The following is a 230,686-nucleotide window of genomic DNA, read 5'->3' on the forward strand; positions in this document are numbered from 1 at the left end:
AAAATCATCATCCACGCCGACCGAGTCCAGGCCCAGCACACCAGCAAACACCCCACACAAAAGCTCCTCCTGCACCGACACCGGCCCCGGCCCCGGCCCCACACCCACAACAAAATCCGGAGCCGGCAACGCACGACGATCCAGCTTCCCATTCACATTCAACGGCAACTCCGACAACACCACCAACGCAGCCGGAACCATATACTCCGGTAAACGACCTGCAACGAACCGCCGCAATTCTTCGAGATCGATCTCGACGTCCGGGCCGGCAGACACGACATAGGCCACAAGGTGCTTGTCTCCGGGGGTGTCCTCCCGAGCAACAACAACCGCCTGGGCGACTGCCGAATGCGCCAGCAAAGCCGCCTCGACTTCGCCGGGTTCGATCCGGAACCCCCGCACCTTCACCTGCTCATCCGCACGACCCGCGAACACCAACTGACCATCGGACGTCCACTTGGCCAGGTCACCCGTCCGATACATCCGCTCACCAGCGGACGAACCGAATGGGCAGGCGATAAACCGCTCACCGGTTAACGACGCTCGCCCTACGTAACCCCGAGCTAATCCAGCGCCGGCGATATAGAGTTCGCCCGCGACACCCACCGGCACCGGGCTCAGCGTCCCGTCCAGCACATACAAGCGAGTGTTAGCGATCGGGCTACCGAACGGCACCGGACCAGGCCGCTCCGGATCCACCACACCCGAAGCCACCATCACCGTCGCCTCAGTCGGCCCATACGTGTTCACCAACCGACGCCCCGCAGACCACACCCCCGCAACCCCCACACTGATCGCCTCCGCGCCGACCAGCAACGTCTCCACCTGCGCCAAATCATGCGGCTCCAGAGCCCCTAACAACGACGGCACCACACTGGCCGCACCCGCACCCACCAACTCACCCAACCGCTGCGGCTGCACCCGCTGCTCATCACTGGCAATCCACAACGCCGCACCATGCGACAACGCCACCGCCACATCCAGAACCGACGCATCAAAACTGAACGACGCGAACTGCAACACCCCTTGACCAGGACCCGCACCCATCATCGGACCGAACACCGACACCAAATTCACCAACGAACCATGCCCCACCCCCACACCCTTCGGAACACCCGTCGACCCCGACGTATAAATCACATACGCCAAACCCGCCCGATCAACCCCCACCCCAGGCGAAACCCCAGACTCCCCCGCAAGAACCCGCGGATCATCATGGAACACCACCGGCCACCCAGCCAGTGATTCCACTACGTCCCCGGTCTCACCCTCAACCGCCAGAACGAGCTGCGCACCACTATCAGCGAGAATGAATCCAGCCCGGTCCATCGGAAGATCAACATCGACCGGCACATAAGCCGCCCCCGCCTTCCACACACCCAAAATCGCCGCCACCATTCCCGCACCCCGCGGCAGGCACAACCCCACCACCGACTCCACACCCACACCCCGACCACGCAGGAAATGCGCAAGCCGATTCGCTCGCATGTCGAGTTCGGCATACGTCACCTCAACACCATCAGCCACCACCGCCACCGCATCCGGAACAGCCGCCACCCACCGCTCAAACAACTCCACAACCGTGACGTCCGGAATCTCGACCGCGGTGTGATTCCACCGGTTCAGCACTAGATCACGCTCAACCGGGTCCAGGACATCAACCGTGTGCAGTGCGGCATCCGGGATGGTGGTGACGGTTTCCAGCACCCGGATGAACCAGCCGGTCATCCGCTCTGCGGTTGTCCGGTCGAACAGGTCCGTGGACGCGATCACCGCACCGCGCAGACCCGCAGGACGGCCCTGCTCGTCGAACTCCTCCCCCAAGGAGACATCCAGATCGAACTTCGCCACCGCTTCCGAGCCTTCAGCCCGCACGGTTCCGACACTCACACCAGGCAGATCCAACATCGCCCGGTCGGTGTTCTGGACAGTCAGCATCACCTGGAACAACGGATGCCGCGCCAACACCCGCTCGGGAGCCAACTCCTCAACCAGCCGCTCGAACGGCACGTCCTGATGCGCCAACGCACCCAGGCTGGCCTCACGCACCCGGGCCAGCACCTGCCGGAACTCCGGATCACCCGACAGATCCGTCCGGATCACCAACGTGTTGACGAAGAAGCCGACCAGCTCATCCAGCGCCTCATCAGTACGACCCGCCACCGCCGCACCAATCGGGATATCCGTGCCGGCACCGAGTCTCGACAGAGTGACCGCCAACGCGGCCTGCAACACCATGAAGACCGTCACGCCCTCGGCCCGCGCCAGTTCCGCCAACCGCTCGTGAGTCTCTGCCGGTACTCGTAGCGGAATTCGGTGTCCGCGGTGGCTCCCCGATGCCGGACGGTGCCGATCCACCGGCAGCGCCAGCTCCTCCGGCACACCGGAGAGGGTCTGTCGCCAGTACTCCACCTGCGCCGACAACAAGCTCCCGGGATCGGACTCCTCCCCCAGCAACTCACGCTGCCACAACGCATAGTCGGCGTACTGAACAGGCAATGGCTCCCAATCCGGGGCCTGGTCGTGAAGCCGCAGTGCGTAGGCCGCCGAGACGTTCTGCCCTAGCGGCACCATCGACGAGCCGTCGCCAGCGATGTGGTGGACGACGACCACCAACACTTGGTCATCCGAGCCGACCTGGAACAACCACGCCCGGATCGGTACTTCGTTTGACAGGTCGAAGGCGTACCGCGACGCCCGACCCACGAACTCCGCCAGTTCCCCGGCCTCCACCTGGGACACCTGCAAAGCCCAGTCCACATCCCCCGGATCCAGGATCTGCTGGTAAGGCTCACCCTCCACCGACGGAAACACCGTCCGCAACGACTCATGCCGCCCGATCACATCCCGCAACGCCAACCCCAACGCCACCACATCAACCTCACCCGTCAGCCGAACCACCACAGGAATGTTGTAGGTCGAACTGGGACCCTCCAACTGCCCCAGGAACCACAAGCGACGCTGCGCAAACGACAACGGCACCCGCTCCGGACGCACACCCGCACCCAACGCCAACCGAGCCCCCACAACACCACCCCCCGCCAAACGCGCAGCCAAACCCGCAACCGTCGGAGCCTCAAACAACACCCGAACCTCCACCTCCACACCAAACAAAACCCGCACCCGCGACACCAACCGAGCCGCCAACAACGAATGCCCACCCAACCGAAAGAAATCATCATCCACACCCACCGACTCCAACCCCAACACACCAGCAAACACCCCACACAAAAGCTCCTCCTGCACCGACACCGCCCCCCGCCCCACACCCACAACAAAATCCGGAGCCGGCAACGCACGACGGTCGAGCTTTCCATTCGCATTCAACGGCAACTCCGGCAACACCACCAACGCAGCCGGAACCATATACTCCGGTAAACGACCTCCCACAAACTCGCGGAGCTCACCAATATCAATCACCGTGTCGGGGTCACCGGGCACGATGTAGGCCACAAGGTGCCTGTCGCCAGGCTCATTTTCACGCGCCACCACCGCTGCCTGAGCCACCGCCGAATGTGCAAGTAACGCCGCTTCGACTTCGCCGGGTTCAATCCGGAACCCCCGCACCTTCACCTGCTCATCCGCACGACCCGCGAACACCAACTGACCATCGGACGTCCACTTGGCCAGGTCACCCGTCCGATACATCCGCTCACCCGACAACGAACCGAACGGACACGCCACAAACCGCTCACCGGTTAGTGACGCCCGCCCTACATATCCCCGAGCCAATCCAGCACCGGCGATATAGAGTTCGCCCGCGACACCCACCGGCACCGGGCTCAGCGTCCCGTCCAGCACATACAAGCGAGTGTTAGCAATCGGACTACCGAACGGCACCGGACCAGGCCGCTCCGGATCCACCACACCCGAAGCCACCATCACCGTCGCCTCAGTCGGCCCATAAGTGTTCACCAACCGACGACCCACAGACCACACCCCCGCAACCCCCGCACTGATCGCCTCCGCACCAACCAGCAACGTCTCCACCTGCGCCAAATCATGTGGCTCCAAAACTCCTAACAACGACGGCACCACACTGGCCGCACCCGCCCCGACCAACTCCCGCAACCGCTGCGGCTGCACCCGCTGCTCATCACTAGCAACCCACAATGCCGCACCATGCGACAACGCCACCGCCACATCCAGAACCGACGCATCAAAACTGAACGACGCGAACTGCAACACCCCTTGACCAGGACCCGCACCCATCATCGGACCGAACACCGACACCAAATTCACCAACGAACCATGCCCCACCCCCACACCCTTCGGAACACCCGTCGAACCCGACGTATAAATCACATACGCCAAACCCGCCGAGTCAATTTCGACCGGCCACAGCAAGTCATCCTGCGCCGACTCTGGCCACGGACGGTCCAGCCACAGGATGGGCACCCCAGCAACACCGTCGATAAGGCCCTCTCCGTCACCCGGGTCCTGACCCCGCTCCGCCAGGACCAGCTGGACGCCACCATCAGCGAGCATGAACGCGACCCGGTCATCCGGAAGTTCCGCATCGATCGGTAGATACGCGGCGCCCGCCTTCCAGACAGCCAATATCGCCGTCACCATCCGCTGCCCGCGCGGCAGGCACAGCCCCACCACCGACTCCACACCCACACCCCGGCCACGCAAGACATGCGCCAGCTGATTCGCTTGCATGCCGAGCTCGGCGTACGTCACCTCGAGGCCGTCAGCCACCACCGCCACGGCGTCCGGAACAGCCGCCACCCACCGCTCGAACAACTCCACAACCGTGACGTCCGGAATCTCGACCGCGGTGTGATTCCACCGGTTCAGCACTAGATCACGCTCAACCGGGTCCAGGACATCGACTGCGTGCAGTGCGGCGTCCGGGATGGTGGTGACGGTTTCCAGCACCCGGATGAACCAGCCGGTCATCCGCTCTGCGGTTGTTCGGTCGAACAGGTCCGTGGACGCGATCACCGCACCGCGCAGACCCGCAGGACGGCCCTGCTCGTCGAACTCCTCCCCCAAGGAGACATCCAGATCGAACTTCGCCACCGCTTCTGAGCCTTCGGCCCGCACGGTTCCGACACTCACACCAGGCAGATCCAACATCGCCCGGTCGGTGTTCTGGACGGTCAGCATCACCTGGAACAACGGATGCCGCGCCATCGATCGGGACGGCTCCAGTTCCTCCACCAGCCGCTCGAAGGGGACGTCCTGATGCGCCAAGGCACCCAGGCTGGCCTCACGCACCCGGGCCAGCACCTGCCGGAACTCCGGATCACCCGACAGATCCGTCCGGATCACCAACGTGTTGACGAAGAAACCGACCAGCTCATCCAGCGCCTCATCAGTACGACCCGCCACCGCCACACCGATCGGAATGTCATTGCCCGCGCCCAGCCGCGACAGAGTGACCGCCAACGCGGCCTGCAACACCATGAAGACCGTCACGCCCTCGGCCCGCGCCAGTTCCGCCAACCGCTCGTGAGTCTCTGCCGGTACTTGTAGTGGAATTCGGTGTCCGCGGTGGCTTCCCGATGCCGGACGGTGTCGATCCACCGGCAGCGCCAGTTCCTCGGGGGCGCCGGTCAGTATCGTTCGCCAATAGTCGACCTGCGTGGATAGTAGACTGTGCGGATCGGACTCCTCGCCCAGCAGTTCCTGCTGCCATAGCGCGTAGTCCGGGTACTGCACCGGTAGCGGCTCCCATGCCGGCGCGTCGCCGTGGAGCCGCGCCGCGTACGCCATCGACAGATCTCGGCCCAGTAGTCCGAGCGACCATCCGTCCCCGGCGATGTGGTGTATCACCACGACCAGCACTTGTTCAGCGGGCCCGTTTCTCAGCAGCCACGCGCGGATCGGCACTTCGTCCGACAGATCGAAGGTGTAGCGCGCGGCCTGGCTTGCGATGTCCTCCAGTTCCACGGCTTCGGCTTGGGACACCTGCATGTCCCATTCCAGATCGTGTGGGTTGAGGATCTGCTGGTACGGGACGCCCTCGACCGACGGGAAGACCGTGCGTAAGGACTCGTGCCGGACGATCACGTCCCGCAAGGCCGCGTTCAAGGCGACGGTGTCCACTTCCCCGGTCAGGTGAACCGCGATGGGAATGTTGTAGGTCGGGCTCGGACCGTCCAGTTCGGCCAGGAACCATAACCTCCGTTGCGCGAATGACAGCGGAACGCGTGCTGGACGCGTACTCGCGCGCAACGGCACCCGGACCCGTTCCAGCTCTGATCCCGAGAGCCGCGCAGCCAATGCGGCCACCGAGGGCGCCTCGAACAACGCCCTCAGGGGCAGTTCCACACCAAGTACGGCCCGCACTCGCGACACCAGTCTGACCGCGAGCAGGGAGTGGCCGCCCAGGTCGAAGAAGCTGTCATCGACTCCGACCGAATCCAGCCCCAGCACTTGCGCAAAGGTCCCGCAGAGGATCTGTTCGTGCACTGTGACCGGGGCCCGGCCGGTGCCAGTGCCGGCCTTGAAGTCCGGTGTGGGCAGGGCTTTGCGGTCGAGTTTGCCGTTAGCGGTGAGCGGCAGTTCGGTCAGCGCGACCACTAGTGCGGGAACCATATAGTCGGGGAGCCGCCGCGCGAGGAACTCTCGCAAGTCGCTGCTTCCAGGCACGTCGCAAGTGGCGCCCTTAGCGGTGACGCCTGGGTCGATGACGGACGTGTCAGTGACGGACGTGTCTGTGTGCACGACGTAAGCGACGAGCCGTTTGTCGCCCGGACCCGTCTCCCAGGCGATCACCGCTGCCTGGGACACATCGGGGTGGGTCAGCAGCGCGGCCTCGATCTCACCGGGCTCGATCCGGAACCCTCGGATCTTCACCTGCTCGTCCGCCCGGCCGATGAACACCAGGTGCCCGTCAGGAGCCCACTTCACCAGGTCCCCGGTCCGGTACATCCGCGCACCGGCCGACTCGAAGGGACAAGCGACGAACCGTTCCCCAGTCAGCCCCGCACGGCCCACATATCCCCGCGCGACCCCCGTACCCGCCACGTACAACTCGCCCACCACACCGGGGGGCACCGGGCTCAGCGACTCGTCCAAGACATACGTCGGCACGCCTGGAAGTCCGCGGCCGACCACACTGCCGAGATCCCCGTCACCCGGGCTCAAGAGGCGATGCGTGGCATGCACCGTTGTCTCGGTGATGCCGTACATGTTCACCAAGGACGTACCGTCGTCGCCCTGCCGCGTCCACCAACCGTCCAGCCGGGCCGGATCCAGTGCCTCCCCGCCGAACACCACCAACCGCAGCGCGGCCGGACTGAACTCTTCTGTCGCCAGCAGTTGATACACCGCTGATGGAGTCTGGCTGAGCACCGTCACCTGCTCGCGCGCAAGGAGCTCGGAGAACTGCTCTGGCGACCGGGAAAGTTCGAACGGGACGACGACGACCCGCGCGCCATGGACCAGCGCGCCCCACAGTTCCCAGACCGAGAAGTCGAACGCGAACGAGTGGAAGCAACTCCACACATCTGACGGACCAAGGTCGAACAATTCACGGGTGGAGCTGAACAGACTCACGACGTTGCGGTGGCTGACCATCACTCCCTTAGGCCGGCCCGTCGAGCCGGAGGTGTAGATCAGATAGGCCGGGTGATCGGGACGGACCGTCCGCGGCAGCGCCGTCGCGGCCAGGTCGGCCAGATCCGCCGCGACCTCCCGCGCGTCAAGAACTGTCACCGGTACATCCGCGGGCACCTGGCCGGTGAGCCGCGGCAGGCACTCCACCGAAGTCAGCACGGATGCCGCCGCGGCATCGCCCAGCACGTATCCCACCCGCTCGGCTGGATAGCGCGGATCGATCGGCAGATAGGCCGCTCCGGCCTTGAGTACCGCGAGCAGAGCCACGACGATGTCCGCACCGCGTTCCACCATCACCGCGACCACCGACTCCGCGTCCACACCAGAACCACGCAGATGACGCGCCAGCCGGTTGGCCGCCCCGTCCAGCTCCGCATATGTCAGCTGGATGTCGTCGGCCACCACTGCCACCGCGTCCGGGTCGGTCACCACCCACCGCTCGAACAAGTCGACGATGGTCGAGTCCGTGTCTGCTGCAACCGGTGCCGCGTCATTCCATTCGACGAGTATCTGGGACCGCTCATCCTCGGCGAGTACGGTCACCGTGCGAAGTGGAGCGTCTGGGTCGGCGGTGACGGTTTCCAGCACCCGGACGAGCCAGCCGGCCATCCGCTCTGCGGTTGCTCGGTCGAACAGGTCCGTGGACGCGACCACCGCACCGCGCAGGCCCGCAGGACGGCCCTGGTCGTCGAACTCCTCCCCCAATGAGACATCCAAATCGAACTTCGCCACCGAGGTCACCCGGTCCAACGGCAATGTCCCGGTATCGACATCGGGCAGGTTCAGCATCGCGCGTTCGGTGTTCTGCACGGTCAGCATCACCTGGAACAACGGATGGCGAGCCATTGACCGCGACGGCGCCAGTTCCTCAACCAGCCGCTCGAACGGAACGTCCTGATGCGCCAACGCACCCAGGCTCGCCTCACGCACCCGGGCCAACACCTGCCGGAACTCCGGATCACCCGACAGATCCGTCCGGATCACCAACGTGTTGACGAAGAAACCGACCAGCTCATCCAGCGCCTCATCAGTACGACCCGCCACCGCCACACCGATCGGGATATCCGTACCGGCACCGAGTCTCGACAAAGTGACCGCCAACGCGGCCTGCAACACCATGAACGCCGTCGCACCCTCAGCCCTCGCCACAGCCATCAAGCGCTCATGAACCTCGACCGACACGTGCAACGGCACCCGGTGACCGACATGACCCGCCACCGCCGGACGAGCCCGATCCACCGGCAGAGCCAGCTCTTCCGGCACACCGGAGAGCGTCTGTCGCCAGTACTCCACCTGCGCCGACAACAAGCTCCCGGGATCGGACTCCTCACCCAGCAACTCACGCTGCCACAACGCATAGTCGGCATATTGGACGGGTAACGGCTCCCAACTCGGCGCCTCGCCACGCAGTCGCGCCGTATAAGCCCGCGACACATCCCGACTTAGCGGGCCGCTCGACCAGCCATCGCCGGCGATGTGGTGCATGACTACCACCAGAACTCGCTCGTCCGGCTCGATTTGCAGAAGCCACGCCCGGATCGGTACTTCGTTTGACAGGTCGAAGGCGTACCGCGACGCCCGACCCACGAACTCCGCGAGTTCCCCGGCCTCCACCTGGGACACCTGCAAAGCCCAGTCCACATCCCCCGGATCCAGGATCTGCTGGTAAGGCTCACCCTCCACCGACGGAAACACCGTCCGCAACGACTCATGCCGCCCGATCACATCCCGGAACGCCGCTTCCAAAGCAGCGCTATCAACCTCACCCGTCAACCGAATCGCGGCAGGAATGTTGTAGGTCGAACTGGGACCCTCCAACTGCCCCAGGAACCACAAGCGACGCTGCGCAAACGACAACGGCACCCGCTCCGGACGCACACCCACACCCAACGCCAACCGAGCCCCCACAACACCACCCCCCGCCAAACGCGCAGCCAAACCCGCAACCGTCGGAGCCTCAAACAACACCCGAACCTCCACCTCCACACCAAACAAAACCCGCACCCGCGACACCAACCGAGCCGCCAACAACGAATGCCCACCCAACCGAAAGAAATCATCATCCACACCCACCGACTCCAACCCCAACACACCAGCAAACACCCCACACAAGATCTCCTCCTGGACCGTCGCCGGCCCCCGCCCCACACCCACAACAAAATCCGGAGCCGGCAACGCACGACGGTCGAGTTTGCCGCTGACCGTCAGCGGCAACTCAGGCAAGGTGACAACGGCGGCGGGCACCATGTAATCCGGCAGCCTCGCCCCCACAAACTCCCGCAACCCAACGGCATCAACCTCGGTGTCGGCCGGCACGGTGTAGGCGACAAGCCGCCTGTCACCCGGAGTGTCCTCCCGGGCGACCACCGCGACCTGCGCCACCTGCGGATGAGCCCGCACAACCGCCTCGATCTCCCCAGGCTCGATCCGGAACCCCCGCACCTTCACCTGCTCATCCGCACGACCCACGAACATCAACCCGCCATCAGCACTCCACCTCACCAGATCACCCGTCCGATACATCCGCTCACCAGCGAACCCGAACGGACACGCCACAAACCGCTCACCCGTCAAAGCCGGACGATTCACGTAACCGCGAGCCACACCGGCCCCCGCGACATACAACTCACCCACCACACCCACCGGCACCGGACCAAGCGCCCCATCCAGCACGAAAAGCCGAGTGTTGGCCATCGGCGTGCCGATCGTCGGGTCATCCCCCACAGCCAACGGCACCGACATCGACGCGCACACCGTCGTCTCCGTCGGACCATACGCATTGATCAAACGACGACCCGAAGCCCACCGCTCCACCAACCCCACATCCAGAGCCTCACCCGCCGACACCAACGTCCCCACCGAACCCAAAGCAACCGCATCCAACGCCGCCAACACCGCGGGCGGCAACGTCGCATGCGTCACCCCGTGATCGGCGATCAACTCCACCAGACCCGCACCCGGGACGAGTTCCTCCTCTGCCGGCGCCATCACCAGTGCCGCACCCGAACACAAGGTGACGAGCACTTCCGACACCGCCGCGTCGAACCCCGCCGACGCGAACTGCAACACCCGCGAACCCGGCCCAACCCCGAACCACTCAGCCTGCGCCGCCACCAGGTTCGCCACACCACCATGAGTGGCCGCCACACCCTTCGGCGTCCCCGTCGAACCCGACGTATAGATCACATACGCCAGACCAGACGGATCCACCACCACACCCGGCGACGCATCCGGGTATGTCCCCACCAGGACGGCGGTCGTCGGCTCGTCGAGGGCGACCGCCCGGGCGTGGCCGGTCGACAGCTCATCCAGTACTTCTCGGGTGCCCAGCACCAGCTGCGTGCGGCTGTCGCTCAGCATGAATTCCACGCGCTCAGCAGGAAGCCGCGCATCGATCGGCAGATACGCCGCCCCCACCTTCAACACACCCACAATCGCCGCAACCAACTCCACACCACGCGGCATACACAACCCCACCACCGACTCCGTGCCCACACCCACATCACGCAGATAGCCCGCCAGACGGCTCGCCGCGGCGTCCAGCTCGGCAAAGGTCAGTTCGGCACCGTCCGCCACCACTGCCAGCGCGTCCGGCGAGACCGACACCCGTCGCTCGAACAGTTCCATCACCGAGGTGGCCTCGACCTCGGTCTCCGTGTCATTCCAATGGCGCAGAACCCGAGCGCGCTCGTCGGCCTCCAGCACGTCCACCGCGTGCAGCGCGATGTTCGGGGACGCGCTCACCAGGTCCAGCACGCGGATCCAACGCTGGGCGATGGCCTCGGCGGAGCCGAGCTCGAACAGGTCCGCGGCCGCCGTCACCGATCCGCGGATCCCGGCCGGCCGGCCGTGCTCGTCGAACATCTCCCGGACGACCACGTCGATGTCGAACTTGACGGGCACCGTGGTCGGCGTCCCGGTGGCGGGGGTTCTGGCGGCGACGCGCAGTTCGGTCAGTTCGAGTGTTGGGCGCCTGGTGTTCTGGACGGTCAGCCCCACCTGGAACAGCGGGTGCCGGGCGAGGGATCGTTCTGGGGCGAGCTCCTCCACCAGCCGCTCGAACGGCACGTCTTGGTGTTCGAGGGCGTTCAGGCTCGTGTCGCGTACGTGGGCCAGGATCTCGCGGAACCGCGGGTCGCCCGACAGATCCGCTCTGATCACGAGAGTGTTGACGAAGAAGCCGACCAGGTCGTCCAACGCCTCGTCGGTGCGGCCGGCCACGCCCGCGCCGATGGGGATGTCCGTGCCGGCTCCGATGCGGGAAAGGAGGACGGCCAGCGCTGCCTGCAGTGCCATGAACGTCGTGGCGTTCTCGGTGCGGGCCAGGACGGTCAGCCGTTCGTGGACGTCGGCCGGGATCAGCAGCGGCACGCGGTGACCGAGGTGGGTCGCGACGGCCGGACGCGGCCGGTCCACTGGCAGGAGCAGCTCTTCCGGTGCGCCGGAGAGGGCCTGCCGCCAATATTCGACCTGTACCGACAACAGGCTGTCCGCGCCGGAGCCTTCGCCCAGCAATTCATGCTGCCACAACGTGTAATCGGCATATTGGACCGGCAACGGTTCCCAGCCGGGTTCTTCGCCGTGTACTCGCGCCGCGTATGCCAGCGATACGTCCTTCGCGAGCGGTGCCGTCGACCAGCCGTCACCGGCGATGTGGTGGACCAGGACGACGAGCAGGCATTCGCTGGAATGCCCCGGGTCCTGCTCTGCCGATTCGGTGGCGTGAGGCAGGAACAATGTCGCGCGGATCGGTAACTCTTCCGCCAGGTCGAAGGTGTATCGGCCGGCCTGCTGGACGGCCGGGACCAGTTCGTCGGAGGGGACGTCGCGGACGAGCAGTTCCCAGTCCAGCTCGCGCGGGTCCAGGATGTGCTGGTATGGCTCGCCGTGGGCGACCGGGAAGACGGTGCGCAGCGCCTCGTGGCGGGCGATCACGTCCCGTAGTGCCGCGTTCAACGCCGCCACGTCCACGTTCCCGGTGATCGAGACGCTCAAGGGGACGTTGTAGGTCCGGCTCGGCCCTTCCAACTGGTGGAGGAACCACATCCGGCGCTGTGCGAAGGACAGCGGTATCCGTTCCGGGCGGTGTCGGGCCCGGAGGGCGACACGTACCCGGTCCTGGTCGGGTCCTGCTATCCGTGCCGCCAATCCCGCGACGGTCGGCGTCTCGAACAGCATCCGGATCTTGAGTTCGGCGCCCAGCCTGGTTCTGATCCGCGAGAGCAGCCGGATCGCGAGCAGCGAATGGCCGCCCAGGTCGAAGAAGCCGTCGTCCACGCCGACCGCGTCCAGTTCAAGAATCTGCGCGAATATCTCGCAGAGGACGGCTTCGGTCTCGTTGGCGGGTTCCCTGCTGGTGGCGGTGGTCGATTCCGGGTCGGGCAGCGCCCGGCGGTCCAGTTTCCCGTTGGCGGTGAGCGGCAGTTCCGCGATGACCACCGTGGCGGCGGGCACCATGTAGTCGGGGAGCCGCCGGCCGACGAACTCTCGTAGTTCTCCGTTGACGGGTTCGGTGTCGTTGGGCACGACATAGGCGATGAGCTGTTTCTCGCCCGGCCGGTTCTCGCGGACGATCACCGCGGCGCGGGACACACCTGGATGGGCGAGCAGGACGGCTTCGATCTCGCCGGGCTCGACCCGGAATCCACGGATCTTCACCTGCTCGTCGGCGCGTCCGACGAACACCAGTTGCCCGTCGTGCGTCCATCTGACCAGGTCTCCGGTGCGGTACATGCGTTCGCCGGCACCGTACGGGCATGCCACGAACCGCTCGCCGGTCAGCCCGTACCTGCCCACGTAGCCGCGGGCGACGCCGGCACCCGCGACGTACAGTTCGCCGGGGACTCCGATCGGCACGGCGGCCAGCACGTCGTCGAGGACGAACAGCCGGGTGTTGGCGATGGGGGTGCCGATCGGGACGACGCCCTCGGACGCGGTGGCCGACGACAGTTCGGCGGTGGCCACTCCGATGGTGGTCTCGGTCGGCCCGTAGTGGTTGAACACCCGCCGGTCCCCAGCGGCCCGGACCAGGTCGTCCACCCAGGCGGCGGGGGCCGCCTCGCCGCCGAGCACCATCGAGCGGGCCGGGAGCACGCCGCCTGGTCCGGTACGGGCGGACAGGGCCACCAGATGCGAGGGGACGCCTTTGACGAAGTCGATGCGTTGCGCCCGCAGGTAGCCGGTCACCGCGGCAGGGTCCACCACGGCTGCGGCGTCCAGGATGTGCAGTTGCCCGCCGGTGGCCAGGCTGATGAAGACCACCGTGTTCCCGAGGTCGGTCACCTGCGGTTGCAGGAGCGCGTACCGTGCTCCGGCCCCGCCCCATCCGAGCCGGGCCGACACCGAGGCGACGTAGTTGGCGAGTGACCCGTGGGTGACCGCCACGCCCTTCGGGGTTCCCGTCGAGCCGGAGGTGTAGATGACGTACGCCAGGCTGTGCGGATCTGTGGCGGGGCCGTCCGGGTCCGTTCCCGCCGGTGAGGTGCCGGGGTGTTCGTCCGTCGTTCGCGGGTCGTCGAACCAGAGCACCGGTACGCCCGAGGGTCGCCCGGCGAGCGTGGCGCCGGTGTCCCGGTCCGCCAGGACGACCCGTGCGTCGCTGTCGGCGAGCATGAACGCGATCCGCTCGGCGGACGTCTGCCCGTCGATGGGGAGGTAGGCCGCCCCGGCCTTCCACACCGCCAGGATCGCGGTGATCATCTGGGCTCCGTGGGGCAGGCACAACCCGACCACCGATTCCGCGCCCACCCCCATCGCGCGCAGGCACACCGCGAGCCGGTCGGCGGCGGCGTTCAGCTCCCGGTAGGTCACGCCCGTTCCGGCTGCCACCAGGGCCGTCGCGTCCGGTGCCGCGGCCACCTGCTCCTCGAACAGGTGGGTCACCGCCGGGGGGACGTCCGGCAGCGCGGTGTCGTTCCACAGGCGCAGGACCCAGTCCCGCTCTTGGACGTCGAGCACGTCGACCGCGTGCAGCCGCGTGTCGGGGGCCGCTGTCACCGTTTCCAGCACCCGGACGAACCAGGCGGCGATCCGGGCGGCCGTCGAGGCGTCGAACAGGTCCGTGGCCGCGGTCATGAGCGCGCGGAGGCCGGCCGGGCGGCCCTGGTCGTCGACGGTCTCCGCGATCGTCGCGTGCAGGTCGTAGCGGGCGGCCGACGCGGCCGCGGCGCCCAGTTCGGACGCGCCGATCGCGACGTCCACACCGGGCAGCTCCAGCACCGCGGGCTCGGTGTTCTGCATGGTGAGCATGACCTGGAACAGTGGATGCCGGCCGAGGGAGCGTGTCACGGCCAGTTCTTCGACGAGCCGCTCGAACGGAACGTCCTGGTGCGCGAGGGCCCCGAGGCTCGTCTCCCGGACCTGCGCCAGCAGCTGCCGGAACTCCGGGTCGCCGGACAGGTCCGTCCGGATCACCAGCGTGTTGACGAAGGAGCCGACCAGGCCGTCCAGGGCCTCGTCGGCGCGTCCGGCGACCGGGATCCCGATGGGGACGTCCGTTCCGGCGCCGAGCCGCGACAGCAGCACCGCCAGGGCGGCCTGCAACGCTATGAAGGGGGTCGCGCCCTCGGATCTGGCCAGGTGCACCAGCCGTTGATGGGCATCCGCGGAAACCTGGAACGGCACCCGGTGGCCGCGGTGGCGGGCCGCCGCGGGACGTGGCCGGTCCGTGGGGAGCGTCAGTTCTTCCGGGGCCCCGGACAGGGCCCGCCGCCAGTACTCCACCTGCACCGACAGGAGGCTGTCCGGGTCGGACTCCTCGCCCAGCAGTTCTCGCTGCCATAACGCATAGTCGAGGTATTGCACCGGCAAGGGTTCCCAGGTGGGGACCTCACCGCGTACTCGCGCCGTGTAGGCGGCGGACACGTCGCGTCCGAGGGGGGTCATCGACCAGCCGTCGGCGGCGATGTGGTGCAGCACCAGGACGAGCGCGTACTCGTCGGCCGCGGTTTGGAACAGCCATACCCGGATCGGTATTTCGGCCGACAGGTCGAAGGCGTACCGGGCCGCCTCGACCACGGCGCCGGTCAGTTCTTCGGGCTCCACCTGCCGGACGAGCAGATCCCATTCGACGTCCCGCGGGTCGCGGATCCGCTGATAGGGCTCGCCGTCGACCGCGGGAAAGATGGTGCGCAGCGCCTCATGGCGTCCGATCACGTCGCGCATCGCCGTGCGCAGCGCGGCGACGTCCACCGCGCCGGTCAACCTGATGACGGCGGGGATGTTGTAGGTCGGGCTGGGGCCCTCCAGCTGGTCGACGAACCACAGCCGGCGCTGCGCGAACGACAGCGGCGGCCGGTCTGGACGTTCTCTCGCCGTCAAGGCCATGCGGATCCGGTTCGCGCCCGCGTCCGCGAGTCCCGCGGCGAGTCCGGCGACCGTCGGTCGTTCGAACAGGGCCCGCAGCGGGAGCTCCACCCCCAGAGCCGCCCGGAGCCGGGACACCAGGCGGGCCCCGAGCAGGGAATGGCCGCCCAGCTCGAAGAAGCTGTCGTGCACACCGACCGACTCGAGTCCCAGCACGTGGGCGAACGCCCCGCTGAGGATCTCCTCGTGCACCGTGACCGGTGCGCGGCCTGCCCCGGCACCGGCCGCGTAGTCGGGAACGGGCAATGCCTTGCGATCGAGCTTGCCGTTGGCGGTCAGGGGCAGTTCGGAGAGCGCGACGACGGCGGCGGGCACCATGTACTCCGGCAACCGTTGCGCCGCGAACGCCCGCAACGCGCCGTCGTCGATCGTCCCGTCGTCGGACGTCCCGTCGCCGATCGTCTCGTCATCGGTGCCGGCGGGGACGGCATACGCCACGAGCCGTGGGTCGCCCGGGGTGTCCTCGCGGGCGATCACCGCGATCTGCGCCACGCCCGGGTGGGCGCGCAGAACGGTCTCGATCTCTTTGGGCTCCACCCGGAACCCGCGGACCTTCACCTGCTCGTCGGCGCGGCCGAGGAACACGAGCTGCCCGTCGGGGGTCCATCTCACCACGTCGCCGGTGCGGTACATCCGCTCGCCTGACGCTCCGAACGGGCAGGCCACGAACCGTTCGGCGGTCAGTCCCGCACGGCCCACATATCCCCGGGCGAGCTGCACCCCGGCCAGGTACAGCTCGCCGGGGACGCCCGGCCCCACCGGCTTGAGTCGGTCGTCGACGACGAAGACGCGGGTGTTGGCCACCGGCGCGCCTATCGGGACCAGGCCCTCGTCCTGCTCGGGACGGCACCGCCAGGCGGTGACATCGACGGCGGCCTCGGTCGGGCCGTAGAGGTTGTGCAGTGCGACGTCGTCGAAGGTCGCGAAGAAACGCGACTGGACGCCCAGCGGCAACGCCTCGCCGCTGCACACCACCTGCCGCAGGCTCGGCAGCTCTCCCACGTCCGGGTGCAGCAGGAACGCCTCCAGCATGGACGGTACGAAATGCAGGACGCTCACCCCCTGCTCGCGCACCAGACCCGCGACATAGCCCGGGTCACGGTGCCCGCCAGGGCGCGCGACCACCAGCGCGGCACCGGAGATCAGGGTGCACCAGAACTCCCAGACGGAGACGTCGAAGACGGTCGGTGTCTTCTGCATGACCCGGTCGCCGGCGCCGATCCGGTGATGGCCGCGCATCCACAGCACACGGTTCGCGACGCTCTGATGCGAGACGAGCACGCCCTTCGGCCGCCCCGTCGACCCGGACGTGTAGATCACGTATGCGGCCGACCGGCCGTCGATCGGGCGGGCCGCGCGGCCGCCGCCATCGGGAACCGACCAGCGCGCCACGGCCTCCGGATCGTCCAGGACGAGCGCGGGGGCGGCGTCCTCCAGCAGCAACGCGATCCGGTCGGCCGGGTCCTCCGGATTCACCGGCAGATACGCCGCCCCTGACTTCAGCACCCCGAGCAACGCCACGACCAGCTCGACGCCACGCTCCAGCGCCACCGCCACGAGCGACTCCGCGCCCACCCCCCGCTCGATCAGATGGCGGGCCAGCCGATCCGCGCGGGCGTCCAGCTCCGCGTAGGTCAGTTCGATCCCCTCGAACACGACCGCCACCGCATCCGGGGACCGCCGCGCCTGGGCCTCGACCAGGTCCGGCAACGTCCCCGGCTCCAGCTCCGCCGCCGTGTCGTTCCACTCCACCAGCACCTGGGACCGCTCGTCCTCCGACAGCACCTCCACCGCGTGCAGCCGCACGTCGGGTACCGCCGTCACCACGTTCAGCACCTGCGTGAACCAGCGCGCGATCCTGGCCACGCTCGGCGGATCGAACAAGTCCTCGGCGCCGATGACCGTCCCGTCCAGACCGGCCGGGCGGCCGCGGTCGTCGAACGTCTCCTCCAGCACCATCTCCACGTCGAACTTCGCCACCGGCAGGTGCGACGGGAGCGGCCGCGCGGTGACGCCGGCCAGGTCCAGCGATACCGCGCCGGTGTTCTGGAGGACGAGCATGACCTGGAACAGCGGATGGCGGGCCAGCGACCGGGTGGGTGCCAGTTCCTCCACCAGCCGCTCGAACGGCACGTCCTGGTGCGCGAACGCGTCCAGGGTCGTGCGGCGCACCCGCGACAGCGCCTCCCGGAACTGCGGATCTCCCGCCAGGTCGGCGCGGATCACCAGCGTGTTGACGAAGAAGCCGACCAGATCGTCCAGGCCCTCGTCGGTGCGTCCGGCCACCGCCGAGCCGAGGGGAATGTCGGTACCGGCGCCGAGCCGCGACAGCAGCACCGCCAATGCGGTCTGCAGGACCATGAAAAGGGTCACGCCTTCGCCCCGCGCCAGTTCCACCAAACGCCAGTGCACCTCGACGGGAATCTGGAACGGCTCCCGGTGCCCGCGATATCCCGCGACGGCCGGACGCGGGCGGTCCGTCGGCAATGTCAACTCTTCTGGAATCCCGGACAATGCGCGCCGCCAATAGCCCACCTGGACCGACATCCGGCTACCCGGATCGGACTCCTCGCCCAGCAATTCCCGCTGCCACAACGCATAGTCGGCGTACTGCACCGGCAGCGGCTCCCATGCCGGTGCCTCTCCTCGCGAGCGCGCCGCGTAGGCGGTCGCCACATCCCGGGCCAGGGGACGGTGCGACCATGCGTCGGTCGCGATGTGGTGCAGGACCATCAGCATGACGTGCTCGTCCGCGGAGACCTGGAGCAGAACCGCGCGGACCGGGACGGCCACGGAGAGGTCGAAGACGTGCTGTCCCGCCCGTGCCACCGCATCGGGGACGTCCGCGGCCTCGACCTGGCGGACTTCCAGTTCCCAGTCGAGATCCCGCGGGTCCAGGATCCGCTGGTGGGGTTCGCCGTCCACCGCGGGAAAGACGGTCCGCAGTGATTCGTGGCGCTCCACCACATCCCGTAAGGCGATGCCCAGCGCCGCGACGTCCACCGGGCCATGGAGTTCCATGGCGATAACGCTGTTGTAGGTGCGGCTCGATCCTTCGAGCTGGGCCAGGAGCCATAACCGGCGCTGTGCGAACGACAACGGGATCATCAAATGTGCTCCTTATGAAGCGAACGCCACGCCGAAGAGCCGTCTGGGTCATTTACTGGAAGCGCTCCCGCTTCGGCCTCAGCCGACCCGGGCAATTCCAACCCATCGCCCGCCGGGGAACAAGGGCGAGAAGCGGCCCGGTCGCCATGCTCGGCGCGCGGCTCGCCGGCCCCCGCCGTTCGACTGGCGGAACACCACAGTTGAACAGGACCTGCCCCGGCCGGGGACGGTGCGTCCGCGGCCGGAACAGGTCTCAGAACTTGCCGAAGAACTCGATGATCGCCTCGTTGACCGGCTCCGCACGCTCCAGATATCCGAGGTGCCCGCAGTCGGGGATCTCCACCAGATCGCAGTCCGGGATGGCGTCCGCCACCTCGGCGCCGAGATGCGGCGGGGCGACCACGTCATCGCCGAACGCGATGACCCGGCACGGTGCGGTGATCTTGTGGAGCTCCGCGCGGCGATCCTGGTCGGTGTCGATCCAGTCCTGGCCCGCGGCGACGGGTGCGCCCCTGCCGGCCAGCTCGAAAATCTGCAGCCAGGAGGCCACGGCCTGCTCGTCGTTGTACGTCCGCGGGGAGAGCATGTGCAGGACGGAGTCGACCGCCCGGTGCGCCGGCGGGAGCCGGACGCCGCTCTGCCGCAGGGCCTGGGTGGCCGCCGACTGGGCCCGGCGCAGCGCGTCCGACCTCGCGCGGGTGGCGATGAGCACCGCCGCGCGGACCAGGTGCGGTTCGCTGATCGCCAGTTCCTGCGCGATCAGCGAACCCAGGGACGTCCCGACGATCCGGCACGGCGCCAGGTCCAGGGCCGTGATCAGCGCCCCGGTGTCGGCGACGAGGTCCGCCAGCGCGTACCTTCCCGGCGGGGAGTCCGACGGCGGGATGCCGCGGTTGTCGAAGGTGACCGTCGAGTAGCCCGCTGCGTGCAGCGCCGGCACCTGGTGCATGTCCCATTGGTGACCGGACGCCCCCGATCCCATGACGAGCAGGACGCCCTCGCCCCGCCCTGAGCGCCGGTAGGCGAGCCGGACTCCGTTGACGCGCAGATACGGCATCCTCGGTGCTCTCTACCAGCGCCACTCACGCTTGTTGAACAGGTGCTCCGCGGCGATGTCGTGGTCCTTGCACCAGGTGAGGAACTCTTCGATCTGCTTGATCTGGAAGGTGTCGGGCGTGTAAGTGGTCGCCATGACGTGACCCTGCCAGCTCTCCTCGCCCATCGCGTACACGTACGCCTGGTCGGTGCCGAGCTCGGTCATGATGGCCGCGGCCTGCTCGGCGTTCGAACCGGACAGCTTGCGCGAGTCGCTCATCTTCTTGGTCACCGGACGGGTCAGCAGCCCCTGGTAAAGCCAGGTCAGGGGCGCGCCGTCGCACTCCATGCCCAGGAAGGCCATGTCCACGTCGCCAAGGTAGGAGCGGATGTACTGGTACAGCACCGGGTCGATGCCGGAGGAGTCCGCGCCGATGAACACCGACTGCCCGGCGAGCTGCACCACATAGGTGGACTTGGCGCGGATGTCAAGGTCGGAGTGCTCGCCGAGGAACGGCGTGGCGACGACCCGGCCACCGCCCGGCAGGGCGAGCTCGTCGAAGTCGTTGACCTCGATCACCGTGAAGCCCATGGCCTTGAGGTAGAGGCCGATGGACGGGTCGCACAGGTTGCCGCGCGACGACCGGGGGACGACGACCGCGTCGGTGCGGGCGCGCAGTTGCAGCAGGGTCTCCAGCACGATGTGATCCTGGTGGCCGTGGGTGATCAGCACCAGGTCGATGTGGTCGGGCAGGTCGTCAAGGGTGTAGCGGTCGCCGTGCCGGTTGTCGGTACTGATGAACGGGTCCACCACGACGGCGGCCTCGGGGCTCTGCAGCACCAGGCAGGCGTGCCCGAAGTAGCGGATCCGTCCGCCGCCCTCGATGTGCCGGTCCGGGGAGACGCTGGGCTCGGTGGTGAGCAGCCGGTCCAGCCACGCCGCCTGCGCGTCGTCGAGTTCCAGCGCCTCCCGCAGGCGGGCCGTGGTCGTGCCCTCGATGCGCGCGGTGAACAGCTCGTCCAGCCCTGGGTGGCGGAACGGTATCGGCAGATCCAAGACGTCCGGTGAGGGGAGGCGGGGAGTGCTGAGGATGAACGGGCGCTCCACCCCGTCGTCCAGGGACAGCTGGACGGATTGGCGGCGCTCGTCGTACACGGGGCTGTGGTACAGAAGCGGCTCGATGAAGTGCAGCGACGCCTGGTTGCCGGTGTCGTAGGCCAGTTCCACCAGACCGTTCAGCGCCGACGGCAACTTCGGGTAGAGGGGGGTGAGGTCGAATCCGGTGGCGTTCTGGCGGAGGAGCTCGTCGGCCGCGGCCACGGCGGCGGCGAAGGCCAGCATGTCAGCGCGGTCGCGTTTGATGGAGTCGAGCAGGTCGCCGACCTCGGTGGCGCGTTCCTGCTCGACGCCGACGAAGTAGCCGCCGCGCAGCGCCGGGTTGGTGCTGGCGGAGATGTGCACCTGCGGGGAGTGGAGATACGACTCCAGCAGCGGCACCTGGACGTTCGCCAGGTTCATGGCGGCCTGGGCGGGCGCGACGATGTGCATCCAGGCGTAGAATTTGTCGACCAGCGGTTCGATGATCGCATTCGAGCGCAGAAAAACCCGCTCATGGCTATCGGGCATTTGTTTCCTCTCTCTCGATATCGTGCTGCGGCACCGCCGTTGTGCCGAGCGCCGCGGGTTCGTTCTGCGCAGGCGTTCTGGCATGCCTGATATGCCCACTCTGTGCGTGCCTACAAGGCATCACAATGCCGGGCGACGCGTCAACGCGGGGACATGCGGAGGTGTGCGACTGAAGCGGTCGCGCACTTGAACACCGGCCGGCCGAACGCGCCCATCCGACGCTGCGACGCACCGGTCGACCATTGTCTTGACCGGTCGCGTCGCCCGGGTCACAGTGGATTCGCCTCTGACCGCGGCGGTGCCCAGAGCGCCTGATTGCCGTCCAGCTGTGCCTTGCCCTTATCGCCGACAAGTAAGGACAGTCCGGTGCCAAATCCGTTCGAGGATCCCGACGCCAGCTATCTGGTCCTGGTCAACGACGAGAATCAGCATTCACTCTGGCCCGTCTTCGTGGACGTGCCCGACGGTTGGAACACCGTGTTCGGGGAGGCGTCGCGGAACGAGTGCCTCGAATACATCGAGAAGTCCTGGACCGACATGCGGCCCAAGAGCCTGATCGAGGCCATGGAAGGAAAATAGCGGCGAACACCTCGGTGGTGGTGTTTCCAGGCCGACGGCCCTCCCGGCCGTCGGCCTGGTTCACTGTCCGCGCGCAGCCGCTCGTGCTGGGAAACGAAGCGGGATTGGGAGGACATGATGGATGTCGTCGAGTCCGGCCGCGCCTGGCGGCCGCACGAGATCACCAGCGACGCGGCCGGTACGCCGGACCTCGCCGACTGGCTCGACGCCCTGGGCGCCGAAGGGCTGGCCGACCTGCTCACCGAACGCAGAGCACTGGTGTTCCGGGGCTTCGGCGTCACCCCGGAGGGCATCATGCCGGTGCTCGACCGGCTGGTACCCGACCGGCTGCCGTACGTGCACGGCAACTCGCCGCGCACCCGGGTACGCAGCAATCTCTACACCTCGACCGAGTACCCGCAGGAATACACGATCTCGATGCACAACGAACTCAGCTACGCCCATCGGTGGCCGACCCGGCTCACCTTCTACTGCGAGAAGGCGGCGGAGCGCGGCGGCGCGACATCGGTGCTCGACGGCGCGTTGTGGCTCGATTCGCTCGACACCGAGATCCGCGAGGCGTTCGCCGGGGGAATCCGCTACATACAGAATCTGCATGACGGGTTCGGGTTCGGCAAGAGCTGGCAGGAGACATTCGAGACCGAGGACCGAGGACCGGTCGAGGCGTTTCTCCGGGAGTCCCGGGCTGAATGGGAATGGGGCCCGGACGGACTGCGTGTCAGCCAGCTCCGTCCCGCCACGACCCGGCATCCCGTCACCGGCGCCGAGGTCTGGTTCAACCAGGCCGATCAATGGCATCCGGCGGGCCTCGGCGACAAGACCTCCGCGGATCTCTACCAGATCCTCTCGCCCGAGGAGTTCCCCCAGTACGTGACATTCGCCGATGGTTCCGCGATCCCGGACGAATATGTCGAGCAGATCCGCGACCGGGGGCTGGAGAGCGCTTGTGACGTCGACTGGCAGAACGGCGATGTGCTGCTCATCGACAATGTCCTGGTCGCGCATGGCCGGCGCCCGTTCGAAGGGACCCGCCGAGTACTGGTGGCAATGTCGGATGTCGCCGCGGGCGAGTCCGCCGGCGTGTAGGCGGGGCGTGTAAGGCGATGGTTAACGTTGGTGGTCACCGTGAGGGAACCTCATGGCCGCCATCCTGAATGTATGAAGACCCTTTCACTTGCCGCGGTGGCACTGGCCGCCGTCACCACGTTCGGGTTGACCGGGTGCGGCAGCGACCAACCCAGTGGGTCGCCGACCGCAGGGAGTAAGACGCCACCGAAGGACGTACAAGACCAGATGGTCAAGTACGCCCAATGCCTCCAGCAGCACGGCCTGCGCGGCAAGCTTCCGCCACGCCAGTCGGGGGACAACGTCAAGGCGACCGGGCCCGCGGACCCCAAGGTGCAGGCGGCCCAGGCGGCGTGCGCGCACCTCGTCCCGAAGATCGAGGGCGAGGACAAGGTGCCCGCAGCCGAGCAGGACCACGCCCTGAAGATGGCCGAGTGCCTGCGCAAGCAGGGCATCGCTGCCAAGGACCCCGCGACCGGCACGTCGGACATCGGTCTTGAGCAGGGCGCCTCCGTCGACGAGCAGAAGCTCGTGCAGGCGTACACGACCTGCAACAAGGAAGTCCCCGCATCGAAGTGACCGCCAGGCGGAGCGACCGCCTGGCGGACCGGGCGGGACGGCGCATCAGACGCGACGGCGGAACGCCATGCCCGCCCGATCATGCGATGGTCCCCGCATCCATCGCATGATCGGGCGGAGTCACCGCCGCGGCCGGCCGGAGTCACCACCACGGCCGGCCGGGCGCCCCGGAACCGGCGCGCCCGGAATCATCGAAGACACGTCATCGGAGTCCGTGTGCTACCGCATCGGCCGCAGCAGGGGCCTCGCCTCCCGCCCGCCATCGGCGCGGCTCGCCAGCCAGGCCGCGAGAGCGGCCGGGGTGGGCTTGTCGAACAGCTCGTGAATCGGCAGTTCCTCGCCCATGACCACCCGCACCCGGCTGACGAGCCGGGTCGCCAGCAGCGAATGCCCGCCGAGAAGGAAGAAGTCGTCCTCGACACCGACCGCGGGCAGACCGAGGATCTCCGCGAACGCCCCGCACAGGGCCCTCTCCCGCTCGCTGGACGGCTCTGGGCCCGCGCCCGCCGCGGCACGCTCCGGGGCCGGCAGCGCGGCACGGTCGACCTTGCCGTTGGCGGTCAGGGGCAGCGCGCCGAGCGGCACGATCGCGGCCGGCACCAGATGGGCCGGCAGGCCCTCCTCGGCGTACCGGCGTACCGACACCACCAGCTCGGCCAGTTCGGCCGGTCCGGCGTCGGCGACGCCCCGTCCGGCCGGGACGACGTAGCCGACCAGCCGCCGGTCACCGGGCACGTCCTCGCGGACGACGACCACCGCCTGCGCCACGGCGGGATGCCCGACGAGCGTCGCCCGGACCTCGCCCGGCTCCACCCGGAATCCGCGGATCTTGACCTGTTCGTCGGCGCGGCCGCGGTACTCCAGGTCGCCGCCGGCGTGCCGGCGCGCCCGGTCCCCCGTCCGGTACATCCGCGCGCCGGGCGCGAACGGGCAGGCGACGAACCGTTCGGCCGTCATGCCGGGGCGCCGCACATAGCCGCGCGCCAGCTGGGCTCCGGCCACGTACAACTCCCCCTCGATGCCGACGGGCACCGGACGCAGAGCGTCGTCGAGGACGTAGGCGGCCGTGTTGGCGACGGGCGTTCCGATCGGCACCGTCCCGCCGTCCACGACCTTGGCGTCCAGGCGTCCCGTCACGACGCCGATGGTGGCCTCCGTCGGGCCGTAGTGGTTGAACACCGGCAGGTCCCCGGCGGCGTCGAGCAGTCGCCCGGTCCAGTCGCCGTCGGCGGCCTCACCGCCCAGCACCAGGGCCCGTCTGGGCAACAGCCAGCTCAGGTCGCCCGAGGCGCCGAGCGCGGCGAGATGCGAGGGCACCACCTTCACGAAGTCGATCCGGTGCCGGGCGAGGTAGCCGGCGACCGCGACGGGATCGGCCACCGCCCGCGCGTCCAGCACGTGCAGCGTCCCGCCGGTGGTCAGGCTGGCGAACACCACCGTGTTCCCGAGGTCGGTCACCGCGGGCTGCAGCAGCGCGTACTGTCCCCCCGGGGCACCGAATCCCACCTTCGGCGGGACGTGGACCACGTAGTTGGCGAGGTTGCCGTGGGTGACCGCGACGCCCTTCGGCAACCCAGTGGAGCCGGAGGTGTAGATGACGTAGGCGAGCCGGCCGGGATCCGCCTCGACCTGCGGAGCCGTCGCGGGCTGCGTGCCGAGTGTCGCGGCGACGATCGGATCGTCCACCGTGACCATGCGGATCCGCCCGGTCGCCGGCATCTCCTCCAGCGCCTCGGCGGTGCCGACGACCACCATGGCCCGGCTGTCGGCGAGCATGTAGGCGGTCCGGGCGGCGGGATAGGCCGGATCGAGCGGCAGGTAGGTCGCCCCGGCCTTCCATACGCCGAGGATCGCGGTGACCATCTCGACCCCGCGCGGCAGGCAGAGCCCCACCACGCACTCCGGTCCCGCGCCGACGCCGCGCAGGTAGTGCGCCAGACGGTTGGCGCGCGCCTCCAGTTCCCCGTAGCCGATCTCGACGTCCCCGCGGACGAGGGCGACGGCGTCGGGCGTGCGCGCCGCCTGCGCGGAGAACAGTTCGGGCACCGTCCGGTCCGGCGCCGGGGCCGTGGTCTGGTTCCAGCCGTCGAGGATCTGCCGCCGCTCGTCCGGGTCCAGGACGTCCACGGCGGCGAACGGGGTGTCCGGGGCGTCGCCGAGCGCGGTGACGAGATTGTCCAGGCAGGTGTGCAGCAGCGTGTGGATCCGCTCGGGGTCGGCGGGCGACAGCGCGTCGATCGTCACGTCGAACCGCGACTCGGTATCCCGGACGATCAGGGTCACCGGGTAGTTGTTGCGTTCGAGGGTCAGCAGCAGCCGGATGCCCGGGATGCCGCCGCCCGCCTCCTCGATGGCCCGGTCGCCGCGGCAGTTGACGATCGAGGTGAACAGGGGCCCACCGGGGGGAACGGCGCTCGCCCGCTGCGCCAGGGCGAGCGGGGCGTGCTCGTGTTCCAGCAGGTCGGCCAGCTGGCGGCGCAGCACGGTCAGCGCCGTAGCCACGCCGTGCCCGTCGACGCGCACGCGCATCGGCAGGGTGTTGAGGAACAGGCCCGGCACCCGGTCACCGCCGGCACCGGCGTTCATCCGGCCGGCGAGGACGGTCCCGAACACGACGTCGTCGCGTCCCGACAGCGCCGCGAGGACCCGCGCCCAGGCCAGGTGGAACAGGGTCGCCGAACTCACCCCGAGCGTCGCGGCGAGGTCGCGGATCCGCCTGGTCAGCCGGTCGTCGAACGGCCCGCCCGCACGGACCACCGCGGCGCCGTCTCCGTGCACGTCCAGGAGGCCGAAGGGGGCGGTGGCCTCGGTGACGTCGCCCAGCAGCCCGGCGAAGTACCGCTCGTGCTCCTCGCGCGGCATGCCGAGACGGGCCTGTGCCACGAAGTTGCGGAACGGCAGCGGCGCCGGGAGCCGCTCGCCCCGTCCCGCCAGGATCTCGCGGACCTCCTCGGTCAGCACCTGCATCGCCGCATGGTCCTGCACGATGTGGTGGATGACCAGCAGGGCCAGCCACCGTCCGGCGGCGGACTCGGTGAGGACGTGCGCCCTCATCAGCGGAGCGCGGTCGAGGGCCATCGGAGACCTGCTCGCGGCCAGCAGCTGCTCCATCGCGTCGTGGGCGGGGTCGAACGCGACATGCTCGACGGGGACCTCGACCTGCCGGGAGACCACCTGCACGGGCTCGCGGAGCCCACCGGAAACGATCGCGGTGCGGTACACGTCGTGCCGGTGCACCACCTGCCGTAACGCCTTGAGGAAGCCGTCCCGTCGCTCCCGCGAGTCGAACTCCAGCGCCGCCGCCTTCAGGTAGACGTCGGAGTCGCCCTCGGTGCGCGCCAGGTGATGGAAGAGGATGCCCTCCTGGAGAGGCGCCAGGGGATACACGTCCGCGACGTTCGCCGCGCCGCCCTCGACGCAGGCGACGATCCGTGCGATCTCGGCCTCGTCCAGGTCGACGAGCGGCAGCATGTCGGGGGTGATCTCGGACGCGCCCTCGGGGATCCGGTTGTCCGGCACCGGCACGGGTTCCGGGCCGGCGACGGCGGCGAGCCCCGCCGGTGTCGGGGTCATGAACAGAGCCCGCACCGAGACCGACACGCCGCGGGCCCGCAGGTGCGCCCCGAGGGACACCGCCACCAGCGAGTTCCCGCCGAGCGCGAAGAAGTCGTCGTCCACCCCCACCGCGTCCAGGCCGAGCACCTGCGCGAACGCCTCGCACAGGATCTCCTCCTGCACGCTCCGCGGCCCGCGGCCGGCCCCGGCGCCGCTCGTGCGGTCCGGGACGGGAAGGGCCCTGCGGTCGAGCTTGCCGTTCCCGGTCAGCGGCAGGTCGTCCAGGACGACGAGCGCGGCGGGGAGCATGTGGTCGGGCAGCCGCCGCGCCAGATGCTCCCGCACCCGTCCGGCGAGCCCGTCCTCGCCGGCTCGTTCGCGGTGTTCCCGGTCGGCGGGGACGATGTGGGCGATCAGCCGCGGCTCCCCAGAGGCCTCCTCCTGGACGACGACTGCGGCCTGCGCCACCTCCGGGTGCGCGGCGAGCGCCGCGTCGACCTCGGCGGGCTCGATCCGGAAGCCCCGGATCTTCACCTGGTCGTCCGCCCGGCCCGCGAACACCAGCCGCCCGTCCTCGCCCCAGCGGGCCAGGTCACCGGTCCGGTACATCCGCTCGCCCGAGCCGAACGGGCACGCCACGAACCGTTCGCCGGTGGGGCCGGGCCGGTTGACGTAGCCGCGCGCGAGGCCGGTGCCCGCGATGTACAGCTCGCCGGTCACCCCCACCGGTGCCGGGGTCAGCGCGCCGTCCAGGACGTAGGTCCGGGCGCCGTCGATGGGCGTGCCGATCGGGACCCGGCCCTCCTCGACGTCGCCCAGGGTCAGCCGGGTGGTCGTGACCCCGATGGTGGCCTCGGTGGGGCCGTAGTGGTTGAAGATCTCCCGGTCCCCGGCCGCCTCCAGCAGCGTGCGGACCCAGTCGGGCGAGGCCGCCTCGCCGCCGAGCACCAGCGACCGCGCGGGGAGCACACCCTCGGCGCCGGCCCGCGCCGACAGTGCCGCCAGGTGCGAGGGGACGGCCTTGACGTGCTCGATCCGGTGGCCGGTGAGGTGGGCGGTGACCGCCGCGGGGTCGAGCACGGTGTCGGGATCCAGAAGGTGCAGCTCGCCGCCGGTGGCCAGCGAGCAGAACAGCGTCGTGTTCCCGAGGTCGGTCACCTGCGGCTGGAGCAGCGCGTACCGGGAGCCGGGACCACCGAAGCCGAGCCGTCCCGGCACCGACGCCACGTAGGCGGCCAGCGAGCCGTGCGTCACGGCGACCCCCTTGGGGCTACCGGACGAGCCGGAAGTGTAGATGACATACGCCAGCCCGGCGGGATCCGCCGGCGCCGCGGGCACGGCCTCCGAGTCCGGCGGGGCCGGGTCGGCGAAGTCGTCCGGGGAGACGATCGGCACGTGCCCGGCCGTGGCCTCGTCCACCAGCCCGTCGGCCGCGACGAGCAGGACGGCGCGGCCGTCGGCGAGCATGAACGCGGTCCGCTCGGCCGGCTGCCGCGCGTCGATCGGCAGGTAGGCGGCGCCGGCACGCCAGACACCGAGGATCGCCGCGATCATCTCCGGGCCCTGCGGCAGGCAGAGCGCGACGACCGACTCGGGCCCGATCCCCGACCGGACGAGGTGCCACGCGAGCCGGTCGGCGCGGGCGGCGAGTTCGGCGTAGGACACCGTGCCGCCGTCGGCGACGAGCGCGATGCGATCGGGGGCCTCGGCCGCCCGGGTGGCGAACAGCTCCGGGACGTTCGCCGGCGGGGCGCCGGCGACGTCGTCGTTGCCGGCGTCGTTGCCGGCCCGGGTATGGTTCCAGCCGTGCACCACCCGGTGCCATTCGTCGTCGTCGAGGATCGCGGCGGCGCCGACCGGGTCGTCCGCCGCGGCGTCCGCCATCCAGTCCAGGACGCGGCGGAAACGCCGCGACAGTCCGGCGGCCGCGGACGCCTCGTGGCGGTCCCGGTTGACATCGACGTCGATCTTGACCGGCGACTCGGCCGACCGGTCGTAGACGGTGATCCGCCGGTCCTCGGTCGGCGTCAGGGCGAGGTTGCGTCCCTCCGCCGCGACACCGCCGAACACCGGGTGCGGGAAGCTCATGACGTCGACGATCAGGCCGCACAGCGGGGCGCCGCCGACGATCTTGAGATCGCGGGCGATGCTCTCGTAGCGGTAGCGCTGGTGCCGCAGGCCGGTGCCGATCGCCCTGCCGGTCCGGCGGACGACCTCCAGGACGGTCGTCTGCGGCGTGATCTGCACCCGGATCGGCATGATGTTCGCGGTCATGCCCGGGGCGCGCTGCTCCCGCCGCCCGGCCCGGCCGAACACCGAGATCCCGAGCACGATGTCGCGGGCCCCGGTCGTGCGGTGCTCGTGGACGACGGCGGCGGCGATGACCAGCACGGCGAAGCCCGTCTTCAGGCGCCGGGCGGCGGCCCGGAGCCGCGCGGAACCGTCCGGGTCGAGTCCGGCGCTGTCGCGGGCCTGCGCCCTCGATCCCGCCTGGACGCCGCGCCCGCCAAGTCCGTGCCACTCCTCCAGATCCTTCAGGGTGTCGAGCCAGAACGCCTGGTCCGCGGCGAAGTCCGGCGACTCCCGGTAGGCGCGTTCGGACTCCAGCAGCACGGAGAACGGTTCGAGCCCGTGCCCGCCGGGCTCCTCCCCCGCCACCAGCGAGGAGTACACCTCGGCGACGCGCATGGCGAGGAGGCCGGCGCCGTGCCCGTCCATGATCAGATGGTGTGCGCGGTTGTACCAGAGCAGCCGGCCCTCGCCGAGCGGCAGCACCGCGCAGGAGAACAGCGGGCCGGTCTCGGTGTCGACGGGCCGGCGCAGGTCCTCGCGCACCCACCGGTCCGCCGCCGCCCGGGGATCGGGCCGGTCGCTGACATCGATGAACTGCACGGGAAGTTCGGCATTCTCGTCGATGAACTGCCGGGGTTCCCCGTCCAGCACGCGGAAGCGTAATCGAAAAGCGTCGATGCCGGCCAGTACGTGCCGTAGCGCGCGCACGAACACATCGACGTCGACACCGCCGATCTCCAGACACTCGGCGATGTTGAGAACGGTGTCCTCCGGCGCGACCTGCTGGGCATACCAAATGCCCTGCTGAGCGGACGTCAACTCCCACGGCATGGCTTCGGTGACGGTCATCGGCCCTCAGTCCTGTCCCATGGCAAGCCCGAATGGAATCGGCACGGACCGTCCTCTCGGGTGGCTGAAATAGATCGTCATCCTCGCCACCGGCTGCACGGACGTCAACAGCGCGTCCGTGCCGCGAGCCCTGCCGGGACCGCTGTTCAACTGCTGCAACCGTGAGGTTGAACGACCCCGGCCGCGCACTGACACGTGACCTTCGCACATGGCTTTCACGGAATTCGGGACTCCGGGTACCGTCGGCCACCATCAGCCTCGACGCGAATGGATTCTGGCGATGAGCGGAACCGCCGGCGGGAACGAGGACTCGGCACCGAAGGATCGTCCTTCGTTACCGGATGAGTTTGCCGAACTAACTGATCCGAAGAATCGGGAGGACCCTTATCCCTTTCTGGACGAGCTCCGCGAGCGCTCGCCCTATGCCCCTTTCGAGGGGCTCGTCGTGGTGGCCAGGTACGCCGACTGCTCGGCGGTGCTGCGCGACCCGTCGATGAGCGCGGCCCGCGACAAGGCCACCCTCGCGCTCACCCCGCGGGGACCGCGCACGCGCAACTTCCTGCATCTCGACCCGCCGGAGCACACTCGCTACCGGCGGCTCGTGACCGGCGCGTTCGCGCGCCGGAAGGTCGCAGGCCTCGCACCGCGGATCCGCGAGTCCGCGACGGAACTGCTGGAGACCGCCGCCGCCGCGGGCTCGCTGGAGATCATCGAGGATCTCGCCAACCCGCTGCCCCTACGGCTCATCTGCGAACTGCTCGGCGTCCCGTTCGAGGACCGCGACCTCTTGCAGGACTGGTCGGCCAAGCTCTCCCAGGCGCTGGAGCCGCCGTTCGGCCAGCCGGGCGGAATGTCCAGGGAGGCGTCACGGGCGCGCGCCGGGATCGTCACCTACTTCCGGGACCTGATCGAGGAGCGTCGTGGCGAGCACCGCGACGACCTGATCACGCACCTGCTGGAGATCGAGGAGGACGGGCACCGGCTCGACGACGCCGACATCCTGGCGACGTGCGTGCTGCTGCTCAACGCGGGTCATGAAACGTCCGTCACGCTGATCGGTAACGCGATCCTGGCGCTACTGCGGCATCCCGACCAGTTCGACCGGCTGCGCGCCGATCTCGCCCTCGCGCCGGCGGCCGTCGAGGAGGTCCTGCGCTACGACACGCCCGTGCAGATGACCAGCCGGGTGGCCCGGCAGCACGGCCGGATCGGCTCCGCCGACGTCCGGCCCGGCGACACGATGGTGCTGCTGCTCGGGGCCGCCAACCGGGACCCCGAGGTGTTCCCCGACCCCGGCCGGTTCGACATCGGCCGCTCCCCCGCCGCCTCCCACCTGGCGTTCGCGGCGGGCCCGCACTTCTGTCTCGGCGCGGGGCTCGCGCGGCTGGAGCTCGCCATCGTCCTCGAACTGTTCAGCACGCTGCTCGTCCGGCCCCGGCTGCGGTCCGGCGGCCTCGCCTACAAACGCAACCTGAACCTGCGCGGACCGGCACGCCTGCTGGTCGACATCGACGGCTTCCGCTCCCCGGGCGGCGTCCACCGCGCCGAAGGCGTCCGCTCCGCCGACGACGCCCACGTCCGTTGAGTTCGCGCCAGTCCCTCTCGCGAAGGAGAGCAATGTACGACTCGGGGAGCAGCGACCTCCGCACCGAGCTCCAGGAATGGATCTGCGTCTACCTCGCCGAGGAGCTGAGGATACCGGTCGGTTCGATCGACCCGACGGAGCCCATGTCCGCCTACGGGCTGGACTCGGTCAGGGCGATCATGCTCCTCGCCGATGTCGAGGAGCGCGTGGGCTTCGAGATCGATCCGAACGCCCTGTGGGAGTTCCCCACCGTGGCCTCTTTCACTGACCTGCTGGTCGACCAGTTCACCGAGACGGCCCAGGCCGCCGGTTGACCCGGGGCGGCCGCGCAGTTCCCGAAGACCGACAGTCCCGGACAGCGACCAGCCGTTCGCCGAGCAGATCGAGGGCGGCGCGAAAGTGGGGTTTTCCATGGCCATGATTGGTGGCCCGCGCATGGGTCCGATGCGCTTGGGGGTCGACGGGCCGATCACCCGGCAGAAGGTCAAGTCCGGCACCGTACGGCGGATCGTGCCCTACGCGATGCGTTACCGCTGGTCGCTGGTCATCCTGATGCTGATGACGATGGTGGACGCGGTCATCGTCGCGACGAGTCCGGTCCTGCTCAAAGTGATCATCGATGACGGGATCATGAAGCACCGCAACGGGGTCGTGGTGGGGCTGTCCCTGGTCATCGCCGGCCTGGCACTGGTGGACGTGGTCGCGATCTACACCCAGACCTGGTTCTCCGGCCGGGTCGGTCAGGGGATCGTGTACGACCTGCGCTGCAAGGTGTTCACGCACGTGCAGCGGCAGTCGCTCGCGTTCTTCACGCGCGCTCAGACCGGAGCCCTGGTCAGCAGGCTCAACACCGACGTCGTCGGGGCACAGCAGGCGGTCACGACGCTGCTCACCCAGACGGTGTCCACACTGCTGACCCTCGTCCTCGTCCTCGTCACCATGTTCTATCTGTCGTGGCAGATCACCCTCGTCGCGCTGGTGATGATCCCGCTCTTCCTCCTGCCCGCCAAGTTCATCGGACGGAGGCTGCAACGGCTCACCCGCGAGAGCATGCAACTCAACGCCGACATGAGCTCGATGATGAACGAGCGCTTCAATGTCGCCGGGGCGATGCTGGCGAAGCTGTACGGCCGAACCGACCAGGAGGCCGACACGTTCACCCGCAAGGCGTCCCGGGTCCGCGACATCGCCATCTCGACGACCGTCTACGGACGGATGCTCTTCATCATCACCACCCTGATCACCGGGGTGGCCACCGCTCTCGTCTACGGCCTGGGCGGCGTCCTCGCCATCGACGGCGCGCTGAAGATCGGCACGCTCGTGGCCATGGTCACGTTGCTGCTGCGGCTGTACGGCCCGATCAACCAGCTGTCCAACATGCAGGTCAACGTCATGATCGCGCTGGTCAGCTTCGACCGCGTGTTCGAGATGCTGGATCTGAAGCCGCTGGTGGACGAGCGGCCGAAAGCCTACGCGCTGCCCGCCGCCGAATCCGACGACGCGACGGCGCCGGACATCGAGTTCGGCGACGTCTCCTTCCGCTATCCGGGGCCCGAGGAGGTGTCCCTCGCGTCCCTGGAGTCGATCGCGCTGCGCACGCCGGAGAAGCGCGGCAGCCAGCAGGTCCTCGACGCGGTGAGCTTCCATGCCCCCGCCGGAAAGCTGACGGCGCTGGTCGGGCCCTCGGGCGCCGGGAAGACCACCGTCACCCACCTCGTCCCCCGGCTCTACGACGCCACCTCCGGCACCGTCCGGATCGGCGGCCACGACGTGCGGGACCTGACCATGCGCTCCCTGCACGACACCGTCGGCGTCGTCACCCAGGACGCGCACCTGTTCCACGACACGATCCGGAGCAACCTGCTGTACGCGCGCCCGGACGCCACCGAGGTCGAGTTGGTCGAGGCCTGCCAGGCCGCCCGGATCTGGGAGACGATCTCGGCGCTTCCCGACGGCCTCGACACCGTCGTCGGTGATCGCGGCTACCGGCTGTCCGGCGGGGAGAAGCAGCGGGTCGCCCTGGCCAGGCTCCTGCTCAAGTCCCCCCCGATCGTCGTCCTCGACGAGGCCACCGCGCATCTGGACTCCGAGTCCGAGGCGGCGATCCAACGTGCCCTCAAGACCGCGCTCGCGGGCCGCACCTCCCTGGTCATCGCCCACCGGCTGTCCACCATCCACGAGGCCGACCAGATCCTCGTCCTGGACGCGGGCCGGATCCGCGAACGCGGGACCCACGGTGAGCTCATCAGCACGGGCGGACTGTACGCCGAGCTGTACCGAACGCAATTCGCCAGCCAGCCGGTGAACGGCGCGGACGTGGCCTCGCCGGTGCATTCTCCCGGCTCTTCCTGAAGGACGGTTGACCTGCCAAACGACTCAATTTTAGGCTTGCCCCGATCATTGGCTGGCGCTGCCTGCCTGAATTCGGGGGCGACCGCGAGCCAGCTATCCGACATCACGATGAGGTAGCCGGTGTCCGTACAGGCGGATGAAGAAACTTTCACCTTTCAGGCCGAGGTCGCGCAGATCTTGGACCTCATGGCCCATTCGCTCTACAGCAACAAGGAGATCTTCCTACGTGAACTGATCTCGAACGCGTCCGACGCGATCGACCGACTGCGCTTCGAACGGTTCTCCAAGCCCGAGCTGGTCGAGGAGGGGGAACGGCTACAGATCCGCGTCGACCACGACAAGGACGCGGGCACGATCACCATCTCCGACAACGGTATCGGCATGAGCCGTGACGAGGTCATCGAGAACATCGGCACCATCGCCAAGTCCGGCACCGCCGAGTTCCTCAAGGCCCTGACCGGCGACCAGCGCAGTGACGCCGCGCTCATCGGCCAGTTCGGCGTGGGCTTCTATTCCGCCTTCGTCGTGGCCGACCGGGTGGTCCTGACGACCCGCCGCGCCGGACTGCCCGGGGAGGAGGGCGTCCGCTGGGCGTCCGACGGCAAGGGCGAGTACACCCTGGAGCACGTCGAGCGGCAGGAGCGGGGGACCACGATCGTGCTCCACCTCCGCGAGGGTGAGGACGACCTGCTGAACGGGCACCGCCTGCGGTCGATCATCCAGCGGTACTCCGACCACATCAGCCTGCCGATCGTCATGCCCTCCGAGGACACCGGCGGCGGGAAGCCGGCCGCCGAGGCCGCCGGTGCGGAGGGCTCCGGTGCGGAGGGCTCCGAGCAGCGGACGGACGAGGCGGGCGCCAAGGAGACCACCGTCAACCGGGCATCGGCGCTGTGGACCCGCCCGAAGAGCGAGCTCACCGAGAAGGACTACCACGACTACTACCGTCACATCAGCAACGACTTCACTGACCCGCTCGCCTACCTGCACGCCAAGGTGGAGGGCCGGTACGAGTACACGATGCTGCTGTTCGTCCCCTCCAGCGCACCCTACGACCTGTGGGTCCCGCAGGCCCGCCACGGTGTCAAGCTCCACGTCCAGCGGGTCTTCATCCTGGAGGACACGGGTCAGCTGATGCCGCAGTACCTGCGGTTCGTCCGCGGGGTCATCGACTCCAGCGACCTGCCGCTGAACGTCTCCCGGGAGCTGCTGCAAAGCAGCCGCGCCGTCGACCACATCCGTTCGAGCGCGGTCAAGAAGGTGCTGAAGCTCCTCAAGGACCTGGCCGGGAACGACCCCGAGAAGTACGCCGTGTTCTGGAAGCAGTTCGGCGCCGTCCTCAAGGAGGGCATCGCCGACGACTACGACCACCGCGAGGACATCGCCGAACTACTGCGCTTCACCACCACGCACTCCTCCACGCAGGAGGCGGACGTCTCGCTCAACGACTACGTGGATCGGATGAAGGAAGGGCAGGACAAGATCTACTACCTGCTCGCCCCGACCCTGGCCGCCGCCACCGCCAGCCCCCATCTCGAAGCCTTCCGCAAGAAGGGCATCGAGGTGCTCCTCCTCGGAGAGGCCGTGGACAACTGGGTGGTGACGGGCCTGGTCCAGGAGTTCGGCGGGAAGCGGCTCCAGTCGGTGGCGCAGGGCGTCCCCGACTTCGGCGACCTTGAGGACGATGCGGAGAAGGAGGCCACGGAGAAGGCCAGCGCCGAGTACGCCGCCTTGCTCGGCAAGCTGAAGGCGGCCCTGGCCGGGCAGGCGTTCGACGTCCGGGTGACCAGCCGTCTCACCACCTCCCCGGCGTGCATCGTCGCCAACGAGGCCGTGACGGATTTCAGCCTCGCGCAGCGGATGCGGGGCTCGGGGCTGCCGAACCAGCCGATCCTGGAGATCAACCCGGGGCATCCGCTGGTCGAACGGCTCAACCAGCGGCAGGACGACCCGCGCCTCGGCGACTGGGCGCACGTCCTGTTCAGCCAGGCCGTCCTCACCCTGGGCGCGCGGATCGACGACCCGGCCGCGTTCGTCGGCCGCCTCAACGACCTGCTGGTGGCCCTGACGAGCGACGCGCCGGCCGAGAAGGCGCCGACCACGGACACACCACCAGCGGACACCGAGGCCGGGGACCCCGCGGCCGAGGGTGCTCCGGCTGAGAAGGCGCCGGCTGAGGAAGGCGGCGCCTAGGGTCTGTCAGAAGTACCCCAGCCGCAGCGCGAGCGCGCTATCTGACCGGTGAGGCGACGCCGGAGGCGAGCCTCACCGGGAAGATCGCGAAGCGATGGAGCGCTCGCCCAGGCACGGTCAAGAGCGAGCCGCCAGGCGAGCCCTGGGCCGGGAGTGCAAGAACAGCCCTCAGCCCTCCACCCAGCCGTATCTCTGCGCGAAGTTCAGGAGTTTCCGGCGCAGGTGGGTGACCTGCGTGCCGGTCAGTTCGGGCGCTTCCACGAGGAGGAGCTCGGTCAACTCCTGGACGAACTCCCGTTCGGACAGGACGTCGCAGAGGCCATCGTCCTCTTCGGGCTTGTGCCCGAGCGCGTCCCTGTCCGCGTCCTTCGCCACGACCTCGGTGTGCCCGTTCGCGGGCGCGGCCCGCTCGGCCGCCGGCGGGCGCTCCGCCTCCTTGACACGCACCGCGAACGCCTTGAGACCGCGCTCGCCCTGGGTCACCTCGAACTCGACGGGCGTTCCCGGCGAGAATGCCACTTTCTCATCCAGAAGGTCATTGGCGTGGACGAAGACGTCCTCGCCGCCACCGTCGGGAACGATGAACCCGTAACCGCGCATGTCATCGAACCGCAGAACCTTGCCTGTCTTCGCCATGGCCACCCCTCCACAAACACACAGCACGATCTACCAACGAGATATCCCCCGCCGAGCCCACCACCCACCAGATTGGATTAATGCGGCGATATCAACTCCCGTCCCACGGGGAACACTTCGATGGTAACGCGCGCACGCTTGATCAGGCATCCGCTACGCCATCTCGGCGCGCGCCCTTCTCTTCAGGACCTCGGCGAACCTTTCCCACTCATAGGCGAGGCCGAGGGCGAGATCGGCGACGAGCGGGACGCAGTGCGCCGGGATCTCGTCCTCGATGCCCTCCCATTCCTGGGTGTTCACCGAGCGGGTGGTGAGCCAGCGCAGCAGCAGACGCCCGTTGTCGTTCAACCGGAGGGAGGGATCGCGCAGCAGCTTCCGCAGGATCTGGTCCGCGTCCGGCTCGCGGCCCTTCCGCAGCGCGCTGACGACCGGTGCGTCACGTCCGTCACCGCGGGCCGCGGCCTCGCTCTTGCGCTCGGCGAGCGTCAGCTTGGCGGGGACGGGATCCTCCCCGCGGCGCAGCCGCTCGCGCACGTCCTTGGCCGTCGCGGGCGAGATGCCCGCCATCTCGGCGATCTCGCGGAGCGAGGCGCCCGGCCGCTCGGCGAACAGCCGGCCGGCGAGCCGGCGTCCGGCGGCACCGTTGATCGGGCGGACCCGCCCGTCCTTGCCGATCCGCATGTCGGGTTGCGAGTCACGGTCGGTGGTGCGGTTCCTGATCCGGGCGACCGTCGTGGAGGCGAGGCCGGCGGCCTCCGCGATGGCCCGGTCCGACCACTGGGGATGCGTGCTCAGGATCCGCGTGGCCGCCGCCTCCCGGTCCGCCAGGGACAGCGGGAGCCCGTGCCCGATATTGGCCCGGACGGCGGCGACGAACACATCGGAGTCGGCGCCGTCGATGTAACGCACCCTGATCTCGCGCTGCCCCTTCAAAACAGCGGCCCGCAGCCGATGCATTCCATCGACCACCCGCATCGTCCGGCGGTGGACGAGGATCGGCGGCAGAGCCGAGTCCATATCGGCGAGTGCGCGAATGTGCTCTGCGCTCTCGCCGGCCAGGCGAGGCGAATCCGCATGCTTAAGCAAGTCGACCGACACCATTACCGGTTCGTCCTGAGAAATAAGGCATAACTGGTTCTGACCTGGGCTTTCCAATGCCACTCCCGTACGGTAAGAGCGCGACATGACCTCTCCCCTTGCCTGGCCCATGGTCACGGCCGGCACTGCCGCAAAGTTCAACCCATCGCCTTGTAATTTAAGTTAGCACTTGACAAATATCAAGGGGGATCGACAAGGCGCGATCACCCGTTCAACCGCTCACCTGCCGGTTGTCCCAATACGGACTCGACGGCAAATAATCTGCACACGCGTCCAAGCGCGGACCTACGCACTTGGACATTCCTCTTGTCTGCCAATTTCGGCTAATGGACGCCTACGCCGGTGTGCGCGCGGCGCCGGCGACCTCCGCCTCGATGAAATCGGCCAGCCGGGAGATCCCCTCCCGGCTGTCAGTGTGTGTCAGGTAGCTGGTGGACAGCCGGACGGTGTGGTAGCCGCCACCGTCCGGGTAGAAGTACGCCATCGGCGTCCAGATGACCCCGTAGTCCTGCGCGGACCGGGCCAGCGCGGCGTTGTCGGCGCGGAAGGGGACCTGGAGGGTGAGGAAGAAGCCGCCGCTGGGCTTGTTCCAGCCCATGCCGAGCCGGGCCCGGCGGTCGGCCGGGAACTCCTCCTCCAGGCAGTGGAGCGTGTACCGCATGGTGTCCTCGTAATAGGCGGCCATCTCGGTGTTCAGTTCCGCGATCCGGCCGCCGGCCGCCAGCAGCGCGCCCCCGACCGCCGCCTGGCTGAGCGGCGAGGTGTTCACCGTGACCATGCTCTTGATCTTGGCGAGCTCGTCGGCCAGCAGGCCCGTCCGACCGTCGGGGGCCAGCACCGGCTGGTCGGCGACCACGTAACCAACGCGCGCACCGGGGAAGATGGTCTTGGAGTAGGAGCCCAGGTGGACCACCCTCCGCTCGCGGTCCAGAGACTTCAGCGTCGGCACCTGGGTCCCGGGGCTGACGAGCCGGTAAGGGCTGTCCTCCAGGACGAGGATGCCGAGCAGGCCCGCCAGTTCGAGCAGTTCGTGCCGGGTCCGCAGCGGCATCGTGACTCCGGAGGGGTTCGAGTGGTCCGGGATCACGTACACAGCCCTCGGCCGCCGCCCGCGCGCCCGCTCGGCCAGTACCGCGACCTCCAGATCGGCGCATGACAGCCCGTCCCGCCCCTCCTGGACGGCGGTCAGTTCGATGTCCAGCAGCCGCGCAGCCCCGGTGATCCCCGGGTAGCAGGGGCTGGAGACCAGCAGCACGTCGTCCGGCCCGGACATCAGCGCGCGCAACGCCAGGAACATGGCCTCCTGGCAGCCGACGGTGACGACGATCGACTCCGGCGCCACGTCGATCCCCTCGTCCAGACGCAGTGAACCGGCGATGAGATCGCGGATCCGTCCCGCCGACGGGCCGTACTGGAACAGCGAGTCGCGTACCTGGGCCGGTGACTCCCCGCGCTCCGCCAGGTGGTCGAGGTACCGGCGCACGTAGGTGAAGACCTGTGCGGTGTCGAAGAATCCGTCGTAGGGACGCCCGGGCGCGAAGGACACCGCGTCCGGGTAGCGCAGCGTCACCTCGTTCAGGAAGTTCATCGTGTCCATGACGGGGTCGGCGACGCTGGGGTGCAGGTCCTCCATGCGCAGGACCGCGGCGGTGGCACGGTCCGCATCGGTGGCACGGTCCGCCCCGCGCGGTCGAGTCACCTGCCGAGTGCCGGACCGGGCACCGGCTCCGTCAGCCTGGGCGTCGGGGGCGCCGGGGGCGCCGGGGGCGTCGGGGGCGCCGGGGGCGGCCGGAAGAGCAGACGGCGGGACCAGCATCACGGCCTCGGGTCCGATGTCGGCGACCGCGCGGATACCGGCGAGCGACATCGCGGCGGTCAACTCCTCCAGCAGGAGTCCGAGCACCCTCGTCACGCCCTCGGCTCCGGCGGCCGCGAGACCGTGCAGGACCGGACGGCCGAGCAGGACCGCGTCCGCGCCGAGCGCGAGCGCGGCGAGCACGTCCCGGCCCCGCCGTACCCCACCGTCCAGCAGGACGGGGACGCGGCTGGCGACCGCCGCCGCGATCTCGGGCAGGGCGTCCAGCGATGCGCAGACGCCGTCGAGCCGGCCGCCGCCATGGTTGGACACCACGATCCCGTCCACCCCGACTTCGACGGCGCGCCTGGCGTCGGCGCCGGTCACGATCCCCTTGATCATGATCGGCAGCGAGCTGATCGAGCGCAGCCGGTCCACCGCCGACCAGTCGGCGGCGGGGTCGAGTTCGGCCAGGGCCCGCCGTTCCGGCGGGTCGAGCCCGTCCTCGCCGAGGTTGACGGGGACGAGGCCGGACGGCGGCCGGAGATCGTCGCCAAGGCCGTGCGGCCACCCGCCGGGGTGGGGGGCGTCGACGGTGAGGACGAGCGCCTCGTAGCCCGCGCCCGCCGCGCGGTCGACCAGCCTCCGGGTGACCTCGCGGTCGCGCAGGCAGTAGAGCTGGAGCCACAGCGGGACGCCGGACTCCACGGCGATCTCCTCGACCGTGCGGCCGGCGAGGGAGCTGATCACGACCGGGACCGTGGCCGCGGCCGCGGTGCCCTGGACGGTGCCGAGTTCGCCCAGGGGATGCGCGAGGTCCTGGCAAGCCAGCGGGGCCACCGCGATCGGCGCGTCCCAGGGACGGCCGAGGATCGTGGTCACGGTCTCCGGACGTGCCGTTCCTCGCAGTACGGATGGCCGTAATCGAATTCGGTCGAAGGCTCCTATATTGGCCATGAGCGCACGGTCATCTCCGCCGCCCTCAATGAAATCCCAGGTTGCAGGGTCGAGCCCTTCCCTGGCCAGCCGCGCGATACCCCTGAGTGTTAATTCCATCGCCAGTCCTTCGCAGCCGATCAAGAATCCACGGACCAGACCGTACTCCATTTCCAAGAGGCGCCCAAAGCTGCCTCCAGGGCCAGAAAGTACGCAAATCTCCGGGAAATTCTGGCATGCGAGAACGCCCCCTGGCCAGGCTGTCTGGCATTCCCGACCGCTCCCACAACCGTCCAACGATCGACCGCTAAACGGTCGATAAATACCGTGCCCCGTGGTTAGGATCGGACCATCAAAGCCCCCTTGGCCCAATGGTAGAGGCGGTCCCCTTAAAAGGGATCAGTTGTCGGTTCGAATCCGATGGGGGGTACCCACCGGCACAGTGGCCACGGACCTTGCCACCTGCGCGATTACCGTCGATTCTCATCGACCCCCGTCGATCATGACCGCGATTGGTGCGTGCCTTCAGGACAGTCCCGGCCGGCCTGCCGCCCACTGACACCGGGCGGGGTCGTAGCCGCCCCGCAGGCCGGTGCCGCCGAAGACGCGGGCGCCGCGGCGGTCGATCAGCTCGAAGAAGAGGGTCCCCCTCGGGTGCACCGACCGTGAGGAGACCTGGAGCATGACCCCCGAACCGTCACGGTCGGCGAGGATGCCGAGCCCTCGGAGGTCGTCCACCGGCACGCCGATCGGGCCCAGCCGCGCGGCCAGGGCGTCGTAGTAGCCCGGCGGCGCGGGCAGGAACCGGGTCCCCCGCGCGATGCCCGTGCGCACGGCGGCGGCGATGTCCTCGGTGAGGAACGCGACGTGCTGGATCCCGGCTCCGCCGTGGGACTCGACGAACGCGCCGGGCCGTCCGGCGTCGCGGGTGGCCGACTCGGCGATGGTGAAGATCACCTTCCCGGAGGTGCTCTGGACGACCCGCGAACCGGCGAGCGTCGGCCTGTCGAAGGTCTCCACCAGACCGAACGCCGTCTTGTACCGGCGCACGGTCTCCTCCAGCGCCCCCGCCGGAACGCACACGGCGAAGTGGTCGACCGCGCGGAGGAGGCCGCCCCCGGACCGGCCGCAGCCGGTCTCGTCGATGACCGGGGCGAAGGGCATCTCCGGTCGGTCCCGTGAGACGAAGCGGTGCTCCACGTCACCGAACCCGATCACCGAGGCGAACGTCACGCGGCCGCCCTCGGGCCCGGAGGTCTCCGGCGGGGCCACCGGGACGGCGCCCCGCTCCACCGCCTCGGCGAAGGCCGATCGCGCGTCGTCGACGCCGATGCCGATGACCGCGACGCCGTCCCCGTGCGACCGGACGAACTCGGCGACCCGGTGATCGGCGGTGGTGGCGGAGGTCAGCAGAATGGTGATGTCGCGCTGACGCAGCAGCACGGACTCGCAATCGCGCAGACCGGTGTCGGGGCCGCCCCGGCCGGCGAGAGCGAAGCCGAAACAGTCGCGCAGATAGCGCGCGGAACGGTTCGCGTTCTCGACGAACACTTCAATGTGGTCGACCGACCGGATCTCCAATGTGCCCACCTCCGTGGTGGCGCCCGACGGTCGGGCCGAGCGCCATCGCTGCGGTTGGTCAGTTTGTGCGGGCGGCTTCGGGGCCGCGGCCGCCCAACTGTGCGTCTCCGTCACTTGGACATGTGCGTGAAATATTTGATCCGGCGCCGTGAAATGCGCCGGGTATCATTCAGGTGACCATCAGCGAGTCGGGTCGAGAAGACCGCCGACTCACGGAACAAGATCAAGCTTGTAACGCATTTCGTTCGATCAGAGAGGCGAGCTCCAGCCATTTTCGCGCGCAGTCGCGCGCCAGCTGGGCCACGGTTTCCATGCGGTGCGGGGGCACGCTGTCGACTATCTTGTTCCAATCCTCTGTCCGGAGGGTGTGCAGGTTCAGCAGCCGTAAGAGGTCGCGGCCGTTCTCGTTGAATCGCAGCGCGGGATCGGCCCGCAAACGCTCGACCACCACCGCGGACGGGGGCGCCGAGCCGGGCATGGGGACGCGACCGGCGGTCAGGGTGGCCGGGGCGGCGAGTGTGCCGGTGACGCCCTGGCCGACGAGCTCTCTCGACCGTCCCTGCGGCAGCGGGTCCTCGCCGCGCAGGACTCGGTTCTTGACATCCCGGACGGTCTCTGGGGATATCCCCGCCGCACGAGCGACCTGACGTAACGAAAGAGCGGGGTTCTTGATGATCATTTCATGGGCGAGCCGCCGCCCCTCGGTCACATCGGTGGAACGGACGCGCCCATCCTTGCCGATCCGCCCGGATCCCTCCGCGGCGTCGACTCCGGTGATCCTGCGGATCTCGGCGACCGTCTTCGCCGAGATTCCGGTAACCGAGGCGATCATTCGGTCCGACCATTGCGGATGGGAGGCGATCACGCGTTCGGCCGCGCGCTTGCGGTCGGCCAGTGACAGCGGAAGTCCATGCGCGATGTTCGACTTCACCGCCAGGACGAACGCGTCCTCTTCGGGCCCGTCGAAGTACCGGACGGCAATCTTCCGCCGGCCGAGTAACGTGGCCGCCCGGAGCCGGTGCATGCCGTCGATGACGCGCATGGTGCGGCGGTGCACGATGATCGGTGGAAGCTGCTCCTGACAGGTGACGAGGGTCTCCACGTGCGCGGGACTCTCACCCGCGATCCGCGGCGACCCGCCCGCCAAAAGCGAACTTATCTCTACTTCTTCTACGGCATGTAGATCAACTTGACTTGGTGCGGACTGCAAGTCAACTCCTCAGCATCTGAATCGCGCCTTGTGGGCTGATGAGAACAGACAGCGGGGGTTGTAAGGATCGGCGTAGTACACCGTCGGCGGTGGCCATCGGTACCGATTCCTCGTCGCACGAAGTTGAACTAGTTTCATTGAGGCTGATCAGCATATTCGACGCAGAACATATCCCCCTTTTGTTGCGGTCCGGAATTGACGGCCAGAAACGCAGCGATCACCCGTAGTTCCTTTTTCAAGCATTGCCCCGGTGCTTTTAACAGAAGTTAATGTTATTCGATCCCGCCTTAAGGGTCATAGGCGACGGCCGGATGCGGTCATTCCGGTCATCATCGCAGTCCACAGGCACTCCCGCCCCGAAGAGTGAATGAACTGGGCAAATTACCCCTCTTGCTCGAATCACCCACAGTGATGCGATCTTGCCGCTTCGTCCTACTGGACATCACGATCAATAGTTCGGAACGGTACGAAACAATGGTCACCAGGGACAACGTGTTCTCGCGATGCTGATCGACCGGGTGGGAATCCGGTCACGGCCGTCCGCCCATTCGGGCCTCGCTTCCGCGGTGCCCGTGAGCCATGGACCCGGCGCGGAAGCGGCCCGGCACCCGCGGTGATGCCGGGCCGCGAGCAGTGCCGGCCGTGGCTCGGACTACGTCAGCGTCCCGTCCAGATGGGCTCGCGTTTCTCCGTGAAGGCCCGCACGCCCTCGGCGGCGTCACCGCTGACCCTGCGCCGCTCCTCCCAGACGTACCGGGAGGAGAACGCCTCCTCCAGCGGCATGTCGAGCGATCTGAGGACGCACTCCTTGAGCGCCCGCACCGACAGCGGCGCGCTCCTGATCAGGTCGCCGGCCCAGTCGGCGACACACCGGTCCAGATCCTCGTACGGGACGACGTCGTTCACGAGTCCGAACCGGAGCGCCGTGGCCGCGGTCATGCGGCGTCCCGTGAGCAGGTACCCCATAGCGATCCTCAACGGCAGTTGCCGCGCCAGCCGGAACGCGCCGCCCGCCCCCGGGACGAGACCGAGCCCCGCCTCCGGTAGCGCGAAGACCGCCTCCTCGGAGGCGACGATGAGATCGCAGGCCAGCGCCAGCTCGAAACCGCCGCCGAGCGCGTACCCGTGGACCCGCGCGATCACCGGCTTGGACAGGGCGAAGCGCTCGGTCAGCCGGGGCCAGCCGGGCTGGCCCCGGCTGCCGAACGTCGTCGCGGGCGCGCCCCGCTCGGTCAGCCGGGCCCGCTCCTTGAGGTCCTGCCCGACCGAGAAGGACCGGTCGCCGGCGCCGGTGAGCACCGCGACGCGGACTTCGTCGTCCGCCTCGACGTCGTCCCAGATCGCGGCGAGTTCCTCGTGCGTCCGCAGGTCCATCGCGTTCAGGACCTCGGGCCTGTCCAGCGTGATCCTGGCGACCTGGTCCTTCTTCTCGTAGCGCACCCGGACGCCGTCCGCCGCGCTCACCGGGACCGCCTCCCGCTCATGCCGGCCGCCTTCCGAAGCGCCCCACCTTCTCCAAGACGTCCTCGCCGTACAGCCGGAGCGACTGCTGAAGCGCGAACTCGGCCATGTACCGGCGGAACTCCTCCGGCGGTTCCTCCGCGAGGTTCAGCATCCGCCGGTTGGCGGCGACCGCGTCGCCGTCGAGCCGGCGCACGGCCGCCTCGATCGCCTCGTCCAGCCGCTCGGGTTCCACGACCTCGTCCACCAGCAGCCGCGCCTCGGGCTCGGTCGCCCAGATCCGGCGGCCCCGCAGGATGATCTGGCGTGCGAGCCGCGGGCCGACGGCGCGCCCCAGCCGGAAGTTGCCGGCCCCCGGAACGATGCCCTCGCGGGCGGCCGGGAGGCTGAAGTAGGAATCGGACGCGGCGAGGACCTGGTCGAACACCAGCAGCAGCTGAGCCCCGCCGCCGATAGCGAAGGTGTCCACGGCGGCCGTCCAGGGCTTCTCGATGGCGGGCGAGTGCCACCGGGGCGACCGCTGCGGCGACCCCTGGCGCGACGGCTGCCCGTCGTCGTCCACCAGGACGCCCCGGACGAGCTTGCCGATGTAGCCCAGCTCGCGCCGCAACAGGAAACCGACCAGCGAGATGTCCCCGGCATGCAGGCTCTTGAGGTTGATGCCGGCGCTGAACACCCGTCTGCCCCGGTAGCGGGGATGGCTCATCTCCCCGCCGCGCAGCAGCCCCGCCCGGACGCCCGGGTCGAGCAGGGCGAGGTCGACCGCGGTCTCCATGTCGTCGACCTGCCGCTCGTCCTCGGCGTTCAGGCAGTCGTCGCGGCACATCGTCAGCCGGGCCACCCCGTCGAGCCGTTCCAGCCGCACCGACTCCATCTCGACCAGGCCCGTCCGGGTGAACTCGGGCAGCAGCCGGAGTGCCCGGGGTGTCGGCCGCAGCATGGCGTCGAGCAGATGCGGGCCAGCCACCGGTGAGCGCAGGACGGCGCGCAGGAAGATGCCCTGGTCGATCTCCAAACCCTCCTTGTCGGCCTGCGCCCGATTCCGTTCGGCGGCGAGTTGTCCCGCGGTGGGGACGAGCCCGGGGAAGGCCGCCGCGGCGGCCTCCACCAGTTCGGCGATCCGCAGCGGGCGGGCCCGGCCGTCGGTGAGCCGGTCGTAGACCTGCGCCGCGTGCGCCTCCATGAACCGGACGCGCAGGGCCCGCGCCCCGTCGTGCGCGGCCTCGGCGGCCGCGCGCTGCCGCGCGGACCGCGACCCGGGCGGCGGCAGCGAGACCAGTTGCTCCTCGACGCGTTCGGCCGCCACGGTCAGCGCGGTGGCGGCGCGCTGGAGCTCCTCGCCCTGCGCGGCGGTGACGGCGGCGGCCGTCACGACGCCGCTCCGGCCGTACCGGCGGCCTCGGCCGCCCGGCCCGCCGCGGACGTGCCGTCCGATCCCTGGCGCAGGGCCCGGTCACAGGCCGCCAGGTGCGCGCCCAGCGCGTCCTCGAAGCTCGTCGTGGCCGCCTCGAACATCAGCTGCCGCCTGATCGCCAGTTCCCGCTCCGCGATCAGCCCGGACGCGACGGCCGGTGCCGCGACCTGCCCGGCCGGATCGTCGACGATCTCGTCGAGGAGGTGCAGCGCGACGGCCTGGTCCGTGCCGATCGGTTCGCCGAGCAGCACCGCCCGGCGGACCGCCGCCGGTCCCGCCTGCTGGACGAGCCGGTACAGGGCCATGCCCGGCCAGGTGCCCGTCCCGTCGGTCGGGACGAGAAGACGCGTCCCGGGTGCCGCGACGCGGAGGTCGGCGACCAGCAGGACGTCGAGGGCCGTCCCCCCGCAGTCGCCGGACGCGACCGCGACGGTCGTCATCGGGAGCCGCTCAAGGCGGCGCACCGCGCGTTCCCATCTGGTCACCAGGCCCGCGGTGAGATCCCGCGTCCAGTGGGCGCCGGGTGCGCCGGACACGTGCAGCTCGACCACACCGGGCCGGCCATGGTCCTCGACCTGGTCGCAGATCGCGGCCACCACCTGCACCGTGCCCGCCGAGAGAGGTCGCGCGCCGTCGATCCGCAGGACGACACGGCCGTCCGATCCCCCCACGCTCACCACTGGACCAGCGCCGTCTCGATCGTGGAACCGGGTCCCATCGTCATGAGCACCCCGTGGTCGCCCGGCCTCGTCACGTTCTCCCGGAGCAGGCGCTCGTAGGAGAACAGGAAAGAGGCGCTGGAGACGTTCCCGTAGTCGCGCAGGACCCCGACCGTGTGGCGGACGTCGTAGCGGCTCAGCCCGAGGTTGACCACGACGGCGTCGATGACCTTCTTTCCACCGGAATGCACCAGCCAGTGGCCGATGTCACTGCGGCGCAGGCCGTTCCTCCCGAGGAGCCTGTCGATGACGAGCTCGGCGTGCGCGCCGACCACATAGGGGATCTGCGGGTCGAGGAAGAAGCTGAACCTGCCCTGGTCGCGGTCCCAGTCGTAGCGCATCGCGTCGACCGCGTCGGTGATGATGCAGCTCGCGAAGTCGAGGACGCGCGGCCCCCGCGGCTCCGGGGGCGGGACGGTGTCGGCCGCGGTGCCCTCGTCTCGGGGGCCCGCGTCGTCCGCGACGAGGGCCACGGCGGCGGCTCCGTCGCCGAACAGGCTGTTCACGACCGCCGTCCGCATCGTGGAGTCGAAGGTGTAGGCGGCCGAGCACGCCTCGGCGCACAGCACGACGGCGAGTTCGCCGGGGTGCGCCGCGGCCCAGCCGGCGACGACGTTCAGGGCGTTGAGCCCCGCGTTGCAGCCCATCCCGACGATGTCGGTCCGGCTACAGTGCCGGTCGATGCCGAGCTCGCGGATGAGCAGCGCGCTCAGGCCGGGCGTGAGGAATCCGGTGGAGGTCACGCAGCACAGGTGGCGGAGATCGCGGAGCTCGGCGCCCGCCTGCCGCAGGCAGGTCGCCAGCGCCTCGGCCCCCATCTCGACGGCCAGCCTCCTGTGCTTGTCCAGCAGGTCGCCCTGCGCCTCCGACTGCCGCGCGCCCGCCCCGTCGCTCGGGGGCAGGGTGAGGTGGCGGCGGCCGATCGCGCTGTTGAGGAAGACCGATCGGATCTTCGGGTCGGTGATCTGGAGAAGGTCGAGCAGTTCGTCCTGGGCGTAGGAGGTGGCCGTGACGGCGGTGCCGACGCCGACGATCCGGGCGGCCGTGGTGGTGCCGCGGCCGCGGTTCCGCAGCGAAACCGCCGGTGGTGCCGCCGCGGCCGCCGGCCGCTCGATGCTGATGGTCATCGGAAGGTCCACCCCCACATCCGGGTCTTGCTCCTGGCTAATCGCTTGACTCTGGTCTCGGGCACCCTTCTCGCCTTTCGGGTTCGGCCGCGGCCCATGAACATCCGCGGCGTGGCCGGGTCAAGGTAACCCGGCGGTCTTCCCGCGGCCAACGAGCGTCCAGGGCCGCCACCGATGACCAGTACCGACGCCCGGCGGCCGTCCAACTGCAGAGTTCACCGGCCGCGTCGCGCCGGGGCGGGGCGGGGCGGGGCGGGGCGGGGCGGCCGGCCTCCAGGGGCCTCGAAGGGGACGGGACGCCTCCCGGCCCGGGCTCCCGCCGGAACGGCCAGGGCCTCCAGGTCATGCCGATATTCGACTATCACAGGATGGCCGCATGTGAAAGGTGAAAAACTAGAGGCTTCACATCAGGCGATGGGACGGGTACCTTACAAGGCGTTACAGAGCGCTCCAACGTCGTGCGACCAAAGCGCTCTCCCCCCGCCCTCCGAAAAGGCACACCAGTGAGGCTCCCAGTGCCGTCCCGTCCCTCAGCAGGCGTCATGCCGCCGACGGAGCCCGGAGAACATCTGTCCCGCCTAACAACTGCGCCGGACAGCTCCTCAATGGTCGCGAATTCCGCCCGGTAAGTCTTCCGAACGACTCATCGTGGAAACAGCACATCGGGGCCCCAAATGATTGAGGAGACATGGGAATGAAGATGCCCCTGACAATGCGCGCACTGGCGCCGGCCGCGGTCTTCGCCGTCGCGTCCGTGGCGATCGCCCCCGCCTCCCCGGCGTCCCAGACCGCGGTCACGCGGCCGGCGCCGCGGATGGCCGCCAACCCCGCGTTCGACTTCTCCGCCCCCCAGGTCGCGGCGTCCAACCTGACCGTCCCCTGGGGACTGGCCTTCCTCCCCGACGGCAGCGCGCTGGTGTCGGAGCGCAACAGCGCCCGCATCCTGAAGGTGACCCCGGGGTCGCAGCCGACCGAGGTGGCCAAACTCACCGGGGTCCAGCCCGCCGGCGAGGGCGGGCTGCTCGGCATCGCGGTCTCACCGACCTACGCGCAGGACGGCTACGTCTACGCCTACTACACCGCCGCCTCCGACAACCGGATCGTCCGCTTCAAGCTGGCGGCCTCACCCCAGCAGGAAGTCGTCTACTCGGGTATTCCCAAGAATTCCTTCCATAACGGCGGCCGCATCGCCTTCGGCCCCGATGGAATGCTCTACGCCGGCACCGGCGACGCCGGGCAGAAGCCCAACGCCCAGAATGCGAGCAGCCCGTCCGGGAAGATCCTGAGAATGAAGCCGGACGGATCCCCCGCCCCCGGCAACCCCGACCCGAAGACAGTGATCTACACCCTCGGGCACCGCAACGTGCAAGGGCTCGCCTGGAGCAGCGCTGGGCAGATGTACGCCGCCGAATTCGGCCAGGACACCTGGGACGAGGCCAACTACATCGTGGCCGGCGGGAACTACGGCTGGCCGGAGGTCGAAGGCCCCGGCGGCGAGCCGAAGTTCCGCTCCCCCATCGCCACCTGGGCCACCAAGGAGGCGTCGCCCAGCGGCGCCACCGTCGCGGGCGACACCCTGTACGTCGCCGGGCTGGGCGGCCGGCGGCTGTGGCAGGTCCCGCTGGACGGCAAGGGCGGGACGTCGGGCCGTCCCACGGCGGTGCTGCAAGGCACCAACGGACGGCTGCGCACGGTCGCGTTCGGCCCGGACGGCTGGCTCTGGGTGACGACGAGCAACCGCGACGGCCGCGGCAGCCCCGGCGCGAGCGATGACCGCATCCTCCGCTTCCCGCAGGTCAAGCCCGCGGGCGGCTGAGACGTCGCCGAACCCGTCGCACTAGCCGCCGCCCCTCTGCCGGGTTCCTGAGGGAACGGCGGGCAGGTCTTCGAGCTGAGGTGTTCGGCCGACCGCAAGGTCGGCGGCTCTCACTCGGTGACCTGCCCGTCGTTTCCGTTCCGGACGAACGTCATGCGGGCCCGGAGGTCATGGCCGTGCCGGTCAGGCGGTCCAGAGCGTCCTCGGGATCGGCGGCCACCTGGATGCAGGTCCGCTCGGCGGGAGCGAGGAATCCCTCCTCGACGATGTGATCGAGGAACACCAGCAGGGGATCGAAGAAGCCGTTGTGGTTGGCCAGGACCAGCGGCTTGCGGTGGAGCCCGAGCTGGTTCCAGGTCGCGACCTCCAGCAGTTCGTCCAGCGTGCCGAAGCCGCCGGGCAGGACGGCGAAGCCGGAGGAGAGCCGGTACATGAGGGCTTTGCGGGCGTGCATGGAGCGCACGATGAAGATCCTGCCGCGGACGTTGGTGCCGCGTTCCCGCTCGTGCAGGTGGTGCGGAATCACCCCGGTGATCGCGGCGCCGCCCGCGTCGGCGGCCGCGGCGAGCGCACCCATGATGCCGACACCGCCGGCGCCGTACACGAGCCCGGCCCCGCGACGGGCGAGGACCGCGCCGAAGTCCGCGGCGAAGTCGGTGTACCGCGAGTCCACCCCCGGGCGGGCACCACAGAACACGCCGATCCGATTGTGCTGGTAGCCGCCTTCCAGCATCATCCCTCCGTCCATCGATCCGGTCGGAGCCGAGCACTTCCCCTGTGCGGCGTCAGCCCTCGCACATGATCGTCTGCATCAGGAAAATTCGTGGCCGACCCTCAACTATTCGCCGGACGTCGGCCCATGGATGAGATCGCCGCGAAATCGGTGGCCGGGAGAGCGCGAGACGGGCATCCGCGCGCCGTTACCGGTTGGAATTCACAGAGCGGCCCGCGGCCGGCGGGTTAGTGTCGCGGTGACGAGGGGGCCGCGGGGCCACGGGGGCCGCGCGACCTCGGGCGGTCCCTCAAGGCGGAGGACGATGAGGATGAGCGCTGACCTGGACCCGCGGGTCCGGCCATACATCACCGCGGCAGTGCACACCTACGGCGCCGCGGCACTGGACCGGGGGCAGGACGAGGCGGCGGATCCGGCGGCCGGGGTCGGGCGGCGGCTGCTCCAGCAGATCTTCGGCGTCCGGCGGGAGAAGGACGCGCCGGAGGCGCTGGTCGAACTCGCGGAGAGCCCCGATGACGGAGATCTCCAGGCGGTCCTACGGGTACAGATCCGCAAGGCGCTGGCCGCCGACACCGAACTCGCCGCGCGGATCCGCGCCATTCTCGACGAGGCGCCCGCGGGCGGAGCGGCGCCGGGCGGAATGAGCGTGACCGCGAGCGGGGAACGGTCGATCGCGGCGCACACGATCTCCGGTGTCGCCTCCACGGGAGACGGCGCGGAGATCACCCGATGATCGGGAAATGCTCGTGACGAGGGGTCAACCGGTATCGGCCATCCCGCGACGACCCGGCCCGGCGGCCGACGTGGCGATAGACTTATCGGTCATACCAGCGCGGGGTCCGCTCACCCTTTGACGGCACAGTTCTTCTGTCTCGAGCCCGCCCCTGCACATCGGCGCTCGGGATCATCCGGATGACGGGGACGTGGTGTTTGGCGATGAACGGTCCGACCGCGTCGGGTGATCGCTCGGTCGCCGCACGCGAGATCAGCGGCACGGTACTGACCGGGAACATCAAGAACTACTACAACCTCGGCGGCCGGCTGCCGGACGTGCGCGCCGTCCGTCCGCCCAGGGTGTGGAACGTGCGGCAGCGCCCCTCGCACGTCTTCGTCGGACGGGAAAGCGAGCTGGACAGGCTCGACCAGGTGCTGGACGCGGGCGGCGGGGTCGTCGGGCAGCGCGCGGCCAAGGTCGTCGGGCAAAGCGCAGCCGAGGTCGTCGGGCAGAGCGTCGCCGGGCTCGGCGGCGTCGGGAAGACCGAGCTGGCGCTGCACTACGCGCACCGCAAGCGCGACCGCTACTCCTCGGTCTGGTGGATCACCGCCGACACCGAGCAGAACATCGCCAAGGGGCTCGTCGACATCGCGGGCCGGCTCAACCCGCTGCTGAAGATCACCGATCCGGAGTTCGCGGCGCAGTGGGCGATGAACTGGCTGCTGGCGCATGGCGGCTGGCTGCTCGTCCTGGACAACGTCGAGGATCCGGACGCCATCGGCGAGTTCCTCAGTACCGACCACGACGGCCGTGTCCTGGTGACGACCCGGCGCGACATCGACTGGCGGAAGCGGGGGCTGACCCCGGTCAAGCTGGGAATGCTCGACCCGGAGCGGGCCGCCGACATGCTCCTCGAACGCACCGAGCAGGACGACCGGGACGCCGCGCGCCGGGTCGCGGACGTGCTCGGGCGGCTGCCGCTGGCGCTGGAGCAGGCGGCGGCCTACATCAACCGCAACCACGAGACCATCGCCGACTACGAGGCCAGGCTCGTCGACCGGTTCGGCCGGATCCTGTCCGAGGTCGCCCCGGACGAGGTCCAGGAACGCGCCATCACCCGCGTATGGAACATCACCCTGGAGGCGTTGCTCGCGGCCGATCCCGGCGCGGTGGACCTCTTGCGCGTGCTGGCGTGGCTGGGGCCGGACGATGTGCCGCGCGATCTGGTCGAGACCTACGCGTCCGGGGACGAGGTCACCGCGAACCGGATGCTGGCGCTGCTCCAGTCGTACAGCATGATCACGCTCACCCGGGACACGGTGAGCGTCCACCGGCTCGTGCAGGCGGTGCTGCGGATGACCGACACCGAGACGACGTCGTCGGGGCTGAGTACCTTCGCGGCGGCGGCGGTCGACCTGCTCGACGCGGCGGCGCCGTCCGACCCGTCGTCGAACATGGCCGACTGGCCCCGCTGGTGGGCCCTGCTGCCGCACGTCCACGCGCTGGCCGACAACATCGGCGACGACAACACCGACGCGGCGTTCAGCCGGCTGCTGAACCAGGCAGGGCTCTTCAGTTCCGCGCAGGGCCAGCACGACGTCACCTTGAGGTTCGCCAAGCTGGCGCTCACCGTCGGCGAACGGTTCATGGAGCCGGACGATCTGGGCTTGGCCACCCTGTTCGGCAATCTTGGTGCCGCGTACTCGGCGATGGGCCGCCCGCGGGACGCCGTCGAGCTGGAGCAGCGGGCACTCGCGATCATCGAGCGGACGGCCGGGCCCGAGGACGTGCGCCTGGTGACAGCGCTCGGCAACCTCGCGACCACCTACAGCTCGCTCGGCAGGATCACCGAGTCCGTCCCGCTACAGACCCGCGCGTTGAAGATCGCCGAAGCCGCGATGGGCCCCGAGCACGAATTCGTGGCCCTGCCACTGGCGAACCTCGCCGCCTTCTTCAGCGACCTCGGGCAGACGCACGAGTCCGCGCCGCTCCAGGAGCGGGCCTTGGCGATCACCGAGACGGTGCACGGCACCGAGCACATCGCGGTGGCCTACCGGGCGGCCGACCTGGCGGCGAGCTACCGCGAGCTCGGACGCGTCGCCGACGGGCTGGCCCTGAACCGGCGTGCCCTCGCGATCAGCGAGAAGGCGCTGCGGTCCGATCATCCGGACATCGCCCGCTTCCTCGGCGGCCTCGCGGGCAGCCACAGCGATCTCGACGAGCTCGACGAGGCGTTGAAGCTGGAGCTCCGGGCGCTGGCGATCACCGAGGAGGCTTTCGACGAGGACCATCCGGAGGTGGCGACCGCGCTGGGGAACCTCGCCTCGACCCATCGTGACCTCGGCCGTCCGGGGGATGCGCTGCCGCTGGAGGAGCGGGCGCTGCGGATCGTCGAGGCCGCGCACCGCCCCGACCATCCGGACGTGTCGTTCAGGCTGGGCGCGCTCGCGACGACCTACCGGCACCTGGACCTCCCGGAGAAGGCGCTGCAGCTGGACCGGCGGGCGCTGCTCATCATCGAGCGGGCCTATCCATGGGACCACCGGGATGTGGCGAACCGGCTCGTCGGGCTGGCGAGCAGCCTGATGTCGCTGGAGCAGTACGAGGAGGCGGCGTCGAAGCTGAAGCGGGCGATCAGCATCGCCGAGCTGACCTACGGCCCGGACCACCTCACCATCGCGATGTGGCTCGGGAACCTCGCGACGGCGTACGAGAACCTCGACCGGGTCGAGGAGGCGATGGAGCTGGAGCGCCGGGCGCTGCTGATCACCCAGCTGTCGCACCACCCGAACCATCCCGACGTGGCGCTGCGGCTGGTGAACCTGGCATGGGCGTACCGGCGGCTGGACCGCCCGGCCGCGGCGCTGCCGCTGTTGCGGCGCGCGCTCACCATCGTGGACCTCGAACACGGGCCGCGGTCGGTGGAGCTGCTGCCGAAGCTGGAGTCGCTCGCCTCGACCTACGGGGAGGCGGGTGAGCACGGTAAGGCGCTGCCGCTGCAGGAACGGGCGCTGTCGATCGCCGAGGCGTCCTATGGCCCCTCCGATCCGCGGGTGGCGGACTGGCTCGGCAGGCTGGGCACCACGTACTTCAGGCTGGCGCGGTTCGAGGAGGCGGTGGCGCCGGAGAGGCGCGCGCTGGCACTCGTGGACGCCGAGGGGCCCGGCCACCCCGACCTGCTGCTGCGGCTGGAGAACCTCGCCACCACCTACCGCGAACTCCGACGCCACGAGGACGCCGTGCCGCTGGAGGTGCGGGCGCTGGCCCACGTGGAGGCGGAGGGGCTCGACCGGCCCGAGGTCCTGCTGCGGCTGGAGAACCTGGCCACCACCTACCGCGAACTCGGACGCCACGAGGACGCGGTACCGCTGCGACAGCGGGCGCTCGCCGTCGCCGAGAGCGAGTTCGGCCGCGGCGACATCCGCGTCGCCGACCGGCTCGGCGCGCTCGCGACCACCTACTTCCGCCTCGGCCGGTACGAGGACGCGGCGCCGCTGGAAAGGCGCGCGCTGGCACTCGTGGACGCCGAAGGCCCCGGCCACCCCGACCTCCTGCTACGGCTGGAGAACCTCGCCACCACCTACCGCGAACTCGGGCGCTACCAGGACGCCGTGCCGCTGTTGCAACGGGCGCTCGCCGCCGCCGAGGCCATCCACGGGGACTCCGGCATCGCCCTGGTGTCGCTGCTGGAACAGCTCGGCGGAACCTACCGGCAGACCGAGCAGTACGACCTGGCGATCCCGCAGTGGCAGCGGGCACTGGAGATCACCGAGGCCGAGTACGGGCCCGAGCACCTCGACGTCGCCGGGCAACTCGGCGCGCTCGGCAACAACCACTTCTCAGCGGAGCAGTACGCGGCCGCCGTACCGCTGGAACGCCGCTGCCTGGAACTCACCGAGAAGCTACTCGGCCCCGATCACCCCGACGTCATCCTGCGCCTGCAGAATCTCGCGGCGAGCCACTACGCCCTGGAGGAGTACGAAGAGGCGCTGCCGCTGCGGGTGCGGGCGCTCAAGCTCATCGAAGCCGAGCCCGAGCCCGATGACATGCGGGTGGCCGAGGCGCTGGGCTACATCGGCAACCTGTACTACCAGCTCGACCGGCCGCAGGACTCGATCCCGCCGGAGACCCGCGCGCTGTCCCTGGCCGAGCGAACGTACGGCCCCCGGGCCAGCGAACTGCTGCCGTGGCTGCGGGATCTGGCCGCCAGCCACCGCCTGCACGGCCAGCACGAACAAGCGCGCGCGCTCACCGCACGCGCGCTGCGGATCGCCGAGGACCGGCTCCCGCCCGACGACCCGATCTTGGAGGTTCTGCGCACCGAGCTGTGAACGACGCCGTAGACCAAAACAGGTCAGGCATCGCGCCTATGAACGGCACTTATCCCGACTAAAATAGGGGCCGGGAAGCCCGAGTCGATACAGCCTGAATTTCGGCTGCCTTCTCACGGCATGCCGCGCGACGCCGTACCCGCCACCCGACCCGCCGCCGAACTCCGCCGGGTCTAGAGGAACATCGGAGGAATACATGGTCGCCGCGCCTCCTGCCGGTACCTTCTCTCATGTCGCGACCTTGGGAAAACACGGCGGCGAGGCGGCCCGGAAGCTGGCGACGCTGTGGGACGAACTGATACTCCTCGGCGCGCCCGATGACGCCGAGCGTCTTTCGATCGCCGACGACGCCGCGCGGCGCCGCGATTTCGCACTGCTCGATCGATTCGTGGCGCTCGGTGTGACGTTTTACAAGCTTACGGAGATTCAGCACGCCCGGGTGCGGCGAATCGTCGGCTGGCGGAATGCCACCGCACTGCTCCCTTTGATGATCACATGGATCGCGCTGGCCATCGCCAGTTGGGACTACCACCGGACGGTCAGCGCGCATCCCGATCTGACGACGCAGCCATTCCTCGTGCTATGGCAGCGCCGATTCGACGGCAGCCCTCTCCCCACGTTCGCCGAAACGGCACTGCTCTCCTTTTTCCTCCTGCTCATCGTGCTCTCCCTCACGATCTGGGCCCATCGTCTGGAGAGCAGTGCGGACGGGGCGCTCGCCAGGGTCAACACGCTCGCAGACGACGCGCTGTACTCCCTCGGCCTCGCCGTCGAGAGCAGCAACGTCAAGGCGCCCGACAACGCCAAGGAATGGGCCGAGGCGGCGCAACGCGTCCTGACGGAGACGCAGGAGATGATCAGACTCGCGGTGCGCGAGACGGAGCAGCTGGCCAAGGAGAACACCGCCATCTCCAGATCCGCGACCGAGCGGCTTGAAGAGTTGCAGGTCCACGCCAAGAAGCTGCTGGAAGGGGTCAGCAAGGAGACCGGAGAGGTGCTGTCCGCCCTCCAGATGCAGGGTGAGCAGACCACCACGCGGGTGGGCGCGGAGGCGACGGCCGTCCTGCAGCAAGCGGGCGAGGCCAATCGGCAGCTCATCGACCAGCAGATGGTGCCGCTGTTCACGGGCTTCAAGGAGGCGCTGGCGGACTACCGCGGGGACCAGGAGGTGTACCGGGCCAGCGCCGCCGCCCTGTCCGGCGGTGTCACGGACCTCACCAGCGCCGCCGCCGGGCTGGCCGGCGGCGTCGGCGGCTACACCAAGACCGCCGAGTCGATCGACGAGCGGCTGAAGGTGATCGGCACCTCGCAGACCGATCTCGTCGGGAAGATCGCCGAGCACTCGGAGGGCCTCACCACCGCGACCGCGCAGCTGCGCGGCGTCGCCGAGCTGATGACCGGCGACATGAAGGGCGATATGGAGGCGCTCACCAGGAACGTCGCGGACGCCGGGGCGAGCCTGGTCGTCATCCAACGCGATCTCGCCGCGACCGGTACGTCCCTCACCGCGGTCACCCACACCATGCAGGCCACCGCGAGCGACCTCGCGAGCGCCGCCGCATCGGTGGCCAGAGCGGCCACCGAGGTCCGCAGGGCCGTCGGCGTCGCCGGTCCGCGCGGGGGCCGCATCAGGCGCCTGTTCGGGAGGCCGTGACGTGAACCGCCGCAGGACCGCGCCGAGCAAGGACCCGGGCAACCTCGTGTTCGGCACCATCGGGTGGCTGTTCGCCGACCTCATGCTCGCGCTGGCGATGGCGTTCCTGGTGGCGACGACGGTCGGGCAGGCCGCGCCCGCCAAAGCGAAACCCTCCCCCGGACCCACGCCGTCACCGTCACCGTCGTCCACGTTCCAGAAGGGGCTCGAAAGCCAGCCGATCAGCATGACCGTCGAGGTGGACTGGCAGGGACTCCTGTCCGGCGACGCGTCCGCCAAGGCCGCGCTCCAGAAGAAGGTGCGGGCGAAGACGTCCCTGAACGGCCGTCAGGCGGGCCTGGTGCTGTCGTTCGGCGGCGGCCTGGAGCAGGGCACGGAGATCGCCAAGAAGGCGGACTCGGCCCTCCAGGAACTCGGCGAGCAAGGCTACGTGTTCCACGGGACGGTGTACCGGCCCTACATCAGCTTCGGGGCATCTCCGGGCACGCTGACCCTGGACATCTACCTGCTCAGGCAGTGATCGGGCGCGGCACGAACTCCACCGCGGACGCCGCACCGGGCGAGGCCGTGAACAGGCGGTACTCCACGTTCTGCGCGCCGGCCCTCGGCAGCGGTACCGCGTGCTGACCGTTCACGCGCACCGGGCCGACGGTCGCGACCACGTCCCCGTCCTCGCGGGTGAACAGCGCCCCACCGGACCGGCCGCGCAGCACCATCGCCGGCAGGTCGACCGGCGCCGCGGACGTCAGCACGAGGCTCGGCCGGCGCCCGCCCGAGCCGCGGACGTGGTACTCGACGCGGACTCCCGGACGCGTGAACTCCCTGCGCACACCGCCGGTCACGAAGTCCAGGCCGTCCTTCTGGACGACCAGCGCGACGATCACGTTCACGCGCGTCGCACCGGGCTGGACGGGCAGGGCGCAGCCGCCCGTGGCCTCCCCCGCGCTCCTGGACACGGTCAGCGGCCGGTCCACGGCCGTCACGTCCAGCAGCTCGCCGGCCGACCCGTGGCCCACGAGCGCCCGGGTGCTGCCCTCCGGCCACCACCAGCCGAGCGCGAGCGTCCGGCCCGCGAACTCGCCCCGCAGATCCACGACCTCCTCCCGGATCGCGTAGCGGCGTGGCCGGCCGACGTAGGCCATGCCGTCCAGGACGAGGACCGGCACGTACGAGAGGAACTCGCTCCTGCGGTCGATGATCGGATCGGACAGCGGGGGCTCGCCGGACAGGACGAACCCGTCGAGCTTCAGCCGTCCCAGCGGGCCCTGGTCGCCCTCGCGCAGCGACCCGGCCCCGTCCTGGCGGACGATCCGCACCTCGCCCCGCTCCGGAAGCGGGAACCGGATGTCCGTCTTATGCGCATAGAGGCCGTATCGCGCGCTCGACCCGGTGAGGAGCAACGGGCCGGGCGGGGCCGGGCGCCGCGTCGGGGTCACCTGCTCGGAGCGGCCGGCGGACCACACCATCCCGCCGTCCGGTCGGAGGTACCCCGCGCGGACCGTGTACTCGTACCGGACGCCGTTGCGGACGCCGGTGTCGACCAGCCGCGACGGCTCGGTCGGCGTCAGCACGACCGCCGGGTCCGTCGCGCCCAGCTCCCGCCTCGACACCTCGACCCGTGCCGCGCGCGCCGGCGGCTCCCAGGTGAGCGTCACCCGGCCGTCCCCCGCCTCGCCGCGCAGCTCCGCATCGAGCGCGGCCAGGACCGTGGCGGCGACCCCGGGCGCCGAGCGGGCGCCGAACCGCGTGGCGAACACCGCGTAGGTGAGCGGCTGCCCGGCGACCTCGGCCGCGGACCGGTCGCGCAGCGGCGGTTCGGCCGGATCCGCGACGCGCTGTTGACCCGGAACGTCCTCCATGGACTCCGGCGCGTCCGGGCCGATCCGCCGGACCACGACATAGGAGATGTCGGTGTCGGGTGACCTCTCCCAGGTGACCTGGACCCCGGCGGCCGGGTCGGCGACGGTGGCACGGACACCGGCGGGCGGGTCCGGCGGGATCCGCGCGAGCTCCACCCGGGCGGGTTCGAGGTCGGCGCACAGTGTCAGCGCCTCCCGGTACAGCTCGATGCTGCGGGTTCTGGAGATCTCGGGCCGGCGCGCCAGCTCGCACAGCTCCCTCGCCTCCATGATCCTTCGTTCGGCCCGTTCGAGCAGCTCCCGGCGGCGCGGGAGGCCGTCCGGCGCGGTGCGCAGCGCACTCGCCGCCGCGATGTACCGCTGGGCGCTCATCAGGGGCTCGATCGCCGCCCGGGCCCGTTCGATCTCCTGGACCGCGACGGTCCAGCGGGCCCGGACCTTCCGGAGCTTGACCGAGACCGGATCGGTGGAAGCGGCGGGGAGCCGCCAGATGCGCTCGGCCCGATCCAGGTAGGTCTCCGCCTGCGCCAGCCGGTGCGCGTCGAGGGCCTCGGTCGCCTGGACGGCGAGGTCGTCGACGGCGTCCCGCTGGCCGATGGGGAAGCCGCACCGGCAGCCGCCGCCGTAACGGGGCTCGACCGCACCGCACCGCGGGCACGGCTCGCGCAGCGGGAAGGCGCAGATGGCGCATGTCTCGTCGGACGGGCCGTTGAGGCCGGCGCACCGGGGGCACTGCACCAGGCTGCGGACCCGGTCCTCGTCCTCGGGCGCGGGCAGTTCGACGGCCCAGCCGTGCTTGGCGAGCCGCTCCCGCAGGTACAGCAGCGCGAGCGTGAGATCGTTCACGCCGCGGGTGCGCGCCTCCTCCAGGAACGCCTCGACCTGGCCGCGGCTCACCGAGCGCGCGCTGCCGAGCACGTCGAAGAACCACTCCACCAGCTCCTGGAGCTTCGTCAGGCGCATCGACGCGTCGAGCCGGTCACGCTGCTCGTCGGACTGGAAGAGGCTCGCCCTGGCCAGGCCGCTCAGCCGCTCCAGCGCCTTGATCGTCGGGTCCTGCTTGTTCTTGCGGTTGTGCTGCTTCAGGTAGAGCGCGTCCGCGGCGGCGAGCAGCACCTCCCGCGGGCTCTGCTCGTTGACCGCGGCGTCCACGCTCTTGAGCACGTCGTAGATCGACAACTCCTGCGCGCTCCTGAGCAGCTCGCGCAGCTGCGCCTCGGTCCGGTCGTCGAGCCGGGGCCCGACCGGGTCGTCCTGGACGGAGCGGACCGGAACCCCGTCGAGCTGCTTGCGCAGGGACTCGTCGGCGGCCAGGACGTCCGCGAAGCTCTGGCGGAGCGCGGCCACCTCCGATTCCAGGAGGAAGCCGCGCTTGGCCATCAGCGCCAGCCGGGCCATGAAGTCCTTGCGCCGGGCGGTGCGGGAGGCCCTCTCCTGCGCCCGCGCCCGATCGCGCTCGGCCTTGCGCGCCTCCGCGTCGCCCATGACCTGGCGGATGAGCTTGACGTGACTCATGTGGCGCTTCGCCTCGGCCGTCGCGGGGAGCGACTGGAGGCCCATCGACTGCTGGGTCCACCGCTTCAGCGCCTCCGACAGGGCGCGCTGGTAGGCCATCTCGTCCCACGGGCCGTGCGGGTCGAGTTCCAGCAGCAGGAAGAAGTTCGGCCGATCCTTGTCCCCGCCCCCGGTCATCGCCCGCTGCCGGTCTCGGTGATCTCCCGTGCGATCGTCCCGAAGACCGTGCTGAGCTCACCGAGCTGGGTGAACATCGCCTGCTCGCTGGACGAGGCGATCCCCTTCAGAAACTCATGATCGGCGCCGCCGAACCCGACCGCGATGATCTCGATCCCCTGCTTGTGGCAGCGCCGGGCGCGCTTGGTGGCATGGGGCTGTTCCTCCCATACGCCGTCCGCGAGGACGACGCTGAACCGGCGGTGCCTGGTGCGGCCGAGCAGTTCCGCGATGGTGTCGAAGGGGTGGGTGGCGTTGCCGTAGCCCGTGGTGCCGACCTGGAGCTTCTTAATGGCGCGGGAGACGTCGGCGCCGTTGTTGGTCGCCCGCAAGGTGACGTCCACGGAGTCGGAGAAGCCGATGAGCCCGACCGCCGTCGTGGTCAGGTCGAGCTGGCTGACGAACGCCTTGGCGGCCCGCTGCGCCTCCGCCAGCGGCCGGCCCGCCATGCTGCCGGACAGGTCGAACGCCAGGTAGACCGTCATCGGCTCGCGGGAGGCGGTGCGGGGCGGGGGTTCCAGGAACCGGTCCGGGACGTCGAGGGGCAGATCGTGCACCGTCACCTCCAGCGCGGTGCCCGTCTCCCGCTCCTTCGCGGTCACCCCGACCAGGGCGTTGTCGTCGTAGGCGTAGGAGACATCGACGACGACCCTGCGCCCGCCGCCCGAGGTGGGGAAGCCGGTGACGACGTAGCGGCCGAGGTAGGCGCAGTCCTGGACGTCCTCCGTCTCGCCCTGGGTGAGGAAGACCTCCATCTCGTCTCCCCCGTCCCCCTTGAGCCCGAACTGGTACGGCCGGGTCGCGACCGAGGGAATGCGCTGGTTGCGGGGGAGCAGGACGCTGTTGAGGTAGCGGTCACCCTCGGCGCTCTCGGCGATCATGCCGAGGCTGTGCGCCACGACGTTGCTGATCCGGCGCGGCCCGCCGAGCCGCAGGATGGGCGCGCCGGCGGTCTGCTCCCCCGCCGCGCCGGGGAGCCGCGGCCGGGTGGCCGCCTCCTCCTCCAGCAGGATCGCCGCCTGCGCGGCGGCGCCGAGCGCGACGGCGTGGTCGGGGTGGATGCCGCCCATCGGCGGTTTGCCCGACACCCGCTCGATCCACTGCCGGACCATCGGCATCCGGGTGGAGCCCCCGACCAGGAGCACGCCCTCGATGTCCGGCCAGTCGAGCCCGGTCTCCCGCAGGAGCTTGGCGGTGAGCTGCCCGGTCTGCTCCAGCAGGTCACGGGTGGCGGCCTCGAACCCTTCGCGGGTGATCTCGGCGCGGACCGTCCGTCCCCCGGAGGTGATGCGGATCTCCGCGGAACGCCGCGCGGACAGCGCCTGCTTGAGCCGCTCCACCTCGACCAGCAGTGCGCCGGGGTTGGCGCCCAGCGCCTCGGCGTCGTCCGGCGGCAGGTCGCGCAGCAGTTCCCCGGCGAGCCGGTCGTCGAAGTCCCGGCCGCCGAGTTCGTGGTCGCCCTCGGCGGCCACGACGGTGATCTCCCTCTCGCCGATCTCGACGAGGGAGATGTCGAAGGTGCCGCCACCGAGGTCGTACACCAGGGCGCGGCGGGTGCCCGCCGCCGGGCGCAGCCCGTAGGCGAGCGCCGCGGCGGTCGGCTCGCTGATCAGCCGTAGTACCTCCAGCCCGGCGAGCCGGCCGGCCTCCAGCGTGGCGGCGCGCTCGGGGTGGGTGAAGTACTCCGGCACCGTCACGACGGCCCGCGTCACCGGACGGTCGAGAGCCGCCTCCGCCTGGGCCTTCAGATGGCCGAGCACCAGCGCCGAGAGCTCCGGCGGGGTCCAGTCCCGGTCGCCGAGCGGCAGCCGGAAGGCGGTGTTACCCATCCAGCGCTTGAACAGGTGCGCGACCTCGGCGGCGCCGTCCGCCTGGCCCTGCTTGGCCTCGCCGCCGACCACCGGGCGGCCGCCCGCGTCGAGACCGACCACCGAGGCGGTGAGCGGGTCACCGAGCGCGTTCGGGATGATCTCCGGGTCGCCGTCACCGTTGACCCAGGCGACCGCCGAGTACGTGGTCCCGAGATCGATGCCGACCGCTACGTCCACCTGCCGTCCTCCCACCGGGCCGGTCACCCGATGACGCGGATGCCGCGCCCGTACTCGATCGCCTTCTCGACCTCTTCGGCGGACAGGACCCGGTCGGTCTCGACGCTCGCCCGCACGACGTTGCCGCCCTCGGCCTTGTCCTGGCCGGTGATGTGCAGGCGCCCCTGGCCGTCGAGCCGGAAGGTGACGTCGATCGGCGAGTTCGCGGGCAGCCCGGCCTGCATCTCCAGCACGGCGCTGGTCACCTCCTCGCCGGTGTCGAGATCTCGGACGATCTTCTCCTCGGAGGTGTTCTCGAAGATCTTCAGCTCGATCAGCGGCGCTCCGCCGTCCTTGGTGCCGAAGGTCATCGTGCATTCGGCGGGCAGGGCCTGCTGGGCCAGCACCAGGTTCGCGATGACCTGGGTGTCGTCGTGGAGGTAGGCCAGCACGCCGAAGCTGTGGCTGGAGACGTTCGTCACCGCCATGTTGCCGATCTTCTTGACGGTGCCGAGCCGCAAGCCCATCGTGTCGGCGACGACCTCCTCGGCCTCCGCCCGCACGACGTCCGGGGTCGTCTCGACGTCGACGTCCTCGGGCCGGGTATCGGTCCGCTTGGCGATCTCGTGCCGGATGCGCTCGTTGATCGCCAGCTTCTGGCCGTAGATCGCGGCGCCCTTGGCGACCGCGAAATCGGGCTCGAAGCTCTCGATCTCGATCGCGAACTCCTTCTGGAGCCGGGCCGTGACCTGCGGCATCTTGGTGGAACCGCCGACCAGCAGGAGCCGGTCGATGGTGGGGTGGCCGAGCTTCTTGGCGGTCTCGATCACCGCCTTGGTGAAGGTGATGGTGTTCTCCAGCAGCGGGGCGGTCAGCTCCTCGAACTTCTCGCGGGTCAGGGACACCGCGACCTGCTTGCCCTCGTGCACCACCGGGATCCTGGCCTGCGGTATCGCGGTGAGCGTGCGCTTGCTGCTCTCGGCCCGCAGCCACAGGTCCTGGACGGTGTCGGGCGAGGCCAGGACCTCGCTCCCGGCGCCCGGATGCTCGGCCTGCCACTGCGCCGCGCAGTACTTGACGATCTCCTCGTCCCAGTCCCGGCCGCCGAGCTGGTCGTTGCCGCCGGTGGCGATGACCCGGATGGCGCCGTCCTTGATCTCGATCACGGTGATGTCGAAGGTGCCGCCGCCGAGATCGTAGACCAGCAGGGTCTGGTCGCCCTTGTCCTGCATCCCGTAGGTGATGGCGGCGGCGGTGGGCTCGTTGATGATCTCCAGGACGTCCAGGCCGGCGATCCGGCCGGCGGTGGCGGTGGCCTCCCGCTGCGGGACGTCGAAATAGGCCGGGCAGGTGATGACCACCTTCTGCGGCCGGACACCGTCGTGCTGCTCGGCGTCCTCGACGGCCTTGCGGAGAATGTAGGAGGAGATCTCCTCCGGGGAGACCTCCCGGCCGAAGAACTCCCGCCGCCAGTTCGGCTTGCCGATCTCGCGCTTGATCATTTCGATCACCCGGCCGGCTTCGAGAACGGCGGCGTTCTTGGCCTCCCGTCCGACGACCCGGGTCTCGGCGTCCTCGAACAGGACGACGGAGGGGGTGGTGAGCTCGCCCTCGATATTCGGCGTGACGGCGGGGCGTCCGCTGGCGTCGTCGACATGGGCGATGCAGGTGTAGGTCGTTCCCAGGTCGATGCCGTAGACACGGTTGTCGCTCAACTGGGACCCCTTATTCTCTGTGGTCGGCGAATTCGGTGTTCTCGGTACCCGCGCCGTCCGTAACGCGTGCCGCGTCAGTGGCGTTGGTCATGCCTATGGCGCCCGGTTCATCCGTTGCCTGGGTGGCGTCGGTCGCGGCGGCGTCGGTCGCGGCGGTCGCGTCCGTGGCCGGCTCCGGCGCGCCGCCGTTCCGCGCGGGCGCCCCGGCGGCCTGCCGGTAGACGCTCACCCATTCGGGGCGAAGGACCTTCCCGTCCCGGGAGAAGCCGGCTCGGAGACGGCGGGCGATCGTGCGCCCCAGGGACGGATCGGGAGTGTCGACCGTGCTCAGGACCCGCTGGCGGGCACGGTCCAGGGCGTCACCTTCGACGGTGAACCGCTCGACACCGTTGCGCAGGAGGATCTGCTCGACGGAGCCCCGGAAGAACTCCAGGCTGCTCGCCGTGGCGGGCGGGGTGTCGGCGGAGTCGATGATCTGGGTGAGGTCGTCGTAGAGCGAGACGAGATCGAGCAGCACCGGCCGCAGCAGGGTCTGGTGGAACTCCTGGCGGTACTGGGCCAGTTCGTCGCTCATCGACTGGACGAGACCCTCGCGGACCTCGTCGTAACGGATCTTGGAGTCGAATGACTTCCGGAGCCCGCGCAGCTCCTCCAGAATCGACTCGATGGGTGGGGTCGCGCCGCCGTCTAACGGGAAATCGGTGTTATCCCGCTCTGGAACACCATCGGTCATCTATCCACCTTGCGGTATCCGAGTAACGCGTCACATTATCGGTCCGGGCGGTGACCCTGGTCTTGGTCTTGGCGCGATTGGCCACAAGCGGCTTGGCCGGCCTATCGGCCAAGCCGCCTGTTTCTGATCATGACAACGGGACAGGCCGCGAAGTCCAGGCACTATGTCCCAATATCTGTGTTTTGCCACAAATGGAACGGTCAGCGGGAGTGAACGGCACGCCCCCCGACAAGGGTGAGGGTCGGGGTCAGGGTCTGGAGCCGGTCGGCGTCGACGGTCATGACGTCGCCGTCCAGGACGACCAGGTCCGCCAGGTGGCCGGGGACGATCGATCCCTTCTGGTGGTCGGCGTGCTCGAAGTGGGCCGCGTCCGTCGTCCACAGGCGCAGGGCCTGCTCGCGGGTCAGGCGCAGGTCCTCGGGGACCTCCGCGTACGGACCGGGGGCGCTGCCGGTGAAGGTGGCGACGCCGCGGCGCCAGTCCGGGAAGCAGACCGGCGCGTCCGAGCTGTCGGCCACATGCACCCCGGCGGCCAGCAGCGCGCCGGCCGGGAAGGCCCGCGACCAGCGGTCGGCGCCGATGGAGCGGGTCATGGACGCGCCGCTGTGGGACTTCATCAGCGAGCTGGTGATCACGCCGATGCCGTACTCCGCGAGCCGGTCGTAGGAGTCCTCGGCGAGCAGCGTCCCGTGGATGAGGGCGTGCCGCGCGTCCGGCCACGGGTCCGCCTTGAGCGCGCGGGCCAGGCCGTCGATCGCCGCGTCGGCCGCGCGGTCGCCGGTGACGTGCACCTGGACCTGGAGCCGGTTGCGGTGCGCCAGCTCGATCATGCGCATCAGCTCGTCGTAGCGGGCCTCGTCGTCGTCCCCGTGGGTGACCAGGTGGCCCGTCCCCCCTTCGGGGTAGGGCTGGTGCAGCCAAGCGGTGCACTGGGTGGGAACCCCGTCGGCGAACAGCTTGCAGCCGCCGACCCGCAGCCAGTCGTCGCCGAGCCCGGTCGACAGGCCCGCGTAGGAGAGCGCCTTCGCGAGGCCCTCGGACGTGCTGGTGGGCGACGGCCAGTCCCAGTGCAGCAGCGTGTTGACGCGCACGGTCATCCGGCCCTGCCGGTGCAGGGTGGTGTAGTCGCGCAGCAGCTCCGGCCAGACGATCGGGTCGGTGACGCTGGTGATGCCGAGGGAGTTGAGCGTGTGCATGGCGGAGACGATCGCGTCCAGGCGCTCCTCCTCCGAGTGCTCCGGGACGTACCGGGTCACCAGGTCCTTCGCGGCTTCCAGGAGGAGGCCGGTCGGCTCGCCGGAGGGATCGCGCACGATCTTGCCGCCCTGCGGGTCCTCGGTGTCGCGCGTGATCCCGGCCATGCGCAGCGCGACGGTGTTGACCAGGACCGAGTGCCGCGAGGCGTGGTGCAGGACGGCGGGACGATCCCCGGTGGCTGGGTCGAGGTGGGTGCAGTGTGGTGTCGGGTCGAACTCCGGGATGTTCGCCTCGCGCCAGCCCTCGCCGACCAGCCAGTCGCTGCCGCCCGGCCCGGCGCCCGCGCCCGCGAGCGCGAGGTGCAGCGTGGCGAGCGAGTCGATGCCGTTCAGGTCGACCGCGTAACCGGAGAGCCCGAACATCGCCAGGTGGAGATGGGCGTCGTTGATCCCCGGCAGCACCGTCCGGCCGGCCAGGTCGAGCACGGACGTCGACGGGCCCGCGAAGGAGCGGACGTGCCGGTCGTCGCCCACGGCGAGGATCCGGTCGCCCGCCACCGCGACGGCGGTCGCGGTCCGCGACTTCCCGTCCAGGGTGACGACGTTGCCGCCGTACAGGACAAGATCGGCCTGAGTCGTTGGCGGGGTCATTTACCAGCCCTCCTCTAGAACGGCGTCCAGCGCGGCGGCGAACTCGTCGGCGTGTGCGGGCGTGAACGTCAGCGGTGGCTTGAGCTTGAGAATGTTCCAGGCCGGACCGGTCGGATACACCAGGGCGCCCCGGTCCTTGAGCCGCTCGCAGATGATCAGCGTCTCGTCCGAGGCGGGCTCCTTGGTCTCCCGGTCCAGGACGAACTCGACGCCGCTGTAGAAGCCCTGGCCGCGGACGTCGCCGATCAGCTCGTGCCGGGGCGCCAGCGCGGCCAGCACGTCCCGCAGGTACTGGCCCGTCCGCAGGGCGTTGTCCTGGAGGTTCTCCTCCTCCACGATGTTCAGCAGTTCCAGCCCCACGGCGCAGGCGACCGGGTTGCCGCCGTAGGTGGAGAAGAACCGTCCGGCGGGGTCGAACGCCTGCGAGATCTCGCGCGTGGTGACCATCGCCGCCACCGGGAAGCCGTTGCCCATGGCCTTGCCCATGGTCACGAAGTCCGGGACGACGTCCTGCGTCTCAAAGCCCCAGAACGCCTCCCCGAGCCGGCCGAAGCCCACCTGGACCTCGTCGGCGATCGTCATCGCGCCGTGCCGGGCCGCCGTCTGGAAGATCGGCGCGAGGTAGCCGGGCGGCAGGACGACCTGCCCGCCGCCCGCCAGCAGCGCCTCGAACAGGAACGCGGCGGGCGGGCGGCCCGCGGCGGCGAGCTGGTCGAAGGTCTCCGTCACGTGCGCGGCGTAGTGCGCGCCGGCCTGGGGGTCGTCGTAGCCGTAGGCCCCCCGGTAGCGGTCCGGGTTGGGGGTGGGGTGGGTGGTGTCCGGCTTGCCGTAGTGGCGGTAGCGGGACGGGCTCACGTCCGAGACCACCGAGGTGTACCCGTGGTAGGCGTCGTCGATGATGACCACGTCCTCCCGCTTGGTGAGGTAGCGGGACATCCGCAGCGCCAGATCGTTGGCCTCGCTGCCGGAGTTGACGAAGTAGACGACGTCCAGGCCGTCCGGCAGCGTCGCGGTGAGGCGCTCGGCATACTCCGACAGGACGTCGTAGACGAACCGGGTGTTGGTGTTGAGCCTGCCAAGCTGGCGCGCGGCGGCCTCGACCAGGCGGGGGTGGCTGTGCCCGACCAGGGTCACGTTGTTGAGCGCGTCGAGGTAGGACCGCCCGTGCTCGTCGTAGAACCGGCAGTTGCGCGCCCGGACCATGGTGATCGGGCGGCTGAAGTAGGTGGGGTGGCTGTTCGGCAGGTGCTCGTGGCGCTTGCGCAGGGCCTGGTCGCCGGCGGGCGCCCAGGCGGTGACCGCGTCCTGCGCGCCGAGCAACGGCGTCGGGTCGGCGAACAGCGCCTGCCAGAGCTCGTGCTCGTCGCCCGGTGCCTCCTGCGGGACGGCCGTCCACGACGTTCCCGGCGCGCCCGGCGCGCCCATCAGCGGCACGGCCGTCATCTGGATCCGCACGCGCGGCGGGAGGCCGTCGCCGGTCTCGGCCGCGACCTCACCGAGCCGACCGCCGGCGGGCACGTCCTCGCCGGGGGCCAGCGTCGTGGACAGGCCGGTGTAGAGCGTGCGGAAGCACACGCCTTCGGCCGGCTCGTGGCGCAGGATCAGGCTCGTCCCGGCGACGCCGAGTCCCTCGACCTGTCCGGCCAGGGACGCGAGGACGGGCGCGTCCGACGCCGCGAAGACGTCGATCCCGAGGGTGACGTCCGCGCCGCGCCGCCGGGGGACGAGGAACCTGGGCTCGCCGTAGCGGCCCACAGGAGTCACTGGAACGTTCCGAGGTGGGTGGGGAGTAGCTGTTCCCCCACTGGAGTACGCCTCGTATCCGACGATCGCCGCGCGAGCGGCGGCGCGCAGCGCGTCCGGCTCGCGGGGGTCGGCGCCGTCGTAGCAGTCGCCGTCGATGCTCAGGTCGAGCTGGCCGAGGAGCCCGGCGACCGGCGGGGTGGCGAGCTCGGTGTGCCCGGCGAGCCAGGTGGCGGCCGCCGCGGTGGCGGCGTGCGCCGGCAGCCCGCACGCCTGCCGGACAGCGGCCGCGCCGATCTCGGCGGGGACACCGGCCAGCGTGCGGACGAGGTCGGCGGCGGCGGACGAACGGTGCCGCGGGTCGCCGTGGCTGCGCCCGGCCGCAAGCCGGGCGGTGGTCGCGGCGACCGCCGCCGACCGGACGGCGATCAGCGGGAACAGCAGGTCGATCTCGGCCTCGGTGAGCGGGCTCTGCGCGTGGTAGGCGGCGGTGAGCGCGGCGGCCACGGCCAGCGGGCGGTCGGCGCCGCGCATCGCGCTGGAGGCGAGTATCGCCAGGTCGGCGACCCGCGGCGCGAGCGCCGCGTCCCCGAAGTCGATCACGCCGGACACCCGGGTACGGGCACCGTCCCGCCGGACCAGCAGGTTGAAGGCGTTGAGGTCGTGGTGGACGACCGCCACCGGCAGCGTCCCGAGCCGCTCGTCGAGGATCGGGAGATAGCGCGCCTGGATCAGGCTCGCCGCGGCCCGCAGTTCCGGGTCCTGGACGTGCGGCAGCGACCCGGCCAGCGCCGTGCCCGCATGCGCGAACTCCCAGTAGTGGGCGGGCGGCGGCTCGGTCGCCGCCGCAGGCGCGAACGTCCCGGTCGCGGCGCCCAACCGGCCGGCGACCGCGCCGATGTCGGCGAGCAGCTCGGCCGACCTGCGCGGCACCTCGGCCAGCGGGCGGCCCGGCACGTAGGTCAGCAGCCGGACGAGCAGCCCGTCCACATCGTGCGACGGCGCCCCCGAGCGGTCCGGGATGACCTTCGGCACCGCGAATCCGAGGTCCTGCCCGGCGAGGTGCCCGAGCAGCGCCGTCTGGAACGCCGCCGCCCGCCGCTCCGCCGGTCCAGTGATCTTCAGGACGTACTCGGCGCCGGTGTCGTCCACGACGTGGGTGTTGCGGTCGGTCTCGCCCGCGAGGGGCCGGAGCGAGACCGGGTCGAGCCCGAAACCGTCGCGCAGGACGTCCCGCATGAAGGCGTCGGTCACCTCGGGTGGGCCGGCGGTGATGCGCTCGTAGCGCGCGTCGGTCACGGTGCCGTCGTCGATGTGCGGTGCCACGGACTGAACTCCATTCACGGTTGTCGGGCTCGGGTACTCGTCGTTCAGGCGCCCGCCGGAACGACCTCGGGGGCCGGGCCGCCGGGACGGTCGGGGACGATCGCCTGGTGGCGCGGGTCCCAGCTCACGGTGACGCGCTCCCCCGGCATCGCGGGCAGCGACGGCCCGACGGGATGCGCGGCGATGCCCTGGGTCCCGTCGTCGAACCGCAACCCCACCTGGTGCCGGTCACCGACATAGACGATCTCGGTGACCGTGGCGCCGATGTGGTTGTGCTCGGCGGCGACCCCGGAGGCGTCCGCGTGCAGCGCGAGGCGCTCGGGACGGACCACCGCGACTCCGCCGGCCCCGTCCAGGCCCGGGTCCAGGCGCGGCGCCCGCAGCGCGTGCGCGCCGCACCGCAGGATCCCGGCGGCCTTGTCGACCGTGCCGCGGAACGCGGTGGACTCCCCGAGGAACTGCGCGACGAACAGCGTCTCCGGCCGCTCGTACAGGTCGGCGGGCGTCCCGACCTGCTCGATGCCGCCCTCGTTGAACACCGCGATGCGGTCGGAGAGGGTGAGCGCCTCGTGCTGGTCGTGCGTCACGAAGATGAAGGTCATCCCCAGCTCGCGGTGCATCCGCGCGATCTCGCGCTGGAGCTGGTCGCGCAGCCGCTTGTCGAGCGCGCCGAGCGGCTCGTCCATCAGCAGGGCGCGCGGCTCGTACACCACGGCGCGGGCCAGCGCCACGCGCTGCTGCTGCCCGCCGGACAGCTGCCGGGGAAGCCGGTCGGCGTAGTCGCCGAGGTGCACCAGGTCCAGCGTCTCGGCGACCTTGGCGGCGATGTCGGCCTTGGGCATCTTGCGCTGCTGGAGCGGGAACGCGACGTTCTTCGCCACCGTGAGGTGCGGGAACAGGGCGTACTGCTGGAACACCACGCCGAGGTCGCGCTTGTGCGGCTTCAGCCGCGACACGTCCTGGCCGTCGATCTCGATCGATCCGCCCGACACCGACACGAACCCGGCGAGCATCGACAGGATCGTCGTCTTGCCCGAGCCGGACGGCCCGAGCAGCGTCATGAACTCGCCGTCGGCGATGTCGAGTGAGACGTTGTCCACCGCCGGGCGCGGCGTCCCGGCGTAGAGCTTCGACACACCCTTGATCCGGATGCCCCGCGGCCTGGCGGATGCGGCGTCGTTGCTGGTCGGGTTCATCATGTCCTCCGCTCGCGGCGAACGAACTGCGGGATGAGCAGGACGAGGGTGGTGGCGATCACCATCACGCTCGACGCCGCAGCGATGGTGGGGTCGATTTCCAAGGTGATGGAGTTGTACATCTGCACGGGCAGGGTCTGGATGTCGGGTGTCTGGAGGAACAGCGCGACGACGACCTCGTCCAGAGAGGTGACGAACGCGAAGGCGAAACCGGACAGCACGCCCGGCGCGACCTGCGGGACGGTGATCCGGAAGAACGTCGTCCACGCGGTGGCGCCGAGGGTCGCGGCGGCGATGTCCTGCGTCCGGTCGTAGCCGGCGAGGCTGGTCGACACCGCCGTCACGACGAACGGCAGCGCCAGCACGGTGTGCGCGAGCACGAACCCGATCGCGGTGCCGTTGAGCTGCCAGCGGATGAACACCCCGTAGATCGCGACCGCGACCACGATCCCGGGCATGATCATCGGGGCCATCATCAACTGCCGGACGGCGCCCCGCCCGCGGAACCGGGACCGGGTCAGGCCGAGCGCGACCGCGACGCCGAGAATGGTCGCGGTGACCGCGACCAGCAGCCCGATCTGCACCGAGGTGAGCAGCGCGTACATCCACTTCTCGGACCCGAAGAACGACTTGTACCAGCGCAGCGACCACGACTTCGGCGGGAACTCGAAGGTCGTCGCGCCGGAGAAGCTCATCGGGATCACCACCACGGTGGGGGCGATCAGCAGCAGCGCGGTCAGCGCGACGGCCGTCCGCAGCCCCCACCCGATGCCGCCCTCACGCTGGGCCTTCAGCGGGCTCGCCGGCTCGCCGATCTGCTCGCTCACCTGCTCACTCATGGGTCACCGCCCCTCCGAGGGCCTTGGCCGGTCCGCCGAACCGCGACACGATGAACAGCACCAGCAGCGTCACCCCGAGCAGGACCGTGCCGAGCGCGCCCGCGCCGCCGAAGTCCAGCAGCTTGCTGACCCGCTCGCCGATCACCTGCGAGATGAGCGAGTTCTGCGGCGAGCCGAGCAGCGCCGGGGTGATGTAGAAGCCGAGCGTCATGATGAACACCAGCGAGAAGCCGGAGAGCATGCCCGGCACCGACAGCGGGATGTACACCCGCGCGAACGCCCGCCAGCGCGGTGCGCCGAGGCTGCCCGCCGCGTCCAGCAGCCGGCGGTCGATCTGCTCCATGGCGCTGTACAGCGGCAGCACCATGAAGGGCAGCATGACCTGCACCATCGCGACCGTCACGCCCGCGACGGTGCCGAGCAGCACGACCCCGTCGAACCCGATCATGCCGAGGAACCTGTCGATCGGCCCGCCGCGCTGCTCCAGCATGTACCAGGCGAAGTTGCGGGCCATCAGCGACGTCCAGAACGGCAGCAGGACGATCACCGTCAGCACGCCCCGGGTCCGCGGCTTCACCCGCGTCATCGCGTAGGCGTACGGGTAGGCGATCACCATCGTGACCGAGGCCACGATCAGCGCCGTGACCAGCGTCCGCACCAGCACCTTGACCGACAGGCCGTCGTGCAGCAGCGCGGTGTAGTTCCCGAAGCCCGCGTCGGGCTCGGTGAAGCTGCGCCACACGATGGTGGCGATCGGGTAGAAGAAGAACACCAGCAACAGCGCGGTCGCCGGGAGGACGAACCAGGCCGCCCGCCCCCGGGGGCGCGCCGCCTCGCGCCCCCGGGACCGTGCCGTGATCGTCGTGGTCGTCATGGATTACCTCACCCCGCGAGCCAGGTGGTGTAGCGCTTGGTGACCGCGTCGAAGTTCTGGCCCCACCATTCGGAGTTGGACCGCACGATCGAGTGCTTGCGGTCGGGCGTGAACGGGTTCACGCGCTGCTGGATCGGGTCGTAGTTCGGCGCGATGTTCTCGTTGATCGGCTGGACGGAGGCCAGCTGCGCCAGCTTGGCGGACGGCTCGTTCCGGGAGGCGAAGGCGATGAACTTCATCGCCTGCTCCTTGTTGGGGGCGCCCTTGGGCACCACCAGGTCGTCCCAGTTCACGACCGTCTTGTCCCAGACGGGCTGGAACGGTGCCCCTGCCTTGAGCGACTGGTAGGCGCGGGCGGACAGCACGAGGGCCATGTCCACCTGCCGGTCGACCATCATCTGCTGCTGCTGCCCGTACGTCTTCGCGAAGGTCGTCGACTTCTTGATCGGCTGTAGCTTCTTGAAGGCACGGTCCAGGTCCAGCGGGTAGAGCTGCTTCTCCGGGACGCCGTCGCCCATCAGGGCGGCCTCCAGCAGCCCCACCGCGATCTCCGGCGGGACGATCCGCCGCCCGGGGTACTTCTGCACGTCGAAGAAGTCGCCGATCTTGCTCGGCGGGTTGTTCTTGTACTTCTCCTTGTCGTACATGAAGATCAGGCTGTAGTTGTACGCCGGGACGCCGCAGTCCCCCACGGTGCCCTTCGGGAAGACGTTCCTGTCGATCACGGAGAAGTCGAGCTTCTCCAGGTACTTGCCGCAGTACTGCACGGCCGCGGCGGCGCTCGTGTCGACGACGTCCCAGCTCACCTTGCGCGCCTCGACCATGGTCTTGAGCCGCGCCTCGTCGACGGGACCGTCGTTGCGGACCTTCACCCCGGTCTGGGCGGTGAAGGGCTCGGCCCACGCCTTGTTCTGGTAGTCCTGGAAGGGGCTCCCGGTCGACACGAAGGTCAACGCGTCGCCCTTGCTCGACGGGTTGCCGATGCCGCAGGCCGCAACCATGGTCACGGCCAGACCGGCGGCCATGGCCTTGGTCTTGATGCCTATGTTCCGACGCACGGTTTCCTCCAGTGCTCGGTAATGAGTCCCCGACGGATCTTGTCTAGCTAGTGCGCGGCTCTGACCTGCTCTTTCAGTATCCGCGCCAGGGTGTCCACCTGCTCCTCGGTGATCACCAGAGGTGGGGAGAGCACGATGCTGGTGCCGGAGGCGCGAACGATCACGCCCTCGGCCCGTGCACCGGCCTGTACGCCGGAGGTGTCGCCGTAGGCGAACTCGATGCCGAGCATCAGCCCGACGCCGCGCACCTCCAGGACGTGGTCGAGCTCCTCCAGCGGCTTGAGCGCGTCCAGCAGCCGCTTGCCGAGCCTGTCGGCCCGTTCCAGGAGCCCTTCGCGGCGCAGGATCTCGATGTTCGCGAGAGCCACCGCCGCGCCGACCGGATGGCCGTTGTAGGTGAAGCCGTGCAGGAACAACGCCCCGTCGGCCAGGTCGAGGACGCGGTCGCCGATCAGCACCGCGCCCATCGGGATGTAGCCGCTGGACAGGCCCTTCGCCAAGACGATCATGTCCGGCTCGATGCCGTAGCGCTCGCTGGCGAACCAGTGGCCGGTCCGGCCGAACGCGGTGACGATCTCGTCGACGATCAGCAGGATGTCGTGCCGGCGCAGGATCTCCTGCACCCGCGGCCAGTAGCCGTCCGGGGGCGGGACCATGCCGCCGACCCCGAGCACGGGCTCGCCGATGAACGCGGCGATCCGCTCGGGCCCGATCTGCTCGATCCGCTCCTCCAGCTCGGCGATCAGCCGGTCGGCCGCGCCCGGGTCGCTGGCGAGGGCGTGCGGCTTGCCGAGGAACTCGATGCCCGGGACGAGCGGGCCGAAGCCCTCGCGCAGCCGGTCGATCCCGGTGGCGGCGAGCGATCCGCCGCCCATGCCGTGGTATCCGGCGGAGCGGGCGAGCACGACGGTCCGCTCGGGGCGCCCGGCGTGGTGCTGCGCGAGCCGCGCCAGCTTGATCGCCGTCTCGTTGCCCTCGGACCCGCCGTTGGTGAAGAAGACCCGCGACAGCCCCGACGGCGCCAGCTCCAGCAGACGCTCGGCCAGCCGGATCGAGGGCTCGTTGGAGTAGTCGCCGAACGAGGAGTAGAACTCCAGCTTCGCGATCTGCTGGGCGGCCGCCTCGGCGAGTTCCCGGCGCCCGTGGCCCACGGGACACTGCCACAGCCCGCAGGTGCCGTCGATGTAGGAGCGGCCGTCCACGTCCCACACGAGCGCGCCCTCGCCGCGGTCGAGGACCAGCGCCTCGGCCGGCGCCCCGATCACGCTGTGCGGATGGACGATCGTGCGCGCGTCCAGCTCGGTGAGCTCCCGCGTGCGGCCCGGCTCGGCCTGATCCCGCGCGACCTGCTGTTCCACCGTCATGACACCGCCCTCACAGTTTCATCGAGATCGACTTGGTCTCCAGGTAGGCGTCGATGCCCTCGCTGCCGCCCTCGCGCTCCTGGCCGCTGTTCTTCATCCCGCCGAACGGCAGCTCGGGCCGGACGGGGGCGGGGTCGTTCACGGCGACGATGCCGAACTCCAGCCGGTCGGCCGCGCGCCACAGCCGGGCGAGCGCCGAGCCGAAGATGTAGGCCGCCAGCCCGTAGTCGGTGGTGTTGGCGCGCTCGACCGCCTCGTCCTCGTCGTCGAAGACGTAGACCGGCAGCACCGGGCCGAACGTCTCCTCGGAGCTGATCAGCATGGAGTCGTCCGCGCCGGTCAGGACGGTCGGCTCGTAGAAGGCACCGCCGAGCCCGGGACGCGCGGTCCCGCCCTCGGGCGGGCTCCAGCGCCGGCCGCCCGCCGCGACGGTGGCGCCGCGCTTGACCGCGTCGGCGACGTGCCGCTCGACCTTGTCCAGGCCGGCGAAGTCGATCAGCGGGCCGAGGGTCGTGCCCTCGTCCGCGCCGTGCCCGACGCGCAGTGCCGCGACCCGCTCCAGCAGCAGCGGCAGGAACGCCTCGTACACCGACCGGTGGACGAACAGCCGGTTGACGGCGATGCAGCTCTGCCCGGCGTTGGCGAACTTGGCGGCGGCGACGGCCGCGGCGGCGGACGGGAGGTCGGCGTCCTCGAACACGATGGCCGGGGAGTGCCCGCCCAGCTCCAGCGAGGTGCGCCGCAGGTGCGTGTCGGTGGAGCGGATCAGGCTCAGGCCGACCTCGGTGGAACCGGTGAAGCTGACCTTGCGGAGCCGGGGGTCGGCGAGCAGCGCGCCCACCACCTCGGCCGGGCGGGTCGTGGTGATCGACTGGAGGACGCCGGCGGGCAGCCCGCCCGCCTCGGCGATGATCCGTACCAGCTCGGTGCCGATCAGCGGGGTCTGCTCGGCGGGCTTGACGATCACCGGGCAGCCGGCGGCGAGGGCGAGCCCGACCTTGCGGACCAGCATGCTCGCCGGGAAGTTCCAGGGAGTGATCGCGAGGGCGGGGCCGACCGGTGCGCGCAGCACCAGTCCGGGGCCTCCGGCGGCCTGCGGGGTGACCCGCCCGCCCGCCCGGCGGCCCTCCTCGGCGGCCCAGTCGAGCATCCGGGCGCTGCCCATGACCTCGCCGCGCGCCTCGTGGAGCGGCTTGCCGTTCTCCCCGGTCATGATCGCGGCGAGCGTGTCGGCCGCGGCGCGGATCGCGGCGGCGCCGGCACGCAGCGCGGTGGCGCGCTCCTCCGCGCTCGTCGCGCGCCACGCCGGGAATGCCGCACAGGCCGCGTCCAGTGCCGTGAGGGCCTCCTCGGGCCCGGCGTCGGCGGCGTGCGCGACGACCTCCAGCGTCGCCGGGTCGAGCACCTCGAACGTGGCGGCGCCCGTTCGCCACTCCCCGTCGATCAGCAGGGTGGCGGTGGACGGGTCTACGGGCATGTGCCCCTCCTCGTGTCTGAGCTGCGCCGTGTCGTGAGTTGCGCCGAGTCTTCGAGAAACCCCGAGAAACGCCGTGATCTCGGATGCACCATGATCGGCGTTGGCCGACCAGTGAATCGCTACAGGTCAGCAGTCTGGGAACCCAGTGTTGTATTTGTCAACACCTATCACGGGATCCGTTTCCGGCTTTACAGTGGGCTCATGAACCCAGATCCCGCCCGCTCGGCGGATCCCGCCGCCGAGGCGACCGCGCTCCTGCCGATCCGGGAGCTGCTGTCCTACCGGCTCCACCGGGTGGCGAACGCGCTCTCCCGCAGCGCGGCCCTCCGCTACCGCCGAGAGTACGGTGTCAGCCTGCACGAATGGCGGACGGTCGCCCTGCTCGGAGCGGACGAACCGCAAACGGTCAACCAGCTCGCCCGGCTCGCGGGCCTGGACAAGGCCCAGATGAGCCGGGTCGTGGCCAAGCTGACCGAGCGCGGGCTGGTGGAGCGCGAGCCGGGACCGGGGCGCAGCACACAGCTCAGCCTCACCCGGACCGGGAAGTCGCTCTACCGCGGCCTGATCGGTGCGGCCAACGACCGCAACGAGGCGTTCCTCGCCTGCCTCACGCCACTTGAGCAGGAAGTTCTCGACTCCGCACTGCGCAAGCTGGCCGCCGTCGGGCGAGCGCTGGAGCGTGCCGAACACTGAGCCGCCGCGCGGCCGAACGCGCCCTTGTGTTGACATCATCAACACCTGCCGTGTATCCCTCAAGTGATGACCCGTGTGGCGACACTTCAGGAGGGCGGCCGTACATGACCGACCGAGTCACGATCTGCGAATGCTTCGCCCGTGACGGCCTGCAGCACGAGGAGACCGACGTCCCGGCGGACGTCAAGATCGGCCTGATCGGCGCGTTCGCCGACGCCGGATTCACCCGTGTCGAGGCGACCTCGTACAGCCACCCGGAGCGGGTGCCGGCGTTCCGCGACGCGAGCGAGGTCCTGGCCGGGCTCCCCCGGCCGGCGGGGGTGTCGTACAAGGCGACCTGTCCGAACCCGCGCGCCGTACAGCGCGCCCTCGCGGACCTGGACGCCGGGCACGGCGCGCATGAGCTGAGCCTGCTCGTCTCGGCGACCGAGTCCCACACCGAGCGGAACATGCGGACGACGCGGGAGCGCCAGTGGGCGGCCGTCACCGAGATGGTCCGGCTGGCGGGCGGCCGGTTCCGGCTGGTGGGGGTGATCTCGGTCGCGTTCGGGTGCCCGTTCGAGGGCCCCGTGGACCCGGGCGTGGTGGCCGAGGACGCGGCCCGGTTCGCCGATCTCGGCGTGGACATGGTCACGCTGGGCGACACCACGGGGCTCGCCACGCCGAGCACCGTCAAGGCGATGTTCCAGCGGGTATCGTCCGCCCATCCGGACGTCCCGTTCGTCGCGCACTTCCACAACACCCGCGGTTCCGGCATCGCCAACAGCGTCGCGGCGCTGGAGGCCGGCTGCCGGAACTTCGACAGCTCCCTCGGCGGCGTGGGCGGCCACCCCACCCGCATCCAGTACGGCCAGGGCCAGACCGGGAACGTGTGCACCGAGGACCTGGTCAACCTGCTGGAGTCGGAGGGCGTCGACACCGGGCTCGACCTCGACAAGGTCATGGACGCGTCACGGATGTGCGAGCAGGCGCTCGGCCGCACGCTGTACAGCATGGTCGCGCGGGCCGGTTTCGGCCCCGCCGGCCGGAAGGAGTTCCAGGATGCCTGAGCACGATTCGTCCGGCCCCGAGCGCCCTCCCGTGCTGGTCACGGAGGACCACGGCGCGGTTCGGGTGCTGCGGCTGAACCGTCCCGCCAAGCTCAACGCGCTGGACACCGAGCTCACCGCCGCCCTGCTGGAGGGGCTGCGGGCGGCCGACGCCGACGGAGCGATCCGCGCGGTGGTCCTGACCGGCGCCGGACGGGCGTTCTGCGCCGGCGCCGACATGAAGGAGTTCGCGCACCTGACGCCCGACGACCAGGGCGCGGTCGTGCGGCGCGCGGAGCTGACGATGCGTACCCAGATGCTCCCGCAGCAGCTCACGAAGCCGGTCGTCTCCGCGGTGCGGGGGCACGCCATGGGCGGCGGGGCGGGCCTCGCCCTCGGCTGCGACATGATGATCGCCGCGTCGGACACCCGGCTCGGCTACCCCGAGCTGCGGCACTCGCTCGTCCCCGCGATCGTGATGACCGGCCTCCAGCGCCACCTCGGCCGCAAACTCGCCTTCGAGCTGATCAGCACCGGCCGGATCCTGGACGCCTCGGAGCTGGCCACGCACGGGCTGGCCAACCGCGTCGTGGAGCCGGGCGAGGAGGTCACCGTCGCCCTGGAGATCGCCACCGCGTGGGCCGAGGTGAACGCGGACGCGATGTGCGCGGCCAAGGGGCTGTTCTACCGGGTGGCCGACCTCCCGTTCGAAGAGGCGATGCGGACCGGCGGGGACGTCAACGCGATCATGCGGGGGTTCCGCACGTGAGGCCATTGGACGGCATCCGGGTGCTGGACTTCTCCCGGGTGCTCGCCGGCCCGATGGCCACCCAGATCCTCGCCGAGCTGGGCGCCGACGTGATCAAGATCGAACGGCCGGGCGGCGGGGACGAGTCCCGGCGGTTCGAGCCCCGGCTGCCCGGCGGTGAGAGCGCCTACTTCTTCGCCTTCAACCGCGGCAAGCGCTCGATCACGCTCGACCTGGCGACGCCACGCGGGCAGGAGATCGCCCGGGGGCTGGCCCGGCACGCCGACATCGTGGTGGAGAACTTCCTCCCCGGCTCCATGGACAAGCGCGGGCTCGGCTACGAGGCGCTCGCGGAGGAGAACCCGGGCCTGGTCTACGTGTCCGCCACCGGCTTCGGCCAGACCGGCCCCTACGCCGACCGCAAGGGGTACGACACCGTCTTCCAGGCGCTGTCCGGCGTCATGGCGCTCACCGGCCACCCGGACACGCCTCCCGCCAAGGCCGGCGTCCCCATCGCCGACCTGACGTCCGGGCTGTGGATCGTCATCTCCGCGCTGGCCGGGCTCGCCGGGCGCGCCACCTCCGGGCACGGCGGGCACGCCGACCTGGCGATGATGGACGTCCAGGTCAGCCTGCTGGCGGTCGCCGCGGCCCGGCTGTTCGCGCTGGACGAGGACCCGCCGCGCACCGGCACCGCGCACCCGGGGCGGGTGCCCTCCGCCGCGTTCGAGTGCGCGGACGGCCGGTACCTGCACATCAGCGGCAGCGATCACCACTGGCGCCCCCTGTGCGAGGTGCTGGCGCTGGACGAGCTCGCCGACGACCCGGAGCTGGCCACCAATGCCGGACGGGTCGCCCAGCGCGAGCGCGTGACCGCCGCCCTCACCGGTGCCTTCGCCGAGTGGCCGAGGGACGGGCTGGCGAACGCGCTCCGCGCGGCGGGGGTCCCCGCCGGGGAGGTCAACTCCGTCCGGGAGACGCTCGCCGACCGCAACACGATCGAACGCCGGATGGTCGGGCATTTCGACCATCCCGGCGAGGGCCGGTTCCCTGCGCTGCGCACCCCGCTGCGCATCGACGGCTACGACCCGCCGGAGCCCGCCGCGCCGCCGCTGCTCGGCTCCGACACCGACGCGGTTCTCACCGAGCTGCTCGGCCTGGGAGAGGCGGAGATCTCCCGGCTCCGCGACGAAGGGACGATCTAGCCATGGACGAGCTGGCCAAGGACGAGCTGGCGCAGAACGAGCTCGCTAAGGACGACGAGCCCGTGCTGGTCCTGCGGGACGGCGCCGTCGCGCACGCCGTGCTGAACCGGCCGGCCGCGCGCAACGCGCTGAACCTCGCGATGTGCCACCGGTTGCGCGAGACGTTCGCCCAGCTGGACGCCGATCCCGCCGTCCGCGCCGTCCTGCTGCGTGCGAACGGCCCCGCGTTCTGCGCGGGCGCCGACCTGCGGGAGCGCAAGGGCCGGGACGAGGAGTGGGTCCGCTCCCGCCGGCTGGCCTCGTTCGCCGCGTACGAGGCCATCGAGCGGTGCTCCAAGCCGGTGGTGGCGCTCGCGCACGGCCCCGTCGTCGGGTCGGGCGGCGAGATCGCCATGTCCTGCGACTTCGTCGTCGCCGCCGACGACGTCTCGTTCCGGTTCCCCGAGCCGCACTGGGGCACGGTGGGCGCGACCCAGCGGCTCCAGCGCGTCATCGGCAAGCGCCGGGCGAAGGAGCTGCTGTTCACGTCCAGGACGATGCGGGCCGAGGAGGCGCTCTCCGTGGGCCTCATCGCACGGCTGGTCCCCGCCGCCGAGCTGCTCGCGACCGGCGAGCAGCTGGCGGCGACGATCGCCGACGCTCCCGGCCTGGCGATGTCGCTGACCAAGCAGGCGATCGACCTGGGCTCGGAGACCAACCTGGCCAACGGGATCAGGATCGAGATGGCCGCGATCGAGCGCTGCCTCGCGGACGGCGCCTGGCGCGAGGGCGTCGGCGCCTTCAACTCTGGCGCGCGTCCCGCCCCGGAGGGCGGCGGAGTCCGACCGGCGCGCAACGGGAGGCCGGAGCCGGTGGAGCGGGAAGGAACTACAGGGCGGGTGCCGGTGGACGGAGCTGAGCTGTGAACCTGAGCGGGGTGTGTCCGCTGACCGCCGACGCCGCGCTGCGGCGGGCGGCGGCCGTGGGGGCGGACGTGCAGGCCGTCGTCTCGCGGCAGGGCGACATCACCTACGCCGAGCTGGACGCGGAGGTGACCGCCGTCCGGGCGGCGCTGTCCGCCGCCGGCGTACGGCGGGGCGATCATGTGGCGGTCTGTCTCGGGAACGGTCCACGATGGGTGTCGCTGTTCGTGGCGATCGGCTCGCTGGGCGCGGTGACGGTGCCGGTCAACACCCGGCTGCGCGAGGACGAGATCGGCTACGTCCTCCGGCAGTCCCGCGCCACGCTGCTGTTCACGGCGGACCGCTTCCTCAACATCGACTTCACCGCGATGCTGCGGCGGATCTGCCCCGCGATCGGCTCCTCCCTGCCCGACCCGGCGCTGCCCGACCTGCGGGACGTGGTGGTGCTCGGGAAGGACGTGCCGGACGGCGCACGCTCCTTCGAGGCGTTCCTCGCCGAGCCGGCGGCGCCGGTGGAGCCGTGCTCCACGCCCGATGACGTCCTGCTGATCCAGTACACCTCGGGCACCACGTCCTACCCGAAGGGCGTGCTGCTGACCCACCGCAACATGTGCGCGGACGCGTTCTTCTCGGGCGCGCGGCTCGGGCTGCGGGCCGGCGACCGGTTCCACAGCGCGCGGCCGTTCTTCCACGCGGCGGGCAGCACGCTGTCGGTGCTGGCGTGCCTCCAGCACGTCTCGACGCTGGTGACCATGGACCGGTTCGAGGCCGGTGAGGCGCTGCGCCTGATGGAGGCCGAGCGCTGCACCCACTTCTCCGGCAACGACACGATCGCGCTGATGCTGCTCGACCATCCGGACCTGCCCCGGCGGCGGCTGCGGCTGCGGGGGGCGTGGGCGGCGGCGTCGCCCGCGATCGTCCGGCGGATCATCGACGAGCTGGGCGCGACCGAGTGCGTCGTCGGCTACGGGCTGTCCGAGGCGTCCCCCAACGTCGCGCAGTCGGCCTGGTGGGAGCCGGAGGAGGTGCGGGCCTCCGGACGGATGCTGCCCGAGCCCGGGGTGCAGGTGCGGATCCGCGACACCGAGACCGGCCAGGACGTCCCGGAAGGCGAGACCGGCGAGATCCTCGTGCGTGGCTGGAACGTCATGCGCGGCTACTACGAGATGCCCGAGGAGACGGCGGCGGCGCTGTCGGCGGACGGCTGGCTGTCCACCGGCGACCTCGGCCGGCTCGGGCCGGACGGGCGGCTGGAGTTCACCGGCCGCGCCAAGGACCTCATCCGCGTCGGCGGCGAGAACGTCGCCCCCACCGAGGTCGAGGACGTCCTGCACCGGCATCCGAAGATCAAGCAGGCGGCGGTGGTCGGGGTGCCGGACCCGCGGCTGATCGAGGTCCCCTTCGCGTTCGTCGTCCTCACCGAGGGCTGCGAGGCCGGGCCGGAGGAACTCCTCGGCTGGGCGCGCGAGCGGCTCGCCGGCTTCAAGGCACCGCGCCATCTGCGGGTGGTCGCGGGATTCGAGGACATCGGCATGACGGCGAGTTCCAAGGTGCAGAAGCGGCACCTCGCCGACCACGCGCGGCGGCTGCTGGAGGCGGAGGGCCGATGAGGATCGAGACCCCCGTCACCCGGCTGCTGGGCATCGACCTGCCGATCGTCCAGGCGGGGATGTCGTGGGCGTCGTCCGGTTCGGCGCTGCCGCTCGCGGTGTCGCGTGCCGGCGGGCTGGGCGTGATCGCCGCCGGCCCGATGCGGCTGCCCGATCTCGACCGCGCCATCACCGAGGTCGAGGCGGGCACCGACCGGCCGTACGCGGTGAACCTGCCGCTGTACCGCAAGGGCGCGGAGGAGGTCATGGACCTGCTGTGCGCCCGCCGGGTTCCGGTGCTGATCGCCTCGCAGGGCGGCCCCAAGCGCTACCTGGAGCGGTTCAAGGACGCCGGGACGCTGTGCCTGCACGTCGTGGCGGGCGAGGAGCACGCGGTCAAGGCCGTCGGCGCCGGGGTGGACGGCCTCATCGTCGTCGGGGCCGAGGCGGGCGGCCACCCGCCCGCCGGCCTGGTCTCCACGCTGGTGATGGTCAGGGCCGTGGCCCGGCAGGCGGCCGGAACGCCGATCATCGCCTCCGGCGGGTTCGCCGACGGGGAGGGGCTGGCCGCGGCGCTCGCGCTGGGCGCGGGCGCGGCGCAGTTCGGCACACGGTTCCTGCTCAGCGAGGAGTCCAACCTGCACCCGGCCTACAAGGACGCCGTCCTCGCCGCCGGGGTCGGGGACACCCGGACGGTCGGGCACCAGATCGGGCTGATCCGGCTGCTGGCCAACGAGTTCGCCGACAGGATGGCGGAGCTGGAGCGCACCGCCGCCGAGCTGGAGCTGCGGCGCACCGAGTTCGCCGCGTCCACGCTGCGGATGGCCGCCTTCGAGGGCGACGTCGTCCGCGGCAAGGTCGAGGCCGGCCAGTCGGCCGGGCTGATCGACTCGATCCTGCCGGCGGAGGTGATCGTCCGCCGGATCGCCGAGGAGTACGCGGCGACGCTCGGCCGGATGCCCGCCGTGCGGCGGGACTGATCGGAGCGAGTCGCCGTCGCGGCGCAGGCCACGACGGCGACTCACCCGGACGCCGTCAGCGGAGGAACGGGAAGCGGCGGACGAGGCTCGTCCGCGACCAGGGCCGGCCGAGGCCGACGGCGTCACCGGCGTTGGCGAAGGCCACGGCGATCAGCAGCGCGGCGTAGATCCAGTGCTCGTCCATGAACGGGTTGGTCTCCAGGGGCAGGGACGCGGCCCAGAGCATGGCGAGCAGGATCGTTCCACCGGCCGCGGCGATCCGCAGTCCGATGCCGAGTGTCAGGGCGACGCCGAGTCCGGCGAGGCCGAACATGTAGGACGCGTCGACCCAGGTCTGGCCGGCCATCGAGTGGAACATTCCCTTGAAGGGACCCTCGACGTGGCTGAGGAATCCCTTGGACGGGGACGTCCCGTCCAGCCAGCCGGAAGGGGCCGGCTTGTCAAGGCCGAGGAGCTTGTCGAGGAAGGCCCAGACGAAGATCCAGCCGAGGCAGAGCCGGCCGGCGGCCCAGGCGTAGGGAGCGGCTGGGGAGTCGGTGGTGCGGTGGGCGGGGGGCGTGGGATGGGTCCTGACGGACATCTAGGGCTCCCGTGGGCGGGGACAGGGGCAAGCCATCTGAAAGGTTAGTTTCCTATTTACTGACCGTTCTGGCTAGACCTTTCTGACTTCTAAGTGACCCTCGCTGCCAACCCCTGTTCGCTGCCTGCCCGATCCCGTAGAGGGCATTGCCCCGGCGGTGCGCCCAACGCTAACAAGGCAGCCGGTGGGCGACCTCACCCCGTTCCGCCCGCCGACCTGGAGAGGTGACGAGGATGAAGAAGATTCTGTCGATCGCCCATCTGACGGCTCTGGCCACCCTTGGCGGTCTGGCCGGGACGGTAGCGGTCTCGGCGGCCGTGAACGCGGCCACCGACGACGGAAAAGGGGCGCTCACCGCCCAGATACGCGATGTGAAGGGCGAGCTCGTCGGCACGCTGTCCATCGAGCCCGCGGCGCCGAACGTGGAGCGGGTGTCGGTACGGGCGTTGAAGATCTCCCCCGGCTTCCACGGGTTCCACATCCACACGACGGGCAAGTGCGACCCCGCCGCGGTCGACCCCAGCACCGGCAAGGTCAGCCCGTTCTTCACCGCCGGCACCCATCTGAACCTCGACTCCACGCACACCCATCCATCGCACTCGGGTGACCTGCCCAACCTGATGATCGGTCAGGACGGGCGCGGGCTGAGCGAGGCGCTCACCGACCGCTTCACGGCCAAGCAGCTGCTGGACGCCGACGGCGCCGCGATCATCGTCCACGCGCTGCCCGACAACCACGCCAACATCCCCGACCGCTACGCCACCGCCGATGGCAAGAAGGGGCCGGACACCGCGACCCTCGGGACGGGCGACTCCGGCGGCCGCGTCGCGTGTGGTGTGATCAGCGAGTCGAAGAAGGGCTGAGCCGCCCGGACCACCCTCCGGTCCTCGCGTCCGGCGAGGACCGGAGGGCCGGGCCGGTCAGTAGCCCGGCGAGACCGTGGCCCGGTGGAAGTCGGGGTCGTCGATGATCCCGATCAGGCAGTCGGCCAGGTCGGCGCGGGAGATGCGGTAGGCGCCGCGCAGCCCCTTGTCCACCCCGATCCGGTAGTCGCGGGTGAGCTCGCCCGCGGTGAGCCGGGGCGGCCGGATGATCGTCCAGTCGAGGTCGGTGTCGCGTACGACCCGTTCCATCGCGCGCGCGTCGGTGAAGGGGTGCTTGAGGATCCGGCGGACCAGCGGCTTGACGACGAAACGCGCGAACGGGTCGTCCTTCACCTCCGTGTAGGCCGCGCTCACGCTCACGATCACCAGGCGCCTCACCTCCGTCTTCGACATCGCCGCGGTGACGCTCCGGGCCCCTCTCTCGCGGACCGTCGACGGCCCGCGTCCAGCGGAACCGAGGATGGAGACGACGGCGTCTCGGCCGCAGATGTACGGCTCGATCTCGACCGGGTTCATCAGGTCGGCCCGCACCGCGAGGAACTGGCCCGGGGTGCCCTGCATCCGGTCGATCAGGGCCGTCGGCTCGCCGCGGACCACGGCGGTCACCTCGTGGCCGGCCTCCAGTGCCTGGCGGACGAACGGTCCGCCGGTGCTGCCCGTGGCGCCGAACACCGTCAGCCGCATCACGAACCCCCGCCGGAGTCGAAGGGGCGCAGGTAGGGGCCCGGGTCGGCGGTGGTGAACGCCGGAACGGCCGGGTCGAGGTCCTGCGCGGTCCGGTTGAGGGCGGCGGGGTCGAGCGACCAGGTTCCCCCCTCCAGCCGGGCCTCCAGGGTCCTGATCGCCGTCAGCACCTCACCGGTGGTGAAACTACAGTGGCCCGCCCGCCGGACGTAGGCCTGCCCCAGACGCGTGTCATCACCGACCAGGCGCCGGTAGTTGTTCTGCACCTGGATGGGCACCACTCCATCGCCCGTCGTGTGGACGGTCAGCATCGGCGTCCTCAGGTTCCCGCTGAAGAAGCTGGTCCGGGCGAGCCGCGCCACCGCGGACGGGTCGGACCGCACCCCGGCCCCCTTGTTGAGGGTTCCCAGGTCCTTCTTCAGGGACAGACCCGCCTTGCCGTAGAGCGTTTCTACTTCCTTCCTGTCGGCGGACTTGGCCAGCAGGGAGCGGTAGTCGACGCCACGGTTCCAGGAGACGTTGCCGCCGGTGCGGGCCTCGACCTCCGCTCGCCAGGTGTAGGCGACGTTGAAGAAGGGACCCACCAGGTGCCGTTGCTGGTTGACCTCCCAGGTTTCGTAGTCGTCCGGGGCCGGTTCGGGCACCATCGGGCCCGGCCACGACGGAAGGTTGTACAGGGCGGCGGCCAGGGAGATGCGGGCGCGCCCTTCCGGGGTCTCCTGTGCCTGCCGCAGCGCCGCCGTGACCTTGCCCGCCAACTGCGTCGCGGTGGCCTGGTCGGGGACGCCGGTCAGCGGCACGTCGTCGAGTCCGCCGATGAGGGTCTTGACCGCGTACGTGGTGTCCAGCAGGGCGTTGAAGTGGGCGACGCCGCCCTGGTGCAGGCCACAGAGCGCGAGGGTCCCGTCGAAGCGTCCGCCGTGCCGCTCGGCGAACGCCGTGGTCACGAGACCGCCGTAGGACGTTCCCCAGGCGAGCTTGCGGCGCGGCGCGCCGAAGCGGCGGGTGAACTCGTCGAGGGTGGCGAGCTGGTCGGGGACGGCCTCGCCCACGGCCCAGCCCGTCCGCGAGTAGGACGAGCCGATCAGGGCGTAGCCACGTGCGAGGGCCGCGTCCCGGACGGCGTCGGTGGAGGCGTTGCGCGCCGGGTTCGGCTGCCCCTCGGTCACGTAACCGTGGCTGTAGAGCAGCACGGTGCCGTTCCAGCCGGACGGGACGTCCATGACCCAGGTCGCGCCGCTCGGAAGTGTCCCTTCCACGTGCCCCGGGGGCGTGTCGGCCCGGGCGCCGCCCGCGCCGGCGAACAGCGGCGCGGCGATCAGCAGGGTGGAGCCGATGACCGTGAAACGCATGCGAGTCCTCTCGTCAGGCATCGGGTGTCCTGAGGACGGCCGCGGAGTTGAAGCCCCCGACACCGCGCGCCACCACGAGGACGGCGGCGAGTCCGGGCGCCTCCCGCGGCGAGGTGACCAGATCCAGGTCGTCCCGCTCGGTCAGGTTCACCGAGGGCGGGATGATCCCGGTGCTCAGCGCCTGCGCGGCCCAGGCCAGGTCCAGCGCCGCCCCGCCGGAGTACAGGCGTCCGGTCATGGTCTTCGGCACCGTCACCGGGACGCGCCGGGAGCCGAACACCGCACGGAGCGCGGCGACCTCCAGCCGGTCCAGGCCGGGGGCGCCGGCGGCGTCCGCGAAGACGGCACCGATGTCGCCCGGCGCGCAGCCCGCGCGGTCGAGGGCCAGCCGGACGGCCCGCGCGAGCTGCGCGTGGTCGGGCGCGACGTCGGTGACGTGGAAGGCGTCGTGAGTGGACGCCGTACCGGCGACCTCCGCGTAGACCTGCGGCGCGCCGCGCCGGCGCGCGTGCGCCAGCTCCTCGACGACGAGGATCGCGCCGCCCTCCCCCGGCACGTAACCGGTGGCGTCGCCCGCGAACGGACGGTACGCGCGGGCCGGGTCGGTGCCGCCGCTCAGGGTGTCCAGGCTCGCCTGGCAGGCGAGCGCGTACGGCGACAGCGGGGCCTCGGTGCCACCGGTCACCACCACCGAGAGCCCCCGCCCGATCTGGCGGCGGGCCGCCGCCAGCGCGTCCACGGCCCCGGCGCCGTCGGCCACCAGGACGCCGCAGGCACCCTTGAGCTTGTGCTTGATGGAGATCTGGCCGCTGCTCGCCGCGTAGAACCAGCCGATCGACTGGTACGCGCTCACCTGGCGGGGGCCGTCCTTCCACAGCGCCTGGATCTCCCGCTGCCCGAAGGCGTTGCCGCCGGACGCGCTCGCCGTGACCACCGAGAGCTTGAACGGGTCCTCCTTCGCCGGGTCGAGCGCGGCGTCGACGAACCCGAGCTGGGTGGCCGCGAGGGCCATCCACGTCCACCGGTCGGTCTGGACGGCGAGCCGGTTCTCCACGAACTCCGACTGCTCGAACCCCTCCACCTGCCCGGCCAGGCGCACCGGCAGCCCGGATGCGTCGACATCGCGGACGGGCGCGATGCGGCAGCGGCCCGACAGCGTCGCCGCCCAGTGCTCGGTGACGCCGATGCCGGTCGGCGCGACGACGCCCAGGCCGGTGATGACGGCGCGGCGCGGCTTCACGAGGCCACCCCCGCGCGGCTGAACACCATCGCGGACTGGAACCCGCCGAAGCCGCTGCCCGCCGACAGGACGTGGTCGACCCGCGCCTCCCGCGCCACCAGCGGCGTGTAGTCCAGATCGCAGTCGGGGTCGGGGGTGTGCAGGTTCGCGGTGGGCGGGACCACGCCCCGGTCGATCACCAGCGCGCACGCCGCCATCTCGATGGAGCCGATCGCGCCCAGCGAGTGTCCGATCACGGACTTGATCGAGCTGATCGGCACGTCCCGTGCGGCCTCACCGAGGGCGCGCTTGTACGCGGCGGTCTCGTGCCGGTCGTTCTGCTTGGTGCCCGAGCCGTGCGCGCTGATGTAGCCGATGTCGTCGGCGTTCAGGAACGCCTGGTCCAGCGCGTCCGCGATCGCCTCGCCGAGCTCGAACCCGTCCGGCCGCAGCCCCGTCATGTGGAAGCTGTTGGCGCGCGCCGCGTACCCGCTCACCTCGCAGTACACCCGCGCGCCGCGGGCCCGCGCGTGCTCCAGCTCCTCCAGGACGAGGACGGCGGCGCCCTCTCCCAGCACGAACCCCTTCCGGTCGTTGTCGAACGGGCGGGAGGCCAGCTCCGGGTCGTCGTTGGACGGTGTCGTGGCCCGGATCGCGTCGAAGCACGCGACCGTGATCGGGGAGATCGGCGCGTCGGACGCCCCGGCGATCATCACGTCGGCCTCACCGTCCTGGATGAGCTGGAGGGCGTGCCCGAGCGAGTCGATCCCGGACGTGCAGCCGGTCGAGATGACCGCGGCCGGGCCGTGCACCCCGTACCGGACCGACAGCTCGGTCGCGGCGCTGGAGGGCACGAGCGCCTGGTACAGGAACGGCATGGCGTGCCGGTGGTCCACGACCCAGTCCCGGCCGTGGTCGCTGGCGACGACGTACTCGTCCTCCAGCGTGATCGTGGCGCCGACGGCGGAGCCGATGGACACCCCGACCCGGTCGCGGTCGGTGAACTCGATGCCGGAGTCGGCGAGCGCCTCGTCCGCGCACGCCACCGTGAACTGCACGAACCGGTCCATCCGCCGCGTCTCGCGCGGCGTCAGCCCGTACCGGGCCGGGTCGAAGTCGATCTCGGCGGCGATCTGCGACCGGTAACCGGACGGTTCGAACGCGCTGATCCGCCGGACCGCGGGTTTGCCGTCCACGATGCGCTGCCAGAACTCCTCGCGGGACGGGCCGCCGGGCGCGACGACCCCGATCCCGGTGACCGCCACCCGCCTCATGAGACCTCCTCGGGGTGCGGTTCGGTGTCGACGTGGCCCAGTTCGGGACGCGGCGCCAGCGGGCTGAGCTGGAAGATCGCGAGGACCTCCGCGTCCCCCTCGTTCAGGAGCCGGTGCCGGACGTTGCGGGGGATGAGCAGCGCCTGCTCCGCCCCGACCGCCATCGGCTCGCCGTCCAGCTCGACCCGCAGCTCGCCGGTCGCGACGAACAGGTACTCCTCGGAGTAGGGGTGGTAGTGCTCGGTGACCTTCTCGCCGGGCGCGAGCCGCACCGCCCCGCAGAAGCCGGACGTGGACCCGGTCGTGGCGGGCGACACCATCGCGCGCAGGTCGCCGCCGCGCCGGGTGTTGGCGGGCACGTCGTGGAAGCCGATGACGGTCCGGCGGCGACGCTCCACCTTGTCCTTGATCAGCCCCATCTGGACCGCCGTGTTGGCGTTGATCCGCTCGGTCATCCCGGCGGTGTCCAGGGGCGCGCCGTCCTTCATCTCGAAGTCCTGCACCCAGCGCATCCGGGTGCGGTCGGCGGCCAGCTCCTCGAACGTCCAGGTGATGTTCATGAACTCGAACGGGCCCTTCTCGACCCGCCGGGACCGGACGGTCCAGGTACTGGTGTCCCAGGCCCGGGTGGACACCCAGGCCCACTCGCGGCCCTGCTCGTCCGGGTGCATCGTCAGGCGGAAGGTGACCGAGTCCTCCCCCTCGTCGAGGATCTCGGTCTTGGCGTACTCGGAGAACAGGTCCGGCCAGCTCCGCACGTCGTTGGTCTGCGCGAAGACGAACGGGACGGGCGCGTCGATCTCGATGGCGTTGTCGGTGTGTCCGATCACGGTGGGCTCCCTCAGGCGTTCGGGCTCGGGCGGGCGGGGGGTCAGGCGACGAGCCGGCGTTCGGTGACCATGCGCCTGAGCCCCTCGGGGGTCTGCTCGGCGGTCAGGTCCTCTTCGACGTCGATGTCGTAGCGGTCCTGGATCCGGGTGGCGATCTCCATCCGGGCCAGCGAGTCCAGGTCGAGCTCCTCGAAGGAGCGGGCGAGGGACTCGGCGCCGGCGGCCTTGTCCAGCCCGACGGCGATCAGCAGCTGGAGGACGTCCTCGTCAGTGATCTTCTCTACAGGCATTGCGGTTCCCTTTCCTCTTCTTCTTCGGCCGGTCTCCGCCCGGCCATCAGTTCGTCGACGAATCGGGTCGTGTGCTCGCCCCGGACGAACACCGGGTGCGCGAGGAGCCGTTGGAGCAGCGGGATGGTCGTGGCGACGCCGGGGCCGTCCACGGCGAACTCGGCCAGCCCGCGCGCCGCCCGCTCGATCGCCTCCTGCCTGGTCGGTGCCCACACGACGAGCTTGGCGACGAGCGAGTCGTAGTTCGGCGGGACGCAGTCGCCCTGCGCGAACCCCGAATCGATCCGCACTCCCGGGCCGCCCGGCGGACGGAACACCTCAAGCCGCCCGGGGGTCGGCCGGAACCCGGCGGCGGGGTCCTCGGCGTTGATGCGGCACTCCAGCGCCGCGCCGCGCGGCCGGACGTCGTCCTGCCCGTACCCGAGGGGCTCCCCGGCGGCCACCCGGATCTGCTCCTTGACCAGGTCGATCCCGGTCATCATCTCGGTGACGGGATGCTCGACCTGGATGCGCCCGTTGATCTCCATGAAGGTGAGCGCCCCGTCGTCGTCGACGAGGAACTCCATCGTCCCCGCGCCGGTGTAGCCGACGGCGCGCGCGCCGGTGAGGGCGTGCCGGCCCAGCTCGGCGCGCAGTTCGGCGGACAGCGCCGGGGACGGCGACTCCTCCACGAGCTTCTGGTTGCGGCGCTGCAACGAGCAGTCCCGCTCCCCCAGATGGACGGCCTCCCCGTGCTCGTCGCAGAGCAGCTGGACCTCCACGTGCCGCGCGGCGGGGACGAACCTCTCCAGGTAGACGTCCCCGATCCCGAAGACCTGCCGTGCGAGCGCCGTCGTCCGGCGGAACGCCTCCTGGAGCGCGGCGCGGTCGCGGGCGACCTCGATGCCGCGCCCGCCGCCCCCGGCCGCCGCCTTCACGATGACCGGGTAGCCGATCTCGGCGGCGATCTCCTCGGCGTCGGCGAGGGTGGGCACGCTGCCGTCGCTGCCGGGCAGCAGCGGCAGGCCTGCGGCGCCCATGAGCGTGCGGACCCGGGCCTTGTCGCCGACGCACTCCATCACGTCCGGGCGCGGGCCGATGAACGCGAGCCCGTTCTCCGCGCACACCTGAGCGAAGTCGGGGTCCTCGGACAGGAACCCGTAGCCGGGGTGGACGGCGTCGGCGCCGGCGCGCAGCGCGGCCTCGATGAGGTTCGGCACGTACAGGTAGCTGCGCCGGGCCGGGGCAGGACCGATGTGCACCGCCTCGTCCGCGTACCGCACGACCGCGGAGTCGCGGTCGGCGGTCGAGTAGACGGCCACGCTGCGCACGCCCATCTCGCGGCAGGACCGGGCGACGCGCAGGGCGATCTCGCCGCGGTTGGCGATCAGTACCGTGCCGATCGGGCGGCTCATGGCCCGTCCGTCCTGACCCTGACGAGCACCTGGCCGAACTCCACCGGCTCGGCGTCGTCCACCATCACCTGGAGCACCTCGCCGGACCAGTCGGACGCGACGGGGTTCATCAGCTTCATCGCCTCGACGATCCCGATCGTCTGCCCGGCCTCGATCCGGTCGCCCGGCTGGACGAACGGGGGCGCGCCCGGCTCGGGAGCCACGTAGAACGTCCCGACGAGCGGGGCGACGACGCGCTTGAGGGTGTCGTCGACGGGCGGCGCGGCGGCCTCCACCGCCGGGCCACCGGCCTCGGCGGGCACCGGGGCGGCGACGACGGTCCGTGTGACCTCCGGGGCCTGCTGCGCCCACGTGACCTCCAGGACGCATTCGCCGAGACGCGCCGAGACGCTCGTGACCGGCCCGGGGACGGTCTTGACGAGGTGGCTCACCTCTTCGCGGAGCAGCCGCAGCGACTCGTGCCCCGGCGAGGGCTGCGCAGCGGACGGAGCAGGGGACGGTACGGCGGCGTGCTCGGCCGACTCGACGGCTCCGGTGGGCTCGGTGGGCTCGGCGGGCTCGGCGGGCTCGGCGGGCTCGGCGGGCTCAAGCATCGGTGACCACTCCCTGGCGGCGGAACCGGGCGTGCCGCTGCTCTCGCAGCTCATCCGCGTCGAGCCCGCCGAGGTCGGCGAGGGCGGACAGCACGGCGGACCTCAGGGCGGCGGCCGCCTCGGACGGCGCCACCTGCGCGCCGCCGTCCGGCTCGTCCACCACCCCGTCGACGACGCCGAGCTCGAGCAGCTCCGGCGCGGTGATGCGCAGCGCCTCGGCCATGGCGGCGCCCCGGGACGGGTCGCCGTGCAGGATCGTCGAGCAGCTCTCCGGGCTGATCACCGAGTAGCAGGCGTTCTCCATCATCAGCACGGTGTTGGCGACGGCCAGTGCGAGAGCGCCGCCGCTGCCGCCCTCTCCCGTCACGGTCGCGACGACCGGCACCCGCAGCCGTGACATCCCGGCGATGCACTCGGAGATCGCCCACGCCTGGCCGCGCTCCTCGGCGCCGACACCGGGCGCGGCGCCCTGCGTGTCGACCAGCGTGACGACCGGCAGGCCGAGCGAGTCGGCGAGCCGCATCAGGCGCAGCGCCTTGCGGTAGCCCTCGGGGCCGGGCATCCCGAAGTTGCGGGTGACGAGTTCCTTGGTGTCGTGGCCCTTCTGGTGCCCGATGATCATCACGCTGACGCCGTCGATGTCACCGATGCCGCCGACCACCGCCGGATCGTCCCGGAAGTGCCGGTCGCCGTGCAGCTCCACGAAGTCGCCGCAGATCTGCCAGATGTAGTCGAGCGTCGTCGGCCGGTAGATGTCGCGGGCCAGCTTGACGGTGTCCCACGCGCTCCGCGCGGAGGCGCGAGCCGCCCGGCCCCCCGAGCCGGACGCGGCGCCGGACGCGGTGCCGGACGGGGCATCGCCGGGCGCGCCGGCCTGCGGCTTGCGGTCACCGCCGAGCAGGGTCAGGAGCCGGGCGAGGAGCGGGCGGACGCCGTCCCTCGGCTCCACCCGGTCGAGCATCCCCTGGCCCTTGAGGTACTCCGCCGTCTGGAAGCCGGCGGGCAGCCGCTCCCGGGTCGCGGCCTCGATCACGCGGGGCCCGGCGAACCCGATCAGGCCGCCGCGCTCGGCGACCAGCAGGTCCGCCAGCGTGGCGAACGACGCGGTGACACCGCCGAAGGTCGGGTCGGTCAGCACGCAGATCGACGGCACGCCCGCGTCGCGGAGCCGTTCGAGCGCCTGCGCGGACTTCGCCATCTGCATCAGCGAGAGCGCGCCCTCCTGCATCCGGGCGCCGCCCGATCCGGCGGCGAGGACCAGCGGCCACCGCCGCGCCTCGGCCTCCTCGGCGGCCCGCGCCACGGTCTCGCCGACCGCCGAGCCCATGCTGCCGCCCATGAACCCGAAGTCCATGACGGCGACCATCACCGGGTGCCCGCCGATGGCGGCGGTGCCGTAGAGCATCGCGTCTTCCAGACCGGTGCGGCGCCGGGCCTGCGCGAGCCGCTCGGTGTACGGGCGGGAGTCGCGGAACTCCAGCGGGTCCGCGCCGCGCACCTGCTCGGCGGGACGGAACGAGCCCTCGTCCACCAGGACGTCGAGCCGCTCGTGGGCGCCGAGACGGCGGTGGTGTCCGCATTCCGGGCACACATGCTGGTTGCGGACCAGGCGCGGGACGTAGACGGACGCGCCGCACTGGACGCACCGCAGCCACTTCTCGTCCTCCGGGTCGGCGGCGAGCGCCGTCCCCCGGGCGTCGACGGCGGTCATCGCGGGCTCCCCGTCCACTCGTAGAAGCCCTCGGCCATGGCGTCGGCGGGGCTGCGCCAGGTCGCCGGGTCGAACGGCGAGATGTGCGCGCCGAGGTCGTCGCTCAGCCGCTGGAAGTCCGGGCGCCGGCGGGCCGTGGCCATCGCCTCGGCCGCGCCACCGGCGAATTCGGCGTAGTGGAAGTACAGATCCTGGTACCGGAAGAGATGCCGGCGGGTCACGCCGAGGACCCGGGGCAGTTCCGTCTCGTCGGACGCGCCGAACAGCCCCGCCACGTCGTCCGCGGAATCAGGCCGCATTCGTGCGACTATGAGAATCCGGTCGGTCACTGGATGCTCCTTAGGTTTCCCTTGGAATCGTCTTCACGCTAAATGTCAGAACGGGTCCGGTCTTCCCCCTCCGACGTGAACTGCGCCCTCCTCCCGACAGCCGAAATGTCCCCCTTGCGGTGGAGAAGTGCCGTCTAGGGCGGCATGCCGACGGCCGCACGCTCCGGGGTTGAGCATGCGGCCGTCGAATCGGGAAATGGTCAGGAGAAGTCGAACAGTTCCAGCGCGTTCCGGTACGAGACCCGGTCGCGGTCGGCCGGGTCGGGCAGTTCGCTCGCGATGATGTCCGTGATCGGCCGCACCTGGTCCATCAATGGCGGGGCGTCCGTTCCCACCAGGATTTGCGAGGACGTGAACGTGGTCAGGTTGGCGCGCAGTTGTGCCGCGTTCGGAAAGGACGTGTCGACGTAGATCCGGACGAGCGACTCGCTCGGCGTCGCCGTGCCCGGCGAGTCGTGCGGGCCGGTCGGCGGCTGCCCCGGCCACGGGCGCATCGCCGCGTCCAGCTTCTCGGGGAGGTGCGCCAGCCCGCCGCCGCCACCGGCGGCGATCAGCCGGAGCGCGGGATAGCGCTCCAGCCAGCCCGCGCAGACGATCGCGGCGATCCCCGCGGTGATGTCGCACGGCCGCACCGCGTGCTCGACGAGACCGATGTGCCCGCCCATCGCGGACGTCCCGACCGGCTCGGCCGGCGGGTGCACCAGCACCGGCGACGCCGTCTCGGCCGCCATCGCGAAGAACCCGTCCGCCCGCGGCGCGCTCAGGTACTCGCCGTCGATGCTGCTGTTGACGATCAGCCCGACGAACCGCGGGTCCTTCATCAGCTCGGCGGCCTGCTCCAGCATCGCGTCCCCGCCGAACGGGTCGAGGTAGGCGTAGGCGCGCAACGCGTCCGGGAAGCGGTCGACGAGGTCGCCGATGGCCTCGTTGTACGCGCGGACCTTGGCGACCGGCTGCGCGTAGTTCTCCGCGGCCGCACCGGGGAGCATCGAGCCCGCGCCGCACGGGCTGCCGATGACGGTGAGGCCGATGCCCTGCTCGCGCTTGGCCTCGATCGAGCCCTCGGGGTCGAACAGGCTCGGCGGGCCGAGCCCGCCCGCGCCCGCGGCGGCCAGGTGCCCGTGGACGTCGATCATCATCCCGGCGGGAACCGTCAGGGCCGGGCTCATGCCGGCGTCTGCGCGGGATCGGAGCGGCGCGTCGTGACGTGCTGCATCAGCGAGTTGATGAAGAAGTCGCGGGTCCCCTCCGGGGTACTGGTGTCGCGCTCGTCGGCCAGGTACTGCGCGATCTCCCGCTCGACCCGCTGGATGGTGGGCTGCGCCGACAGGTGCGCCATCAGCCCGGGCAGGTTCCCGTCGATCTCGATCATCCGGACGACGAGGTCGTCCTTGACGAACACCGACGTGCTGACCAGCCGGGTGCCGTCCGGTGCCGTCCACTCGGGCGGCGCGTACCCGGCGAGCAGTTCCTTCACCCGGTCCTGCGTGCCGGGCTTGATCCTGAACATGATCGCGTGGCGTTCCACGGTGATCGGTCCTTTCCTTTGGACGGATTAGGCGATGGACAGTGCGGCGAGCGCGTACAGGCCGAACCCGGCCAGCGCGAACGCCGTGCGGACGGAGTTGGCGCGGCACCACCGGGCGCGCAGGTCGTCCCAGCCGGCCGGGGCGTCCTCGGGGTCCCACCCGGAGATCGTGCGGTTGATCGGCACGTTGCGGGTGTCGGAGACCACCGCGACCAGCACGGACATGGCGAGCCCCGCGCAGCACAGCAGCCGCGCGGTCAGCCCGACGGGCAGCAGCGTGAAGACGACGGCGGTCGCCATCGTCACGCGGGTCACCCACGGCAGCAGCGGGTCGAACCGCCGGTCGAGCAGCTGGTGCACCTGCACGTAGCGGTCCCCCGGCAGCGCGACGAGGGTGGGCACGATCGCGCGCCACACGGCGAACAGGGTGCCCGCCACCGTGCCGCTGCCGAGCAGCACGACCATGGACAGCGTCCTCGCGAGCATCGCGGTCGCCTCCTCAGAAGTCGGTTCCGGTGATCAGGTCGAAGGTCTTGCGGTAGACGACGCGCCTGAAGGCGAGCCGCATGAAGACCTCGCGGAAACGGCACAGCGCGGCGTGCTCCCAGCGGCTGAGCGAGCCGATGACCCGCGACCGCCGGACGATCGTGGCCGTGCGGTCCACCCGGCGCCGCTCGTACAGCTCCAGCGCCTCGCCGATCGACGCCGCCGCGTCCACGCACTGGGAGAGCACCAGCGCGTCCTCGATCGACTGGCATCCGCCCTGCCCGAGGTTGAAGGCCATCGGGTGGGCGGCGTCGCCGAGCAGCGTGACCCCGCCCGTGCTCCAGCGCGGGACGGGCGTCCGGTCGTAGATGTCGATGGGAGTGATCTCCTCGGCCGGGGTGGCGCCGATGAGCGCGGCGACGGGGTCGGGCCAGCCGGCGAACTGCTCGGTCACGATCTGCCCGCCGGTGCTGCCGAGCGCGTCCAGCCCGTGGCCGATGCGGTCGCTGGTGATGGCGTCCCAGTACACGAGGCCGTCCGCGAGCGGGTAGTAGACGAACCGGCGACCCCGGCCCCAGATGTTGACGAACGTCCCCGGGCGCACGCCGGGGTCCGGGACGACGCCCTGCCACGCGGTGTACCCGGCGTAGCGGGGCGGCGGCTCGTACGGCATCAGCGTCGCCCGGACGGTGGAGCGCAACCCGTCCGCGCCGACGAGCAGGTCGCGGTGGATCTCCTCCCGCTGACCGCCGGGCCTGGCCAGGCGCACCGTCACGCCGTCCGCGCCGGTGGCGAGGCCGGCGCAACGGGAGCCCAGCCGCAGGTCCGCGCCGACCTGCCCGGTCAGCATCCGGTGCAGCTCCGGGCGGCTCACCGCGTAGACGGGCACGCCGCACCGCTCGCTGATCTCGCTCACCGGCCACCGCGCCAGCCGCCGGCCCCGCCACGAGTGGAACTCCTGCGCCCGGATCTCGTGCCCGATCTTCGCCAGCTCGTCCTGGAGGCCGAGGAGGCGGAGCGCGCGCACGGCGTTGTGCCACAGCATCAGGCCGCCGCCGGTCTGGATCCGGCCCAGGTCGGACGCCCGCTCGTAGACCGTGGTGCGCAGGCCGAGCCGGCGCAGGGCGATGGCCGTGGTCAGCCCGCCGATACCGCCGCCCACGATCGCGACCCCGCCCTCATTCCGCGACCCCCCACACCCCCCGGAACGGCCTGTCATGTCCCGCCACCCGGCCGCACACCGTCAGCAGTCGCCCGCACCGGGTAGATCTTCCGCTCGACCCGCCCCGCCCAGTAGGGCCGCATCGGCGTGGTCGCCTGCTTGTGGACGGGCGCGTCCTCCCAGGCGAGGAACTGCTCCTCGCTCTCCCACTCGCTCAGCAGGATGTAGCCCCCGGGACGGGCGTCGTCGCGCAGCAGCTCGTCGCGGACATGGCCCGGAGTGCCCGCGACCTTGGCCGCGACCTCGGTGTAGGCGGCCTCGAACGGGCCCCGCTGGTCCTCCTTGACGGACGCGAACACCATCACCCGTACGGTCATCTCGAATCCTCCTCGTGCTCGGTCCGGCCGGTACCGGTCTCCTCGGCGTCGACGTGCCGGACGATCTCGTCGACGCGCATGTCGGCCGACATCCGCAGCTCGCGCAGCGGCGCCGTCAGCCGGTCCTGGGCCGGGCTGCGCTCGAACGCGCGGAACGCCGCGAGGCTCGCCCAGTCACTGGTGATCACGTAGGTGTCCGGCTCGTCGCCGCGCAGCAGCGACTGGCGGAGGTTGGCGGGCTCCTGGCTGGTCGCGGCCGCGACCACGTCGAAGGCCCGCTCGAACGCCTGCCCCCCGCCCGGCCGGACGCGCATCCGCAGGGTGGCCCTGATCATCAGATTCCCCCGTCCACATGCAGGGTCGCGCCGGTGACGTAGCGGGCGGCGTCGCTGAGCAGGAACAGCACCGGCCCGGCGACCTCCTCGGGGTCGGCGAACCGGCCGAGCGCGATCATGCCGGCGTAGCGGTCCCGCGCCGCCTGCGGGACCCCGGTCATCTGGTCGGTGTCCACCAGTCCGGGGGCGATACCGTTCACCCGGATGCCGCGCGGTCCGAGTTCCTTGCACAGCGACCGCGTGAGCCCGGTGACTCCCGATTTCGCGGCCGTGTAATGCACTCGTCCGGCCATTCCGCGGAATGCGACCGCCGAGGTGACATTGACGATGGACGCGCCCGGCTCCAGCCATTTCAGCGCGGCCTGGACCGTCAGGTACATGCCGGTGAGGTTCACGTCCAGGACGCGATGCCACTCCGCCGGCTCCAGGTCCTCGATCGTGCGATGGCTCACGACGCCGGCGTTGTTGACGATGCCCGCAAGGCCGCCGAAACGCTCGTGCGCACGCTCCACCAGAGCGGAGACGTCGGACGCCTTCGCCGCGTCCGCACGCACGAGCTGGTAGTCGGCGCCCAGGTTGGCGAGCCTTTTGTCCAGGGCAGCGATGGCCTCGCCGTCCTGCACGTAGGACGCGGTGACCCGCGCGCCGCCCCGGACGAGCGCCAACACGACCGCCTGGCCGATGCCCCGGGACCCGCCCGTCACCAGGATGTGCTCACCGGACAGGTCGAATTCGGATTTCATGAACCGCCCCTTTCCGTTGGAACTCAGTCGGATCGGATGGCACGCTACGGAACTGACCACGTATCGTCTTCCACCTGCGGCGGGAGGTCTTTTATCCCCCGTCAGGCCGGCCGGCGGACCGGCGGGGGAGGCGCGCGAAGGAGGCCCATGGGGCTGGGCATCCGACGTAGCCTCCGAGAGACGCAGAGACCCCTCACACAGCTTTCTCTGCGTTTTCCAAGGTCCACCGTTCACACTTGGAGTCATGAATCAGTCCGCACAGCGCGTTCTCGTCGTAGACGACGAGCCCTATCTCGCCGATCTGGTCGCCACGGCCCTGCGGTACGAGGGGTACACCGCCGAGGTCGCTGGAACGTGCGCCGAGACGACGGCGAGGGTGGCCGACTTCCGCCCCGACCTGATCGTGCTCGACGTGATGCTCCCGGACGGGTCGGGGCTGGACACCTGCCACCGGCTGCGGCGCGAGGGTTGCGCGGCGCCGGTCGTGTTCCTCACCGCGCGGGACGCCACCGAGGACAAGATCGCTGGGTTGACCGTGGGCGGCGACGACTACGTCACCAAACCCTTCAGCCTGGAGGAGCTCATCGCCCGGATACGGGCGGTGCTGCGGCGGACGAGCAGCGCGGAGCCGGCCGAGGCACGGTTGTCGTTCGCCGACCTCGTAATCGACGAGGAGGCGTACGAGGTACGGCGGCAGGGCGAGCCGCTGGACCTGACGCCGACGGAGTTCAAGCTGCTGCGCTACCTCGTCATCAACGCCGGGCGCGTCCTGACCAAGCGGCAGATCCTCGACCACGTGTGGAACTACGACCATGGCGGCAACGACGGCGTCGTGCAGACCTACGTCAGCTATCTGCGCCGGAAGGTCGACGCGATCGACCCGCCGCTGATCCACACGATCCCGCGGGTCGGATACGTCCTGCGGCTGCCCAAGGACCACTGACTTCAGAGAACAGCTGATCTCCCACGCCGCGCGAGCGCGTCACCTGACTGGTGGGCGAAGCCGGAGGCGAGCCCCACCGGGAAGATCGCGAAGCGATGGAACACTCGCACAAGCACGGTGAAGGGGCGAGCCGCCAGGCGAGCCCTTGGGCCAGGATTGCACTAGAAAGGCCCGGGATGGGGGGAGCATCCCGGGCCTTTGCTTACCGGAGCGGATCAGGTACCGGTCGGATCAGGTACCGGTCGGATCAGGTACCGGTCGGGTCGGGCACGCGGACGAGCTCGGGCGGCGTCGGCGAGGAGGTGGCCGCGGAGGACGGCGCGACCCGCAGGATCCGCGCGGCCCACGCGGGCAGCCACCAGTTCCAGTCACCGAACATCGAGATCAGCGCGGGCACCAGGATGCCGCGGATGATCGTGGCGTCCAGCAGGATGCCGAGGCCGAGGCCGGTGGCGAACATCTTGACCTCGGTCATCGGCGCGGCGGCCATCGAGGCGAACGCCAGGCAGAGGATGAGCGCGGCGCTGGTCACGAGCCGGCCCGTCCGGCCGAGGCCCTCCACGATCGCCTCCCTGGTGGAGCCGGTGCGCTCGTACTCCTCCCGGATCCGGGCGAGGATGAAGACCTCGTAGTCCATCGACAGCCCGTACAGGAACGCGAAGATCAGGCACGGGATGAAGGCGCCGATGGCGCCGGTCGCGGGCACGCCCCAGATGGCGTCGCTGCCGTGGCCCTCCTGCCAGATCAGGGTGACCGAGCCGATCACCGCGGCGAGCGACAGCAGGTTGAGCACGACCGCCTTGAGCGGCAGCACCAGGGACCGGAACGCCCGCGCCAGCAGCACGAAGGTGAGCAGGGCGATCAGGCCGAGCATCCAGGGGAAGACCCCGTACACCTGGCCGATGAAGTCGATGTCGCTGGCCGCCTCGCCGCCGACGTGGGATCCGGACGGGACCGCGTCGCGGATCCGCCGGACCGTGTCGTGGCCGGCGTTGGTACCGCCCTCGTCGACGGGGATCACCGACAGCAACGCCGATCCGCCCTGCCGCCAGGCCTCGCCGGACGGCGCGACGGCCGTGCGCACGCCCTGCACGTCCGCGAGCCGCGCGGCCACCGACTCGGGCCCGCTCCCGGACGGGACGAGGACGTCGACCGGGGTGAGGACGCCCGAGGTGATGCCCGCGGACTTCAGCGCCCCGACGCCCTCGTACGCCGGGCCGGACTTGGCCAGCGCCCCGCTGCCCGCCTCGCCGAGGTGGATGTTCGTCCCGCCGAGCGCGAGGGCGACCAGCAGCACGGTCGCGCCCAGCGCAGCCGGGACGCGGAACCGGATGACGCCGCGGGTCCAGGCGGCCCAGGCCCGGCTGGCGTGGGAGTCCTTGCGCAGCCGGGGCCAGTCGAGGCGGGGGCCCGCGGTGGCGAGGATGATCGGCAGCAGGGTGAGCGTCGCCAGCACGCTGACGGACGGGATGATGATGCCGCCGTAGGCGATGCTGCGCAGGAACGGGACCGGCAGCACGACCATGACGATCAGCCCGATGCTGACCGCGACGCCGCTGAACACGACCGAACGTCCCGCGGTGGCCATGGCGCGATGGACGGCCTCCTCGCCGTCGTGGCCGTGGGCGCGTTCCTCCCGCCAGCGGGTCACCAGCAGCAGGGAGTAGTCGACGGCGACGCCGAGGCCGATGAGCGCGACCACGAACTGCACCAGGAAATTGACCTCGCCGATCTCCGTGAGCCCGTAGACGGCGAGGAACGAGCCGAGGATCGACACGACGGCGATCAGCAGCGGGACGAACGCGAGGAACGAGCCGAACACGAACGCCAGCACCAGCAGGGCGCCGACGCCGCCGACGAGCGTCTCGGTCAGGACGCTGACGCCCTCTCCTCCACCGCCCTCCGAGAGCAGGTCCATCCCCGTGACGCGCAAGGTGGAACCGGTGGGCAGGGACGGCTGGATGATCTGCGTCAGGGGCTTGCTCAGGTCGGGTCCCTCGTCCACCGGCTTGCCCGCGGGATGCCGCGGGTAGACGAATCCGAAGGTCGTCCGGCCGTCGGCGCTGACGAACCGTCTGTCCCCGGTGGTGGCGAAAGAGGCGACGCGGGCGTCCAAGCGCGTGGCCGCGGTCTGGAACGCATTGTTCAGTGCCGTCCGTACCGCTGGATCGTCCACCGTCTTGCCCGGCGGAAGAACGATGACCGGCACCGTGGGCGAGCTGTCGCCGCCGCTCCGGTAGGTGGTGTCGATGGCCTGGTTGGCGTCCCGCGCCGCCGATCCCGCCGGCGCGAAGTCCTCGACAAGGCGGTCACTGACCTTGGTGACCGCGAAGGCTCCGGCGGCTGTGACGGCAAGCCAGAGCATGGCCACGAACAGCTTGTGCCGTAGCACGAACCTGGAGAATGTTTCCATGAGGCCCAGTGCAGCGGACCGCTCTTCAGCCGCCGTCCGGGTGCTCATAGAAAACGCAGAGAATCATGAATCACAACGTTCTCTAAGGGTCCGCACAGCGTCAGGCCAGAACGCGACGGGAGACTCACAGACGTGTCACTGCGAAGACGGCTGATCCTGTCCTCGGTGGCCCTGGCGGCGCTGGGGCTGCTCTTGTCCGGGCTGGCCACGTTCGCGGCGGTGCGTGACTGGACGTCCGAACGCGACCACCGGATGCTCGCCTCGCCCGGCAGGCAGGCGGAGAAGGTCATCGGTTCGCGCCAGGGGCTCATGACCGCGTCCGCACCGGACGACGTGACGACCCTGTGGCGTGCCCTCGCCGCCGACGGCGCCATTCCCTCGCTCTTCCAGATCCGTGCCGCGGACGGCAGGATCCTGCAGACGGTGAACTACGGCCCGGCGCCGGACCTGCCCCGCGACCTGACACCGAGGCGTGTGACGGACGACAACCCCGACGGCGAGCGGTTCCGCACGGTCGACACCGGCGGCGATTCGAGTTTCCGCATCCGGGTGGCCTGGCTGCCGGACCCGTCGCCCGCGCAGGGGCGACCTACGCAGGGACAACCCACCACACCCACCGGAGCCACGCGTTCCCGCTTCCTCGTCGTCGGCGTCCAGAGCATCGAGTCGGAGGAGTTCAAGGGCCGCACCGCCGGCTCGATGACCGTGTTCGGACTGCTGGCGCTCATCGGGGTGGCGCTGGTGGCCGGCCAGGTGGTCAAGCGCGGACTCCGTCCGCTGGACGAGTTCGGTGCGACGGCCACCGCCATCGGCGCCGGCGACCTCACCCGCCGGGTGACGCGGGCCGATCCGCGGACCGAGGTCGGGCGGTTGGGCCAGGCGCTCAACGGGATGCTCGCCCAGATCGAGGCGGCGTTCCGGGAGCGGCGGGCGGCCGAGGGCCGGCTGCGCCGCTTCGTCGCCGACGCCTCGCACGAGCTGCGCACCCCGGTCGCCACGATCCGGGGGTATGCCGAGCTGTTCCGGCGCGGCGCCGCGCAGCGTCCCGAGGATCTCGCCAAGGCGATGGCGCGCATCGAGTCCGAGGCCGAGCGGATGGGCGTGCTGGTGGACGAGTTGCTTCTGCTCGCCCGGCTCGACCAGGGCAGGCCGCTGGAGCGCGAGCCCGTCGACCTCGCCGCGCTCGCCGGCGACGCGGTGTCGGACGCTCGCGCCGTGGCACCGGACCGCCCGGTGACGCTCGAAGGGGACGGCCCGCTCGTCGTCAGCGGCGACGCCGACCGGCTTCGCCAGGTGTTGGCGAATCTGCTGGCCAACGTCCGCCAGCACACCCCGGAGGGGACCCCGGCGGTCGTGCGGTACGGCGTGCGGGCGGGCGACGCGGTGCTGGAGGTCGCGGACGAGGGGCCCGGTCTCACCGCGGAGCAGCGGGCGCACGCTCTCGAACGGTTCTACCGGGCGGACGCGGCCCGTTCGCGGCACCGCGGTGGCGCCGGGCTCGGCCTGTCGATCGTGGACGCCGTGGTGTCGGCCCACGGCGGCGCGGTCTGCCTGGAGGCCGCGCCCACGGGCGGCATGCTCGTCCGGATTCGGCTTCCCTTGGACGGTGCCTGACAATAACGCCGGATTTGTCGATTTAGAAAACGCTCATGAGTCGGATTCATCTTTTCCGCATTTCTCACGGCCAGTCATGCGACTTGATCAGAGTGTAGCAATGGTCCATCGAACCGGTAGCCGACACTGAGGATAAACATACAAATCCCTTGCAGAACAATGTGCGCCAGTATAGAGTCAGCGGCGACGGGGTGACCTCCTTGTGAGGTGGTAGGTAAACTGTGACCTCGGTCACTCCAACTCCCCGCACGCACCTGCACCAATTGTTAGATGTCCTCGGGGCCATGGGGGAAAGTAATGCCCTATACAGTGACACCGCATTTGACGTGGGAGTTCGTGCTAGATCTCGAATTTCTGATCGGGTTCGTGATGGGCGCCTCGGTCCTGGCCGGGGTCGCCTGGTCGCGGCGTCAGCAAATCTCCCGAGAAGTAGGCTCGGCGGTCCGCGGGGAACGGAGGCGGATAGCGCGGGAACTGCACGACACCGTGGGGCACGGGATGCTGCTCATCTCGATGAGCGCCCGGCGGCTGCCGCTCGCCGCCCCGCGCGCCAAGCCGGTCGTCGAGGCGATCGACGACGCCGTCCACACCACGATGAACGACGTCCGCCGCCTGGTCGGCGAACTACGTGCGGACACCAGCGGCCCCCGGCACGTGCGGGGGCACGTGCCGGACGGCGCCACGGGGTGCGCGCCGCGAGAATCCGAGCCCACCCTCGCCGGCGGCATCACCGAGCTCGGCGTCCGGACGCTCGGGGCCGATTTCACCGTCACGCTGGAGAACGCCGGCGTCCAGCATCTGCTCCAGGCGGAATTGCAGCACACCGCCTACCGCATTGTGCAGGAAGGACTCACCAATGCGGTGAAGCATGACGGTGGACCGGTCCGCGCCTCCCTGCGGTTCGGCGACGAACTCCAACTCTGTGTCGCCAGCGGCGCGGCCAGTGGCGCCGGCGAGGATATCCACACCCTGCCGATCATCCCTTTCACCGAGCACCGCCCGAAAGTCTCCCACGGCCTTGCCGGGCTCCGGGAAAGGGTGGACGAGGTCAACGGCTCCTTCGAATGCGGAACGCTGCCGACCGGAGGCTTCCTGGTTCGCGCGCGCATTCCGATGACCGAATCCACAGTCCGCTGGCACGGCAGGAGAACCCGATGCATGAAATCCGCGTCCTGATCGTCGATGATCAACCGCTGGTGCGCAACGGGCTGCGCGCCACTTTCGACGGCGCGGCCGACATCGTGGTCGTCGGCGAGGCGGCCAACGGCGTCGAGGCCGTCCGCGACGTCCGATTACTCAGGCCCGATCTCGTGCTGATGGACATCCACATGCCACGGATGGACGGGCTGGAGGCGACGCGAGAGATCTGCGCGCCCGGCTCCGGCATCGACGCCAAGGTCATCATCCTCACGATGTTCGACCAGGACGAGCATCTCTTCGAGGCGCTGCGCATCGGCGCGACCGGGTTCATCCTCAAGGACGCCCCCGCCCGCACGCTCGTGGAGGCCGTGCACGAGGTCGCGGCAGGCGGGGCGCTGCTGTCGGCGTCGGTGACGCGCCGGCTCGTCCGGGAGTTCGCGCGCCGGCCCACGCTGTCCACCGTCCGCACCGTGGAGCTGCCGGAGCTCACCGACCGGGAGCTGGACGTGTTCAAGCTGCTCGTCCGGGGCCACAGCAACGACGAGATGGCCGAACTGCTCACCCTCGGGGCGAGCACCGTGAAATCGCACGTCAAGCACCTCTACCAGAAGCTCGGCGTGCGCGACCGGGTCCAGGTCGTGATCTATGCCTACGAGAACGGACTGGTGTAGCCCATGCTGGATCCCGAGCAGGCCCGCCACCCCGCCGTCCCGGCACGGTCGGGGAACCATCTGATCGCCGTCGCCGACGGCCGCTGCGAGATGGCGGCGGCGCACCGCGCGGCCCGGCTCGCGGCGGCCACCGGCGGCCCCGTGACGATGGCGCTGCTGACCCGGCCGCCCTGGACCGCGGCGTTCGAGCCGTCGGCCATGGAGTGCTGGCGCAACGGCGACCTGGAGATCGCCGCGCTCACCCGGCTGTCGGCGATCCTCGATCCGGCCGGTATCGGCTGGCGCATGGTCACGGTCGACGGCGACCCGGTCCGGGGCATCGTCCGCCTCGCCCGCCGGCACCCGCCGCACTGGGTGCTGGTGCCGCGCAGGCACCGCCCGTTCCTGCGGACGGGCGGCCGGCGCCTCGCGACCGTCCTGCGTTCCAGGCACGGGCTCCCGCTCCTGCTGGTCTGAGCCGGAGACGGCGGTGCGTCAGAGGAGTTCGGTGGTGTCGTTCGGCGCCGCGCGGGTGTGCCCGACGGCGTCGAACAGCAACCGGGCATGCCGGTTAAGCGTCGCCGGGTCGTAGGTCTTGTGGCCGGTCAGGACGATCGTCAGGTCCGCGGCCTCAAGCGCCGCGGATAGCGACCCGGCACCGGGAACGTCAGTGCCGTCCACCTGCCAGGACGCGACGTGGGGGTCGTGGTAGGTCAGATCGGCGCCGAGCCGGATCAGCCGGCGGGCCACCGGGCGGGCCGGGGATTCGCGCTGGTCGGCGATGTCGGCCTTGTAGGTGACGCCGAGCAGCAGGACCTTGGCGCCCTTGAGGGCGCGCCCTTCGCGGTTGAGGAGTTGCTGGGCGCGTTCGACCACGTAGCGGGGCATCCGGTCATTGATCTCTTGGGCCAGTTCGACGAACCGGAAGGGGTAGCCCAGGGAGCGGACCTTGTAGGACAGGTAGTTGGGGTCGATCGGGATGCAGTGGCCGCCGACGCCGGGTCCGGGGCGGAACGCCTGGAACCCGAACGGCTTGGTGGCGGCGCAGTCGATCGCGTCCCACAGGTCGATCCCGAGCTCGTCGCAGAACACCGCCATCTCGTTGACCAGCGCGATGTTCACGTGCCGGTAGGTGTTCTCCAGCAGCTTGGCCATCTCGGCCTCGCGGGTGCCACGCGCTTGGACGACCCGTTCCACGAACTTGCCGTAGAACGAGGCGGCGGCCACCGCGCACGCCGGCGTGAAACCACCGACGATCTTGGGCGTGTTCCGGATGCCGTAGACGGGGTTGCCCGGGTCGATCCGCTCGGGCGAGAAGGCCAGGTGGAACTGCTCCCCCGCGACCAGGCCGGAGGTCTCCAGGATCGGGCGGACGACCTCGTCGGTGGTGCCGGGGTAGGTGGTGGATTCCAGCACCACGAGCATGCCGGGCTCCAGGTGCCGGGCGACGGTCTCGGCCGCCCCGCGGACCGCCGTCAAGTCCGGGCCGCCCTCCGCCGACAGCGGCGTGGGAACACAGATCACCACCGTCTGCGCGCCGTCCAGGACGTTCTCGTCCAGGCTCGGTTCGAAGCCCTGCCCCAGCATCTCGCCGACCTCGGCGGCCGACACGTCGTCGACGTGCGACCGGCCGGCGCGCAGGCCGGTCACCACACGGGCGTCGCGGTCCAGACCGCCGACCTCCAGCCCGGCCCGGCACGCCTCCCGCACCAGCGGAAGTCCGACGTAGCCGAGCCCGATGACCACCACGTCCATCGCTACGCCACCCCCGTCCAGCGCCGGACGACGTCGGCGATGCGGACGCCGGCATGCCCGTCCCATAGCGGCGGGGTCCGGTCGGGCCGCTCCAGCCCGCCGAGCGCCTTGCCCGCCGCGGGGACCAGTTCCTCGAAGGTGACGAGGCGGTTGGTGCCGTGGGTGATGGTGATGGGTCGTTCGGTGTTGGGGCGGACGGTCAGGCAGGGGACGCCGAGGATGGTGGTCTCCTCCTGGAGGCCGCCGGAGTCGGTGACGACGGCCGCGGCGCCGCGGACGGCGGCGATGAAGTCGATGTAGCCCAGGGGTTCCAGGACGTGCACGCTCGGGTGGTCGTCGAGCCCGGCGGCCAGCAGGGTGGCGCGGCCGCGCGGGTGGACGGGGATGACCAGGTCGGCGAGGTCGGCGACGCCGTGCAGGTGCCGTACCAGCGCGGCGGCGGTCTCGGGCGCGTCCACGTTCGCGGGGCGGTGCATCGTCGCCAGGACGTACCGCTCCGGCAGCCCGTGCGCGGCCCGGACGCGTCCGGTGTCGAACCTGTCCAAGTTGGCGAGCAACGTATCGATCATCGGGTTGCCGACGAAATGCGCCCGCTCCACCGGGACGCCCTCGTTCGCCAGATGCCCGATCGCCTCGGGGCTCGTCACAAAACACAGGTCGGACAGCTGGTCGGTGAGCCGCCGGTTGACCTCCTCCGGCATGCTCATGTCGAAGCTGCGCAGCCCGGCCTCCACATGGGCGACCGGGATGTGCAGTTTGGCCGCGACCAGTGCGGCAGCGATCGTCGAGTTCACGTCGCCGTACACGACGACCAGGTCGGGCGAGCGACGCAGGAACTCGCGCTCCAGCCCGATCATCACCGCGGCCGTCTGCTCGGCGTGCCCGCCCGAACCCACACCCAGGTTGACGTCGGGTTCGGGCAGGCCCAGCTCGTCGAAGAAGACCTTCGACATGCGTTCGTCATAGTGCTGCCCGGTGTGCACAACGGTCTGGTCCAGGTCGTCGAGTGCGGCGACCACCGGCGCGGCCTTGACCAAGTTCGGCCGGGCGCCGACCACGTGCACCAGCGAGGTGATCATGTCTTCCCTTCACTACCGTCCATCGGGCCCTAGTAGGCGCCCGAACCGCGGACCACGGCCGCGAGCGTCTTCCAGAGGATCTGCATGTCGAGCACCAGCGACCAGTTCTCGATATAGCGCAGGTCGAGGCGCACCGACTCCTCCCACGACAGGTCCGAGCGTCCGCTCACCTGCCACAGCCCGGTCATGCCGGGCTTCACCGCGAGGCGCCGGAACACGTCCTCGCCATAGCGGTCCACCTCGTCCGGCAGCGGCGGGCGCGGGCCGACCAGCGACATCTCGCCGCGCAGCACGTTGACGAGCTGCGGCAGCTCGTCGATGGACCAGCGCCGCAGCCGCGAGCCGATCCGGGTGATCCGGGGGTCGTCCTTGAGCTTGAACAGCACGCCGCCGGAGGTGTCGCGGGCCGTGAGCTCGCGACGGCGGCGCTCGGCGTCCACGACCATGGTGCGGAACTTCAGCATCCGGAACCCGTTGCCGCCGAGGCCGACGCGCTCCTGCGAGAAGAACGCGGGGCCCGGGTCGTCCAGCCGGATGAGCAACGCCGTCAAAACCCACAGCGGGGAGAGCAGGACCAGCGCGACGGCCGCGACCGTCCGGTCGAAGAGCGCCTTCACCACCCGCCTCATCCCGGCGAGCTGCGGGTGCTCCACGTGCATCAGCGGCAGCCCTGCGACGGGACGGATCGACGTGCGCGGGCCCGCGATGTCCAGCAGCGCGGACGCCACGAGCAGCTCGGTGTCGGTCTTCTCCAGCTTCCAGGCGAGCCGCCGCAGCTCGACCCCCGCCAGCTCGGGACAGGCGAGCACGGCGACGGCGTCGGCGTCGCACCGTCTGACGACCTCGGCGACCTCCCACATCCCGCCCTCGACCGGGACGGTGCCCACCCGGTCGAGGCCGCCGTCCGCCGGCAGGCACGCGGCGACGATCTGCATGCCGTGGTGGCGGGCCCGGCCGAACTCGCGGACCAGCTCGGTCACCGCCTCGCGATGGCCGACCGCGACCGCCCGGCGCATGCCGTGGCCGCGGGCCCGGCGCCCGTGCAGGTGTTTGCGCAACCGGTACCGGCCGAGCAGGCTCAGCAGCGTCACCGTCGGCAGCGTGACCACGACGAACCCGCGTGCGACTTCGGCCTTCGTCGCGTAGGACAGGATCGCCACCGCCGCGGTGAGGCTGATCCCGGCGTCCAGGATGCGCCGGTACTCCTCCGAGCCGGCGCCGAAGAACCGCGACTCGTAGGCGCGGGTCGCGGCCACCCAGCCCACCCAGATGAGCGGCAGCGCCGCCGCGAGCATCGCGTCCGGACGCGGTGCGACCGTGTCGTCGCCGAACCGGAACAAGAAGCCCACGACACCGGCCGCGAGGGCACAGCAGAAATCCACGGTAATGGTTAGGCGAACATGATCTGAAACCCAGCCGACGCCCCTTGATCGTCGGCGGCGCCACAGTGGAACGGCCGTTTCCGAACTATCGACCACACTCATGCGGACATCCCCCGCCCCTCCCCGAGGTCCCGCACCCGCGCCCCCTCCAAGGAACGAATGCCGGACTGACACGACAGTTAAGCTGCCAGTTTCCGAGGTTAAAGGGAAGGTAATGCACGAAGATTACCCTTGGCCGTATGAGGCCGCCGGGACGTTGAACCATCCAGATGGCCGGAATCGGTCGGACGGCGGGCGTGGCGGTGACCGGAACCTACCCTGACGCCGTGCCCCACCTCTGGAGGACCGCGACACCGGCGCTCGTCGCGGCGACGACCGCCCTGCTGTCGAGCGGCTGCGGCGACGGCGACCGTGACCCCGCCCCGGCGAGGCCGGTCGGCACGGTGACGCTCGACCTGAGACAGCCGGGACAGCTCGTGTTCCGGCAGGGTGGCACCGGCCCGACGGCGGGCAGGCTCGCCGCCGTGCGGCTGTCCGGCCCGGCCGGCGCCCCCGTCGTGACGAGCCCGGACAAGCGGACGATCACCGGCACGTCCTGCGTCCGCGTGCACGCCGCCGGTGGCACCGGCGTCTGCCTGACGGTCGAGCGCAAGGCGGTGGCGCAGACGTCGGCCGAGATCCTGGACGGCCAGGCACGACGCTCGCACCTGTTCCCGATCGAGGGCGTGCCGAGCCGCGCCCAGGTGTCGGCGAGCGGACGGATGGTCTCGTGGACGACGTTCGTCGAGGGGCACAACTACCAGAGCAAGAACCTGTCCACCCGCACAGGGGTCTTCGACCGGAAGACGGGGCGCCTGTGGCTCGACCTGGAGAAGTTCAAGCTGGTCCAGGACGGGCGCCGCAACTGGTCGGCCGACCTCAACTACTGGGGCGTCACCTTCACCCGCGATGATGATCGCTTTTACGCGACCGCGCGTACCAAGGAGAAGACCTACCTGGTGGAGGGGCGGGTGAGCACCCGGACCATGCGCACGCTGAGGACGAACCTGGAGTGCCCGTCGCTGTCCCCCGACGGCACCCGGCTGGCGTTCAAGAAGGCGACCGGCGACCCGTCCAGGCCGTGGCGGCTGCACACGCTCGACCTCCGCACCATGCGGGAGACGGCGCTGGCCGAGCCCGCTTCGGTCGATGACCAGGCCGTATGGATCGACGATCGGACGGTGGCGTACGGGCTGCTGCGCAAGGGCGCGGCCAAGAGCGGGACCGACATCTGGACGGTGCCCGCCGACGGGTCGGGCGCGCCACGCCTGCTGCTGGCCGACGCCTACTCCCCGGCCGCAATCCGATGAGCTGCCGACCGAATCTCGCCGCCGGACGCCCGAGGGCCGTCTTGTTACCGTCTGGTAAGGCGCCCTGGCGCAGCGCTCCCGGTAGACCGCCCTCGCTTTCCCGGACAGTCTCCGGACCCCCGAGGTAAGTTTACCGGCACCCCATGTCCAAAATCGGCCACCTTGAACCCTGGCTTTTTCAGCGGCACTCCGAACAATAATGAGCCGAATCATTGGACGGGGTGAACGATTGACTCGGCTGCACGCTTTCCGTAACCAATTCGTTGACGCGCCGGGTTCTCTTGGCGCGCGCTATCGAGCGCGCCGGTGGGACTGGCTGCGCGCGACTTTTCCCGAGCTCGACCGGATGTCGGTGATCGACCTCGGCGGTACGGCGGAGGCGTGGAAGCGCGCTCCCGTCCAGCCCGCCAGGGTGCACATCGTCAACCTGGAGAAGCCGCCGGCGGACCTGCCGCCCTGGCTGCGCTCGGACCACGCCGACGCCTGCGAGCTGCCGGCGGAGATCCTGGCGGGCGACTACGACGTGGTGATCTCCAACTCGGTGCTGGAGCACGTGGGCGGGCACGCGCGCCGCCGCCTGTTCGCCGACGCGGTGCACGAGCTCGCCGACCGGCACTGGGTCCAGACGCCCTACCGCTACTTCCCGGTGGAACCACACTGGGTGTGCCCGGGAATGCAGTTCCTGCCGGCCGCGGCGCGGGTGACCGTCGCGCGGCACTGGCCGCTGGTGCACACACCGCCGGCCGACCGCGCCGAGGCGCTGCGCACCGTCCTGGACGTCGAGCTGCTGAGCCGCACCGAGATGCGCGCCTACTTCCCGCACTCCTCGATCCGCTCGGAGCGGGTCGCCGGGCTGACGAAGTCGCTGATCGCGGTGAAGCGCTCGTGAACGTGTCACCACGGATGCGGCGGCTGGCGGAGACCGACCCCGCCGCCCGCGACCTGATCGCCCGGCTGATCGGACGGGCCGTCCGCGGCCTGCCGCGGATGCGCACCGAGACACCCGGCGGGTTCGTGTTCACCATGCGCGCCGGCGCCGCGCCCGACGGGAAGGTCGACCTGGCCGTCGCGCCCGAGGGGACCAGCCTGCGCTACGCGGCCATCGTCGCGCTGGGCGCCCGGCTGCTGCCCCCCGACGAGCAGCGCGCGGCGCTCGGCGGCGAGACGGTGGACGAGCTGGTCGGCGCGCTCGTGGCGCGGCTGGAGGACACCGGCGCCGAGGCGGTCACCTCGCTCGGCGACGTGGCGCTGATCTGCTGGGCGGCGGCGGAGACCGGGCACGGGAAGCTGGAGCTCGCGCTCGCCCGGCTCGCCGCGGCGGACCCGGCGGGCGGTGGGCCGGTCTTCACCGTGGACGCGGCCTGGGTCGCCTCCGCCCTGGCGGCGGTGCGGGACGCGGGCGGCGCGCCCGGGGTCGAGGAGCATCTCGGCCGTGCCCGCGACCGGCTGCTCGACGCCCTGCGGGGACGGTCGCTGTTCTCGCACGAGGCGGGCGGGAGCGGTCTCGTCCCCCGCTACCGCGCTCATGTCGGCTGCTTCGCCGACCAGGTGTACCCCGTCCAGGCGCTGGCCCGGATCGGGGACGACCGGGCGGTCGCCGCCGCCGACGCCGTCGCGAACGGCATCTGCGCCGTGCAGGGCGACGACGGCCAGTGGTGGTGGCACTACGACGCCCGCACCGGCGAGGTCGTCGAGGGCTACCCGGTCTACAGCGTCCACCAGCACGCCATGGCACCGATGGCGCTGCTCGACCTCGCCGACGCGGGTGGCACCGCCCACCACCTCGCGATAGCCAAGGGCGTGCGCTGGCTGGCCGGGACGGCCGAGACCGGCGCGTCGCTGCTGCCGGGCGCAGAGCCCGGCGAACCCGTCATGACGTGGCGGAAGGTCGCCCGAAACGATCCCCGCAAGGCCGTCCGGGGGGTGCGCGCGGCGACCACCAGGCTGCGCCCCGGATGGCGGCTCGGCTCCCTTGACCGAAGGTTCCCCCCGGTCGCCATCGACCGGGAGTGCCGTCCCTACGAGCTCGGGTGGCTCCTGCACACCTGGCTCGGCCCCACTTCAAGGGAGTGACGATGAAGGCGCAGCGTTCCGAGCCGAACCGGCCTCTCCAGCGTGCCCGTTTCCTCGGCGTCCACCTCGACCCGCTGACCATCGACGAGACCGTCGCCCGTTGCGTGAAGGCGGTCGAGGAACGGTCGCCGATCACGATCGGGGTGCTGAACGCGGCGAAGATCGTTCGGCTCCGCAAGGACCCCCGGCTGAGCCGGGCGGTGCTGGGCTGCGACCTGGTGCTGGCGGACGGGCAGTCCGTGGTGTGGGCGGCCGGTCTGCTGCGCCGGCCGCTGCCCGAGCGGGTCGCCGGCATCGACCTGATGCTGTCGCTGCTGCCCGAGGCGGAGCGGCGCGGCCACCGGGTGTTCTTCCTCGGCGCCCGCCAGGAGGTGCTGGACCGGACCGTGGCGGAGATCCGCCGCCGGTTCCCGCGGCTGACGGTGGCCGGGTCGCGGCACGGGTACTTCTCCTCCGCCGAGGCCCCGGAGGTCGCCGACGAGATCCGTGCGAGCGGCGCCGACCTGCTGTTCATCGGGGTGTCATCGCCGATGAAGGAACTGTTCGTCCAGGACTGGTCGGCGCGGACCGGGTCGCAGGTGGTGCACGGCGTCGGCGGCACGTTCGACGTGCTGGCCGGTGAGGTGCGCCGTGCTCCGGAGTGGTGGCAGCGGCACGGCCTGGAGTGGCTCTACCGCTGCCTTCAGGAGCCGATGCGGCTCGGCCCGCGTTACTTCACCACGAACTTCGCGTTCGTCCTGCTGGTGGCCCGTGAGGCCGCGCGAGGGCTCACGCGGGGGCTCACGCGGGGGCAGTCGCGCTCTTCCGGTGCCGGCGGCGATCGGCGGTGACGGCGGCGTACGTGCCGCCGATCCCACCGATCAGCAGGACGGCGACGAGGGCGCGGGACGGGCGGCCGAGGATCGGCACCGCCCGGTCGCTGCCCGCGGCGACCTGCCAGGAGATGTACGAGCCGGGCCGCGCCCCCTGGACGGCCTGCTCGCGGCGTAGCCGTTCGCGCAGCACCGCGAGCACCTTAAGCAGCGTCCCGCGGGCCTTGTCGGCATCGCTCGCCGTCACGCTCAGGGTGAGGTACGGCTGGTCGTGAATGGGCTGTTCCTGGTTGCCGCGGTTGGCGAGCAGCACCTGAAACGCCGCGGTACCACCCGCCGTCCGGACGGCGCGCCGTCCGGCGGCCGAGTCGAGCCAACGGGACGAAACCTCCGCCATCGTGACCAGCGACGGGGTAAAACTGGCGAACGAGTTGCGCGGGAACGGCGACTGCGGCGAGAGGAACGTGACGACGGTCCGGGCCTCATAGCGCACCGGCGCCATCTGCACGCGCAGGATGGCCAGCGCCGTCAAGACGACGGCAACGATCGTCACCAGCGGGTTGCGCCGCAGCGCGGCCCCGAAATCTCGTATCGCCACAAAATGCTCCATTCACGCACGTCCGTGACATCGTGGCATGCGAGGGAGTGCGGTAGAGCTCGCTCGCCGGGTGTGGCCACGTGGCGGCATGACGGAGCCGGCGCGCGGAACTGGACGACCGCAACTAGACGACCGCGGCTAGACGACAGGGTCGTGAAGGGGGATCGGTGGATCTGCTCGACTGGGTGGGGACCCTGCTGCGGAGATGGTGGCTGACGGTGCCCCTCCTCCTCGTGGCGCTGGTGGGATCGGGGGCGATCGCCCTGGTCACGCCGTACAAGTACGAGGCGAAAGCGACTGCGGTGCTGCTCGCCTCGCCCGTGCAGGCCAAAGAGGCGGGCGGCAACCCGTGGCTCGTCTTCGACAGCTCTCTGACGGTCACCGCCGAGGTCGTCGGCCGGGAGATGATGGACGAGCAGACGGCCGCCGCGCTGCGCGCCAAGGGCCTGACGGCGACCTACATGGTGGGGGTCGCGCCCGACTCGACGGGACCGGTTCTGGCCATCGAGGTGACCGGGACGGACGCCGCCGGCACCAAGGCGACCCTGGACGCGCTGCTCGCCACCGTCCCGCTGCGGCTGGCGAAGCTCCAGGCGCAGGAGGCCGTGACACCGCGCGCCCAGATCAAGATGAACGTCATCAGCGCCAGCCCGAAGGCGGCGTTGGTGGCCACCGACAAGATTCGCCTCGTCGTGATGACGCTGTTCCTGGGTCTCGCCGTGACTGTGGCCGTCCCGCTGTTCGCCGAGGTGCTGTCGGAGCGCCGCCGCCGCGGCCGGGACGCACCGAAGAGCCCGCCGGACCCGCAGGAGGCGAACGGGGCCCAGCGCCCGCGCGTCCCGGAACCCCAGGCCCCGGGACCGCGTACGTCCGGACCGCACCCCTCCGGACCCCACACCTCTGGACCGCACCCCTCCGGACCACACACCTCTGGACCGCATGCGTCTGGGCCACACGCCTCGGGGACGCGCACCTCGGGACAGCACGCCTCGGGACCGCCCTCCGCTGAACCGCGCCCCCTGGAACCGCAGGCGCCGGAGCCGCGCGCCGCCGAGCCGCGCACGCTGGAGACCCCCAAGCCGAGCACCCGGGAGGCCGCGCCCCGGCCGGCCAGGAGGGGCGCGCTGCCCCGGATGAGCACCATGGGACGGCCCGACGAGACCCTCCCGGACTCGTCCGCGCCGAAGCCCGCGCGCAAGCCCAAGGCCAGGCCGACGGGAAAGGCGCCGGACACCCCCGAGACCTACGGCCTGCTCGGGTCGCCGGCGCCGGCCGTCCCCAACGGGAGCGGCCCGCACAAGCGGCCCGACGTGTCCGAGATGTCCGAGCCGGACGCCTAGCCCGCCGATGGCTCTGCTCACCGCGCCCGACGAGAGCCCGGCGACGGCACGCCCCCTGATCCGCCAGGTGGACGTCGTCACCGTCCTCAGCCTTTTCGTGTTCGTGCTCACGGTGGTACCCGCACGCTTCGTCGTGGGCCCGCTCGGCGCGGCGGGCACCCCCGCCGGGATCATGTCGGTGCTCTGCCTGTTCTGGTACCTGAGCTCGATGATCGCGGCGCGGACGTCGCCGATCCGCGGGCGGCAGCCCGTCCGCGGCATCATCGTGGTGTTCTGCTGCACGATGCTCGCCTCCTACGCCGCGGCGATGCAGCGCCAGCTCCCGGGGCTGGAGGCCAACGCCGCCGACCGGGGGCTGATCCTGACGGCGGGGTGGGCCGGGGTCGCGCTGCTGGCCGCCGACGGCATCCCCCGGCTGGACCGGCTGGAGGCGGTGCGCAGGAGGCTCGTGGCGGGCGGCGGGTTCATCGCCGTCCTCGGCTGCCTCCAGTTCTTCACCGGCTTCGACCTCGCCGGACACCTGGCGTTCCCGGGGCTGACGACCAGCACGTCCTACACCTCGCTGCTCAGCCGCGACGATTTCAACCGGCCGATGGCGACCGCGACGCACCCGATCGAGTTCGGGGTCGTGCTGGCGATGCTGCTGCCGCTCGCCCTGCACGGCGCCGTGCACGCCGGAGAGGGACGCCGCGGACGGCGCTGGCTCCTGGTCTCGGTGATCCTGCTGGTGCTGCCGATGACGGTGTCCCGGTCGGCGATCCTCGGGCTCGCGGTGGTCTGCATCGTCGTGCTGCCGATCTGGCCGGCGGTGTGGCGGGTCACGGCGCTGCTCGTGCTGGGGGTGTTCATGGTCGGGCTGCGCGCGCTCGTCCCCGGCCTGATCGGCACGCTGACCAGCCTGGTGTCCGACATCGGCTCGGACTCCAGCACGGTCACCCGCACCAACGACTACATCGTCATCAACGAGTCGTTCGCGCATCGCCCCTGGTTCGGGCAGGGCTTCGGGACGTACCTGCCGCAGACGTACCGGATCCTCGACAACCAGTATCTGCTGTCACTGGTGGAGACGGGGGTCGTCGGGGTGGCGGCGCTGATCATCGTCCTGGTCGCGGGATGGTTCCTGGCCCGGTCGGCGCGCCGCGCGTGCCTGGCCCGCGGCGACCTCGAGACCGCGCACCTGGCGCAGTGCCTCGCGGCGTCGATGGCGGTGGCGCTGTTCTCGTTCGGGACGTTCGACGCGTTCAGCTTCCCGATGGTCGCGACCCTGGCGTTCCTGGTGCTCGGCTGCTGCGGCGCGCTGTGGCGCCTCACCCACGAGGACGCGGCGGAGGGCGGGAGCGCCCCCGGAGACGGGGGCGCTCCCACGGGTCAGGGCTGAATGCCCTTGCCCGTCTCAGCCCACAGGTTGCCGCTCCAGACATTGCCCTTGCCGGACGGCTCGAACGCGGTGACCGGCCCGAAGTAGCCGCTCTTCTTGAACATCTGCTTGCTGAAGACGTTCCGCAGGATCTTGATGTTGGTCGAGCGGCCGAACCTGCCCTTGCCGCCGTACAGGGCGTAGCCGCCGCCCGACAGGAGGTTCCCGTCGATCGTGACGTCGTGCGCGCGGCCGAAGTCCTGGTAGATCGAGATCGCGGAGGTCTGCGAGACGGGGTTCAGCACCACGTTGTGGCGGACGACGAGCCGCAGCCCGGCCGCCGGCCCGGAGTTGGACTGGACGCCCGTCACATGGTCGCCGGGGAACTCCTTGAGCTTGTCGATCAGCGAGTCCTCGATGAGCCCGTGGTCGGTGTTGATGCCGTTGGCGACGGTGTGGACGTGGGTCTTGCGGACGGTCAGCATCCCACCGTGGTTGACGATGCCGTACTGCACCTTCCGGCGGCCGTCCCCGTTGATCTCGCTGTTCTCCACCCGCAGCCCGGACGCGCCCTTGCGCTGGATGATGCCCCACTGCCCGGCGCCGATCAGGTGGGTGTTGCGGATGGTGACGTCGCTCGCGACGACGTTGATCTCCGTCCGGACGAGCAGGCCGTCGATGACCGCACCGCGCTTGCGGACCGTGATGGGACCGCTCGGCTTCAGCTTCCGGCCTGCGGGCACCCCGACGGTCTTCAGGTTCGGCCAGGTGATCCGGGATCCCTCACCGCCCGCGGGCGGTGCGGACCGCAGCTTTAAGGGCGGCACCGACACCGTCGGCCCCGACGGCGCCGCCGGTGTGGACACCGTGGGCCGCGCGGCGGCGGTGGCGGCCGCGCGTTTCCCCTCCCCGCTGTTCGAGCACGCGCCCAGGCACAGGGCGGCGGCGGTGAACACGAGCAGGACCTTACGCAAAGCCATGGGGGTCTCCCTCTATCCGAGGATCTTCCACAGGGCGTCGGCGACCTTCTGCTGCTGTTCCTCGGTGATCTGCGGGAACATCGGCAGCGAGAGGATCTGCCCGGCGGCGGCTTCGGCGACCGGGAAGTCCCCGGGGCCGTGGCCGAGATGCCGGAACGCGGGCTGGAGATGGACGGGAACGGGGTAGTGGATGCCCACCCGGACCCCCATCTCCCCCAGCCGCTCGGCGACCTCGTCCCGTCGCGGGACGCGGATGACGTACAGGTGCCAGACGTGCTCGCCGCCCGCCGCCGAGGGCGGGACCAGGCCGGGGATTCCGGCGAGCAGTTCAGCGTAGCGCGCGGCGGCCACGCGGCGCTGCTCGTTCCAGCCGTCCAGGCGGCGCAGCTTCGCGCGCAGGACGACGGCCTGGAGGGTGTCCAGGCGCGAGTTGAACCCGACGATCTCGTGGTGGTACTTGCGCTCGCTGCCGTGGTCGCGCATCAGCCGCACCGTCCGCGCCAGCTCGTCCGAGCCGGTGATGACGGCGCCGGCGTCGCCGTAGGCGCCGAGGTTCTTGCCGGGGTAGAAGCTGGTGGCGGCGATGGCGCCGGCGAGGCCCTGCCCGTCGCGGACGGCGCCCTGCGACTGCGCGGCGTCCTCCAGGACGGGCGGGCCGAGCCGGAGGAGCCGGTCCATGTGGGCCAGCCGCCCGTACAGGTGGACGGGAATGATCGCGCCCGTGGACGGGCCCGTCGCCGCGGCGGCCAGGTCCTGGTCGATCAGCAGGTCGTCGGGGTCGACGTCCACCAGGACGGGGCGGGCGCCGGCGCGCACGACCGCCTCGGCGGTCGCGATGAACGTGTTGGCGGGCAGGACGACGTCCGGCCCGTCCCCGCCACCCCGCTCCTGGGCCCCTCGCTCGTGGAAGAGGGCACGCAGGGCCAGTTCGAGCGCGTCGGTGCCGTTGCCCAGGCCGACGCAGTGCGCGGCGCCGCTGAAATGGGCGTACTCGCGCTCGAACCCGGCCACGTCGGGGCCCTGGACGAACGCGCCCTTGGCCATGACGCGGTCGAATCCCGCGCGGACCTGGCGCTCCACCTCGGCGTGCGCGGCGGCGAGATCGACGAAGGGGACCTCGGTCATCGGACTTCCTTCCGGTGCGGTGCGGGACGCAGGTAGCGCGCGGGCGAGCCGACCCAGACCTCGCCGGCGGGCACGTCCTGCAGGACGACCGCGCCCATGCCGACGAGCGCGCCGGGCCCGATCGTGACGCCCTGCCGGACGATGGCGCCGGTGCCGACGTAGGCGCCCGCGCGGACGCGCACGCCGCCGCTGAGCCGGGCGCCCGCGGCGATGGTGACGTAGTCCTCGATGACGTCGTCGTGCGTCACCGTGACATGCGGCATGATCGCGACGTGCGCGCCGATCCGCGCCGAGGCGGTCAGGACGGTCTGGGCGAGCACGACGGAGCCGGGGCCGATCCGCGAGGACGGCGCGACCCACGCGGCCGGGTGGACGAGCGTCGCGTAGCGCGACGCCGGCAGTTCCAGGCGGGCGACGATCCGGCGGCGGCTGTCGTAGTCGGCGGGGCTGCCGGTGGACACGACGACGCAGGCGTCCGCCATGTCCGCGATCTCCTTGGTGTCGCCGAGGATCGGCAGGCCGTCCACGGTGTCGCCGAGCCGGCCCCGGTCGTCGTCGCCGAAGCCCAGCAGCCGCCAGCCGGGCAGCGCGGTGACGGCCTGCGCGGTCTCGCGGCCGAAGCCGCCCGCACCGTAGATGACCAGGTCACGTATGTCACGCATCGGCGCCCTCCAGAGTGCGCAGCCCGCTGAGGGTGCCGCGCGTGCGGTGGAACAGCAGCCCGATCGCCGCCAGGGCGGTGAGCCCGGCCACGGCGAGCGCGGCGATGTCCAGGGAGATGGTCGCGTGTGCCGCGGCGGCGGCGAGCCCGACCGCCGCGGCGATCAGGGCGGGCGGCGCGACCCGCGCGAGGACGGCCCGCACGCCGACCCCGGACCGGTGCAGTTCCCACAGGTAGAGGGGGAGCACGATGAGCGCGGCGACCGCGACGTGCGCGGCGCCGACACCGGGGATGCCGTGCAGCTCGGCCCCGGCGACCAGGGCGGGGACGAGCGCGAGCAGCCAGACGAGCTGGACGGTGAACACCGCGCGGGAGCGGGCGAGCACGACGAAGTAGTCGTACATCAGCTCGAACATGATCCGCAGGCCGCCGAGGATGCCGAGCCACAGCAGCGCGTCCGCCGCCGGTCCCCACCGTTCGCCGTACACCAGCCGGATCAGCGGCTCGGCGGCGCCCGACAGCAGCAGGCAGACGGGCAGCGTCAGCCCGGCGAGCAGGCCCGCGGTCGACAGGAACGCGCCGCGCAGCGCCGGCGGATCGTGCTGGAGCCGGGCGAACGCGGCGGGTGCGACGCTGCGGACGGGCTGGGAGAACATCGTCACGGGCCAGTTGGACAGGTTGAAGGCCAGCACGTAGAAGCCGAGGGCGGTCGCGCCGAGCATGTGCCCGACGACCAGCTGGTCGACGGTCGCGACCGCGAACACCACGATGCTCGACCCGGCGAGCGGGAGCCCGAACCGCAGCAGCGCCCGTGCCCGCCCGCGGTCGAACCCGAACCGCAGCGGCTCGGGCGACGCCCACACCAGCAGGACGGCGGACGCGGCGGAGCCTGCCAGCCGCCCGATCGCGATGCTCATCGCGCCCATACCGGTCGCGGCCAGCGCGATCGACACGATCGCCCCGCCCCAGTTGTTGACCTGGTCGGCGAGCATCTTGCGGTCCTGCCGGAAGCCGCGTTGCAGCAGCGCGGCGGGCACCGCGACGATGCCGCTGACGACCACGCTGAGGGTGAGCAGCCGGATCACGCCGGAGGCGTCGGGCGCGCCCATCGCCGTGGCGAACGCGGGGGCGCCGAGGAAACAGCCCACGTAGATCAGGACGCTGGAGGCGACGGAGATCGTCGCGACGGTGGGGGCGATCTCGCGGGGGTCGCCGGGCCAGCGGACGATCGCCAGGCTCACCCCGAGCTCGTGGAAGCTCAGCACGGCGAGCAGCGCGACCATCGCGACCGCGAACACGCCGAACTCGGCCGGGCCGAGCAGCCGGGCGAGCGCGATGCCGATGGCGAGGGTGCCGAGCCGTCCGACCGCCGTGTTGACCAGGCTCCAGCCGAGCGCGCGGGACGCCTTGCCGAACAGGGAGTCCTCGTCGCCGACGGTCAGCCTGGTCACCGGGTCTCCCCCCGGGCCACGGCGTTGAAGTCGTCGCGGGCGACGGGCCCGCGGAGTTTGCGGGCCTTACGAGCGATCTTGTACCCCACGACGCGCGCCGTCGTCACCGCCGCGTCCCGGCGTGCGGCCAGGCCCGGCGTCGCCGACAGCGCCTCCCGGTAGATGGCCTCCTGCACCGAGGCGGCGCGTTCGAGGCTGAACCGCTCGGTGACGAGGCGGCGGCCGTAGTCGCCCAGCTCCTTGCGGCGGACGTCGTCGCCCGCCAGGTCGCGCAGGATCTCCGCCAGCCGCTCGGCGCCTCTTCCCCCGACGCCGTACCAGCCCTGCCCGAGGAAGGTCTCGGCGGTGTCCGGGGTGAGCGGTTCGAAGAAGCCGCGCTCGCCCTGGACGATGAGCGGGCGGCCGAACGCCAGCGCCCGCAGCGCGGAGCCGCCCATGCCGAGTGCGATCGTCGCGGCGGCGTAGGCGGGGCGCGGGTCGTCCAGCTGGCCGGTGAGCACGACCGCGCGGCGGCCCGCACGGGCGTTGGCGCGGGCGGCGCGGGCCTCGACCTGGTCGCGGCAGGGCCCGTCGCCGGCGATGATGAGCCGCAGCGGCAGATCCGCGGCGAGGTCCCCGACGACGTCGACCGCGGTCAGCAGCCCCTCCAGCTTGAGTTCGGCGACGAGGCGGCAGACGACCACGACATCCAGCGGGCCGCGGTCGAGGTCGAACCGTTCGCGGAAGTCGGCGGTGGGGTGTCCGGGGGCGTTGGCGTGCACGTCCACCGGCGGTTCGATCAGGTGGACGGCGCCGGGACGGCGGCGGCTCCGGCGCTCCAGCACGTCCCGGCGGATCTGCTCGGTGCCGACGACGAGCGGCAGCGACGGCGGCAGGAACGGCGCGACCGCCATCGACATCACGGTGCAGACCGCCGCCGTTCCCTTCCGGCGGCGCGCGGCGTAGAAGGCCTCGATGCCGGGCGGCCACTCGTAGCCGTGGACGACGTCGAAGCCGCGCTCGTCCGCGAGCCGCGCCAGCAGCCGGACGGTCGACGGGGACGGGCGCCGCCGCCCCGGGTCCAGTGGCACGTGCTCGATCCCGGCGGCCAGCACCCGGTCGACCAGCGGACCGGGCTCGCCCGCGACCACGACCTCGTGCCCGAGGTCGCGGACGGCCCCGGCCAGCTCGATCGCGTTGAGCTGGCTGCCGCCGATCTCCATGGCGTGCGGGTAGACCAGGATCCTCATGCGTGCGCCGCCACCGCCTCGACGACCCGGTCCTGCTGCGCGTGCGTCATGTCGTGGAAGAGCGGCAGGATCAGCGACCGGGTCGTGAACCGGTCGGTCGCCGGGAGGTCCGCGGGCACATCGGCGTAGGCGGGCTCCCGGTGCGCCGCCATGATTCCCCTCCGGGCGGAGATCCCCGCGTCCAGCAGGAGTTGCAGCAGCTCGTCGCGGCCGACGGGGAAGCCGTCCGGCAGCGTGATCCAGAACGACTGGTAGTTGGTCGTGCCGTGCGCCGGGTCCCCCGCGCAGGCGATGCCGGGCAGGTCGGCGAGCAGCCGCCGGTACCGTGCCGCCAGTTCCCGGCGCCGCTCGACGATCCCGTCGAGGCGGGTGAGCTGGACGAGCCCCATCGCGGCCTGGAGATCGGTCATCCGGTAGTTGAAGCCGGTCTCGTCGTACTCCTCGATGACCACCTTCGCGCTGCCGTGCCGGTCGGCCGCGCTCACGCTCATGCCGTGTTCGCGGAGCCGCCGCGCACGCCGCGCCAGGGCCTCGTCGGCGGTGGTGAGCATCCCGCCCTCACCGGTCGTCAGCAGCTTGCGCGGGTGGAACGACCAGGCGGCCAGCTCGGCGCCCGCCCCCACCGGACGGCCCTTGTACGTCGAGCCGGCGGCGCACGCCGCGTCCTCCACGACGGTGATCCCCAGCGGGTCGCACAGCGTCCGGACCGCGTCGAGGTCGGCCGGGATCCCGCCCTGGTCGACGAGGATCACCGCGCGGGTCCGCGGGGTGAGGACGGCCTCCACGTTCTTGGCGTCCATGTTGCCGGTGCCGGGGTCCACGTCGGCGAACACGACGCGGCCTCCGGCGTGCCGGACGACGTTGGCGGTGGCGATGAACGACAGCGAGGGGACCACCACGTCGTCACCGGGCCCGACGCCGGCGAGCAGCAGCGCCAGGTGCAGCGCGGTCGTGCAGGACGAGACGGCCACACCGTGCGCCGTCGCGCCGCGTTCGGCGAACGCGGCCTCGAAGTCGGCGACGCGCGGCCCCTGAGCCACCCATCCCGAGCGCACGACCTCGGCGACCGCCGCGGCCTCCTCCTCGCCCAGCACGGGCCTGATGACAGGGATCACGGTGCGGGTTCCTCCAGTGCGGATGAGACGGGGTCACAGTGGGCGAGCTGGGCCAGCAGCCGGGCGCGTTGCGTCCAGTCGTGCCCGGCGGCGAACTCGCGGCGCCGGGCGAGCAGGTCCGGCACTGGCTCGGCCGCCAGTTCCTCCTCCACCGCGCGCAGGAACCCGCGCGGGGTGGACTCGGCCCTGATCAGCTCCCGCCCGCCGGGGAACGCACGCAGCCACCGGGTCGCGGGCAGGTCGGTCGAGACCACGCCGCGGCCGGCGGCCAGGTAGTCCAGCGTCTTGATGGGGAAGCTCGCGCGGTTGAAGTCGTCCAGCAGGTACGGGGTCAGCCCGACCCTGATCGTGCTCAGGTACGACGGGAGCTCGGCGAAGCTCTTGCGGCCCGTCCAGCAGACGTTGTCACGCCGGACGAGCGCCCGGAAGCGCGCCGGGTGGTGGCCGGGGTCGTGCGGGCCGATCAGGACCAGCGGGTGCCCGGCGCCGGCGACCGCCTCCAGCAGCCCGAGGTCGATCCGCGCGTTGATGTGCCCGGCGAACCCGGCGGCGGGGCGGTCGAAGCGCGGGACGTCCTCCGGCCACGGCTCGGAGCCGATCCCCTCGTAGGCCTCCGGGGCGCAACCGTTCGGGACGAGCGCGACGTCCCGCCCCCGGGCCTTGAACTGGTCACGCAGCAGCGGCGACACCACCGCGACGGCGTCGGCGCCGGCGGCCATCCGGTCCCGCGCCGCCGCGAGACGCCGCCGGGGCAGCCCGATCAGCTCGGCACCGGCCACCAGGTCGTCGGTGACGTACAGCAGCCGCCGCGCGCCCGGCACCGCGTTCAGCAGGTCGGTGTGGGTCGCGACCACCACCGCCGCGACCCGGTCGTCCATCCTGCGCGCCACGCGCCGTCCGGTGCGCCGGGCGGTGCGCCGCACGAGCGCGGCGGTGACATGGTGCATCCCAGGACGGTACATACCGGGCAGCACGCGCGGGCGGATCCGCCAGACGCCCGAACCCTCCTGGCGCAACCGCATCCCCGGGCGGAACGCGCCGGCGAGGTGCGGGCGCAGCAGCGGGGTCAGCAGCGACACGGGAGGATCGACGTACAGGACGGGATGCAGCGCGTTCAGCCGATCCGCGAGCTGCCGGTCGGTGCCGGCCACGCCGTCGTACGGCGTCCCCGCGAAATAGACGATCACTCGGGCTCCCGCCGGGCGGCTCGCCACCACTCGACCAGCCGGCGCAGCCCCTCCTCCAGGTCCACCTGCGCCTTCCAGCCGAGGTCGCGCCGCGCGGCGGACACGTCCGCGAGCCGCCGGGACACCCCGTTGACGGCGCGGGCGGGGCCGAACTCCAGGCCGAGGTCCTCGGCGTCCATGATGCGCAGCAGCGCTTCGGCCAGTTCGCGCAGGCTGGTCTCGGCGCCGGCGCCGATGTTGTACACCGCGTCCGTCACCTCCGCCTCGGCGGCCAGAAGGTTGGCGCGGGCGATGTCCTCGGTGAACACGAAGTCCATCGTCTGCTCGCCGTCGCCGAGGATCAGCGGCGGGCGCCCGTCCGTGATCCGCTCCATCCACCGGATCAGCACCTCGGTGTAGAGGCCGTGGACGTCCATCCGCGGCCCGTACACGTTGAAGTACCGCAGGGCCACGTAGTCGAGGCCGCGCATCGCGTGGAAGCTGCGCAGCATCCCCTCGTTGAACGTCTTGGCGGCGCCGTAGAAGGTGTCGTTGGCGTACGGGTGGTGGTCCTCGGCCGTGGGGAACTCCTCCGCCATCCCGTACACCGACGCCGACGACGACGCGATGACCTTGCGGACGCCGGCGTCGGCCGCCGCCTCCACCACCTCGTACGTGCCGTCGACGAGCACCTCCAGCGCCAGCCGGGGCTCCTCCGCGCACTGGGTGATCCGGATGGCGGCCAGGTGGAAGACCAGGTCCACGCCGTCCATGAGGGAGCGGACCAGCTCACGGTCGCGGATGTCGCCCTCGACGAGCCGCACCGTCCCGGGCCCGTCCGGTGCCAGGGCCGCCGCGAGGTTGGCGTGCCGCCCCCGGACGAGGTTGTCCAGCACCACGACCTCGGCCGCGCCCCCCGCGGCGAGCTGGTCGACGATCGTGGACCCGATGGTCCCCGCACCCCCGGTGACCAGGCAGCGGGCCCCTTCGATCACACCTGCCCCGTGCGAGGGGTCGACCCCCCGCGCCCCCCGATTCGCTTCGCTCATGCCTGCCCCGTGCGGGGGGACGACCCCCCGCGCCCCCCGATTCGCTTCGCTCATGCCTGCCCCGTGCGGGGGGACGACCCCCCGCACCCCCCGATTCGCTTCGCTCATGCGTTCTCCTTCATGACGTTCTGTACGGGAACAAGCGCACCGCCCTCTTCGGCGCTGCGCGTGGCGGCTTCCAGCAACGCGACGACCCGCAGGCCGGCGCCGCCGTCGGTCATCGCCGGACGGCCCTCGTTGATCGCGGCGGCCAGTTCGGTCATGACCTCGCGCAGCGCCTCCCGCTCGGGCAGCGCCGGGACGAGGATGTCGCCGACACGGTAGGAGATCAGCGCGGCGTGCCGCTCGTCGTGGCCGAGGGACCCGGCCGGGGCCCGGTCGACGCCCCGGTCGTACACCGCGAGCCGCTGGACGGGGTTCAGGTCGTCCCACACGATCGTGCGGCGCGACCCGCCGATCACCGTCGTGCGGATCTTGGTGGGGCTGAGCCAGTTGACGTGGACGTGCGCCATGACACCGGTGGACAACTGCACCGACAGATGCGCGACGCACAGCCGTCCCGCGCCGATCGGGTCGCTGCCACGCGCCGCGACCGCCTCGACCCGCACGTCGTCCGGCAGGACGTGGTCCAGGATCGACAGGTCGTGCGGGGCGAGGTCCCACAGGACGTCCACGTCCGGCTGGACGAGACCGAGGTTGATCCGCACCGAGTCCACGAACTGGACGTCGCCGATCTCGCCGCCGTGGATCAGCTCACGGATCTTCCGCACGGCCGGGGTGTAGCAGTAGGTGTGGTCGCACATCAGCACGAGCCCCGACCGCTCCGCGAGGTCCACCAGCTTCGCGCTCTCGTCCGCGCTGGGCGTGAGCGGCTTCTCCACCAGCACGTGCTTGCCGGCCTCCAGCGCCGCCCGGACGAGGTCGAAGTGCGTCGCCGCCGGGGTGGCGACCGCGACGGCCGCCACGTCCGGGTCGTCCAGAACCTGCTGGAAGGACGAGGTCGCCCGGACGGTCGTGTACGGCCCGAGGACGGCGCGGGCGCGCTCCTCGTCCAGGTCGCACAGCCACTCCAGCCGTAGTGCCGGAGTGGCCTGCGCGGTCCGCACGAGGTTCGGGCCCCAGTATCCGGCGCCGACCACCGCCAGGCCGATGGGTTCCATCAGGGCGTTCTCCTCAGGGTTGGGTGGTGGTGAACACGACGTCGACCCAGTAGTTGGACGTGGATCCGCTGGTGGGGAATCCGCCGGACCCGTAGGCGTACAACCCGTTGGGGCCGTCGTCGCCCGCGCGCAGAGCGTGCAGGGGCGGCGCGTCCACACCGGCGTTGGCGAAGCCGCCGACGTTCGCCGAGTAGCGCCCGTTCGGTGCCAGGTAGGACACGATGTAGGTCGTCCCAGCCGTCACCTGGACGGGGCTGGAGAAGGTGACCTGCTGCCAGCCCGCCGCGGACTCGTTCGAGAACGTCGCCGTGGCGAGGCGCGTGCCGTCGGGCTTCCACAGGGACCCGGTGTGCGTCCCGGTGTTGCCCGCGCCCTTGTAGAACCGGACGCCCGTGACCCAGCCGTTGGAATCGGCGCGGAACTTCATGCCGAGTTCCACGGACCCGTGGTCGTCCACGCTCGGGACCTGCGGAGCGTCCTCGTCCGCCCAGACCGAGCACGGGCAGGTGCCCGGCGTGGTCTGCTTGGCCGTGGTGAACGACCAGGTCTTCGCCGAGGCCAGCGTGTTGCCCGCCAGGTCCTTCGCGCCCTCCACCTTCACCGTGTACTTCGTCTGCCAGCCGAGCGCGGACGTCGGTGTGAAGGAGGACGTGCGGGTCGCCGGGTCGTAGCTCACCGATCCGGGCACCGCCGTGCCGCCGGGGCCGGTGACCGTGAACTGCACGGTGGCGCCCTGCACGGCCTCATCGAACGTGACGGACGGGTGCACCACCCGCGGGACGCTCGTGGCGCCGTCCACCGGGTCGACCGTGTCGATGGTCGGTGGCGTGGTGTCGCCGGGCGCGACGAGTGAGAAGACCGGGTCCACCCAGTAGTTCGCCGCACCGTAGGTCTGGTTCGGGAACCGCGAGGTCGCGCTGTAGATGTAGACCCCGTTGCCGCTTGCGGCGTCGTTGGACGGGGCGTGCAACGGCGCGTTGTCGTAGGCGTTGCCGAAGTAGCCGCCGTCCGCCGAGTAGTTGCCGTTCGGCGCGAAGTAGGAGGCGATGTAGGTCACGCCCGCGCTCACCGGGACCGGTGCGGAGAACGTCAGGCGCTGCCAGCCGGACGTCGTCTCGCCGGTGAACGTCCCGGTGGCGAGACGTGTGCCGTCCGTCCTCCACAGGGACCCGGTGTGCGTCCCGGTGTTGCCCGCGCCCTTGTAGAAGCGGACGCCGGAGACCCAGCCGTTCTGGTCGGCGGTGAACTTCACGCCCGCTTCGAGCGCGTTGCCGTCACCGGACGACGGGGTCGAGGGCGCCGCGTCGCTGGGGAACAGCGTGCACGGGCAGGAACCCGACGTGGTGAACGACCACTGGGTGGTGCCGGACATCGTGTTGCCCGCGATGTCCTTCGCGCCGCTGACGCTCGCGGTGTAGGTGGTCGCCGCGGCCAGCCCGGAGGCCGGCGTGAACGTCGCCACCCGCCCGGACGAGTCGAGCGCCACGGAACCGGAGACCGCCTGGCCGCCCGGACCCGCCAGGGTGAACACCGGCGACCCGGTCCGGACCGGCTCGTTGAACGTCGCGGTGATCTTGCTCCCGGTGGGGACGCTGGTGGCGTCGCTCCCCGGGCGCTTGACAGTGACGGACGGGGCCGTCGTGTCCGGCGGCGGCTCGTAGACGACGTCCACCCAGTAGTTGCTGGCGCCGGAACTCTGGTTCGGGAAGCCGCGCGGCCCGTACTTGTACACCCCGTTCCCGCCACCGTCACCGTTCGCGAGCGCCTTCAGCGGCGGGTTGTAGGTCGCGGCGCTGAGCCCACCGTAGTTGGCCGAGTACCAGCCCTTGGTCGTGTGGTACGACGCGACGTACGTCGTCCCGGCGGTCACGTGGACGGGTGTGGAGAACGTGACCTCCTGCCATCCCAGCGTGGACTCGTTGGAGAACGTCGCGGACGCGAGCTGCTGCCCGGCCGCCGTCCACAGCGTGCCGATGTGGGTGCCGTCGTTGTTGCGTCCCTTGTGGAAGCGGATGCCCTTGATGAAGCCGTCGCCGTCGGCTGTGAACCGGACGCCGAGCTCCAGCTCGTTGGGGTCGTTGACGCCTTCGACTCCGGGTGAGGTGGAGTCGTTCCAGATGCTGCACGGGCACGAGCCCGGCTGCGGCGTCGCCTTGGCCGTTGTGAAGAAGTAGGTGAAGTCCTGCATCGTGTTGCCCGCGTCGTCCTTGGCCCCGGTGACCGTCACCGTCAGCTTGGTGTTGTCGGGCAGCGTCGCGGACGGAGTGAAGGTCAGGACCGTCCTGGAGGCGTCCAGGCTCGCCGTGCCCGCGACCGTCGCCGTGCCGTTCTTCAGGGTGAAGTTCGGGGTGCCGGTCTGGACGGCCTCGCTGAACGTCACCGTCGGCTTGGTGGAGGTCTTGACGCTGGACGAGCCCGCGTACGGGGTGTTGTCCACGACGGTGGGCGCCATGGTGTCCGGCGGCTTGACCGTGACGAACAGCGGGTCCACGTAGTAGTTGCCCCCGCTGTAGGTCGAGGTCGGGAAGCCGCTGCTGCCGGACCGGTAGACGCCGTTCCCGCCGTCCGCCTCGGCCTTCGGCGCGGTCAGCGGCGGGCGTTCGTGCGCGTTGATGGAGAAGAAGTTCGCGTCGGCCGAGTAATGGCCGTTCGGCGCGAAGTAGGACACCACGTACGTCGTTCCCGCGTCGATCTGCACCGCCACGGGGAACATGGCCGTCTGCCAGCCCGACGCGGTCTCGTCGGTGAACGTGGTGGAGGCCAGCTTCGTGCCATCGGCCTTCCACAGGCTGCCGGTGTGCGTCCCGGTGTTGCCCGTGCCCTTGTAGAACCGCACGCCGGTCACCCAGCCGGACACCGCCGACTTGAACTTCACCCCGGCCTCAAGGGACACGGTGTCGCTGTCGGCCGGGACCGCCGGCACGACCGAGTCACCGAACAGGCGGCAGGGGCAGCCGACGGCCACCGTCGTGCCGGCACCCGGCGTCTCGATGTTGCCGCTGTCGTCCACCGCCCGCGTCTTGATCACCACCGGGCCGTTGCCGGTCGCGTCCCACTTGTAGGTCCAGCTCGCGCGGCCGGTCGCGGGATGCCACGAGGCGCCGTTGTCGGTGGACACCTCGACGCCGGCGACCTGCCCGCCGCTGTCGCTGGCGGTTCCGCTGACCGTCACGGTGCGGCCGTTCACGATCTGCGTGCTCGCGACCGGCGAGGTCACCGTGGACACGGGCGCGGTGTGGTCCGTCGAGGCCGACGCGCGCACCAGCCCGCTGCCGTGGATCTGGTAGGGCTGCACGCCCATGTCGGCGAACAGGTTGATCGTCGCCTGCTGGATCTTCGGGTCGGGTGACGTGGGCGCCTCGGACGGCTTGTCGTGCTCGGCGTCCAGCCCCCACGACCACTGGACCGTCCCCCCGCCGAACACCAGCGCGCCGCTCGGCGCCCGGTACATCGTCAGGCTGTGCGTCGCCCGGCCCGGCGCCACGTTGAGGCCGTAGTCGATGAGCTTCTCCGGAACGTCCGCCGTCGTCGTGGACATGCGGAACAGGCCCGCCGGCCGGGCACCGTTGTCCAGGTCCTCGTCCCATTCGTACCCGACGGTCTGGTCGGCGAGTGTCGCCGTCGCCCCCGCCGCCTGGTTCTCCAGGCCGGTGCCACGCCAGAGCCGCATCTTGCCGTCCGCCGCGGGCACCTTGAGCGCGACGCCGCAGCAGTTCACCGTCCAGATCGTGCCGGTCAGCCCGTTCTCCGGACGGCCTCCGTCCGAGGGCGGGCTGAACCTGGGATCGCGCCAGCTGCCCGTCCACGTCGCCGTCGGGTCGGTCTTGGCGTTGGCGCGGGTCTCCTTGTAGGTCACCAGCGTCCGGTACGCGGTGCCGCCGGTGCCGTTCTCCCAGCGCGTCTTCCAGAACACCTCGTTGCCACTGAAGAACGCCAGGTGGACGCCCGCGTCGCGGGCCGCCTCCACGTTGGTGCGCTCGGCGCCCGACCAGTACTCGTCGTGCCCGACCGACAGGAACGTCTTGTGGTTCTTCAGCAGCGGGCCGCGCGCGTCGACGTCGGCGCCGGCCATGTAGCTGACGTCGTACCCGTTCGCCTCCAGGAAGCGGATCATCGGGTACTCGTTGGCGAAGACGAAGTCACGCCCCCAGGGCGTGCCCTCGCGGGTGTCGAACGGCCGGTTGTAGCTGACCTTGACCGCCCGTCCCGGGGCGGCGGCGCTGTCACCGAAGTAAAGGCTGTTGCCGCCCCACCGGTTGTACGCCTGCCAGGTGGTATCGGATGTTTTAAACAGCATGTCGGAGTGGCTCGCGTCATTTCGGACGACGAACATGATGTGGTTGTCGTCCTCGGTCCCGTCAGTACGGGAGATGTGCGCGAAGTAGACGCCGGACACCGCGGTGCTGGGAACCTGCCAGCTCGCCGACACACCCCAGTTGCCACAGTCGATCAGACCGGTGGCATCGTCGGTGAGACAGGACGGCTGGTGCTGCGGCAGCGTCGCCGACGGTGACACCGAGGCGACCTTGCGCGCACCGTCTCCGCCGTAATAGCCCATCCGGTAAATGTCGAGTGAGTACCGGCTCGCAGGCGTGTTGACTTTGAACTGAACCTGTTGCCCGACATTTACGCTGAAGTTCGCCGAGAAACCCTCGATGGTCTGCCCGCCACCGGAGACCTTCTCCCACTCCGAGGACGGCGAACCGGCCTTCGAATTCTCACATGCCACTGGATTTCCGCCGCTGTCACAAGGACCCACGGCGGCCAGCACGGCCGGCTGCGCCAGTGCGGCCAGCCCCGCTGCGACCAGCCCCGACACGAGCAGCATGAGCAGCGTCAGGCGCCGCGCCCGCTGCTTCCCGCCCCGATTCACGACGACCTCGACCAGACCATTTGTGCCCCTCAGGCTCGGCCCCCGCCACAAGAACCGGGGGTGCCTGAACGAGACCCCCGGCCCGCTTCGATTAGCAGGCCATTTGGGCAGGCCCTCGAAAGCACTCCGACTATAAGGTGGGCCGCACGAGCCGATGCCGGATTGGCCGGTGGTGGCCTCGCCGGAAGACGGGCGTCACCTGTTCGACAAGATCAGGCGTCCGCTTCCGGGCCCGCCCTCCGTCACGTACTCCTCGCCCGTGCGCGGGCAACGCCAGCGGCCGTCGCCCTCGTTCTTGAGCGGCTCCCCGGCGCGGCCGACCCAGCCGATCCGCCGGGCCGGGCTGCCCACGACGAGCGCGAAGTCCGGAACGTCCTTGGTGACCACCGCGCCCGCGCCGACGAGAGCGTGGCGGCCGATCGTCCGGCCGGCCACGATCACGGCGCGGGCGCCGATGGACGCGCCCTCCCGCACCGTGACGCCGAGCGCGTCCCAGTCGCCAGGACGCTTGAGGTCACCGTCCACGTCCGCCGAACGCGGGTACAGGTCGTTGGTCAGCACCGCGGCGGGGCCGATGAACACCCCGTCCTCCAGCACGGCCGGCTCGTAGACGAGCGCGTGGTTCTGCAGCTTGACGCGGTCGCCGATGCGGACGCCGGGGCCGACATAGGCGCCCCGCCCGACGATGCAGTCGCGACCGAGGACCGCGTCCTCACGTACCTGCGCCAGATGCCAGATCGTGGTCCCCTCACCGAGGAACGCGCGCTCGTCGACGTCCGCGCTGGGAAGGATGCGGGCTTCGCCCATAGGGGTGCCTCCGGAAGGTGACTGGTTCATACTCTGCCGTTGTGGTGAGCATCGTGATCCCCGCGCACAACGAGGCCCGCGTCATCGGCCGCCTGCTGGACGGGCTGCTGGACGCCGCCGACCCGGACGAGTTCGACATCGTGGTGGTGCCGAACGGCTGCACCGACGAGACGGCGCAGGTCGCGGCCTCCTACGGCCCGTCCGTCCGGGTGGTGGAATCGCCCGAGGCGTCCAAGGCGGCGGCGCTGAAGCTCGGCGACGAGGCAGCTCGCGGGTTCCCCCGCCTGTACGTCGACGCCGACGTCGAACTGCGCACCGAGGACGTGCGGGCGCTCGCGGCAGCACTGGACCGGCCGGATGTGGCCGCGGCGGCGCCGTCCCGCCGCCTGGACATGACGGGCCGCGCCTGGCCCGTCCGCTCGTACTACCGGGTGTGGACGCGGCTGCCCGAGGTCCAGCGCGGGCTGTTCGGCCGCGGCGTCGTCGGGGTCACGGCCGCCGGTCACGCACGGCTCGCCGCACTGCCCCACGTGATCGCCGACGACCTGGCGTCCTCGCTGGCCTTCGACGCCGAGGAGCGGACCGTGGTCGACTCCGCCGTCGTCGTCGTGCACCCCCCGCGCACCCTCGGCGACCTGCTCCGGCGCCGCGAGCGAGCCGCGGCCGGGGTCGAGCAGCTCGAAGAGGCGAACCTCAGCCAGCCGGGCGGCTCGGCCCGCACCAGCCCGTCCGACCTCCTCGCGATGGTGCGGAGCGAGCCACGCCTCGCCCCCCACATGGCCGTCTTCCTGTCGGTCACGGTCCTGGCGCGCGCCCGGCGAGCCCGCCGCAAGGGCGACTACAGCACCTGGCAGCGCGACGAGAGCAGCCGCACCTGAGCTCACCGCCGGGGCCAGCCGGGCAGCCACTCGCGGCGGGCCGCCCAGAGTTTGCGCCAGTCCTCGCCCCGCGCGGTCGCACGCCCCTGCCGCTCGGGACGCGCCGACAGCAGCCGGCTGAGCACGGCGCGGGCGAGGACACCGAAAGCGAGCAGCCCCACGGCAAGATGCCCAAGACCGGGCCTCAGATGGCGGCGCAGCAGGGTGGTCTTGCCGGTGAACAGCAACACCAGTTTGCCGATGCTGCTGGACGACCCGCCCACGTCATGCTGGTAGACGCCCCGCCCGGTGACCGTGGGCCGGTAACCGCGAGCGGCGGCGCGCAGGCACAGGTCGGCGTCCTCGGCGTACATGAAGAAGCCCTTGTCGAACCCGCCGGTCTCGTTCCACGCCCGCCGTGAGACGAGCATGAACCCCCCGGTGACGACCGGGACACGGCGGACCTGCTCCTCACCGGTCCAGGGCCGCGGCGACTCAGGGTCGAAGACGCGGCTGCCGGGGAACGCCGAGGACAGCATGAACGCGAAGCAGAACGCCGGCCACAACCCGGGCCGTCCCCACCAGGAGCGCGGGTCGGCCGAGCCGTCGCGCCCGACGCAGCGCCCGCCCACGATCCCGATCGCCGGATCGGAACGCGCGCAGTCCAGCAGGGCCTCGATGCTGCCCGGCGCGGGCACGGTGTCGGGATTGACGAACATCAGCCAGGGGAACCGGGCCCGTTCGGCGCCCGCGTGGCAGCCGTGCGCGAACCCGCCGTTGTGGCCGGTCTCGATGACCCGCGCGTCGGGCGCCGCCGCCCGCGCCACGTCCGGCGTCTCGTCGCCCGAGTCGTTGTCGACGATGATCAGCTCGGCCGGGTAGTGCCCGGCGGCATGCCGCAGCGCCGCCACGCAGTCGCCGATGTAGCGGGCGCTGCGATAGGTCAGGACGATGATCGAGACCCCGTCGCCCTGCGGCACGGGGGCGTCCGCGCCGAGGAACGTGGTTCCGCTGAGATCGGGCCGCACCGCATCCTCCCCCGGGACCGTCCGCGCTCGGTGGCAGCACGCCGGTCAGTGATGGTGGGTCACAGCGTGCACCATTCCGCCCGCCGTGACCGGTGTGCTGACCGGTCATGGTCAGAGCGTCCAACCTTGTCGTAGCTTATGGCTAGATGTCGTCCTGAGCTGCGGAGATTCCCCACCGAGATCCCCGGACTCCCCGCTCAGCAGGGCCTCCGTGTGTCCAGGATGGGACATGGCCTTCCCCCTGATGCCCGGCTACGACCACATCAACGTGGTCGCCGACCTCGACCCCGGCGCGGCGCTGCGGGACATCGAGCTCGGCGAGCGGATCCGGGACTACCCGAAGCTCCTCCCGGCCGGTTCCCCCGACTTCGGCCACGCGGTGCAGACCGGCACCGAATGGCGTATCTGCTCCGCCGGCGCGTCCGACCCGTCCGGCGCCCGCTACAGCCTCGCGTTCGACCTCCGCCGGGACGCCGCCGAGGAGGACCCCCGGACGGCCCGCGCCATGCGCGCCGCCGCCGACCGGCTCGACCCCGAAGAGGGCAACCAGCTCCCCAAGGACGAATGGGAGATCGGCGACCGCCGCTACCGCGTCATCCGCATGGAACGCTTCGCGCTGATCGGGCACCACACGATGGAACCTCCCCGCGGCTACGACGACACCCTCCGCGACGACGACCCCCTCAACCGGTACCTCATCGACCCGCGCGCACCGGTCGGCCAGTGGGAGGCGCAGCTCAGGCTGAACCTCGTCGGCTTCGTCGCACTGCCCAGCACCGCCTCCGACACCGCCCGGACCGAGGCCCACCACGCGATCCTCACCCACCCCGGAGTCGTCCTGCTCCCACCCTCCTTCACGGTGGTGGAGATCAAGGGCGACGCCTGGCAGCCCCTCACCGGCGGCGACCACCCCGAAGAGGCACGCCGCCGCCTGGCCCGCCACTTCGGCGACATCATGCCCCGCTTCCGCGAGTTCCAGGGCGACCCCGTCCCGCCCGAGGAACGCGCACAGTGGGCGGAGGCGTCCAAGCAGATCGAGGCCACCGTCGACCACACGTTCACGGTCATGGGCCGCGAGTTCCGCATCCTGCGCATCTCCCGAATGCTGCGACTGGGCAAAGACGGCCCCGAGGCCCCCCGCCCCTGCGACCAGGAACGCTACGGCCTCAACGGAACCGCGATGCAGGAGTGACCTGGGCTCCCCTGGCCGTCCAGGCGTCTACCAGCCGACGTGGACGAGCAGCCGCCGCACCTCGACGGCGAGCGCACCCTCGGTACCGGCCTCCACCAGCCGGGCCCCGCACCACGCCCACGGCCACGGCCACGGCCACGGCCACGGCACAACGGCGAACCAATGCCCGGTCGCCCGCCCGTACCAGTACTGGATGCCCTCAGGCACCCGGACGTCCGGCGCGGGCGCCGCCTGCCGTGCCAACAGAGCCGCCACCGCCGTGTCGACAGGAGCCTGCGACCAGGTCATCACAACGACCCCCCAGCGTGCTCGCGCAGCAGGCCACGCAGTCCCTCGGCGGTGTCGGCGTCGAAGGTGGCGCCCTCGACGCGCGACAGATCCTCGCTGACAAGGGTCACCCTGGTCGCCCACCAGCGCCCAGTGTCGGTGGTGTGGATGATCGACCAGCGCGGGAACTCCGCCTGTAGTGCGGCTTTCTCCGCGTCCACAACCGCCGACGGCGGTACCGTGCCCATAGGCCGGACCTCTCTTCCGGTCAGGCCCCGGCCGGTGGTGAGGTCACCGCGTCCGGGGCCGCCTCTTTTGGGGTCGGGGCCACGCGCCGAAGGTGTCGGTCACACGCGAAGCGGCTACTACGCGGGCCCGCACCCTGAGTAAACGCCTGCACAGTGCGTGACGGAACGCTCACAATGGTGTGAGGCCAGGGTCGTCCCACTGGTGGGCGATTCCCTCTCAGCGGCGAAGGGTGTCAGGCGTCATGACCGACCAGCAGCGCCCCGCATGGGCCGTCCGCCTCCAGACCGAACGCCAAGCACGCGGCTGGGGCCCCTTCGAAACCGCCCGCCGCCTACGCGAAGCGGTCGGCATCACCCACCACCCCACCGACAAGGTCAAAAGCCTCGCCAAACAAGTCACCCGACACGAAAAGGGCCACGTCTTCCCCACCGACTGGGCACCGCCTACGCCACCGCATACGAGACAACATCGGCAGACCTGTTCGGCACCGAGAGACCATCCCTCAAACCGGACGCTAGCGTGGATATCCCGGCACCTCTCCACGCAAGGGAAGACGACATGGAGCGCCGCGCCCTGCTACAACTGGCCGCGCTGGGAATCAGCGCCGGCGCCCTCGGCTTAAGCGGGGAACCCGTCCGCCAGTTGCTCGCCCTGGCCCTGGACAGCGAACCCCGCGATATCGACGACTGGCACCTGACGGTCTCGGACCATCTGCACGCGCTGCGTACCCAGTCACCCGCGCAGGTCCGGGATGGCCTGGTCATAGACCTGATCGCCATCCAACGTCAGCTACGGACCGACACCGGGAGCGAAATCGAACTCCAGCGCGTGACGTCCGGATTGTCTTTCCTGTACGCGAACGTACTGACCCGCCTCGGGGACCACGGCGCCGCAATTCATTGGTCGCGGACGGCGCGCGCCGCCGCCGACGCCTCCGGCGACCTGGATCTGCGTTTGATGGTCCGCTGCGAGGAGGCGGGATACGGGTTGTACGGTCAACGCGACCTACAAACGGTGCTCCAGCTCATAGAAGCGGCGGAACGGATCGCGGGAGACGCACCGTCCTTCTGGCTGGCCGACCTCGCAGGCACCCGGGCCAAGGCGCTGGCCCGACTCGGCAGACGGGACGAGGCCAGGCAAGCCTTGAACACCCTCGTCGGCTACGAGGGAGAGGACTTCCGCGCGAACTTCATCCCGGCCCTACGAACCGGGTCTCAGGCTCCCTTCGCCGAGAGCTGGGTGTACGCGTACGCAGGGGACGAGGCCAGGACGGGAAGAGCACGCGAGTCCGTTCTCTCCCGAACTCGCGATTATCAGTACGCCGCGAACGTCCGGCTCCATGAGGCCCTGTGCACCGTGGTCAACGGTGGGACGGACACCGGCGCCAAGCAGGCCGCCGAGATCCTCGCCACGCTCCCAGCGGGCCAACAGAGCCAAATGATCACCGACACCGGGAAGGCCATCTTGCGCACCGTCCCGCTCGAACAGCGGGACCGCCCGAGCGTACGGGACCTACGCGCCCTCGTCACCGGCCCGAGCCGCCACAAGCTAGCGTGATCTCGCAAAGCCCCGCCGAGCAAACGGCGGGGCTCCTAGGCTGCTCGGCCGACCGCTGGTCGTTGCGATCCTCGTCTGCCACTGAAGGCGGACGCCACACGACTCACCGAATCTGATGCGGACGGAGCCCAACGTGATGCCTGGGGCAGGGACCCCGGCCGTAGGCCACAATGGCCGGGTGCTGCGAATGCGTCCGGCTGAGAGCGCTGATCGTCCCGCCGTCGCCGAGATGGTGGCGGTCCGGTGTGACTGGATGGAGCGGCGCGGCCTGCCGAGCTGGCGGGATGCAGCCGAGGACTTGGCAGCCCAGTGCACCAACGAGGCCGGCGACGTGTGGCTCTTGGACGACCCAGCGCGTGGTGTGATCGGGCAGATGGTGGTGCAGGACCAAGGGCCGCCCTGGGGGTGGACTCCCGCCGAGCGCGCTGAGCGCGCTCTGTACCTGTCGGGGTCGATCACCGACCCGTATGCCGGCGTGCCGAAGTGTCGGCCGGGGACCGTGATGGCCTGGTGGGCCGTCGACCGGGCGGCGCGATTGGACGTGCCGTGGGTGCGGCGGCATTGCCACGAGCGGGGAGTGGCGCGCTATAACTGCACGCAGGGGTTCGAGCTGGTCCGTGAGGAGCAGCGGACCCGGGTTCGGCTCTACATGATGGCCCGGCGATCCCAGCGGCTGGACCTGTCGGCTTGGTTCACGGCAGGAACGCCTTGACCGCGCGGTCGAGGGTGATCACCTCGACCAGCTTGGAATGGTGGCTCTCGCGGTAGAGGCCGTCCTCCAGTTCGTCGACGGCGCCTTTCAGGCCGTCGGCGTCCAGCAGGCCGGACTCGATCAGGGGTGATCCGCCGTCCAGGATGCGGCGCAGCAGCCCTGGGCCGTTGACGGTCAGGGACTCCTGCACCAGCTCGGCGAAGCTCTCGCGTTCTGAGGGGTTGCACGCGTCGGCGCTGAGCCCGAACGTCGCCAGGTGGCGGCGTTGCAGAGCCTTCAGCTCGCGCCAGTGATACGGCAATTGGTCGCCCAGCTCCACCAGGCTGCGGTGGGTGAAGGGGTGGACGGGCCAGAGCCCGGCGTGCAGCAGCGGCGGCGCGACCGTCTCGGCGGCCAGCAGTGTGATCCCACCCGCCAGGGCCGGCGGCGCGATCGCGTCGTCGCCGTACTCCAGTGCCGCGTGCGCGCGGGGCCCCAGCCAGGGCAGGTCGAAGCTATCGGCCCGGTCGGCGGCGGCCTGCGCGCATTCGGCCGAACCGATGGCGACCATCTCGTCCCCGCCGATCCCGGTGATCACCGTGTGTGCGCCCAGGGCGGCGATCCTGCTGTTCAGTTCGCCGAAGTGCTCGAAGAACGGTTCGTCGTACGGGCTGATCAGTTCACCGGCGATGCGGGGGCAGCCGGGGCCGAGCATCAGCCGTCCCCGGGTGTCCAGGCGCACGTCATGCGGTCCGAAGGGCAGCCGGTCGCGTATCTCGGCGCGGCGGCGGATCTGCTGTTCGCGGCCGGGCCCGGTGATGAGCAGCGTCGCGGTGTTGAGCTGCCCCGGCCAGCGCGCGGCCGCGCGGGTGCCGATCGAGCCGGAGTCCAGGCCGCCGGTGAGGTGACACACCGTCGCGGCGGGCTCGACCGGCCGGGCGTCCAGCGCGGCGTCGATCCCGGCGGTGAACGCCGCCAAAACACCGGTGTCCTGGTCAGCGGCGGGGGCCAGATCGCGGTGCCGTGCATGCACGATCGGTTCGGGGTAGCTGATCACCAAATCGCCGCCGAAGGTCGCGACCGCCCGCTCGGTCAGCCGGTGGATCCCGGTGAACGGGGTGTCGGTGCTGTAGCGGGGCCGGTAGATCAACAGCCGGGTCGCCTCCTTGGCGTTGACCTGCCCGGCGAACCCGGCGAGATCGCTCATGTCCCACGAGCCGTGCAGGGTGCCGTCCCGGTGGGCCAGGAACAGGGGTGTCGTGCGAGCGGCGCCGGCGGTAACGCGGACCGGATGGTGCCGGCGGGTCTCGATCGTCACGTGGTCGACCGGCCAGCACCGGGCGTTCGCGGTGATCTGATCGAACTCGGTCGGCGTGACCGGCACGAGCGCGGGGGACGGAGCCGCCCGGCCGGGCGCACGCTCACGCACGATGATCACCGTGCGAGTGCCGTCGCTCGCGGCGAGCCGCTCGACCAGGGGATGCTCGATCGGCGTCACCCGCCCGGCGCCGTCACTGATGTAGGCGGCTCCGTCCCAGTGCCAGGACGCCGGTGCGTCGGGGGCGATCCGCAGGGTCAGCACGCCCGCTCTCCTGTCGCCGCTCAGGGGGAGGTTCCGTTCTAGCCCGGTCGTCCGGGCGGGCTACCTGGCTGTGGTGTCGTAGGTGCGGGCGCCGTCGGAGGAGCCCGCGGACTTCTTGTACTCGTTGCGTTCGGGCGGCGTTTGCACGGCGTAGCGGACCGTGCCGACAAACAGCCCATCCAGGCTCGGGAGAGGTTGGGTGGACGCCTCGAACGCGACCAGCCGGGGACTGAGGAGTGTTGGGGAAGCGGCGGTCATGGGATCCTCCGGTGGGCGGCGCACCAGGTGTGGGTACCGGCGTGGAGTGGCGTGGAGTGGCGTGGCCAAGCATCCTCCGAACGAGGGCGGCTGCGCACTGTCCAGCACGCGACAACAGCGCACCGCCGAGCGCAAAAAGGCTATGCGGGCCGGTGAGGCACCCGCACGGGGCGTAGAGAGTCCAGAGCCCCGGGCCGACCGGGAAGACTCCACCGCCACGAGCGGACGCGACCCGGTTGGGGTTCGGCCTGCTGAGTTCTTCGAGCTGGGGGTCTTTCCCCAACGCGTCCCCAGGGCTACGGTGGCGGAGCGCGCCAGGCGATCCGACATAACGTCTGGCCCTGACCGGCAACCGGAGCCCGCAGGCCGCCGCCGTCACGACAACCGGGAAAGCGCCGTGACGAAATCTGCGACGCCCCGTCCATCGGGTGACACCCTTGCCGAGCGGGTGTTGCGTCCCATGTGAGTTGACGCAGTCCCGGCTGCCTTGCCGCATTTGCCAACAGTTCCGGCATACCTGACGCGTGACCGCATGGCTCTGCCAGCGAGAAGCAGCACCGTTTGTCGGCCGGTTCGGGCACCAGTTGGTGATCATCAGGCCAGAAATGTTGATGAGTTAGAGCACCGCGTAGCCGACCATGCATGCCGGTCTCGTCGGGTCTGTGTCCAACATCCTGATCAGAGTGGGCGTCCTACAAGCAGTGACCGACAGCTTCGAGACCGCCCACCCCTACCGGGAGGGAATCCGGGCTTTTCAGCTCCGGCTCTTGGTGGGGATTGGTAAGAGCGAGGCCATGGTGGAGCTGGCTCTCCGGCAGCTCGGCGCTGACCAGTCGGAGATGGAACACTGCCGGACCGCCGCTGGGAACATCTACGCGCACACAGGCCGGTTCGAGAACGTCACTTCGATCCTGGGGCCGCCGCTGGCCTCGGAGACCGTGCACTATGAGCGAGGCGAGGCAACTGATGCCCTGGCTAGTCAGGACGGTCTTACTTGGCCCCGCCCGGCTTGATCTGGCCTCACCGGGTGCGGGTTCCGCGCTGTTGTGACGGGTTGAAGTGGCCCCGCCTTTGCGATTTCAGGTGTCGAGTTGAGATCCTCGTCCGCCGGTGAATGCGGGCACCATAGCGGCTTGACCTCCGGCGCAGACTACCCGAGCCGCCACGCGTCGCCGCTTCATTGGCTGAAACCCCATGCACAGTGTGTTACAGAGCGTTCACAATGGTCTGAGGTGAAAGGGCGCCCCACCGGACGGGCGATCCCCTCTCAGCGGTGAAGGGTGTCAGGCGTCATGACCGACCAGCAGCGCCCCGCATGGGCCGTCCGCCTCCAGGCCGAACGCCAAGCACGCGGCTGGGGCCCCTTCGAAACCGCCCGCCGCCTACGCGAAGCGGTCGGCATCACCCACCACCCCACCGACAAGGTCAAAAGCCTCGCCAAACAAGTCACCCGACACGAAAAGGGCCACGTCTTCCCCACCGACTGGGCCACCGCTTACACCACCGCATACGAGACAACATCGGCAGACCTGTTCGGCACCGAGAACCCATCCCTCTACCCGGACGCTAGCGTGGATATCCCGGCACCTCTCCACGCAAGGGAAGACGACATGGAGCGCCGCGCCCTACTACAACTCGCCGCGCTGGGAATGAGCGTAGGCACGCTCGGCTCGTCCGGAGAACCCGTCCGCCAACTCCTGGCCCTCACTCTCGACAGCGAATCTCGCGATCTCGACGACTGGCGCATGACCATGTCGGACCACATGCACGCGATTCGCACCCGACCACCTGCGCAGGTCCGCGATGGGTTGATAGTCGACCTGGTCGCCGTCCAGCGTCAACTACGGACTGCGGACGCTGACGACAAGACCGAACTACAGCGCGTAACCGCCGGGTTGTCCATCTTGTACGCGAACGTGCTTACCCGACTCGGTGACCACAGCGGCGCAATCCACTGGTGGCGCACCGCCAGGGCAGCCGCCGATGCCTCCGGCGACCTCGATCTACGTCTCGTGGTCCTCGCGTCTGAGGCCGGATTCGGGCTGTACGGACAGCGCTCCCCGACGACTGTTCTCACCCTGACTCGCAAGGCGATGGACATCTCAGGCAACGCGTCCTCGATCGGACGCGCCAAGGCCGGGACCGCAGAGGTCAAGGCGCTCTCCCTGCTGGGCAGGCACATGGAGGCGCGACAGGCCCTTCGCGTCCTCAACCAGTCGGATCCCGGTCAAGTGTGCGCTGACCTCATTCCGGCTTACTGGACCGGCAACGAATTGCACTTCGCCGAAAGCTGGGTCTACGCACACGCGGGTGACGAGGCCGCCGCGGATGTAGCCAGGGAACGGGTCCTGTCCTACAGTCCGCGATTGGACTACCAGTACGACGCCAACGTTCGCCTCCACGAGGCCCTGTGCACCGTGGTCAACGGTGGGACGGACACGGGCGCCAAGCAGGCCGCCGAGATCCTCGCCGCGTTGCCGCCGACCCAGCAGAGCCACATGATCACCGAGACCGGGAAAGTCGTCCTGCACGCGATACCCCGTGAGCGGTGGGACCACCCGGCGGTGCGAGACCTACACGCACTCGTCTCCGGCCCGAACCGTCACGCCCTGGCGTGATACACGGAGCCCCACCGAGCGAACAGGGGGCTCGCGCCTGAGAGCAGAAGGTCGGCGGTACGCCCCCACCCCCGGCCCACACAGGTCCCTGACCGGCAAAACACCGATACCTATTTGATCACTAGGTTACGATCCTCGCCCGCCGACGAAGGCGGACGCCACGACGATGGACACGATCACCAAGAAGACGTGCCCGAAGTTGCGATCCTCGTCCGCCAGTGAAGGCGAACGCCACGACCGCGGAGTTGCCGCCGCCGTCCACGCCTTTGACGGAGTTGCGACCCTCGTCCGCCGGTGAAGGCGGACGCCACTGACGGGGTTCCGCCTGAACCAACAACGAATGGACAACCGGGCTCGGACAGCTACCATCGATTCCAAGGATCTTAAAGTGTATCTATCCATTCATGGCGCTCGCAGTGCCGCCACAGCCTCCACTAGACCAGCACGCTCCAACGCATCCAGTACGTCATCCACGGTCTCTGGCGGATTGTTCCGAGTGTCTGCGATTTCTTGGACACATGCCCACACGTTGCGGTCGTCGATGTCGATCTGATCAAGAACGAACTCATCAGGTGTCTTGGCTTCCAAAGCCCAAGGCTCCAGACTTTCCTTGGGAAAATCCTTGATATTGGCGGTAACGATGATCTGAGCTCCTGCCTTAATCGCAGCAGCGAGCACATGTCGATCGTCAAGGTCTGGCAGCTTTAGACCTTCGATCAGCGGCTCAATAGTCCGTGACCAACGCGTCTGGCACCGCTCGGTTCATCAACTCCCGAACCCTTGGCAATTTATCACCTATGTCAGGTCGGCGAACATTGATGTTCCTGAAGACCTCGTCCAGGATCTGGTTGGTCCATTTGACACGGATCCTGCTGGTGCGCTTCATGGCAATACGAATAAACAAGTCCCGCATTGTGTTGCCGAACAACACATTGGCGTCATAGACCACGACGAAGGCCATGACCTAGATACCCAACTCCTGGCCGAGTACGGAGAGTTCGTCAGCCGCAGTTCGACGCTCAGCTTCGTCACGACGCTGGTAATCGAGCAGCTCCTCGTACTTGATCCGACGGTGTCGCCCAACTAGCCGATACGGAATCTTGCCGTCTTCCAGCAGACCGATTAGATAGGGGCGGGATACGTTCAGGATGTCGGCCGCCTGCTGCGTGGTCAGCTCAGCCTTGAGCGGCATTACGTTCACCCCTCGCCCCTGGGCAGCTTGGATGAGGATGAAGGCAACCATGTCAACTACCTCGCGTGGCAGTACCAGGGCATCCTCACCTGCAAGCTCGCCAGCTACCAGGATCTGCTCGGCATCGGGGTGGCTGGCGAGGTAGTCAGCGATTCGCCGCTTGGCCCGCTCGGCCAGATCAGCATCGATCGAGCCCGGGCTCAGGCGCTTCGCCTGGATGGACGTCATATCTGCAGTATCCGCAACATACGCAGCAAACGCAATTATCCGGTTGGTGTCATTCACTCGAACCGCCGGATCTCCGATTCCGTCAGCCCACCTCATCCCTGGCCACCGACCTCGCAGCCGCTGGGTCAGAGACACTCGCGGAGCCCACGCCACCCGCCCGGGGCACGTAGCCATCGCGGTGGGCGCGGCACCTCACTAGCTCAAAACTGCCACCCCCTGGTCGGAGTCGGTGTTGCGAGCCACTGCCAGTTGCGATCCTCGTCCGCCAGTGAGGGCGAACGCCACAGCATTTGACCTGCATAAACTACTGAATGTGTTCCATGTGGCACAGTCTCGAAGTTCGCAATACCGGCAAAATGCATCAAAAGTAGTTCGGAACCTCCCAGGGATCCTATGTCTATTGGAGGTTCCGAAGTACGGCGATGCGGATGGCGGCGAACGTCGAGTGTCCTTGGCACGGCGTGAGCCTAACGGTCGGAGAGGAGCCGACGGGCTGGAGTTGATGGTGCTGGTCGAACTCTTGTGGGGTCTTCCACCTGAGTGTGGAGTGGCGGCGATTGCGCTCGTGGAAGCCTCCGATGTACTCGAAGATCGCGAGCCGGGTCTGACTGTGTGGTCGGGAACATCCTGAAGCTCAACGGAGCCAACGGGCGAGGGAGGCAGGCCGCCATCGCCGACACCACCGTCACCGACATCAATCCTCCACCGGCTCAAAATCGCAGCCACTCCACCACGTCGACGCGGCCGACCACCCCGAAAACCCCGACAACGTCAGAGCCGCGCCGCTGCTAACGGAAACCTCGGCAGCCGGCTGACGTGCTCGACAACGGTGGACGAGTCTCAGCCGCGGGTGGCATCAGAACCCGGTGACGCGGGAGATGACCGGTCTCGACCAGGAGGATGAGCGCAATGACGCCGATAGCGGCGGCAGCGGTGGTAGTCGAGTAGATGGCGGAGGGGCTGGGCGCGCTCAAAACCTGGCCCGTCAGCACTCTGTGGCGACGCCGTTATGGACGACCCGGATCACAGAGGTTCCTTGGCGGGACGTACGGGCGGGTTGAAACGGGACGGGACGGGCTCGCTCCAGCGCAGTGGGCTGGCCCCGACGATCTCGATGACGTCGGTGACGCTGAACTCGACCAGCCGCTGTGCGCCGGGCACCGCGGCGGTGTGCGTGTGGTCCCAGTCGGTCCGCGCGGTGCCGGACAGATGCAGGACGGCGCCGGTACGCCAGTCGCAGAACAGCAGCCCAGCCTCGGGCCGGACCTCCAGGTTGCCCAGGGTGTTGAACATGGCGTTGCCGACGTAGTCAGGCCACCGCAGCACGGTCGGTGACATCACCTGCACGAACCCCGGGTTGCCGCCGCGGTGGGAGGCGTCGGCGTTGCCGTCGCGGTCGGCAGTGGCGATGAAGAAGGTGTCGGCGCCGGCGATCCACTGCTGCTGGTCTCCGGTCAACGCGCGGGTCCGTTTCGGCTGGGCCGCGGTGGTCGGCACCCAGTGCGATTCGCGCTTTTGAATGTATTTAGGGCAGTTGGAGTAGACCTGATCGAGGCGGACGCGCATGCCGTGCGGGGTCGGGACGGCACGTCCGTTCATGCGCATCCTGCGGTGCCGGGCCGGCTCGATGGCGAGCATGCCGACCGGCGCGGGCCCGGCGAGCCGGTCGTGCAGCGGGTCACCCGACCCGGGACGGGCGTCGATGGCGAGGACGCCGTCGTCCTCGGCGCGCAGGAAACCGGGCCGTCCCGTGAGCAGTATGGCCCACATCCGGTCCCGGTCGTCGGCGGCTCCGACTACCAGCATCGGTTGCTGGAGCAGGAACTTGCGCGCCACCTCGGGGATCTGTGCGCGGACGGCGCTGGCGGACAGCTCGCCCTGATCGTCCAGGCCGGCACGCCGCCGGACGGCTCGCTCGCCTTGGTGGTAGACGTCGGCCGCCACAGCGGCCTCCTTCCTATCAGCCGGGAGGGTTAGAAGAAGCCGCAGGTCGGGGCTGATCCGCTGGGGGCGGCCGCGGTGTCGGCGCCGGTGGGTGCGTAGATCTCCAGGCGGATCCCGTCGGGGTCGGTGAAGAAGATCCCGCCGGAGGAGACTCCCTCGCCATGCGGGACGACGCCGTCGTAGGCGAACTCGGCGCCCAGTTCACGCAGCACCCATTCGGCGGCGCGGACCTCCTCGATCGACTCGACCTGGAACGACAGGTGGTGCAAGCCCGCCGATCCGGTCGCGAAGGGGGCGTCGCTCTGCTGCCACAGGGTCAGCAGCAGTTGCCCGTCGCGTCCGAGGAAGGCCCAGCGGCGGTCGGGCTCCTGTCCTTCGGCTTGTACGTCGAGCCCGAAGACGCGCACGTAGAAGGGCAGTGACTGGTCCAGATCGGTCACGTTCAGTCCCACGTGTCCCGTCTGGAGGGCCTTGATGGTGTTCGTCTCCATGGCATACCTCGTCATCCCAGGCTTGCACGCCCGACTCGTCCTAACTGGCTATTTGAAGATAAGCGGTTAGCCGGTGATCGTCAACCGGCTAAGTCGCGTTAGCCGGGTAGAATCGAGGTGTGCAGTCGGAGCGCCGGTCGCGGCAGGAGGTTGCGGATCCCCGTCCGCTCGTCGGGGAGCCGCTGTTCCTCGACCTGCTCAACACGCGGTGGATCCACGACGGCGTCCTTCACGACCTGCTCGACTCCACCGGCGGGCTGGCCATCTGGCTGCGTTCGGCCGGACTGGACGACCGGGCGGCGGCCGACCGGGCAACGCTCGATGCCACCGTGCAGACCCGCGAGATCCTTCTGGCGCTCGTAGACCAGGCGCCCTCCCCCGAAACGGTGGACGCGCTCAACCAGGTCCTCGAACATGGCGCACTGCATTACCGGCTCGGCCCCGGCGGCCCAGAAGAGCACCCGCGAACCGACGCCCCCGCATGGCTGCCATCCTGGCTGGCCGCCACCGACTGCCTGCGGCTCCTGGCCGCAAGCCCCGACCGCGTCAAATCCTGTGCGCACCACGCTTGTGTGCTGCACTTCCATGACACGACCAAGAACGGCACCCGCCGCTGGTGTTCCATGGCCGTCTGCGGTAACCGCGCCAAAGCCGCCCGCCACTACGACCGGGCGAAAGCCAAGGCTTAAGTCACCCGGGCTGAACTGCAACCGAGATCAGGTCCGGGGACGACGGACGCCGGGAGCAGGAACCACCACCGGAAGCACCCGCGATCATCGATGTTGAGGAACGACGCCACACCGCCGAGCGTGCGACCCGGCCGGTCACTGCGCTGCCGGCCTGCTACATGATCAGTGCGTCGTCATGTGGGAGCGGCTGAGCTGTGCCGAGCATTCGGACGCTGCGGAAGGAGCCTGCGGGCACGCGGTAGATACGGATGCCATCGTGATCGTGGTCGATGACGCGTTGGACTTTGTCGACGAGCGTGAGAAGTTCTGATTCCGTGCAGACGATTTCACGTCAAGCAGGGCGCCAGACCGTTCACCCGCCTCCACGCCGAATCCGGTTGGCGTCGTCATAGCTATTGCCGGACGCGGCCGAACTCCAAAGCCGCGCCCGGCGCTCATGGAACCCGGAAGTGGTCATCGATCTGGATTCGCGACGATCACGGTTGGAGCGCTGTCGCCCATTCCTCTCCAGAGTCCCCCGGTCAGAAAGCTTTGGAAGGTATCAGCTGCAATATTCGGCTGCGGGGTCTGGGGTTCCGGTTCGTCGTCGACACGGGACCCGGACCACCTTCCAATCAGTGGGCCGGTTCCGCTCGGCCTCGCTGAGAGGGACGCCTATCTGCGCGCTTGAACGCTCGCGACAGGCTCGGTCACTTCCAGGCTTGGGGGCGTAGGGGCTGGTCCAGTTCGACGCGTCCGGCGAGGTTGTCGATGAGGCCGACCAGGCTGGCGAACGCGCATTCGGTGACCAGTTGCAGGAGGTCGGCCGGTTCGAGGCCCGCGTCGAGGGTGCGCTGGACGATCGTGTCGGACACGGCACCGCGGTCGGTCGCCAGGGCTGCGGCGAAGGCGTAGACCGCGGCTTGGAGCCGATCGCCGGGCTCGGCACCGCGCCGCATCGCCTCGATGTCCTTGTCGTCCAGGCCCAGTTGGGCGAGCACCGTGGAGTGGAAGGCGACGCCGTAGGCGTTGTCCACGGCGACCCCGACGGCCAGGCCGGCGATCTCTCGGTGCACCGGGTCGAAGGACGCGTCGTTGACGGCGCGGCGGAGGCCGTCGAAGCCGGCCAGGAGGGTCGGGCTCGCGGCGATGGTGGCGGCGAGGTTCGGCACGAAGCCCAGGTCGGCGGCGATCGTGTCGAGGATCGGCCGGGAGGCCGGCGGGGCCGTCTGCGGGGTGAGGATCGGGAGATGCATTCGGACTCCTTCGGGTTGAGCGGACGAGTCCACCCTGGACGGGGCGCGGGCGTGCCACGATTCCCTCGCAGGGAAGCGCGGCGGCTCGTCGGCGGTCGTAGGGTCGGCTCATGTCCGGATCGACCGCGGTGGCCGAGGTTTCCTTCGGTGCCCTGATTCGCTACTGGCGCCGGGTGCGGGCGATGAGCCAGCTCGATCTCGCGTCGGCGGCCATGACCACCCCGCGGCACATGAGTTTCCTGGAGACCGGACGATCGGCTCCGAGCCGGAAGATGGTGCTGCGGCTGGCGGGCGCGCTCGATGTCCCGCTGCGCGACCGGAACGGGCTGCTCGTGGCCGCCGGATTCGCTCCGCTGTTCCCGCACCGCGGGCTCGACGACCCTGCCCTCGACCGGGTCACCGCGGCCATCGGGCTGATGCTCGACCGCCACGATCCGCTGCCCGCCGTGGTGCTCGACCGCGGGTGGGGCCTGGTGGACGCCAACCGCGGAGCGGCGCACCTGTTCGGGGCGTTGCTCGCGCCGGAACCGATCCCCGACGAGGTCAACGTGCTGCGGTTGTTCCTCGAACCGGGCCCGGTTCGCGACGGCATCGCCAACTGGGAGCAGGTGGCACCCACGCTGCTCGAACGCGCCCGGCGCGAGGCGGTCGGCGGGGTGCCCGACCTCGCGACCGCCGAGCTCGTCCAGGAGCTGCGGGCCCGTCCCGAGGTCCAGGCCGTCGTCACGGCACCGGACACGATCGCGCCATTGATCCCCATCGTCGACGTGCATTTCCGCCTCGGCGCCGAGCACCTGCGGTTCTTCTCGATGGTGTCCAGCATCGGAACGCCCGTGGACGTCACGGCGCAGGAACTCCGTGTCGAGTCGTTCTTCCCTTCCGACGCCGCCACCGGCGACCGCTGGACGGCGCTGATCGGATCCTGACCACCGCACAGGGCGGTCAGGGAGCGGTGTGCTCTTCGGCGTCCAGCGCGGGTTCGGGCTCGGGAAGTGCGGCTCCGGGGGTTGGCGGGCGGAGTACGGCGAAGGCAGGATTGCGGGGGCTAGTCCGCCGAAGACTCCGGCTATCGCGGTCAGGGACATGGCGTCGACGAAGGCGTCCTTCGCGGCGTTGGCCAGGGTCAGGTCTCCGCTGGTGGCCGCGATGGCCAGCGCGTCGCCGATGGAGTCGCGGGCCGGGCCCGTGACGCCGTCCGGCATCGCGTCGGTGTAGGCGGCGGTGAGCACGCTGCCGAGGATGGCCACGTTGAGCGCCTGGCCCACCTGCTGGACGGCCTCGAAGCGTGGCTCGACCGGCCGGAGGCGCGCGGTTCCGCCATTTCTCGCGGGTCCTCCTGACGACCTTCGACATTGTTCTTCGGCGCTTGCAGAAATGCTTGTAGCGGCCTTTTGAGCGGGTGCGGTCAGGTTCCGGAGCGGCGGTGGCGGGTGTGGTCCGTCCCCGGCCCAGGACGAAGCCGCTCCACCACCGCCGCGACCAGACCGGCCGCCCGCGCCGCCGTCCCGACACCCGGACCGCGCCGTCCGAGCCGGGACGTCAGGCCGCCGGGCGGCCCGGCGGTGAGCGCGACGAGCACCGATCCCCCGGCCGACCGGGCGCCGCGCCGGGCGCCCGGCCGGACGGACGGCCGGGAGAACCGGCGCGTCGCCGCCGCACCGGAGACGAGCGGCGGGGCCGCCACCCCGACGATGGGCGGCGGCCATGCCGCCTCGCGCAGGTGGTCGGCCGACGGGTCATCTCCCGTCCTCGGCACCCGGAAGCCGGTCGGCGGCACCGCGACGGCCGGGAGGAGACCGAGCGCGATGCCGGCGACCGCCGGGTGGCGGCGCCGTGTCCCCGGCGTCCGGTCCGCCACCCCGAGCAGGGCGGCGGCCGGGAGGCCGATCAGGAGAGCGACCGCCTCGCCCGTGTGCCAGGCGTGGGCGAGCCGCTCCCCCGAGCACATCACACGATGAAGGACATGCCGATATCTCCTTTGCCGGGACCGCGGAAAGGGCGATCAATCCGATCGCGGCTCCCTTCCGGACGGACGGCGTCCACGAACGCGCCCCTGCAAGAAAGGTAGGACCACGGCCGCGGGCGTCGTAGGGCCCTAGGGCCCCAAACCGGCGCTTCGGGGGCCCTCGTCCAGCCGTGGCCATTCATGCCGCGCGCCGCCGCCGGCCGGGCCAGAATGGAAGATCACCAACGACCGGAGGACCCGTGGAAATCGATTCGTCCGTTCCGCATTCGGCGCGGATCTGGAACTACTGGCTGGACGGCAAGGAGAACTACCCCGTCGACCGGGAGGTGGGCGACGCGTTCGTCCAGATCTTCCCGGGCCAGGTCGACATCGCCCGGCACTCGCGGGCCTTCCTCGGCCGGGCCGTCCGGTACCTGGCGGGCGAGGCCGGCATCCGGCAGTTCCTCGACATCGGCACCGGGCTGCCGACCGTCGACAACACCCACGAGGTCGCCCAGCGCGTCGCGCCGGACGCGCGCATCGTCTATGTCGACAACGACCCGCTCGTGCTGACGCACGCCCGCGCCCTGCTGACCTCCACCCCCGAAGGCGTCACCGCCTACATCGACGCCGACATCCGCGACCCGGACGCGATCGTCGCCAAGGCCGCGGAGACGCTCGACTTCTCACGGCCGGTGGCGCTGCTGCTGCTCGGCATCCTCGGCCACCTCTCCGACGACGAGGACCCCGAGGGCGTCCTCGCGAGCCTGGTGGGCGCGCTCGCGCCGGGGAGCTTCGTGGTGATCAACGATGGGACGGACGTGTTCGGCGCCTCCTCCGAGGACGACCCCGGAAGCGACGCCGACGCCGACGCCGGCTCCGGCTCCGGCTCCGACGACGGCCAGGCGGACGCGACGGCCCGCGCTCGCGCCATCGCCCGCTACGTGGAGGCCGGCGGGACCGCCTACCACCTGCGCCCGCCCGAGCGGATCGCCGCCTATTTCGACGGGCTGGAGCTGGCCGAACCGGGGGTCGTCCCGGTGTCGCGCTGGCGCCCGGAGCCGTCCCCGTTCGGAGAGCCGCCGGAGCTGGACGCCTTCTGCGGAGTCGCCCGCCTCCCCTGACCTGGCCCCTTCCGCCCACCGCGCCCCGGGTAGGAGGGCGGCCTCCCGCCCGGCTCCCGCGGCCGGGCTCTCAGGCGCACCCCTAGAGTGCAAGGGAACCTAGGGGGAAGTGCCATGTCATATCCGGAACCCCGCTACCTCGGCGCGGGCGGGGAGAGCAGCGCCGTCCTGAAATCCGCGGACACTCCGGCCGACCTGGTCATCGGAGCCAGCGACGCAGACCGTGTCCACACCGGGACGCGCGTCACCTACCTGGGGACGGGCGGCTCCACGAACGGGGCGTTCGGGCTGTACCGGTGGGAGATGGGGGCGAACCCGTCCGGGCCGATGCCGCACTTCCACCGGACGATCACCGAGTCGTTCTACGTCCTGTCCGGGACGGTCAGGCTTCACGACGGGACGGGGTGGAGAGACACCTCGCCCGGCGACTTCCTGTTCGTCCCCGAGGGTGGCGTGCACGGCTTCCGCAACGAGTCCGGCGAGCCCGCCTCGATGCTGCTGCTCTTCACGCCCGGCGCGCCGCGCGAGGGGTACTTCGAGGAGCTCGCGGAGATCGCCACGTCCGGGCGGCAGCCGACCGAGGAGGAGTGGGCCGACATCTACGGGCGGCACGACCAGTACATGGTCTGACCGCCGTCCGGCTTGCGAGGACGGTTCGATCCGCAGGACCAGACGCAGTGGCAGGGCGGACGGGACTGGGTGTTCGCCGTCGACGCCGCGACCGGACGGATCGGGGCCCGCGAACGCGAGACCCAGGCCAGCGGCATCGCGTCCAGTGCCATCACGCTCGCCGGAGTGCCGCTGGCCGCCGGCGCGAACCGCTACCGGGCCGAGGTCATGGCGACCGACACGAGCGGCCGGGCCGCGACGTGGGTCGTCGAACAGGGGCTGAGCAACATCGGCGGAACGGTCACCCCGTGGGCGCCCGCGTCACGTGTGCTCGACGACTTCGGATCCGAGGGTTCGGTACCGGACGGGTGGGATCCACCGGAGATCATCCAATCGGGCCCGAACGCCGTGGTGCGATGCTCTCCGCCGCAGGGGCTGACGCTGGCCTACACGGTCAAGCTCCAGGCGACAGAGGGGCTGGCCGCCTCCTGACCGGGCCGCACGGCCACCGCCGTCGCGGGTTCGCCTGGCGTCCCGGGTCTGAGGGCGCCGGGACATGAGTGGGCGACCCGCCTGATGGGAGAGCTTCTTCGGCGGGCCGCCCGGTCTATGTGAACTACCGGACCACCGGTTACGAGGGCACTGGGTCACCGGTCACCGGAGGGTGGTCTACTGGCGGGTCACTGTCCCAAGGCCAGCAGCACGTAGCCCTTGTCGTTCGGGTAGGGGGTGAACATGTCGCCCGTGAGGACGTAGGCCATACCGTCCGAGACGACCACGCCGCCTCCACCGGAGATGGAGCCGCCGCGCCCGACTCCGGCGTTGACGGTCTGCACGTCGGCGATGGTGTCGTGGGCCCACAGGACCTTGCCGTCCGTGGCGGAGTAGGCCCGCACCTTGCCGTCCATGCTGCCGACCCACACCAGGCCGGGCGTGGTGGTCACCGCAGTCGGGTGCCCGAGGCGGCACTGGCTGGGATACTGCGACGCACCGCCGGTGGTGCAGCCGTCAGCAGGGTTGGGAGTGGTCCAGATGACGTGCCCGTTGGCCGGGTCGAGCGCGAACAGGGTGCCCGGGTTGGCCTGGTACGTCGCGACGTAGAGGCGCTGGCCGTCGAAGCTGGTGCCCCACTGGATACCGCTCAGGCCGCCGCCCGGCCGCGGCGTCGACAGCTGCCGCTGCCAGACGATCTTGCCGGTGTCGGCCTCCAGGACGTGGAAGACGCCGGCCTTCTGGCCGATGCCGATCAGCCGCTTGCCGCCCGCGGTGAACACGTTCGCCGTCGCGCCGAGGTCGAAGTCCAGGGCGGTGCCGTCGGGGAGGTTCGGGCAGTACTTCTGATCCTCGGGCGTGGGGCTGCTGCACTCCCGGCGCCAGGTGTCGACATCGGTCATCTTGCGCGTCCAGCGCGCCTTGCCGGTCTCGGCGTCCAGCGCGAGGACCGAGTCGAAGTCACCGCCGCTGCCGCTGTAGTTTTGCCCGGTGCCCACGTACACGGTGTTGGTCTCCGGGTCGATGACCGGCGAGCTCCAGACCCCGGCGCCGGACGGCCCGTAGCGCGGCACGCCGTTCGGCCACGTCCCGTCCTGCTTCGGCTCGGGGACGGTGTAGTACCGCCAGGCGAGCTTGCCGGTCTTGGCGTCCAGCGCGTCGAGATGACCGCGGAACGTGCAGCACGGGTGGTCCTTGCCCATGAGGTTCTCGCCGCTGGAGACGCCGACGTACACCCGGCCGCGGTACACGTGCGGGGAGCTGGTCACGGTGGCGCTGACGTGGGTCTCGATCCGCTCCGCCCACGCGAGCTTCCCGGTGGCCTGTTCGAGCGAGTAGATGTAGCCGCGGGTGTCGCCGAAGTACACCCGCCCGTCCGCCACCGAGGCGCCGTCGCGCACCTGCGCCATGCCGGTGCCGACGGTGGACAGGTCGAACTGCCATTTGGCGGCACCGGTCTTCGCGTCGCGGGCGTAGAACAGCCCGTTCGGCCCGCCGAAGTAGATGGTGTCACCGATCACGGCGGGCTGGCTGTGCGGCGGCCCGGACTGCCGGGGGAACCCGAACGCCCACTTCACCTTGAGCCCGCCGACGTTCTCGGGCGTGATCTGCTTTTCCATCGGGTTGTAGCGGGAGCCCTGCGCGTCCTTCGACCAGGTCGGCCAGTCTCCGGACGCCGCTCGTCCCGAGGCGCCGGTCACGCTGGAGGCCATGGCAAGGCACGCCACGGCGAGTGCGGCGGCCGCCTTGAGCAGGCGGCCGCGTCCCATCGGTTGCATCGTCGATCCCTTCACTTAGCGGGGGGCACCGGCCGGACGCTCAGAGCGAGCCCGGCCGGACGTTGCGGACCAGCCGGTCGCGGAGCGCGCCCGTGTTGCGCCGGCTGACGGTCAGCCGCGCGCCTCCGACGCGCAGCGTGCACCGTCCCTGGTCCAGGACCATCTCGTCGACATGGGCGAGGGCGACCAGGTGCGACCGGTGGATGCGCACGAAGCCGGCATCGCCCCACGCCTCCTCCAGCGCCGCGAGCGAGACCCGCACGAGGTGGGTGCCCGCCTGCGTGTAGAGCCGCGCGTAGTCGCCGTGCGCCTCGGCGTACCGCACGTCCGACCGTCGGACGAAACGGATGACGCCGCCCACTCCGGCCGGGATCACCTCCGCACCCGTGGCCGGCCGCCCGGGCGGGCGAATCGGGGTGCGCTCCGACGGCCGTCCGGGCGGCCGGGTCCGCGGCTCGGGCCCGGGCGGCTGATGCCGCCGCTCCGGTCCGAGTAGCCGCGCGACGTCGCCGAGCATCTCGCGCGTCACCGGTGGGCCGTACGCCGCGAGCGTCCCGCCGCCGAGCGGCACGGCCACCACCTGGCGTACCGGACAGCGAGGATCCTCGCAGCGCACCTGTCCGGTGCGCGAGTGCTCGACGGCGTCGGCGGTGTGATGCGCGCCCGCCCCGTCCCAGGCCAGCGGGCGCGCACCGTCTGTCAGCGCCACAGCGGCGCAGCCGAGTGCCAGTCGCAGATGCCGCGCGGCGGCCTCGGGCCCACCGGCCCGCGGCCCTCCGCGCAACGCCTCCGCCGCCCACGCGACCCGGCGAACCGCGAGCAGGCCCGCGTCCGCCTCCAGGTCGGGCTCGCGGAACCGGAGCGCCGGCATGGGCGCGAACCGGAGCGCTGGGCGGGGCCCGGCCCTCCCGCCCGGAGGCGGGACGGGAGGGCGGTGGCGGGCGGCGGACCGCATGCCGATGATCATCGCGGCGAGGCCGCACGCGCCGGCGACCACTGTGGCGTGCATGCACTCATGGAATCCATGCGCCCGCCGCTCTTCAATGGGCCGCCGCTGCTCTGGCACGTAGGGCAAAACATTGGACGTTCCCCGACAATTCAGCGCCGGAAGGGGGTGTAGCGGTCCCAGAAACCGCAGTGATGTTGCTCGCCGATCTCCCGCGTCAACTGGCTGTCACCTGCGGGAAGGAGCGACATCATGACGTTGTCGGTGTCGGTGAACCGGGACCAGAGCGGCGTTCCATCGACCGTCGGATTTCCGGTTCGCGCGAAACCCGTCCATTGCGCCGTCACCTGCGCACCGAGTGCCTTCTGGTTGGCAGTCAGTGTCGGGCCGTTCGGGAAGGGTGACAGGAACAAGACCTCGTTGATGTGGTATGAGCCGTTCGGCTTCGTCGCGTCCACGAAGAACGCTGGCGGCGGGTCCGGGTTGTCGTTCTGGTAGGCGAACACCGGGATATGGCGCGCCAGGCGCTTGTCGTTAAGCAGTGCCGGGCAAACCGAGTTGGAGTCGGCGACGATCGTCCGGGAGGCGATGAAGGGCGCCGGATCCGGGAAGCGCGCGAGCGGGTAAAGCTTCAATACCTCGTCCGCGATCGTGCCGTACTGCTGCCGTACCAGCGCCTCGTACTCCGCCGGCGTGTTCGCCAATCTCAGCTGCACTTCGTCACGATCGACACCGTGCATGAGGGCGACGTCGTTGACCATTCCCTTGGCGAATGCCTCACCGGGAGCGAGGGGAAGGGTCTTACCGTCCACCACGGGACCCTGCGTGCCCCTGTCGGGCCCGATCCCGTTTCCACCCTGATCCAGGATCTTCTGGACCGGAAGGGCGCGAAGACAGGCGGCGTCCGCACATCCGAGCGCCTTGGCGAAACGCTCGCCGGCGGCCTGACCCTCGGCTTCGGTCGGCAGCTTCGCCTTGCAGTCCTGCGGTTGCCACATCGTGTCGACACCGCGGAGCGAGTTGTACTCACCGCTTTGCGAGATCCCCTTGTGGAAGAGACCCTTCGCCGTCGGCGAGGCGGTGTTGGCGCATACGCTCGACCCACCGGCGGACGCACCGAAAATGGTCACGTTCTTCGGGTCGCCACCGAATTTCGCGATGTTGGTCTGCACCCACCGCAGTGCGGCTTGCTGATCCTGGATCGCGTAGTTTCCCGCGTTCTTTCCGAATCCCTCATGCGTGAGGAATCCGAAGAGCCCGAGCCGGTAGCCGACTCCCACGTGCAGGACGTTGCCGTTCTTGGCGAGATGCGATCCGTCGCCCGGCCCACCGAGCCGGAACCCGCCACCGTGCAGCTCGACCATCACCGGCAGCGGCGCGTCGACCTTCTGCGGCCGGACGATGTTCAGCTTCAGGCAGTCCTCGTTGACCGAACCCGGTCCGAGTCCCTGCGGCTGCGGGCACTGACTTCCCCGCTCGGTCGCCTGGCGCGTCGCCGTCCAGGCCGCGGCGGGCTCGGGCGGCGCCCACCGCAGCGTCCCCACCGGGGGCGCCGCATACGGCACCCCGAGCCATGAGTTGAGCCCGTCCGCTGCCAGACCGCACACCGGCCCGCGATCGGTCTGCACGACCGTCCCGTCCGCGCATGCGGGCGCCTGCTGGACCGTCCCGCCCGCCGGCGCCGACACCGCGAACGCCACCGTTGCGGCACCGGCCGACGTGACGGCGGCCAAGACCAGACGCCATCTTTTCGGCTTCATGATGAACGCCTTTCACACCCGACATCAGAGGCCCGAAACGTAAGCCGGATGGCCGCTCCCGGCCAGAGCGCCTGCAGACGAGCGGCACCATCCACTCGCTGACCGGTAGCACCTCGCCGCCGAACGGCCCCCGTGCAGGGCGGTGTCCAGCGCGGTCCGGAGCGGCCGAGGGTGGCCGCGCGGATCTCTGCAGCCGGACGAGCCCCTCGGGCGATCCAGAGCCCGCCCAGCATTTCGTACTTTCTACGACAAATTGCTGACCATTCTTGTCAAGAGATGTCGAAGCAAAATCGCTTAACAGGCGTGAAGAGTGCACTGATGGGGATCAAGCGGCCTGGCCACCGGGTACCCTGTTCGCCACTACCACGTCGATGGGATGGGGGGGTCGTGCAGTCGCCCGATGAACCGGAGCCGAACGACCCCTGGATAAATGAACTCACCCGGATGCACTCCGGTTCCAGCGTCCAGGCCAGATCCATCGAGGGCGGCGTTTACATCACCATGCCGCACTCTCCAACACTTCCGGCTCCTGCGCAACTGCCGTCACCCGGCTTATTCTCCAATCGCGGGGAGGAACTGACGAAACTGCGCGAGTTGGCCAGCGTTTCGGACGGGACCGACCAATCGCGCCTGGTCGTGATCACCGGTCCGGGCGGCGTCGGCAAGACCGCGTTGGCGCTGCACTGGTTACACAAGATCAAGGATGACTACGAGGGGCAGCTCTTCGTCGATCTGAGGGGGTTCTCGGGTACCGAGCCACTACCGCCGCAGGAGCCGCTGGAACGGTTCCTGCGGGCTCTCGGTACCAGTGCGGAGAGCCTTCCCGCAGACCTCGACGAACAGGCGGCGCTGCTCCGGTCGCTGACCACCGGCCGGCGCCTGATCATCTTGCTCGACAATGCGGTCTCCGCCGCCCAGGTGCGTCCGTTGCTGCCGGGAGGCGGAGGGTCGCTGATCGTGGTGACCACCCGGCTTCGGCTGTCCGGTCTGCTGGTGGACGGCGCCCGCTTCCTGGACGTGAGCCCGCTCAGCCTGCGGGGCGCGCTGGACCTTCTGAAGTCGCTGATCGGCGCTGACCGGATCGACGCCGAGAGCGATCACGCCAGGACCCTGGTGGCGTTGTGCGGAATGCTGCCGCTCGCGGTCTGCGCCTCCGGTGCCCGTCTCGCCGCCCGCCGCCGGTGGCCCATCGCCCGGGCGGTGGCCGAGCTCGGCGACGAGGCGCGCCGGCTGTCCACACTCCGCACCGAGGAGGGGGATATGTCGGTGAATGTGGTGTTCAACGCGTCCTATCAGGCCCTTGACGACGACCACGCCCGTGCCTACCGCCTGCTGGGAACCCACCCGGGAGAGGATTTCACCGTGGCACCCGCGGCGGCACTGCTCGGCGTCGAAGAGGGGCAGGCCGCAGAGCTTCTGAACGGTCTGACCGACGCCAGCCTCCTCATCGAGGAACCCGCGGAACGGTACCGATTCCATGATCTGGTCCGGCTGCACGCCCGTGAGAAGGCCGCCGAACTGGCTCCGAACTCCGGTCAGGGGAGGGCGTTCGCCAGGCTCGCCGACTGGTACCTGCGCGCCTCGGTCGCCGCGGATCTCGTCCTGCTGCCGGGCCGGTGGCACCTCGGCGACCGCTACGACGCCCCTGACCTGCCCGATCTCTTTCCTGACCGGCCGGCGGCACTGGACTGGCTTGAGCGTGAGCAGGCCAACCTGTCCGCGGTGGCTCAGGAGGCCCATCGCTCCGGGATGCACGCCGTGACCTGGCAGTTGTGCGAGGCCATGTGGCCGTTGTTCCTCAAACGCAAGCCTTATCGGCTGTGGCTCCGGCTCCACGAGGTCGGCCTTGCCGCCGCCGAATCCTGCGCCGACCCGCGGGCGCAGGCCCGGATGCTCGAAGGTCTCGGAATGGCCCACCTCAACCTCCAGAACTACGAGACCGCCCGAGACCACTACGAGACGGCGCTGCGCCTGGAGCGGCAAACCGAACACCTGCTCGGTGCGGCCGCCGCGCTCGAAGGACTCGGGATCACCGAACTGGCCGCCGATTCGGCGGGCCGCGCCATCGAGCTGTTCGGCCAGGCCAGGGACTTGCACGCCGGGCTGGGCCGCCCGCGCGGGGTCGCGCTCATGACGCGTCACGTCGGCGAGGCCCTCAGCGCGGCGGGCCGTCACTCGGACGCGGTCGACCAGCTCAGCGAGGCGTTGGAGATCTTCACGCGGCTGGACGAGCCCTATCACCGGGCCCGGACGCTGACCTGCCTCGGACGGGTCCATCTCCTGGCCGGTCGCCCCGACGCGGCGGCCACCGCCCTGCACGAATCGCTGGAGATCGCCCGCGCGGAAGGCGCCCGTCACGAGGTGGCCAGCATCCTGTGTGAGCTGAGCCGGATCGCGGCACACGAGGGTGACGACGCCGGCAGGCGTGGCTATCTGGAGGAGGCCCTCGCCATTTTCGCCGAGCTCGGTTCGCCCCAGGAGCGGGTGGTCAGAGAGCTCCTCGCTCCAACTCCCCCGGCCCGGCCCGACGACCCAGCAGATCCTCCACCATGACCTCCGCCCCAGGACGTACCGGCGCACGGCCGTACATCACGGTGAGCCTCGCCGTGGTCAGCGCTCCGATCGGCCGGCCGGATGTGAGCCACGCGTGGAAGGCGGAGGCGTACGACAGCACGTCGTCGTCCGCGCACACCCCGCCTCCCGCCGGCACAAGCCTCATACGCGCTCCGGGAATGGCCACGACATGCCCTCGCTGCCGCGAGCTCACGACCACGACCAGGCAACCGGGATAGGCCGCCCGGAGTTCCGCCAGCGCCGGCCACGGCGAGACAGACCGTTCATCACGGCGGACGATCACATCCGCGCACGAGCACCAGGCCGTCGAGCACGCACCCGGGCCCACCGCGAGGTGCTCGTCCCATGGCGGCGGACCGGGCACCAGGGCGTCGTCCTGTTCGATACCGGCGGCCGTCCGACGCAGATTCACGAACATCCGCACCGCCCGTCCGCCGTCCACCAGCACCCGTTCCGTTCCCTGGCTCCGCCAAGCGTTCAGGTCGCCGCCGCCGGGATCGTCCCAGACACGGACAAGAGAGATGTCTCCGGTCATCATGCCGCCCGCAGTCCGTCGTAGGGGATCGCGGCGGGCGCCGGGACGGGGGCGATGTCCGGCGGGGACGCGGTGTCCGGCAGCCGCATGAGCCGGTACATCTCCTGGCGGATCAAGGCGGCGGCCTCACCGGGCCGGGAGGACAGGTCCCGGCGGAAGGCGTCGTGGACGGCCGGTCCGAAGCAGTGCTCCGCGTCGTCGATCTGCGGGCCCAGTGGTGCGTTCCAGTCGACGCGCGGTGCCACCGCGCCAAGCCTGGCCGTGTGGGAGCCCGGCGCCACGCTGTCCTCCGGGAAGGCGCCGAGCAGGACCGGAAGGCCGAGGGCGGCACCGTAGCTGGTCACCGAACCGTGGTCGCCGATGATGCCGTCGGCGGCGACGAGGGCCGCGCGCCACCCCTCTTCGGGGGGAAGGAGCCGGACGCCGAGCCGCAGGCAGTCCGCATGCCACGCCATCAGCTGCCGCCTGCCATACCACGTCCAGATGTGCGGGTGCAGGGCCGCGACGACCTCGTACTCCTCGCGCGGCAACTCCGCCGCCACCCGCGAGAGCAGGTCGGGATGCTGCCCGAACAGCGAGTCCTGGTTCCAGGTGGAGCTGACGAAGATCAGCCGCCGGCCGGGCTCCACACCAAGGGCACGGCGGTAGGTCTCCCGGTGCGGGATGCTCGCCACCAGCCGGTCGAGGCACGGGTCGCCGCCGACGAAGGCCACCGGACGCGCCTCCGGGCATTCGCGCTCCAGCACGTCGAGATGCCGTTCATGCGCGAGGACGATCGACGACGGCACCACCCGTCCACCGACGACCAGTCGCTCCCTGATCAGGCTCGTCACCGGCCGCGCAGCCGGCGGCCCGGAACCGTGATAGCGGCCGAGGAGCTTGCCCGGGCCCGTACCGTGCGGCACGGTCATGACCGGCGCATGGAGCCCGTCCAGCATGCCGTGGCTTGCCGCGACGGCGAGGTCGAACCGCGATGCGGCTGCCTGCCGCCAGGGCAGCACCACGCCACCGAGCCGGTGCAGGAACTCCTCAAGCCCGCGAGTGAAGATCGACGCGGGCGCGGCGGTGTAGGCCACCACCACCCTGCGGTCGCTTTCCAGGAGCGGCAGGACGTCCGCCAGCCTCGTGGCCGCCGTCACGTGATGCGCGACCGCGAGGACCTTGCGTTGCGCGGGCATGGTCGCCCCCTTCGGCGCGTCCAGGCCGAAAGGCCCCGGCGCCCACATGTCCACAGGTAAGTGCATGGTCACCCTCCTCGGGTGAGGTTCGTCAGAAGTTCCGCCGGGTACTCGATGCGGAAAGGCGGGGACACCGGATCTGCGACCGGAATGGTCGCCGGTTGTGAGAGCCGCAGGAGCTTGTACATCAGGCGCCGCATGTTGCGGTCGAACCGTCCGGGCGCCGAAGTGATCCCCTCGACCACCGGCCGGCCCCGTTCCGGCCGCCACCATTCGGCCGCCTCCCGCAACTGGGCCTGCATCGGATGATGAACCGAAAGGCACGGTGCTACACGCGCCACCTGCGCATAGCCCGACCCGTGGGACCCGCTGAGGCGGGTGGTCAGGACGACCGGGGCCCCCGTGATCGTCGCGTAGCGGATGATCGGCCCGGATCCGCCGATCACCCAGTCCGCGGCGACCACCGCCGCCCGCCAGTCCGCGTCGGGCGGCATGAGCCCGAGCCCGTTCCGGAGTGGGCCGGCCAGCCCAGGGCCGCCCATGCATGCCTCGCTCCCCAGCTCGGGCACCCCCAGAACGCGGTACCCGTCGGACGGCAGTTCGTCGAGCAGCCTGCGGACGACCTCGTGGGACCGGTGAACGCACCGGCACGGGCCGTCCGCGCAGGCTCCGTGCCCGCCGCACGCTGGCAGCACCGCCACGACGAGCCTCTGGCCACCGCCGATACCGAACGCGCGCCGATAGAAGTCGCGAAGCGGCAGGCTGGCCACCAGACGATCGTGGATCGAGTCGCCGACCACGGTCCATGTGTCCGGTGGACCACCGATCGCGGGAGCGCGCTCCTCCGCCCCGTGCGCGAGGGCGATCGTGACCGGAACTCGACCTGGCGGCGCCTGCGGGGCAGGGCTCGGCTGTCCCGTCATGTGACGCCGGACCACCTCGGCCGCGGCAGGCAGGACGATCTGCGGGGCGGGTGGCGCCGGGCCCGGGACGGCGGTCGCAGTGATCACCAGCCCGAAATCGCCTCTGCCGGTGTCCTGCCATGGCACGACCAGGGCCCCCGCGTCCCTGAGCAGTGCCTCCGCCGCCGTTCCCGCCGGCCCGGGCCTAGCCGTGAACACCACGCGCAGACGCGGATCCGCCCCCGCCAGGCGTGCCACGTCCATCAGGGACCGCCCTGGAATGGGCGAGTCCGTTATCACCAAAACAGTGCGCCGATCCCCCGAGTTTCCCCACCACCCAGGGTCCAGCCCGACCAAGGTCCGACGCCATTCGAAGCCGGACATCCCCGTCAATGATCCCCCTTATGCCAACGGACTACTGGCATCCGTCCTCCGTCGCAGATCGAAATGATCTGCCTCCAGGAACGAGGATCCGTGGCACGTCTTGACGAAAACTTGCAATAGCCCTGACAACATCAGTCGCCGAGTCCCAGGTTGGCCAAGTTAATCATGCCTCGATTCTGGCCAGGCAACGCGGGCGGTGCAAAAATCGACTCAGGAGGAGATTTCCACAAAGGGGCACCGGTGGAGTTCCGCGTCATAGGCCCCGTTGAGCTGTGGATCGACGGCCAGCGGAGGAACCTCGGAACAACCAAGGCACGATGCGTCCTTGCGGTGCTGCTCCTCACGGCGCGGCAGCCCGTATCCGCGGAGAGCCTCATCCACCGGGTGTGGGACAAACCTCCGGCCAAGGCGCGACAGAGCCTCTACTCCTACATCACCCGATTGCGTGACCAGCTGAAAGGCGTGGCCGGCGTCGAACTGACGTCCCGTCAGGGCGGCTACACGCTCGATGTCGCGGACGAGGCCGTCGACCTGTACCGCTTCCGGTTGTTGCGGGACCAGGCCCGGGCCATCGCCGAGAGCGGCGACGACGAGTACGCCCTCGACCACCATCGTCAGGCGGCCTCGTTATGCACGGGAATCCCGCTTGCCGATCTGGCCGGTGGCTGGGCCGACCGCACCCGTCAGAGCCTGGAGGAGGAGATCCTCGCGGCCGCGTTCGAGCGCGTCGACATCGAGTTGCGCCGCGGCCATCACGCCGACCTGGTGCGCGAGTTGTCGGCGCTGGCCGGGCGCCATCCCTTCGACGAGCGGCCGGTCGAGCGGCTGATGGTGGCGCTGTTCCGCTCCGGCCGCCAGGCCGAGGCACTGCGGGCTTACCGACGGACCCAGGTTCTTCTGGCGGAGGAGATGGGCACCGACCCCGGGCCGGGACTCCGGGATCTGCATCAGCGCATCCTGCGCGCCGACGCGGAGCTGCTGCGCGTCCCCGGGACCCGGCTCGCCGTCGACCGCCGGCCGCACAACCTGCCACCCGACGTCCCCGCGTTCACCGGCCGGCACGCAGAACTCCGGCAGCTCCTCGACGCCGTCCCGGCGACCGCGTCCGGGACGGCACCGCCCGCGCCCGGCTCAGCGGTCACCGTCATCACGGTCGACGGGATGCCCGGGGTCGGCAAGTCGGCGCTGGCCCTCCACCTCGCCCACCGCCTGGTCGATTCCTATCCGGACGGCCATGTCTTCCTGGACCTGCACGCACACGACCACCGGCAGGAGTCGCTGGACCCTGCGATCGCCCTGGACACCCTTCTGCGCGCCATCGGTGTCCCGACGACGCGGATCCCCCGGGCCCTGGACGAGCGGGCGGCACTGTGGCGGTCCCAACTGGCGAACAGCAAGATGATCATCGTCCTGGACGACGCCGCGTCGCACGAGCAGGTCAGACCGCTGCTTCCGGCCTCCCCCGGATGCCTGGTCATCGTGACCAGCCGCCGGCGGCTGGCCGGGCTCCACGACTCGCATCCGCTGTCCCTGGACGTCCTGCCCGTCAGCGACGCCATCACGCTGTTCAGGAGCGTCGCCGGGATCGGCCGGGCACCGGACGACTCCGCCGTCGCCGCCGTGGTCAGCCGCTGCGGCCAACTCCCGCTGGCGGTGCGGATCGCGGCGAGCCGGCTGCGGCACCGGCGGGCCTGGGGCGTCGACGACCTGCTCGCGCGGCTGATGTCGGGCGGCCGGCGGCTGGAGGAGTTACGGGTCGAGGGAAGCGAGATCACGGTGGTGTTCGAGGTCTCCTACCGCGGGCTGTCCCCTTCCCTGCGCGAGGCGTTCCGCGCGTTCGGCCTACATCCCGGTCCCGACCTGACGGCACATGTCGCCGCGGCGATCCTCGGCCGGTCCGCCCACGAGGCGGAACGCGTCCTGGAAGACCTCCTCGACCGGCATCTGATCACTGAGCCCCTCCGGGGGCGGTACCGCTTCCACGACCTCGTGCACGAGTACGCGAGGCGCCTGGCCCACGAGGAGGACTCCGAGGACGAGCGGCGCCGGACCGTCCACCGGATCCTGGACTACTACCTGGCCGCTGCGGACCGCGCCCACCGGCTGCTCTCTCCCGGGCCGCACGGCGAGCACCTCCACCTCGTCCATACGCCGGAGCTACCGCCCCTGGAAACCGAGCGGCAGGCACAGGAATGGTTCACCGCAGAACACGCCTGCCTGCTGAACGCGGCCCAGCACGCGGCCGCGCACGCATGGCCCGACCATGTCGCGCGGCTGGCCCGCGCCCTCGCCGACCACCTGGAATCAGGTGGGCACTGGGAGGCCGCCGCCAGGCTCCACCAGAGCGCGATCGTCGCCCGGCGGGAACTGGGCGACCGTATGGGAATCGCGCACGCGCTCGCCGATCTCAGTCTCATCCGTTTTCGCGGTGGCGAATACGGCAGCGCGCTCGATGACGCGGCGCAGGCGCTGTCGATCTACCGGTCGATGTCCGAACGGCAGCGCGAAGCCGACGTGCTCTCACATATGAGCCTGATCCACTGGCACCGTTCACAGTTTCCGCAGGCCCTGTCCCGCTGCCGGGAGGCACTGGAAATTCGACGGCTGCTCGGCGACCGGCGCGGCGAGGCCAGGTGCCTCGACCATACGGCGATCTTTCTGGAATACACCGGCGACTACCAGGAGGCGCTGCGTTCCCGCGAGCGCGCGCTCGCCATCTTCACCGAGATCGATGACGCGCGCGGCCGGACGATGGCCTTGAACAACATGGGTGACCTGGCACTGCGCATGGGCGACATCGACGCGGCCGTCCGGCACTACGGCAACACCGCCGCCGCGGCCGCGGAGCTGGGTCGCCAGCATCAGGCGATCTGGCTCATCAACATGGCCAATGTGCACCGGTACACCGGCAGTGATGACATCGCTTTGAAAAAGTACAGAGAAGCCCTGGCGATAGCGATGCAGATCGGCGATCGACGCAGCGAGATCGAAACACTGATCGGGATTGGCGCAACTTTTCAAAGTAGCGGACGAAATGGCGAGGCGCTTATTCATCATCAGAAAGCGCTCGCTATTTCAAGAACCATCAGTGAGCGCTATGAGGAAACTCTGGCCCTTCGGCATATGGGCGAGACGCTGGCGGAGTCCGGACGCTACTCCACGGCCCTCGACCGCCTTCGGGAGGCTCGCGATCTCGCCGAGCTGATCGGCGTCCCGTACGAGACGGGCAAGGCGCTGGAGAGCATGGGAACGGCATTGCTGCACACCACAGGCCCCGAGGCCGCGCGGGAGTGCTGGCAGAACGCCTTGGAGATCTTCGACTCCATAGCCGTCCCCGAAGGGGAGTCGGTCCGGACCCGGCTCCGGGCCATCGGCGACGCCGCCGGCTCATAGCCGCCTTTCCGTTGACCAGCGCGAATACCTACCACCTCCTTCGCGCAACTCTCATTTCCACCCAAACGAAAAATTAGCCCTCAAGATCGCTGGAACTGTGGCCGCGCGGGGCCGAACACGGCTAGGCTGTATCGCGATATCAGACAAGACCGATATCTCTCCTATTTCTATACAAAGATGCAGAGAGGTCCCCCGCTGGTGAAACGTCTTCTGACCACAGCCCTTCTCGCGGCCACCACTGTCGCTGGGATTGCGACGGTGGCCGTAGCGGCACCGTCGCATACCCAGGTACACACGACGGCGGCACCGCAGAGGACGTTGGTTCATATGACCTGACGGCGGCTCCCGATATCGGGCAAGGGTGGGGCGAACGAAGGCCCCACCCTTGTTTTGTGTCCGGGCACACCGTGGGGTCAGGTCTCACAGAGGCCGGCTTCGTAGGCCAGAAGGCCCGCCTGGGTGCGGTTCGCGCAGTCGAGCTTCATCAGCAGGCGGGAGACGTAGCCCTTGACCGTGGCCTCGGTGAGGTGGAGACGGCGGCCGATCTCGGCGTTGGACATGCCCTCGCCGAGGCAGGTCAGAACCTCGGTCTCGCGCTCGGTCAGGGCTTCGACCAGGGTCTCGCGGCGCCGGTCGGCGCGGCGGCGGTCATCGGCCGAGGACAGCAGACGGCGGGTCGCGGTCGGCGACATCACGGTGTGCCCGTCCGCGGCGACCCGGATGAGGCCGACGAGATGCTCGGGCGGCGTCGACTTGAGCAGGAAGCCCGCCGCGCCGGCGCGCAGGGCGCGCAGGACGTAGGCGTCGGCGTCGAAGGTGGTGAGCGCGACGACCACCGGCGGGCGGCGCAGGGCGGCGATGCGCTCGATGGCGGTCAGGCCGTCCACGCCGGGCATCCGCAGGTCCATCAGGACGACGTCGGGGCCGAGCCGCAGGACGGACTCGACCGCCTCCGCCCCGTCATGGGCCTCGCCGACGACGTTCAGCCCGTCCTCGGCGGTGAGGATCGTCCGCAGGTGCGCGCACACCATGGGCTCGTCGTCGACCACGAGCAGCTTGATCGGCACTGCGCCCATCGGGTGGGCCCGCCCCTCCGGCACCGGGAACGTTCGGTGCGAGATTACCCCGGCGGGCAGTCGCGTTGATCGTGTCTGCGGCGGGCACCTACGAAAGTCGTGGGCGACGACGAGGGACCCCCACCTTCGTCGCGTCGGACCTCGCCCCCTCGACGCGCACGCGGATCTCTTCCGATGAGATCGACTGACGCTGTGTTACCGATTCACTGCGCAGAGCGGCCGTCCGTGACGCACGATAGGGGCATGCCGGTCGACTATCGCGCACCGAACATCAACGCCCGAAGGCTGGGTCTCCACTTCCGTCAAATCCGTGAGGCGTTCGAACTGTCCTACGACGCCGCGGCGGCACGGCTCGGCCGCGACGCGGACTGGCTCATCCGGTTGGAGACCGGATTCGAGCAGGTCACCCCGGAGGAGGCCCGCGACGTCCTGGACGGCTACGGGGTCCCGCCGCACGACATGCGGACCGTGGTGATCGACCTCGCGTCCCGCCCGGCCGGCCCATCCTGGCTCGCCCCGCACGCGGGACGGCTGAAAGCGCTGGTCCGCGACCTGTACACGCTGGAGTCGGAGGCGACGGTCGTGCACACCTACGGCATCCCGGTGATGCCCGAGCTGGTGCGCTCGGAGCGGTACGCCCGGCTCGGCTTCGAGCACAGCATCCCCGAGGTGGACGTCGACGAGGAATGGGACCTGCTCGACCACCGGCAGCGGCACCGGCCGGGCGGGCACTCCAGGGCGCTGGACGTCATCTTCTGCGAGACCGCGCTGCGGAACGGGCCGCCGGACGTGCTGCACGGGCAGTGCGCCCACCTGCTGGAGATGTCCGAGGACGACCATGCGACCGTCCGCGTCATCCCCTTCGACGTCGGCGCGCACGCCGGGCTCCAGGGCTCCTTCGACGTGCTGGAGTTCCCCATCATCAAAGACAAGATCTCGTTAGTCCACACGGCGCTCGGCATCGACCTGGCGGGCTGCGATCTGTCCCGCACCTGGAAGCTGATCGAAGACGTCGCGCTCTCCCCCGCCGCCAGCCGCGACATGATCCACACGGCGATGAGCGGCTACCGCTGACGGGCGGACACCGTCTGGAGCGTCGATGTCGATCCGCATCGGGGCGGGCAGGATGCGGATGGCCCGCTCGCTGTAGCGCTCGTCGATGTGCGCGGTGATAGCACGGCGCCTTCGATGCTCTGGTCGCTGAGCGTGAAGCAGTCGACGAGGACGTCCGGGAAGTGGACGGTGCAGAGGTCGGCGATGTCGCTCAGCCCGGTGCGGCTGCCGATGAGGACTCCGTCACCGGGCACCGCGACCTCGACACCTCGACCACCGATCTCGCGGACGCCGCGATACGCGCGCTGCTCGGCCGGTCCGGGCGGGACCTGGTCGGCGTCTCCTGCCTGGCCGCGGGCACCGACCAGATCTTCGCCCGGGCCGTCCTGGACCTGGGCGGGCGGCTGGAGGTCATCATCCCCGCCGCCGGGTACGCCGCCTCCCTCGGCGTCCGGGCACGCCGCGGCTTCGAGGAGCTCAAGGGCCGCGCGTCCCGCATCCTGCGGCTCGCGCACACCTCCCCCGGCCCGGACCCCTAACTGGACGCGGAGCTGATGATGCTCGACCAGGCCGAGGGCCTCATCGCCGTCTGGGACGGCGCGCCCGCACGTGGGCGCGGCGGGACGGCCGAGATCGTCGAACATGCCCGCCGCCGCCACATGACCGTGCACATCATCTGGCCGGAGGGGGCGGTTCGCGGCGAATCCCCGGAAACGGGTCCGCCATATGCCGCGGGCGCGTCCTGACCTCCGCGGCGACCGCCTCCGAGGGGGTGAAGATCCCGAGTCGGGCGCCGGTGGGGTCGGTCACGATGCTGAACCGGCCGTGCACGGCGTCGTTCGGGGGAATCTCGATCGCGGCCCCCAGCTCGACGGCCCGGGCGGTGGAGGCGTCGCAGTCGGCGACCCAGAAGTAGGGAATCCAGTACGCCGGCTGGCGCTCGGACCAGAGCTCGTCCATGAAGAACATGCCCGCCAGCGGCCGGTTCCCGTGTATCCAGTCGGTGTAGACGGACGGGTAGTAGGTCTGGTCGGCGGCCCTCCAGCGGTCGTAGGTCCGATCGAGGCCCTTCCAGCCGAAGACCTGGCCGTAGAAGCGCTTGGCCTCCTCGGTGTCGACGCAGCACAGCTCGAACCAGCACATCGCCGAAGGCTCGTCCATCACGTCGGCGCCCGGATGGTCCCATCCCTCCCAGATGCCGAAGTCCGCGCCCTGCGTGTCGGCGCACACCGCCATGCGCCCGAGGTTGGCGAGGGCGGTGGGTTCGACCAGCGTGCTCCCGCCGACGTCGAGCACGGCCTGCAACGTGACCTCCACGTCGTCGCTGTAGACGAAGCACGTCCACGAAGGCGGCTGGGTGTCGTCCGCCAGAGACTGCATCTGGGCCACCGTGGGGCCCTGTGCCCCACCCAGGGTGAACATCTCGTAGTCGCCGAACGCGTCAACGGTCAGCGTGTAGGAGGTCCAGCCGAACAGCTCGCGGTAGAAGGCCGTGGACGCACCGAGGTTCGGAGTGGCCAGATCCGCCCAGCAGGGATCTCCCGCGACATACCTGGTCACCAACGGCATAGGCGGCCCTCTACAGCACGCATGATCACCACGCTACGAAGTCGGACGCAATCCCAACGCCCCTACATAGGTGAAATTTCCACAAAATCGCCCTGAGGTCCTAATCAGACAGCGACCACCGTCTGAAGCAGACCCCAGACGAAATGGGCCACATACGAGGAACCGTCCGGCGTGGAGAACGTGACATGCCAGCGGCTCGGCGCCTCACCGTCCTGGTGGGCCACCGCGCCGAAGCGCGCGTCCAGGTCGCCGATGACACAGGACCACGGGACCAGGTCATCGACCGACTCCAGCCGAGGGACCGGCGCCCCCGCGTCCCGGACGAGCCACTCCTGCATGACCGACCCGTCCGGTGCCATCACGATCTCGAAGCGGAGACCGGGCCACAGCGGCAGCGGCGGCCACCACGCCACCGCGCACGAGACATCGCCGACGCTGCGCGGCTCGACGGCCGCCGGCGGGCCGAGGACGGTCTCGTACCGGCGCTGCCCGCGCGGGAACGTCCGCGACCGGACGATCCGCTGCCAGCGGGCGTTCACCTCGCGCATCTCCGTGCGGGACGCGTCCAGAGCGCGCATCGCCTCGTCCACCATGGCGGGCTGGTAGTCGGCCATGCGCCGCAGCAGGACGAGCTGGAACTCCCGCCTCGCGAACCCTTTCAGGACTTGCGGGCGCCGATGGCTGCGGCGATGCCGGGCCAGCTCTTGGCGAGCTCGCGTTTCCAGTACTTCCAGTTGTGCATGCCCGGACCGTACATGTTGGCGGTGATCGGGATGCCCGCGTTCCGCGCGGCCTGCACGAAATTGGTGTTCATCACTCCGGCGAGCTGCTCGCCGATCCGGCCCGCGTGCCAGGGCACGGTGTCAGGCGGGTCGTAGGGGCCGGGCCGCCCGTCGCCGGAGGAGACATAGACGCCGGTGCCCCTCAGCCTGGCCACCATGACGGTCGCGTCGTGCGCGCGCCAGTTCTCGTGGTCGAGGACCGGGTCACCCCAGATCGCGGTGCCGGCCTCCTTGTTCATCAAGGTCAGGATCGCCGGCATCCCCGGCGCGGTGATGTTGAGGGGCCCGCTGTAGGAGGCGACATACCTGAACAGCCCCGGGTGCCGCTCGGCGTAGGTGACGGCGCCCTGCCCGCCGGACGACAACCCGATCGCGGCTCGGCGCGCGCCCGCCCGGAAGTTGCGTTCCATCAGCGGGATGACCTCGTTGATGTGGAAGTTCTCCCATTCGGGGATGCCGCCCCGGCCGCGATTCCACCAGTTGGTGTACGAGCCGTTCCAGCCGCCCTCGGGCATGATCACCAGGGCGTTGTACCGGGCCGTCACCTGCTCGATGTTGGAGTCCCTCGTCCAGGACGTGTACTTGTTGTTGCCGCCGTGGAAGGCGTACACGGTCGGCCACGTGCGGGCGGACGACGCCTTCCACCCCTTCGGGATCATCACCCGGGTCTTCACGGTGGTGCCCAACGCGGGAGAGGCGATCGAGACGTCGAACTGCGTCGAGTTCACCTTGGCGACCTTGGTGATCGCCGCGCCGTCGTCGGCCCTCGTGTACTTGCCCGGACGGATGCCGCCCGGCAACTGCGGCTTCCTGCCGTGCTGGCCCGCGTTGCGGTCGGGGTCGCTCAGGCTCGGCGCGCCACCGCCGGTCTGGAACGGGTTCGTCCTCAGTGCCTTCGCGGGCAGCTTCGGTGCAGCGGACGAGGTGGGCGTGGGCGACGCGGGCCTCTCCGGCTCGGCCAGCGGCCCGAACGAGGGCACCGTCTCGTTCTGATTCGCCGTGTCCCTCTTACCGGACGAGGTACCCACACCGGCATGGACGAGCCCGACCATCACTGCGGGCAACAGCACGGCGGCGGCGACGGAACCCGCGAGAGCGATCTTCCTGTCCGTACGCTTCTTCATGGACTCCCCAGCCGATCGAGCCGACCCGGCCCGGCACACCAGACGCCCGTCGAAACTACTGTCCCAGCGGACCTACTCGCAAGTATTTACAACGAGTGCAATAGCGCCCCCGGGACAGCCCCGCGACACCTCGATGATCTTCACCTGCCGCGATGGCGGGCGGGCTGAAGATTCTGGGCCGCGTGCGCGGCCGTCCCTCCCCGCCCGGCCCCACCGCGTACGTCAAGGTGGCGCGCCGGGTCAGGGGAAGCGTTCGCGGAGGGCGGGGAGCAGGTCGAACTCCGCCCATGTCCGGAAGTCCTTTTGGTGCTCGGCTCCGGACTGGCAGAACGAGATATGGGTGAAACCCGCGTCGGCCCATTGCTGGACGGCCTCGATATAGCGGTTCAGGTCGTTGCCGCACGGGACCGACTCGATGACATCCTCCGGACGGACGGTGCCGGACGCCGCTTCGAAGTTGACCGGTCCAGGAAGCTCGGCCATCACCTTCCAGCCCGGAGCGGAGAACCTCCACGTCCGGTGGGCCCGATCCTTTGCCTCCTCATAGTCGGTGCCATAGGCGACGGGGATCTGGCCATAGACCGGCTTGCCCGCCCCGCCTTCGTCGTTGAAGAGGCTGACGACGTCACCGACGGGCTGGTCGGAAATGAACACGTCGGCGTGTTGCGCGGCGAGACGCCCGGCGCGGGGAGCCGCCGCGGCCATTCCGATCCGCACCGGCTGGTCCGGCAGATTGTACAGTTTGGCCGAGTCGACGGAGAAATGCCGACCTTGGTAGTTGACGTAATCGCCACCGAACAGCGCCTTGATTATCTCTACAGCCTCGGTGAACATCTCGTGCCGGACGTCCACCGAGGGCCATCCACGGCCGACGACGTGCTCGTTGAGGTTCTCGCCCGCGCCCAGCCCGAGCGTGAACCGCCCGTCCGACAGCACCCCCACGGTCGCGGCCTTCTGCGCCACCACGGCGGGGTGGTATCGCATGATCGGGCAGGTCACGAACGTCATCAGCGGAATACGGTCCGTCGCCTGGGCCAGGGCGCCCAGCACCGACCAGGCGTAGGCCGAGTGGCCCATCTCCTCCAGCCACGGGAAGTAGTGGTCGGAGATGACCGAGTATCCGAAACCCGCGGCCTCCGCCTCCACCAGGTCAGTGACCAGCTGTTTCGGTGGCGTCTGCTCACAGAGCAGGGTGTATCCGAATTCCATGGTGGCCGCATACCCGTCCATCCGCCGCGAATCCCCAAGACACGCCCAACACACCGTCCGAAGGATTCAGGGCCGCTCAGTTCCCCAGCAGGTCCATGAGGTCGTCGGCGTGCTCCTCCTCCTCTGCGAGGATGTCCTCCATCAGCCGGCGCGTGGTGACGTCGCCCTCGCCGAGCCAGCGGATGATCTCCTGGTAGGACTCGATGACGATCCGCTCGGCGACGAGGTTCTCCTCCAGCATCCCCCGCAGGTCACTGTCGTCGAACGTCTCGTAGGTCGTGTGGGCGCGCTCGGCGATGGTCTTCGGGTCGAAGTCGGGGTCGCCGCCGAGCTGGCTGATGCGCTCGGCGGCGCGCATCGCGTGGTCGCGCTCCTCGTCGGCGTGCTCGGCGAACTCCGCTGCGACCTGCGCCCGGTCGATCCCGGTCGCGCTGATCGCGTGCCTGCTGTAGCGCATCCAGCAGACGATCTCGGTGGCCACGACGTCATTGAGGACGCCGATGACCTCTTCGGTGCTCCGGCGATAGCCTTCGGTCACCGGCCCGTCGGCCATTTTCTGGCGAGCGCGCTGCCGGATCGCCGCGACATCGATGCTGAAGCTGTTGTCGGCCATGCTATTCCTCCTCATTACCCCTTCTGAGCAGGGTGCTTACCCACTGTGTGCGCACCATGCGCAACGCCCGGCCGCGAGTCCATGGCGGAACGCCAAAACCGGCGCGGCGGGCCCCAATCCCCTACAGGGCAAGCCTTGTGTGGCCGACACGGCGGTCTCTTGCCAGGGGAGGGCTTGGCCACCTTCCGTGACATCTGCTATACGTAGAGCTACCTCGCTTCGACCCGGGGCGAGGGATGGGACATCCGGTATCCACCTTGAGATCCGGGCGTGACAAGGAAGAAAAGGAACCACATGAAGTCCTTCAGCTACACCGAGCTGGACAAGCTGGCCGGCGAGATCCTGCCCGAGCGCGCCGTTCTGTCGACGCTGCTCGTCGGCGGCGGTGACAACGAGAACGAGAACTTCAACCTCAACCACGGCGGCGGCGGCCACGACGGCGGCACCACGGCCGTCGTGCCGAACTGCCAGGCCATCAACAACAACCCGCAGGGCGGCCTCATCGGCGCTCTGGGCCTCAGCTCGAACAACCCGACCAGCTCGTTCACCTGCGCGAGCAGCTCGGTGGTCTCGGGTCACTGATCCGATCGAGCAATATCGCGGGCTCTGGCCCGCTAGGGAAGGGCTGGCGTTCTCCCGCCGGCCCTTCCCCCTCTTTCCGGACAACGCGAAAGCGACCTGATGCGCCACACACACCCTCGCACGCTCAGCTACGCGGACCTCGACCATCTGGTCCCCGAGGTCCTCCCGCAGCGACTGCTGCTGTCCACCGGGGCGGTGGCCGACGGCGGCGGTGGCTCCGACACCACGATCGTCTATGCCTGCCAGTCGACCTTCTCACCCGGAACCAGCGGGCTGCTCGGGACGGGCCTGTTCGCCCAGGCGCCGTACTCCTCGCTGACCTGCGTCCCCGGCACCGTGGTCCAGCACCACTCATGAGCACGACGGCGAATCCGGGTGTGGACGGAGCCGAGCCGCCCTCGGCCCTCACCCTTCCCGCGCTTGCGGACGGCACCGAGTTCGTCGGCGAGTTCAAGAACTCCGGATACCGGGAGCAGCCCCAGCTGGTCTGCCTGCCCAACCGGCAGCTCGTGCGGCTGCCTCCGCTGCTGTTCCTCGTCGCGAAATCCCTGCACGACCATCGTCACCTGGCGGGAACGGACGTCGAGTCCGCGCTCGACCTGGTCGCCGCCGATGTCAGCGAGAAGGCCGGCGCGCGGCTGACCGGCGAGCAGGTCGTCTACCTCGTCGACCGCAAGCTCGCCCCGCTCGGCGTCACGACCTACAGCGACGGCACGTCACCGCCACTGGTCAAGGCCGACCCTTTCCTGGCGCTGCGGTTCAAGCTCGCGGTGTTCCCCGAGTCGGTCACCTGGTTCATCGGCGGCGTGTTCGGCTGGCTGTTCCGCCCGCTCGTGCTGATCTTCACGGTGGCGGCGATCGTGCTGAGCGAGGTGTGGCTGCTCGGCACGCGGTCGCTGGTGGACGCGCTCCAGCATGTGATCTACAACCCCGAGAGCATCCTGCTGATCATGGCCCTCGGGATCGCGTCGTGCGCGTTCCACGAGGTCGGGCACGCGACGGCCTGCCGCTACGGCGGCGTCCGCCCGGGTGTCATGGGCTGCGGGATCTACCTGGTCTGGCCGGCCTTCTACACCGACATCACCGAGTCGTACCGGCTCGGACGCGGCGGGCGGCTGCGCGCCGATCTCGCGGGCGTCTACTTCAACGGGATCTTCATCGTCGCGCTGACCCTGGTGTATCTGCGGACCGGCTACGAACCGCTGCTCGTCGCCGTCCTGTACGTGAACATCGAGATCATCCAGCAGCTCCTGCCGACCCTGCGGTTCGACGGGTACTACATCATGTCCGACCTGGTCGGGGTCCCGGACCTGTTCAAGTACATCGGGCCGATCCTGCGCCGCACCGTCCTCCGGCGTCCCGCGGACGAGCGGCTCCAGGACCTCAAGCGTTGGCCGCAGCTGTTCGTCACCCTCTGGGTGCTGACCGTCATCCCGGTGCTGGTCTTCCAGATCGGGCTGATCACGATTCAGGTCCCCAGCCTGGTCTCCAAGGACTGGGGGATGATGCGGCGGCTGTGGGACGCCGCGATGACCGGAGCCGATCCGCTCCACCTCATCACCTCCGGCATGCAGATCCTGCTGCTCGCCCTCCCGCTGGTCGGGCTTGCGCTGATCTTCTTCCAGACCGCGCGCCAGCTGGTTCGGCTGGCCGTCCGCTATGTGCAGGGCCCGGCCCCCGCGCCCCTCACTGACGCCTGACAACGACACGCATCGCGCCGGGTACCCCACAGAAGGGGCGCCCGGCGCGGTTACGTCTGCACCGCCCCCTTCTTGGTGCGGCCGGGTGGTGCCGGTCCACGCCATTCCAGGACGAGGACGGTGGCGTCGTCGTCCAGCCGCCCGGCGTGGTGCTCCAGGATGCTGATGATGAGCCGGCGCAGCGTCTCGGGCACGGGCAGCCCGTCGGCGTTGCGGCGGATGATGAAGTCGACGAAGCGCTGGAGGCCGAACTCCTGCTTCTGCGGGTCGCGGGCCTCGACGATCCCGTCGGTGTAGAGCAGCAGACGGTCGCCGGGTTCGAGCTGTTCACGGCAGATCTCCGGCTCCACGCCGAGGCCGGTGCCGAGCGGGGTGCCCGGCGAGCAGTCCAGCGTGGCCGCCCACCGGCCGCCGCGGATCACGACGGGCAGGGGGTGGCCGTAGGAGGCCCAGGTCAAGATCCCCGTCCCGAGGTCCAGGTCCGCGAGAACGGCGGTGACGAACCGGCCGGACCGGTCCTGCTCTCCCAGCACCTCCTCGATCGCCCGTCCTGCCCCCGGCAGGTCGGCGCCCTGGAGGCGGCTGTTGCGGCAGGCGGCGACGGCGAGGTTGGAGGTCAGGCCCGCGGAGGTGTCGTGGCCCATCGCGTCGTAGACGCCGAGTCGGACGATGTCGCCCGCGAGCGCGTAGTCGAAGGTGTCGCCGCCGAGTTTGTAGGCGGGTTCCAGCGCCGCGCCGATGACCACCCTGTCGGTCGCGAAGGTCATCGGCGGCATCAGCCGCCACTGCATCTCCGCCGACACCGTCATGTCATGCCGGCGCACCAGCCGGGCGAAGGAGTCGCTGGACGGCCCCTTGCTGACGATGATCAGCGCGATGAGGCCGGCCAGGGCCTCGGCGTCGCGCAGGGCCTCCTTGTCGTCGCGCTCGATCGTGACGCGGAGCACGCCGAGCCGCTCGATGCCGTCGAGGATCGGCACCCAGCAGTGGCAGGTGACGTCGGAGGGAGAGTGCCCCGTCACGGTCTGCACGCTCTGGAAGGCGCGACCGGCCAGCGTCCCGTCGACCCGGAGTTCGCGCTCCGCACCGCCCGGCCCGCCTCCGGCGTCCTCGCCGCGGCCCGTCAGCAGCCTGAGGACGATCTGCTGGAGGTCCACGACGTAGATCAGCACGTCATGGAGGCCGGCGCGGGCGGCGTGCTCCGCCACCACCACCGGGAGCTGTTCCAGCGCCATCAGGTGGCTCGCCGCCACCAGCCTTCCCAGCATCCGCTCACCGCGGCCCTGCTCCATCGTCCTTCCTCCGTCACGCCCGCCGATCGCGGAACCCGTGCAAAGGCCCCTACCCATCCGAACGGTGCAGATCACCGGCCTGACCCGCCCGGACGCCATCGCCTGGGCGCAGGCGGCTACGTGGGCAGCAGCGCGGCGATCTCTGGCTTCAGTAGGGGACGGATGCGCGCATAGGGGCCACCGAAGTCGAGGTCACCGCAGCCGTCGCTGCCCCCGTGCAGCCATGACAGCTGGAACTCGCCGGGGGTGAAGAAGGCGCTGAGGCGCGGCGGGTCGATCTCCATCCCCTTGATCGTCCCGACCGCGGCCTTCTCGGGGAAGAAGTCGGCCCGCTTGAACCTGCCGTCGGGTGAACAGTCGCTCCACCGGCGCCCCTGGCCGACGCGCTGGGTGACCAGCGACTGGAGCCGCGCCGCACCCGCGGATGTCAGCACCTCGGGACGGAAGACGTCCGTCGCGGTGAGCCGCTTGCCGGTCCGCAGATCGACGGTCACGACCTCGCCGCCGGGCGCGCCGTCCGCCGCCTGGCACCAGTCGGAGACCATGAAGTAGCGGACGGACACCAGCCGCGGGCCGCGCAGCCCCGCCCGCGCCTGTGTGAAGACCTTGGTGGGCTTGCCCTTGCACCGGGACGGGGTCGAGCTGCCCGTCCCGATCTCGATGAGCCGGTCCAGGGGCGCGCGGAGGGTCTGGTTGATACGGCGTTCGAGGGCGGGGTCACCGAGACCGCTCACGGTCACGTACTTCGCGTTCTGGATCTGCACGTTGCCGATCGTCTGGGTCTGGGACGCGACGTTGACGATCGCCACGGGCGGCGGGGACTTGTCCGTGGAGTCCTTCGTCGCGTAGACCGCGGTGGTGGCGGACGTGGCGACGACGGCGGCGCCGGCCACCGCGACGGTGCCCTTGCCGACGGCCGTGGCGAGGAAGCCCTTGCCGACGCCCGTCCCGACGCTCCCGGCCGTACCCATGCCGCCTCCCGCGGCCGAGCCGGCGCCCGCCGTGCCTGCGCCCGCCGTGCCGGCCGCGCCCGCCGCACCCGCCGCCGCACCCGGTGCGACGGTGAGCGCGCCGAGCGGGAACAGCGCCGCCAGCGCGACCGCCGCGGCGGCGAGGGCGCGCACGCCCCGCTGCTCCCAGTCCGTCCCGTACGCGGCGACGGCCGCGCTCTCCAACTGCGTGACGAACGCCGCGGCGCCGGGGGGCCGTTCCTCGGGGCCCTTCGCCATGCCCTGGACGACGAGCGGGCGCAGCGGCGCGGGCACGTCCGCGACGTCGACCGGGGCGGTCAGGTGCTGATTCATCAGCGCGGCCCGCTCGCCGGCCGCGTAGGGGCGCCGTCCGGTGACGCACTCGACGAACACGCAGGTGGCGGCGTAGACGTCGGTGGCCGGCGTGGAGGGCTCGCCGCGCCACTGCTCCGGTGCCATATAGAGAGGCGTCCCGGCGAACGATCCCTGCCCGGCGAGGACGGCCACGCCGAAGTCGACCAGCTTGCTCAGCCCGTCCGGCTGGACGACGACGTTCGCGGGCTTGTAGTCACGGTGGACGACGCCGACCGAGTGCGCCGCGGCGAGCCCGAGCAGCGACCCCTTCAGCACGAGCAGCGCCGCCTCCGGTGCCAGCGCCCCGTGCTCGGCGAGCACCGCTTTGAGCGACGCCCCGTTGACGGCCTCCATGACGATGGCCGCGCCGTGCTCGCTCTCCACGAACCGGTACAGCCGCGCGACATAGGGGCTGGTCAACCGGCCGAGCATCTGCGCTTCGGCGCGTAGGCCGGCGAGGGCCGCGGCGTCGCCCCGCGCCAGGTACTTGATCGCCACGGGTGTGCGGGACTCGGCGTGGTGGGCGAGGACGACCCGCCCCTGCGCCCCGCGCCCGAGCTCCCGCGCCTCGATGAACTCTGACAGCCGCCAGTCCGCCACGCCCAACCCCTTGCTCGCACTCAACCAGGCATCCCACCAGAGGGTGACGCCGCCGCGTAAGGGAAGGTTCGCAGAAAGTTGATCAATTTTCGAGCGGTGGACGCCCTGCCGTGCGGACGCCACCGCGTGACGGGTCGGCGGCTTCCCGTATCGGTCGCGTGAGATGGAACACATTCCGTGGGCCCGCGAAGGTCCCGGACCGCCGCCCGGGAACGTTTGAAGTCACAGGTCACGGGCGCGGCCTATCGGTTCCCGATAAGCCGCGTCCGAAATCACCACGGTGAATTGTCCGGAGGACTGTGCTAAAACCCGGTTGAGGTTCGCTCACGCGGAAGGATCTTCATGGTCGCGGCGCAGGCTCGGGCGGTCGAACAGGTGGTCAACACGGCGCGCTATCCGCTGGCAGAAGCGACAGGCGCGGCCTGGGAGAGCGTCGTTTCCAGCGTCCAGGACGAGCTGGCCAATTCCGGGTGCTGCGTACTCCCCGACTTCATCGCCACGTCATTGCACAGCGGCTTGCGTGAAGAATGCGCTACGGTCGCACCGCTAGCGCATTACGACGTGGAAACCGTGAATGCCTACAACATCGACCTGCGCTCCTCATTGCCAGACGATCATCCCGGACGTATCATCGTGGAGCGCGGTAACGCCTTCGTCGCACGGGACGACATTCCCCCGACGTTCATCGTGCACCGGTTGTATTCGAGCCCGCTTTTCCAACATTTCGTCGCGAGCTGCTTCGGGCTGCCGCGGGTGCACGAGCTCGGTGACCCGTTGTCGGGGCTGTGCCTCAACGTCGTCGGCCCGGGGATGGAGCATCCCTGGCACTTCGACACCAACGAGTTCACGGTCACCCTGATGACGCAGGAGCCGACGGGTGGCGGTGTCTTCGAATACTGTCCGAACATCAGGTCGGCGGAGGCGGAGAACTTCGGTGACGTCCGGAGTGTGCTGACCGGGGAGGGCGGGCATCTGATCCGGCGGTTGAGGCTGCGCCCGGGGGATCTACAGCTGTTCAAGGGCCGCTATTCGCTGCACCGGGTGACCCCGGTGCACGGCAGGCAGGCGCGGCACACGGCAATTCTCGCCTACAGCGAACGTCCCGGGGTCATCGGCAGCGTGGCGCGCACGCGGCAGCTTTTCGGCCGCGTGCTGCCCGAGCACCTGGCGGCCGAGGGGCGCGCCGTCCGGGTCGACCGGCTGCTGGACTAGGGGGTCGCCGACGATCTGAACGTCCGAGCCACGTCGATCCACCCTTCGCCCGCCAGGAAGGAACGCGACCGTGCGCGTCGACACGACCGGAAAAATCTCCCTCGACCACATCTACACGCGGCCCGACCCCCGCTCCTACTTCAGCACGCTGCGTGAGCTCGACTACAACATTCCCGAACTAGCCAAGCCGCACTTCTCCCGACTCATCACCGAATACCGGGATGCCTACGGCACTGCGGCGCCGAGCGTTCTGGATATCGGCTGCTCCTACGGTATCAATGCGGCCTTGCTCAAATACGACGCGACCATGGCTCAGCTGTACGATCGCTACAGTGGCCCGGACGCGCAAGGGCAGACGCGCGGCACCCTACTGGCCCGCGACCGGGAGCTGGTCCGTTCCGGTGAACCTGCGAATCACGTCCGTTTCCTCGGCTTGGACGCCTCGGACAACGCCCTTTCCTACGCCATCGAGGCCGGATTCCTGGACGGCGCCGTCCACGCGGATCTGGAGGACGGTGAACCGACCGACACACAACGCCAACAGCTCGCCGAGACCGATCTCGTCATCTCCACCGGTTGTCTCGGGTACGTCACGGAGAAGACCATTTCCCGCATCATCGAGGCACATGGCACGCGGCGGCCGTGGATGGCGCATTTCGTTCTGCGCATGTTCCCGTTCGCCCCGATCGCCGAGTGCCTCGCCGGGGCGGGATACCGGACCGTCCGCCGCGACGGGTTCTTCCGGCAACGCCGGTTCGCCACCCCGGAGGAGCAATCGCTCGTCCTGGACCGGCTATCGGACGTCGGCGTCGATCCGCAAGGTCTGGAGACCGGCGGCTGGCTCTACGCGCAGCTCTATATTTCGCGGCCCGGCTGAAAGGCCGCACGGGAATCCCAGAGATCGAGGAACGCAGTGAACACCACCCGCAGCACCGGCGAGAACGCGGAGGAGAATGCCGGGAAGGCCGCCGGGGAGACCGCGAAGCGGCAGCCCTCTCCCCGCACCTTCGACAATGAGGACGGCCTGCCCCGCGTACCGTTGCCCACGCTCGACGCGACCGGCGAGCGGTTCCTGGAGTGGTGTGCCCCGCTGCTGTCGGACGCCGGGCTGGAGCGGACGCGCGCCGCGCTGGCCTCGTTCCTGCGCCCGGACGGCCCTGGCCGCACTCTGCACGCCGCACTCGAACGCTACGACGCGAGCGAGGGAGTGCACAGCTGGCTCGACACCTTCTGGCCGTACCGGTACCTGGGCCGCCGCGACCGCATCGCGCTCAACGCGAACTTCTTCTTCCTCTTCGAGGACACCGGCGAGGGGCAGGTCGAGCGGGCCGCCGGGCTCATCGCCGGGGCGCTGGCCTACAAGCTGCGGCTGGACGCGGAGGAGGTCCCGCCCATCGTCCAGCGGGGCCGGCCACTGTCGATGGAACAGAACCGGTTCCTGTTCTCGACGACGCGCATCCCAGGCGCCGAGCAGGACACCGTGCGCGCGCCGTACTCGGTGGCCGAGCCGGGGCCGTCCACGGCCCGGCACATCCTGGTGTTCTTCCGCGGCAACATGATCCGGATGGATGTGGTGGGCCCCGACGGGCGACCCCACACGCTCGACGAGCTCCAGGCCGGCCTGCGCACGATCATGAAGGCGGAGCCGGGGCTGGCACCGTCCACCGGACACCTCACCACCAAGGCCCGCGCGGAGTGGGCGGCGAGCCGGGAGGCGCTCCTGTCCGTCCACCCCGCGAACAGGGCCGCCCTGGACGAGGTGGAGACGGCGCTCTTCTGCGTCAGCCTGGAGGACTTCGCGCCCGCCGGCATCCAGGAGGCGTGCGACCAGCTCCTGCACGGCGACAGCGCCGGCCGGTGGTTCGACAAGGCGGTGTCGCTGATCGTGTTCGGCGACGGCCGGGCCGGGATCAACGTGGAGCATTGCGAGCTGGACGGCACCACGATCCTCAGCTTCGTCGACACGGTCCTCGGCACGCCGGCCGAGCAACACTCCCGCGAGTCCGGCGCGCGCTCCCAGGGGCTGCCCGCGATCGAGCCGGTCGAGTTCGTCCTGGACGATGGCCTGCGCGCCGACGTCCGGGACGCCGCCGCGTCCTTCGCCGCCTACGCCGCCGCGACCGCGACGCAGACCGTGGGGTTCGCCGACTTCGGTGCCGAGCGCGCCAAGGCGCTGGGCGTCTCCCCCGACGCGTTCGTGCAGATGGCCTACCAGCTCGCGCACAAGCGCGCGAAGGGCTTCACCGGCGCGACCTATGAGTCGATCGCCACCCGGCAGTACCGGAGCGGCCGGACCGAGGCGATGCGCGTCGTCACCCCGGAGGTGCTGCGCTTCGTGGCGGCCATGGACGACCCCGCGGCGGGGGCGGCCGATCGCGCGGCCGCCTTCCGTGCCGCCGCGCAGGCGCATGTCCGGCGGGCGAAGGAGTGCCAGGCCGGCGACGCGCCCGAGCAGCATCTCTGGGAGCTCCAGCTGATCCAGCAGCGGCGGGGCGCGGAGCTCGGGGTGACCGGGCCGCTGCCGCTGTTCGACTCGCCCGGCTGGGTGACGATGCGCGACGACTATCTGAGCACCAGCTCCGCACCGTCGGTCCATATCCGGTACTTCGGGTTCGGGTCGACCAGCGAGCAGTGCATCGGCGTCGCCTACGTCCTGCTGGCGGACAGCTTCAACGTCTACCTCAGCACCCCGGAGCCCGTCGCTGACGCGATGCACGTGTTCGCCCGCGAGCTGCGCGGGGCCATCCGGGAGTTGCAGGACCTTCTCGACCCGGGCCGGTGAAGGGTCAGCGTCCCGGACGGGCCGGGCGGTGCGTCCGCCCTGCCGGGTAGAGCCAGCGCCGGAACATCCGGCTCAGTCCCGGCATGACCAGCAGGGTGAGCAGCGGGACGATGATCACCGGGAAGGTGAGGGCGCGCAGCGCGAGCGGCCACGCCTGTGTCTGCGGGGCGACGAACGCCTGGAGCACGATGCTGAGCGGGTAGACGGCACCGAACGTCACGATGATCATCTTGATCTTGGAGGGTGCCGGCACGGCCTCGCCCGGGAGGCTGAACCAGGTCTCCAGACCGCTCGTGCCGTGCCGGCGTTCCCGCGCGAGCCCGCCGAGCCGGTCGAGCCACTGCTTGCGCTCCGCGGAGTCCAGCCACCGGTCGAGCCGCTCCTGATCGGCGAAGTTCAGGACGGTGTAGTACCGGTGTCTGGACCCCTCGGCGCGCAGCCATGTCGCCCCCTCGTGACCCGAGTGCCGTTTCGCGGCCTGGTGGATGCCGTCCGCCCACTCCTCGAACTCGCGCTCGCGCCCTGGCTTGACGTCCCAGGTGAACACGACGGTCACGGGCTCGGATTCCTCAGTCTCGCCCATACCGGATCTCTCACCCATAACGCCTTACCCATGCATGGACGGGACGCTCAAGCGGCGGACAGCGCCTCGGTGGGGCTGAGCCGGGACGCGCGGATCGCCGGGTAGAGCCCCGCCACCGCACCGATGATCAAGGTGGCGGCGATGCCGCCGAGGACGGCCCACAAGGGAATGACGACCGGCCAGCCCTGGGTGAGGGCATAGACGCCGGTGACCAGAGCCCCGAGCAGAGCGCCGCCCACACCGCCCAGCGATGACAGCAGCAGCGACTCCGCGAGGAACTGCGTGCGGACCTGCCCGCGCGTCGCGCCCAGCGACCGGCGCAGGCCGATCTCCGAGCGACGCTCCAGGACCGAGATGACCATCGTGTTGGCCACCCCGACTCCGCCGACTAGCAGCGCCACGGCGCCGAGCCCGAGCAGCAGGCCGGTGAACGCCTCGCCCGCCGCCTTCCGCGCCGCCAGCGCGTCGGACGGCCGCGACACCTCCACCTCGTTCGGCGCCGCCGGGTTGACGGTCGCGCCGAGCACGCTCTGGACCTGCTCGACGCTCGCGTCCCGCGACCGTGTGTAGATGGTCGTCGGATGCCCGTCGAAGCCGAGCCGGGTCTTCGCCGCCGGCCAGCCGACCAGCGCGGCGACGTCCAGCTCGGGGGCCAGCGGAGCCGGCTTGAGGATGCCGACGACGGTGAACCACCGGCCGCCGATGAGCACCTGGACGTCCGGTCCCGCGTGGCCGATCCCGAGCCGCTCCGCCGCGGACGAGCCGAGCACCGTCGCCGGGAAGCTGCTCGTCGCCGCGTTCAGCCAGGTCCCGCTGCGCAGCGCGGCGCCGGTGGCGGCGCGCAGGTCGACGCGGGCAGCGTAGGTGGCGATGCCGTTGGTGTCCGTCTCGGGCATCCTGCCCGTCCGGTAGACCTTGGCCTTGTCCACCAGCCCGACCGCCGAGACCTCCCGCACCGGAGCGATGCGTCCGACCATGTCCTCCGCTTCGAGGGGGAGCTCGGCCTTCTCGCCGGTCAGGGTGTTGCCGGGCGCGACGGTCAGCAGGTTGGTGCCGAGCGCGGCGAGCGCGCGGTCCAGGTCGGCGCGCGAGGACGAGGAGACGCCGACCACCGCGACCATCGCCGCGATCCCGATCGCGATGCCGAGCGCGGACAGGAAGGCCCGCAGCGGGCGGGTGCGCAGCCCCACCGCGCCGACCTTGAGCACGTCGCGGGGCCACAACCGGGCCGGGCGCAGTGCGCCGCCGCCCGCCGGGGCGGACGGGACCGGGGTCGCCGCCATCACCGCACCTCGATCAGCGCGGAGTCGGAGACCACCAGGCCGTCCTTCATCCGGACCTGGCGGGGCAGGCTCGCGGCGATCTCCCGGTCATGCGTGATGATCACGACGGTGGTGCCGGCGGCGTGCAGCTCGCGCAGCAGCGCCATCACCCCGTCCCCCGACACCGAGTCCAGGGCGCCGGTCGGCTCGTCGGCGAGCACCAGCCGGGGCTCTCCCGCGACGGCGCGGGCGATGGCGACGCGCTGCCGCTCGCCGCCCGACAGCTCGTGCGGCTCGTGGCCCATCCGGTGGCCGAGCCCGACCCGGTCCAGCGCCTCGGCGGCGCGGCGCCGCCGCACCGCCGACCGCAGCCCGGAGTACAGGAGCCCGTCGGCGACGTTGTCCAGCGCCCGCGTGCCCGGCGCCAGATGGAACTGCTGGAACACGAACCCGATACGGCTCGCGCGCAGCGCCGACAGCTTCGCGTCGGAGAGCCTCCCCACGTCGTGCCCGTCGATGTGGACCTCGCCGGACGTCGGCCGGTCCAGGGTGCCGAGGACGTTGAGCATCGTCGACTTGCCCGAGCCGGACGGCCCCACGATCGCGACCAGCTCCCCCGGCTCGACGTGCAGCGACACGCCCGCGAGCGCGTGGACGCCGCCCGGGTACAGCTTCGTCACCTCCCGCAGTCTGATCATTTCGGTATCCCCACGACCGTGCCCTCGGCGATCCCCTGACCCGAGACCTCCACCTTCCCGTCCGCGAACAGCCCGGTCGTGACGGCCACGTAGGACGAGGTGCCGCCCTTGACGACCTCGACCCCGAAGCCGCCCTCCGCCAGCGCGACGAGCGCCGACACCGGCACGGTCAGGACGTCCTCGCGCTGCCCGGCGGTGAAGGTGACGTCCACCGACGCCAGCGCGTACGCGGCGGCGGCCTTGCGGGCCTTCTTCGACCTCAGCCACACGGTGACCTCCACCTTGGTCGTCGGATCCTCCCCCTGCGCCGAGCCCGGCTCCACCACCGTGGACACCTCGTCGATCTTGCCGGGCACGGCCTCCTCGTCGGGCAGCGTGACCTCGACCGCGGCGCCCTTCTTCGCCATCCGCTGGTCGGTGGTCTCCAGCTCGACCGTCGCCGCCTTGTCGGTGCCGGTGTAGGTGAGCACCTTCTGGCCGGGACCCGTCGGGTCGCCCGCGCCCGCCTGGAGGCCGTCCACTCGGACGGCCCCGGGCGCGAACACCACCCGGCCGAGCTCCACGACGCCCGTCTCCGCCAGCCCGTGGTCGTCCTGCCACTCCTGGACGGCGTCGGCGGTGTCGGCGGTGTACTCGTCGTCGACGGTGAACCCGTCGTAGCCGAGCGCGGCCAGGTTCTTCTCGAACCGGCGGACGTCCGCGCCCTCCGTCCCGACCCGCAGCGGACGGTACGAGGGCCGGGAACCGTACATCAGCATCACCGGGTCGCCGTCCACCTCGTACAGCGGACGGCCGCGGGTGATCTCGTCGCCGCTCTCGGGGATCTTGGTGATCGTGCCGCGCAGCCGGCTCGTCGCGGTGAAGGTCGGGCCATAGCCGAGCTGCCCGTCCTCGGTCTGGGTGTCCTTGAGGGTCTGCCTCGTCACCTTCGTGGTGTTGGGCGGCAGCGCCGACGCGGGGCCGCCGCCCCCCTCGCTCCCCGCGCCGAGCGCCGCGACGGTGGTGCCGCCGCCCACCACGACGACGGCCGCGGCGGCGAGGACGATCCGCCAGCGTCTCCTCACTTGCGGCCGCCCGCCATGATCTCCTGGCACTTCTCCTGGGCCGCCTTGAACTCGGGGTCCTCGGCGATGTTGCCGTCGATCATGATTCCCTGCTGGCCCGGCTTGGGGTCGGCGAACTTCTCCACCCCGTTCTGGCGCATGCACTCGGCGAACTTGCGCCCCCGCTCCTGCTGGGCCGGGTCCGGCTTGCCGGAGCCGTCCCCCTGCGGGTTGTACTGCCGGCACGCCTGCATCGCCTTGTCGACCGTCTCCTTCTTCGTCCGCTGGTCGAGTTTGAGCTGGATTCCGCCGCCGGGCTTCGGATCCTCCATCGGGATCCCGTTCTGGCGCATGCACTGGGCGTACTTCACCCCCATCTCGTCCCGGCTCAGGCTCTTGGTGGCGGCGGGTCCGCCCTGCTTGGCGCCCCCGACGGTCGCCACTTTCCCGTCGTCGCCGTCACCGTCCGAACCGCATCCGGTGAGCGCCAAGGTCATCGCCAGCGGCAGGGCCACCATGATCCGCAGTCGCATCCGCTCGTCTCCTCTTCTCCTCGGCCGGACCCGTTCCGGCCGGACAGAGAGCGATGCAACGCGACGGCGCGTTTCCCCCGTGTTTCCGGCGGACGCCCGATTCTCCTAACGGGGAGGAAACAGCCCGTCGGGCAGCATCACCGTTCGGAGCAGGTGAAAGGATCGAGATGCGGGTACTGGTGGTGGAGGACGAGCGGCTGCTCGCCGACGCGATAGCGGAATGGCTGCGCGACGAAGCGCACGCCGTGGATCTGGCCTACGACGGGGCGGCGGCGCTGGAGCGCGCGGGCGTCCACGACTACGACGTCGTCGTCCTGGACCGGGACCTGCCGCTCGTGCACGGCGACGACGTCTGCCGCGAACTGGTCCGGGGCGACGTGGCGGCGCGGGTGCTGATGCTCACCGCCGCCGCCGAGATCACCGACCGGGTCGCGGGGCTCGGGCTCGGCGCCGACGACTACCTCACCAAGCCGTTCGCGTTCCCCGAGCTGGCCGCCCGCGTCCTCGCGCTCGGCCGGCGGGCGCGACCCGCCGCGCCGCCGGTGCTGCGCCGCGCGGGCATCACCCTCGATCCGGCGCGTCGCGAGGTGTTCCGGGACGGCCGGTACGTCCCGCTGGCGAAAAAGGAGTTCGCCGTGCTCACCGAGCTGCTCGTCGCGGACGGCGCGGTCGTCTCCGCCGAGCGGCTGCTGGAGAAGGCGTGGGACGAGTACGCGGACCCGTTCACCGGCGCCGTCCGCCTGGCCGTCCTCAAGCTGCGGCGCAAGCTCGCCGAGCCGCCCGTCGTCGAGACCGTCAAGGGAGTGGGGTACCGGATCCCATGAGGAGGCCCCGCAAGATGAGACTGCGCCGGATGAACCTGCGCCACCTGTCGCTCCGGGCCCGGCTGACGCTGACTTACGGAGGGCTGTTCCTCGTCGCGGGTCTCGTCTTGCTCGGGGTCACCTACGCGCTGTTCGACCAGCAGATGTCGAGGGAGGGCACCAAGGTGCTCGCCCGGACGACCACCACCGCGCCCGCGGGCTCCGCGGGCTCCAACGCCACACCCCAGGGAGAGGCCAGACCGGTGCCCACCGGTCAGGAGGAGGCGAGGTCCATGGCCGACCTGGAGCGCTGGCTGAAGACGCAGCGCGAGGGCGTGCGCGAGGCGGCGACGACCTCGCTGATCACACAGGGGTCGATCGCGCTGCTGCTCGTCGGGGGCGTCGCGGCGGGGTTCGGCTGGCTGATCGCGGGCCAGGTCCTCGCGCCGCTGCACCGGGTGACCGAGACGGCGCGGCGGATCGCCGCAGCGCCCGCCGCCGACCGCGGCCTGCACGAGCGGATCTCGTTGCGCGGGCCGGACGACGAGGTCAAGAAGCTCGCCGACACCTTCGACACGATGGTCGAGCGGCTCGACCGGTCCTTCGACGGGCAGCGCCGCTTCGTCGCCAACGCCTCCCACGAGCTGCGCACCCCGCTCACGCTCGGCCGGGCGCTGGTCGAGGTCGCGATGCACCGCCGGTCGGCGTCCGCGGACGTCCTACAGCTCGGCGAGACGCTGTTGCAGATCAACGCGCGGCACGAACGGCTGATCACGGGCCTGCTGCTGCTCGCCCGGTCGGAGAACGAGATCACCGGCCGCGCCCCGGTCGACCTCGCCGACGTCGTCGGGCATGTGGCGGCGCAGACCGCCGCGGAGGCCGAGGCTGCCGGGGTGAGCGTCCAGGAGGAGCCGGGCGAGGCCGTCACGACCGGGGACGCGCTCCTACTCGAACGGGTCGTTCAGAATTTGGTGGAGAACGGCATCCGGCACAACTCCGGGCCGGGCGGTTTCGTCCGGGTCACCTGCCGCACCAGCGGCGGGCAGGCCGTCCTGGTCGTGGCGAACTCCGGGCCCGCCGTCCCGCCCTACGAGATCCCGGCGCTGTTCGAACCGTTCCACCGGCTCGATTCCGACCGGGTGGTCACCTCGAAGGGCGCGGGACTCGGGCTGTCGATCGTGCAGTCCATCGTCCGCGCGCACGGCGGGTCCGTCACCGCCCGTCCGGGGGAAGAGGGCGGCCTGCGGGTGACCGTCTGTCTTCCATCCGCGCAGGTCGGCGCCACCGTCTAGGCTGCGACACATGTCCGGGATGGGGCCATTCACCCCGGTTATGCCCAGCTGACATTACCTGGCCTTTGCCGCAAATGAGACTGTTAGGGCGTTCCTTCGAACTCGCGCACGGGCCTCCCCGCTCGGAATTCCCCCGGCACCGGTGGGGTTTTGCTCCCTTCTCTTCCCGCGCACGGGTTCCACGCCGCATCGCCGGGAGAATAGGCGGAAGCGAATGGCAACGCGTACCCGACCCGCCCGGGCACGTTGGCGCATCGCGTGCGGAGTCGCGGGGTTGGCAGCAGCCACCGTCGCGGCGTCCCCCGGGATCGCCTCAGCGGACAACCTGAAGATCAATCAGGAGGTCCAGGAACAGAATCAGTGGTGCTGGGCAGCCAGCGGGCTGACGATCGCCAAGTTCCACGGTAAGGGAAACGTCAGCCAGAACGAGTTCTGCAACCTCGCGCGTAACCGCACCGCGGGCACCCAGTGCCCGAACCAGCCTGGTCAGCTCGAATGGGACCAGACGGCCTTCCGCAAGCTCGGCCTTTCCGTCGGCCAGGTGAGCAACCCGCTCTCCTACGCCGCCGTCAAGGAAGAGATCGACGGCAAGCGCCCGATCGAGACCGGTATCTACTGGACGGCCGGCGGCGGACACGCCCAGGTCATCTACGGCTACACCGGCCAGACGCTGGCCTATGGCGACCCGTGGCCCGCCAGCCCGCGCTACTCGGAGATGTCGCACAGCAGCTACACCAACAACAGCCAGTTCCGTTGGGGACAGGCTCTCTACAAGGTGGGAGCTTGATGATGCGTAGCACTGCGAAGCTCTCCGCGGCGGCGCTGACCGCCGGACTCGGCGTGACGGTGTTCATGGGCGGCAACGCGGCGATGGCCGCGGGCCCGGCTCCCTCCGACTCGGCCGCAGCCACGAAGGCCGCGTCCACCCAGGCGGCGCAGCAGCAGCTGTCCTCCTTCTTTGTACGCTACGAGCGGCAGCAGCAGGGCCAGCTGGTGACCGACCAGTCCGTCACCAAGGCCCAGGCCGCCGCCAAGGCCCCCCGCCTCGAAGGCTCGGCCCAGTCCGTCTACTCGCTCAGCCCCTCCTTCGTGAAGGGTGAGGCGAACGCGCCCGTGGCGACGTTCTCCTACATGGCGATCGGCGCGAAGTCGACGACCGGCCAGCAGGCCACCATGTGGCTGAGCAAGAGCGGCAAGAGCTGGAAGGTGTGGAACATCGCCTCCGGCCTGGACGAGGCCGTGTACCCGGCAAAGGCGGCGGGTGGCACGGTGTTCACGGAACCGCAGATTCACGCTTGGTACCGGCTGGCCAACGGCCGCGTCACCGGGCTCAATGACACCGCCGTCTCGTCTGTCGGAAAGTCGGGCGTGACGGTGGCGGCGTACCAGCGACTGGTCCACACGCGGTACGCCGACAAACTCCCGGGCTCGCAGTACCAGCAGTCCGGGAAGCTGGGCGGCTTCTCGCCCTCGACCGGCGTCAGCAAGCCGGCGCCGGATCGGGGCCCGGCACCGGCCCTGATGGCACTGGGCGCCGGTGGCGCCGCGGCGGCGGCGGCCGGCATCGTCGTCGCCCGGCGCCGCCGGGTGCAGGGCTAGCAGGTGCCCGGCCGATGAACGTGCGGGTCCCGGGGACCGCTGCCCCGGGACCCGCCGACCCCCCCTGGCCACGGTGGCCCGGGTGGAGCACTTCAGGACGTGGCGACCGGCAGAGCCGGGTGCGCCTCAGGATGTTCGTCCCACCATTCGCCGTAGACGCGCTGGTCGCGGACGAGCTCCATGTACACGTCGTTGAAGAATCCCCGCAGGCGGCCAGCCGCCTGCTCCACCTCGGGCCGCCACACCAGGACGACCCGTTGCCCCAGCGGGTCGCCGGTTATGCGACGGAAGGCCATCCCGTCGCGCGGGGCCGCGGTCGGCTGATAGATGCCGATCGCGCGCCCCGACCGGATGAGCGAGGTGGCGATCTGCCAGTCGGTGGACCAGAACCGCACGCGCGGCTGGAAGCCAGCGCCGGCACACACACCCCGGAAGTACGCCGGCCAGGGGCCGTCGTCCAGGGGATCGTCCAGCCAGTCCTGATCCGCCAGATCCGCCAGATCGATGGTCGGCGCCGCGGCAAGCGGACTGGCGGTCGACATGCCGACGAGCGCGGGCTCGCACTCCACGAGGACGAGCCGTTCGAGCCCCTCCAGCACAGGCGCCGTGTAGTCCACCGGCTCCTGGAAGAGCCCGATGTCCAGCGCACCCGATGCCAGCAGAGCCGGGATGCGCCCGCCGCCCTGGTCCACGCGCAACTGGAGGCGGGTTCCCGGGGACAGCAGGTCGAGCTGGTCGCTCAGCCGCGTCAGCGGAGGGCACGCCTGCACCCCGATCCGCAGCAACGGCAGGGGCGAGGGATCGCTGCGCCGGTGCGCGAGCGCCGCGTTGAGGTCGTCGATGCAGGCCAGCGCCGCGCGGGCCCGCGTCGCCACCTCCTCGCCGACCGGCGTCGGCACCACCCCCTCCGGGGAGCGGACGAACAACTGCACGCCCAGGTGACCCTCGACCCTGCGGAGCATCGTGCTCACCGCGGGCTGGGTCAGGTTGAGCCTGGCCGCGGCCTTGCTGATGCTGCCTGTCGCGGCGACGGCCTCGATCATCCTGAGGTGATGGGGACCGAGATCCACGCGAGTCTCCTGACCGTGCCTCTGCCCCGTCGACTGGAATCAAGCGAATATTAACCCCGTGGAGGCCCCCGAAGAATAGAAATGCGTGCCATTCCGGTTACTTCCCGTGCGCCGGTTACGTCCGCTACTGCCGGGTAGTGGGTCGAGCACGCCCGCCTCCCGACTCCCACTGACCCCGCCACCTGCCTCTTTGCCCCCGAGCCCCACCGTCCTCCCCGCCGCGGGCGGCGGGCCGAAGCCTCCGCGGGCTCGGACCGAATCTCTGCCAGCCCGATCCCTTCCGGCGCGCCCTGGTGGCCCTCCCCTCGCCTTCCCCCCGTTGGCGGTCACTCGCTAGGCGTCCCGGCGGCGGCGCGAAGGGCGGAGATCACGGCGGCGAGCTGGGTGACCAGGCCGGCGACGCTCGTCTGGTCGGCGCCGTTGACGGTGACGGTCCGCAGCTCGTCCGGCTTGGGCAGCCTGGACATGATCTCCGGGAGGGTCCGGACGAGCTGCCCCTGGAGGGCCGCGGGGGTGCGCCCGTTCTCCACCTCGGCGCGGGCCCGCTCCCGTTCCAGCTCCAGGAGATCCTGCTCGTGCCGCGAGCGGGCGCGTGCGGCCGACACCGCCAGCTCGGCGTCGACCTGGAGGCGCTTGAGCTCCTGCTCCCCCTCGATGCGCAGCCGTCCCATCTCGGTCTCCTCCGCGTGCCGTTCCCGCTCCATCCGCAGTGCGTGCCGGGTGGTCTCGGTCTGCAGCTCGGCGACCTCGCGGGCGTCGTCGTGCTCGCGCTTGGTCCGGCGCAGCTTCTCCGCGACCTCGGTGTCGAACAGCCCCGCCTCGTTGCGGGCCCGCAGCTCGGCCAGCTCCCGCTCGTGCTCCAGCCGCTGCGTCTCCTTGATCCGCGCGGCGGCCATCTCGCGCTGCGCGACGACCTCCTGCGCCTCCAGCTCGGCGAGCCGGGCGATCTGGCTCTGCTCCGCGCGGTAGGGCTTCTGGAGGTTCTCCCAGAGGCGGGACGAACTGACCACCGCCTCCTTGATCTGCACCGTCACGATGCGCAGGCCGAGGCCCTGGTCGCTGTTGTCCTCGCCCTCGGCGACCGCGCGCAGCCGGGCCGTCAGCTCCTCGATGATGGGCTGCTTGTCGCTCAGGACGTCCCGGACCCGCATCGTGGAGACCTTGTCCTTGATGGCCGCCTCCGCCTGCTCCCTGAGCTGGAGGTTCACCAGCCGCATCGGGTCGTCCTCGGCCCCGAAGTCCAGCTTGCGGTAGGCGGTGCCGAAGTCCTGGATGATCCACTGGACGTAGCCCTGGACGAGTACCCCCTGGAGCTCGTGGCAGATGCAGTACGCGTTGATCAGGATGGTCTGCGTCGCGCCCGGGACCACCAGGAACGAGTCGGTGGACGGGTTGTACCGGAACGACACGCCGAGCCCGATGTGCAGGGGCTCCGCCCGCCCGCGCCGGGTGTGCACGACGAACGCGTTCGGCGGGACGAGCACGTTCTTCCAGCGCCAGAATCCGCTGATCCGCACCTCCACCTGCCCGGGCCGCGACGCATCGCCGGACGGCGGCGCGCCGAGCGCCCGGCTGCGCTTGGCGATCGGGCTCTGCGGCGGGGGCGGCACGGCGCCGGGCGCGGCCGGCGCCGGAGGGCGGCGGGCGCGCAGGTCGTCCTCCAGCACCGCCTGCTGCGCGACGACCTTCTCCAGATACGTGTTCCCCTGGTCCGGGCTGCTCATGGGTTTCCTCACTTGCCGGGTTCTCGCTTGGCGGGTTCTCAGTAGCCGGGTTCTCGGTAGCGGAGCCCGCTACCGGGTCGGGTGGCCGGTGTCGTCGTCCGGAGGGTTCGGACCGCACTCGGCGGAGCACATGGCGGCGAGCCGGGCGACCGCCCCGCGGACCTCCACCCCGTCCCGCCACGGCTCGGGGAAGGCCCCGGCGCCGTACCGGGCGCCGAGGATGTTGCCGCAGATGGCGCCCGTGGAGTCGCTGTCGCCGCCGTGGGTGACGGCCAGCCGCATCCGCTCGGCGGCCTCGCCGGGAACGAGCGCCACGTACACGGCGATGGCGATGGCCTCCTCGCCCGTCCAGCCGCCGCCGAGCGTCTGCAGTCGCTCCGGCGTCGCCGGTCCCTCGCCGACGAGCCGCACCGCCCTGGCCAGAGCCTCCAGCGTCTCGCGATTGCCGGGACGCCGCTGGAGCTGCTCGCGGGCAAGGTGCAGCGCCTCGGGGATCTCCGCGCCGCGCACCAGCGCCCACACCATGGCGGCGAGGACCCCCGCCGGCAGGTACCCGCTTGAGTGGCCGTGGGTGAGGGCGGCGGCCTGGCACCCCATGTCGAACGCGTGCGCGGGATCGGAGAACCCGAACCCGCACGGCGCGGCCCGCATGACGCCACCGCACCCCTTGGAGTCGTTGATGGGCTCGACGACGGTACCGAGCGGTATCCCCGGCCGTTGCCGCTCCGCCGCCTTCCGCAGGGCGCTCAGGGTCGACCGGCCGGGCCCGCGCCGTGTCATCAGCGCCCGCTCCTGGACGAGCCACCCGCCGCCGACCATGTCCTGTTCGGGGAATTCCTCCCCCTGCCCCCGGAGCCAGGTCAGGTAGGCGATCTGGAGCATGCCGGGCGCGGCGCCGCCGATGCCCTTCGCCCTGGCGCGCGCGGACGCCTGGACCAGCGCGTGCGCGGTGAACATCGTCAGCTGCGTGTCATCGGTGATCGCACCCGCACCGAACCGCTCCGCCTGGAACCCGTCGGGGCCGTCCGGACCGTACCGGTCGCGGATGCCGTCCAGCGAGAGCCCTTCGAGCGGCGCGCCGAGCGCGTCCCCGATCGCCCCGCCGAGAAGGCATCCCAGCAGCCGTTCCGGATCGGGATATACGGACAGTTCCGGCATGTTGGATAGCCTATTGAACCCCGGCCCACGTCCGCCGCGAAATTCCGCTCGTCCCCTCTCGTCACCGGCGATCGATTCGCAACCGGTGGTCGCCCGGCGGTGAAGGTCAGGGGGCCTGGCGGGACCTGCAATGGGTGAGCAGCCCCGGGGTCGCGTCCCAGCCGATGAGGCGGACGAGCTTGTCGAGGTGCGGCGTGACCGAATGCAGGACGAGCACGCGTTCGCGATCGTCCAGGGCACGGGCGGCCTTGGTGATCGCTCGAAGGCCGGCGACGTCGATGAAGTCGACCCCGGACAGGTCGAGGTGGACATCGCCCGGGGAGCGGGCGTCCGCCGCCCGCAGCGCACGGGCCAGATCGGGTGCGTTGGAGACGTCGACGTCGCCGGTGAGGCGGAGCCATGGCGAGCCGGACGCGGACGCGATGCGCAGCAGCGCCGTGTCGAGTTCGACGCGGTCGTACCGGGGAACGGGCCGCGGCACCGGGCCGCCTTCACCACCGGTGATCCGCCAGACCGTCATCCGCTCCTCGCCCTCCGGCCGAAGCGCGCCCAGGTGGCGCCCCGTCCAGGCCAGGTTCTCATCTGTGCCCACTTTCTGGAGGCCCCCGCGCGGAAAACCGACGTGCGGCAATATTCGGGAGCGTTCCAAGGCCATCTTGTTCAGGCTGCGCGGCTGTTTCCGGGGACGGAGAGGCGCGTTCCGCGCCTTTCACCCTGCGGACGCCGGGGTGCTGATGGAAACTCGACGGGAACCGCTCGAACCTGACCAACCTGGGAAAGACATGGGGGCGACCTGACCCCGATTGCACCGTGAAGATCCCCGTGACGAGCGCCGCGAGGAAGGCGCTCATGGCCGGCGCAACCGTTCCGCCGTCGGGAGCTGGTGGGACGGCAACGGCGGATGCCGGGCGGAGACGGCCCGGTCGGCGAGCCGGACCGCGGCCTCGGCGTCTCCGCGCAGCTGCTGCACGCGGGCGGCGCGCAGCAGCACCGGCCCGTCGTCGACCTCGTCCACGACGGCGCCGTCCAGCTCGCGCACGGCCGCCTCGGTCCGCGACAGCGTGGCCAGCGCGAGCGCGTGCGCGGCCACGGTGGAGGAGGGGGGCGGCTGGTCGCCGATGCGGGCGAAGTCCCGCAGCGCGGACTCGGCGAGGCCCTGGTCGGCCCGGATCTCCCCGCGCAGCCGCAGCGCCTCGGGAATCGCGCCGTCGCGGTCGATGACCTCGTTCAGCCGGTCGATCGCGTACTGCGGCTGCCCCGACTGCCAGAGCGCCTGCGCGAGACCGATCCGGATGGTCGGGTCGTGCGGCAGGCGCGCGTTGGCGACCTGGAACTCCTCCAGCGCGGTGCCCTTCCCGTCACGCTGGAGCCGGCTGCGCCCGGCCGCCGCGTACAGGCGCCCGACGGCCACCCCGTCGCCGAGCGCCTCGCGCATGGCGGCGGCGGTGCGGTAGCGGTGCTCGGCCTCGGCCAGCGGCGCGTGCCCGCGGGACGGCCCGGCCACGGTCGCCCGCTCGTAGGCGACGTCGGCGAGGAACGTCTCGATCTCGGCGGCCTGCCTCATCCCGTCCGGCTCGCAGGCCTGCGCGGCCTGCCGGGCATGCTCGGCGGCCAGGTCGAAGTCCCCGTCGGCGAAGGCCATCGCGGCGGCGCGCATGTGGCCGGACGCACCGAGGTCGGGATCGGGCCATCGGCCCAGGTCGAGCAGCGGGCCCGCGAGCCGCGGATGTTGCAGCTCGTAGGTGGTCACGGCACCCCGCAGGCGCGGCCGGACGAGGTGCCGGTCCGCCAGCGTGCGCAGCACCGCGTCCGCCCGTCCGGACGCCATGGACGCACCGGCGCGGACGAGTTCGCGCACCCACCCGGCCACCTGACCGCGCGGGACATCGTGGACGGCGGCGGTCTCGGCCAGCACCTCCGCGCAGTAGGCGCCGATGGCGTGGTCGGCCTCCGCGCGCAGCCGCCCCGGGGAGTCGGGCTCCGGCGGCGCGTCCGGTGAGGGGTCGTCCGGCCAGAGGTGAGCCCCCACGATCTGCAGGAGCGTCAGGTCGGCGGTCGGCTCCAGGCCCGCCTTTCCGCCGTCCGGTCCCGGCACGGCACGCAGCTCGTCGACGAACCGCCGTGCCTCATCCGCGGCGGAGGGCCGGCCGGTGGCGTCCAGCGTGCGCTGGACGACCTCGGTGAGGGCGCCCGGGCCGAGGGGGTCGAGAGGGAACTCGGCGAACGGCACGTCGCCCAGCCCCTTGCAGAGCCGCGACATCTCGTCCATGTCCTCGGTGCGGACCGAGACGAGGATGCGCGCGTCCGGGCGGGACACCAGCGCCTCGCGCAGCTGCCGCAGGAACCGGCGCCTTCGGTCCTCGTGCGTCCGGGACATGCGCAGCACCAGCTCGGCCTGGTCGATGGCGGCGAACGTGGGCGTACGGTTCGCGTCCCGGCCGGTAGCGGCATAGTCGTGCAGAAAGTCGCCGAGCGAGAGTCCGGGGCGGCGCCGGACAGCCTCGGCGGGATCCCAGCCGTGCAGCAGCGTCAGGACGTAGGGATTCGGGTCGGTCTGGAAGGCCATCGGAATCGTCGGACGGTACGCCGCGCGGCCCACCGGGAGCACCCGCGCATTGCGCGCCCTCAGCCTCGGGATGACGCCGGCGCTCAGCAGCGACGTCTTTCCGACGCCGGGCGGGCCGTGCAGAATCGTCAGCCGATAGTTCTCCCAGAGGTCGGCCAGCGCGCCGGTCTCGCCCGTCCGCCCGAACAGGCGCCACCCGTCGGACACGGCGAAGGGGCGGGCTCCCACGAAGGGGTGTGATGGTCGCCGTGGCGTCTCTGGCTGTGTGGTCAACGGACGGCCCTCGGTCACCGGAAACGGCGGTGCGCTCGACTGGACGGAAAGTGGATCGTAACCGACTCACCACGCCTTTCGCCGGGTTTGCTCAATATTGAGAATTTCCCGCCCGTGCCCTTTTGGCCACCGGACCGGGGTCCGGCGCGACCGGCTCCGGTCGCCTCCGGCACCGGGCCGCGCCCGCCCGCCGAGACGGTGCAGGCGTTCACCGAGACTCTGGGCGCGGAGCACAGGGGCACCGTGGTGGCCGTGGAAGGCCACCACCTGGACTGCGACGTCGACCCGCCTGTCTGAGGACGCCGGTCAGCGGGGTCGTGTCGCCTGCTGGACGGGGACGAGCGGGCCGTGGTCCGCGCACCGGTCCGACAGGTGGCGGTCGGCCTCGGTGCGGGCGGCGACGATCGCCGGGGGCGGGACGGGTTCGCGCCGCCACGCCTCCAGGGTCCGGCACATCCCGGCGACGAACGTCTCGCCCGGCGCGGTGAGACGGCCGCTCGCGACGAGGGTCCGCGCGATCCACAGGGCCGCGTCGCGCCAGCGGACGAAGTCGGTGTGGGCGCTCAGCGCGAGGGCGGACGGCTCGTGATGGCGTTGCCTCCGCCAGAAGCCGGCGATGCCGAGATGCGCGTACGCGCCCTGGAGGAGGCCGGCGACCGGGCGCGGATCGTTTCGCCAGGGCGCGTAGTAGCGCCTCCCGTCGTCGGGTTCGGTGAGGGCCACCAGGTCGAGCAGCGCGGTGAGCTTGGTGTGCTGGACCTCGTGCGCGAACGTCACCGACAGGAACCGGGAGCCGTACGGCGGGGAGAGGCCGACGGCGCCGAAGGCGTGCCGCGCGGTCGCGCTCGTGTGCCCGGCGCCGTCCGACGCGAGCGGGGTGAGCGCCGTGACCGCGCCGGTCGTCTCCGCGCAGATCGTCCAGTGCCGCCGGGCCAGCAGCGCCCAGGCCCGCCGCAGGGTCGCCCGCCACCGGGCCAGTTCCGGGCCAGTGAGCCGGCGGGACAGGACGGTGGCGCCGGGCATGCGGTCGGGGTCGAGGTCGTCCAGGACGAACCGGGCCCTGCTCCCCCGGTGCTCGGCGGTCAGCACGCGCAGCGCCTGCCAGCCGGGGGCGTCCTCGTGCGGATCGGCCGGGACACAGATCGTCAGGCCGTCCGCCGTGAGGGACGGGCGGTGCCCGGCGCGGACGACCGCCGAGCCGGTGCCCGCGGGGAAGACGGCGCGTCCGAGGGAGGGCAGCAGGACCGTCCCGCGGCCGGCCGGGACCTCGATGTCGGCCGCGCGGCCCGCCCGGACCGCCGCTGCCGCCGCGAGGGCGGCCATCTGCTCCGGGCGGGCCGGGAGCGTGCCGTGCCCCTGGAGCGCCAGCAGCGTGCGGCGCGCCCACACGCCCACGGTGGGATAGCGCAGCACCGCCGCCACGGCGTCCGGGTCGGCCTTCTCGATCTCCGCGAGGACCGCGTACGCCTCTCGCGTCCGCCCGGCGCCGGGGTGCCCGGTCGACTCCGCCACGTCCCGCAGGTGCCGGACGAGCAGCAGATGCTTGCCGTGCTCGGCGGCGCGGAGGTACCGGACGGCCGCCTCGCCGCCCGCGCCGGCGGCCAGCGCGAGGAACGCGCTCTCCGGGATCCCGTGGCCGGCCGCCGTCACCGGTCACGGCTCCGTCCACGACTCTGGAGCGCCGCCACGTCCTCGGCCACCGCCGCCCGCACATGGCCGATCAGCTTGCGGAGGTCGCCGGAGTAGACCGACGGGTTCAGGAATCCGCCGCCCTTCCGGTGGCGGTGCATGTACAGGCCGCCGCCGCAGATCAGTGCCGCCTCGCAGGACAGGCACTGGTCGGACAGGGCCCGCTCGCCGATCTGGCGGGCGGCGATGGCGGGCAGCAGCAGCGCCGTCTCGAAGGAGTGGTCGACGACGTTCAGGAGGCCGGCGAACAGGCGACGGTAGGGGGTGCGGTGAGCCGTGCCAGGCCCGCGGAGACGTCCGCGTGGCTGCCCTCGCCGCCGCGCCGGCGCCGGTGCAGGTCATGCGCCCGCCGGTCACCGTCCACGCTCACGCCGACGAGGACGTCCCGCTCGTCGAACAGGCGCAGGAAGGCCGTGTTGAGCAGCACGCCGTTGGTCTGCACGCGCACCGTCACCTTCACCCGCGAACCGGAGAGCGCACCGTGGAACGCGTCGAGGGCGTAGCGCAGATGCTCGGTCCCCGCCAGCAGCGGTTCGCCCCCCGTGCAGGAAGACCTCGACCTCGTCCAGGCCGAAGTCGCGTGCGTGTTCGGCGATCCGCACCGCGACCTGGTCCAGGGTGGCGCGCGGCATCCGGCGCGGCTTGCCGCGCCAGCCCTGGTCCGCCATCTCGTACAGGTAGCAGTAGTCGCAGGCCAGGTTGCAGGGCTGTGCACCTTGACCACGAACTGCCGGAACGGCGTCGGACGCCAGCCGTCCCGCAGCAGCGCGCCGACGTCCAGGCGCGCAGGCCATTCGTCCGGGGAGGGGTCTCCGCCGGGGTCGACGCCGGTGACCACGCCGATCAGCTCCTCGGGTGAGATCCGGGCATGCCCGTCCGCGTTTGGGCGATGTGCCCGTTTCCTACTCCCGCGGGGTGATCGTCAAACGCCGGCCACGGGCCACTTCGCGCCACCGCGGTGGCCGCGCGAGGCCGCGTGAGGCCGCACGCGGTCAGAGTTCCGGAAGCAGCCGGGACGGGGTGATGGGCAGGTCGCGGACACGGACCCCGGTGGCGTGATAGACGGCGTTGGCGATCGCCGCGGCGGCGCCGACGATGCCGATCTCCCCGATGCCCTTCGTGCCCATCGGGTTCAGGTGCGGGTCGGACTCCTCGACCCACACCGCCTCGATGTCGCGGACGTCCGCGCAGGCCGGGACGTGGTACTGCGCGAGGTCACGGGTGAGGTAGTCGCCGAACTCGGCGTCCATCACGCTCTCTTCCAGCAACGCCATGCCGAGACCCATCGTCATGCCGCCGATGAACTGGGACCGCGCCGTCTTCGGGTTGATGATCCGCCCGGCCGCGAAGACGCCGAGCATCCGGCGGACACGGACCTCGCCGGTGTCGACGTCGACCTCGACGTCGGCGAACTGCGCGCCGAACGCGTGCCGGGCGTACTCGTCCCGCCCCTTGACCTCCTCGGCGGTGTCGGCGGACGCCTCCACTCCCTCGGGCGGGACGGCGCCGTTCAACCTGCCGCGCAGCGCCTCGCAGGCGCGGACCACGGCCGTCCCCCAGCTCGACGTCCCGGCGGAACCGCCCGCGACCGACGCCTTGGGGAACGCGCTGTCGCCGATCTCCATCCGCACCCGGTCGAGATCCGCCTTGAGCGCCTCGGCCGCGATCAGGGCGAGCGCGGTGCGGGCGCCGGTGCCGATGTCGGAGGCGGCGATCCGGACGGTGAACGTCCCGTCCGGCTCGGCGCGGGCCGTCGCCCTGTTGGGCTGCATGTAGGCGGGGTAGGTCGAGGCGGCCACACCCGTCCCGAGGAGCTTGCGGCCCTGCCGGCGGACACCGGGCTCGGGGTCACGGGCCACCCAGCCGAACCGGTCGGCGCCCTCGCGCAGGCAGGCGACGAGGCCGCGGGAGCTGAACGGCAGGCCGCTCTCGGGCTCCCGGTCGGTGTCGTTGCGGACGCGCAGCTCGATGGGGTCGATCCCGGCGGCGACCGCCAGCTCGTCCATGGCCGACTCGAGCCCGAACATGCCGGGCGTCTCGCCGGGCGCCCGCATCCAGGACGGCGTGGGGACGTCCAGGCGCGCCAGCCGGTGCGACGTCCGGCGGTGCGGCGCCCGGTACATGACGCGGGTGGGTGTCGCGGTCTGCTCGGCGAACTCCCGGACGGTGGACGTCTGCTCGACCACCTCGTGCACGATCGCGTTGAGCCGCCCGTCCTCGTCGGCGCCGAGCCGGATCCGCTGGATGGTCGGCGTCCGGTAGCCGGTCGTGGCGAACATCTGCTGCCGGGGCACGGCGAACTTGACGGGACGTCCGGCGGCACGTGCGGCCATCACCGTGAGGACGGCGTTCGGCCGGGGCGTCCCCTTGGCGCCGAACCCGCCGCCCACATGCGGCGCCACGACGCGCACCTGGCCGACGTCCAGGCCGAAGATCCGGGCGAGCGTGCTCTGGACGATCGACGAGCCCTGGTTCGAGTCGTAGAGCGTGAGGGTTCCGTCCTCATCCCACCGGGCGATCGTGGAGTGCGGCTCCATCGGGTTGTTGTGCTCGGCGGGGGTCGTGTAGGTGGCGTCCACGCGGACAGCCGAGTTCGCGAACGCCTCGTCCGGGGTGCCCTGGCCGGTGTCGGCGGGAAAGCCCGGATTGACCGACTCGGGCTTGTAGAGGCCGGGGTGGTCGGCGCGCAGCCGCACGTCCGGGGTCTCCGACCTGTAGTCGACGCGGACGAGCCTGGCCGCCTCCCGAGCCGTTTCCAGCGTCTCGGCGACGACGGCGGCGACGAACTGGCCGCGGTAGGAGACCTTCCGTGACTGGAAGAGGGCGAGTTCCCCGTCGTCCACCTCGTTCAGCCGCGGTGCGTTCTCGCACGACAGGACGGCCAGGACGCCGGGAAGCCGCAGCGCCTCCTCGGTGCCGACCGAGGTGACCTCGCCCCGTCCGACGCTCGCCTGGACGGCCGCCGCGTAGGCGACGCCCTCGACGGGGTACTCGAACGCGTAGCGCGCCTCCCCGGTGATCTTCTCGCGGCCCTCCAGCCGATCGGTCATGTGCCCTCTCCCAGCTCGATCAGCGTCCGGACGATCAGGTTGCGCGCCAGCGGCACCTTGTAGGCGTTGTCGCGCAGCGGCTCGGCGGCCTCCAGTTCGGCCTCCGCGGCGCGCAGGAAGGACCCCTGCGTCGCCGGCGCCCCGCGCAGCACGTCCTCGGCGCGCCTGGCCCGCCACGGTTTGTGCGCCACACCGCCCAAGGCGAGCCGAACCTCCTGCACCGCGCCGTCCTCCACCCGCAGCGCGGCGGCGATCGAGACGAGCGCGAACGCGAACGACGCGCGTTCCCTGACCTTGCGGTAGCGGGACGGCATGCCGAGCGGGGGCACCTCCACGGCCGTGACCAGTTCCCCCGGCGCGAGGGTGGTGTCCCGCTCCGGCTCGTCGTCGGGGAGCCTGTAGAAGTCCTCGAACGGGATGTACCTCTCTCCGGCGTGCCCTTGGACCTGGACCGACGCGTCCAGCGCGGCCAGGGCCACCGCCATGTCGGACGGGTGCGTCGCCACGCACGCGTCCGAGTGGCCGAGGATCGCGAGGTTGTGGTGTTCGCCTTCCCTGGCCGGGCATCCGCTGCCCGGTTCGCGCTTGTTGCACGGCTTGGAGGCGTCCTGGAAATAGGAACAGCGGGTGCGTTGCAGGAGGTTGCCGCCGACCGTGGCGAGATTGCGTATCTGTCCGGACGCGCCCGCGAGCACGGCCTGGGTCAGGACGGGATGCCCCTCGCGCACGGTCCGGTCCGCGGCCAGGTCACTGTTGCTCACCGTCGCGCCGATGACGAGCCCGCCGTCCGGCTTCAGCTGGATCTGGTCATAGGGCAGGTGCGCGACGTCCACGAGCCGGGTCGGTTCCTCCACTCCGAGCCGCATCAGGTCCACGAGGTTGGTTCCGCCACCAAGGTAGACGGCCCCGTCGTGGTGCCGGGCGAGAGCGTCTTCCACGCTCGTGGCGCGCTCGTATGCGAAAGGCCTCATGCTTCCGCCGCCTCCCTGCCGGTCTTGCCGCCGCTCGCCTTCTCGCGCGCCGCCGCGTCCTTCACCGCCGCGACGATGCCCACGTAGGCACCGCAGCGGCACAGGTTGCCGCTCATGCGTTCCCGTATCTCGTCCTCGTCCAGGACGGGTTCGGAGCCGAGGTCCTGGGTCACCGCGCTGGGCCAGCCGCGTTCCGCCTCGTCCAGCACCGCCGTCGCGGAGCAGAGCTGACCGGGAGTGCAGTAGCCGCACTGGAAGCCGTCATGATCGACGAACGCCTTCTGGACAGGACTGAGCCGCCCGTCCCGCGCGAGGCCCTCCACGGTGACGATCTCGGCGCCGTCATGGGCGACCGCCAACGCAAGGCACCCGTTCACGCGGCGCCCGTCGAGCAGGATGGTGCACGCACCGCACTGCCCGTGGTCGCAGCCCTTCTTCGAGCCCGTCAGCCCGAGGTCCTCGCGCAGCACGTCCAGCAGGGACGCGCGGGTATCCGTGGTGAGCCGGTGCTCCTGCCCGTTCACGGTGAGGGTGATATCGGCGTGTATCGGAGTGACTTCGCTGTCCATGAGCCGGTCCCTACCCCGGATCACCGAGGTGAGTCAGGCCGTGCGTCCGGTCCCCGTCGTGAGCGGGGACCGCGGTTCGGCTCGCCCGGCGGCTCCTCCGGCAGAGGCACCCGGCCCCCGCGGGGCGGGGGCCGGACGCGGGCCGGAGATGAGAGCGGAAGCCCGCGCGGCCGGGAAACCCGGCCGTCATGCCCGGAGTGTACGTCCTCGATGCTCTTTGTCCCTGCCATCCCGTTTATGGCTGGACGACCGGTAATGGTCATCACCGGACGGGCATCAGTCTTCCTCGGTGAGGATCTCGGTGACCCGCCGCACCGTCTCGGTCGGCAGGGGCGCGGGCAGCCCGCGCCACTTGCGGGACGCCGCGAGCGCCGCAGCACCCGCCCCGCCGCCGTACGCCAACGCCGCGACGAAGGACGCCAACTCGGGCGGGAGTTTTCGCTCCAGCAACTGCACGTTCATCCGGTAGGTCGCGGCGGTGGCGAACAACCCGAGCGCCCCCGCCAGCGCGCCGAGCCGCAGCGCGGGCACGCGCTGCCTGGCCTTGGCCGCCATCTCCTCCTGCGCCGCCTCGACCACTTGCCGAACGAGCGCGAGGTTCTGCGACACCGGATCGTCCCCGACCCTCGCCGCCTCGCGTGACTCCGTCATGACCTCGGCTTACCCGCCACGAGACGAAGGATTCAAGCCAGGAGATTGTCACCATCGGTCACATTGCGATTGCTCTACGTCGCCAGACAGGTGTCGTCACAGTAAAAGGCCGGACCGGTCCATACAACCGTTCGAACTCCCCGATTTCTACGTCCCGTACCCGGTCCGGCTGAACCCGCATCTGGACGGCGCGCGGAAGCACAGCATGGCGTGGGCCCGCGAGATGGGCACGGGACGACACCCGCGACGCGGGCGCCCTCGCCGCACTCCAGGCAGCCGGCCGGTACGCGGAATGGAGCCATGAACGCGCGTGTTATCACTGGTGAGAGCGCCCAGGTCTAGACCATTTTGCTAAACCAGGTGGGTCATCGGGGAAAATCTTCTTTTCGGCCGGTCCGGATGCCGCGCGATCCGGAACCGGCCGTTCGGATGCACGGGAGGAAAGCAGCAGCAATGGACAACCCTCTGGCGAACCCTCGTCGCACGAAGCTCGACGCCTGGCCGTCGCGGCGGCCGGTGGACTCTGACCGCGACCATGCGGGACGTCCCGCCGACGCGGAGTCCGCGGCGTCCGAGGACGAACTCGCCGCCCGTTGACCGCGGCTTCGCCGGGGCCCGTCCGAACACCGGACGGGCCCCGGCGTTTTCATGCCAGGACGTCACCCAAGGCAACAACGCCTAAAGGCATGGGGGGATCGTGTAGAGGCCGTTGTCGGTGGCGACGGCGGAGGTCCCGTCCGGGGTCAGGGCCAGGTCGTTGATCGGCGCGGGCATCCGGATGTGGCGCAGGTCGTCGGGCGCCGCGACGTCCCAGAGCAGGACGGCGCCGCCGGGGGTGTCGGCGGCGGCCAGGAGGCGGCCGAACGCGGAGGCGGCGGCCACCTGGTCGCAGACGATGGGGGCGGGGAGTTCGGCGAGCGGCCCGCCGTCGAGGTGGCGGACGACCAGGCCGGTCAGACCGGGCTGTACGAGGACGGGACCGGCCGGGCCCTCTGCGAAGGCCGCGCAGCGGGAGCCGGGGGACGGCAGGCGGGCGACCTCCGCACCGCGCTCCACGTCCAGGATGCTGACCTGGCAGCAGTCGGTGCCGCCGGCGCGTTCGGTGTCGCAGACCAGCCCGACGAGCGGGCCCGTCGCAGGCAGAAGGCGGCGGTCGATGGCCGACGAGTGGCCGAGCCAGACGCCGAACTCGCCCAGGCGGTCGCCGTTGGCGGCGTCCCACAGGACGACCTCGGCGTCGTGGGCGGGGCCGAAGACGGCGACGACCGCGCCCCGGCCGTGGTGCGAGGACAGCCCCACGAGGTCGGGGTGGGCGGAGCGGTCCGGTTCGAGCGTGAGGTCGTCCCCCGTGCGCAGGTCGTGGACGTGGATGCGGTCACGGCGCGTCCACACGACGACGGGCGCGCCGTCCGGGAGGCCGAACGCCCATTCGGCGCGGTCGTCGGGGAAGTCCGGGACGGGCGGGCCGAGGGGCGAGCCGGATGCGAGGTCCCATGCCTGGCCGAGGTTCGCCCCCGTCCCGGCCTGGGAGGTGAACGCGAGGGGGGTTCCGGCGGCGGTCACCGCGACGCCGTCGAACATCCCGGGCGCCGACGGGCCGGCCGGCACGCTTTGGAGCATGCGACGGAGGTTAGGGCACCGGCTCACGATCGTTCCAGCTTGTGCCGGAAAAGCCGCCCCGCGGTGGCGGGCACCGTGCAGGCGGCGGGTTGTCGGTGCGTTCGGCTAGGTTTCCACGCATCGAAACGATGCCGTCGAAACAGGAGGGCGCATGGGCGCTTGGGGGCAGGGACCGTTCGACAACGACACCGCGATGGACTTCGTGGGCGGGCTGACCGATCGTCCGCCGGCCGAGGTGCCGGGCGCGCTCCGCTCGGCCATGGCCTCGGTCCTGGACCGCGACGACTATCTCGACAGCGACGAGATAGAGGAGGCACTCGCGGCGGCGTGCCTGGTCACGGCCCGCCTCGCCCCGTCCGTGCCGCTGACCGGCAGCGTGCGCAAGTACCTGGCGGATCTGGAGTTCGGCGCAGACCCTGACCTGCGCGACCTCGCGGTGCGGGTGTTCGTGCGGGCATTCGACCCGTCCGACAACGAGTGGTACGAGCTGTGGACGGACGGCGGCGGCCCCGGCAAGATCGAGGCGGCGCTGGCTCCCTACCGCGCCGCGGTCGGCTGACCGCGGTCAGCCGGCTTCGCGGAGGCGGGCGGCCGACTGCTCCGGCGGGACGTCGTTGATCCAGGCGGCCATGCCCGACTCCGAGCCCGCCAAGTATTTGATCTTGTCGGCGGCGCGCCGGATGGAGAACAGCTCCAGATGCAGGCGGACGAGGTCGCGGCCCTCGCCGATCGGGGCCTGGTGCCAGGCCGCGACGTACGGCAGCGGAACGTCGTAAAGCCTGTCGCAGCGGCGGAGGAGTTCCTTGTACAGGACGGCCAGCTCCGCGCGCTCGGCATCGGTGAGGGCGACCAGGTCGGGGACGTGGCGATGCGGCATCAGGTGCACCTCGACGGGCCAGCGGGCGGCGGCGGGGACGAAGGCCGTCCAGTGCTCGCCGGGCAGCACGACCCGGGCGCCCGCGCGCTCCGCCGCGAGGACGTCGCCGAACAGCTCACCGCCGGTGGACGCGCGGTGCCGGGCCGCCATCGCCTGCATCCGTCCGGTGCGCGGGGTGACGAACGGGTAGCCGTAGATCTGCCCATGCGGATGGTGCAGGGTGACGCCGATCTCGACGCCGCGGTTCTCGAACACGTACACCTGCTCGATGCCGGGCAGCGCGGACAGGTCGGCGGTGCGGTCGGCCCACGCCTCGATGACGGTGCGGACGCGGGTCACCGGCAGCAGCGACAGCGCGGCGGAGTGGTCGTCGGTGAAGCACACGACCTCGCAGCGTCCCGCGCCGCGTGCCCGTTCGAAGACCGCCGCGCCGTCCACCACCGGCGGGACGCCGGGGGTGCGGGCGTCGAAGGAGGGGAAGCGGTTCTCGAACACGGCGACGTCGTAGCCGGCATCCGGGATCTCCGAGGCGGGGCCGCCGGGGCACAGCGGGCACTCGTCGGCGGGCGGCAGGAACGTGCGGGTGTTGCGGTGCGCGGTGATCGTCACGTGGTCACCGGTCAGCGGGTCGCGTCGCGTCTCGCACAGCGGCTCGACCGGCGGGAGGCCGCGCAGGTCGGGCGCCGGCACCCGGCCCGGTGTCTCGTCGTAGTAGACGATCTCGCGGCCGTCCGACAGCCGCGCACGCGTGCGCCTCACCTCGCAGAACACGTCACCTCACCTGTTGTGAATCTTGCCTCAGCCTAACCGGCGGGGACGCCGCGGCTTTCCTTGCGATGGACGGCGAGAACGTGCCGCATCAGGGCCGTCAGCACGTCCTTGCCAGACGCGCGGTCCCGCACGTCGCACAGCACCACGGGGGTGCCCCCACCGAGGTCGAGCGCCTCGCGGATCTCGTCGCCGGTGTAGTCGTAGCCGTCGTCGAAGCAGTTCACCCCGACGACGAACGGCAGCCGGCGGTTCTCGAAGTAGTCGACGGCGGGAAAGGAGTCGGCGAGTCGGCGGGTGTCGGCGAGGACGACGGCACCGAGCGCGCCGTAGGACAGTTCGTCCCACATGAACCAGAAGCGGTCCTGGCCGGGGGTGCCGAACAGGTACAGGACGAGCCCGTCGCGGATCGTGATGCGGCCGAAGTCCATCGCGACCGTGGTGGTGGTCTTCTGTTCGACGCCCTCGGTGTCGTCGACACCGACGCCCTGGTCGGTGAGCAGTTCCTCGGTCTGTAGCGGGCGGATCTCGCTGACGGCGCCGACGAGCGTCGTCTTGCCGACCCCGAACCCCCCGGCGACGAGGATCTTCACCGCGACCGGCGCGACCGCGCCGGCGGGGACCGCGGCGGGTGTCGCGGGGTCAGAGGGCTTGGAGTCCATCGAGCACTTCCCTGAGCAGGTGTTCCTTGGAGAGCGTGCTCTCCGGCTGGGGGCGGGTGACGGCGACGAGCCGGTGGTGCAGCAGGTCGCCGAGCAGGACGCGGACGACGACCAGCGGCAGCTTCATCCGCGCCGCGATCTCGGCGACGGGCTGCGGCTGGAGGCATATCTCCAGGATGTCCAGGTGCTCGGGGCCGATGCCCGGTGCGCGGGGCCGGGGCCGCGACGCGGTCGCGATGATCGTGATCATGTCGAAGGGCTCGCCGGTGGCGGGTCTGGCGCGTCCCCGCGTGAGCGCGTACGACCGGACGATCGGCCCGGCCTCCTCATCGATCCACTCGCTGCCAGGACCGCTCATCGCCCGTCAGAGTCCTCGGTGTCGAGAGCCTCGGCGCGCCCGCGCCGGGTGCCCTGCTGGATCGACGACATCATCGTCCGCAGTTCCTCCGGTGAGCGGTCGGGGCGCGGCTCCGGAGCGGGCGGGGCGGCGGCCTCCTCCCGCAACTGCGAGGCGAGGTTCTCCTGCTTGACGCGCTTGGGCAGCGGCGGTCGCTCGGCGGCACCGCCGGCCGCGCCGGGAGGCCGCCGCCTCACCTCGCGGGGGGAACGCGGGAGGCGCTGCGGCGTGGACCGCGTCCGGTCCAGCTCCATGTCGTAGGAGGGGTCGGGCTCGGGCGGCTCGCCCCAGGCCGCCGGTGTCTGCCGCTGCGGCGGGATCGGGCCCTGGAGGGGCTCCGCGAACACCGGGCGCGGGCCCGTCGTCCCGGACGCGCCGTCCGGTGGCGGACCCTCGAACCAGACGTTGTCCTGCCGTCCTGCGGCCGCCGGCGGTTCCGCGGGGTCGGCTGCGGGGGGCATGGCCGGCTCGGGGGTTCCGGGCGGTTCGGCGGCGGCGTGCCGTCCGGAGGGCAGTTGCAGCACCGAGCCGCCCTGGCCGACCTCGGACGGCGCGGCGTGCCGCCGGTCGCCGACGACCGCGCCGACGGGGACGAGCGCGTCCTCGGCGCGGCGGGTGGTGAGCGCGCGGGCCCCGGCGGCCGCCGGCCCCTCGCCGTCTCCGCGGACGACGAGGTCCTCCGGCAGCAACACGATCGCGGTCATCCCGCCGTAGGGGGAGGTCCGCAGCGTGACCTTGATCCCGTGCCGGCGCGCGAGCCGTCCGACGACGAACAGCCCGAGCTGCGCGCTGTCGGACAGGTCGAACTCCGCGGCGCTGGCGAGCCGCTCGTTGGCGGCTGCGAGGCTCGGCTCGTCCATGCTGAGACCGCGGTCCTCGACCTCCAGCGTGTAGCCGTGCGAGACGGCCTGCCCCTGCACCTGCACGTTGGTGTGCGGCGGCGAGAACGCGGTGGCGTTCTCGATCAGCTCGGCGAGCAGATGGATCACGTCGGCGACGGCCGGGCCGACGATCGCGGCGCGGCTCATCGGCGCCACGTTGACGCGGGTGTAGTCCTCGACCTCGGACGCGGCGGCGCGCGCCACGTCCACGATGGCGACGGGGCTGCGCCAGCCCCGGCCGGGCGGCTGCCCGGACAGGATGATCAGGCCTTCGGCGTGCCGGCGCATGCGGGTGGCGAGGTGGTCGACGCGGAACAGGTCCTCCAGGTCGTCGGGGACCTCGATCCGGCGCTCCATCGCGTCCAGCAGCTTGAGCTGGCGGTGCAGCAGCGTCTGGCTGCGTCGCGCGAGGTTGACGAACACGTCGCTGACGTTGCGGCGCAGCGTCGCCTCCTCGACCGCGCTCTGGATCGCGGTGCGCCGGGCGGCGTTGAACGCCTCGCCGACCTGGTCGATCTCGCGGGTGCCGAACGCCAGCGGCGGCGCCTCGGCGGCCACGTCGACCTCCTCGCCGCGGCGCAGCCGGCGGATCACCCCGGGCAGCCGCGCGTCGGCCAGGTCGATCGCCTCGCGGCGCAGCCGGGCCAGCTCGCGGATGACCGAGCGGGCGACCCAGACCGCGATGACGAGGGAGGCGGCCACCGCGACCAGCCCGAGCGCGCCCGCGAGGACGACCCGCAGGATGATGCCGTCCGAGATCGGCTTGGCGCGCTGCTCGGCGCTCGCGGACACCGCGAGCTCCAGGCCGCGCAGTCGGGTGAGGTTGGAGTCGGCGGTGGTCTTCCACAGCGTGCCGGGTGTGCCGGTGGCCCTGACCTGACGTGCGGACCCGACGAACCGGTCTTCCAGGGCGCGGAGCCGGCCGTACTCGGGCATCCCGACCACGCGCTCGTAGTAGGACTGGTCGGACGGGCGCAGCTCCGCCGCCGCGAACCCGTACAGCGAGCGCTGCGTCCCGACGAGCTTGACGAACTGGGCGTGCTCGATCGGGGTCATCCGGCCGGCGGCGAGCGCGCCGGCGATGAGCGCGTCCTCCTGCGCGAGCGTCTCGCGGGCCCGGGTCAGCGACGCCTGGTTGCGCGCGTCCTTGGCGACCTCGGAGTTGTCGAGGGTGGCGAGCGAGCCCTGGAGCGACCCGACGTCGGCCAGCAGCGCGCTGTAGTCGGCGAACGCGCGGGGACGGCCGGTGGCGCCGGAGTCGATGGCGCGGCGGCCGGCGGCCAGCGCGTCCAGCCCGCCGATGATCTTGTCGGCGAACCGGCGGGCCTGCGCGGGCGCCGCGTCCCGGGCGCCGGGGTCGCGGACGAGGGTGCGGAACAGCTCGGCCTGCCGGTCGGTGACGAGCCGCCCGGACTCCATCGAGGCGCGGTCGCCCTCGGCGTGGCCGCCGAGGTACACCATCGACAGCCGGCGCTCGTTCTGCAGCGCGCTGCCGAGCGCGCCGGACGGGTAGCCGTAGTGGTCCTGGACGGTCTCGACGTGCCGGAGGTTGAGCCCCTCCCCGAGCGCGATGCTCGCGGCGAACGCCCAGAGGACGCCGAGCGAGACCACCGAAACGGTGACCATCAGGACGACCTTGAAGCGGATGGATCTGAATCGTGCGGCCTTCCGGCCCGCCCTCCGGCGGCCGGGGTTTGAGTCCATGGGGCGGCCTCGATTTGGCACTTCGGCGGAACTTTCACTCGGCGGGTGGACGGGTGCGGGGGAACGCAGGAGAGCCTAGAACCGCACGCCGTCATGTGTCGACAGTTTCCAGATCATCACATTAAGTATGCATGGATGCCCGAAATGGCCCTACCATCCTTCTCCGTGATGGCTCGTACACGAAAGCGGAGCACGGTACCGGTGTCCGAAATTGGGAGAACACTAGAGCCGAAAAGGCATCCGAGCGTGCCCCGGGCAGTGCGCGGCACCCGCCCGAAACTCGCCTTCGCCGCGTGCGCGCTGGCGGCCGCGGGCACCGTGGTGGGCGGTTGCAGCGACGGATCCGACGACGAGGCCGTCCTGCCCGAAGTCCCGATGCAGCAGGACGTCGGCGCCGGGGAGGGCCGGCTCGACCTCGTCGTGTGGGCGGGCTACGCCGAGAACGGGTCGAACGACAAGAGGGTCGACTGGGTCACACCGTTCACCAGGGCCACCGGCTGCCGCGTCCAGGCGAAGGTCGCCGACACGTCCGACTCGATGGTCGCCCTGATGAAGACGGGCCGTTATGACGGCGTGTCCGCCTCCGGCGACGCGAGCCTGCGGCTGGTCTACGGCGGCACCGTCGCCCCGGTCAACACAGGCCTGCTCGGCGGATACGACGACATCGCCCCGTACCTGAAGAACCAGCCCTACAACTCCGTCAAGGGCCAGATGTACGGCGTCCCGCACGGCTACGGCGCGAACATGCTGATGTACCGCACCGACAAGCTCCAGCAGCGTCCCACATCCTGGGACGTCGTCTGGGAGAGAGACTCCCCCGCCGCCGGGCACGTCGTCGCCTACGACTCCCCGATCTACATCGCGGACGCGGCACTCTACCTCCGGGCGCACCGGCCCGACCTGAAGATCGACGACGTCTACGCCCTGGACGGCGAGCAGTTCGACGCCGCGGTCGACCTGCTCAAACGGCAGCGCCCCAACGTCAACCAGTACTGGGCGAACTATCTGGACGAACTCCAGTCGTTCAAGAGCGCCGACAACTACGCCGGGACGGCCTGGCAGGTGACCGCCAACCTGGCGATGACGGAGAAGGCGCCGGTCGCCACCACCATCCCGTCCGAGGGCGCCACCGGATGGTCCGACACGTGGATGATCTCGTCCCGGGCGAAGCACCCCAACTGCATGTACAAGTGGATGAGCTGGATCACCACCCCGCGGGTGCAGGCCCAGGTCGCGCAGTGGTTCGGTGAGGCCCCGGCCAACCCGAAGGCGTGCGCGTACACCGCGAAGGGCTTCTGCTCGACCTACCACGTCGGCGACCCGGCGTTCTACAAGCGCCTGGCGTTCTGGCGGACGCCGGTGAAGGACTGCGGCGACGACCGGGGCAGCGAATGCGTGGAGTACTCCCGCTGGGCCCAGGCATGGACGCAGATCAAGGGCTGACCCGCCGGGCCGCCCCGTCCGTGCACGGGCGTCCAGCTGATCTTGGCAGGTTTCTCCCTTGATTTCGCGGGCTCCATCAACTGGTCTAGACCACAAGGCAACCGGTTTTGGAGGCGGGATGAGGATCGGACGGCGGACCGTGGTGTCCGGCATCACGACCGCGGCACTCGGACTCGCGCTGGCGCCCGTGGCCGGCGCCCACGCGCAGGCACCGGCGGGAGCGCCGCCCGGCGCGCGGCGATGCGACGCCGGCGCCCACCTCGCCGCGATGACCGACGAGGAGAAGGTCGGCCAGATGGTCATGGCGGTGACGCATGACGGGCCGGACGGCATGCCCGACGAGGAGACGCGCCGCTCCCTCCAGGACCTGAAGATCGGCTCGGTCATCACGTCCGAGCCGCGGACGCCGGGCCTCGCCGCCCGCTACTCCAACCAGGTGCAGCGGTGGGCGCAGGACACGCGGCTGGGCCTCCCGCTGCTGATGTCGGGCGACTTCGAGTTCGGGACGACCCACAACGTCCGCGAGGGCACCACGCCGCTCCCCAACGCGATGGGCCTCGGCGCGGCGCGCGACCCCCGGTACGCGCGGGAGGCGGCCGCCATCACCGCGGCCGAGGCCCGCGCGATGGGCTTCCACTGGAACTACGCGCCGGACGCCGACGTCAACACCAACCCGGCGAACCCCATCATCGGCGTCCGCTCGTTCGGGGAGCGCACGGACCTCGTCCGGGAACTCGTCGAGACGCAGGTGCGCGCCTACCGCCGCGCCGGCCTCATCGCGACGCCCAAGCACTTCCCCGGCCATGGCGACACCAAGACCGACAGCCACCTCGGGCTGCCCAGCGTGGAGTACGACCGTGCGACCCTGGACCGCGTCCACCTGCCGCCGTTCCAGGCCGCCATCGCCGCCGGCGTCGACTCGATCATGACCGCGCACGTCGTCGTGAAGGCCGTCGACCCGGATCTGCCCGCCACCCTCTCCCCGAAGGTGCTGACCGGGGTCCTCCGGAACGAGATGGGCTTCACGGGCCTCATCGTCACCGACGCCATGGACATGGACGCGATCGCCAAGAACTGGGGCACCCGCGAGGCCACGGTGATGGCGGTGAACGCGGGCGCGGACGTCATCATGTCCACCGGCGAGTACTCCACGCACGTGGACGCGGTGGAGGCGCTGCTCGACGCCCTCCGCAACGGCAAGCTGTCCAGGACGCGGGTGGACGAATCGGTGCGCCGCGTCCTCGCGTTGAAGTGCAGGTACGACGTGTTCGGCCACCGGTACGTCGACCCTCGCGCGGCGGAGCGCGTCTCGGGGAACGCCACGTTCCAGCGCCGTGCCCTCGCCATGGGCGTCGCCGGCACCACCCTCGTCAAGAACGAGGGCGGCGTGCTGCCGTTCGACCCCGAGTCGGACGCGCGGACGCTCGTCGCGGGCGCAGCACAGGTCGAGCCGTTCGCGCAGGCCGTGGACGACGCGTCCGACGGCCCGGTGACACGTTGGCAGTCCGCGACCCCCGCACCGACCGACGCCGAGATCGCCGAGGCCGTCCACCGTGCCGCGGACGCCGACCGTATCCTCGTCGCCACCTACTCCTCCGGGGGGCTGCCCGCCGGACAGGCGAAGCTCGTCCGCGCCCTGCTGGCCACCGGAAAGCCCGTCGCCGCGATCGGCATCGGCCTTCCCTACGACATCGCCGCCTACCCGGACGTCAAGGGCTACATCGCTACGTATGGGACGACCGCCCGGATCCAGCGCGTCGATCTGACCATGCACAAGGCGGCCGCCGAGGTCGTCTTCGGCAGGCAGCCCGGCGGCCGCCTCCCCGTCACCATCGCCGGCCTCTACCCGTACGGACACGGCCTGTCCTACTGAACCGCCGCCTTCGCAGAGGAACGGCGCCCGCTTTCACGGGGGCCGTTCCCTGACGCACTGGGCGTACATGGGTCCGTTGGCCTGCGCCGAAAGGCTCTGCCCCGAAGTCGGATGCACAACCCCCCACGGCGGGATGTGCGGTGTCGGAGGCATCCGCGACCGTGAAGTTAGGCGAATCAGGGCAACCGTGCCGTACAGCACACCAAGGAGGACGCCATGGAACGCCAGGCTCGTATCCGAATCCGCAAACTCGCCACCGTCCGACGTGCAAGACCCGTGAACCTCGACCTGAGGACGCCGTCCGGCCGTGCCCTGCCGTACTGACCCCCGCCGCACCGGTCACGGCCAGCGGTAGTCGTTGCCCTCGGACGGGACATGGTGCGGCCGGTAGCACTTGCTCGTCACGTGCTCGTCACGACAGTCCAGGCACAGATACGTGCGGTGCCCGCGCAGGCCCCGCCCGCGCCCCGAGCACGGCGGGCACATGCACGGCGACCAGCCGACGATGACCCGGCCGGGCTCCAGCCGGTGGCCCTGCGGACACAGGAACGGCACGTGTTCGCGGGTACGCCCCGCCGGGTTCGCCTGCACGGCACGACACTCTACTCGAACATATTATCGATCACGAGACCTTCGGAGTGCCGCGCGAGCATCCTGGTGCCGCCACCGGACGTCAGTGGTCGCGGTGGGTCATGAGGTGGGCGAGCGTCCGCAGTTCCGCGGCCGCGGTCGGCTCGGGTTCGCCGGCGTCCAGTTCGGCCAGCCCCTCGGCCAGCAGGATGTCCGCCCGGGCGGACGCCCAGGTGCGGCCGCCCGCCGCGCCGATCAGTTCGGCGGCGCGTTCGGGCTCGTCACCGGTGAGCGGGGTGTCGCGCAGGTAGAGCGCGGCGAGTTCGTCGCCCGCGGGGGTTCCGGAGGTGAGGGCCGCGACCACCGGTAGCGACTTCTTGCGGTTGCGCAGGTCGCTGTGCACGGGCTTGCCGGTCACCTCGGGGTCGCCCCAGATGCCGAGCAGGTCGTCCACGAGCTGGAACGCCAATCCGACCCGCTCACCGAACGCCCGGTACCGGGCGGTCCGGGCGGGATCCGCGCCGCCGTGGACGGCGCCGAGCGCGCAGGCCCCGCCGAGCAGCGCGCCGGTCTTGCGACCCGCCATGACCAGGCACTCGTCGAGCGTGACGTCGGTGCGGCCCTCGAACGCGACGTCGGCGCACTGCCCCTCCACCAGGTCGAGGACGGCGCGGCTCAGCACGCGGACGCCGGCGGCGGGGGCGCACCCGCCGGCCAGCGCCTCGACGGCGCCGGCCAGCAGCGCGTCCCCGGCGAGGATCGCGGCGTTCCTTCCGAACACGGCCCAGGCGGTCGGCCGGTGCCGGCGGGTGAGGTCTCCGTCCATCACGTCGTCGTGCAGGAGCGAGAAGTTGTGCGCCAGCTCGACCGCGACGGCGGCGGGCAGGGCGGCATCCGCGGTCCCGCCGACGGCCTCGGCCGCCAGCAGCGTCAGCGCGGGCCGGACGGCCTTGCCGCCCGTCCCGGCGGACGGGCGGCCCCGCTCGTCCCGCCAGCCGAAGTGGAACGCGGCGATGCCGCGCATGGAGCCGGGCATGCCGTCGACGGAATGCCGCAACGCGGGATCGACCAGGCTGCGGCTCCAGGCGAGGATCTCCCGGCCGGAGCGGGCGGAGGTCTCCACGGGCATGTCGTCCCTCTCGTCAGCGGGTCGGCTCGACGTCGTCAGCGGGCGATCTCGACGTTCTCCATGACGCCGAGGGCATCGGGCACCAGCACGGCGGCGGAGTAGTAGGCGCTGACCTGGTAGGTCGCGATCGCCCGGTCGTCGATACCGGTGAAGCGCACCGACAGGCCGGGCTGGACCTCGTCGGGGATGCCGGTCCGGCGCAGGCCGATGACCCCCTGGTCGTCCTCGCCGGTGCGCATCGCCAGGATCGAGCTGGTCCCGGTCGGGCTGATCGGAATCTTGTCGCAGGGATAGATGGGCACGCCGCGCCAGGCCGGGACGCGCCGGCCGTCCAGCTCGACGCCGGAGAGGTACACGCCGCGCCGGGTGCACTCGCGGCCGAACGCGGCGATCGTCTTCGGGTGGGCGAGGAAGAGCCGTGTCTTGCGGCGCCGGGCGAGCAGCCCGTCCATGTCGTAGGGGGTGGGCGGGCCGCCGCGGGTCTGGATGCGGTGCCGCAGATCGCAGTTGTGCAGCAGGCCGAAGTCACGGTTGTTGATCAGCTCGTGCTCCTGCCGCTCCTTGACCTCTTCGGTGACGAGCCGGAGCTGCTGCTCCAGCTGGTTCATCGGATTGCTGTACAGGTCGGCGACGCGGGTGTGGACGCGCAGGAGCGTCTGTGTGACGGCCAGCTCGTACTCGCGGGGGGACGCCTCGTAGTCGACGAACGTGCTCGGCAGGACGGGTTCGCCGTCGTGACCGGCCGCCAGGTCGATCGCCGCCTCGCCGTGCCGGGTCTGCGGCGGGACGGGCGCGTCGCGGTACTCCTCCAGGTGCGCGCGCAGGGCGTCGTAGCGGCCGGTCAGTTCGCCGATCGCCTCCTGGGAGAGCGACAGGACCGTGCAGGGGGTGACGGCGCGGTAGGTGTACTCCCATTCGCCGGACGCGCCGAGCAGCGCCTGGTCACCGAGGAAGTGCCCGCCGTCGAGGACGTCGAGCTCGACGGCGTCGTCGAACTCCCCGCCGCCGGTCTGCGCCACCTTGCCGTGCGCGATCAGGAAGAGCTGGTCGACCGGCCAGCCCGCCTGCACGATCGCCTCGCCGGGCTCGTACTGGCGCTGGACGAACCGCCCGGCGAGCACGTCCAGGACGCCCGCGTCGTCGAGGCCGCGCAGGGCGGGCAGTTCGGCGAGCTCGGGCGGGACCACGCGCACGTCGGCGCCGTCGTTGACGAACGACACCCGCCCGTCGCCGACCTGGTAGGTCAGCCTGCGGTTGACCCGGTAGGTGCCCGCGTCGGCGCGGACCCAGGGCAGCAGCGTCAGCAGCCACCGCGGCGTGATACCCCGCATCTGCGGGACGGACTTGGTCGTCGTCGCGAGGTTGCGCGCCGCCTGCGTACTGAGGCTCAACTGCTGTTCGGTCATGGGCGGCTACCTCCGTGGATCGGTTGGCGGGGCGGTCCCAGGCGGGCGGCCGAGGTGCCCAGCCCGGTGGGGCCGAGCAGGAGCCGGGTGGTGGGTACGCGGGACGCGTCCGCGGGTGGGGCCGTGGTCCCGCCCGTGGGCATGGACGGCGGCGGGGTGCGGTAGCGGCCGGTCGTGGTGGACCAGCGCAGGTCGCCGGCCATCCACAGACGCAGTCCCTCGACGTACCGGGCCAGGGCGCCGCGCGCCGCGGCGTCCAGGTCGTGCTCGGCGGCCACGATCGGGAGTTCGGAGTCGACGATGCGGGCGAACTGCCGGACGCGCGAGTCGATCAGGTCGGCCACGATTGCGGCGGCCCGGCCCGTGCCGGAGCCGAGGAACCGCTGGACGGCGACGACGGCGTTGGTGAGCTCGCCTTCGTGCTCGACCTCCTTGCGGTAGGACAGCAGGTCGTTGCGGAGCCCGACGATGTCGCCGAACGTGTCGTGCAGGGACCGGATCGCCCCCGACTCCATGACCCCGGCGGGGACACCCGCTCCGAGCCCGTACCGCAGGAGGCCGGTCGACAGCGCGGTGCCGCTGGTCTTGCGGCGCATCTCGATGTGGTCGACGGGATCGGGGACGCGGTTCTGGACGCGGCCCGCCAGTTCCCACAGGGAGCTCTCCAGTAACTCCCAAAGCGCGTCGGCGAACTCGGCGCGGTCACCCGGCATGGCCTCACCGGTACGCGCCCAGAGATCGATCAGGCCGCGCTCAACGGCGTTGCCCGCGCCCGCCGCCGCGGACTCCGCGGGTTGTCCGGTCGTCAGCCCTCGCAGGCGGGTCAGGTACGCCTTGGCGCCCAGGAAGTCGTGCGGGCGCTTGAAGCGGTCGACGAAGAAGTCGTCGAAGTGGAAGATCCAGATGTTCCAGTCGTTGATCAGCTCCAGCTCGGGCCAGGACGCGTGGGGGTGGGTCAGGGCGGCGAACATCGGGTAGTCGGCGGCGGCGAACACGTCGGGCGTCCACGGGCCGGGGGCGTCGTCGCCCACCATGCCCATCTCCCGGGCCCACGTGGCGGCGTGCCTGCGCAGGGGCGCGAGGCGCGGGTTGAGCAGTGCCGGATCGGGCGACGTCGGCTCCGGGAGGTCGAACGGCTCGGCGGGGGCGGGGCCGGGCGGGCGGGTCAGCGATCGGAGCCGCACCGCCGACGCGCCGAGCCCGAGCAGCCCCGCCGGCGCCGGCAGCCCGGACGGGACGAGCCCGGAGCCGGTGACGGCCCCCTCGTTCATGTAGCGGCCGGACCGCAGGTGCCACTGGTGCCCGCCGGACTGCCAGTCCTGGAGGCCCCGGGCGTAGCGCAGCACGTCGAGCCGGGCGGCGGGGTCCAGGCTCCGTTCCTCGAACAGCAGCGGAAGCTCGGTGACCACGGTGTTCTCGAACTGCTGCATGCGCGAGGTCAGGAGGTCGTTGGTGATCTCGGCGGCCCGCTGCGGCTCGGTGGCCAGGAACCGCTCCATCACCAGGACGCCGTTGTTGATCTCGCCCTCGTGCTCGGTCTCGCGCTGGTAGGAGAAGATGTCGTTGCGCAGGTGGACGGCGTCGGCGAACGTGTCCTTCAGCACCCGCAGCGGACGAGAGCCCACCACGTCCGCCGGGACCTCGGCCCCGACCGCGACCTCCACCAGGTCGGCCGACCAGGGCGCGCCGCCGACCCTGCGCCGCATGTGGATGTAGTCGATCGGGTTGGGGACGCGTTCGTCGGTTATGTTGGCGAGTTCCCACAGCGACTCTTGCAGCAGGTTGTGGGTGCTTTCGGCGAACCGCTCGCGCCACTCCCGCGACATGAGCGGAACCGTTCGTGTCCAGAGGTCGGCGAGACCGCGTTCCACCGGGTTGGTGGCTTCGCTGAAGGGGGCGGCCCCCGCCTCCACGGGCATGAAGGCGGGGAGCCGCGCGAGGTACTCCGTGGCGCCGGCGAGATCGCGGGGCCGCTTGTACCTCTCCAGGAAATGGTCGTCGAAGTAGAACACCCACACGTACCAGTCGGTCACCAGGTCCAGGAGGGAGGCGGGGGCTTCCGGGTGCGTGTACGCGGTAAGCAGGGCGTAGTCGTGGGCGTCGTAGTCGTTCTCATCCCATACCTCGGGGCCGGTGTCGTCCGGGCCGAGAATGCCCACGTCATGGGACCACGCCCGCGAGTGCTCGCGGGCACGGTCGACATGCGGGTTCAGCCGCGCCGGGTGCGGCATATAGAACCCGGGGAGCTCGAACGGTTGCACTACACCGCTCCACCGTGCGCGATCTCGACGGACTCCAGCATCCCCAGCGCGTCGGGAACGAGCACGGCGGCCGAGTAGTAGGCGCTGACCAGGTAGGACAGGAGCGCCTTGTCGTCGATGCCCATAAAGCGGACCGACAGCCCGGGCTGGTACTCGTCGGGCAGCCCGATCTGGTGGAGGCCGATGACGCCCTGGGACGACTCGCCGGTGCGCATCAGCAGGATCGAGCTGGTCTTGGTCTGGCTGACGGGGATCTTGTTGCAGGGGAAGATCGGTACGCCGCGCCAGGCCGGGACCTTGTTGCCGCCGACGTCCACGCTCTCGGGGTAGATGCCGCGGGCGCTGCACTCGCGCCCGAACGCGGCGATGGCCTTCGGGTGGGCGAGGAAGAACGCGGGATCCTTCCAGACGAGGGTGAGCAGCTCGTCCATGTCGTCGGGGGTGGGCGGGCCGCTGCGGGTGTGGACGCGCTGCGACAGGTCGGTGTTGTGCAGGAGCCCGAAGTCGCGGTTGTTGATGAGCTCGTTCTCCTGGCGCTCGCGCAGCGCCTCGATGGTCAGCCGGAGCTGCTGCTCGACCTGGTCCATCGGCTCGTTGTAGAGGTCGGCGACGCGCGTGTGGACGCGCAGGACGGTCTGGGCGACGCTCAGCTCGTACTCGCGCGGGGAGCTCTCGTAGTCGACGAACGTTCCCGGTAGGACGGGCTCGCCGACGTGCCCGGACGCGAGCTCGATCGCAGCCTCGCCGTGCGGGTTCACGGCGCGCTCGGGGCTGTTGCGGAACTCTTCCAGGTGCGCCTGGAGCGAGCTGGACTGGCCGAGGGTCTCCTGGAAGTCGGCTTCGCTCATGCTGAGAATCGTGACCGCCGTCACGGCCTTGACCGTGTGCTCCCACTCGCCGGGCTCGTCGCCGCCCACGAGGGTGCGCTCGCCGAAGAAGTCGCCGTCGGCGAGCGTCCCGTGCACCGCCTCGGTGCCGAACTCGCCGGCGCCGACCTGGCTGAGCTTGCCGTGCACCACGAGGATGACCTGGTCAATGGGGCGGCCCTGCTCGACGATGACGTCACCGGGCTCGTACTCGTGCTGGGTGAAGCGGCCGGCGAGGGCGTCGAGCGCAAGGTCGTCGTCATAGCCGCGCAGTGGCGGCAGTTCGCCCAGTTCGCGGGGGATGACCCGGACGTCGGCACCGGTGGTCACGAACGTCACCCGGCCGTCACCGACCGTGTAGGTGAGCCGCCGGTTGACCCGGTAGGCACCACCGGACGCCTGGACCCAGGGCAGCAGTTTCAGGAGCCATCGGGAGGTGATGCCCTGCATCTGGGGCACGGACTTGGTCGTGGTCGCCAGGTTCCGTGCCGCCGTGGTACCGAGGCTCAACTGCTGTTCCGTCACGTCCACACCACCGATTCATCGCCGGTTCTTCTAGGAATGTGCCGCACGAAAGACGAGTAGGAGGCAAAGGAGAAAGCACCATTGTTCGACGATGCGCTTCCATTGCGGCCGATCGCCTTGCCATCGGTGAGGCTACACACGGTAATCGCTTGATCGCAACGGGCGATCACCCTCACCTCTTCTTTGCCATTGCGCCACACAAGTCCAACCTAAGCGCGATAGCGGACGGACGAGAAAACCCCGAATGGATTGTTCACCTCGCGCTGACAGCGGCCCCACCAGCAGCTTTCGGCTCGGACGGCTCAGGAGCGCGCTCCGGAACCCGCGGGCTCCGGAGCCTCCCTGGTTCCGATCTTGTCGATCGGCACCCGGGCCGTCTCCGGGATCATGACGATCGGGAAAACCGCCACGATCGCCACCAAGATCAGGTACTACGCCGGGATGTAGTTGGAGTCCGTCGTCTTTATCGGCGACCCCACCAGAACGGCCGCGGTGAGGAGCAGCGGTTTCCGGAGGCCGCGGCGATCAGCGCGAAACGAGCGGAGGCTGGCGCTGCCGGACTCCCCGGGCGGGTAGAACACCGTCCCGATGATCGAGGTCATGACCCCGGCGCTGAACACGCCGAAGTCGAACCACTCGATGCAGTTGCCCATCGCTGACGCGATGACGGCCGGACGGCCCTGTGCGCCGCCGGCAGGTCCGCCTCGTCCTTCTCGAGGTCGATGCCCGCCTGGCCCGATTCCCGATCCGCACCGGAATCAGCGTTCATCCGCCACCTCCGGGTTCCGGTTTGCCCGAAGATCAGCGAAGGTAACGTCAGGGTAGCCCGGCGGTCACTGGCGGCTACGCCCTGCGGCGGGTCTTCGCGGTGTCCTCGTCCTCCTCGCCGGCCTCGTACTCCGCCCCGGCGACCTCCGCCCCCGCGACGGCGCCGTCCAGGAGCTCGTCGGTCAGTTCGGGCAGGTGGGCGGTGCGCTGCGGGTCGCCGTCCGGGAGGTCCTCGTCCTCGGGGATGGCGACGAGCGCCTGCGTCTCCTGCGCCTCCCGCGTGATCACCCCGCTGGCGAGGACGGTGTTGCGGTGCCGCAGCGCGCCGTTCTCGCGGAGCAGATCGTCCACGTCGGCGCGGACGCGGGCCACGCGCCGGCTCATCCGGACGTGCACGAGGAACCCGCCGGCGGCGAGCCCGAGGATGAACCCGGCGACCGGCAGCCCGACGATCGGCGGCGCGAGCGTGGCCACCAGGGCCACGGCGACCAGCGCGACGACCACCGCGAGCGCGACGAAGTGCTTCTCCATCCAGTCCAGGACGGCGTTGACGCGCTTGGGGATCCTCACTCGCCTTCTCCTCCGCTTTCCCTCATGACGGAACGGGCCGATCTGCCGACAACGATCACACCGGGGCCCGGTGTTCCGGACGGCGCCATGTTCTGGAGTGCCGTGCTCTGGACGGCACTGTTGTCCGGGAACGGCGCTGCTTTCGTCGGACGCCACGCCGCCCACCCGGGCCTGGGCCGCCGGGGACCTCGCGCATCGCCCGGCGGGGCGCGCCGCACGCGCGCCACCCTTCCTCCCGCAGAGACTCACCGGCGGGAGACCGCTCGAAACCTTAACAGGATGTGACCGGCGACCCGAAGCGCCCACCGGTCGTACCCCGGGACGGGGCCCCGGGAAGGCGCCGGCACCGGTCCGGGATGCGAGCACCGGCCGCCGCCGAATATCGTCCATGGATATGAGCGAACACTTTGACGTCGTGGTCCTGGGCGCGGGCCCGGGTGGATATGTCGCCGCGATCCGGGCGGCGCAACTCGGGCTGAAGACGGCGATCATCGAGGAGAGGTACTGGGGCGGGGTGTGCCTCAACGTCGGCTGCATCCCCTCGAAGGCGCTGCTGCGCAACGCCGAGCTGGCGCACATCTTCACCCAGGAGCAGAAGACGTACGGGATCACGGTCGAGGGGCAGGTGACCTTCGACTACGGCGCGGCGTACCAGCGCAGCCGCCAGGTCTCGGACAAGCTCGTCAAGGGCGTCCAGTTCCTGATGAAGAAGAACAAGATCACGTCCTTCGACGGGCGCGGGACGTTCACCGATCCGAACACCCTCCAGGTCGCCCGGCCGGACGGTTCCGGTGAGACGGTGACGTTCGACAACTGCATCATCGCCGCCGGTGCGCACACCAAGCTGCTGCCCGGCACGTCCCTGTCCGAGCGGGTCGTCACCTACGAGGAGCAGATCCTCAGCTCGGAGCTGCCGGAGAGCATCGTCATCGCGGGCGCGGGCGCCATCGGCGTGGAGTTCGCGTACGTCCTGCACAACTACGGCGTGAAGGTCACGATCGTCGAGTTCCTCGACCGGATGGTCCCGAACGAGGACGCGGACGTCTCCAAGGAGCTGGCCAAGCGCTACCGCAAGCTCGGCGTGGACGTCCTGACCTCCACCCGCGTGGACGCGATCGACGACTCGGGCGAGAAGGTCAAGGTCACCGTCACCGGCAAGGACGGCGCCCAGCAGGTCATCGAGGCCGACAAGGTGCTCCAGGCGATCGGCTTCGCGCCGAACGTGGACGGCTATGGCCTGGAGAAGACCGGCGTCGCGCTGACCGACCGCGGGGCGATCGACGTGGACGGCCGCTGCCGTACGTCCGTCCCGCACATCTACGCCATCGGCGACGTCACCGCCAAGCTGATGCTCGCGCACGCCGCCGAGGCCATGGGCATCGTCGCCGCCGAGACCATCGCCGACGCCGAGACGATGGAGCTCGACTACGTGATGATCCCCCGCGCCACGTACTGCCAGCCGCAGGTCGCGAGCTTCGGCTGGACGGAGGCGCAGGCCAAGGAGCAGGGCTTCGACGTCAAGACCGCCAAGTTCCCCTACAGCGCCAACGGCAAGGCGCTCGGCATGGGCGAGGGCGACGGCTTCGTCAAGGTGATCAGCGACGCCAAGTACGGCGAGATCCTCGGCGCCCACCTGATCGGCCCGGAGGTCACCGAGCTGCTCCCCCAGCTCACCCTGGCGCAGCAGTGGGACCTCACCGTCCACGAGGTGGCCCGCAACATCCATGCCCACCCCACCCTGGGCGAGGCCGTCAAGGAGGCCGTCCACGGCCTCGCCGGCCACATGATCAACCTCTGACCCCGGCGGCGTGTCCGCCCCGGCGGACACGCCTCCCCCGCGGGTGACCGTGGGCAGGCGAACCGTGGGGGCACGATCGGATGACCGACCGGCCCGTTTCGGCGGCGGACGGTGCGGACCGGAACCGCGCCTCCACCAGGACGGCCGCCCCGCCCCGTCGGCCGGTCATGCCAGGCCATCGTGTGGACGTCAACAGAGGACGGTCGCGACGGGTGAGTACGCCAGGAGATCGACCGCGCCGGCGGCGGACTCCCGGTAACTGTAGAAGAAGAGCCCGAGGCGAATGTTCGGCCCGCAGGGAGAGTCCGCCTCGACCTCGATGGCCTGCGTCATGGTACGCGTCGCGCCGGGAGGGATCGGGGTTGTGTAGTGGTTGCAGTCACTGATCTCGCCGGTACAGTTCCCCAATTTGTACTTCGTGCGGTCTGTCAGGGTCTCGTAGGTCTGGTTCACCGTCAGGTAGGTGAACATGACATCGACGTTCTCCGGATTTGTGAAGGTCACCTTCAAGTTCACCGTACTACCCGGACGCGGCTCCATCGTGTCGAAGCTGGACGTGATCACTGAATCGGCCATCGCCGGCCCTGTGGGAACCACGGCCAAGGCCGTCGCGAAGGGCGCGAGCAACACGAACAGAATCCGCCTGGCCTGCATGATCTCTTCCTTTGTGCGGGCACGCCGAATAGCGTGCACAAATGGGTAATGACACTAGGCGCGGAAAGATCGCCTTTCAGTCCGCGCGAGCGGCTGGTAAGGGGAGCAGAGCACAACGTTTCACATGGTCGTCACCACTGTCGGGAGCATGGCTTGGAGCTACGGTACCCATGCCCGGGTCAGCTGACTCCTCCCTAAACAGTCCAATTTTTACACTCGCAGATAATGGCGGCGCGAACCGTTTCTGCACCGATTTGCTTACCCTCGATTCACAGGTGATCACAGGGCGGAGCAACCAGCCGAGAACCGGCTGACCAGTCTCAGCAATAAAGGACGCGAGGCAATACGGCCGGTGTTCGAGAGGCTCAGGTGACGGAGGGGAGGGCGCGCGAGAACCGCCACCCCACCAGGTCAGGTTGACGACCCCGGGGCTTCCGCCAGACACCTCAAGGTCACCGGGACGGAAGGTCTCGGGTCCACGTGGGCACGGGATCTGCGCGCCTCCGACGTCGCTCATCGCGGGGCCACGTTCGCGACCCGGCAACGGCGACCCCGCGTGCAACGAAACGTCGTGAAGTGGCGGGAATACGCAACGAAATGCTAGGCCAGTGCAAGATTGAAGCATTGGATCGCGGGGGTCCTGTTCCTAGGCTTGCGAATGGTTCCTCTCCTCTTCGGACACCCCTGGAGACACATATGTCCGTCATGCCGGCAGTCGAGCCGAGCACCGTCCCCGCACGGACCGCGCTGCGGCGGCACTACCTGATGTGCCGTCCCGAGCACTTCGCCGTCACCTACGCGATCAACCCGTGGATGGACCCGGCGGCCGGGGCCGACGCGGGTCGGGCCGCGGAGCAGTGGGAAGCGCTACGGGCCGCGTACGCCGCGCTGGGGCATGAGGTGAGCCTGATCGATCCGATCGCGGGGCTACCCGACATGGTGTTCGCGGCGAACGGCGCTCTGGTCGTCGGCGGACGTGTCTATGGGGCGCGGTTCACGCATCCGCAGCGGCAGGCCGAAGGGCCCGCCTACACGGGATGGCTGAGGGACAACGGGTTCGCCGAGGTGCTGGAGGCGGAGCACACCAACGAGGGTGAGGGCGACTTCCTCACGATGGACCACGTGATCCTCGCGGGGACGGGCTTCCGGACGGACATCGCGGCCCATCAGGAGGCGCAGGAGTTCCTCGGGCGGCCCGTGGTGACGCTGCGGCTGGTCGACCCGCGCTTCTACCACCTGGACACGGCGCTGTTCCCCCTCGGTGGCCAGAACGTGGCGTACTACCCCGGCGCGTTCTCACCGGGGAGCCGCGCGGTGCTGGAGCGGCTCTTCCCGGACGCGGTCCTCGCCGGAGAGCGGGACGCGGCGGTGCTCGGGCTCAACGCGGTGTGCGACGGGCGCAACGTCGTGCTCAACGCCGAGGCGGTGGAACTGATCGGCACGCTGCGCGGGCACGGGTACGAGCCGGTTCCGGTCGATCTGTCGGAGCTGCGCAAGGCCGGCGGCGGGCCGAAGTGCTGCACGCTGGAGCTGCGTCCGTAGTCAGCCGGCGGCCGGGTCCGCCGCGGACCGGCGGCGGACCAGGCGACGGGTGCGCAGGAACAGACCAGCACTTGCAAGACGGTGGAGGACGCCAGCATCCCTGGGGAGGCGTCGCACCGGTGCACCGCGTCGAGTCCGGCGACGCGACGCCGGGGAGTTCTGGGCGGTTTGCACAGGTAACTAACTCATGTCACTTACGGCGGGGCCCAGCACGCAGGTGCAACCGCTCGCCCTGCGGCCCGAACAGGCTGAGCAACTCGACCGGCCCGCCCGCGCCGCTGAACCAGTGCGGTAGCCGGGTGTCGAACTCGGCGGCCTCGCCGGGCTCCAGCACCATGTCGCGCCCGGCGAGGATCAGCCGGAGCCGCCCGTTCAGGACGTACAGCCAGTCATAGCCCTCGTGGGTCCGCGGGTCGCTCTCGGTCCGCTCCGGGACGATCATCTTGAACGCCTGAACGCCGCCGGGGCGCCGGGTCAGCGGCAGCACGATCATGTCGTTGCGCCGCTGCGGCCGCGGCCGGATCCGCGGGTCGCCCACCGCCGGGGCGCCGACCAATTCGTCCAGTTCCACCTGATGTGCCTGCGCGAGCGGGAGCAGCAGTTCCAGACTCGGCCGCCGCTTGCCCGACTCCAGCCGGGACAGGGTGCTGACCGAGATCCCGGTCGCCTCGGCGAGCGCGACCAACGTCACATTCCGCTCCTGCCGCAGCCGCCGGAGCCTCGGCCCGACACCGGCGAGCACGTCCTCCATCGTGTCCATGTGCATATTGCAGGAACGGCAAAGCCATTTGTCAAATCTGGAAGTCCCGGAGGCGACGGCGTCCTAGGGTGGCCGGCATGGGGATCACTGAGCGGGAGTGGCGGGACGGGCGGGCCGTGCTGAATGCCGGACGTGATCGGCTCGGACGGATCGCGACCGATCTGTACCCGGGCGTGCCGCGCGTCGCGGACACGCCGCTGCTGTGCCGGGAGGGCTGGGTCCCGGCAGCACCGCTCCCCCTGGAGGACGTCCAGCTGGAGTGGGACGCCGCCCCCGTTCCGTCCGCCGTCGCCGACCCGCCCGACGGGCTCCCCGGCGATCACCGGACGTACGCCGGCGCCATGGCGGCCCTCGCCCCGCCCGCGGTCTTCGAGGACCGGCCGAGCTACCGTCTGCTCGACGCGGCGCCGCCCGTCCTGCGGTTCGGGCCGGCCCGCTACTTCGACGGCGTCAACGTCGGCGAGTCCGTGGCCCACGAACTGGCCGCCGGCACGGGCGGCCTGCCGCTGCGCGAGCGGATCGGCGATCCCTGCGACCTCGGCCGGCGGACGGCGCTGACCGCGATCACCACGGTGACCGTCACGGCGTCCGGGTCCTACGTCCTGCACTGGCGCGACCCGGCGAAGGTCGCGCACGCGGGCGGCCTTCACCAGG

The 230,686-nt window shown here is 70.7% G+C and carries 184 protein-coding genes and 1 tRNA gene (1 of these 185 cut by a window edge); 67 read left to right on the forward strand and 118 right to left on the reverse strand.

All coding sequences use genetic code 11. From position 1 onward, the window contains the following. The 3 genes from AMA02S_RS04900 to AMA02S_RS04910 all read right to left on the reverse strand — a co-directional run. A partial coding sequence (locus tag AMA02S_RS04900) for a non-ribosomal peptide synthetase (protein ID WP_067452300.1) occupies positions 1-19,044 on the reverse strand: 19,044 nt, incomplete at its 3' end. Positions 19,045-19,297: 253 nt separating this feature from the next. Then, positions 19,298-20,101 (reverse strand): alpha/beta fold hydrolase, encoded by an 804-nt coding sequence (locus tag AMA02S_RS04905; protein ID WP_067452303.1) that lies wholly within the window; start codon positions 20,099-20,101, stop codon positions 19,298-19,300. A gap of 12 nt (positions 20,102-20,113) precedes the next feature. Then, positions 20,114-21,706, reverse strand: coding sequence for an MBL fold metallo-hydrolase (locus AMA02S_RS04910; RefSeq protein ID WP_067452306.1), 1,593 nt, complete (start codon positions 21,704-21,706; stop codon positions 20,114-20,116). A gap of 366 nt (positions 21,707-22,072) precedes the next feature. On the opposite strand from AMA02S_RS04910, the gene AMA02S_RS04915 reads away from it, so the two are divergent. The 3 genes from AMA02S_RS04915 to AMA02S_RS04925 all read left to right on the forward strand — a co-directional run bounded on the left by AMA02S_RS04915 (position 22,073) and on the right by AMA02S_RS04925 (position 23,929). After that, entirely contained in the window at positions 22,073-22,285 is a 213-nt protein-coding gene (locus AMA02S_RS04915) for an MbtH family protein (RefSeq protein ID WP_067452309.1), read from the forward strand. Positions 22,286-22,399: 114 nt separating this feature from the next. Beyond that, a complete protein-coding gene (locus tag AMA02S_RS04920) occupies positions 22,400-23,371 on the forward strand; it encodes a TauD/TfdA family dioxygenase (RefSeq protein WP_218004853.1) in 972 nt (323 codons plus the stop codon). A 72-nt stretch (positions 23,372-23,443) separates the two neighbouring features. Further along, positions 23,444-23,929 (forward strand): hypothetical protein, encoded by a 486-nt coding sequence (locus tag AMA02S_RS04925; protein ID WP_157430392.1) that lies wholly within the window; start codon positions 23,444-23,446, stop codon positions 23,927-23,929. Positions 23,930-24,148: 219 nt separating this feature from the next. On the opposite strand, the gene AMA02S_RS04930 is transcribed toward AMA02S_RS04925, so the two are convergent. Next, a complete protein-coding gene (locus AMA02S_RS04930; protein ID WP_067452314.1) occupies positions 24,149-30,625 on the reverse strand; it encodes a non-ribosomal peptide synthetase in 6,477 nt (2,158 codons plus the stop codon). 280 nt (positions 30,626-30,905) lie between these two features. Between AMA02S_RS04930 and AMA02S_RS04935 the strand changes: the two genes are divergently transcribed. The 4 genes from AMA02S_RS04935 (at position 30,906) to htpG (ending at position 36,755) form a co-directional block, all read left to right on the forward strand. After that, positions 30,906-32,210 (forward strand): cytochrome P450, encoded by a 1,305-nt coding sequence (locus AMA02S_RS04935; protein WP_067452317.1) that lies wholly within the window; start codon positions 30,906-30,908, stop codon positions 32,208-32,210. Between the two features lie 32 nt (positions 32,211-32,242). Continuing rightward, entirely contained in the window at positions 32,243-32,524 is a 282-nt protein-coding gene (locus AMA02S_RS04940; protein WP_067452320.1) for an acyl carrier protein, read from the forward strand. A gap of 97 nt (positions 32,525-32,621) precedes the next feature. Next, positions 32,622-34,562, forward strand: coding sequence for an ABC transporter ATP-binding protein (locus AMA02S_RS04945; RefSeq protein ID WP_067452322.1), 1,941 nt, complete (start codon positions 32,622-32,624; stop codon positions 34,560-34,562). A 120-nt stretch (positions 34,563-34,682) separates the two neighbouring features. After that, the gene (gene htpG, locus AMA02S_RS04950; protein WP_067452325.1) at positions 34,683-36,755 is read left to right on the forward strand and encodes a molecular chaperone HtpG; all 2,073 of its coding nucleotides are present in this window, start codon (positions 34,683-34,685) and stop codon (positions 36,753-36,755) included. Positions 36,756-36,923: 168 nt separating this feature from the next. Here htpG and AMA02S_RS04955 read toward each other — a convergent pair whose 3' ends face one another. The 3 genes from AMA02S_RS04955 to AMA02S_RS39925 all read right to left on the reverse strand — a co-directional run bounded on the left by AMA02S_RS04955 (position 36,924) and on the right by AMA02S_RS39925 (position 41,391). Further along, positions 36,924-37,391 (reverse strand): cold-shock protein, encoded by a 468-nt coding sequence (locus tag AMA02S_RS04955; protein WP_067452328.1) that lies wholly within the window; start codon positions 37,389-37,391, stop codon positions 36,924-36,926. 153 nt (positions 37,392-37,544) lie between these two features. Next, positions 37,545-38,408 (reverse strand): hypothetical protein, encoded by an 864-nt coding sequence (locus AMA02S_RS04960; RefSeq protein WP_501162058.1) that lies wholly within the window; start codon positions 38,406-38,408, stop codon positions 37,545-37,547. A gap of 415 nt (positions 38,409-38,823) precedes the next feature. After that, the gene (locus AMA02S_RS39925; RefSeq protein ID WP_369688375.1) at positions 38,824-41,391 is read right to left on the reverse strand and encodes an aminotransferase class I/II-fold pyridoxal phosphate-dependent enzyme; all 2,568 of its coding nucleotides are present in this window, start codon (positions 41,389-41,391) and stop codon (positions 38,824-38,826) included. A gap of 186 nt (positions 41,392-41,577) precedes the next feature. Here AMA02S_RS39925 and AMA02S_RS04970 point away from each other — a divergent pair. After that, positions 41,578-41,650: transfer RNA gene (locus AMA02S_RS04970), tRNA-Leu, on the forward strand. Positions 41,651-41,745: 95 nt separating this feature from the next. On the opposite strand, the gene AMA02S_RS04975 is transcribed toward AMA02S_RS04970, so the two are convergent. The 6 genes from AMA02S_RS04975 to dpgA form a co-directional block, all read right to left on the reverse strand. After that, positions 41,746-42,801 carry a VOC family protein gene (locus AMA02S_RS04975; RefSeq protein ID WP_067452334.1) on the reverse strand — a complete coding sequence of 352 codons (1,056 nt, stop codon included), beginning with the start codon at positions 42,799-42,801 and terminating at the stop codon, positions 41,746-41,748. A gap of 223 nt (positions 42,802-43,024) precedes the next feature. Then, the gene (locus AMA02S_RS04980; protein WP_067452337.1) at positions 43,025-44,011 is read right to left on the reverse strand and encodes a ParB/RepB/Spo0J family partition protein; all 987 of its coding nucleotides are present in this window, start codon (positions 44,009-44,011) and stop codon (positions 43,025-43,027) included. Between the two features lie 657 nt (positions 44,012-44,668). Then, on the reverse strand, positions 44,669-45,475 hold the full coding sequence (gene dpgD, locus AMA02S_RS04985; protein WP_067452340.1) for an enoyl-CoA-hydratase DpgD: 807 nt from the start codon (positions 45,473-45,475) through the stop codon (positions 44,669-44,671). 16 nt (positions 45,476-45,491) lie between these two features. Then, the gene (dpgC, locus tag AMA02S_RS04990) at positions 45,492-46,844 is read right to left on the reverse strand and encodes a (3,5-dihydroxyphenyl)acetyl-CoA 1,2-dioxygenase DpgC (RefSeq protein ID WP_067452343.1); all 1,353 of its coding nucleotides are present in this window, start codon (positions 46,842-46,844) and stop codon (positions 45,492-45,494) included. Next, positions 46,841-47,557, reverse strand: a complete 717-nt coding sequence (gene dpgB / locus AMA02S_RS04995; protein WP_067452349.1) for an enoyl-CoA-hydratase DpgB — start codon at positions 47,555-47,557, stop codon at positions 46,841-46,843. The genes dpgC and dpgB overlap by 4 nt, the downstream gene beginning before the upstream one ends. 2 nt (positions 47,558-47,559) lie before the next feature. Then, positions 47,560-48,732 carry a 3,5-dihydroxyphenylacetyl-CoA synthase DpgA gene (dpgA, locus tag AMA02S_RS05000; RefSeq protein ID WP_067453851.1) on the reverse strand — a complete coding sequence of 391 codons (1,173 nt, stop codon included), beginning with the start codon at positions 48,730-48,732 and terminating at the stop codon, positions 47,560-47,562. Between the two features lie 694 nt (positions 48,733-49,426). Here dpgA and AMA02S_RS05005 point away from each other — a divergent pair. Then, positions 49,427-50,548, forward strand: a complete 1,122-nt coding sequence (locus AMA02S_RS05005; RefSeq protein ID WP_084264647.1) for a PQQ-dependent sugar dehydrogenase — start codon at positions 49,427-49,429, stop codon at positions 50,546-50,548. Positions 50,549-50,699: 151 nt separating this feature from the next. Here AMA02S_RS05005 and AMA02S_RS05010 read toward each other — a convergent pair whose 3' ends face one another. Next, complete coding sequence (locus AMA02S_RS05010; protein ID WP_084264820.1) at positions 50,700-51,284, reverse strand: LOG family protein; 585 nt, start codon at positions 51,282-51,284, stop codon at positions 50,700-50,702. 307 nt (positions 51,285-51,591) lie between these two features. On the opposite strand from AMA02S_RS05010, the gene AMA02S_RS05015 reads away from it, so the two are divergent. The 4 genes from AMA02S_RS05015 to AMA02S_RS05030 all read left to right on the forward strand — a co-directional run bounded on the left by AMA02S_RS05015 (position 51,592) and on the right by AMA02S_RS05030 (position 58,501). Next, positions 51,592-52,014, forward strand: coding sequence for a hypothetical protein (locus tag AMA02S_RS05015; protein WP_067452355.1), 423 nt, complete (start codon positions 51,592-51,594; stop codon positions 52,012-52,014). A 203-nt stretch (positions 52,015-52,217) separates the two neighbouring features. Continuing rightward, positions 52,218-56,327, forward strand: coding sequence for a tetratricopeptide repeat protein (locus tag AMA02S_RS05020; protein ID WP_067452358.1), 4,110 nt, complete (start codon positions 52,218-52,220; stop codon positions 56,325-56,327). A 241-nt stretch (positions 56,328-56,568) separates the two neighbouring features. Continuing rightward, positions 56,569-57,981 carry a hypothetical protein gene (locus tag AMA02S_RS05025; protein WP_157430393.1) on the forward strand — a complete coding sequence of 471 codons (1,413 nt, stop codon included), beginning with the start codon at positions 56,569-56,571 and terminating at the stop codon, positions 57,979-57,981. A 1-nt stretch (position 57,982) separates the two neighbouring features. Then, entirely contained in the window at positions 57,983-58,501 is a 519-nt protein-coding gene (locus tag AMA02S_RS05030; protein ID WP_067452364.1) for a hypothetical protein, read from the forward strand. Here the strand turns inward: AMA02S_RS05030 and AMA02S_RS05035 are convergent. The 12 genes from AMA02S_RS05035 to AMA02S_RS05090 all read right to left on the reverse strand — a co-directional run bounded on the left by AMA02S_RS05035 (position 58,491) and on the right by AMA02S_RS05090 (position 77,770). Then, the gene (locus AMA02S_RS05035; RefSeq protein ID WP_067452367.1) at positions 58,491-61,532 is read right to left on the reverse strand and encodes a hypothetical protein; all 3,042 of its coding nucleotides are present in this window, start codon (positions 61,530-61,532) and stop codon (positions 58,491-58,493) included. The genes AMA02S_RS05030 and AMA02S_RS05035 overlap by 11 nt on opposite strands. Then, entirely contained in the window at positions 61,529-63,619 is a 2,091-nt protein-coding gene (locus AMA02S_RS05040) for an Hsp70 family protein (RefSeq protein WP_067452370.1), read from the reverse strand. The genes AMA02S_RS05035 and AMA02S_RS05040 overlap by 4 nt, the downstream gene beginning before the upstream one ends. Before the next feature lie 23 nt (positions 63,620-63,642). Next, on the reverse strand, positions 63,643-65,313 hold the full coding sequence (locus tag AMA02S_RS05045; RefSeq protein WP_067452372.1) for an Hsp70 family protein: 1,671 nt from the start codon (positions 65,311-65,313) through the stop codon (positions 63,643-63,645). Positions 65,314-65,323: 10 nt separating this feature from the next. Then, complete coding sequence (locus AMA02S_RS05050) at positions 65,324-66,046, reverse strand: nucleotide exchange factor GrpE (RefSeq protein WP_067452375.1); 723 nt, start codon at positions 66,044-66,046, stop codon at positions 65,324-65,326. 200 nt (positions 66,047-66,246) lie between these two features. Then, positions 66,247-67,893, reverse strand: coding sequence for an amidohydrolase (locus tag AMA02S_RS05055; RefSeq protein WP_067452378.1), 1,647 nt, complete (start codon positions 67,891-67,893; stop codon positions 66,247-66,249). After that, positions 67,894-70,962, reverse strand: coding sequence for an aminotransferase class III-fold pyridoxal phosphate-dependent enzyme (locus tag AMA02S_RS05060; RefSeq protein ID WP_067452381.1), 3,069 nt, complete (start codon positions 70,960-70,962; stop codon positions 67,894-67,896). 44 nt (positions 70,963-71,006) lie between these two features. Next, positions 71,007-72,161, reverse strand: coding sequence for an ABC transporter ATP-binding protein (locus AMA02S_RS05065; RefSeq protein ID WP_218004855.1), 1,155 nt, complete (start codon positions 72,159-72,161; stop codon positions 71,007-71,009). After that, on the reverse strand, positions 72,158-72,997 hold the full coding sequence (locus AMA02S_RS05070) for an ABC transporter permease (protein WP_084264655.1): 840 nt from the start codon (positions 72,995-72,997) through the stop codon (positions 72,158-72,160). The genes AMA02S_RS05065 and AMA02S_RS05070 overlap by 4 nt, the downstream gene beginning before the upstream one ends. Then, positions 72,990-73,871, reverse strand: a complete 882-nt coding sequence (locus AMA02S_RS05075) for an ABC transporter permease (RefSeq protein ID WP_067452387.1) — start codon at positions 73,869-73,871, stop codon at positions 72,990-72,992. The genes AMA02S_RS05070 and AMA02S_RS05075 overlap by 8 nt, the downstream gene beginning before the upstream one ends. A gap of 8 nt (positions 73,872-73,879) precedes the next feature. Next, a complete protein-coding gene (locus AMA02S_RS05080; protein WP_084264657.1) occupies positions 73,880-74,929 on the reverse strand; it encodes an ABC transporter substrate-binding protein in 1,050 nt (349 codons plus the stop codon). 47 nt (positions 74,930-74,976) lie between these two features. After that, positions 74,977-76,293, reverse strand: a complete 1,317-nt coding sequence (locus AMA02S_RS05085) for an aminotransferase family protein (RefSeq protein ID WP_067452390.1) — start codon at positions 76,291-76,293, stop codon at positions 74,977-74,979. A gap of 10 nt (positions 76,294-76,303) precedes the next feature. After that, entirely contained in the window at positions 76,304-77,770 is a 1,467-nt protein-coding gene (locus AMA02S_RS05090) for an NAD-dependent succinate-semialdehyde dehydrogenase (RefSeq protein ID WP_067452393.1), read from the reverse strand. 201 nt (positions 77,771-77,971) lie between these two features. On the opposite strand from AMA02S_RS05090, the gene AMA02S_RS05095 reads away from it, so the two are divergent. The 7 genes from AMA02S_RS05095 to AMA02S_RS05125 all read left to right on the forward strand — a co-directional run bounded on the left by AMA02S_RS05095 (position 77,972) and on the right by AMA02S_RS05125 (position 84,915). Next, positions 77,972-78,463, forward strand: coding sequence for a MarR family winged helix-turn-helix transcriptional regulator (locus AMA02S_RS05095; protein WP_067452396.1), 492 nt, complete (start codon positions 77,972-77,974; stop codon positions 78,461-78,463). 104 nt (positions 78,464-78,567) lie between these two features. Further along, positions 78,568-79,512 carry a hydroxymethylglutaryl-CoA lyase gene (locus AMA02S_RS05100; RefSeq protein ID WP_067452399.1) on the forward strand — a complete coding sequence of 315 codons (945 nt, stop codon included), beginning with the start codon at positions 78,568-78,570 and terminating at the stop codon, positions 79,510-79,512. Then, positions 79,505-80,260 carry an enoyl-CoA hydratase/isomerase family protein gene (locus AMA02S_RS05105; protein WP_067452401.1) on the forward strand — a complete coding sequence of 252 codons (756 nt, stop codon included), beginning with the start codon at positions 79,505-79,507 and terminating at the stop codon, positions 80,258-80,260. Before AMA02S_RS05100 ends, AMA02S_RS05105 begins: the two co-directional genes overlap by 8 nt. Further along, positions 80,257-81,444 (forward strand): CaiB/BaiF CoA transferase family protein, encoded by a 1,188-nt coding sequence (locus AMA02S_RS05110; RefSeq protein ID WP_067452403.1) that lies wholly within the window; start codon positions 80,257-80,259, stop codon positions 81,442-81,444. Before AMA02S_RS05105 ends, AMA02S_RS05110 begins: the two co-directional genes overlap by 4 nt. A 2-nt stretch (positions 81,445-81,446) precedes the next feature. Then, positions 81,447-82,349 carry an enoyl-CoA hydratase/isomerase family protein gene (locus AMA02S_RS05115; RefSeq protein ID WP_067452404.1) on the forward strand — a complete coding sequence of 301 codons (903 nt, stop codon included), beginning with the start codon at positions 81,447-81,449 and terminating at the stop codon, positions 82,347-82,349. Further along, on the forward strand, positions 82,346-83,956 hold the full coding sequence (locus AMA02S_RS05120; RefSeq protein WP_067452406.1) for an AMP-binding protein: 1,611 nt from the start codon (positions 82,346-82,348) through the stop codon (positions 83,954-83,956). The genes AMA02S_RS05115 and AMA02S_RS05120 overlap by 4 nt, the downstream gene beginning before the upstream one ends. Then, positions 83,953-84,915 carry an NAD(P)H-dependent flavin oxidoreductase gene (locus AMA02S_RS05125; protein ID WP_067452409.1) on the forward strand — a complete coding sequence of 321 codons (963 nt, stop codon included), beginning with the start codon at positions 83,953-83,955 and terminating at the stop codon, positions 84,913-84,915. The genes AMA02S_RS05120 and AMA02S_RS05125 overlap by 4 nt, the downstream gene beginning before the upstream one ends. 55 nt (positions 84,916-84,970) lie before the next feature. Here AMA02S_RS05125 and AMA02S_RS05130 read toward each other — a convergent pair whose 3' ends face one another. Beyond that, positions 84,971-85,495, reverse strand: a complete 525-nt coding sequence (locus tag AMA02S_RS05130) for a DoxX family protein (protein ID WP_067452412.1) — start codon at positions 85,493-85,495, stop codon at positions 84,971-84,973. A 233-nt stretch (positions 85,496-85,728) separates the two neighbouring features. Here AMA02S_RS05130 and AMA02S_RS05135 point away from each other — a divergent pair, with 233 nt between their 5' ends. After that, entirely contained in the window at positions 85,729-86,358 is a 630-nt protein-coding gene (locus AMA02S_RS05135; protein ID WP_084264659.1) for a superoxide dismutase family protein, read from the forward strand. Between the two features lie 57 nt (positions 86,359-86,415). On the opposite strand, the gene AMA02S_RS05140 is transcribed toward AMA02S_RS05135, so the two are convergent. From AMA02S_RS05140 to AMA02S_RS05220, 17 genes are all read right to left on the reverse strand, one after another. Further along, positions 86,416-87,063 (reverse strand): NAD(P)-dependent oxidoreductase, encoded by a 648-nt coding sequence (locus tag AMA02S_RS05140; protein ID WP_067452415.1) that lies wholly within the window; start codon positions 87,061-87,063, stop codon positions 86,416-86,418. Next, positions 87,063-88,415: an alpha/beta hydrolase family protein gene (locus tag AMA02S_RS05145; RefSeq protein WP_169806779.1), complete on the reverse strand. Its 1,353-nt coding sequence runs from the start codon at positions 88,413-88,415 to the stop codon at positions 87,063-87,065. The genes AMA02S_RS05140 and AMA02S_RS05145 overlap by 1 nt, the downstream gene beginning before the upstream one ends. 13 nt (positions 88,416-88,428) lie before the next feature. After that, positions 88,429-89,655 carry a beta-ketoacyl synthase N-terminal-like domain-containing protein gene (locus AMA02S_RS05150; protein WP_067452420.1) on the reverse strand — a complete coding sequence of 409 codons (1,227 nt, stop codon included), beginning with the start codon at positions 89,653-89,655 and terminating at the stop codon, positions 88,429-88,431. Then, positions 89,652-90,908 (reverse strand): beta-ketoacyl-[acyl-carrier-protein] synthase family protein, encoded by a 1,257-nt coding sequence (locus AMA02S_RS05155; RefSeq protein ID WP_067452422.1) that lies wholly within the window; start codon positions 90,906-90,908, stop codon positions 89,652-89,654. Before AMA02S_RS05155 ends, AMA02S_RS05150 begins: the two co-directional genes overlap by 4 nt. Then, positions 90,905-91,738: a cupin domain-containing protein gene (locus tag AMA02S_RS44600; protein WP_067452425.1), complete on the reverse strand. Its 834-nt coding sequence runs from the start codon at positions 91,736-91,738 to the stop codon at positions 90,905-90,907. The genes AMA02S_RS05155 and AMA02S_RS44600 overlap by 4 nt, the downstream gene beginning before the upstream one ends. 41 nt (positions 91,739-91,779) lie before the next feature. After that, entirely contained in the window at positions 91,780-92,028 is a 249-nt protein-coding gene (locus AMA02S_RS05165; protein WP_067452428.1) for an acyl carrier protein, read from the reverse strand. After that, positions 92,019-93,422, reverse strand: a complete 1,404-nt coding sequence (locus AMA02S_RS05170; RefSeq protein ID WP_067452431.1) for an acetyl-CoA carboxylase biotin carboxylase subunit — start codon at positions 93,420-93,422, stop codon at positions 92,019-92,021. The genes AMA02S_RS05165 and AMA02S_RS05170 overlap by 10 nt, the downstream gene beginning before the upstream one ends. Further along, positions 93,419-94,015 (reverse strand): acetyl-CoA carboxylase biotin carboxyl carrier protein, encoded by a 597-nt coding sequence (locus AMA02S_RS05175; RefSeq protein WP_084264661.1) that lies wholly within the window; start codon positions 94,013-94,015, stop codon positions 93,419-93,421. Before AMA02S_RS05175 ends, AMA02S_RS05170 begins: the two co-directional genes overlap by 4 nt. Then, positions 94,008-95,726, reverse strand: coding sequence for an acetyl-CoA carboxylase carboxyltransferase subunit alpha (locus tag AMA02S_RS05180; protein WP_067453861.1), 1,719 nt, complete (start codon positions 95,724-95,726; stop codon positions 94,008-94,010). The genes AMA02S_RS05175 and AMA02S_RS05180 overlap by 8 nt, the downstream gene beginning before the upstream one ends. Continuing rightward, on the reverse strand, positions 95,723-96,025 hold the full coding sequence (locus AMA02S_RS05185; RefSeq protein ID WP_067453866.1) for a TcmI family type II polyketide cyclase: 303 nt from the start codon (positions 96,023-96,025) through the stop codon (positions 95,723-95,725). The genes AMA02S_RS05180 and AMA02S_RS05185 overlap by 4 nt, the downstream gene beginning before the upstream one ends. 230 nt (positions 96,026-96,255) lie before the next feature. Further along, positions 96,256-97,224, reverse strand: a complete 969-nt coding sequence (locus AMA02S_RS05190; protein WP_084264665.1) for an amidohydrolase family protein — start codon at positions 97,222-97,224, stop codon at positions 96,256-96,258. Further along, entirely contained in the window at positions 97,221-97,583 is a 363-nt protein-coding gene (locus AMA02S_RS05195; protein WP_067452437.1) for a SchA/CurD-like domain-containing protein, read from the reverse strand. The genes AMA02S_RS05190 and AMA02S_RS05195 overlap by 4 nt, the downstream gene beginning before the upstream one ends. A gap of 27 nt (positions 97,584-97,610) precedes the next feature. After that, complete coding sequence (locus tag AMA02S_RS05200; protein WP_067452440.1) at positions 97,611-98,069, reverse strand: anthrone oxygenase family protein; 459 nt, start codon at positions 98,067-98,069, stop codon at positions 97,611-97,613. Between the two features lie 13 nt (positions 98,070-98,082). Beyond that, a complete protein-coding gene (locus AMA02S_RS05205; RefSeq protein WP_218004856.1) occupies positions 98,083-99,231 on the reverse strand; it encodes an FAD-dependent monooxygenase in 1,149 nt (382 codons plus the stop codon). A gap of 53 nt (positions 99,232-99,284) precedes the next feature. Further along, on the reverse strand, positions 99,285-99,608 hold the full coding sequence (locus AMA02S_RS05210; RefSeq protein ID WP_067452446.1) for an antibiotic biosynthesis monooxygenase family protein: 324 nt from the start codon (positions 99,606-99,608) through the stop codon (positions 99,285-99,287). Beyond that, the gene (locus AMA02S_RS05215; protein WP_067452449.1) at positions 99,605-99,943 is read right to left on the reverse strand and encodes an antibiotic biosynthesis monooxygenase family protein; all 339 of its coding nucleotides are present in this window, start codon (positions 99,941-99,943) and stop codon (positions 99,605-99,607) included. Before AMA02S_RS05215 ends, AMA02S_RS05210 begins: the two co-directional genes overlap by 4 nt. After that, positions 99,943-100,686: an SDR family NAD(P)-dependent oxidoreductase gene (locus tag AMA02S_RS05220; protein WP_067452452.1), complete on the reverse strand. Its 744-nt coding sequence runs from the start codon at positions 100,684-100,686 to the stop codon at positions 99,943-99,945. Before AMA02S_RS05220 ends, AMA02S_RS05215 begins: the two co-directional genes overlap by 1 nt. A gap of 244 nt (positions 100,687-100,930) precedes the next feature. Between AMA02S_RS05220 and AMA02S_RS05225 the strand changes: the two genes are divergently transcribed. Further along, positions 100,931-101,629, forward strand: coding sequence for a response regulator transcription factor (locus tag AMA02S_RS05225; protein ID WP_067452455.1), 699 nt, complete (start codon positions 100,931-100,933; stop codon positions 101,627-101,629). A 247-nt stretch (positions 101,630-101,876) separates the two neighbouring features. Here the strand turns inward: AMA02S_RS05225 and AMA02S_RS05230 are convergent, their stop codons facing one another. Further along, a complete protein-coding gene (locus tag AMA02S_RS05230) occupies positions 101,877-104,042 on the reverse strand; it encodes an MMPL family transporter (RefSeq protein WP_067452458.1) in 2,166 nt (721 codons plus the stop codon). A gap of 132 nt (positions 104,043-104,174) precedes the next feature. On the opposite strand from AMA02S_RS05230, the gene AMA02S_RS44605 reads away from it, so the two are divergent. From AMA02S_RS44605 to AMA02S_RS05250, 4 genes are all read left to right on the forward strand, one after another. Beyond that, complete coding sequence (locus tag AMA02S_RS44605; protein WP_281181842.1) at positions 104,175-105,656, forward strand: sensor histidine kinase; 1,482 nt, start codon at positions 104,175-104,177, stop codon at positions 105,654-105,656. Between the two features lie 336 nt (positions 105,657-105,992). Next, positions 105,993-106,832 carry a sensor histidine kinase gene (locus tag AMA02S_RS05240; protein WP_169806780.1) on the forward strand — a complete coding sequence of 280 codons (840 nt, stop codon included), beginning with the start codon at positions 105,993-105,995 and terminating at the stop codon, positions 106,830-106,832. After that, on the forward strand, positions 106,811-107,467 hold the full coding sequence (locus AMA02S_RS05245) for a response regulator (protein WP_067452466.1): 657 nt from the start codon (positions 106,811-106,813) through the stop codon (positions 107,465-107,467). Before AMA02S_RS05240 ends, AMA02S_RS05245 begins: the two co-directional genes overlap by 22 nt. 3 nt (positions 107,468-107,470) lie before the next feature. Beyond that, positions 107,471-107,923, forward strand: a complete 453-nt coding sequence (locus AMA02S_RS05250; RefSeq protein WP_067452468.1) for a universal stress protein — start codon at positions 107,471-107,473, stop codon at positions 107,921-107,923. An 18-nt stretch (positions 107,924-107,941) separates the two neighbouring features. On the opposite strand, the gene AMA02S_RS05255 is transcribed toward AMA02S_RS05250, so the two are convergent. The 3 genes from AMA02S_RS05255 to AMA02S_RS05265 are packed head-to-tail and all read right to left on the reverse strand — an operon-like array spanning position 107,942 to position 111,764. Beyond that, the gene (locus tag AMA02S_RS05255) at positions 107,942-109,201 is read right to left on the reverse strand and encodes a nucleotide sugar dehydrogenase (protein WP_067452471.1); all 1,260 of its coding nucleotides are present in this window, start codon (positions 109,199-109,201) and stop codon (positions 107,942-107,944) included. 2 nt (positions 109,202-109,203) lie between these two features. Then, on the reverse strand, positions 109,204-110,280 hold the full coding sequence (gene wecB, locus AMA02S_RS05260) for a non-hydrolyzing UDP-N-acetylglucosamine 2-epimerase (RefSeq protein WP_067452476.1): 1,077 nt from the start codon (positions 110,278-110,280) through the stop codon (positions 109,204-109,206). A 29-nt stretch (positions 110,281-110,309) separates the two neighbouring features. Next, a complete protein-coding gene (locus tag AMA02S_RS05265) occupies positions 110,310-111,764 on the reverse strand; it encodes a sugar transferase (RefSeq protein ID WP_067452479.1) in 1,455 nt (484 codons plus the stop codon). Between the two features lie 224 nt (positions 111,765-111,988). Here AMA02S_RS05265 and AMA02S_RS05270 point away from each other — a divergent pair, with 224 nt between their 5' ends. The 4 genes from AMA02S_RS05270 to AMA02S_RS05285 all read left to right on the forward strand — a co-directional run bounded on the left by AMA02S_RS05270 (position 111,989) and on the right by AMA02S_RS05285 (position 115,914). After that, positions 111,989-113,011 (forward strand): TolB-like translocation protein, encoded by a 1,023-nt coding sequence (locus AMA02S_RS05270; RefSeq protein ID WP_067453869.1) that lies wholly within the window; start codon positions 111,989-111,991, stop codon positions 113,009-113,011. Positions 113,012-113,357: 346 nt separating this feature from the next. Continuing rightward, positions 113,358-113,900 (forward strand): class I SAM-dependent methyltransferase, encoded by a 543-nt coding sequence (locus tag AMA02S_RS05275; RefSeq protein WP_218004857.1) that lies wholly within the window; start codon positions 113,358-113,360, stop codon positions 113,898-113,900. Next, positions 113,897-115,084 carry a hypothetical protein gene (locus tag AMA02S_RS05280; RefSeq protein WP_067452485.1) on the forward strand — a complete coding sequence of 396 codons (1,188 nt, stop codon included), beginning with the start codon at positions 113,897-113,899 and terminating at the stop codon, positions 115,082-115,084. The genes AMA02S_RS05275 and AMA02S_RS05280 overlap by 4 nt, the downstream gene beginning before the upstream one ends. Before the next feature lie 2 nt (positions 115,085-115,086). Then, entirely contained in the window at positions 115,087-115,914 is an 828-nt protein-coding gene (locus AMA02S_RS05285) for a WecB/TagA/CpsF family glycosyltransferase (protein ID WP_067452488.1), read from the forward strand. On the opposite strand, the gene AMA02S_RS05290 is transcribed toward AMA02S_RS05285, so the two are convergent. Next, on the reverse strand, positions 115,865-116,494 hold the full coding sequence (locus AMA02S_RS05290) for a hypothetical protein (protein WP_067452491.1): 630 nt from the start codon (positions 116,492-116,494) through the stop codon (positions 115,865-115,867). The two genes, AMA02S_RS05285 and AMA02S_RS05290, sit on opposite strands and share 50 nt — an antisense overlap. 167 nt (positions 116,495-116,661) lie before the next feature. On the opposite strand from AMA02S_RS05290, the gene AMA02S_RS05295 reads away from it, so the two are divergent. Together AMA02S_RS05295 and AMA02S_RS05300 are read left to right on the forward strand one after the other, a co-directional pair. Beyond that, a complete protein-coding gene (locus AMA02S_RS05295) occupies positions 116,662-117,834 on the forward strand; it encodes a YveK family protein (protein WP_067452494.1) in 1,173 nt (390 codons plus the stop codon). A 7-nt stretch (positions 117,835-117,841) separates the two neighbouring features. After that, complete coding sequence (locus tag AMA02S_RS05300) at positions 117,842-119,212, forward strand: O-antigen ligase family protein (protein WP_067452497.1); 1,371 nt, start codon at positions 117,842-117,844, stop codon at positions 119,210-119,212. On the opposite strand, the gene AMA02S_RS05305 is transcribed toward AMA02S_RS05300, so the two are convergent. The 11 genes from AMA02S_RS05305 to AMA02S_RS05355 all read right to left on the reverse strand — a co-directional run bounded on the left by AMA02S_RS05305 (position 119,203) and on the right by AMA02S_RS05355 (position 134,807). Beyond that, a complete protein-coding gene (locus tag AMA02S_RS05305) occupies positions 119,203-120,171 on the reverse strand; it encodes a right-handed parallel beta-helix repeat-containing protein (protein ID WP_067452500.1) in 969 nt (322 codons plus the stop codon). The genes AMA02S_RS05300 and AMA02S_RS05305 overlap by 10 nt on opposite strands. A gap of 12 nt (positions 120,172-120,183) precedes the next feature. After that, positions 120,184-121,296, reverse strand: coding sequence for a DegT/DnrJ/EryC1/StrS family aminotransferase (locus AMA02S_RS05310; protein WP_067452503.1), 1,113 nt, complete (start codon positions 121,294-121,296; stop codon positions 120,184-120,186). Beyond that, the gene (locus AMA02S_RS05315) at positions 121,293-121,958 is read right to left on the reverse strand and encodes an acetyltransferase (protein WP_067452506.1); all 666 of its coding nucleotides are present in this window, start codon (positions 121,956-121,958) and stop codon (positions 121,293-121,295) included. Before AMA02S_RS05315 ends, AMA02S_RS05310 begins: the two co-directional genes overlap by 4 nt. Continuing rightward, complete coding sequence (locus AMA02S_RS05320) at positions 121,951-123,408, reverse strand: lipopolysaccharide biosynthesis protein (protein ID WP_067452508.1); 1,458 nt, start codon at positions 123,406-123,408, stop codon at positions 121,951-121,953. The genes AMA02S_RS05315 and AMA02S_RS05320 overlap by 8 nt, the downstream gene beginning before the upstream one ends. Then, positions 123,405-124,637 (reverse strand): glycosyltransferase, encoded by a 1,233-nt coding sequence (locus AMA02S_RS05325; RefSeq protein ID WP_067452510.1) that lies wholly within the window; start codon positions 124,635-124,637, stop codon positions 123,405-123,407. The genes AMA02S_RS05320 and AMA02S_RS05325 overlap by 4 nt, the downstream gene beginning before the upstream one ends. Next, positions 124,634-125,752 carry a DegT/DnrJ/EryC1/StrS family aminotransferase gene (locus AMA02S_RS05330; protein WP_067452511.1) on the reverse strand — a complete coding sequence of 373 codons (1,119 nt, stop codon included), beginning with the start codon at positions 125,750-125,752 and terminating at the stop codon, positions 124,634-124,636. The genes AMA02S_RS05325 and AMA02S_RS05330 overlap by 4 nt, the downstream gene beginning before the upstream one ends. Beyond that, the gene (locus AMA02S_RS05335; protein WP_157430395.1) at positions 125,749-126,939 is read right to left on the reverse strand and encodes a glycosyltransferase; all 1,191 of its coding nucleotides are present in this window, start codon (positions 126,937-126,939) and stop codon (positions 125,749-125,751) included. Before AMA02S_RS05335 ends, AMA02S_RS05330 begins: the two co-directional genes overlap by 4 nt. Further along, positions 126,936-127,967 (reverse strand): NAD-dependent epimerase/dehydratase family protein, encoded by a 1,032-nt coding sequence (locus tag AMA02S_RS05340; RefSeq protein ID WP_067452516.1) that lies wholly within the window; start codon positions 127,965-127,967, stop codon positions 126,936-126,938. Before AMA02S_RS05340 ends, AMA02S_RS05335 begins: the two co-directional genes overlap by 4 nt. Before the next feature lie 104 nt (positions 127,968-128,071). Continuing rightward, positions 128,072-129,127, reverse strand: a complete 1,056-nt coding sequence (locus AMA02S_RS05345; RefSeq protein ID WP_067452519.1) for a Gfo/Idh/MocA family protein — start codon at positions 129,125-129,127, stop codon at positions 128,072-128,074. Positions 129,128-129,140: 13 nt separating this feature from the next. Beyond that, the gene (locus AMA02S_RS05350) at positions 129,141-134,000 is read right to left on the reverse strand and encodes a DUF4082 domain-containing protein (RefSeq protein ID WP_084264669.1); all 4,860 of its coding nucleotides are present in this window, start codon (positions 133,998-134,000) and stop codon (positions 129,141-129,143) included. Positions 134,001-134,195: 195 nt separating this feature from the next. After that, entirely contained in the window at positions 134,196-134,807 is a 612-nt protein-coding gene (locus tag AMA02S_RS05355; RefSeq protein ID WP_067452522.1) for an acyltransferase, read from the reverse strand. 44 nt (positions 134,808-134,851) lie between these two features. Here AMA02S_RS05355 and AMA02S_RS05360 point away from each other — a divergent pair, with 44 nt between their 5' ends. Then, positions 134,852-135,685, forward strand: coding sequence for a glycosyltransferase family 2 protein (locus AMA02S_RS05360; protein ID WP_218004858.1), 834 nt, complete (start codon positions 134,852-134,854; stop codon positions 135,683-135,685). A 2-nt stretch (positions 135,686-135,687) separates the two neighbouring features. On the opposite strand, the gene AMA02S_RS05365 is transcribed toward AMA02S_RS05360, so the two are convergent. Continuing rightward, positions 135,688-136,692, reverse strand: coding sequence for a glycosyltransferase family 2 protein (locus tag AMA02S_RS05365; protein WP_067452528.1), 1,005 nt, complete (start codon positions 136,690-136,692; stop codon positions 135,688-135,690). Positions 136,693-136,921: 229 nt separating this feature from the next. Between AMA02S_RS05365 and AMA02S_RS05370 the strand changes: the two genes are divergently transcribed. Continuing rightward, entirely contained in the window at positions 136,922-137,884 is a 963-nt protein-coding gene (locus tag AMA02S_RS05370) for a DUF5954 family protein (RefSeq protein WP_067452531.1), read from the forward strand. A gap of 27 nt (positions 137,885-137,911) precedes the next feature. On the opposite strand, the gene AMA02S_RS05375 is transcribed toward AMA02S_RS05370, so the two are convergent. Further along, entirely contained in the window at positions 137,912-138,172 is a 261-nt protein-coding gene (locus AMA02S_RS05375; protein WP_067452534.1) for a hypothetical protein, read from the reverse strand. Continuing rightward, a complete protein-coding gene (locus tag AMA02S_RS05380) occupies positions 138,172-138,399 on the reverse strand; it encodes a hypothetical protein (RefSeq protein WP_067452537.1) in 228 nt (75 codons plus the stop codon). Before AMA02S_RS05380 ends, AMA02S_RS05375 begins: the two co-directional genes overlap by 1 nt. A 559-nt stretch (positions 138,400-138,958) precedes the next feature. On the opposite strand from AMA02S_RS05380, the gene AMA02S_RS05385 reads away from it, so the two are divergent. Together AMA02S_RS05385 and AMA02S_RS05390 are read left to right on the forward strand one after the other, a co-directional pair. Continuing rightward, positions 138,959-139,957 (forward strand): hypothetical protein, encoded by a 999-nt coding sequence (locus AMA02S_RS05385; RefSeq protein WP_067452539.1) that lies wholly within the window; start codon positions 138,959-138,961, stop codon positions 139,955-139,957. Between the two features lie 187 nt (positions 139,958-140,144). Beyond that, a complete protein-coding gene (locus AMA02S_RS05390) occupies positions 140,145-140,669 on the forward strand; it encodes a hypothetical protein (protein ID WP_067452542.1) in 525 nt (174 codons plus the stop codon). On the opposite strand, the gene AMA02S_RS05395 is transcribed toward AMA02S_RS05390, so the two are convergent. Continuing rightward, positions 140,650-142,230 carry an asparagine synthetase B family protein gene (locus tag AMA02S_RS05395; RefSeq protein WP_067452545.1) on the reverse strand — a complete coding sequence of 527 codons (1,581 nt, stop codon included), beginning with the start codon at positions 142,228-142,230 and terminating at the stop codon, positions 140,650-140,652. The genes AMA02S_RS05390 and AMA02S_RS05395 overlap by 20 nt on opposite strands. Positions 142,231-142,290: 60 nt before the next feature. Continuing rightward, on the reverse strand, positions 142,291-142,488 hold the full coding sequence (locus tag AMA02S_RS05400) for a hypothetical protein (protein ID WP_067452548.1): 198 nt from the start codon (positions 142,486-142,488) through the stop codon (positions 142,291-142,293). 662 nt (positions 142,489-143,150) lie between these two features. Between AMA02S_RS05400 and AMA02S_RS05405 the strand changes: the two genes are divergently transcribed. Continuing rightward, positions 143,151-143,501, forward strand: a complete 351-nt coding sequence (locus AMA02S_RS05405) for a hypothetical protein (protein WP_157430398.1) — start codon at positions 143,151-143,153, stop codon at positions 143,499-143,501. A 279-nt stretch (positions 143,502-143,780) separates the two neighbouring features. Next, positions 143,781-145,106, forward strand: coding sequence for a hypothetical protein (locus AMA02S_RS05410; RefSeq protein WP_067452554.1), 1,326 nt, complete (start codon positions 143,781-143,783; stop codon positions 145,104-145,106). A gap of 402 nt (positions 145,107-145,508) precedes the next feature. Here AMA02S_RS05410 and AMA02S_RS43955 read toward each other — a convergent pair whose 3' ends face one another. The 5 genes from AMA02S_RS43955 to AMA02S_RS05430 all read right to left on the reverse strand — a co-directional run bounded on the left by AMA02S_RS43955 (position 145,509) and on the right by AMA02S_RS05430 (position 148,961). After that, on the reverse strand, positions 145,509-145,784 hold the full coding sequence (locus AMA02S_RS43955; RefSeq protein ID WP_245667362.1) for a VapC50 family PIN domain-containing toxin: 276 nt from the start codon (positions 145,782-145,784) through the stop codon (positions 145,509-145,511). Positions 145,785-145,830: 46 nt separating this feature from the next. Next, positions 145,831-146,067, reverse strand: coding sequence for a hypothetical protein (locus AMA02S_RS43960; RefSeq protein WP_245667363.1), 237 nt, complete (start codon positions 146,065-146,067; stop codon positions 145,831-145,833). A 3-nt stretch (positions 146,068-146,070) separates the two neighbouring features. Then, positions 146,071-146,526, reverse strand: a complete 456-nt coding sequence (locus tag AMA02S_RS05420; protein ID WP_067452557.1) for an excisionase family DNA-binding protein — start codon at positions 146,524-146,526, stop codon at positions 146,071-146,073. Between the two features lie 1,023 nt (positions 146,527-147,549). Beyond that, positions 147,550-148,470, reverse strand: a complete 921-nt coding sequence (locus AMA02S_RS05425; RefSeq protein ID WP_067452560.1) for a pyridoxamine 5'-phosphate oxidase family protein — start codon at positions 148,468-148,470, stop codon at positions 147,550-147,552. 29 nt (positions 148,471-148,499) lie between these two features. Then, entirely contained in the window at positions 148,500-148,961 is a 462-nt protein-coding gene (locus AMA02S_RS05430) for a VOC family protein (protein ID WP_067452563.1), read from the reverse strand. 119 nt (positions 148,962-149,080) lie between these two features. On the opposite strand from AMA02S_RS05430, the gene AMA02S_RS05435 reads away from it, so the two are divergent. Both AMA02S_RS05435 and AMA02S_RS44610 read left to right on the forward strand, forming a co-directional pair. After that, the gene (locus tag AMA02S_RS05435; protein WP_067452566.1) at positions 149,081-149,650 is read left to right on the forward strand and encodes a CGNR zinc finger domain-containing protein; all 570 of its coding nucleotides are present in this window, start codon (positions 149,081-149,083) and stop codon (positions 149,648-149,650) included. A 175-nt stretch (positions 149,651-149,825) separates the two neighbouring features. Then, positions 149,826-149,960, forward strand: coding sequence for a hypothetical protein (locus AMA02S_RS44610; protein ID WP_281181843.1), 135 nt, complete (start codon positions 149,826-149,828; stop codon positions 149,958-149,960). A gap of 379 nt (positions 149,961-150,339) precedes the next feature. On the opposite strand, the gene AMA02S_RS05440 is transcribed toward AMA02S_RS44610, so the two are convergent. Continuing rightward, positions 150,340-150,885, reverse strand: a complete 546-nt coding sequence (locus AMA02S_RS05440) for a carboxymuconolactone decarboxylase family protein (protein WP_067452568.1) — start codon at positions 150,883-150,885, stop codon at positions 150,340-150,342. Between the two features lie 110 nt (positions 150,886-150,995). Between AMA02S_RS05440 and AMA02S_RS05445 the strand changes: the two genes are divergently transcribed. After that, positions 150,996-151,811: a helix-turn-helix domain-containing protein gene (locus AMA02S_RS05445; protein WP_067452571.1), complete on the forward strand. Its 816-nt coding sequence runs from the start codon at positions 150,996-150,998 to the stop codon at positions 151,809-151,811. A gap of 157 nt (positions 151,812-151,968) precedes the next feature. After that, positions 151,969-152,100 carry a hypothetical protein gene (locus AMA02S_RS44615; RefSeq protein WP_281181844.1) on the forward strand — a complete coding sequence of 44 codons (132 nt, stop codon included), beginning with the start codon at positions 151,969-151,971 and terminating at the stop codon, positions 152,098-152,100. A gap of 190 nt (positions 152,101-152,290) precedes the next feature. Here AMA02S_RS44615 and AMA02S_RS05455 read toward each other — a convergent pair whose 3' ends face one another. Further along, positions 152,291-152,833: a hypothetical protein gene (locus tag AMA02S_RS05455; RefSeq protein ID WP_067452577.1), complete on the reverse strand. Its 543-nt coding sequence runs from the start codon at positions 152,831-152,833 to the stop codon at positions 152,291-152,293. Between the two features lie 257 nt (positions 152,834-153,090). Here AMA02S_RS05455 and AMA02S_RS05460 point away from each other — a divergent pair, with 257 nt between their 5' ends. From AMA02S_RS05460 to AMA02S_RS05470, 3 genes are all read left to right on the forward strand, one after another. Beyond that, a complete protein-coding gene (locus AMA02S_RS05460; protein ID WP_067452580.1) occupies positions 153,091-153,954 on the forward strand; it encodes an SAM-dependent methyltransferase in 864 nt (287 codons plus the stop codon). 114 nt (positions 153,955-154,068) lie between these two features. Then, a complete protein-coding gene (locus AMA02S_RS05465) occupies positions 154,069-154,584 on the forward strand; it encodes a cupin domain-containing protein (protein ID WP_067452583.1) in 516 nt (171 codons plus the stop codon). Positions 154,585-154,596: 12 nt separating this feature from the next. Then, positions 154,597-155,055: a hypothetical protein gene (locus tag AMA02S_RS05470; protein WP_067452586.1), complete on the forward strand. Its 459-nt coding sequence runs from the start codon at positions 154,597-154,599 to the stop codon at positions 155,053-155,055. A gap of 188 nt (positions 155,056-155,243) precedes the next feature. Here the strand turns inward: AMA02S_RS05470 and AMA02S_RS05475 are convergent, their stop codons facing one another. The 3 genes from AMA02S_RS05475 to AMA02S_RS05485 form a co-directional block, all read right to left on the reverse strand. Beyond that, on the reverse strand, positions 155,244-156,833 hold the full coding sequence (locus tag AMA02S_RS05475; protein ID WP_218004859.1) for an outer membrane protein assembly factor BamB family protein: 1,590 nt from the start codon (positions 156,831-156,833) through the stop codon (positions 155,244-155,246). Positions 156,834-156,873: 40 nt separating this feature from the next. After that, positions 156,874-157,842, reverse strand: coding sequence for a LytR/AlgR family response regulator transcription factor (locus AMA02S_RS43965; protein WP_067452592.1), 969 nt, complete (start codon positions 157,840-157,842; stop codon positions 156,874-156,876). A gap of 89 nt (positions 157,843-157,931) precedes the next feature. Next, positions 157,932-159,539: a carboxylesterase/lipase family protein gene (locus AMA02S_RS05485; RefSeq protein WP_067452595.1), complete on the reverse strand. Its 1,608-nt coding sequence runs from the start codon at positions 159,537-159,539 to the stop codon at positions 157,932-157,934. Positions 159,540-160,133: 594 nt separating this feature from the next. Between AMA02S_RS05485 and AMA02S_RS05490 the strand changes: the two genes are divergently transcribed. Next, positions 160,134-162,092, forward strand: coding sequence for an ATP-binding protein (locus AMA02S_RS05490; RefSeq protein ID WP_169806782.1), 1,959 nt, complete (start codon positions 160,134-160,136; stop codon positions 162,090-162,092). On the opposite strand, the gene AMA02S_RS41365 is transcribed toward AMA02S_RS05490, so the two are convergent. From AMA02S_RS41365 to AMA02S_RS05500, 3 genes are read right to left on the reverse strand one after another with little or no spacing between them, the layout of a single operon-like run. Next, positions 162,028-162,651, reverse strand: a complete 624-nt coding sequence (locus AMA02S_RS41365; protein ID WP_157430400.1) for a hypothetical protein — start codon at positions 162,649-162,651, stop codon at positions 162,028-162,030. The two genes, AMA02S_RS05490 and AMA02S_RS41365, sit on opposite strands and share 65 nt — an antisense overlap. Then, positions 162,648-163,892 carry a hypothetical protein gene (locus AMA02S_RS05495; protein WP_157430401.1) on the reverse strand — a complete coding sequence of 415 codons (1,245 nt, stop codon included), beginning with the start codon at positions 163,890-163,892 and terminating at the stop codon, positions 162,648-162,650. Before AMA02S_RS05495 ends, AMA02S_RS41365 begins: the two co-directional genes overlap by 4 nt. A gap of 2 nt (positions 163,893-163,894) precedes the next feature. Then, the gene (locus AMA02S_RS05500; RefSeq protein WP_067452602.1) at positions 163,895-164,992 is read right to left on the reverse strand and encodes a hypothetical protein; all 1,098 of its coding nucleotides are present in this window, start codon (positions 164,990-164,992) and stop codon (positions 163,895-163,897) included. A gap of 360 nt (positions 164,993-165,352) precedes the next feature. On the opposite strand from AMA02S_RS05500, the gene AMA02S_RS05505 reads away from it, so the two are divergent. Further along, positions 165,353-168,505 carry an AfsR/SARP family transcriptional regulator gene (locus AMA02S_RS05505; protein WP_067452605.1) on the forward strand — a complete coding sequence of 1,051 codons (3,153 nt, stop codon included), beginning with the start codon at positions 165,353-165,355 and terminating at the stop codon, positions 168,503-168,505. Positions 168,506-168,918: 413 nt separating this feature from the next. Here AMA02S_RS05505 and AMA02S_RS05510 read toward each other — a convergent pair whose 3' ends face one another. Continuing rightward, positions 168,919-169,581 carry a response regulator gene (locus tag AMA02S_RS05510; protein ID WP_067452608.1) on the reverse strand — a complete coding sequence of 221 codons (663 nt, stop codon included), beginning with the start codon at positions 169,579-169,581 and terminating at the stop codon, positions 168,919-168,921. A gap of 243 nt (positions 169,582-169,824) precedes the next feature. Between AMA02S_RS05510 and AMA02S_RS05515 the strand changes: the two genes are divergently transcribed. Together AMA02S_RS05515 and AMA02S_RS42760 are read left to right on the forward strand one after the other, a co-directional pair. Then, positions 169,825-170,655 carry a helix-turn-helix domain-containing protein gene (locus AMA02S_RS05515; protein WP_067452611.1) on the forward strand — a complete coding sequence of 277 codons (831 nt, stop codon included), beginning with the start codon at positions 169,825-169,827 and terminating at the stop codon, positions 170,653-170,655. A gap of 161 nt (positions 170,656-170,816) precedes the next feature. Further along, on the forward strand, positions 170,817-171,173 hold the full coding sequence (locus AMA02S_RS42760) for a hypothetical protein (protein WP_084264674.1): 357 nt from the start codon (positions 170,817-170,819) through the stop codon (positions 171,171-171,173). Between the two features lie 133 nt (positions 171,174-171,306). On the opposite strand, the gene AMA02S_RS05525 is transcribed toward AMA02S_RS42760, so the two are convergent. The 5 genes from AMA02S_RS05525 to AMA02S_RS05545 form a co-directional block, all read right to left on the reverse strand. Next, positions 171,307-172,194 carry a VOC family protein gene (locus AMA02S_RS05525; RefSeq protein ID WP_157430402.1) on the reverse strand — a complete coding sequence of 296 codons (888 nt, stop codon included), beginning with the start codon at positions 172,192-172,194 and terminating at the stop codon, positions 171,307-171,309. A gap of 113 nt (positions 172,195-172,307) precedes the next feature. Further along, complete coding sequence (locus AMA02S_RS05530; RefSeq protein WP_067452617.1) at positions 172,308-172,817, reverse strand: hypothetical protein; 510 nt, start codon at positions 172,815-172,817, stop codon at positions 172,308-172,310. Positions 172,818-172,861: 44 nt separating this feature from the next. After that, positions 172,862-174,109: an alpha/beta hydrolase gene (locus AMA02S_RS05535; protein ID WP_084264678.1), complete on the reverse strand. Its 1,248-nt coding sequence runs from the start codon at positions 174,107-174,109 to the stop codon at positions 172,862-172,864. Between the two features lie 240 nt (positions 174,110-174,349). Beyond that, complete coding sequence (locus AMA02S_RS05540) at positions 174,350-175,339, reverse strand: TIGR03557 family F420-dependent LLM class oxidoreductase (protein ID WP_245667364.1); 990 nt, start codon at positions 175,337-175,339, stop codon at positions 174,350-174,352. A 55-nt stretch (positions 175,340-175,394) separates the two neighbouring features. Beyond that, positions 175,395-175,931 carry a ferritin-like domain-containing protein gene (locus tag AMA02S_RS05545; protein WP_067452620.1) on the reverse strand — a complete coding sequence of 179 codons (537 nt, stop codon included), beginning with the start codon at positions 175,929-175,931 and terminating at the stop codon, positions 175,395-175,397. Positions 175,932-176,225: 294 nt separating this feature from the next. Here AMA02S_RS05545 and AMA02S_RS05550 point away from each other — a divergent pair, with 294 nt between their 5' ends. From AMA02S_RS05550 to AMA02S_RS05560, 3 genes are all read left to right on the forward strand, one after another. Then, entirely contained in the window at positions 176,226-176,513 is a 288-nt protein-coding gene (locus AMA02S_RS05550) for a hypothetical protein (RefSeq protein ID WP_067452624.1), read from the forward strand. 99 nt (positions 176,514-176,612) lie between these two features. After that, positions 176,613-176,870 carry a hypothetical protein gene (locus AMA02S_RS05555; RefSeq protein WP_067452627.1) on the forward strand — a complete coding sequence of 86 codons (258 nt, stop codon included), beginning with the start codon at positions 176,613-176,615 and terminating at the stop codon, positions 176,868-176,870. Further along, positions 176,867-178,213 carry a hypothetical protein gene (locus tag AMA02S_RS05560; protein ID WP_067452630.1) on the forward strand — a complete coding sequence of 449 codons (1,347 nt, stop codon included), beginning with the start codon at positions 176,867-176,869 and terminating at the stop codon, positions 178,211-178,213. Before AMA02S_RS05555 ends, AMA02S_RS05560 begins: the two co-directional genes overlap by 4 nt. Before the next feature lie 50 nt (positions 178,214-178,263). On the opposite strand, the gene AMA02S_RS05565 is transcribed toward AMA02S_RS05560, so the two are convergent. Together AMA02S_RS05565 and AMA02S_RS43415 are read right to left on the reverse strand one after the other, a co-directional pair. Beyond that, positions 178,264-179,505, reverse strand: a complete 1,242-nt coding sequence (locus AMA02S_RS05565) for a PP2C family protein-serine/threonine phosphatase (RefSeq protein ID WP_218004860.1) — start codon at positions 179,503-179,505, stop codon at positions 178,264-178,266. A 116-nt stretch (positions 179,506-179,621) separates the two neighbouring features. Then, complete coding sequence (locus AMA02S_RS43415) at positions 179,622-181,454, reverse strand: serine/threonine-protein kinase (protein WP_218004861.1); 1,833 nt, start codon at positions 181,452-181,454, stop codon at positions 179,622-179,624. A 318-nt stretch (positions 181,455-181,772) separates the two neighbouring features. Here AMA02S_RS43415 and AMA02S_RS05575 point away from each other — a divergent pair, with 318 nt between their 5' ends. The 3 genes from AMA02S_RS05575 (at position 181,773) to AMA02S_RS05585 (ending at position 185,424) form a co-directional block, all read left to right on the forward strand. Next, positions 181,773-182,642 (forward strand): HalD/BesD family halogenase, encoded by an 870-nt coding sequence (locus AMA02S_RS05575; RefSeq protein ID WP_067452636.1) that lies wholly within the window; start codon positions 181,773-181,775, stop codon positions 182,640-182,642. A gap of 70 nt (positions 182,643-182,712) precedes the next feature. Beyond that, on the forward strand, positions 182,713-183,519 hold the full coding sequence (locus tag AMA02S_RS05580) for a methyltransferase type 12 (protein ID WP_067452639.1): 807 nt from the start codon (positions 182,713-182,715) through the stop codon (positions 183,517-183,519). A 36-nt stretch (positions 183,520-183,555) separates the two neighbouring features. Then, complete coding sequence (locus tag AMA02S_RS05585) at positions 183,556-185,424, forward strand: choline/carnitine O-acyltransferase (protein ID WP_084264684.1); 1,869 nt, start codon at positions 183,556-183,558, stop codon at positions 185,422-185,424. Positions 185,425-185,428: 4 nt separating this feature from the next. On the opposite strand, the gene AMA02S_RS05590 is transcribed toward AMA02S_RS05585, so the two are convergent. From AMA02S_RS05590 to AMA02S_RS41370, 5 genes are read right to left on the reverse strand one after another with little or no spacing between them, the layout of a single operon-like run. Next, the gene (locus tag AMA02S_RS05590) at positions 185,429-186,007 is read right to left on the reverse strand and encodes an antibiotic biosynthesis monooxygenase (RefSeq protein WP_067452642.1); all 579 of its coding nucleotides are present in this window, start codon (positions 186,005-186,007) and stop codon (positions 185,429-185,431) included. A gap of 47 nt (positions 186,008-186,054) precedes the next feature. Beyond that, positions 186,055-187,290, reverse strand: coding sequence for an ABC transporter permease (locus AMA02S_RS05595; RefSeq protein ID WP_067452645.1), 1,236 nt, complete (start codon positions 187,288-187,290; stop codon positions 186,055-186,057). Next, positions 187,290-187,967 (reverse strand): ABC transporter ATP-binding protein, encoded by a 678-nt coding sequence (locus AMA02S_RS05600; protein WP_067452648.1) that lies wholly within the window; start codon positions 187,965-187,967, stop codon positions 187,290-187,292. The genes AMA02S_RS05595 and AMA02S_RS05600 overlap by 1 nt, the downstream gene beginning before the upstream one ends. Beyond that, positions 187,964-189,031, reverse strand: coding sequence for a peptidoglycan-binding protein (locus tag AMA02S_RS05605; RefSeq protein WP_067452652.1), 1,068 nt, complete (start codon positions 189,029-189,031; stop codon positions 187,964-187,966). The genes AMA02S_RS05600 and AMA02S_RS05605 overlap by 4 nt, the downstream gene beginning before the upstream one ends. After that, complete coding sequence (locus AMA02S_RS41370; protein WP_067452655.1) at positions 189,028-189,543, reverse strand: hypothetical protein; 516 nt, start codon at positions 189,541-189,543, stop codon at positions 189,028-189,030. Before AMA02S_RS41370 ends, AMA02S_RS05605 begins: the two co-directional genes overlap by 4 nt. A 167-nt stretch (positions 189,544-189,710) precedes the next feature. Here AMA02S_RS41370 and AMA02S_RS05615 point away from each other — a divergent pair, with 167 nt between their 5' ends. From AMA02S_RS05615 to AMA02S_RS05630, 4 genes are all read left to right on the forward strand, one after another. Beyond that, positions 189,711-190,367 carry a response regulator transcription factor gene (locus AMA02S_RS05615; protein WP_067452658.1) on the forward strand — a complete coding sequence of 219 codons (657 nt, stop codon included), beginning with the start codon at positions 189,711-189,713 and terminating at the stop codon, positions 190,365-190,367. Between the two features lie 14 nt (positions 190,368-190,381). Then, positions 190,382-191,638 (forward strand): sensor histidine kinase, encoded by a 1,257-nt coding sequence (locus tag AMA02S_RS05620; RefSeq protein ID WP_157430403.1) that lies wholly within the window; start codon positions 190,382-190,384, stop codon positions 191,636-191,638. 274 nt (positions 191,639-191,912) lie between these two features. Next, positions 191,913-192,425, forward strand: coding sequence for a papain-like cysteine protease family protein (locus tag AMA02S_RS05625; RefSeq protein ID WP_218004863.1), 513 nt, complete (start codon positions 191,913-191,915; stop codon positions 192,423-192,425). Further along, a complete protein-coding gene (locus AMA02S_RS05630; RefSeq protein ID WP_067452665.1) occupies positions 192,425-193,237 on the forward strand; it encodes a hypothetical protein in 813 nt (270 codons plus the stop codon). Before AMA02S_RS05625 ends, AMA02S_RS05630 begins: the two co-directional genes overlap by 1 nt. 92 nt (positions 193,238-193,329) lie before the next feature. On the opposite strand, the gene AMA02S_RS05635 is transcribed toward AMA02S_RS05630, so the two are convergent. The 5 genes from AMA02S_RS05635 to AMA02S_RS05655 form a co-directional block, all read right to left on the reverse strand. Next, entirely contained in the window at positions 193,330-194,307 is a 978-nt protein-coding gene (locus tag AMA02S_RS05635; RefSeq protein WP_067452668.1) for a LysR family transcriptional regulator, read from the reverse strand. Between the two features lie 326 nt (positions 194,308-194,633). After that, a complete protein-coding gene (locus tag AMA02S_RS05640; RefSeq protein WP_067452671.1) occupies positions 194,634-196,031 on the reverse strand; it encodes an SPFH domain-containing protein in 1,398 nt (465 codons plus the stop codon). Positions 196,032-196,100: 69 nt separating this feature from the next. After that, entirely contained in the window at positions 196,101-197,189 is a 1,089-nt protein-coding gene (locus AMA02S_RS05645; protein WP_067452674.1) for an ADP-ribosylglycohydrolase family protein, read from the reverse strand. Positions 197,190-197,295: 106 nt separating this feature from the next. After that, the gene (locus tag AMA02S_RS05650) at positions 197,296-197,781 is read right to left on the reverse strand and encodes an STAS domain-containing protein (protein WP_169806783.1); all 486 of its coding nucleotides are present in this window, start codon (positions 197,779-197,781) and stop codon (positions 197,296-197,298) included. Between the two features lie 255 nt (positions 197,782-198,036). Next, a complete protein-coding gene (locus AMA02S_RS05655; RefSeq protein ID WP_157430404.1) occupies positions 198,037-199,983 on the reverse strand; it encodes an nSTAND1 domain-containing NTPase in 1,947 nt (648 codons plus the stop codon). Positions 199,984-200,142: 159 nt separating this feature from the next. Between AMA02S_RS05655 and AMA02S_RS05660 the strand changes: the two genes are divergently transcribed. Continuing rightward, complete coding sequence (locus AMA02S_RS05660) at positions 200,143-200,325, forward strand: hypothetical protein (protein ID WP_067452682.1); 183 nt, start codon at positions 200,143-200,145, stop codon at positions 200,323-200,325. A gap of 9 nt (positions 200,326-200,334) precedes the next feature. Here AMA02S_RS05660 and AMA02S_RS05665 read toward each other — a convergent pair whose 3' ends face one another. The 7 genes from AMA02S_RS05665 to AMA02S_RS05690 form a co-directional block, all read right to left on the reverse strand. After that, positions 200,335-201,678, reverse strand: a complete 1,344-nt coding sequence (locus AMA02S_RS05665; RefSeq protein WP_245667365.1) for an HEXXH motif domain-containing protein — start codon at positions 201,676-201,678, stop codon at positions 200,335-200,337. Next, positions 201,675-201,818: a hypothetical protein gene (locus AMA02S_RS43970; RefSeq protein ID WP_245667366.1), complete on the reverse strand. Its 144-nt coding sequence runs from the start codon at positions 201,816-201,818 to the stop codon at positions 201,675-201,677. Before AMA02S_RS43970 ends, AMA02S_RS05665 begins: the two co-directional genes overlap by 4 nt. Before the next feature lie 131 nt (positions 201,819-201,949). Continuing rightward, positions 201,950-202,165: a hypothetical protein gene (locus AMA02S_RS43975; protein ID WP_245667367.1), complete on the reverse strand. Its 216-nt coding sequence runs from the start codon at positions 202,163-202,165 to the stop codon at positions 201,950-201,952. Between the two features lie 544 nt (positions 202,166-202,709). Continuing rightward, positions 202,710-204,767 (reverse strand): xanthine dehydrogenase family protein molybdopterin-binding subunit, encoded by a 2,058-nt coding sequence (locus tag AMA02S_RS05675; RefSeq protein WP_067452688.1) that lies wholly within the window; start codon positions 204,765-204,767, stop codon positions 202,710-202,712. Next, positions 204,764-205,738: an FAD binding domain-containing protein gene (locus tag AMA02S_RS05680; protein WP_067452691.1), complete on the reverse strand. Its 975-nt coding sequence runs from the start codon at positions 205,736-205,738 to the stop codon at positions 204,764-204,766. Before AMA02S_RS05680 ends, AMA02S_RS05675 begins: the two co-directional genes overlap by 4 nt. Next, the gene (locus AMA02S_RS05685) at positions 205,735-206,307 is read right to left on the reverse strand and encodes a (2Fe-2S)-binding protein (RefSeq protein ID WP_245667368.1); all 573 of its coding nucleotides are present in this window, start codon (positions 206,305-206,307) and stop codon (positions 205,735-205,737) included. The genes AMA02S_RS05680 and AMA02S_RS05685 overlap by 4 nt, the downstream gene beginning before the upstream one ends. Before the next feature lie 276 nt (positions 206,308-206,583). Beyond that, the gene (locus AMA02S_RS05690; RefSeq protein WP_067452694.1) at positions 206,584-206,958 is read right to left on the reverse strand and encodes a phage holin family protein; all 375 of its coding nucleotides are present in this window, start codon (positions 206,956-206,958) and stop codon (positions 206,584-206,586) included. A 453-nt stretch (positions 206,959-207,411) separates the two neighbouring features. Here AMA02S_RS05690 and AMA02S_RS41375 point away from each other — a divergent pair, with 453 nt between their 5' ends. Then, positions 207,412-207,555, forward strand: coding sequence for a hypothetical protein (locus tag AMA02S_RS41375; protein WP_157430405.1), 144 nt, complete (start codon positions 207,412-207,414; stop codon positions 207,553-207,555). A gap of 81 nt (positions 207,556-207,636) precedes the next feature. Here the strand turns inward: AMA02S_RS41375 and AMA02S_RS05695 are convergent, their stop codons facing one another. Continuing rightward, the gene (locus tag AMA02S_RS05695; protein WP_067452697.1) at positions 207,637-208,578 is read right to left on the reverse strand and encodes a WD40 repeat domain-containing protein; all 942 of its coding nucleotides are present in this window, start codon (positions 208,576-208,578) and stop codon (positions 207,637-207,639) included. A gap of 151 nt (positions 208,579-208,729) precedes the next feature. On the opposite strand from AMA02S_RS05695, the gene AMA02S_RS05700 reads away from it, so the two are divergent. Further along, positions 208,730-209,137, forward strand: coding sequence for a DUF4259 domain-containing protein (locus tag AMA02S_RS05700; protein WP_067452700.1), 408 nt, complete (start codon positions 208,730-208,732; stop codon positions 209,135-209,137). 6 nt (positions 209,138-209,143) lie between these two features. On the opposite strand, the gene galT is transcribed toward AMA02S_RS05700, so the two are convergent. The 4 genes from galT to AMA02S_RS05720 are packed head-to-tail and all read right to left on the reverse strand — an operon-like array spanning position 209,144 to position 213,789. After that, positions 209,144-210,214, reverse strand: a complete 1,071-nt coding sequence (gene galT / locus AMA02S_RS05705; RefSeq protein ID WP_067453896.1) for a galactose-1-phosphate uridylyltransferase — start codon at positions 210,212-210,214, stop codon at positions 209,144-209,146. A 44-nt stretch (positions 210,215-210,258) separates the two neighbouring features. Next, positions 210,259-210,885, reverse strand: coding sequence for a GTP-binding protein (locus AMA02S_RS05710; RefSeq protein ID WP_067452703.1), 627 nt, complete (start codon positions 210,883-210,885; stop codon positions 210,259-210,261). Then, a complete protein-coding gene (locus AMA02S_RS05715) occupies positions 210,866-211,243 on the reverse strand; it encodes a DUF742 domain-containing protein (RefSeq protein ID WP_067452706.1) in 378 nt (125 codons plus the stop codon). The genes AMA02S_RS05710 and AMA02S_RS05715 overlap by 20 nt, the downstream gene beginning before the upstream one ends. After that, positions 211,240-213,789, reverse strand: a complete 2,550-nt coding sequence (locus AMA02S_RS05720) for a nitrate- and nitrite sensing domain-containing protein (RefSeq protein ID WP_169806784.1) — start codon at positions 213,787-213,789, stop codon at positions 211,240-211,242. The genes AMA02S_RS05715 and AMA02S_RS05720 overlap by 4 nt, the downstream gene beginning before the upstream one ends. A gap of 324 nt (positions 213,790-214,113) precedes the next feature. Here AMA02S_RS05720 and AMA02S_RS05725 point away from each other — a divergent pair, with 324 nt between their 5' ends. Continuing rightward, on the forward strand, positions 214,114-215,310 hold the full coding sequence (locus AMA02S_RS05725) for an extracellular solute-binding protein (protein WP_067452713.1): 1,197 nt from the start codon (positions 214,114-214,116) through the stop codon (positions 215,308-215,310). Between the two features lie 118 nt (positions 215,311-215,428). Further along, complete coding sequence (locus AMA02S_RS05730) at positions 215,429-217,183, forward strand: glycoside hydrolase family 3 protein (RefSeq protein WP_067452716.1); 1,755 nt, start codon at positions 215,429-215,431, stop codon at positions 217,181-217,183. Positions 217,184-217,522: 339 nt separating this feature from the next. Here AMA02S_RS05730 and AMA02S_RS05735 read toward each other — a convergent pair whose 3' ends face one another. From AMA02S_RS05735 to AMA02S_RS05765, 8 genes are all read right to left on the reverse strand, one after another. Continuing rightward, positions 217,523-217,774 carry a hypothetical protein gene (locus AMA02S_RS05735; RefSeq protein ID WP_067452719.1) on the reverse strand — a complete coding sequence of 84 codons (252 nt, stop codon included), beginning with the start codon at positions 217,772-217,774 and terminating at the stop codon, positions 217,523-217,525. Between the two features lie 82 nt (positions 217,775-217,856). Then, positions 217,857-218,882: a family 2 encapsulin nanocompartment cargo protein polyprenyl transferase gene (locus AMA02S_RS05740; RefSeq protein ID WP_067452722.1), complete on the reverse strand. Its 1,026-nt coding sequence runs from the start codon at positions 218,880-218,882 to the stop codon at positions 217,857-217,859. Positions 218,883-218,917: 35 nt separating this feature from the next. Continuing rightward, entirely contained in the window at positions 218,918-220,288 is a 1,371-nt protein-coding gene (locus AMA02S_RS05745; protein ID WP_067452723.1) for a family 2B encapsulin nanocompartment shell protein, read from the reverse strand. Then, positions 220,285-222,549 carry a terpene synthase family protein gene (locus AMA02S_RS05750; protein WP_174550933.1) on the reverse strand — a complete coding sequence of 755 codons (2,265 nt, stop codon included), beginning with the start codon at positions 222,547-222,549 and terminating at the stop codon, positions 220,285-220,287. Before AMA02S_RS05750 ends, AMA02S_RS05745 begins: the two co-directional genes overlap by 4 nt. Further along, the gene (locus AMA02S_RS05755; RefSeq protein ID WP_067453902.1) at positions 222,549-223,940 is read right to left on the reverse strand and encodes a family 2B encapsulin nanocompartment shell protein; all 1,392 of its coding nucleotides are present in this window, start codon (positions 223,938-223,940) and stop codon (positions 222,549-222,551) included. The genes AMA02S_RS05750 and AMA02S_RS05755 overlap by 1 nt, the downstream gene beginning before the upstream one ends. After that, positions 223,937-224,140, reverse strand: coding sequence for a hypothetical protein (locus AMA02S_RS41380; protein ID WP_157430407.1), 204 nt, complete (start codon positions 224,138-224,140; stop codon positions 223,937-223,939). The genes AMA02S_RS05755 and AMA02S_RS41380 overlap by 4 nt, the downstream gene beginning before the upstream one ends. 231 nt (positions 224,141-224,371) lie before the next feature. Beyond that, a complete protein-coding gene (locus AMA02S_RS05760; RefSeq protein WP_067452726.1) occupies positions 224,372-224,593 on the reverse strand; it encodes a hypothetical protein in 222 nt (73 codons plus the stop codon). 190 nt (positions 224,594-224,783) lie between these two features. Beyond that, the gene (locus AMA02S_RS05765) at positions 224,784-225,278 is read right to left on the reverse strand and encodes a hypothetical protein (protein ID WP_067452729.1); all 495 of its coding nucleotides are present in this window, start codon (positions 225,276-225,278) and stop codon (positions 224,784-224,786) included. A gap of 394 nt (positions 225,279-225,672) precedes the next feature. On the opposite strand from AMA02S_RS05765, the gene lpdA reads away from it, so the two are divergent. After that, complete coding sequence (lpdA, locus tag AMA02S_RS05770) at positions 225,673-227,076, forward strand: dihydrolipoyl dehydrogenase (RefSeq protein WP_067452732.1); 1,404 nt, start codon at positions 225,673-225,675, stop codon at positions 227,074-227,076. Between the two features lie 189 nt (positions 227,077-227,265). Here lpdA and AMA02S_RS05775 read toward each other — a convergent pair whose 3' ends face one another. After that, a complete protein-coding gene (locus AMA02S_RS05775; RefSeq protein WP_067452735.1) occupies positions 227,266-227,730 on the reverse strand; it encodes a COG1361 family protein in 465 nt (154 codons plus the stop codon). 705 nt (positions 227,731-228,435) lie between these two features. On the opposite strand from AMA02S_RS05775, the gene ddaH reads away from it, so the two are divergent. Beyond that, positions 228,436-229,272: a dimethylargininase gene (gene ddaH / locus AMA02S_RS05780; RefSeq protein ID WP_067453905.1), complete on the forward strand. Its 837-nt coding sequence runs from the start codon at positions 228,436-228,438 to the stop codon at positions 229,270-229,272. 190 nt (positions 229,273-229,462) lie between these two features. Here the strand turns inward: ddaH and AMA02S_RS05785 are convergent, their stop codons facing one another. Next, complete coding sequence (locus AMA02S_RS05785) at positions 229,463-230,032, reverse strand: helix-turn-helix domain-containing protein (RefSeq protein WP_067453908.1); 570 nt, start codon at positions 230,030-230,032, stop codon at positions 229,463-229,465. A 77-nt stretch (positions 230,033-230,109) separates the two neighbouring features. Between AMA02S_RS05785 and AMA02S_RS05790 the strand changes: the two genes are divergently transcribed. Continuing rightward, positions 230,110-230,686, forward strand: the 5' portion of a protein-coding gene (locus AMA02S_RS05790) for a hypothetical protein (RefSeq protein ID WP_067452737.1). Its footprint extends 431 nt past the window's final position; only the first 577 of its 1,008 coding nucleotides appear in the window; it begins with the start codon at positions 230,110-230,112; its stop codon lies beyond the right edge, outside the window.

It is taken from the genome of Actinomadura macra NBRC 14102, from assembly GCF_001552215.1.
Classification (GTDB): Bacteria; Actinomycetota; Actinomycetes; order Streptosporangiales; family Streptosporangiaceae; genus Spirillospora; species Spirillospora macra.

Bases quoted from the DNA above. Each gene is read 5' to 3' on its own strand.
- AMA02S_RS04940 (WP_067452320.1), top strand. From the start codon at position 32,243: ATGTACGACTCGGGGAGCAGCGACCTCCGCACCGAGCTCCAGGAATGG.
- AMA02S_RS05170 (WP_067452431.1), bottom strand. From the start codon at position 93,422: ATGAGCCGCCCGATCGGCACGGTACTGATCGCCAACCGCGGCGAGATC.
- AMA02S_RS05010 (WP_084264820.1), bottom strand. From the start codon at position 51,284: ATGATGCTGGAAGGCGGCTACCAGCACAATCGGATCGGCGTGTTCTGT.
- AMA02S_RS04935 (WP_067452317.1), top strand. From the start codon at position 30,906: ATGAGCGGAACCGCCGGCGGGAACGAGGACTCGGCACCGAAGGATCGT.
- AMA02S_RS05515 (WP_067452611.1), top strand. From the start codon at position 169,825: ATGCCGGTCGACTATCGCGCACCGAACATCAACGCCCGAAGGCTGGGT.
- AMA02S_RS41365 (WP_157430400.1), bottom strand. From the start codon at position 162,651: ATGATGACCGGAGACATCTCTCTTGTCCGTGTCTGGGACGATCCCGGC.
- AMA02S_RS41370 (WP_067452655.1), bottom strand. From the start codon at position 189,543: ATGCGACTGCGGATCATGGTGGCCCTGCCGCTGGCGATGACCTTGGCG.
- AMA02S_RS05325 (WP_067452510.1), bottom strand. From the start codon at position 124,637: ATGAGGATCCTGGTCTACCCGCACGCCATGGAGATCGGCGGCAGCCAG.
- AMA02S_RS05190 (WP_084264665.1), bottom strand. From the start codon at position 97,224: ATGAGCCCGGCCCTGACGGTTCCCGCCGGGATGATGATCGACGTCCAC.
- AMA02S_RS05620 (WP_157430403.1), top strand. From the start codon at position 190,382: ATGAGACTGCGCCGGATGAACCTGCGCCACCTGTCGCTCCGGGCCCGG.
- AMA02S_RS05300 (WP_067452497.1), top strand. From the start codon at position 117,842: ATGGCTCTGCTCACCGCGCCCGACGAGAGCCCGGCGACGGCACGCCCC.
- AMA02S_RS05640 (WP_067452671.1), bottom strand. From the start codon at position 196,031: ATGAGCAGCCCGGACCAGGGGAACACGTATCTGGAGAAGGTCGTCGCG.
- AMA02S_RS05730 (WP_067452716.1), top strand. From the start codon at position 215,429: ATGAGGATCGGACGGCGGACCGTGGTGTCCGGCATCACGACCGCGGCA.
- AMA02S_RS05690 (WP_067452694.1), bottom strand. From the start codon at position 206,958: ATGACGGAGTCACGCGAGGCGGCGAGGGTCGGGGACGATCCGGTGTCG.
- AMA02S_RS05135 (WP_084264659.1), top strand. From the start codon at position 85,729: ATGAAGAAGATTCTGTCGATCGCCCATCTGACGGCTCTGGCCACCCTT.
- AMA02S_RS05005 (WP_084264647.1), top strand. From the start codon at position 49,427: ATGAAGATGCCCCTGACAATGCGCGCACTGGCGCCGGCCGCGGTCTTC.
- AMA02S_RS05015 (WP_067452355.1), top strand. From the start codon at position 51,592: ATGAGCGCTGACCTGGACCCGCGGGTCCGGCCATACATCACCGCGGCA.
- AMA02S_RS05510 (WP_067452608.1), bottom strand. From the start codon at position 169,581: ATGGGCGCAGTGCCGATCAAGCTGCTCGTGGTCGACGACGAGCCCATG.
- AMA02S_RS04945 (WP_067452322.1), top strand. From the start codon at position 32,622: ATGGCCATGATTGGTGGCCCGCGCATGGGTCCGATGCGCTTGGGGGTC.
- AMA02S_RS05145 (WP_169806779.1), bottom strand. From the start codon at position 88,415: ATGCGTTTCACGGTCATCGGCTCCACCCTGCTGATCGCCGCGCCGCTG.
- AMA02S_RS05380 (WP_067452537.1), bottom strand. From the start codon at position 138,399: ATGGGCACGGTACCGCCGTCGGCGGTTGTGGACGCGGAGAAAGCCGCA.
- AMA02S_RS05180 (WP_067453861.1), bottom strand. From the start codon at position 95,726: ATGACCGCCGTCGACGCCCGGGGGACGGCGCTCGCCGCCGACCCGGAG.
- AMA02S_RS05245 (WP_067452466.1), top strand. From the start codon at position 106,811: ATGCATGAAATCCGCGTCCTGATCGTCGATGATCAACCGCTGGTGCGC.
- AMA02S_RS05085 (WP_067452390.1), bottom strand. From the start codon at position 76,293: ATGACGGTGGAACAGCAGGTCGCGCGGGATCAGGCCGAGCCGGGCCGC.
- AMA02S_RS05410 (WP_067452554.1), top strand. From the start codon at position 143,781: ATGACCGACCAGCAGCGCCCCGCATGGGCCGTCCGCCTCCAGGCCGAA.
- AMA02S_RS05785 (WP_067453908.1), bottom strand. From the start codon at position 230,032: ATGGACACGATGGAGGACGTGCTCGCCGGTGTCGGGCCGAGGCTCCGG.
- AMA02S_RS05715 (WP_067452706.1), bottom strand. From the start codon at position 211,243: ATGAGCGGTCCTGGCAGCGAGTGGATCGATGAGGAGGCCGGGCCGATC.
- AMA02S_RS05315 (WP_067452506.1), bottom strand. From the start codon at position 121,958: ATGCGTGACATACGTGACCTGGTCATCTACGGTGCGGGCGGCTTCGGC.
- AMA02S_RS05575 (WP_067452636.1), top strand. From the start codon at position 181,773: ATGGTCGCGGCGCAGGCTCGGGCGGTCGAACAGGTGGTCAACACGGCG.
- AMA02S_RS05495 (WP_157430401.1), bottom strand. From the start codon at position 163,892: ATGCACTTACCTGTGGACATGTGGGCGCCGGGGCCTTTCGGCCTGGAC.
- AMA02S_RS04930 (WP_067452314.1), bottom strand. From the start codon at position 30,625: ATGACCGTCACCGAAGCCATGCCGTGGGAGTTGACGTCCGCTCAGCAG.
- AMA02S_RS05615 (WP_067452658.1), top strand. From the start codon at position 189,711: ATGCGGGTACTGGTGGTGGAGGACGAGCGGCTGCTCGCCGACGCGATA.
- AMA02S_RS05455 (WP_067452577.1), bottom strand. From the start codon at position 152,833: ATGTGCTCGGGGGAGCGGCTCGCCCACGCCTGGCACACGGGCGAGGCG.
- AMA02S_RS05250 (WP_067452468.1), top strand. From the start codon at position 107,471: ATGCTGGATCCCGAGCAGGCCCGCCACCCCGCCGTCCCGGCACGGTCG.
- AMA02S_RS05485 (WP_067452595.1), bottom strand. From the start codon at position 159,539: ATGAAGCCGAAAAGATGGCGTCTGGTCTTGGCCGCCGTCACGTCGGCC.
- AMA02S_RS41375 (WP_157430405.1), top strand. From the start codon at position 207,412: ATGGACAACCCTCTGGCGAACCCTCGTCGCACGAAGCTCGACGCCTGG.
- AMA02S_RS05155 (WP_067452422.1), bottom strand. From the start codon at position 90,908: ATGAGGCGGGTGGCGGTCACCGGGATCGGGGTCGTCGCGCCCGGCGGC.
- AMA02S_RS05090 (WP_067452393.1), bottom strand. From the start codon at position 77,770: ATGCCCGTAGACCCGTCCACCGCCACCCTGCTGATCGACGGGGAGTGG.
- AMA02S_RS05475 (WP_218004859.1), bottom strand. From the start codon at position 156,833: ATGCAACCGATGGGACGCGGCCGCCTGCTCAAGGCGGCCGCCGCACTC.
- AMA02S_RS05700 (WP_067452700.1), top strand. From the start codon at position 208,730: ATGGGCGCTTGGGGGCAGGGACCGTTCGACAACGACACCGCGATGGAC.
- AMA02S_RS05355 (WP_067452522.1), bottom strand. From the start codon at position 134,807: ATGGGCGAAGCCCGCATCCTTCCCAGCGCGGACGTCGACGAGCGCGCG.
- AMA02S_RS05185 (WP_067453866.1), bottom strand. From the start codon at position 96,025: ATGCGGCCTGATTCCGCGGACGACGTGGCGGGGCTGTTCGGCGCGTCC.
- AMA02S_RS05385 (WP_067452539.1), top strand. From the start codon at position 138,959: ATGGAGCGCCGCGCCCTGCTACAACTGGCCGCGCTGGGAATCAGCGCC.
- AMA02S_RS05540 (WP_245667364.1), bottom strand. From the start codon at position 175,339: ATGGACGGGTATGCGGCCACCATGGAATTCGGATACACCCTGCTCTGT.
- AMA02S_RS05175 (WP_084264661.1), bottom strand. From the start codon at position 94,015: ATGCTTGAGCCCGCCGAGCCCGCCGAGCCCGCCGAGCCCGCCGAGCCC.
- AMA02S_RS04925 (WP_157430392.1), top strand. From the start codon at position 23,444: ATGAAGACCCTTTCACTTGCCGCGGTGGCACTGGCCGCCGTCACCACG.
- AMA02S_RS05565 (WP_218004860.1), bottom strand. From the start codon at position 179,505: ATGGAGCAGGGCCGCGGTGAGCGGATGCTGGGAAGGCTGGTGGCGGCG.
- AMA02S_RS04960 (WP_501162058.1), bottom strand. From the start codon at position 38,408: ATGGACTCGGCTCTGCCGCCGATCCTCGTCCACCGCCGGACGATGCGG.
- AMA02S_RS05070 (WP_084264655.1), bottom strand. From the start codon at position 72,997: ATGAGTGAGCAGGTGAGCGAGCAGATCGGCGAGCCGGCGAGCCCGCTG.
- AMA02S_RS05720 (WP_169806784.1), bottom strand. From the start codon at position 213,789: ATGGTCACCGTTTCGGTGGTCTCGCTCGGCGTCCTCTGGGCGTTCGCC.
- lpdA (WP_067452732.1), top strand. From the start codon at position 225,673: ATGAGCGAACACTTTGACGTCGTGGTCCTGGGCGCGGGCCCGGGTGGA.
- AMA02S_RS05645 (WP_067452674.1), bottom strand. From the start codon at position 197,189: ATGCCGGAACTGTCCGTATATCCCGATCCGGAACGGCTGCTGGGATGC.
- AMA02S_RS05740 (WP_067452722.1), bottom strand. From the start codon at position 218,882: ATGCCCGTGGAGACCTCCGCCCGCTCCGGCCGGGAGATCCTCGCCTGG.
- AMA02S_RS05345 (WP_067452519.1), bottom strand. From the start codon at position 129,127: ATGGAACCCATCGGCCTGGCGGTGGTCGGCGCCGGATACTGGGGCCCG.
- AMA02S_RS05430 (WP_067452563.1), bottom strand. From the start codon at position 148,961: ATGGAGACGAACACCATCAAGGCCCTCCAGACGGGACACGTGGGACTG.
- AMA02S_RS05220 (WP_067452452.1), bottom strand. From the start codon at position 100,686: ATGAAATCCGAATTCGACCTGTCCGGTGAGCACATCCTGGTGACGGGC.
- AMA02S_RS05035 (WP_067452367.1), bottom strand. From the start codon at position 61,532: ATGACCGGGGGCGGGGACAAGGATCGGCCGAACTTCTTCCTGCTGCTG.
- AMA02S_RS05095 (WP_067452396.1), top strand. From the start codon at position 77,972: ATGAACCCAGATCCCGCCCGCTCGGCGGATCCCGCCGCCGAGGCGACC.
- AMA02S_RS04955 (WP_067452328.1), bottom strand. From the start codon at position 37,391: ATGGCGAAGACAGGCAAGGTTCTGCGGTTCGATGACATGCGCGGTTAC.
- AMA02S_RS05760 (WP_067452726.1), bottom strand. From the start codon at position 224,593: ATGGGCAACTGCATCGAGTGGTTCGACTTCGGCGTGTTCAGCGCCGGG.
- AMA02S_RS04910 (WP_067452306.1), bottom strand. From the start codon at position 21,706: ATGCCCGATAGCCATGAGCGGGTTTTTCTGCGCTCGAATGCGATCATC.
- AMA02S_RS05375 (WP_067452534.1), bottom strand. From the start codon at position 138,172: ATGACCTGGTCGCAGGCTCCTGTCGACACGGCGGTGGCGGCTCTGTTG.
- AMA02S_RS05420 (WP_067452557.1), bottom strand. From the start codon at position 146,526: ATGACGTCCATCCAGGCGAAGCGCCTGAGCCCGGGCTCGATCGATGCT.
- AMA02S_RS05530 (WP_067452617.1), bottom strand. From the start codon at position 172,817: ATGGCCGACTACCAGCCCGCCATGGTGGACGAGGCGATGCGCGCTCTG.
- AMA02S_RS05560 (WP_067452630.1), top strand. From the start codon at position 176,867: ATGAGCACGACGGCGAATCCGGGTGTGGACGGAGCCGAGCCGCCCTCG.
- AMA02S_RS05050 (WP_067452375.1), bottom strand. From the start codon at position 66,046: ATGACCGATGGTGTTCCAGAGCGGGATAACACCGATTTCCCGTTAGAC.
- AMA02S_RS05230 (WP_067452458.1), bottom strand. From the start codon at position 104,042: ATGGAAACATTCTCCAGGTTCGTGCTACGGCACAAGCTGTTCGTGGCC.
- AMA02S_RS04905 (WP_067452303.1), bottom strand. From the start codon at position 20,101: ATGCCGTATCTGCGCGTCAACGGAGTCCGGCTCGCCTACCGGCGCTCA.
- AMA02S_RS05590 (WP_067452642.1), bottom strand. From the start codon at position 186,007: ATGGGCGAGACTGAGGAATCCGAGCCCGTGACCGTCGTGTTCACCTGG.
- AMA02S_RS05440 (WP_067452568.1), bottom strand. From the start codon at position 150,885: ATGCATCTCCCGATCCTCACCCCGCAGACGGCCCCGCCGGCCTCCCGG.
- AMA02S_RS05130 (WP_067452412.1), bottom strand. From the start codon at position 85,495: ATGTCCGTCAGGACCCATCCCACGCCCCCCGCCCACCGCACCACCGAC.
- AMA02S_RS05775 (WP_067452735.1), bottom strand. From the start codon at position 227,730: ATGCAGGCCAGGCGGATTCTGTTCGTGTTGCTCGCGCCCTTCGCGACG.
- AMA02S_RS05370 (WP_067452531.1), top strand. From the start codon at position 136,922: ATGGCCTTCCCCCTGATGCCCGGCTACGACCACATCAACGTGGTCGCC.
- AMA02S_RS43965 (WP_067452592.1), bottom strand. From the start codon at position 157,842: ATGCACGCCACAGTGGTCGCCGGCGCGTGCGGCCTCGCCGCGATGATC.
- AMA02S_RS05340 (WP_067452516.1), bottom strand. From the start codon at position 127,967: ATGAGCGAAGCGAATCGGGGGGCGCGGGGGGTCGACCCCTCGCACGGG.
- AMA02S_RS05125 (WP_067452409.1), top strand. From the start codon at position 83,953: ATGAGGATCGAGACCCCCGTCACCCGGCTGCTGGGCATCGACCTGCCG.
- AMA02S_RS05745 (WP_067452723.1), bottom strand. From the start codon at position 220,288: ATGACCGAACAGCAGTTGAGCCTCAGTACGCAGGCGGCGCGCAACCTC.
- AMA02S_RS44610 (WP_281181843.1), top strand. From the start codon at position 149,826: ATGTGGGAGCGGCTGAGCTGTGCCGAGCATTCGGACGCTGCGGAAGGA.
- AMA02S_RS05600 (WP_067452648.1), bottom strand. From the start codon at position 187,967: ATGATCAGACTGCGGGAGGTGACGAAGCTGTACCCGGGCGGCGTCCAC.
- AMA02S_RS05685 (WP_245667368.1), bottom strand. From the start codon at position 206,307: ATGGACAGCGAAGTCACTCCGATACACGCCGATATCACCCTCACCGTG.
- AMA02S_RS05055 (WP_067452378.1), bottom strand. From the start codon at position 67,893: ATGACCCCGCCAACGACTCAGGCCGATCTTGTCCTGTACGGCGGCAAC.
- AMA02S_RS05020 (WP_067452358.1), top strand. From the start codon at position 52,218: ATGAACGGTCCGACCGCGTCGGGTGATCGCTCGGTCGCCGCACGCGAG.
- AMA02S_RS05595 (WP_067452645.1), bottom strand. From the start codon at position 187,290: ATGGCGGCGACCCCGGTCCCGTCCGCCCCGGCGGGCGGCGGCGCACTG.
- AMA02S_RS05675 (WP_067452688.1), bottom strand. From the start codon at position 204,767: ATGACCGATCGGCTGGAGGGCCGCGAGAAGATCACCGGGGAGGCGCGC.
- AMA02S_RS05465 (WP_067452583.1), top strand. From the start codon at position 154,069: ATGTCATATCCGGAACCCCGCTACCTCGGCGCGGGCGGGGAGAGCAGC.
- AMA02S_RS05535 (WP_084264678.1), bottom strand. From the start codon at position 174,109: ATGAAGAAGCGTACGGACAGGAAGATCGCTCTCGCGGGTTCCGTCGCC.
- AMA02S_RS05105 (WP_067452401.1), top strand. From the start codon at position 79,505: ATGCCTGAGCACGATTCGTCCGGCCCCGAGCGCCCTCCCGTGCTGGTC.
- AMA02S_RS05390 (WP_067452542.1), top strand. From the start codon at position 140,145: ATGCGTCCGGCTGAGAGCGCTGATCGTCCCGCCGTCGCCGAGATGGTG.
- AMA02S_RS05285 (WP_067452488.1), top strand. From the start codon at position 115,087: ATGAAGGCGCAGCGTTCCGAGCCGAACCGGCCTCTCCAGCGTGCCCGT.
- wecB (WP_067452476.1), bottom strand. From the start codon at position 110,280: ATGATCACCTCGCTGGTGCACGTGGTCGGCGCCCGGCCGAACTTGGTC.
- AMA02S_RS04920 (WP_218004853.1), top strand. From the start codon at position 22,400: ATGATGGATGTCGTCGAGTCCGGCCGCGCCTGGCGGCCGCACGAGATC.
- AMA02S_RS05115 (WP_067452404.1), top strand. From the start codon at position 81,447: ATGGACGAGCTGGCCAAGGACGAGCTGGCGCAGAACGAGCTCGCTAAG.
- AMA02S_RS05210 (WP_067452446.1), bottom strand. From the start codon at position 99,608: ATGACCGTACGGGTGATGGTGTTCGCGTCCGTCAAGGAGGACCAGCGG.
- AMA02S_RS05165 (WP_067452428.1), bottom strand. From the start codon at position 92,028: ATGCCTGTAGAGAAGATCACTGACGAGGACGTCCTCCAGCTGCTGATC.
- AMA02S_RS43970 (WP_245667366.1), bottom strand. From the start codon at position 201,818: ATGCACCGCCACCGGAAGGGCGGCGGATTCCTGAACCCGTCGGTCTAC.
- AMA02S_RS05445 (WP_067452571.1), top strand. From the start codon at position 150,996: ATGTCCGGATCGACCGCGGTGGCCGAGGTTTCCTTCGGTGCCCTGATT.
- AMA02S_RS05550 (WP_067452624.1), top strand. From the start codon at position 176,226: ATGAAGTCCTTCAGCTACACCGAGCTGGACAAGCTGGCCGGCGAGATC.
- AMA02S_RS39925 (WP_369688375.1), bottom strand. From the start codon at position 41,391: ATGGAGTACGGTCTGGTCCGTGGATTCTTGATCGGCTGCGAAGGACTG.
- AMA02S_RS43960 (WP_245667363.1), bottom strand. From the start codon at position 146,067: ATGGCCTTCGTCGTGGTCTATGACGCCAATGTGTTGTTCGGCAACACA.
- AMA02S_RS05310 (WP_067452503.1), bottom strand. From the start codon at position 121,296: ATGACCGAGGTCCCCTTCGTCGATCTCGCCGCCGCGCACGCCGAGGTG.
- AMA02S_RS05215 (WP_067452449.1), bottom strand. From the start codon at position 99,943: ATGATCAGGGCCACCCTGCGGATGCGCGTCCGGCCGGGCGGGGGGCAG.
- AMA02S_RS05075 (WP_067452387.1), bottom strand. From the start codon at position 73,871: ATGACGACCACGACGATCACGGCACGGTCCCGGGGGCGCGAGGCGGCG.
- AMA02S_RS05275 (WP_218004857.1), top strand. From the start codon at position 113,358: ATGTCGGTGATCGACCTCGGCGGTACGGCGGAGGCGTGGAAGCGCGCT.
- AMA02S_RS05305 (WP_067452500.1), bottom strand. From the start codon at position 120,171: ATGGCTTTGCGTAAGGTCCTGCTCGTGTTCACCGCCGCCGCCCTGTGC.
- AMA02S_RS05695 (WP_067452697.1), bottom strand. From the start codon at position 208,578: ATGCTCCAAAGCGTGCCGGCCGGCCCGTCGGCGCCCGGGATGTTCGAC.
- AMA02S_RS05065 (WP_218004855.1), bottom strand. From the start codon at position 72,161: ATGATGAACCCGACCAGCAACGACGCCGCATCCGCCAGGCCGCGGGGC.
- AMA02S_RS05100 (WP_067452399.1), top strand. From the start codon at position 78,568: ATGACCGACCGAGTCACGATCTGCGAATGCTTCGCCCGTGACGGCCTG.
- AMA02S_RS05500 (WP_067452602.1), bottom strand. From the start codon at position 164,992: ATGGACGTGGCACGCCTGGCGGGGGCGGATCCGCGTCTGCGCGTGGTG.
- AMA02S_RS05255 (WP_067452471.1), bottom strand. From the start codon at position 109,201: ATGGACGTGGTGGTCATCGGGCTCGGCTACGTCGGACTTCCGCTGGTG.
- AMA02S_RS05710 (WP_067452703.1), bottom strand. From the start codon at position 210,885: ATGGACTCCAAGCCCTCTGACCCCGCGACACCCGCCGCGGTCCCCGCC.
- AMA02S_RS44615 (WP_281181844.1), top strand. From the start codon at position 151,969: ATGGCGTCGACGAAGGCGTCCTTCGCGGCGTTGGCCAGGGTCAGGTCT.
- AMA02S_RS05555 (WP_067452627.1), top strand. From the start codon at position 176,613: ATGCGCCACACACACCCTCGCACGCTCAGCTACGCGGACCTCGACCAT.
- ddaH (WP_067453905.1), top strand. From the start codon at position 228,436: ATGCCGGCAGTCGAGCCGAGCACCGTCCCCGCACGGACCGCGCTGCGG.
- AMA02S_RS05200 (WP_067452440.1), bottom strand. From the start codon at position 98,069: ATGCTCGCGAGGACGCTGTCCATGGTCGTGCTGCTCGGCAGCGGCACG.
- AMA02S_RS05400 (WP_067452548.1), bottom strand. From the start codon at position 142,488: ATGACCGCCGCTTCCCCAACACTCCTCAGTCCCCGGCTGGTCGCGTTC.
- AMA02S_RS05265 (WP_067452479.1), bottom strand. From the start codon at position 111,764: ATGAGTGTGGTCGATAGTTCGGAAACGGCCGTTCCACTGTGGCGCCGC.
- AMA02S_RS05545 (WP_067452620.1), bottom strand. From the start codon at position 175,931: ATGGCCGACAACAGCTTCAGCATCGATGTCGCGGCGATCCGGCAGCGC.
- AMA02S_RS05140 (WP_067452415.1), bottom strand. From the start codon at position 87,063: ATGCGGCTGACGGTGTTCGGCGCCACGGGCAGCACCGGCGGACCGTTC.
- dpgA (WP_067453851.1), bottom strand. From the start codon at position 48,732: ATGACCATCAGCATCGAGCGGCCGGCGGCCGCGGCGGCACCACCGGCG.
- AMA02S_RS05630 (WP_067452665.1), top strand. From the start codon at position 192,425: ATGATGCGTAGCACTGCGAAGCTCTCCGCGGCGGCGCTGACCGCCGGA.
- AMA02S_RS05225 (WP_067452455.1), top strand. From the start codon at position 100,931: ATGAATCAGTCCGCACAGCGCGTTCTCGTCGTAGACGACGAGCCCTAT.
- AMA02S_RS05680 (WP_067452691.1), bottom strand. From the start codon at position 205,738: ATGAGGCCTTTCGCATACGAGCGCGCCACGAGCGTGGAAGACGCTCTC.